Annotated in this window: 233 protein-coding genes, 18 tRNA genes, 6 rRNA genes, 6 pseudogenes, 1 CRISPR repeat array and 1 riboswitch (2 of these 265 running past the window's edge); of the genes and pseudogenes, 46 read left to right on the top strand and 217 right to left on the bottom strand. The window is 37.1% G+C overall.

What is annotated here, in order from left to right; genetic code table 11:
• Positions 1–941, bottom strand: the beginning of a protein-coding gene (locus FNL60_RS02860) for a DNA translocase FtsK (protein ID WP_002280353.1). Its footprint begins 1,423 nt before the window's first position; the window shows 941 of its 2,364 coding nt (coding positions 1–941); the start codon lies at positions 939–941; its stop codon lies beyond the left edge, outside the window.
• A 96-nt stretch (positions 942–1,037) separates the two neighbouring features.
• Here FNL60_RS02860 and FNL60_RS02855 point away from each other — a divergent pair, with 96 nt between their 5' ends.
• On the top strand, positions 1,038–1,814 hold the full coding sequence (locus FNL60_RS02855) for a peptidylprolyl isomerase (RefSeq protein WP_002266607.1): 777 nt from the start codon (positions 1,038–1,040) through the stop codon (positions 1,812–1,814).
• Between the two features lie 59 nt (positions 1,815–1,873).
• Here the strand turns inward: FNL60_RS02855 and FNL60_RS02850 are convergent, their stop codons facing one another.
• The 7 genes from FNL60_RS02850 to metG form a co-directional block, all read right to left on the bottom strand.
• Positions 1,874–2,566: a 5'-methylthioadenosine/adenosylhomocysteine nucleosidase gene (locus FNL60_RS02850; RefSeq protein WP_002265260.1), complete on the bottom strand. Its 693-nt coding sequence runs from the start codon at positions 2,564–2,566 to the stop codon at positions 1,874–1,876.
• 10 nt (positions 2,567–2,576) lie between these two features.
• Positions 2,577–2,900 carry a cell wall synthase accessory phosphoprotein MacP gene (gene macP / locus FNL60_RS02845; protein WP_002268408.1) on the bottom strand — a complete coding sequence of 108 codons (324 nt, stop codon included), beginning with the start codon at positions 2,898–2,900 and terminating at the stop codon, positions 2,577–2,579.
• A gap of 11 nt (positions 2,901–2,911) precedes the next feature.
• Positions 2,912–3,463 carry an NUDIX hydrolase gene (locus tag FNL60_RS02840; RefSeq protein ID WP_002263613.1) on the bottom strand — a complete coding sequence of 184 codons (552 nt, stop codon included), beginning with the start codon at positions 3,461–3,463 and terminating at the stop codon, positions 2,912–2,914.
• Positions 3,464–3,472: 9 nt separating this feature from the next.
• Positions 3,473–4,852: a bifunctional UDP-N-acetylglucosamine diphosphorylase/glucosamine-1-phosphate N-acetyltransferase GlmU gene (gene glmU, locus FNL60_RS02835; RefSeq protein ID WP_002280354.1), complete on the bottom strand. Its 1,380-nt coding sequence runs from the start codon at positions 4,850–4,852 to the stop codon at positions 3,473–3,475.
• A 37-nt stretch (positions 4,853–4,889) separates the two neighbouring features.
• Complete coding sequence (locus FNL60_RS02830) at positions 4,890–5,363, bottom strand: ASCH domain-containing protein (RefSeq protein WP_002263615.1); 474 nt, start codon at positions 5,361–5,363, stop codon at positions 4,890–4,892.
• Positions 5,364–5,576: 213 nt separating this feature from the next.
• A complete protein-coding gene (locus tag FNL60_RS02825; protein ID WP_002266605.1) occupies positions 5,577–5,783 on the bottom strand; it encodes a hypothetical protein in 207 nt (68 codons plus the stop codon).
• 343 nt (positions 5,784–6,126) lie between these two features.
• Entirely contained in the window at positions 6,127–8,136 is a 2,010-nt protein-coding gene (gene metG, locus FNL60_RS02820; protein ID WP_002280355.1) for a methionine--tRNA ligase, read from the bottom strand.
• Between the two features lie 283 nt (positions 8,137–8,419).
• Here metG and FNL60_RS10405 point away from each other — a divergent pair.
• Positions 8,420–8,607, top strand: a pseudogene (locus tag FNL60_RS10405) (transposase); the annotation flags it as partial.
• A 100-nt stretch (positions 8,608–8,707) separates the two neighbouring features.
• On the opposite strand, the gene FNL60_RS02810 reads toward FNL60_RS10405, so the two are convergent.
• The 4 genes and pseudogenes from FNL60_RS02810 to FNL60_RS02795 all read right to left on the bottom strand — a co-directional run bounded on the left by FNL60_RS02810 (position 8,708) and on the right by FNL60_RS02795 (position 11,242).
• Entirely contained in the window at positions 8,708–8,908 is a 201-nt protein-coding gene (locus FNL60_RS02810) for a CsbD family protein (protein ID WP_002262704.1), read from the bottom strand.
• Positions 8,909–8,980: 72 nt separating this feature from the next.
• Positions 8,981–9,612, bottom strand: a pseudogene (locus FNL60_RS02805) (DUF421 domain-containing protein).
• Entirely contained in the window at positions 9,609–10,064 is a 456-nt protein-coding gene (locus FNL60_RS02800; protein WP_002264010.1) for a DUF3290 family protein, read from the bottom strand. The pseudogene FNL60_RS02805 and the gene FNL60_RS02800 overlap by 4 nt, the downstream one beginning before the upstream one ends.
• A gap of 374 nt (positions 10,065–10,438) precedes the next feature.
• Positions 10,439–11,242, bottom strand: a complete 804-nt coding sequence (locus FNL60_RS02795) for a hypothetical protein (RefSeq protein WP_002262700.1) — start codon at positions 11,240–11,242, stop codon at positions 10,439–10,441.
• A 141-nt stretch (positions 11,243–11,383) separates the two neighbouring features.
• Between FNL60_RS02795 and tehB the strand changes: the two genes are divergently transcribed.
• Positions 11,384–12,259: an SAM-dependent methyltransferase TehB gene (tehB, locus tag FNL60_RS02790; protein WP_002280195.1), complete on the top strand. Its 876-nt coding sequence runs from the start codon at positions 11,384–11,386 to the stop codon at positions 12,257–12,259.
• A gap of 125 nt (positions 12,260–12,384) precedes the next feature.
• On the opposite strand, the gene FNL60_RS02785 is transcribed toward tehB, so the two are convergent.
• From FNL60_RS02785 to FNL60_RS02775, 3 genes are all read right to left on the bottom strand, one after another.
• Positions 12,385–13,023, bottom strand: a complete 639-nt coding sequence (locus FNL60_RS02785) for an SdpI family protein (protein ID WP_002268996.1) — start codon at positions 13,021–13,023, stop codon at positions 12,385–12,387.
• Positions 13,013–13,291 (bottom strand): autorepressor SdpR family transcription factor, encoded by a 279-nt coding sequence (locus FNL60_RS02780; RefSeq protein ID WP_002262697.1) that lies wholly within the window; start codon positions 13,289–13,291, stop codon positions 13,013–13,015. The genes FNL60_RS02785 and FNL60_RS02780 overlap by 11 nt, the downstream gene beginning before the upstream one ends.
• A gap of 118 nt (positions 13,292–13,409) precedes the next feature.
• Positions 13,410–13,655, bottom strand: a complete 246-nt coding sequence (locus FNL60_RS02775; protein ID WP_002268997.1) for a hypothetical protein — start codon at positions 13,653–13,655, stop codon at positions 13,410–13,412.
• A gap of 223 nt (positions 13,656–13,878) precedes the next feature.
• On the opposite strand from FNL60_RS02775, the gene FNL60_RS02770 reads away from it, so the two are divergent.
• Positions 13,879–14,706: an exodeoxyribonuclease III gene (locus FNL60_RS02770; protein WP_002266825.1), complete on the top strand. Its 828-nt coding sequence runs from the start codon at positions 13,879–13,881 to the stop codon at positions 14,704–14,706.
• A gap of 64 nt (positions 14,707–14,770) precedes the next feature.
• Here FNL60_RS02770 and nth read toward each other — a convergent pair whose 3' ends face one another.
• The 27 genes from nth to FNL60_RS02635 all read right to left on the bottom strand — a co-directional run bounded on the left by nth (position 14,771) and on the right by FNL60_RS02635 (position 37,717).
• Positions 14,771–15,394: an endonuclease III gene (nth, locus tag FNL60_RS02765; RefSeq protein WP_002264017.1), complete on the bottom strand. Its 624-nt coding sequence runs from the start codon at positions 15,392–15,394 to the stop codon at positions 14,771–14,773.
• 64 nt (positions 15,395–15,458) lie between these two features.
• Positions 15,459–15,812 carry an arsenate reductase family protein gene (locus FNL60_RS02760; protein WP_002272344.1) on the bottom strand — a complete coding sequence of 118 codons (354 nt, stop codon included), beginning with the start codon at positions 15,810–15,812 and terminating at the stop codon, positions 15,459–15,461.
• Between the two features lie 36 nt (positions 15,813–15,848).
• Positions 15,849–16,343 (bottom strand): methylated-DNA--[protein]-cysteine S-methyltransferase, encoded by a 495-nt coding sequence (locus tag FNL60_RS02755; protein ID WP_002262692.1) that lies wholly within the window; start codon positions 16,341–16,343, stop codon positions 15,849–15,851.
• 88 nt (positions 16,344–16,431) lie between these two features.
• Positions 16,432–17,613 (bottom strand): 3-phosphoglycerate dehydrogenase family protein, encoded by a 1,182-nt coding sequence (locus FNL60_RS02750; protein ID WP_002280196.1) that lies wholly within the window; start codon positions 17,611–17,613, stop codon positions 16,432–16,434.
• Between the two features lie 85 nt (positions 17,614–17,698).
• Positions 17,699–18,253: a GNAT family N-acetyltransferase gene (locus FNL60_RS02745; RefSeq protein WP_002280197.1), complete on the bottom strand. Its 555-nt coding sequence runs from the start codon at positions 18,251–18,253 to the stop codon at positions 17,699–17,701.
• 150 nt (positions 18,254–18,403) lie between these two features.
• Positions 18,404–18,544, bottom strand: coding sequence for a RidA family protein (locus FNL60_RS02740; RefSeq protein WP_002270504.1), 141 nt, complete (start codon positions 18,542–18,544; stop codon positions 18,404–18,406).
• 117 nt (positions 18,545–18,661) lie between these two features.
• Positions 18,662–19,753 (bottom strand): 3-phosphoserine/phosphohydroxythreonine transaminase, encoded by a 1,092-nt coding sequence (gene serC / locus FNL60_RS02735; RefSeq protein WP_002280198.1) that lies wholly within the window; start codon positions 19,751–19,753, stop codon positions 18,662–18,664.
• 219 nt (positions 19,754–19,972) lie between these two features.
• Positions 19,973–20,314, bottom strand: coding sequence for a P-II family nitrogen regulator (locus FNL60_RS02730; protein ID WP_002264023.1), 342 nt, complete (start codon positions 20,312–20,314; stop codon positions 19,973–19,975).
• 15 nt (positions 20,315–20,329) lie between these two features.
• Positions 20,330–21,565, bottom strand: a complete 1,236-nt coding sequence (locus FNL60_RS02725) for an ammonium transporter (RefSeq protein ID WP_002280199.1) — start codon at positions 21,563–21,565, stop codon at positions 20,330–20,332.
• Positions 21,566–21,869: 304 nt separating this feature from the next.
• Complete coding sequence (gene rsmI / locus FNL60_RS02720; RefSeq protein WP_002264025.1) at positions 21,870–22,736, bottom strand: 16S rRNA (cytidine(1402)-2'-O)-methyltransferase; 867 nt, start codon at positions 22,734–22,736, stop codon at positions 21,870–21,872.
• A gap of 5 nt (positions 22,737–22,741) precedes the next feature.
• Positions 22,742–23,074, bottom strand: a complete 333-nt coding sequence (gene yabA / locus FNL60_RS02715) for a DNA replication initiation control protein YabA (protein WP_002271433.1) — start codon at positions 23,072–23,074, stop codon at positions 22,742–22,744.
• Positions 23,067–23,873, bottom strand: coding sequence for a regulatory iron-sulfur-containing complex subunit RicT (ricT, locus tag FNL60_RS02710; RefSeq protein WP_002274530.1), 807 nt, complete (start codon positions 23,871–23,873; stop codon positions 23,067–23,069). Before ricT ends, yabA begins: the two co-directional genes overlap by 8 nt.
• The gene (locus FNL60_RS02705; RefSeq protein WP_002280200.1) at positions 23,870–24,745 is read right to left on the bottom strand and encodes a DNA polymerase III subunit delta'; all 876 of its coding nucleotides are present in this window, start codon (positions 24,743–24,745) and stop codon (positions 23,870–23,872) included. Before FNL60_RS02705 ends, ricT begins: the two co-directional genes overlap by 4 nt.
• A gap of 12 nt (positions 24,746–24,757) precedes the next feature.
• On the bottom strand, positions 24,758–25,396 hold the full coding sequence (gene tmk, locus FNL60_RS02700; RefSeq protein WP_002264028.1) for a dTMP kinase: 639 nt from the start codon (positions 25,394–25,396) through the stop codon (positions 24,758–24,760).
• A 75-nt stretch (positions 25,397–25,471) separates the two neighbouring features.
• Complete coding sequence (locus tag FNL60_RS02695) at positions 25,472–26,131, bottom strand: CBS domain-containing protein (RefSeq protein WP_002264029.1); 660 nt, start codon at positions 26,129–26,131, stop codon at positions 25,472–25,474.
• Positions 26,132–26,246: 115 nt separating this feature from the next.
• The gene (locus FNL60_RS02690; protein WP_002262679.1) at positions 26,247–26,957 is read right to left on the bottom strand and encodes an ABC transporter ATP-binding protein; all 711 of its coding nucleotides are present in this window, start codon (positions 26,955–26,957) and stop codon (positions 26,247–26,249) included.
• The gene (locus FNL60_RS02685; RefSeq protein WP_002262678.1) at positions 26,957–27,721 is read right to left on the bottom strand and encodes an ABC transporter ATP-binding protein; all 765 of its coding nucleotides are present in this window, start codon (positions 27,719–27,721) and stop codon (positions 26,957–26,959) included. Before FNL60_RS02685 ends, FNL60_RS02690 begins: the two co-directional genes overlap by 1 nt.
• A complete protein-coding gene (locus FNL60_RS02680; protein WP_002262677.1) occupies positions 27,721–28,677 on the bottom strand; it encodes a branched-chain amino acid ABC transporter permease in 957 nt (318 codons plus the stop codon). Before FNL60_RS02680 ends, FNL60_RS02685 begins: the two co-directional genes overlap by 1 nt.
• Before the next feature lie 3 nt (positions 28,678–28,680).
• Entirely contained in the window at positions 28,681–29,550 is an 870-nt protein-coding gene (locus FNL60_RS02675; protein ID WP_002262676.1) for a branched-chain amino acid ABC transporter permease, read from the bottom strand.
• Positions 29,551–29,633: 83 nt separating this feature from the next.
• Positions 29,634–30,806, bottom strand: a complete 1,173-nt coding sequence (locus tag FNL60_RS02670; protein WP_002280201.1) for an ABC transporter substrate-binding protein — start codon at positions 30,804–30,806, stop codon at positions 29,634–29,636.
• A gap of 102 nt (positions 30,807–30,908) precedes the next feature.
• Positions 30,909–31,157 carry a YlbG family protein gene (locus tag FNL60_RS02665; protein ID WP_002262674.1) on the bottom strand — a complete coding sequence of 83 codons (249 nt, stop codon included), beginning with the start codon at positions 31,155–31,157 and terminating at the stop codon, positions 30,909–30,911.
• Positions 31,158–31,163: 6 nt separating this feature from the next.
• Positions 31,164–31,604 carry a YlbF/YmcA family competence regulator gene (locus FNL60_RS02660; RefSeq protein WP_002275751.1) on the bottom strand — a complete coding sequence of 147 codons (441 nt, stop codon included), beginning with the start codon at positions 31,602–31,604 and terminating at the stop codon, positions 31,164–31,166.
• Positions 31,605–31,718: 114 nt separating this feature from the next.
• Positions 31,719–32,333, bottom strand: a complete 615-nt coding sequence (gene clpP, locus FNL60_RS02655; RefSeq protein ID WP_255262943.1) for an ATP-dependent Clp protease proteolytic subunit ClpP — start codon at positions 32,331–32,333, stop codon at positions 31,719–31,721.
• Positions 32,334–32,641: 308 nt separating this feature from the next.
• The gene (gene upp, locus FNL60_RS02650) at positions 32,642–33,271 is read right to left on the bottom strand and encodes a uracil phosphoribosyltransferase (RefSeq protein ID WP_002262598.1); all 630 of its coding nucleotides are present in this window, start codon (positions 33,269–33,271) and stop codon (positions 32,642–32,644) included.
• Positions 33,272–33,583: 312 nt separating this feature from the next.
• Entirely contained in the window at positions 33,584–34,747 is a 1,164-nt protein-coding gene (locus FNL60_RS02645) for a MalY/PatB family protein (RefSeq protein WP_002280182.1), read from the bottom strand.
• A 14-nt stretch (positions 34,748–34,761) separates the two neighbouring features.
• A complete protein-coding gene (locus FNL60_RS02640) occupies positions 34,762–35,856 on the bottom strand; it encodes a cystathionine gamma-synthase (RefSeq protein ID WP_002268067.1) in 1,095 nt (364 codons plus the stop codon).
• Positions 35,857–36,082: 226 nt separating this feature from the next.
• Complete coding sequence (locus tag FNL60_RS02635) at positions 36,083–37,717, bottom strand: putative polysaccharide biosynthesis protein (protein WP_002280181.1); 1,635 nt, start codon at positions 37,715–37,717, stop codon at positions 36,083–36,085.
• An 88-nt stretch (positions 37,718–37,805) separates the two neighbouring features.
• Here FNL60_RS02635 and FNL60_RS02630 point away from each other — a divergent pair, with 88 nt between their 5' ends.
• Positions 37,806–39,257: a UDP-N-acetylmuramoyl-L-alanyl-D-glutamate--L-lysine ligase gene (locus FNL60_RS02630; protein WP_002280180.1), complete on the top strand. Its 1,452-nt coding sequence runs from the start codon at positions 37,806–37,808 to the stop codon at positions 39,255–39,257.
• A gap of 233 nt (positions 39,258–39,490) precedes the next feature.
• The gene (locus FNL60_RS02625; RefSeq protein WP_002280179.1) at positions 39,491–40,510 is read left to right on the top strand and encodes an acyl-CoA thioester hydrolase/BAAT C-terminal domain-containing protein; all 1,020 of its coding nucleotides are present in this window, start codon (positions 39,491–39,493) and stop codon (positions 40,508–40,510) included.
• 177 nt (positions 40,511–40,687) lie between these two features.
• Here FNL60_RS02625 and FNL60_RS02620 read toward each other — a convergent pair whose 3' ends face one another.
• The 15 genes from FNL60_RS02620 to FNL60_RS02550 all read right to left on the bottom strand — a co-directional run bounded on the left by FNL60_RS02620 (position 40,688) and on the right by FNL60_RS02550 (position 54,222).
• Positions 40,688–41,197 carry a YbhB/YbcL family Raf kinase inhibitor-like protein gene (locus FNL60_RS02620; RefSeq protein ID WP_002270163.1) on the bottom strand — a complete coding sequence of 170 codons (510 nt, stop codon included), beginning with the start codon at positions 41,195–41,197 and terminating at the stop codon, positions 40,688–40,690.
• A gap of 25 nt (positions 41,198–41,222) precedes the next feature.
• On the bottom strand, positions 41,223–41,840 hold the full coding sequence (locus FNL60_RS02615; RefSeq protein ID WP_002280178.1) for an SAP domain-containing protein: 618 nt from the start codon (positions 41,838–41,840) through the stop codon (positions 41,223–41,225).
• A 3-nt stretch (positions 41,841–41,843) separates the two neighbouring features.
• Entirely contained in the window at positions 41,844–42,218 is a 375-nt protein-coding gene (locus FNL60_RS02610; protein ID WP_002272356.1) for a VOC family protein, read from the bottom strand.
• 60 nt (positions 42,219–42,278) lie between these two features.
• Complete coding sequence (locus FNL60_RS02605) at positions 42,279–42,854, bottom strand: type 1 glutamine amidotransferase family protein (RefSeq protein ID WP_002280177.1); 576 nt, start codon at positions 42,852–42,854, stop codon at positions 42,279–42,281.
• 63 nt (positions 42,855–42,917) lie between these two features.
• Complete coding sequence (locus FNL60_RS02600) at positions 42,918–43,841, bottom strand: helix-turn-helix transcriptional regulator (protein WP_002280176.1); 924 nt, start codon at positions 43,839–43,841, stop codon at positions 42,918–42,920.
• Between the two features lie 57 nt (positions 43,842–43,898).
• Positions 43,899–44,549: a DUF1803 domain-containing protein gene (locus FNL60_RS02595; RefSeq protein WP_002280175.1), complete on the bottom strand. Its 651-nt coding sequence runs from the start codon at positions 44,547–44,549 to the stop codon at positions 43,899–43,901.
• A 206-nt stretch (positions 44,550–44,755) separates the two neighbouring features.
• The gene (locus FNL60_RS02590; protein WP_002262586.1) at positions 44,756–45,688 is read right to left on the bottom strand and encodes a manganese-dependent inorganic pyrophosphatase; all 933 of its coding nucleotides are present in this window, start codon (positions 45,686–45,688) and stop codon (positions 44,756–44,758) included.
• A gap of 61 nt (positions 45,689–45,749) precedes the next feature.
• On the bottom strand, positions 45,750–47,015 hold the full coding sequence (gene dltD, locus FNL60_RS02585) for a D-alanyl-lipoteichoic acid biosynthesis protein DltD (RefSeq protein ID WP_002280174.1): 1,266 nt from the start codon (positions 47,013–47,015) through the stop codon (positions 45,750–45,752).
• Positions 47,008–47,247, bottom strand: coding sequence for a D-alanine--poly(phosphoribitol) ligase subunit DltC (dltC, locus tag FNL60_RS02580; protein ID WP_002262584.1), 240 nt, complete (start codon positions 47,245–47,247; stop codon positions 47,008–47,010). Before dltC ends, dltD begins: the two co-directional genes overlap by 8 nt.
• 14 nt (positions 47,248–47,261) lie before the next feature.
• Complete coding sequence (gene dltB, locus FNL60_RS02575) at positions 47,262–48,524, bottom strand: D-alanyl-lipoteichoic acid biosynthesis protein DltB (protein ID WP_002266844.1); 1,263 nt, start codon at positions 48,522–48,524, stop codon at positions 47,262–47,264.
• Positions 48,521–50,071, bottom strand: coding sequence for a D-alanine--poly(phosphoribitol) ligase subunit DltA (gene dltA / locus FNL60_RS02570; RefSeq protein ID WP_002262582.1), 1,551 nt, complete (start codon positions 50,069–50,071; stop codon positions 48,521–48,523). Before dltA ends, dltB begins: the two co-directional genes overlap by 4 nt.
• 9 nt (positions 50,072–50,080) lie before the next feature.
• On the bottom strand, positions 50,081–50,212 hold the full coding sequence (locus FNL60_RS02565) for a teichoic acid D-Ala incorporation-associated protein DltX (RefSeq protein ID WP_002262581.1): 132 nt from the start codon (positions 50,210–50,212) through the stop codon (positions 50,081–50,083).
• Positions 50,213–50,888: 676 nt separating this feature from the next.
• Entirely contained in the window at positions 50,889–51,680 is a 792-nt protein-coding gene (gene pflA / locus FNL60_RS02560) for a pyruvate formate-lyase-activating protein (RefSeq protein ID WP_002262580.1), read from the bottom strand.
• 74 nt (positions 51,681–51,754) lie between these two features.
• Positions 51,755–53,092 (bottom strand): hemolysin family protein, encoded by a 1,338-nt coding sequence (locus FNL60_RS02555; protein WP_002262579.1) that lies wholly within the window; start codon positions 53,090–53,092, stop codon positions 51,755–51,757.
• 35 nt (positions 53,093–53,127) lie between these two features.
• Entirely contained in the window at positions 53,128–54,222 is a 1,095-nt protein-coding gene (locus FNL60_RS02550; RefSeq protein ID WP_002262578.1) for an AI-2E family transporter, read from the bottom strand.
• A gap of 76 nt (positions 54,223–54,298) precedes the next feature.
• Between FNL60_RS02550 and FNL60_RS02545 the strand changes: the two genes are divergently transcribed.
• On the top strand, positions 54,299–55,081 hold the full coding sequence (locus FNL60_RS02545; RefSeq protein WP_002265948.1) for an ABC transporter ATP-binding protein: 783 nt from the start codon (positions 54,299–54,301) through the stop codon (positions 55,079–55,081).
• Between the two features lie 133 nt (positions 55,082–55,214).
• On the opposite strand, the gene mnmM is transcribed toward FNL60_RS02545, so the two are convergent.
• The 6 genes from mnmM to FNL60_RS02515 all read right to left on the bottom strand — a co-directional run bounded on the left by mnmM (position 55,215) and on the right by FNL60_RS02515 (position 59,280).
• Positions 55,215–55,760 carry a tRNA 5-(aminomethyl)-2-thiouridylate-methyltransferase MnmM gene (gene mnmM / locus FNL60_RS02540; RefSeq protein WP_002262576.1) on the bottom strand — a complete coding sequence of 182 codons (546 nt, stop codon included), beginning with the start codon at positions 55,758–55,760 and terminating at the stop codon, positions 55,215–55,217.
• On the bottom strand, positions 55,757–56,689 hold the full coding sequence (mnmL, locus tag FNL60_RS02535; RefSeq protein WP_002262575.1) for a tRNA modification radical SAM protein MnmL/YtqA: 933 nt from the start codon (positions 56,687–56,689) through the stop codon (positions 55,757–55,759). The genes mnmM and mnmL overlap by 4 nt, the downstream gene beginning before the upstream one ends.
• Positions 56,690–56,793: 104 nt before the next feature.
• Positions 56,794–57,489, bottom strand: coding sequence for an antiholin-like protein (gene cidB / locus FNL60_RS02530; protein WP_002262574.1), 696 nt, complete (start codon positions 57,487–57,489; stop codon positions 56,794–56,796).
• Positions 57,486–57,848 carry a holin-like protein CidA gene (gene cidA / locus FNL60_RS02525; RefSeq protein ID WP_002262573.1) on the bottom strand — a complete coding sequence of 121 codons (363 nt, stop codon included), beginning with the start codon at positions 57,846–57,848 and terminating at the stop codon, positions 57,486–57,488. The genes cidB and cidA overlap by 4 nt, the downstream gene beginning before the upstream one ends.
• A 165-nt stretch (positions 57,849–58,013) precedes the next feature.
• Complete coding sequence (locus FNL60_RS02520; protein ID WP_002269659.1) at positions 58,014–58,664, bottom strand: phosphatase PAP2 family protein; 651 nt, start codon at positions 58,662–58,664, stop codon at positions 58,014–58,016.
• Positions 58,654–59,280: an ECF transporter S component gene (locus FNL60_RS02515; protein ID WP_011074652.1), complete on the bottom strand. Its 627-nt coding sequence runs from the start codon at positions 59,278–59,280 to the stop codon at positions 58,654–58,656. The genes FNL60_RS02520 and FNL60_RS02515 overlap by 11 nt, the downstream gene beginning before the upstream one ends.
• A 115-nt stretch (positions 59,281–59,395) precedes the next feature.
• Positions 59,396–59,609: riboswitch (FMN riboswitch) on the bottom strand.
• 129 nt (positions 59,610–59,738) lie between these two features.
• Between FNL60_RS02515 and FNL60_RS02510 the strand changes: the two genes are divergently transcribed.
• From FNL60_RS02510 to FNL60_RS02500, 3 genes are read left to right on the top strand one after another with little or no spacing between them, the layout of a single operon-like run.
• Positions 59,739–60,065, top strand: a complete 327-nt coding sequence (locus FNL60_RS02510; protein WP_002262570.1) for a PadR family transcriptional regulator — start codon at positions 59,739–59,741, stop codon at positions 60,063–60,065.
• A complete protein-coding gene (locus FNL60_RS02505; RefSeq protein WP_002264051.1) occupies positions 60,052–60,648 on the top strand; it encodes a DUF1700 domain-containing protein in 597 nt (198 codons plus the stop codon). The genes FNL60_RS02510 and FNL60_RS02505 overlap by 14 nt, the downstream gene beginning before the upstream one ends.
• The gene (locus tag FNL60_RS02500) at positions 60,645–61,472 is read left to right on the top strand and encodes a DUF4097 family beta strand repeat-containing protein (RefSeq protein ID WP_002280173.1); all 828 of its coding nucleotides are present in this window, start codon (positions 60,645–60,647) and stop codon (positions 61,470–61,472) included. The genes FNL60_RS02505 and FNL60_RS02500 overlap by 4 nt, the downstream gene beginning before the upstream one ends.
• Positions 61,473–61,650: 178 nt before the next feature.
• On the opposite strand, the gene FNL60_RS02495 is transcribed toward FNL60_RS02500, so the two are convergent.
• The gene (locus FNL60_RS02495; RefSeq protein WP_002280172.1) at positions 61,651–62,199 is read right to left on the bottom strand and encodes a tRNA (cytidine(34)-2'-O)-methyltransferase; all 549 of its coding nucleotides are present in this window, start codon (positions 62,197–62,199) and stop codon (positions 61,651–61,653) included.
• Positions 62,200–62,664: 465 nt separating this feature from the next.
• Here FNL60_RS02495 and trkA point away from each other — a divergent pair, with 465 nt between their 5' ends.
• Both trkA and FNL60_RS02485 read left to right on the top strand, forming a co-directional pair.
• Complete coding sequence (gene trkA / locus FNL60_RS02490) at positions 62,665–64,020, top strand: Trk system potassium transporter TrkA (protein ID WP_002280171.1); 1,356 nt, start codon at positions 62,665–62,667, stop codon at positions 64,018–64,020.
• A 6-nt stretch (positions 64,021–64,026) separates the two neighbouring features.
• Positions 64,027–65,466: a TrkH family potassium uptake protein gene (locus FNL60_RS02485; protein WP_002262565.1), complete on the top strand. Its 1,440-nt coding sequence runs from the start codon at positions 64,027–64,029 to the stop codon at positions 65,464–65,466.
• Positions 65,467–65,532: 66 nt separating this feature from the next.
• Here the strand turns inward: FNL60_RS02485 and yidD are convergent, their stop codons facing one another.
• The 14 genes from yidD to FNL60_RS02415 form a co-directional block, all read right to left on the bottom strand.
• Positions 65,533–65,787: a membrane protein insertion efficiency factor YidD gene (gene yidD / locus FNL60_RS02480; RefSeq protein WP_002262564.1), complete on the bottom strand. Its 255-nt coding sequence runs from the start codon at positions 65,785–65,787 to the stop codon at positions 65,533–65,535.
• A complete protein-coding gene (locus tag FNL60_RS02475) occupies positions 65,787–66,509 on the bottom strand; it encodes a pseudouridine synthase (protein WP_002265736.1) in 723 nt (240 codons plus the stop codon). Before FNL60_RS02475 ends, yidD begins: the two co-directional genes overlap by 1 nt.
• On the bottom strand, positions 66,499–67,095 hold the full coding sequence (gene scpB, locus FNL60_RS02470; RefSeq protein WP_002280170.1) for an SMC-Scp complex subunit ScpB: 597 nt from the start codon (positions 67,093–67,095) through the stop codon (positions 66,499–66,501). The genes FNL60_RS02475 and scpB overlap by 11 nt, the downstream gene beginning before the upstream one ends.
• Positions 67,092–67,799, bottom strand: a complete 708-nt coding sequence (locus tag FNL60_RS02465; protein ID WP_002268522.1) for a segregation/condensation protein A — start codon at positions 67,797–67,799, stop codon at positions 67,092–67,094. Before FNL60_RS02465 ends, scpB begins: the two co-directional genes overlap by 4 nt.
• Entirely contained in the window at positions 67,799–68,536 is a 738-nt protein-coding gene (gene xerD / locus FNL60_RS02460; protein WP_002264055.1) for a site-specific tyrosine recombinase XerD, read from the bottom strand. The genes FNL60_RS02465 and xerD overlap by 1 nt, the downstream gene beginning before the upstream one ends.
• On the bottom strand, positions 68,533–68,994 hold the full coding sequence (gene cbpB / locus FNL60_RS02455; protein ID WP_002262559.1) for a cyclic-di-AMP-binding protein CbpB: 462 nt from the start codon (positions 68,992–68,994) through the stop codon (positions 68,533–68,535). The genes xerD and cbpB overlap by 4 nt, the downstream gene beginning before the upstream one ends.
• Positions 68,991–69,509 (bottom strand): metallophosphoesterase, encoded by a 519-nt coding sequence (locus FNL60_RS02450; RefSeq protein ID WP_002262558.1) that lies wholly within the window; start codon positions 69,507–69,509, stop codon positions 68,991–68,993. Before FNL60_RS02450 ends, cbpB begins: the two co-directional genes overlap by 4 nt.
• A complete protein-coding gene (locus FNL60_RS02445; RefSeq protein WP_002264057.1) occupies positions 69,491–70,468 on the bottom strand; it encodes a nucleoside-triphosphate diphosphatase in 978 nt (325 codons plus the stop codon). Before FNL60_RS02445 ends, FNL60_RS02450 begins: the two co-directional genes overlap by 19 nt.
• A complete protein-coding gene (racE, locus tag FNL60_RS02440; RefSeq protein ID WP_002264058.1) occupies positions 70,465–71,259 on the bottom strand; it encodes a glutamate racemase in 795 nt (264 codons plus the stop codon). The genes FNL60_RS02445 and racE overlap by 4 nt, the downstream gene beginning before the upstream one ends.
• A gap of 52 nt (positions 71,260–71,311) precedes the next feature.
• A complete protein-coding gene (locus FNL60_RS02435; RefSeq protein ID WP_002262555.1) occupies positions 71,312–71,560 on the bottom strand; it encodes a YneF family protein in 249 nt (82 codons plus the stop codon).
• A gap of 371 nt (positions 71,561–71,931) precedes the next feature.
• A complete protein-coding gene (locus tag FNL60_RS02430; protein WP_002264059.1) occupies positions 71,932–73,182 on the bottom strand; it encodes a diaminopimelate decarboxylase family protein in 1,251 nt (416 codons plus the stop codon).
• 188 nt (positions 73,183–73,370) lie between these two features.
• Positions 73,371–74,060, bottom strand: coding sequence for a Bax inhibitor-1/YccA family protein (locus FNL60_RS02425; RefSeq protein WP_002262553.1), 690 nt, complete (start codon positions 74,058–74,060; stop codon positions 73,371–73,373).
• Positions 74,061–74,079: 19 nt separating this feature from the next.
• Positions 74,080–74,583: an HD domain-containing protein gene (locus FNL60_RS02420; RefSeq protein WP_002262552.1), complete on the bottom strand. Its 504-nt coding sequence runs from the start codon at positions 74,581–74,583 to the stop codon at positions 74,080–74,082.
• Positions 74,584–74,617: 34 nt separating this feature from the next.
• The gene (locus tag FNL60_RS02415) at positions 74,618–75,358 is read right to left on the bottom strand and encodes a TrmH family RNA methyltransferase (RefSeq protein ID WP_002272556.1); all 741 of its coding nucleotides are present in this window, start codon (positions 75,356–75,358) and stop codon (positions 74,618–74,620) included.
• A 32-nt stretch (positions 75,359–75,390) separates the two neighbouring features.
• On the opposite strand from FNL60_RS02415, the gene FNL60_RS02410 reads away from it, so the two are divergent.
• Both FNL60_RS02410 and yidC2 read left to right on the top strand, forming a co-directional pair.
• A complete protein-coding gene (locus FNL60_RS02410) occupies positions 75,391–75,669 on the top strand; it encodes an acylphosphatase (RefSeq protein ID WP_002262550.1) in 279 nt (92 codons plus the stop codon).
• 91 nt (positions 75,670–75,760) lie between these two features.
• Positions 75,761–76,693, top strand: a complete 933-nt coding sequence (gene yidC2 / locus FNL60_RS02405; RefSeq protein ID WP_002280169.1) for a membrane protein insertase YidC2 — start codon at positions 75,761–75,763, stop codon at positions 76,691–76,693.
• Positions 76,694–77,106: 413 nt separating this feature from the next.
• Here the strand turns inward: yidC2 and greA are convergent, their stop codons facing one another.
• From greA to FNL60_RS02305, 20 genes are all read right to left on the bottom strand, one after another.
• Complete coding sequence (gene greA, locus FNL60_RS02400; protein WP_002262548.1) at positions 77,107–77,589, bottom strand: transcription elongation factor GreA; 483 nt, start codon at positions 77,587–77,589, stop codon at positions 77,107–77,109.
• A 135-nt stretch (positions 77,590–77,724) separates the two neighbouring features.
• The gene (mltG, locus tag FNL60_RS02395; protein ID WP_002280168.1) at positions 77,725–79,647 is read right to left on the bottom strand and encodes an endolytic transglycosylase MltG; all 1,923 of its coding nucleotides are present in this window, start codon (positions 79,645–79,647) and stop codon (positions 77,725–77,727) included.
• Between the two features lie 95 nt (positions 79,648–79,742).
• On the bottom strand, positions 79,743–80,234 hold the full coding sequence (locus FNL60_RS02390) for a GNAT family N-acetyltransferase (RefSeq protein WP_002272998.1): 492 nt from the start codon (positions 80,232–80,234) through the stop codon (positions 79,743–79,745).
• A gap of 52 nt (positions 80,235–80,286) precedes the next feature.
• Positions 80,287–81,618: a UDP-N-acetylmuramate--L-alanine ligase gene (gene murC / locus FNL60_RS02385; RefSeq protein ID WP_002262545.1), complete on the bottom strand. Its 1,332-nt coding sequence runs from the start codon at positions 81,616–81,618 to the stop codon at positions 80,287–80,289.
• Between the two features lie 16 nt (positions 81,619–81,634).
• Positions 81,635–82,225, bottom strand: a complete 591-nt coding sequence (locus FNL60_RS02380; RefSeq protein ID WP_002274235.1) for a hypothetical protein — start codon at positions 82,223–82,225, stop codon at positions 81,635–81,637.
• 61 nt (positions 82,226–82,286) lie between these two features.
• The gene (locus FNL60_RS02375) at positions 82,287–85,379 is read right to left on the bottom strand and encodes a DEAD/DEAH box helicase (RefSeq protein WP_002273599.1); all 3,093 of its coding nucleotides are present in this window, start codon (positions 85,377–85,379) and stop codon (positions 82,287–82,289) included.
• 115 nt (positions 85,380–85,494) lie between these two features.
• Positions 85,495–86,265 (bottom strand): acetyl-CoA carboxylase carboxyl transferase subunit alpha, encoded by a 771-nt coding sequence (locus FNL60_RS02370; RefSeq protein WP_002262542.1) that lies wholly within the window; start codon positions 86,263–86,265, stop codon positions 85,495–85,497.
• A complete protein-coding gene (gene accD, locus FNL60_RS02365; RefSeq protein WP_002262541.1) occupies positions 86,262–87,128 on the bottom strand; it encodes an acetyl-CoA carboxylase, carboxyltransferase subunit beta in 867 nt (288 codons plus the stop codon). Before accD ends, FNL60_RS02370 begins: the two co-directional genes overlap by 4 nt.
• Before the next feature lie 8 nt (positions 87,129–87,136).
• Positions 87,137–88,507 carry an acetyl-CoA carboxylase biotin carboxylase subunit gene (gene accC, locus FNL60_RS02360; protein ID WP_002271042.1) on the bottom strand — a complete coding sequence of 457 codons (1,371 nt, stop codon included), beginning with the start codon at positions 88,505–88,507 and terminating at the stop codon, positions 87,137–87,139.
• Between the two features lie 167 nt (positions 88,508–88,674).
• Positions 88,675–89,097, bottom strand: a complete 423-nt coding sequence (fabZ, locus tag FNL60_RS02355) for a 3-hydroxyacyl-ACP dehydratase FabZ (RefSeq protein ID WP_002262539.1) — start codon at positions 89,095–89,097, stop codon at positions 88,675–88,677.
• Entirely contained in the window at positions 89,094–89,582 is a 489-nt protein-coding gene (gene accB / locus FNL60_RS02350) for an acetyl-CoA carboxylase biotin carboxyl carrier protein (protein WP_002262538.1), read from the bottom strand. The genes fabZ and accB overlap by 4 nt, the downstream gene beginning before the upstream one ends.
• A gap of 2 nt (positions 89,583–89,584) precedes the next feature.
• On the bottom strand, positions 89,585–90,817 hold the full coding sequence (gene fabF / locus FNL60_RS02345; protein ID WP_002262537.1) for a beta-ketoacyl-ACP synthase II: 1,233 nt from the start codon (positions 90,815–90,817) through the stop codon (positions 89,585–89,587).
• Between the two features lie 48 nt (positions 90,818–90,865).
• Positions 90,866–91,600, bottom strand: a complete 735-nt coding sequence (gene fabG / locus FNL60_RS02340; protein ID WP_002280167.1) for a 3-oxoacyl-[acyl-carrier-protein] reductase — start codon at positions 91,598–91,600, stop codon at positions 90,866–90,868.
• A gap of 14 nt (positions 91,601–91,614) precedes the next feature.
• Positions 91,615–92,535, bottom strand: a complete 921-nt coding sequence (gene fabD, locus FNL60_RS02335; RefSeq protein WP_002280166.1) for an ACP S-malonyltransferase — start codon at positions 92,533–92,535, stop codon at positions 91,615–91,617.
• 2 nt (positions 92,536–92,537) lie between these two features.
• Positions 92,538–93,503 carry an enoyl-[acyl-carrier-protein] reductase FabK gene (gene fabK / locus FNL60_RS02330; RefSeq protein ID WP_002262534.1) on the bottom strand — a complete coding sequence of 322 codons (966 nt, stop codon included), beginning with the start codon at positions 93,501–93,503 and terminating at the stop codon, positions 92,538–92,540.
• A gap of 102 nt (positions 93,504–93,605) precedes the next feature.
• Positions 93,606–93,830, bottom strand: coding sequence for an acyl carrier protein (locus FNL60_RS02325; RefSeq protein ID WP_002262533.1), 225 nt, complete (start codon positions 93,828–93,830; stop codon positions 93,606–93,608).
• Between the two features lie 59 nt (positions 93,831–93,889).
• A complete protein-coding gene (locus FNL60_RS02320) occupies positions 93,890–94,867 on the bottom strand; it encodes a beta-ketoacyl-ACP synthase III (protein ID WP_002266866.1) in 978 nt (325 codons plus the stop codon).
• A complete protein-coding gene (gene fabT, locus FNL60_RS02315) occupies positions 94,867–95,301 on the bottom strand; it encodes a fatty acid biosynthesis transcriptional regulator FabT (protein ID WP_002262531.1) in 435 nt (144 codons plus the stop codon). Before fabT ends, FNL60_RS02320 begins: the two co-directional genes overlap by 1 nt.
• 329 nt (positions 95,302–95,630) lie before the next feature.
• Positions 95,631–96,422 carry an enoyl-CoA hydratase gene (locus tag FNL60_RS02310; protein ID WP_002262530.1) on the bottom strand — a complete coding sequence of 264 codons (792 nt, stop codon included), beginning with the start codon at positions 96,420–96,422 and terminating at the stop codon, positions 95,631–95,633.
• A gap of 161 nt (positions 96,423–96,583) precedes the next feature.
• Positions 96,584–97,228 carry an HAD family hydrolase gene (locus FNL60_RS02305; RefSeq protein WP_002262529.1) on the bottom strand — a complete coding sequence of 215 codons (645 nt, stop codon included), beginning with the start codon at positions 97,226–97,228 and terminating at the stop codon, positions 96,584–96,586.
• A 98-nt stretch (positions 97,229–97,326) separates the two neighbouring features.
• Between FNL60_RS02305 and FNL60_RS02300 the strand changes: the two genes are divergently transcribed.
• The gene (locus FNL60_RS02300; RefSeq protein ID WP_002280165.1) at positions 97,327–98,685 is read left to right on the top strand and encodes an aspartate kinase; all 1,359 of its coding nucleotides are present in this window, start codon (positions 97,327–97,329) and stop codon (positions 98,683–98,685) included.
• Between the two features lie 383 nt (positions 98,686–99,068).
• On the opposite strand, the gene FNL60_RS02295 is transcribed toward FNL60_RS02300, so the two are convergent.
• The 29 genes and pseudogenes from FNL60_RS02295 to FNL60_RS02135 form a co-directional block, all read right to left on the bottom strand.
• Positions 99,069–99,142: transfer RNA gene (locus FNL60_RS02295), tRNA-Pro, on the bottom strand.
• Between the two features lie 52 nt (positions 99,143–99,194).
• Positions 99,195–99,268, bottom strand: a tRNA-Arg gene (locus FNL60_RS02290).
• Positions 99,269–99,281: 13 nt separating this feature from the next.
• A tRNA-Leu gene (locus FNL60_RS02285) sits at positions 99,282–99,367 on the bottom strand.
• 7 nt (positions 99,368–99,374) lie between these two features.
• Positions 99,375–99,446: transfer RNA gene (locus tag FNL60_RS02280), tRNA-Gly, on the bottom strand.
• Positions 99,447–99,448: 2 nt separating this feature from the next.
• Positions 99,449–99,521 (bottom strand) — tRNA-Thr (locus FNL60_RS02275).
• 14 nt (positions 99,522–99,535) lie between these two features.
• A tRNA-Leu gene (locus FNL60_RS02270) sits at positions 99,536–99,617 on the bottom strand.
• Between the two features lie 9 nt (positions 99,618–99,626).
• A tRNA-Lys gene (locus FNL60_RS02265) sits at positions 99,627–99,699 on the bottom strand.
• A 27-nt stretch (positions 99,700–99,726) separates the two neighbouring features.
• Positions 99,727–99,799 (bottom strand) — tRNA-Asp (locus tag FNL60_RS02260).
• 29 nt (positions 99,800–99,828) lie between these two features.
• Positions 99,829–99,901: transfer RNA gene (locus tag FNL60_RS02255), tRNA-Val, on the bottom strand.
• A 4-nt stretch (positions 99,902–99,905) separates the two neighbouring features.
• Positions 99,906–100,021, bottom strand: a 5S ribosomal RNA gene (gene rrf / locus FNL60_RS02250).
• Positions 100,022–100,203: 182 nt separating this feature from the next.
• Positions 100,204–103,104, bottom strand: a 23S ribosomal RNA gene (locus FNL60_RS02245).
• Positions 103,105–103,360: 256 nt separating this feature from the next.
• A tRNA-Ala gene (locus tag FNL60_RS02240) sits at positions 103,361–103,433 on the bottom strand.
• A gap of 60 nt (positions 103,434–103,493) precedes the next feature.
• Positions 103,494–105,050: ribosomal RNA gene (locus FNL60_RS02235) — 16S ribosomal RNA — on the bottom strand.
• Together the 16S, 23S and 5S rRNA genes with 10 tRNA genes alongside form the textbook arrangement of a ribosomal RNA operon.
• A 536-nt stretch (positions 105,051–105,586) precedes the next feature.
• Positions 105,587–106,393 (bottom strand): annotated as a pseudogene (locus FNL60_RS10350) (Fic family protein).
• A 148-nt stretch (positions 106,394–106,541) separates the two neighbouring features.
• A CRISPR array of direct repeats spans positions 106,542–106,968; the repeat unit is 32 nt; unit sequence ATTTCAATCCACGCACCCGTGAAGGGTGCGAC.
• Between the two features lie 147 nt (positions 106,969–107,115).
• Positions 107,116–107,409: a CRISPR-associated endonuclease Cas2 gene (gene cas2, locus FNL60_RS02215; RefSeq protein ID WP_002263664.1), complete on the bottom strand. Its 294-nt coding sequence runs from the start codon at positions 107,407–107,409 to the stop codon at positions 107,116–107,118.
• Positions 107,410–107,419: 10 nt separating this feature from the next.
• Positions 107,420–108,443 (bottom strand): annotated as a pseudogene (gene cas1c, locus FNL60_RS02210) (type I-C CRISPR-associated endonuclease Cas1c).
• Positions 108,440–109,111 carry a CRISPR-associated protein Cas4 gene (gene cas4, locus FNL60_RS02205; protein WP_002263665.1) on the bottom strand — a complete coding sequence of 224 codons (672 nt, stop codon included), beginning with the start codon at positions 109,109–109,111 and terminating at the stop codon, positions 108,440–108,442. Before cas4 ends, cas1c begins: the two are co-directional and overlap by 4 nt.
• Before the next feature lies 1 nt (position 109,112).
• Positions 109,113–109,988, bottom strand: coding sequence for a type I-C CRISPR-associated protein Cas7/Csd2 (gene cas7c, locus FNL60_RS02200; protein ID WP_002268386.1), 876 nt, complete (start codon positions 109,986–109,988; stop codon positions 109,113–109,115).
• A 3-nt stretch (positions 109,989–109,991) separates the two neighbouring features.
• Complete coding sequence (gene cas8c, locus FNL60_RS02195; protein ID WP_002268387.1) at positions 109,992–111,923, bottom strand: type I-C CRISPR-associated protein Cas8c/Csd1; 1,932 nt, start codon at positions 111,921–111,923, stop codon at positions 109,992–109,994.
• Entirely contained in the window at positions 111,923–112,666 is a 744-nt protein-coding gene (cas5c, locus tag FNL60_RS02190; protein ID WP_002263667.1) for a type I-C CRISPR-associated protein Cas5c, read from the bottom strand. The genes cas8c and cas5c overlap by 1 nt, the downstream gene beginning before the upstream one ends.
• Before the next feature lie 100 nt (positions 112,667–112,766).
• The gene (locus FNL60_RS02185; RefSeq protein WP_002280402.1) at positions 112,767–115,175 is read right to left on the bottom strand and encodes a CRISPR-associated helicase/endonuclease Cas3; all 2,409 of its coding nucleotides are present in this window, start codon (positions 115,173–115,175) and stop codon (positions 112,767–112,769) included.
• Positions 115,176–115,419: 244 nt separating this feature from the next.
• Positions 115,420–116,394 (bottom strand): helix-turn-helix transcriptional regulator, encoded by a 975-nt coding sequence (locus FNL60_RS02180; RefSeq protein WP_002263669.1) that lies wholly within the window; start codon positions 116,392–116,394, stop codon positions 115,420–115,422.
• Between the two features lie 283 nt (positions 116,395–116,677).
• Positions 116,678–116,923: a PIN domain-containing protein gene (locus FNL60_RS10345; protein WP_002263670.1), complete on the bottom strand. Its 246-nt coding sequence runs from the start codon at positions 116,921–116,923 to the stop codon at positions 116,678–116,680.
• 138 nt (positions 116,924–117,061) lie between these two features.
• Positions 117,062–117,367 carry an AbrB/MazE/SpoVT family DNA-binding domain-containing protein gene (locus tag FNL60_RS02165; RefSeq protein WP_002263672.1) on the bottom strand — a complete coding sequence of 102 codons (306 nt, stop codon included), beginning with the start codon at positions 117,365–117,367 and terminating at the stop codon, positions 117,062–117,064.
• A 571-nt stretch (positions 117,368–117,938) separates the two neighbouring features.
• Entirely contained in the window at positions 117,939–120,590 is a 2,652-nt protein-coding gene (locus FNL60_RS02160; protein ID WP_002280401.1) for a valine--tRNA ligase, read from the bottom strand.
• Between the two features lie 11 nt (positions 120,591–120,601).
• A complete protein-coding gene (locus FNL60_RS02155; protein WP_002263674.1) occupies positions 120,602–120,910 on the bottom strand; it encodes a nucleotidyltransferase in 309 nt (102 codons plus the stop codon).
• Positions 120,882–121,292, bottom strand: coding sequence for a hypothetical protein (locus tag FNL60_RS02150; RefSeq protein WP_002280400.1), 411 nt, complete (start codon positions 121,290–121,292; stop codon positions 120,882–120,884). The genes FNL60_RS02155 and FNL60_RS02150 overlap by 29 nt, the downstream gene beginning before the upstream one ends.
• Positions 121,285–122,220, bottom strand: a complete 936-nt coding sequence (locus tag FNL60_RS02145) for an SMEK domain-containing protein (RefSeq protein WP_011074663.1) — start codon at positions 122,218–122,220, stop codon at positions 121,285–121,287. Before FNL60_RS02145 ends, FNL60_RS02150 begins: the two co-directional genes overlap by 8 nt.
• A 289-nt stretch (positions 122,221–122,509) precedes the next feature.
• Entirely contained in the window at positions 122,510–122,764 is a 255-nt protein-coding gene (locus FNL60_RS02135) for a DUF1912 family protein (RefSeq protein ID WP_002263678.1), read from the bottom strand.
• Positions 122,765–122,918: 154 nt separating this feature from the next.
• Between FNL60_RS02135 and FNL60_RS02130 the strand changes: the two genes are divergently transcribed.
• Positions 122,919–122,989: transfer RNA gene (locus FNL60_RS02130), tRNA-Thr, on the top strand.
• Between the two features lie 270 nt (positions 122,990–123,259).
• On the opposite strand, the gene FNL60_RS02125 is transcribed toward FNL60_RS02130, so the two are convergent.
• The 4 genes from FNL60_RS02125 to rlmD all read right to left on the bottom strand — a co-directional run bounded on the left by FNL60_RS02125 (position 123,260) and on the right by rlmD (position 126,020).
• A complete protein-coding gene (locus tag FNL60_RS02125) occupies positions 123,260–123,439 on the bottom strand; it encodes a hypothetical protein (RefSeq protein ID WP_002263679.1) in 180 nt (59 codons plus the stop codon).
• Positions 123,440–123,669: 230 nt separating this feature from the next.
• Positions 123,670–123,915, bottom strand: coding sequence for a type II toxin-antitoxin system RelB/DinJ family antitoxin (locus FNL60_RS02115; RefSeq protein WP_002263680.1), 246 nt, complete (start codon positions 123,913–123,915; stop codon positions 123,670–123,672).
• Positions 123,916–124,167: 252 nt separating this feature from the next.
• Positions 124,168–124,629, bottom strand: coding sequence for a class Ib ribonucleoside-diphosphate reductase assembly flavoprotein NrdI (gene nrdI / locus FNL60_RS02110; protein ID WP_002264375.1), 462 nt, complete (start codon positions 124,627–124,629; stop codon positions 124,168–124,170).
• Positions 124,626–126,020, bottom strand: coding sequence for a 23S rRNA (uracil(1939)-C(5))-methyltransferase RlmD (gene rlmD, locus FNL60_RS02105; protein WP_002312063.1), 1,395 nt, complete (start codon positions 126,018–126,020; stop codon positions 124,626–124,628). Before rlmD ends, nrdI begins: the two co-directional genes overlap by 4 nt.
• A 35-nt stretch (positions 126,021–126,055) precedes the next feature.
• Here rlmD and recX point away from each other — a divergent pair, with 35 nt between their 5' ends.
• The 3 genes from recX to FNL60_RS02090 all read left to right on the top strand — a co-directional run bounded on the left by recX (position 126,056) and on the right by FNL60_RS02090 (position 127,831).
• Positions 126,056–126,832 (top strand): recombination regulator RecX, encoded by a 777-nt coding sequence (gene recX, locus FNL60_RS02100; protein ID WP_002271360.1) that lies wholly within the window; start codon positions 126,056–126,058, stop codon positions 126,830–126,832.
• Positions 126,833–126,917: 85 nt separating this feature from the next.
• Entirely contained in the window at positions 126,918–127,451 is a 534-nt protein-coding gene (gene ntdP / locus FNL60_RS02095; protein WP_002263684.1) for a nucleoside tri-diphosphate phosphatase, read from the top strand.
• A gap of 59 nt (positions 127,452–127,510) precedes the next feature.
• Positions 127,511–127,831, top strand: a complete 321-nt coding sequence (locus tag FNL60_RS02090) for a DUF960 domain-containing protein (RefSeq protein ID WP_002263685.1) — start codon at positions 127,511–127,513, stop codon at positions 127,829–127,831.
• A gap of 238 nt (positions 127,832–128,069) precedes the next feature.
• Here the strand turns inward: FNL60_RS02090 and FNL60_RS10340 are convergent.
• The 29 genes from FNL60_RS10340 to FNL60_RS01950 all read right to left on the bottom strand — a co-directional run bounded on the left by FNL60_RS10340 (position 128,070) and on the right by FNL60_RS01950 (position 148,809).
• Positions 128,070–128,134, bottom strand: a tRNA-Gly gene (locus FNL60_RS10340).
• Between the two features lie 6 nt (positions 128,135–128,140).
• Positions 128,141–128,213: transfer RNA gene (locus FNL60_RS02085), tRNA-Thr, on the bottom strand.
• Positions 128,214–128,227: 14 nt separating this feature from the next.
• A tRNA-Leu gene (locus FNL60_RS02080) sits at positions 128,228–128,309 on the bottom strand.
• A gap of 9 nt (positions 128,310–128,318) precedes the next feature.
• Positions 128,319–128,391: transfer RNA gene (locus tag FNL60_RS02075), tRNA-Lys, on the bottom strand.
• 27 nt (positions 128,392–128,418) lie between these two features.
• A tRNA-Asp gene (locus FNL60_RS02070) sits at positions 128,419–128,491 on the bottom strand.
• Between the two features lie 29 nt (positions 128,492–128,520).
• A tRNA-Val gene (locus tag FNL60_RS02065) sits at positions 128,521–128,593 on the bottom strand.
• 4 nt (positions 128,594–128,597) lie between these two features.
• Positions 128,598–128,713: ribosomal RNA gene (gene rrf, locus FNL60_RS02060) — 5S ribosomal RNA — on the bottom strand.
• 182 nt (positions 128,714–128,895) lie between these two features.
• Positions 128,896–131,796: ribosomal RNA gene (locus tag FNL60_RS02055) — 23S ribosomal RNA — on the bottom strand.
• Positions 131,797–132,052: 256 nt separating this feature from the next.
• Positions 132,053–132,125, bottom strand: a tRNA-Ala gene (locus FNL60_RS02050).
• A gap of 60 nt (positions 132,126–132,185) precedes the next feature.
• Positions 132,186–133,742, bottom strand: a 16S ribosomal RNA gene (locus FNL60_RS02045).
• Positions 133,743–134,079: 337 nt separating this feature from the next.
• Positions 134,080–135,930 carry a proline--tRNA ligase gene (locus tag FNL60_RS02040; RefSeq protein ID WP_002273415.1) on the bottom strand — a complete coding sequence of 617 codons (1,851 nt, stop codon included), beginning with the start codon at positions 135,928–135,930 and terminating at the stop codon, positions 134,080–134,082.
• Between the two features lie 26 nt (positions 135,931–135,956).
• Positions 135,957–137,216, bottom strand: coding sequence for a M50 family metallopeptidase (locus tag FNL60_RS02035; RefSeq protein WP_002279919.1), 1,260 nt, complete (start codon positions 137,214–137,216; stop codon positions 135,957–135,959).
• A 15-nt stretch (positions 137,217–137,231) separates the two neighbouring features.
• Positions 137,232–138,026, bottom strand: coding sequence for a phosphatidate cytidylyltransferase (locus FNL60_RS02030; RefSeq protein WP_002263519.1), 795 nt, complete (start codon positions 138,024–138,026; stop codon positions 137,232–137,234).
• Between the two features lie 14 nt (positions 138,027–138,040).
• The gene (locus FNL60_RS02025) at positions 138,041–138,790 is read right to left on the bottom strand and encodes an isoprenyl transferase (RefSeq protein WP_002263518.1); all 750 of its coding nucleotides are present in this window, start codon (positions 138,788–138,790) and stop codon (positions 138,041–138,043) included.
• Positions 138,791–138,901: 111 nt separating this feature from the next.
• Positions 138,902–139,285, bottom strand: a complete 384-nt coding sequence (yajC, locus tag FNL60_RS02020) for a preprotein translocase subunit YajC (protein WP_002263806.1) — start codon at positions 139,283–139,285, stop codon at positions 138,902–138,904.
• A gap of 174 nt (positions 139,286–139,459) precedes the next feature.
• Complete coding sequence (locus FNL60_RS02015) at positions 139,460–139,807, bottom strand: thioredoxin domain-containing protein (RefSeq protein WP_002263516.1); 348 nt, start codon at positions 139,805–139,807, stop codon at positions 139,460–139,462.
• A 192-nt stretch (positions 139,808–139,999) separates the two neighbouring features.
• Positions 140,000–140,716, bottom strand: coding sequence for a YebC/PmpR family DNA-binding transcriptional regulator (locus tag FNL60_RS02010; protein ID WP_002263515.1), 717 nt, complete (start codon positions 140,714–140,716; stop codon positions 140,000–140,002).
• A 146-nt stretch (positions 140,717–140,862) separates the two neighbouring features.
• Positions 140,863–141,579, bottom strand: coding sequence for a MerR family transcriptional regulator (locus FNL60_RS02005; RefSeq protein ID WP_002267147.1), 717 nt, complete (start codon positions 141,577–141,579; stop codon positions 140,863–140,865).
• 103 nt (positions 141,580–141,682) lie between these two features.
• Complete coding sequence (locus tag FNL60_RS02000; protein ID WP_002279918.1) at positions 141,683–142,783, bottom strand: nucleotidyltransferase; 1,101 nt, start codon at positions 142,781–142,783, stop codon at positions 141,683–141,685.
• Between the two features lie 147 nt (positions 142,784–142,930).
• Positions 142,931–143,125: a hypothetical protein gene (locus FNL60_RS10640; protein WP_372551211.1), complete on the bottom strand. Its 195-nt coding sequence runs from the start codon at positions 143,123–143,125 to the stop codon at positions 142,931–142,933.
• Positions 143,126–143,176: 51 nt separating this feature from the next.
• Positions 143,177–143,407: a hypothetical protein gene (locus FNL60_RS01990; protein ID WP_002279917.1), complete on the bottom strand. Its 231-nt coding sequence runs from the start codon at positions 143,405–143,407 to the stop codon at positions 143,177–143,179.
• Positions 143,408–143,467: 60 nt separating this feature from the next.
• Positions 143,468–144,211, bottom strand: coding sequence for a class I SAM-dependent DNA methyltransferase (locus tag FNL60_RS01985; RefSeq protein WP_002263510.1), 744 nt, complete (start codon positions 144,209–144,211; stop codon positions 143,468–143,470).
• Positions 144,212–144,484: 273 nt separating this feature from the next.
• Positions 144,485–144,838 (bottom strand): ribosome silencing factor, encoded by a 354-nt coding sequence (rsfS, locus tag FNL60_RS01980; RefSeq protein WP_002268669.1) that lies wholly within the window; start codon positions 144,836–144,838, stop codon positions 144,485–144,487.
• The gene (gene yqeK, locus FNL60_RS01975) at positions 144,839–145,432 is read right to left on the bottom strand and encodes a bis(5'-nucleosyl)-tetraphosphatase (symmetrical) YqeK (protein WP_002276520.1); all 594 of its coding nucleotides are present in this window, start codon (positions 145,430–145,432) and stop codon (positions 144,839–144,841) included.
• Positions 145,429–146,061 carry a nicotinate-nucleotide adenylyltransferase gene (locus FNL60_RS01970; protein ID WP_002263507.1) on the bottom strand — a complete coding sequence of 211 codons (633 nt, stop codon included), beginning with the start codon at positions 146,059–146,061 and terminating at the stop codon, positions 145,429–145,431. Before FNL60_RS01970 ends, yqeK begins: the two co-directional genes overlap by 4 nt.
• A gap of 26 nt (positions 146,062–146,087) precedes the next feature.
• Entirely contained in the window at positions 146,088–146,396 is a 309-nt protein-coding gene (gene yhbY, locus FNL60_RS01965; protein WP_002263506.1) for a ribosome assembly RNA-binding protein YhbY, read from the bottom strand.
• 56 nt (positions 146,397–146,452) lie between these two features.
• Positions 146,453–147,559 (bottom strand): ribosome biogenesis GTPase YqeH, encoded by a 1,107-nt coding sequence (gene yqeH, locus FNL60_RS01960; protein WP_002279916.1) that lies wholly within the window; start codon positions 147,557–147,559, stop codon positions 146,453–146,455.
• Positions 147,560–148,087 carry a YqeG family HAD IIIA-type phosphatase gene (locus tag FNL60_RS01955; protein ID WP_002263504.1) on the bottom strand — a complete coding sequence of 176 codons (528 nt, stop codon included), beginning with the start codon at positions 148,085–148,087 and terminating at the stop codon, positions 147,560–147,562.
• Between the two features lie 104 nt (positions 148,088–148,191).
• Positions 148,192–148,809 (bottom strand): DUF4230 domain-containing protein, encoded by a 618-nt coding sequence (locus tag FNL60_RS01950; RefSeq protein ID WP_002263503.1) that lies wholly within the window; start codon positions 148,807–148,809, stop codon positions 148,192–148,194.
• Between the two features lie 354 nt (positions 148,810–149,163).
• Between FNL60_RS01950 and FNL60_RS01940 the strand changes: the two genes are divergently transcribed.
• Positions 149,164–149,814 carry a TetR/AcrR family transcriptional regulator gene (locus FNL60_RS01940; RefSeq protein ID WP_002267153.1) on the top strand — a complete coding sequence of 217 codons (651 nt, stop codon included), beginning with the start codon at positions 149,164–149,166 and terminating at the stop codon, positions 149,812–149,814.
• Positions 149,792–150,902 (top strand): annotated as a pseudogene (locus tag FNL60_RS01935) (nucleotide disphospho-sugar-binding domain-containing protein). Before FNL60_RS01940 ends, FNL60_RS01935 begins: the two are co-directional and overlap by 23 nt.
• 35 nt (positions 150,903–150,937) lie before the next feature.
• Here FNL60_RS01935 and FNL60_RS01930 read toward each other — a convergent pair.
• The 8 genes from FNL60_RS01930 to FNL60_RS01895 all read right to left on the bottom strand — a co-directional run bounded on the left by FNL60_RS01930 (position 150,938) and on the right by FNL60_RS01895 (position 159,926).
• The gene (locus FNL60_RS01930) at positions 150,938–151,846 is read right to left on the bottom strand and encodes a DMT family transporter (RefSeq protein ID WP_002267155.1); all 909 of its coding nucleotides are present in this window, start codon (positions 151,844–151,846) and stop codon (positions 150,938–150,940) included.
• A gap of 81 nt (positions 151,847–151,927) precedes the next feature.
• Entirely contained in the window at positions 151,928–153,361 is a 1,434-nt protein-coding gene (gatB, locus tag FNL60_RS01925) for an Asp-tRNA(Asn)/Glu-tRNA(Gln) amidotransferase subunit GatB (RefSeq protein ID WP_002267156.1), read from the bottom strand.
• Positions 153,361–154,827 carry an Asp-tRNA(Asn)/Glu-tRNA(Gln) amidotransferase subunit GatA gene (gatA, locus tag FNL60_RS01920; protein ID WP_002263829.1) on the bottom strand — a complete coding sequence of 489 codons (1,467 nt, stop codon included), beginning with the start codon at positions 154,825–154,827 and terminating at the stop codon, positions 153,361–153,363. Before gatA ends, gatB begins: the two co-directional genes overlap by 1 nt.
• Positions 154,827–155,129 carry an Asp-tRNA(Asn)/Glu-tRNA(Gln) amidotransferase subunit GatC gene (gene gatC / locus FNL60_RS01915; protein WP_002263475.1) on the bottom strand — a complete coding sequence of 101 codons (303 nt, stop codon included), beginning with the start codon at positions 155,127–155,129 and terminating at the stop codon, positions 154,827–154,829. Before gatC ends, gatA begins: the two co-directional genes overlap by 1 nt.
• A 126-nt stretch (positions 155,130–155,255) precedes the next feature.
• Positions 155,256–157,007 carry an aspartate--tRNA ligase gene (gene aspS, locus FNL60_RS01910; protein ID WP_002263474.1) on the bottom strand — a complete coding sequence of 584 codons (1,752 nt, stop codon included), beginning with the start codon at positions 157,005–157,007 and terminating at the stop codon, positions 155,256–155,258.
• A gap of 257 nt (positions 157,008–157,264) precedes the next feature.
• Entirely contained in the window at positions 157,265–157,816 is a 552-nt protein-coding gene (locus FNL60_RS01905; protein ID WP_002263473.1) for a cysteine hydrolase family protein, read from the bottom strand.
• 1 nt (position 157,817) lies between these two features.
• Entirely contained in the window at positions 157,818–158,603 is a 786-nt protein-coding gene (gene codY / locus FNL60_RS01900; RefSeq protein ID WP_002263472.1) for a GTP-sensing pleiotropic transcriptional regulator CodY, read from the bottom strand.
• Between the two features lie 108 nt (positions 158,604–158,711).
• On the bottom strand, positions 158,712–159,926 hold the full coding sequence (locus FNL60_RS01895; RefSeq protein ID WP_002263471.1) for a pyridoxal phosphate-dependent aminotransferase: 1,215 nt from the start codon (positions 159,924–159,926) through the stop codon (positions 158,712–158,714).
• Between the two features lie 176 nt (positions 159,927–160,102).
• Here FNL60_RS01895 and FNL60_RS01890 point away from each other — a divergent pair, with 176 nt between their 5' ends.
• Positions 160,103–160,639: a biotin transporter BioY gene (locus FNL60_RS01890; protein WP_002279914.1), complete on the top strand. Its 537-nt coding sequence runs from the start codon at positions 160,103–160,105 to the stop codon at positions 160,637–160,639.
• 97 nt (positions 160,640–160,736) lie between these two features.
• Positions 160,737–161,186 (top strand): universal stress protein, encoded by a 450-nt coding sequence (locus FNL60_RS01885; RefSeq protein ID WP_002263469.1) that lies wholly within the window; start codon positions 160,737–160,739, stop codon positions 161,184–161,186.
• 277 nt (positions 161,187–161,463) lie between these two features.
• Here the strand turns inward: FNL60_RS01885 and FNL60_RS01880 are convergent, their stop codons facing one another.
• Positions 161,464–162,849, bottom strand: a complete 1,386-nt coding sequence (locus tag FNL60_RS01880; RefSeq protein ID WP_002268948.1) for a Cof-type HAD-IIB family hydrolase — start codon at positions 162,847–162,849, stop codon at positions 161,464–161,466.
• A 72-nt stretch (positions 162,850–162,921) separates the two neighbouring features.
• Between FNL60_RS01880 and FNL60_RS01875 the strand changes: the two genes are divergently transcribed.
• Together FNL60_RS01875 and FNL60_RS01870 are read left to right on the top strand one after the other, a co-directional pair.
• Positions 162,922–163,881 carry an asparaginase gene (locus FNL60_RS01875; protein WP_002264939.1) on the top strand — a complete coding sequence of 320 codons (960 nt, stop codon included), beginning with the start codon at positions 162,922–162,924 and terminating at the stop codon, positions 163,879–163,881.
• Between the two features lie 26 nt (positions 163,882–163,907).
• On the top strand, positions 163,908–164,072 hold the full coding sequence (locus FNL60_RS01870; RefSeq protein WP_002263466.1) for a hypothetical protein: 165 nt from the start codon (positions 163,908–163,910) through the stop codon (positions 164,070–164,072).
• A gap of 142 nt (positions 164,073–164,214) precedes the next feature.
• On the opposite strand, the gene recG is transcribed toward FNL60_RS01870, so the two are convergent.
• The 9 genes from recG to FNL60_RS01825 all read right to left on the bottom strand — a co-directional run bounded on the left by recG (position 164,215) and on the right by FNL60_RS01825 (position 177,121).
• The gene (gene recG, locus FNL60_RS01865; RefSeq protein ID WP_002279913.1) at positions 164,215–166,230 is read right to left on the bottom strand and encodes an ATP-dependent DNA helicase RecG; all 2,016 of its coding nucleotides are present in this window, start codon (positions 166,228–166,230) and stop codon (positions 164,215–164,217) included.
• A gap of 172 nt (positions 166,231–166,402) precedes the next feature.
• On the bottom strand, positions 166,403–167,518 hold the full coding sequence (gene alr / locus FNL60_RS01860; protein WP_002279912.1) for an alanine racemase: 1,116 nt from the start codon (positions 167,516–167,518) through the stop codon (positions 166,403–166,405).
• Positions 167,515–167,874: a holo-ACP synthase gene (acpS, locus tag FNL60_RS01855; RefSeq protein ID WP_002263463.1), complete on the bottom strand. Its 360-nt coding sequence runs from the start codon at positions 167,872–167,874 to the stop codon at positions 167,515–167,517. Before acpS ends, alr begins: the two co-directional genes overlap by 4 nt.
• A 269-nt stretch (positions 167,875–168,143) precedes the next feature.
• On the bottom strand, positions 168,144–169,178 hold the full coding sequence (locus FNL60_RS01850) for a 3-deoxy-7-phosphoheptulonate synthase (protein ID WP_002311767.1): 1,035 nt from the start codon (positions 169,176–169,178) through the stop codon (positions 168,144–168,146).
• A 1-nt stretch (position 169,179) separates the two neighbouring features.
• On the bottom strand, positions 169,180–170,211 hold the full coding sequence (locus FNL60_RS01845) for a 3-deoxy-7-phosphoheptulonate synthase (RefSeq protein WP_002312074.1): 1,032 nt from the start codon (positions 170,209–170,211) through the stop codon (positions 169,180–169,182).
• 19 nt (positions 170,212–170,230) lie between these two features.
• On the bottom strand, positions 170,231–172,750 hold the full coding sequence (secA, locus tag FNL60_RS01840; protein WP_002265003.1) for a preprotein translocase subunit SecA: 2,520 nt from the start codon (positions 172,748–172,750) through the stop codon (positions 170,231–170,233).
• Between the two features lie 176 nt (positions 172,751–172,926).
• Positions 172,927–173,877 carry a mannose-6-phosphate isomerase, class I gene (manA, locus tag FNL60_RS01835; protein ID WP_002280421.1) on the bottom strand — a complete coding sequence of 317 codons (951 nt, stop codon included), beginning with the start codon at positions 173,875–173,877 and terminating at the stop codon, positions 172,927–172,929.
• 168 nt (positions 173,878–174,045) lie between these two features.
• Complete coding sequence (gene scrK / locus FNL60_RS01830) at positions 174,046–174,927, bottom strand: fructokinase ScrK (RefSeq protein WP_002280420.1); 882 nt, start codon at positions 174,925–174,927, stop codon at positions 174,046–174,048.
• 199 nt (positions 174,928–175,126) lie between these two features.
• On the bottom strand, positions 175,127–177,121 hold the full coding sequence (locus FNL60_RS01825) for a sucrose-specific PTS transporter subunit IIBC (RefSeq protein WP_002280419.1): 1,995 nt from the start codon (positions 177,119–177,121) through the stop codon (positions 175,127–175,129).
• 195 nt (positions 177,122–177,316) lie between these two features.
• On the opposite strand from FNL60_RS01825, the gene FNL60_RS01820 reads away from it, so the two are divergent.
• Both FNL60_RS01820 and FNL60_RS01815 read left to right on the top strand, forming a co-directional pair.
• Positions 177,317–178,756, top strand: a complete 1,440-nt coding sequence (locus FNL60_RS01820) for a sucrose-6-phosphate hydrolase (RefSeq protein ID WP_002274039.1) — start codon at positions 177,317–177,319, stop codon at positions 178,754–178,756.
• A 2-nt stretch (positions 178,757–178,758) separates the two neighbouring features.
• On the top strand, positions 178,759–179,721 hold the full coding sequence (locus FNL60_RS01815; protein WP_002280418.1) for a LacI family DNA-binding transcriptional regulator: 963 nt from the start codon (positions 178,759–178,761) through the stop codon (positions 179,719–179,721).
• 193 nt (positions 179,722–179,914) lie between these two features.
• Here the strand turns inward: FNL60_RS01815 and nusB are convergent, their stop codons facing one another.
• From nusB to efp, 3 genes are read right to left on the bottom strand one after another with little or no spacing between them, the layout of a single operon-like run.
• Positions 179,915–180,343 (bottom strand): transcription antitermination factor NusB, encoded by a 429-nt coding sequence (gene nusB, locus FNL60_RS01810; RefSeq protein WP_002262660.1) that lies wholly within the window; start codon positions 180,341–180,343, stop codon positions 179,915–179,917.
• Positions 180,336–180,725 (bottom strand): Asp23/Gls24 family envelope stress response protein, encoded by a 390-nt coding sequence (locus FNL60_RS01805; protein ID WP_002262661.1) that lies wholly within the window; start codon positions 180,723–180,725, stop codon positions 180,336–180,338. Before FNL60_RS01805 ends, nusB begins: the two co-directional genes overlap by 8 nt.
• 42 nt (positions 180,726–180,767) lie before the next feature.
• Positions 180,768–181,328: an elongation factor P gene (efp, locus tag FNL60_RS01800; RefSeq protein ID WP_002262662.1), complete on the bottom strand. Its 561-nt coding sequence runs from the start codon at positions 181,326–181,328 to the stop codon at positions 180,768–180,770.
• A gap of 139 nt (positions 181,329–181,467) precedes the next feature.
• Here efp and FNL60_RS01795 point away from each other — a divergent pair, with 139 nt between their 5' ends.
• Positions 181,468–182,172 (top strand): ion transporter, encoded by a 705-nt coding sequence (locus tag FNL60_RS01795; RefSeq protein WP_002264996.1) that lies wholly within the window; start codon positions 181,468–181,470, stop codon positions 182,170–182,172.
• 47 nt (positions 182,173–182,219) lie between these two features.
• Here FNL60_RS01795 and FNL60_RS01790 read toward each other — a convergent pair whose 3' ends face one another.
• From FNL60_RS01790 to uvrA, 3 genes are all read right to left on the bottom strand, one after another.
• Positions 182,220–182,672 (bottom strand): deoxycytidylate deaminase, encoded by a 453-nt coding sequence (locus tag FNL60_RS01790; RefSeq protein WP_002262664.1) that lies wholly within the window; start codon positions 182,670–182,672, stop codon positions 182,220–182,222.
• A gap of 161 nt (positions 182,673–182,833) precedes the next feature.
• Positions 182,834–183,898 (bottom strand): M24 family metallopeptidase, encoded by a 1,065-nt coding sequence (locus FNL60_RS01785; RefSeq protein ID WP_002269076.1) that lies wholly within the window; start codon positions 183,896–183,898, stop codon positions 182,834–182,836.
• On the bottom strand, positions 183,888–186,719 hold the full coding sequence (gene uvrA / locus FNL60_RS01780) for an excinuclease ABC subunit UvrA (protein WP_002280417.1): 2,832 nt from the start codon (positions 186,717–186,719) through the stop codon (positions 183,888–183,890). The genes FNL60_RS01785 and uvrA overlap by 11 nt, the downstream gene beginning before the upstream one ends.
• A gap of 49 nt (positions 186,720–186,768) precedes the next feature.
• Here uvrA and FNL60_RS01775 point away from each other — a divergent pair, with 49 nt between their 5' ends.
• From FNL60_RS01775 to hdrM, 5 genes are all read left to right on the top strand, one after another.
• The gene (locus tag FNL60_RS01775; RefSeq protein ID WP_018110215.1) at positions 186,769–186,990 is read left to right on the top strand and encodes a hypothetical protein; all 222 of its coding nucleotides are present in this window, start codon (positions 186,769–186,771) and stop codon (positions 186,988–186,990) included.
• Positions 186,991–187,389: 399 nt separating this feature from the next.
• A complete protein-coding gene (locus FNL60_RS01770) occupies positions 187,390–188,334 on the top strand; it encodes a magnesium transporter CorA family protein (RefSeq protein WP_002262667.1) in 945 nt (314 codons plus the stop codon).
• Positions 188,335–188,615: 281 nt separating this feature from the next.
• Positions 188,616–189,278 carry a DUF1129 domain-containing protein gene (locus FNL60_RS01765; RefSeq protein WP_002265267.1) on the top strand — a complete coding sequence of 221 codons (663 nt, stop codon included), beginning with the start codon at positions 188,616–188,618 and terminating at the stop codon, positions 189,276–189,278.
• Positions 189,279–189,416: 138 nt separating this feature from the next.
• Positions 189,417–189,773 (top strand): LytTR family transcriptional regulator HdrR, encoded by a 357-nt coding sequence (gene hdrR, locus FNL60_RS01760; protein ID WP_002280415.1) that lies wholly within the window; start codon positions 189,417–189,419, stop codon positions 189,771–189,773.
• Positions 189,770–190,456, top strand: a complete 687-nt coding sequence (gene hdrM, locus FNL60_RS01755; protein ID WP_002268420.1) for a hdrR negative regulator HdrM — start codon at positions 189,770–189,772, stop codon at positions 190,454–190,456. Before hdrR ends, hdrM begins: the two co-directional genes overlap by 4 nt.
• Before the next feature lie 7 nt (positions 190,457–190,463).
• Here hdrM and FNL60_RS01750 read toward each other — a convergent pair whose 3' ends face one another.
• The 5 genes from FNL60_RS01750 to FNL60_RS01730 all read right to left on the bottom strand — a co-directional run bounded on the left by FNL60_RS01750 (position 190,464) and on the right by FNL60_RS01730 (position 192,974).
• Positions 190,464–191,183, bottom strand: a complete 720-nt coding sequence (locus FNL60_RS01750) for a TraX family protein (protein ID WP_002280414.1) — start codon at positions 191,181–191,183, stop codon at positions 190,464–190,466.
• 318 nt (positions 191,184–191,501) lie between these two features.
• Positions 191,502–191,741 carry a 30S ribosomal protein S18 gene (gene rpsR, locus FNL60_RS01745; RefSeq protein ID WP_000068664.1) on the bottom strand — a complete coding sequence of 80 codons (240 nt, stop codon included), beginning with the start codon at positions 191,739–191,741 and terminating at the stop codon, positions 191,502–191,504.
• Positions 191,742–191,770: 29 nt separating this feature from the next.
• On the bottom strand, positions 191,771–192,265 hold the full coding sequence (locus FNL60_RS01740) for a single-stranded DNA-binding protein (RefSeq protein WP_002261867.1): 495 nt from the start codon (positions 192,263–192,265) through the stop codon (positions 191,771–191,773).
• Positions 192,266–192,282: 17 nt separating this feature from the next.
• Complete coding sequence (gene rpsF / locus FNL60_RS01735; RefSeq protein WP_002261866.1) at positions 192,283–192,573, bottom strand: 30S ribosomal protein S6; 291 nt, start codon at positions 192,571–192,573, stop codon at positions 192,283–192,285.
• 155 nt (positions 192,574–192,728) lie between these two features.
• Positions 192,729–192,974, bottom strand: a complete 246-nt coding sequence (locus tag FNL60_RS01730; RefSeq protein ID WP_002263367.1) for a hypothetical protein — start codon at positions 192,972–192,974, stop codon at positions 192,729–192,731.
• 304 nt (positions 192,975–193,278) lie between these two features.
• On the opposite strand from FNL60_RS01730, the gene FNL60_RS01725 reads away from it, so the two are divergent.
• Together FNL60_RS01725 and mutY are read left to right on the top strand one after the other, a co-directional pair.
• A complete protein-coding gene (locus tag FNL60_RS01725; protein ID WP_002280327.1) occupies positions 193,279–193,482 on the top strand; it encodes a hypothetical protein in 204 nt (67 codons plus the stop codon).
• 1,036 nt (positions 193,483–194,518) lie between these two features.
• Positions 194,519–195,664, top strand: a complete 1,146-nt coding sequence (mutY, locus tag FNL60_RS01720) for an A/G-specific adenine glycosylase (RefSeq protein WP_002267522.1) — start codon at positions 194,519–194,521, stop codon at positions 195,662–195,664.
• Positions 195,665–195,855: 191 nt separating this feature from the next.
• On the opposite strand, the gene FNL60_RS01715 is transcribed toward mutY, so the two are convergent.
• From FNL60_RS01715 to FNL60_RS01695, 5 genes are all read right to left on the bottom strand, one after another.
• Complete coding sequence (locus FNL60_RS01715) at positions 195,856–196,905, bottom strand: zinc-dependent alcohol dehydrogenase family protein (protein WP_002280328.1); 1,050 nt, start codon at positions 196,903–196,905, stop codon at positions 195,856–195,858.
• Between the two features lie 97 nt (positions 196,906–197,002).
• On the bottom strand, positions 197,003–197,317 hold the full coding sequence (trxA, locus tag FNL60_RS01710) for a thioredoxin (protein WP_002263363.1): 315 nt from the start codon (positions 197,315–197,317) through the stop codon (positions 197,003–197,005).
• Positions 197,318–197,391: 74 nt separating this feature from the next.
• Positions 197,392–199,722: an endonuclease MutS2 gene (locus tag FNL60_RS01705; protein WP_002280329.1), complete on the bottom strand. Its 2,331-nt coding sequence runs from the start codon at positions 199,720–199,722 to the stop codon at positions 197,392–197,394.
• A 67-nt stretch (positions 199,723–199,789) separates the two neighbouring features.
• Positions 199,790–200,335, bottom strand: a complete 546-nt coding sequence (locus FNL60_RS01700; protein WP_002263361.1) for a CvpA family protein — start codon at positions 200,333–200,335, stop codon at positions 199,790–199,792.
• Positions 200,332–200,637 (bottom strand): hypothetical protein, encoded by a 306-nt coding sequence (locus FNL60_RS01695; RefSeq protein ID WP_002280330.1) that lies wholly within the window; start codon positions 200,635–200,637, stop codon positions 200,332–200,334. Before FNL60_RS01695 ends, FNL60_RS01700 begins: the two co-directional genes overlap by 4 nt.
• A 195-nt stretch (positions 200,638–200,832) precedes the next feature.
• Between FNL60_RS01695 and rnhC the strand changes: the two genes are divergently transcribed.
• The 8 genes from rnhC (at position 200,833) to FNL60_RS01655 (ending at position 209,737) form a co-directional block, all read left to right on the top strand.
• Entirely contained in the window at positions 200,833–201,744 is a 912-nt protein-coding gene (gene rnhC, locus FNL60_RS01690) for a ribonuclease HIII (RefSeq protein ID WP_002280331.1), read from the top strand.
• Positions 201,745–201,763: 19 nt separating this feature from the next.
• Entirely contained in the window at positions 201,764–202,351 is a 588-nt protein-coding gene (gene lepB, locus FNL60_RS01685) for a signal peptidase I (protein ID WP_002263358.1), read from the top strand.
• An 85-nt stretch (positions 202,352–202,436) separates the two neighbouring features.
• Positions 202,437–204,800: an SF1B family DNA helicase RecD2 gene (recD2, locus tag FNL60_RS01680; RefSeq protein ID WP_002280332.1), complete on the top strand. Its 2,364-nt coding sequence runs from the start codon at positions 202,437–202,439 to the stop codon at positions 204,798–204,800.
• Positions 204,801–204,898: 98 nt separating this feature from the next.
• The gene (locus tag FNL60_RS01675; protein WP_002263356.1) at positions 204,899–205,369 is read left to right on the top strand and encodes a hypothetical protein; all 471 of its coding nucleotides are present in this window, start codon (positions 204,899–204,901) and stop codon (positions 205,367–205,369) included.
• Positions 205,370–206,243: 874 nt separating this feature from the next.
• The gene (locus FNL60_RS01670) at positions 206,244–207,236 is read left to right on the top strand and encodes a PTS sugar transporter subunit IIB (protein ID WP_002265466.1); all 993 of its coding nucleotides are present in this window, start codon (positions 206,244–206,246) and stop codon (positions 207,234–207,236) included.
• Between the two features lie 34 nt (positions 207,237–207,270).
• Positions 207,271–208,089: a PTS mannose/fructose/sorbose transporter subunit IIC gene (locus FNL60_RS01665; RefSeq protein ID WP_002263354.1), complete on the top strand. Its 819-nt coding sequence runs from the start codon at positions 207,271–207,273 to the stop codon at positions 208,087–208,089.
• A gap of 14 nt (positions 208,090–208,103) precedes the next feature.
• Positions 208,104–209,030: a PTS system mannose/fructose/sorbose family transporter subunit IID gene (locus tag FNL60_RS01660; RefSeq protein ID WP_002265465.1), complete on the top strand. Its 927-nt coding sequence runs from the start codon at positions 208,104–208,106 to the stop codon at positions 209,028–209,030.
• A gap of 338 nt (positions 209,031–209,368) precedes the next feature.
• A complete protein-coding gene (locus FNL60_RS01655; RefSeq protein ID WP_002263350.1) occupies positions 209,369–209,737 on the top strand; it encodes a DUF956 family protein in 369 nt (122 codons plus the stop codon).
• A 237-nt stretch (positions 209,738–209,974) separates the two neighbouring features.
• Here the strand turns inward: FNL60_RS01655 and FNL60_RS01650 are convergent, their stop codons facing one another.
• Complete coding sequence (locus FNL60_RS01650; protein WP_002269481.1) at positions 209,975–211,048, bottom strand: acyltransferase; 1,074 nt, start codon at positions 211,046–211,048, stop codon at positions 209,975–209,977.
• Positions 211,049–211,572: 524 nt separating this feature from the next.
• Between FNL60_RS01650 and serS the strand changes: the two genes are divergently transcribed.
• Positions 211,573–212,847 carry a serine--tRNA ligase gene (serS, locus tag FNL60_RS01640; RefSeq protein WP_002280333.1) on the top strand — a complete coding sequence of 425 codons (1,275 nt, stop codon included), beginning with the start codon at positions 211,573–211,575 and terminating at the stop codon, positions 212,845–212,847.
• Between the two features lie 565 nt (positions 212,848–213,412).
• Here the strand turns inward: serS and FNL60_RS01635 are convergent.
• The 8 genes from FNL60_RS01635 to FNL60_RS01595 all read right to left on the bottom strand — a co-directional run bounded on the left by FNL60_RS01635 (position 213,413) and on the right by FNL60_RS01595 (position 218,506).
• Positions 213,413–213,682 carry a hypothetical protein gene (locus tag FNL60_RS01635; RefSeq protein ID WP_002279083.1) on the bottom strand — a complete coding sequence of 90 codons (270 nt, stop codon included), beginning with the start codon at positions 213,680–213,682 and terminating at the stop codon, positions 213,413–213,415.
• A 32-nt stretch (positions 213,683–213,714) separates the two neighbouring features.
• Entirely contained in the window at positions 213,715–213,990 is a 276-nt protein-coding gene (locus FNL60_RS01630; RefSeq protein WP_002280334.1) for a Blp family class II bacteriocin, read from the bottom strand.
• A gap of 530 nt (positions 213,991–214,520) precedes the next feature.
• Complete coding sequence (locus tag FNL60_RS01625; RefSeq protein WP_002280335.1) at positions 214,521–214,880, bottom strand: hypothetical protein; 360 nt, start codon at positions 214,878–214,880, stop codon at positions 214,521–214,523.
• 43 nt (positions 214,881–214,923) lie between these two features.
• Positions 214,924–215,103 carry a hypothetical protein gene (locus tag FNL60_RS01620; protein WP_002280336.1) on the bottom strand — a complete coding sequence of 60 codons (180 nt, stop codon included), beginning with the start codon at positions 215,101–215,103 and terminating at the stop codon, positions 214,924–214,926.
• A 798-nt stretch (positions 215,104–215,901) separates the two neighbouring features.
• A complete protein-coding gene (locus FNL60_RS01615) occupies positions 215,902–216,930 on the bottom strand; it encodes a thioredoxin domain-containing protein (RefSeq protein WP_002280337.1) in 1,029 nt (342 codons plus the stop codon).
• A gap of 484 nt (positions 216,931–217,414) precedes the next feature.
• Positions 217,415–217,603 carry a Blp family class II bacteriocin gene (locus tag FNL60_RS01610; protein ID WP_002280338.1) on the bottom strand — a complete coding sequence of 63 codons (189 nt, stop codon included), beginning with the start codon at positions 217,601–217,603 and terminating at the stop codon, positions 217,415–217,417.
• Positions 217,604–217,766: 163 nt separating this feature from the next.
• Entirely contained in the window at positions 217,767–217,958 is a 192-nt protein-coding gene (locus tag FNL60_RS01605) for a Blp family class II bacteriocin (protein WP_002312088.1), read from the bottom strand.
• A 383-nt stretch (positions 217,959–218,341) separates the two neighbouring features.
• Entirely contained in the window at positions 218,342–218,506 is a 165-nt protein-coding gene (locus FNL60_RS01595; protein ID WP_002265308.1) for a hypothetical protein, read from the bottom strand.
• A gap of 439 nt (positions 218,507–218,945) precedes the next feature.
• Between FNL60_RS01595 and FNL60_RS10455 the strand changes: the two are divergent.
• Positions 218,946–219,158, top strand: a pseudogene (locus FNL60_RS10455) (IS3 family transposase); the annotation flags it as partial.
• A 122-nt stretch (positions 219,159–219,280) separates the two neighbouring features.
• Here FNL60_RS10455 and FNL60_RS01580 read toward each other — a convergent pair.
• From FNL60_RS01580 to FNL60_RS01570, 3 genes are all read right to left on the bottom strand, one after another.
• Positions 219,281–219,685, bottom strand: a complete 405-nt coding sequence (locus FNL60_RS01580) for a hypothetical protein (RefSeq protein ID WP_002280427.1) — start codon at positions 219,683–219,685, stop codon at positions 219,281–219,283.
• 85 nt (positions 219,686–219,770) lie between these two features.
• The gene (locus tag FNL60_RS01575; RefSeq protein WP_025985888.1) at positions 219,771–219,989 is read right to left on the bottom strand and encodes a Blp family class II bacteriocin; all 219 of its coding nucleotides are present in this window, start codon (positions 219,987–219,989) and stop codon (positions 219,771–219,773) included.
• A gap of 30 nt (positions 219,990–220,019) precedes the next feature.
• Positions 220,020–220,241 carry a Blp family class II bacteriocin gene (locus FNL60_RS01570; protein WP_002312090.1) on the bottom strand — a complete coding sequence of 74 codons (222 nt, stop codon included), beginning with the start codon at positions 220,239–220,241 and terminating at the stop codon, positions 220,020–220,022.
• Positions 220,242–220,507: 266 nt separating this feature from the next.
• On the opposite strand from FNL60_RS01570, the gene FNL60_RS01565 reads away from it, so the two are divergent.
• Entirely contained in the window at positions 220,508–220,654 is a 147-nt protein-coding gene (locus FNL60_RS01565) for a ComC/BlpC family leader-containing pheromone/bacteriocin (protein WP_002280232.1), read from the top strand.
• 136 nt (positions 220,655–220,790) lie between these two features.
• Here the strand turns inward: FNL60_RS01565 and FNL60_RS01560 are convergent, their stop codons facing one another.
• The 11 genes from FNL60_RS01560 to FNL60_RS01510 all read right to left on the bottom strand — a co-directional run.
• Positions 220,791–222,116 (bottom strand): sensor histidine kinase, encoded by a 1,326-nt coding sequence (locus tag FNL60_RS01560; protein WP_002280233.1) that lies wholly within the window; start codon positions 222,114–222,116, stop codon positions 220,791–220,793.
• Positions 222,113–222,865, bottom strand: coding sequence for a response regulator transcription factor (locus FNL60_RS01555; RefSeq protein ID WP_002280234.1), 753 nt, complete (start codon positions 222,863–222,865; stop codon positions 222,113–222,115). Before FNL60_RS01555 ends, FNL60_RS01560 begins: the two co-directional genes overlap by 4 nt.
• A gap of 480 nt (positions 222,866–223,345) precedes the next feature.
• Complete coding sequence (locus FNL60_RS01550) at positions 223,346–223,984, bottom strand: VTT domain-containing protein (protein WP_002265117.1); 639 nt, start codon at positions 223,982–223,984, stop codon at positions 223,346–223,348.
• Positions 223,985–224,030: 46 nt separating this feature from the next.
• The gene (locus FNL60_RS01545; RefSeq protein ID WP_002265453.1) at positions 224,031–224,657 is read right to left on the bottom strand and encodes a hypothetical protein; all 627 of its coding nucleotides are present in this window, start codon (positions 224,655–224,657) and stop codon (positions 224,031–224,033) included.
• Positions 224,658–224,731: 74 nt separating this feature from the next.
• Positions 224,732–226,042: a ribosome biogenesis GTPase Der gene (gene der, locus FNL60_RS01540; protein WP_002265452.1), complete on the bottom strand. Its 1,311-nt coding sequence runs from the start codon at positions 226,040–226,042 to the stop codon at positions 224,732–224,734.
• A gap of 12 nt (positions 226,043–226,054) precedes the next feature.
• The gene (dnaI, locus tag FNL60_RS01535) at positions 226,055–226,954 is read right to left on the bottom strand and encodes a primosomal protein DnaI (RefSeq protein WP_002280235.1); all 900 of its coding nucleotides are present in this window, start codon (positions 226,952–226,954) and stop codon (positions 226,055–226,057) included.
• Complete coding sequence (locus tag FNL60_RS01530) at positions 226,955–228,124, bottom strand: DnaD domain protein (protein ID WP_002280236.1); 1,170 nt, start codon at positions 228,122–228,124, stop codon at positions 226,955–226,957. It abuts the gene before it with no gap.
• On the bottom strand, positions 228,111–228,602 hold the full coding sequence (nrdR, locus tag FNL60_RS01525) for a transcriptional regulator NrdR (RefSeq protein WP_002262120.1): 492 nt from the start codon (positions 228,600–228,602) through the stop codon (positions 228,111–228,113). The genes FNL60_RS01530 and nrdR overlap by 14 nt, the downstream gene beginning before the upstream one ends.
• A 369-nt stretch (positions 228,603–228,971) precedes the next feature.
• Positions 228,972–229,664: a response regulator GcrR gene (gene gcrR / locus FNL60_RS01520; RefSeq protein ID WP_002262121.1), complete on the bottom strand. Its 693-nt coding sequence runs from the start codon at positions 229,662–229,664 to the stop codon at positions 228,972–228,974.
• Positions 229,665–230,020: 356 nt separating this feature from the next.
• The gene (locus FNL60_RS01515; protein ID WP_002280237.1) at positions 230,021–230,557 is read right to left on the bottom strand and encodes a DUF177 domain-containing protein; all 537 of its coding nucleotides are present in this window, start codon (positions 230,555–230,557) and stop codon (positions 230,021–230,023) included.
• Positions 230,550–230,686, bottom strand: partial view of a TetR/AcrR family transcriptional regulator gene (locus FNL60_RS01510; RefSeq protein ID WP_002274867.1) — the final stretch only. The gene runs 439 nt beyond the window's last position; the window shows 137 of its 576 coding nt (coding positions 440–576); its start codon lies beyond the right edge, outside the window; it ends in the stop codon at positions 230,550–230,552. The genes FNL60_RS01515 and FNL60_RS01510 overlap by 8 nt, the downstream gene beginning before the upstream one ends.

Genomic DNA, 230,686 nt, shown 5'->3' with positions numbered 1-230,686 from the left:
AGAGTTGTCTTAGGTGTAAAATCAACCTCTAAGGATTCATCTGACATATCCTCTTCTTTTGGTAACTGACTGGTTTGTTCAGCAGCTGGAACTTCTGCTTCTAATGCTTCTCCCTCAGGATCCGGCTGATAACCAATAATTTCTGGTTCTTTATGGACTTGTCCATCAAAATCATCTAAATCAATGGTCTGTGCCTGATCTAAAACCTCGCCTGTTTCTAAATCAATAGCTGCATTGAGCCCATGATCAAACATTGCTGACTCCTGTGCTTCTTGGACAGCCTGCTGTGCCAAAAGGCGCGCCTCTTCTTTTTGCGCAAAGCGTTTTTCACGATTTTCCTGCCGTTTAACCTGCCATTTAGCGTAACTGTCCTTGAAGAAATTCATGACATCATAAACATCCCAAGGACTCATTAGAAAAAGGCCTAAAAGAAGGAAAAGTCCACCGATTAAAAAAGAACCAATATTTGAAAAAAGAAAGGCAACCGGCATATAGAGGAGGGCTCCTAAAAAACCACCGCCAGCAAAATTAGCAACACGAAATTTACTGAGATCACTAAAAACAATCACCAAAGTGCCTTTGATGACACTTTGATCTTTCATCGTTGCTAAGGAGAAAAGATAGGCTTGCCATTCTAAAAGCATCCCAAGCATAGTGATGACAAAACCACCAACCAAGCCATCATGTTTTTTCAACCATTTGGTAGCAAAAAGATAAATCAGAGCAGCAAAAATGAAAGGGTAAGCCAGACTTCCCACCATCAAGCGAATGATATTATAAACAGTGACGCCTACTCGTCCTAGTTTAAAAATTGCAAAAAAGAGGACAAAAGCCATAAACAAAGCAAATACCATGCGCTTTATGGCTCTTTGTTTCTCTAATTCCGCCTTTGTTGGACGGCGTGTTTTCCGTCCTTTTCTTTTATTCTTTGTTTTAGCCATGTTATCATTATACCATTTTTATATTATTTGAGAAAAGCAGATACTATCATCATTTTATGATAAAATAAATTTATCTTTTATAACCAAGGAGTAATTATGAAAAGAATTTTAAGTTTGGTTTTAGTATCTTTTGTCTTGCTGGTAGGCTGTGAAAATATAGATCGTGCTATTAAAGGAGATAAATATGTTAATCATCATATTGCTAAACAAAAAGCCAAAAATAAGTTAAAACAGTTAAACAAGGCAGACTTTCCTCAATTATCTAAGAAAGTTGCTAAAAATGAAGCTGAGGTTACTATTGCTACTTCAAAAGGAGATATCACTGTTAAACTTTTCCCTAAATATGCACCTTTAGCAGTTGAAAATTTCTTAACCCATGCTAAGAATGGCTACTATAATAATTTGACTTTCCATCGTATTATCTCAGATTTTGTGATTCAAGGCGGCGATCCTAAAGGTGATGGCAGTGGTGGTGAATCCATTTGGAAGGGCAAAGACAGGTCTAAAGATTCTGGTAAGGGATTTGCCAATGAAACGTCAAAATACCTTTATCATCTCAGAGGCGCCTTATCTATGGCTAATGCTGGCCCCAATACTAATGCCAGTCAATTTTTCATTGTTCAAAACAAAGATAATCAATCCAAGCAATTAACAACCACGCGCTATCCGCAAAAAATCATTAATGGCTATAAAGATGGCGGAACACCAAAACTTGATGGCAATTACACAGTCTTTGGACAAGTGATAAAAGGCATGAAAATTGTTGATAAAATTGCCGCTATTAAAACAAATCAAAGTGGTAAACCACAAGAAAAAGTTACCATAAAAGCTATTAAAATTATCAAAGATTATAAGTTTGATAAGAAAAAATAAAATTAAAAAACGAAGTTGATTGTGATGTCAATTTCGTTTTTTTATAAAGTTTGTTGTCATTAGTCTAAGATTTCCAAAAATTTTAAGAGGACTTGAGCCGATTGTTTTCCAGCCTTAACAACAAATTCTTCAAAAGTAATATTGGCATCATGAGCTGCTGTATCACTGATTGATCGAATAACGACAAAAGGGCGTTTGGCTGCATAAGCTGCTTGAGCAATCGCTGCGCCTTCCATCTCAACTGCCTGCACTTCTGGAAAATGTTCCTTAACAAAAATCGTTTTTTCCTTACCAGCCATAAAGGAATCACTGGTTGTAATGAGACCGATTTTACTATGAATATGGTGCTTAGCCAACACCTCTTCAAAAGCGCTCACAAAGGTTTGATCTGATTTAAAGAAAAGAGGCTGCCCTGACATACGTCCAAATTCATAACCAAAGGCAGTTAAATCTACATCATGATAAGCGAGTCTATCTGCCACTACAACATCACCAATAGCCAAATCTGGCGCTAAAGCTCCTGCTGAACCTGTATTAATCAAAGCATCAACTTTAAAATGATCTACTAAAACAGCCACACTCATAGCAGACATGACTTTGCCAACACCGCTTTGCACCAGAACGACCTGATGTTTACCTAGTTTACCGCTGTAGTAAGGTCGTTCTAAACAGATTTCTTCTCTTTTATGATTTAATTCCGCTAAGAGGAGTTTCAATTCTTCCTCCATAGCTGCAATAATTCCAATTTTCATTTTTCTTCCTTTATAGTTTAAAGATTGCATAAGCTAAAAAGGCTAAAAGAAGAACGACTCCTATTAAAATCCAATTTAATTTAGACTGAAATTTACCACGTTTCGCATTTTCAATGCGGCGACTTTTGATAATAGGTTCTTCATCATAGTCTTCATAATCATAATCGTCATAGTTTTCATTCAAATCACGCGTTTTATCATAACTTGATTGAGGTATCTGATTATCTGTTGAAATGACAATGGTCTCTTCTGAGTCAAAATGACCCTTATCATAGGACTTATCGCCACGATTGGCTCGAGCAATCATTTCATCTGTTAACAGGGGCTTTCCCATAACATTTCTCCTTATTTATCCTTAAAATGCAGAGCAAAGTATTGAAGAGCAATTAACGTTTTTGCATCTTCAATATCTCCTGATCTGACCAATTCCATACATTCATCATAAGTTAATTCAAAAAGTTCAATGACCTCGTCATCATCTTGTGGACGAGGATTGTCAACCTTTTCTAAATTAGTAGCCAAATAAAGCTTAATTTTTTCATTACAAAAACCAATGGCTGTATAAAATTCGTAAATCAATTTGAGGTCGCCTGTATAAGCAGTTTCTTCTTCTAATTCACGCAGAGCTGCTTCTTTTTCTGTTCCATTCTCACCAATTTCCAATTTGCCTGCTGGAATTTCATAAGATATTTTTTCTATTGCTTTGCGATATTGCTTGACGATTACCAATTTATTCTCAGGTGTCACAGCCAATACTGCCACAGCTCCACGATGAAAAATCAATTCACGTTTGGCAGTCCCCAACTGATTGGGTAACTGAACATTATCAACAGCAACCTTAAAAATCTGTCCATTAAAAATCGGTTGGCGCTTAATGGTCTTTTCTTCAAAATCCATAACAGCCTCCTATTTATTATTGGGATGATGCGGTTTTTTCTTGGCATAGCCTTCTTTATTGACTTGACGGCCGCGACCGATAGCAATACTATCAACTGGGACATCTTTATGAATCGTTGAACCTGCTGCTGTCAAAGCATTATCACCAATAGTTAAAGGAGCAATGATGGTAGAATTGCTGCCAACAAAAACATGGTTGCCTATAATTGTCTTATATTTATTTTGTCCATCATAATTGACTGTAATGGTACCAGCACCAAAATTAACATCATGACCAACCTCAGCATTGCCAATATAGGTCAGATGCCCTGCTTTGGTCTCTTTACCAAGTGTCGAAGCCTTAACTTCCACAAAATTCCCCACATGGACCGCTTCTTCTAAGACTGAATTTGGTCGTAAGTGTGCATAAGGCCCAACTGTAACATTTTTTTCAATCCGAGAAGCTTCAATCATTGAATGGGTAATTACAGTATTTTCACCAATAACTGAATCAACAATATAGGTACCATTAGTCAAAACAGCTCCTGTTTCAATTTTGGTCTGACCTTTAAGAGTCACATTAGCCTCAATAACTACATCTGGCGCAATGATAACATCACTGTCAATATAGGTACTAGCTGGGTTTGTCAAAGTCACACCGTTGACCGTATGCGCATGATTAATGCGACGACGCATAACTTTTTCTGCTTTTGCTAAAGCAACACGATCATTAACTCCCAGACTCTCGTCAAAATCAGCTAGTTTATAAGCACCAACCTTCTCATCTGCCTCTTTAAAAATACTGATAACATCTGTCAAATAATATTCACCCTGAGCATTATTGGTATTGATTTCTTTTAAGGCTTCAAAAAGGCGCTTATTGTCGAAAACATACGTTCCCGTGTTAATTTCTTTGACTTGTTGTTCATAATCAGAAGCATCCTTTTGTTCAACAATCTTGATTACTTCGGCATTTTGATTGCGAATAATACGACCATAACCGAAAGGATCATCTGCTTCAGCAGTTAAGATTGTCGCTACATTTTTATGGCTTTTATGATAATGCAGCAAGTTTTTCAGGCTTTCTCCTCTAATCAAAGGCGTGTCACCAGCAATGACAAGCGTTTGTCCTTCAAGCTCAGCCAAAGATGACTCAGCCATCATAACGGCATGCCCCGTTCCCAATTGCTCCGATTGGAGGACAAATTCTGATTGGTCTTCTAGAACCTTTTGAACAAGTTCTGCTTTATGACCGACAACGGTCACTGTTTTTGCTGGATTCATGGTATCAACAGCACGTTTAACATGTTCCAACATAGTAAGTCCTGCCACTTGGTGCAAAACTTTTGGTAAATCCGATTTCATTCGAGTACCCTTACCAGCAGCAAGGATAATAGCATAGTTAGTCATAAAAATTCCTTCATAAAAATAATGGACAACAAAATGTTCAATCCATTATAGCATTTTTCGATTTATTTGTTAAATGAGGATAGACACAGCGAAACTCTTCAAGCACAATCAGACTATCTTCTTTGAATGTTAAAGCAGCATCTTTAAACCATTGGGTAAAAATTTTTCGATGACTATCCTGCCACCAAGTCAAGGAGCGATCGCCCTCTCCTTCCTTAAAAGCATGTTCATCAGAAACTTCTTTGAAAGGTACAACAGAAACCTTGATAATTTGAATAATACAAATCGCTTGATTTTGACTATCTAGAATCACATCATAACTGTCTTTTTGCGGAAGCGGCTCATTGTCAACTTTATACAGATCATAAGCAGAGGCAGTCGCTGTCTTAACTCCTTTTAGGACTAATTGTGCCAGTTGATCAGGTTCTGCTCCAAATTGCCAGGCATCGATACTATCACCAATGTTTGGGTTGACTCGTTTGTATTGATTCCATAGTTCTTGTGGGGTCATTTTTATCTCCTATCATCAATTTTCTGTCTGACTTCTTGTTACTATCCGCTTGACAGACTGTATCTTCTGGTTTATTTTTTGACCTCTTCGTTTCTGCTTCCTCGGGAAACATTTTTGAACCATACGATATAATAACTAATTATTCAGGGTAAGGCAAACAGATAACAGTAGACTGTAGAGATTCTTTAACCACGCAAACATGAAAATGACTGTTCAAAGACTTCTTCGTAAACTATCACTCCTGTAAAGATTAGAAGCAACCAACTGCCATTCATAAAGAGAAGCGCCGTTGTGGCCGAACGACAGACCAGCCAAAATTTCTTTCATCAAAACAAAGGTAACACCATAGCCTAAACCCACAATTAAAAACAACAAATTGGTCAGCAGGTTAGTCATCACTAAATGATTCAAAGCATCCATAAGGCAAGGCTCTGTAACAATTTATGATGATAAAAATGAATCAAAATAGGGATAAGAACATCAATTTCAAAAAACAAGATGAGGAGCCATAAGGCAAAAGTATCCCCAAGCTTTCCTTTTCTTTAAAATTGATTTCTCTAATTTCACAGATGATTTTCTGCGCTTCCTTTTTTCCCGCTTGTTATCCTAATCATAACTTCGAAGCAAGACCTATTTCTACCACTTGGAAGATTTGAAACCTTAGGCTCAAAAAAAGATTTTTGAAACCTTTTTATTTTTAATATCTATTAAACTTCCGAATAATAGCATCTGCTATTATTACAAAAACAAGAGAGACACCACATTACCCAATCCGACTACCATTCGGTACTGAAGAATCTACTGTCAATACGGTAAGTTTCCCATCAGCATGTTCAGCTGAAAGAATCATACCTTGACTGACCAAGCCCATCATCTTACGTGGTTTAAGGTTGGCAACAATTTGGAGTTTTTTACCAACCAAGTCTAGCTCATTTGGATAATATTTGGCGATGCCAGACAGAATTTGGCGATCTTCGCCATCCCCTGCGTCCAAGCGGAACTTAAGAAGCTTGTCAGAACCCTTCACTTTAGACACTTCCTTGACCTCAGCCACACGGATTTCCAACTTGTCAAAATCGTCAAATTTAATAGCCTTCTTCTCGTTTTTGAGCTCAACTGTTGTTGGGTTCCATTCTTTTTCTTCCTCTTGGGCAATCGCAGAGTTGTCACCCATTTGTTCTTTGATGTAAGCAATTTCTTCATCCATATCAAGACGCGGGAAGATTGGCGTGCCTTTGGCAATCACTTTGATACCTGTCGGAAGTCCTGCAAGTTCAAGGCCTTCTAAATCAAATTGACCGGCCAAACCAAGCTGTTCCATGATGGCATTTGATGTGGTCATCATAAATGGCTGAATGAGGTGAGCTACCACGCGCAGGCTGGCTGCCAAATGTGCCATAACCGCTGCTAAATCATCACGTTTAGCTTTATCCTTAGCCAATACCCAAGGAGTAGTTTCGTCAATGTACTTGTTGGTACGCGAAATGATGTTCCAAACCGTTTCAAGGGCGCGTGGATAATCCACAGCATTCATTTGTTTATGGTATTGTGCCAAATTATCAGCAACTACTGCTGCCAAATCAGCATCGAAGTCCGTCACATTTTCCACATAAGCAGGAATCTCACCACCAAAATACTTGTTAATCATGGCAACGGTACGGTTGAGGAGATTACCAAGGTCATTGGCAAGTTCATAGTTGATACGACCAACATAATCTTCTGGCGTAAAAGTGCCATCAGAACCGACTGGAAGACTACGCATGAGATAATAGCGAAGCGGATCAAGTCCGTAGCGTTCAACCAACATTTCTGGGTAAACGACATTTCCTTTAGACTTGGACATCTTACCATCTTTCATGACAAACCAACCATGAGCAATCAGACGTTCTGGCATCTTTAAATCAAGCATCATGAGCAGGATTGGCCAATAAATAGAGTGGAAGCGCAGAATGTCTTTGCCAACCATGTGGAAGACTGTACCATTCCAGAATTTATCAAAGTTGGCATGGGCATCTTGACCGTAACCAAGAGCTGTTGCATAGTTGAGAAGGGCATCAATCCATACGTAAACCACGTGCTTAGGATTTGAAGGTACTTTAACGCCCCAAGTAAATGAGGTACGCGAAACTGCTAAATCTTCTAAACCGGGCTCAATAAAGTTCTTGATGATTTCATTCATACGACCATCTGGCTGGATAAAATCAGGATGAGCATGGAAAAAATCTACTAGACGATCAGCATAGTTACTGAGACGGAGGAAATAGGATTCTTCTGAAACCCATTCCACTTCGTGACCTGATGGTGCAATCCCACCGATAACTTTACCGTCTTCATCACGGAAGATTTCCTCTAATTGGCTTTCAGTGAAAAATTCCTCGTCAGAAACAGAATACCAACCTGAGTATTCACCCAAGTAAATATCTCCCTGCGCTAGCAATTTTTCAAAAACATCAGCCACAACTTTTTCATGGTAATCATCTGTCGTGCGGATAAACTTATCATAAGAGATGTCAAGGAGCTTCCACAATTCCTTAACACCAACCGCCATACCGTCCACATACGCCTGCGGTGTGATACCAGCTTCTTCAGACTTTTGCTGAATCTTTTGACCGTGCTCATCAAGTCCAGTCAAATAAAAAACGTCATGATTCATCATACGCTTATAGCGAGCCAAGACATCACAAGCAATGGTTGTATAGGCAGAGCCAATATGGAGTTTCCCAGATGGGTAATAAATCGGTGTCGTAATGTAAAATGGTTGTTTTTCAGTCATACTAATTACCAAAAACGTGGAAAAAGCGGGCAGAATGAAGAAATCCTAAAGAGTTTTTCCCCTAGACAAGCTGCTTTAAGCTTTATTTTATTGAAGTTTCAATAAACGATAAGTTACCTGAAACTCCTTGCTTTTCCGTTCGGTTTTAATTCCTTTCTCCTTTGAGGCAAATGAGACCTCTAAATTGATAACACTTTATTATAGCATATTTCACAAGCTTTGAAAAAGAACGTATCATTTCTCACGACAAACGCATGATGAAAAAATAGTCTCCAGAACCCTTCTGAAATACAAATCTTATATCACCAATGCCCTTATTCCAATGCCAACTTAGAGGAAATCAATAAGCTCATCAAGGATATCAAACGTTAAGTTTTCGACTTTCGTAATTTCAAGGGCTTCAAAACGAAAATTCTCATTGTTTTGAACATCACAAAAGAGAGAACCAATCTGATTCTCTCTCATGCTTAGTTAGCAGTCATCCACTACAGTTAATATTGAGCACCAAAGACAGAAGTTCTAACTAATTCTACTACTAATTAGATAGGATTTCTGCTCTTTTATATTTAGATTATTCTTTGTTAGAAAAGGTACTTTTAATACCTTCAGCAGCACCTTCTACACCGTCCTTGATATCTTTGATGCTGTCTTTTGCTTTAGCAACTGTTTTTTCAATAGCACCTTCAGTCTCGACCTTTTTATCTGAAGTGAGCTTACCAGCACCTTGTTTAATAGCACCTTTAGCTTGATTTAACTTTTCTTCCAGACCCATAATAAAACCTCCTTGTCTGTTGCTTTTAGTATACCATTTTTATTTATTATGTCAAGTAATGTGACCCTTAATTTAATAGGTTACAATGCTCAAATTCCCATTTTCATATTCTGCAATGAAAATCTCCGAAACATTGTTATAGCCGTCTTTAGCTAATCTTTCCACTAACCACTCTTCTGTTTTGTCAATGGATTCTAAAACTTCCAGTTGTATCACTCCATCGGTAATGACCGGATATTTTGGATTTTCTTCACCAGCCTGCACGACAATGAGTTTACCATTTTGTTCCAAAATAGCTCGTTTAACTTGTTTGATTTGATAAATTCCTTGTCCACGAAGTTTGAGTGCTACATCTGAGGCGGCTAACCCTGCAGAACGACAGGCTTCCACATCCAATTGACCACGTTTAATTAAAACAATCGGTTTCCCATCAATCACACGTTTGACAAAGTGATTATTCGTTTTCAACCATTTTAAACTCAAAACCAAGATCGTCCAAATCAATAAAATCACACAATATTGAAGAATGGTAATAGCTGAATTATAAATCACTCCACCAATAATCCCACCGAGAACATAGTTTTGAATCTGGTCGGTTGCTGAATTTGGCGCCAGATTACCTTTTCCTGTCACATTAATGACAAAAACGAGTGAAATAAACCAAGTACTAGTTTAATAAGGATTTCCAGATAATTCAACATCATTTTTCAGCCTCCACCAATTCGATATCTGTCGTCTTATGCAATTCGATTTTTTCAAGCAAATATTTGTCAGGATTACTGCCACTCATAGCTCGGTAAAAATTCTTCCCGACCTTTACGATCGTCCCGTCCGTTGCTGCCGAAGTATTAACATAGACCTCTGATTTGTCAACTCCCAGATCTTTCGAAATCACTTCGATAAAATGAAGAGAAGTTTGAAATTGATTGTTGGAAGCTTGATTGGTTTGAAAGGTACTAATGCCTATTAAAATTACCGCAAACAACGACAGTATAGAGATAATTACCAATTCACGGAATTTTGTATCCCGTTTGTTACGATAAGCTTTAAAGGCAAAAAAGCCTGTTACGAGAAGCAGTAAAGCTGAAATCGTTACAGTTATCCAGTTTTGTTGATTAATTCGACTTAAAACATAATTATATGAATAAAATGTCATCCTATTTCCTCTATCTATTATAGAAAAATTGCAATATCTCTCAAGTTTCCTTTGTCCATTATGCCAGCTGCCATCAAGAAGGCATGTGCTCTGATCTAAATTTTGTTCAATTCCGTCCTTTTCTGGTAAAGGATTACCTATCTTTAAAATCTAACTAATCTTTGTGACCACAACCATTGATTCTATAATTCTCTAAATTATTCATTTATTGTAAATACGGTAGAATAAACTGGTTATAAAAAGACCAGGACATTTGTATAGGCCGCAAGAAGCTGGTTATCCAACTTTTTGAACTGTTTGACCATTGATCCCTAGTCTTTCTTTATCAATTAAAGTTTAAAACGGCAATATCATTAAAAATTGTTTTTTGTTCTTTAGTAAGACATTGCATTTAATTTATCTAACCGTGCACGTTCAGCTTTTTCTGCTTTACGATAATTGTGATATAACTTCGTCACTGCTTTTCCTGTTCGTTTAATATAAACATCTTGTTCTATTAATCTACCTTTTTTATTGTAAGTTTTAACGATTAGTTGCTTCCCCTTTCTTTGATAAGTTACTTTTCCTTTTTTAATTTCTTTATAGGTCTTTTTATAATTATCTTGCAGCTCTTTCAAATCTTGGTCAGAGGTGTACTGTGTTTTGAAAAAGTTATTGATGTATTTCCTGATGTCTTTCATATATTCAGCTTGTGTAATACTCAGATCAAATTTTCTTTGCCAAATATTTGTCTTATACATTGATCGGATATGGCTATAACTGCTAGTTGAAGTAAAGTCTTCAGAATTTTTGGCAACATAGTAACTATAAGTTTTTACCGAATTCTTTTTAATATCTAAGAATGTCTCATCTTCAAAATTATTTTGCTTATTTTCTCTAGTTGCACTAACCCAACGATGTTTCTTAGAACTATAATAGTAAGAGTACGTATTTTCCCAAACACCATCTGCATTCCCAGAAACATAGTAGTAAACAGTGCCTCCGCCTGCAATCAACAATAAAGCAGCAAGAATACTTATTACACTAATGATAACAATGGTAGAGGTCTTCATTTTTCTCTTTGCTGCCGGAACTGTTTGGCTGAATTCTCCTCTTTGAAAAGCTGCCTGAAGCTCTTCTTGACTTGGTTCACGACCATTTACAGAACGAAATTGATTTAACCACTCGTTTTGATTCATGTTAATCTCCTCAATACTTTTTATTACATAATCTATTCTACCATAATTTAAGGCGTTTTTGACTTTAATTTAAAAACGTTAGACTAGGCATACTTCAAAAACTTGTGCTATAATAAAATTCAAATGAAAAACAGAATAACTATGATGCCTAACAGAAATACAAATATGCTGCTGGCTTATAAACGTCTTCCTAATTGGACTGCCAATAGCATCCCAGAAACACTTTTAAACCCGCACAACACTAAAGTCGGAACTTGGGAACAGTTAACTGTCCTTTCTGGAAAGCTTGATGTTTATTTTTTTGATAAAGATGATCATGTTTTAGAAAAGCTGACTTTTGATAAGGATTCCCAAATGCCTTTTATTCAACCTCAAGTTTGCTATAAAATTGAACCTGCTTCTAATGATTTGGAATGTCACCTTACCCTTTACTGTCAAAAGGGAGATTATTTTAACAAAAAATATGGGATGACCAAGACACATTCAGAAGTCCTTTTCTCGGCACCTTATTTAAAAGAAAACAGTAAAATACTAGACCTTGGATCCGGTCAAGGACGTAATTCCCTCTATTTGACCATGTTAGGACATGATGTCACTTCTGTTGATACCAATGAACAAAGTCTTATTCATCTGAAAAATATAGCCAATGAAGAAAATCTACCAAGCAAGATTAACTGGTATGATATCAATACAGCAAATTTGCAAGAGACCTATGATTTTATTCTATCAACAGTGGTTTTTATGTTCTTAAATAGACCAGTTGTACCAGATATTATCAAAGATATGCAAAAACATACTGCTATTGGCGGCTATAATCTTATCGTTTGCGCTATGGATACCAAATCCTATCCTTGTCCCATTCCTTTTACCTTTAAGAAGGGGGAACTTAAAGATTATTATAAAGAATGGTATCTGATTAAATATAATGAAGATTTGGGGCAGCTTCATAAAACCGATGCCAATGGCAATCGCCTGCAAATGCAATTTGCTACCTTGTTGGCCAAAAAGGTGAAATAACAAAAAAAGCTAGAACAAAAGTGAACTGCTCTTTCCCAAATGGATAAAAAAAGTATGTTCAAAATGTTCTGCTTTTTTATTGTGCAGTGATTTCAGTTTAACACAGCGGTTGTAAAATCAATTTCCTATACTTTTTTCTTCTGATTTAGAATAAATGAATAAAGAATGGGCAGTACAATCATAACTGCCAAAACTATGACAAACACCTGCAAAACGACGATTTGAACAAAAGCATTGATGAAAATAAGGACACCCCCGCTAACCCAAAGTTTACCAGCCAATCGATGAGTTTTGTTCCAATTTTCATCATTATCCAAAGTCCATGGCAGACGAATGCCTATGGTGTAATTACGACGGGTTTTTGGCATATAATTACCAATAGTAATCAACAGGATTCCTATAAGAAGATTAGCTATCAGAACATGATTACTCAAATAGCCAAAAGCCTGTCCATAAATCGAAATCATCACAAAACAAGATACCAAAGGAATAATCCAATAAATCAGACGATGCATTTTAGAGCTAACATTATTGGCTTTTGGATCCTTGCTGGTCATAAAGAGACAAAACCAATGAAGCAACAAGAGAAAAAACGGAAGTCCAAAAACAACAAACAAACGACTACTAAAGCCATTAGCTTGACCTGATAGATCAAAATGCGTCGCTATCGTTTTTGGCAGCTGTGACCAAAAGAAACAACCTAACAAGACAGGCAGCAGAATAATCAAACTTGTCAACACTAATAATTTTTTATCAATCTTCATCATGCGTATTTCCTTTCAAATCAGCCAACCAGACCATCATATCCTCCAAAACCGAGGTATTGAGTTCATAGTAAATAAAATTCTTCTCTCGTGTTTCTCGTACCAAATCTGCTTTTTTCAAGACACTAAGATGGTGCGAAATAGTAGCTCCCGCTAGTTCAAAATGACTAGAAATTTCACCAGCTGATAATTGCCCCAACTTTAGTAAATCTAGAATATCGCGTCGAATTGGATTTGACAAAGCCTTAAACGTTTCAGCAAATCCCATGATGACTCCTTCAGTATTTAGAATTATTTCTAAATAGATTATAACACTTTTGCTATAAATTGCAACAATTATTTAGACTTTTTTCTAAATAGTTCCCAAAAAAGAAAAACTAATGCTCTCACTCACCTTCTGCCAGAAAGTAAAATATTATCAAGACAATAAGGATAATAAGCACAGATAGTGTCACAAGCAGACTTATCCAAAAACCAAGCGTATTCCTTGGATTTAAACTAATTCCCACACCAATTTTTTTAGGTACCCACAAAGGTTCATCTGCCGACTGCTTGCCCCAAAGACGAAGAATTCTGATGAGGTACCAAATAAAGAAAACTAATAAAATGATATGCAATAGAAGTCTCACCATTTTTCTCTCCTTTTGTTAGTATTATACATCTTGACTGTCTTTTTACAAACCCCAAACTCGCTTGTTCAGCCATTTTTTGATAAAATAAAAGAATGATAAATAAAAGGCAAGACTAGAAAGGAAGAAAGCCCGTCCTACAGTCTGAGTATTTAGATAGAGCAGTTGGTGTGCAGGCACATAACCTTATGCTGATCACTTACTGGATGGACTTAATATCTTAATAATGAAACTTATCTCATGGAACATTGATTCCCTCAACGCTGCCCTGACCAGCGATTCTGCGCGTGCTTTACTTTCACGTGCTGTTCTGGATACACTTATGGAACAAGATGCCGATATCTTGGCTATTCAGGAGACAAAGCTATCTGCCAAAGGTCCCACGAAAAAACATTTGCGTATTCTCAAGGATTATTTCCCCGACTATGATGTTGTTTGGCGTTCTTCAGTGGAACCTGCGCGTAAAGGTTACGCTGGAACCATGTTTCTCTACAAATCAAACTTGCAACCTACTATCACCTATCCAGAAATCGGCGCTCCTGCAACCATGGATGACGAAGGGCGTATCATTACCTTAGAATTTGATGATTTCTTTGTTACTCAGGTTTATACACCAAATGCTGGTGATGGCCTTAAACGCCTTGATGATCGTCAAATTTGGGATGAAAAGTATGCCATTTATCTAGCTCAATTAGATAAGCAAAAACCTGTTCTGGCAACAGGCGACTATAATGTTGCCCACAAGGAAATTGACCTCGCTCATCCTTCTTCCAATCGCCGTTCACCAGGCTTTACAGATGAAGAACGGGCTGGCTTTACTCATTTATTGGAACAAGGCTTTACTGACACTTTCCGCTATATTCATGGGGATGTGCCTAATGTTTACAGCTGGTGGGCTCAGCGCAGCAAGACCAGCAAGATTAACAATTCAGGCTGGAGAATTGACTACTGGCTAATCAGCAATCGATTAAGCGATAAAATTCTTAAATCTGAAATGATTGATTCAGGAACTCGTCAAGACCATACCCCTATTCTGCTGAAAATTGATTTATAAACAAAAGTCCTCTGCAAGTGAAAATTAACTCACTGCAGAGGTTATTTTTATTGGTACCGAATGCTCAATCGAATTCATACAATTGCGGATACTTTTGACATTCAGGATTTTTTGGATGGCAAACTTCCCGCCCAAAATAAATGAGTGCTTGGTGGGCTGGCAGCCATTCTTCTGGCGGGAGTACTTCTGTCACACGCTTTTCCACTTCTAAAGGAGTTGCTGTTTGTTTCACAATATTGTGATGCTTACAAATACGGCTGACATGGGTGTCTACCGCAAAGGCAGGAAGACCAAAGCCGACACTCATGACAACATTAGCTGTCTTGCGACCGACACCAGACAAGCTTTCTAGTTCTTTTCTCGTTTGAGGTACTTGACCATTATAATGCTCGACTAACTGTTGCGAACATTCTTTTAAGAATTTCGCCTTATTCCGATAGAGTCCAATCTGAGAAATATAAGATTCAAGATCTTTCAAGTCAGCCTTAGCTAGATCTTTTGGTCTCGGATAAGCTGCAAATAAGGCAGGAGTCACTTTATTAACTGCTGCATCTGTTGTCTGAGCTGATAAAATAACAGCAATTAACAACTCAAAATGATTTTTAAAATTTAAGCTAGGAACAGCATCTGGATAAAGCGCAATAATTTCTTCTAATACTTTACGAGCACGTTTTTTTGATAAAACCATAATTGTCAAATTCTCCTTGAGCTCATTATAGCATGAAAAAGAAAGGAAAGAAAAAATCTCGACTTTAAAAGTCAAGATCTTTGTAGGCTGTTCGATAGCCTATTTGTACTATTTTACCCTCTTTTACTAAAAGCGGGCGTTTGATGAGCATACCATCGCTAGCTAATAAATTCGCTGCTTCATCAAGACTTAGTTGATGAAGTTTATCTTTTAATCCCAGAGCACGATAAGATTGTCCTGATGTGTTGAAAAATTTCTTAAGTTCTAGACCGCTGTTCTCTAGCCAATTCCTTATTAGACTAGCTGCAGGTGGATTCTTTTTGATATCAATTGCGTCATAATCCCAAGCCAAATCGTCTAATTCTGCTTTGGCACGGCGACAGGTACTGCATTTAGGATATTCGTAAAATGTCAGCATATGTTCTCCTTTCAAATTTATCTTAGCAAAGATAAATTACTTGTCAACTTTAAAGCCTTCATGCTCTAATAACCACATCTTTTTATCAATACCAGCAGCATAGCCTGTCATTTGACCGGCAGCACCAAGAACACGGTGACAAGGGATAATGATACTTAACGGATTGCGACTAACTGATCCACCAATTGCTCGGGCGGATGGGCAGTTTATTTTTTGAGCAATATCTCCATAAGCTCTAGTCTGTCCCCAAGGAATTTCAGACAAGGCCTGCCAGACGCGCTTTTGAAAAGCAGTCCCCCGTGGATTCAAAGGAAACTTTACCATATTAGGGTTTTCCCCAGCAAAATAAGTATCTAGCCACTGTTTGGCTTGATCTAAGATAGTATTTGCTTGCTCTATGACTGTTTCTCCCTCCAATCCTTGTTCAAAGTATTTTTGATTAAGGAACCAAACGCCAATTAGACCCTGATTATTTGCAACAAGAGATAAATCTCCCAAAGGAGAATGATAAATCTGCTTGTAAAGGACCATCATTTTCCCTCCTTTTCAGCCATAAAAAGGGCAAAAACAGTCAATGGTTAAAACTGCTCACCACCCTAATCCTAGTATATATATCATCTTATTTTTTGCCCCTGATTAAGCGTACACGAACAATATTGTCACTCGCTTCAAAATTAGCAACTAGGTCATCAATTTTTGCCTTATCTGTTTCATCAAGATCCAAAATGGTATAGGCATAATCTCCTTTTGAACGGTTCAAGATATTGGCGATATTGATATCTAAATTAGAAACTGCAGTTGACAAACGAGCTACAATATTAGGAACATTTTTATTAATTAAGGTAATTCGATAAGGTCCGGTTAAAGTTTGGTGCATATTTGGAAAATTGACAGAGTTAGTAATTTCTCCTGTCTCTATAAACCGACGAATCGTCTTACCAGCCATAATAGCACAGTTGAGTTCAGCTTCTTCAGTTGACCCTCCCACGTGTGGAAAGACAGTAATCCCCTTCTTATTTAATAATTCTTCAGTACCAAAGTCTGTGATATAGCGTTTAACAGTGCCTGTTTCAAGCGCTTCAAACAGCGCTTCATTGTCAACCAATTCACCACGGGCAAAATTGATAATAGTTGTCCCTTTATTCATAAGAGCAAAACTATCAGCATTAAAGGTATTTTTAGTTTCATCATTTAAAGGAACATGGATGGTAATATAATCACTATTCTCAAAAATATCTTTTAAATCATTGACACGCTTAACATGACTGGAGATATTCCAAGCAGTTTCAATGGAAACATAAGGATCATAACCAAGAACATTCATTCCTAAACGGCGGGCATCATTAGCAATACGAGCACCAATCGCACCTAGACCAATAATTCCTAAGGTTTTTCCAGCGATTTCACTGCCTGCAAATTGTTTTTTCCCAGCTTCAACTTGTTTAGGAACATCATCACCAGTTAAAGTATTAACCCAGCCATTCGCTGAAATATAATCACGCGCTGAAAAGAGAAGAGAAGCAATTACTGCTTCTTTGACAGCATTGGCATTAGCACCAGGAGTGTTGAAAACAACAATACCTGCTTCTGTCGCTTCAGTAATTGGAATATTATTTGTTCCAGCACCTGCGCGTGCAATGGCTTTCAGATTTTTAGGAAAATCAGCCCCATGTAAATTCTGACTGCGAATAATATAAGCATCTGGATTTTCTGCTAAATCTCCATCTACTTGAAACTTATTGCCAAGTTCTTTTAAACCGACTTGGTTAATATTATTAAAGGTTTTAACACTATAGACCATTTTTCATTCACCAATAGAACCTGATTAGCTCAGGTCTCTCTTTCTACCCTATTTAAGTGCTCTACTAGCAGCTGACAATTGAAATTTAAAAGCCATGATAATCTGCTTCATCAATTTCTTGATAGAGAGCATTCTCATTATTCTGTTTGATTTTTTGATAAGCTAAACGCTCACCATCAATTGGTACTTTACCGCAATAGACAAAGCCTAATTTTTCAACGATATGCCGCATAGCTTTGTTCTTTTTATGCGTATCAATACGGAAATCTGAACCAGCCTGACCTTCAATCAGACCCTGCAAGAAAGTCTGAGCAATCCCTTGACCCGCAAAATCTCGCAAGACAGCTAGACGATGGATGGTGACATAACGATAGTTGTTGTGCTGCCATTTGCCATCATAAATTTTGTCATAAGCCTCATCTTTGCCATCAATGACTGCAGCATAAGCCACAATTTGTCCACCAACAACCGCCACATAAGCCTGCCCCTGCAAAATGTCATCAAAGACATCGTCTTCGTTGGGGTAACCATTTTCACCCTGCCACTGACTAGATCCTGATTCTGCTAAAAATTGCTTGGCAGAACTGAGGACTGCCATTACGACATCGACTTCATTGGGGAAAGCTTGTCTAATTTCCATTCTTATCTGTTACTCCTATTTTTCTAGTTTAGCAAAAACTTCAATTTCGACTAGTAAGTCCTTGTCAATCAACGAAGGCACCTCTACCATAGTAGCCACAGATTTTACCTCTTTGAAAAATTCACCATACGCACGTCCGACTTCTTCCCATCATGAAATATCAGTGACAAACAGACGTGTCCGATAGAGATTTTCAAAAGGAAGTTCCTCTTTAGTAAACAAATCCATAATAGACTGCAAAACGAAACGCGTTTGTTCATAGGCATGCCAACAGCACAAGGTTTTCATCATTAATAGCTATTGTTCCGGTGACCTCAATCGAATCACCAATAATGACAAGACGAGAATAACCAACGGTGTCCTCCTAAAGGGATTGACCAGCAATATTCCTACGGAAGTTCTACGATATTATTTGTTTTCTGCTTCAAATTTCTTCATGAAGTCAATCAAATCTAAAACACCTTGACGTGGAAAGGCATTGTAAAGACTGGCACGCATACCGCCAACACTTCGGTGACCTTTGATATTCTTGAAACCAAGCGCATCAGCTTCCTTGACAAATTTAGCATCCAAATCCTTAGATGGTGTCACAAATGGGATATTGGCTACTGAGCGATCTTTAGGACTCTTGACAGGACTAGTATAAAAATCTGACTGTTCAATGAAATCATAAAGAAGGCCTGATTTTTCACGATTGATTTTTTCCATTTCATCAACGCCACCAAGTTCTTTAAGCCATTCGAAGACAAGTTTAGCAATATAAATACCGTAAGTTGGTGGTGTATTATAAAGCGAACCAGCTTCAGCTTGAATACGATAATCTAACATACTAGAAAGAACGGGCTCGTCATTGAGTAGATCTTCACGAACAATAACAATCGTAACCCCAGCAGGTCCAATATTCTTTTGTGCTCCTGCATAAATCAAGCCAAAGTCAGCGACATTATAACGAACTGCTAAAATATTGGAAGACATATCAGCTACAATTGGCACACCATGCGTTTCAGGAAGATCATAGATAGAAGTTCCTTCAATGGTATTATTAGTCGTAATATGCACATAAGCAGCATCTTTATCAATCTTCGCAGAATCAATTTCTGGGATATGATCATAAGTTGTCTCTTCTGATGAAGCCAGAAGGATTGGTTCAAAAGGAATCGTTTTGGACAATTTTACAGCTTCTGCATATGCTTTTTTCCCCCAGGATCCTGCAACCACATAATAAGCTTTACGTCCCTGTGCAAGATTAAGTGGTAACATAGAAAATTGTGTCGAAGCTCCGCCTTGCAAGAACATGACCTTGTAATTATCAGGAATAGCCATCAAGTCACGAAGTAATTTTTCGGCATCTTTAATGATGTCATCAAAATCTTTGGAACGATGGGATAATTCCATAACACTCATGCCAGAATGATTGTAATCTAGAAATTCAGTCTGAGCTTTTTCAAGAACTGGTTTTGGCAAGACTGCAGGACCTGCAGAAAAATTATAAATTGTCATCTGATACCTCCTTAAAGTAAGTAAATTATATCACAAATTTTCAGAATTTTGTAAACTAATTTCATTTAAAGACAAATTTTTAAAATTCATACCTCAAAAATTTGTTTTTCAAAAAAAGCACATCCTAAAAACGAAAAGCTTAACTTATCTTTAGGACGTACTTATCAAAAAGCTTAAATCTTTCTTTGAGCAGCAATATTAATAGCAAAGACAGGCAACTTAAATGGCATCACCATCACGTTCTCCTGTACGAATTCTAACAATTTCATCAACTGGACTGACAAATATCTTACCATCACCAACTTCTCCTGTCTTTACTGCTTGGCTGATGGTCGTAATCATTTCTTCGACTGCTGCATCATGAGCAACAATTTCAACTTTCACTTTGGCTAAGAGCGTTGGAGTGATCTTTTGACCACGGACATATTCTGTATAACCTCGTTGATTCCCAAATCCTAGAACTTGGCTAATAGTCATTCCTTTGGTAAAACCTGACTGAACCAAGGCTGCTTTTAAATCTTCTAATTTATCAGAGCGAATAATAGCTTCTATTTTTTTCATGATACTTCCTTTCTCCTAAGAATCAAGTCCCATAAAGGTTGGATACGCAGTTTCTCCATGCTCTTTGTCGTCAAGTCCAGTAGCTTCTTCTCTATCACTGACACGAATTGGCATGAAAAGGGAAATAACTTTTATAATTAAAAAACTAATCAGAGCTGACCAAATAATCGTAAAAAGAATAGCTGCCAGAATAACTAAAAATAATCTTGCATTACCATAAATAAGACCAATATTGGATTTATCTAAAGCCAGATGAGGTGTTGTAAAAAGTCCTGTTACAATCCCTCCGAAAATACCACCTATACCATGACAGCCAAAAGCATCCAAGGCATCATCATAACCAAATTTACTTTTCAACACAGCGATAGCAAAATAACATAGAGGACTAACCATGAGTCCTATCAACAAAGAGCTCCATAAGGGTACAAAGCCTGCACCTGATGTAATGGCAACTAAGCCTGCGACTAAACCAGTTGAACCGCCTACTAAGGAAGGTTTACCATTTAAATATTTTTCAAGTAGCAGCCATGAGAACATAGCAGCGGCAGCTGAAATATGAGTTGTCAACAAAGCATGAACAGCCAAACCATTAGCAGCTAAAGCGGAACCTGCATTAAACCCAAACCAACCAAACCAGAGTAGACCTGCTCCCAAAAGAACAAAGGGAATATTATGTGGACGATAATCCAGACGGTCATAATCGCGACGTTTACCGACTACCAAGGCTAATACCAGCCCCGAAACGCCTGATGTAATGTGGACAACATCACCACCGGCAAAATCAAGCGTCCCCCATTTCGCTAATAGACCATCATCCCAAACCATGTGTGCAAAAGGATAATAGACTAAAAGTAACCAAAAGATAATAAAAATAACTAAAGGAGTGAAACGCATCCTTCCTGCAACAGCACCTGTCAAAATAGCTACTGTAATGATAGAAAACATCATTTGAAAACCAGAAAATAAGGTATCTGGTATTGTTAACCCTCTACTACTTGCTCCTTCCTTCACACCATTCAAAAAGACATGTGAAAAATCACCAAATACTTTTCCAACACCACTAAAAGATAAGGAATAACCTACAACTACCCACAAAAGCGAGGCCAAAGCAAGTGGCACAACTGCCATCATCATTGTATTGATGACATTCTTGCGGCGTCCCAAGCCTCCATAGAAAAAGGCTAAACCCGGTGTCATTAAAAAAACAAGCGCAGAACAAATGATAATAAATGCTATAGATCCTGAATCCATATCTATCAGCACCTCCCTTTATGTTATATAATATAACATATTTTCAGGAAAATAAAAGATTTTTTGGCGAAATTTTCTAAAAATTCAGAGAATATAACATCTTATATTATTTGAAAATATTATAGTACTAGGGCTCTAAAGCTTATTTCAACTATTTCCAGTGACCATTTATCTTTTTCGTTATATATTATGTTTTTTAACATTTCTATCTAATCATGACTCTTATCAATCGATAGTTTATGAATTACGAAGATCATAGAGCGAGACGAACTAATACTCAAAGAAAAAAGACAGTCGAAACTGTCTACTGTAATTCATGATAGAGTTGATATAGTTCTTGACGATTGAAATCATTCTCTTTAGCTACTTTTTTGATAGCTTGATTAGGTTTCATACCTTCTTTAACTAAAGCTTCAACCAAATGTTTCAGTTCAACTTCACTTACCTGCTGCTCTTTTTCTTGATGATCATAGCCAGATACCAGTAAGAGGCATTCTCCCTTAAGAGGATTTTCTGCAATATAAGTTAAGATTTCTGAAATATTTCCTCTTTGATATTCCTCATAAAGTTTGGTCAATTCTCTGGTCAATACTATCTGTCTATCACCATAGACAGCCAGCATATTTTCTAAAGTTTCCTGAACCCGATAAGGCGATTCATAAAAAATTTGAGTTTCTGGGTAATACTTTTTTTCCTCAAAAAAAGACTTTTGTTGACCAGATTTGCGTGGTAAAAAACCATAAAAAATATGAGGTTGAGGAGCCAAACCGCTAGCAATAAGAGCAGTAATGCCAGCCGAAGCTCCCGGAAGTGCTATAACTGCTATATCTTCTTGAATAGCTGCTCGCACCAAATCATATCCAGGGTCAGAAATACTTGGCAAACCCGCATCAGATACTTGAGCTAAAGAGTTTCCAGATTTCAAGAGCTTCAGAAGATCAGGAATTTTTTCAAAAGCATTATGCTCATGAAAACTAAGCTGACGTGTTGAAATATCAAAGTGTTTCAGCAAGAGTCCTGTGTTGCGGGTATCTTCTGCCGCAATATAATCAACCTTTTTTAAAATAGCAATACTTCTAAAAGTCATATCTTGAAGATTACCAATAGGAGTTGGCACGAGATAAAGCTTCCCATAAGCTGTTTGTTCTTTAAAACTTTTTTGTACTTGCATAAGACCTACTCTCGATACAACAATTCCATACAGAAAGCACAATCCTCATTATTTTCTCGTCTTTGCCCATAAAAGAAAGTGCAAATATGGAAACCATCTTCATAAATGTTTTCAAGGTTTTCTTTTCTAGAACTAATTGCCTTACTGCTAGGATCACTTTCTTCCATCTGGCTAAAATGGCTAAGACGGTCTCTTAGCTTATCATTTTCCAAACGTAAAGACGCATTTTGCTCTACTAAATCCTGCACTTGTTTCTTTAAGGCTTCCGCTTCAGCCAACGTTTCCATCAAATTTTGTGAAAAATCATCAAAAACATCAAATAAGTCTTTTTTATCCATTGATCTTGACCTCCTCTAATGCATAGGTCAAAAGACCAGGAGTTTCTTCAAAACGAACCTTAACAGTTTCAGAAATAACATCAATACCAGCAATAATACCTTGGCCATTTTGAGTATTGACCTTAGTACCTAAATCAGGAAATTTTTCTTTGGATTCACGATAAAAATCATCTTCAAAACTTAAACAGCACATAAGACGGCCACAGACTCCTGTTGTTTTCCCAGAATTCAGAGATAAGTTTTGATTCTTTGCCATTTTGATAGAAACCGGCGGAAACTCGCCAAGAAAGCTTGAGCAACAAAGAGCACGGCCGCACGGACCCAGACCGCCATAAATTTTACTTTCTTCACGACTATTGATTTGGTGTAATTCAATCCTTGCTTTAAAAAAATTGGCCAAATCTTTTAAGAGCTGACGAAAATCAACACGATGCTCTGCAACAAAGGTAATCAAGACTTGCCGACGTTCCAAAGGAAAAACAATATCAATCAATTTCATTTCTAATTGATTTTTTTGGATAAGTGCATTAACTTTAGCAAAACTTTCTTCTGCTAAAATTAAATTGTTCTGATAAGTCTCAATATCTGCTTGCTCTGCCTTTCTCAAAACTTTATCTATTTGCTCTATGTCTGGAAGCTTGTCGGCTGACATAGCAAAATTTTCCTGAACAACTTGTGCTAAACGGCTTCCCTTACGATTCTGAACGACAAGGAAATCATCCTTTTGATAGGTCCGATCAGGCAGTACATAACTAATGCTATCCGTTTCTTCGTATTTGATACCAATTACTTCTATCATGTTATCACCATATATTCCAGTGCATTTTGAAAACTTACATTACTAAACCACATTTTTTTGGCTTGATAAATAGCTTCTAAGTAACTTAAAGTTTCCCTTTTATCATAATTTTTTGATAAAAAGAAAGTTAACAATTGAAAGACCCATTCCTGTTCGGATTTTTCGCTAGCTAGCTGAGCCAACCGTGACACTTCTAAATAAGCAAGATTTTTACTGTCAAATAAGATAGCGGTAAAACGTTCACAGGCTTTTAACAAGTCCAGCAATTTATTATTTTGTGCAAATTCTTTTGCTTGTGTCGGATCTTTAGATAGATCCGCTAGTATTTCTGCTTGGCTTTTGAGTAGTCCTTCCTGTTCTAACTGTTGGATTAAATAAGCCCTATTCTTAGGAAAATAGAAAATTTGAGTTCGACTTTTAATCGTAGGCAATATCCTACTTTCATCTTGAGTTAATAAAATCATATAAGTATCACTTTGTGGCTCTTCAATAAACTTTAGCAAGCTATTAGCGGCATTAGTATGCATTTTATCAGCATCACGAATAATAAAAACCTGTGACTGTCCTTCAAATCCTGAACTGGAAAATTCACGCAGCAAATCACGGATCGTTGCTGTTTTAATCATTTGCCCTTCAGGTTCAATGACTTTAACATCCGAAAAATCTTTTTCAGCAATTAACCGGCAGGAACGGCACTGCCCACAAGGAAGAGCATCAATAGGACTGTCACAAAAACGGCTCTGAGCCAACAAAACAGCCATTTCAAAACTAGCAAAATCCCCCGAAAACAAATAAGCATGGCTCAGCTTGCCAGATTGTAAAATTCGCTGAAATTCTTGAAAAATTTTAGGCTGTAGTTTTTCTAATTCCATATTAATTATTTCTTACTTTTCTAAACATCTTTGTTTGATTATAAATAAGGCATCAGTAATAACTTCTTCCAAAGGACGAGCCGCATCAATGGTAACAATCCGATCAGGATTTTCCTGAGCCAATTTCAAATAACCTGAACGTACACGGCAATGCATATCTAATTGTTCTAAATCAAGTCGATTGACTTCACGCTCTTTATTCTTCTCGATTCGAGTAAGACCAATCTGTGAATCAACGTCAAAATAAAGTGTTAGATCTGGTTGCAAACCATCTGTTGCAAAGTTATTCAGCCACGTAACTGCATCAGCATCAAGTCCTCTGCCATAGCCTTGATAAGCAACAGAACTGTCAATAAAACGATCCACAAGAACAAGATTGCCTTTTTTCAACTCAGGTAAAATCCTCTCAACCAAATGCTGACGACGAGCCGCAATATAAAGAAGTAATTCTGTCTTATCGTCCATATTAGTATGATTAACATCAAGAATAAGATCCCGAATACTTTCTGCAATAGCAACACCACCGGGTTCGCGTGTTGTGATAACCTCTTTTGCAACAAGTTTTTTTAATTGAGGTAAAATAGCCTCTAAAACTGTCGTCTTTCCGGCTCCATCTGGTCCTTCAAATGAAATAAAAATTCCCTTTGTCATTAGATTTCCTTTTATTATGATTATTCTATTTTACCAAAAATATGAAAAAAAGGCACTGCCAAATGGCAGAACCAATTAAAAATCAGTCTTTCTTTCAGTCTGTTCAATAGACTCAATTGTAAAGCCTTGATTAAGCAGTTTTTGTTTTAGAGATTCACTGGTAAATCTACCATCAATCTGAATCTCAATGATAACCTTATCTTCCCGACGTCCAGCAACAACAATCCGCTTAATATTGAGCTTTTCATCAGAAATATCTTTTACAATCTGTTCTAAAATACCAACTTTATCGTCAGCTAAAAGTCTTATCCGGATCCCCTCTTTACCATAACCAGAAACTTCCAAAAAGGCACGAAAAACATCTTTATCAGTGATGATACCTGACATCTGATTGCCATCAACAACAGGCAAGACACCAATTTTATGCTTCATCATAATATAAATCGCATCTTCTAAACGAGCATCTTTTGAAACCGTAATAACATCTTTAATCATAACATCGCGGGCTTTGGTCTTATTTAAAAGATAGTTCATTTCATAAATAGAAAGACTTGTTGCTTTAGATGGATTAGCATCAGCGATAGTTCCCTCAGTCAGCAAACCAACTAAAACATCATTTTCAATAACCGGAAGACGGCGCAAATTTTTCTCACGCATGATATCTGTCGCCTTGGCTACAGTTGTATCTGGAGAAATATAAACAACTCTCCTTGTCATAAAATCCTTTACTGGCATAATAAAACCTCACTCTTTTTCTTTCATTATAGCATATTCAAGTCATTAACACTTTAATTGATAAAAAAGTAGCAAAAAACGAATGTGCCAATTCTTATTCTGCCACTCTTTCTTTTTATCCACCTAAATAAGCTTTTTGAACTTCATCAGAAGCCAATAATTCTTTGCCTGTACCTGAAAGAACAATCTTTCCAGTTTCCAAAACATAGCCACGATCTGCAATTGACAGGGCCTTCTTAGCATTTTGCTCAATCAAAAGCACTGTTGTCCCCTGCTTTTGAATATCTTGAATGATGTCAAAAATTTCTTGTATAAAAATTGGTGCCAATCCCATAGATGGCTCATCAAGCAAAAGCAGCTTAGGCTGACTCATGAGAGCACGCCCCATGGCAAGCATTTGCTGCTCACCGCCAGAAAGGGTTGCTGCATCTTGATTTTTACGCTCTTCCAAGCGCGGGAAACGTTCAAACACTCTTTTTAAGCGTGCTAGATTTTCCTCACGATTATTGCTCAAAAAAGCTCCCATTTCTAAGTTTTCTAAAACTGTTAAACCAGGAAAAACATGTCGCCCTTCTGGAACCTGAGACAGACCAGAAGCTACAATTTTTCGAGTTGCAGCTTTTTGAATATCATTTCCTAAAAAATTAATTTCCCCTGAACTTGGACGCACCAAACCCGAAATAGTTCGTAAAATAGAGGTCTTGCCAGCACCATTGGCACCAATAAGAGAAACGACTTCCCCTTCATTGACGTCAAAAGACACATCTTTGACTGCTTGAATAACACCATAATGAACAGATAAATTCTCAACTTTTAACATCGCCATCAGGCTTCACCTCCTAGATAAGCTTCAATTACGCGTTTGTTGTGCTTAATTTCTTCTGGTGTTCCCTGAGCAATGAGACGTCCGTATTCCAAAACATAAATACGTTCAGTAACATCCATAACCAGACTCATGTCGTGTTCAATTAACATAATAGTAATACTAAACTCTTCTTTGATTTGACGAATTAATTCAGTTAATTCAGCCGTTTCTTGAGGGTTCATCCCCGCAGCTGGTTCATCTAAAAAGAGGATTTTGGGCTTAGTAGCCAGTGCACGCACAATTTCCAAGCGCCGCTGCTGTCCATAAGGAAGATTTTTCGCTAAAGTATCAGCCTTGTCATCTAAGTTGAAAATTTTTAGAAGTTCAATGGCTTTTTCCTGTAAGTCCGTTTCATTTGAATAAAAACTTGGTAAGCGCAGAAAACTCGAAAAGAGATGAGGATTGCGCGTATTTTCCATACCGACTAAAACATTTTCGATAACGGTCATATTCTTAAAGAGGCGAATATTTTGGAAAGTACGAGATAGTCCTAAAGAAGCAATCTTATAAGGTGTCTTCCCATTTAAAAGAGTACCGTCAAGTTCCACACTTCCTTCACTTGGTTCATAGACACCAGTCAATAAATTAAAAAGTGTAGTCTTACCTGCCCCATTAGGACCAATCAGACCGACCAATTCTCCCTCATTAAGCTCCAGAGTAACATCCCCAACAGCTGTCAGACCACCGAAATTTTTTGTTAAATTTTTTACATCAAGAAGTGCCATTATTTGTCGCCCTCCTTAGCTTTTTTAGCGAAAAGTCTTGAAAAACTGAATTCCCATGTTCCTAAAAGACCGCCTGGTCTAAAGACCATAACCAAAATTAAAGCTAACGAATAGATAATCATACGAATATCTGATACATTTTGCAAGAACATATTGAGGATACCCAAAACAACAGCAGCCACAATAGTTCCTGTTACTGAGCCAAGTCCACCAAGAACAGCCACGATAAGAAAATCAATTGATTTCATAATGGTAAAATCTTTAGGAGCGACTGTACCAATATAACCGACATAAAGGGAACCTGCAATGCTGGAAATTACTGCAGCAATCATAAAAGTAAGTACCTTAATTTTTGTCGTATTCACCCCCATAGCTTCTGCTGCAATTTCATCTTCACGAACTGCAAGTACTTCTCTTCCCATAGGACTCCTCAGATAATTTAACACAAAAATGGTAATCAAAACAACGAAAACAAAGACGACTGGCCAAGTGGTGTATTTGAGAATTCCCATAATTCCCCTAGAACCATTAGTCAAATCACCACCATTTTCAATCAGTTTACGGATAATTTCAGCTACACCAAGAGTTGCAATAGCTAAGTAATCACCCTTCAAACGAAGTGTTGGAATCCCAACAACCAAGGCAACCGTTGCAGTCACTATCATACCGACAATAATGGATAAATAGAAACCTGCATAAGTAGGATTTTGAGTTGTTAAAATAGCAGTTGCATAAGCACCAATGGCCATAAAACCAGCTTGTCCAAGAGAGAGCTGTCCAGAAAAGCCAAGAACTAAGTTGGTTCCGAGTGCCATGATAATACTAATCCCAATTCCCATGAGAATTTGAGTATAGTAAATATCTATGATACCAGCACTAATAAGTCCAAAAAGAAGAAAAAAGATGATAAGGACTAGGGCAAGCCAAGTTATATTTGCTTTTAAATTTTTTTTCATTGCTTACACCTTCTCTTTCACATTTTTTCCTAAAATACCAGCTGGTCTTACTAAAAGGATAATGATAAGCACTGCATAGACAACTGCATCCTTGTAACTTGCAAGACCGATAGAAACAGAAAACGTCTCTAAAAGACCAATCATAAAGCCTCCGACAGCTGCACCTGGGATAATACCAATACCGCCTAAAACAGCGGCGACAAAGGCTTTAATACCGGGAACCATTCCCATCAGTGGATCAACAGAATTATAATAAAGTCCAATCAAGACACCACCAGCACCAGCAAGTGCAGAACCTAAAGCAAAGGTAAAACTGATAGTACTATTAACATTGATTCCCATTAACTGCGCAGCATCACTGTCAACTGAAACGGCACGCATGGCTTTACCCATTTTAGTTTTTTGGACAATAAACTGCAAAGCCAACATCAAGAAGATAGAGACTCCTAAAATGATGAGTTGTACATTGGTTACACTAACAGGACCTAAATTATATTTCACTGTAGCAAGGGTTTGGGGAAAAGCATGTTTATTGGCACCAACTAAACGAACCATACTGTATTCGAGAAAAAAAGAAACACCAATGGCAGTAATCAAAGCAGCAATACGTGTCGAATTCCGCAAAGGACGATAAGCCAGAAATTCAATCACAACCCCTAAGATAGCTGTTAAAACCATCGTCAGCACAAGAGCCACAAAGAAATTCATATGATATTTTGTAATAAGAAAATAACCAATAAAGGCTCCCATCATATAAATATCTCCATGGGCAAAGTTAATTAACTTAATAATTCCATAAACCATGGTATAACCAAGGGCTAACAGCGCATAGACACTCCCTAGGATAAGACCATTAATAAGTTGTTGGAGCATATTATTCTACCAAACTTTCTATAAATAAATAATATCTGGGGATACGTTCCCCAGATGTTCATTGTTTCAGACCTATTCTGTCTTTATTTTGCTTCAACAGCAGTAGCTGTGTCTTCTTTACCATCTTTAAGACCAACCATAACAGCAGATTTAACAGGGTTATGTTTCTTATCAATTGTCATTTTACCTGTCACACCTTTAAAGTTTTTCAATTTAGCTAGGTTTGTTGCAATATTCTTAGATGTTTTGGCATCTTTTGCAGCATCAGCAATCATATAAACGGAATCATAAGCAAGAGCGGCAAACATATTTGGCTCTTCACCATACTTAGCCTTATAATCTTTCAGGAATTTTTCAGCCTTATTTGTTAAAGCAACTTTTGTTGAGTAACCAGATACATAATGAACATTATTGGTATTGGCTGCACCAGCACCTTCAACATATTTTTCATCATTAAAACCATCAGGTCCTAAGATAGGCTGGGTAAGCCCCAGATCACGTGCTTGCTTTGTAATCAAACCAGTTTCAGTATAATAACCTGGTATCACAATGGCATCAAAGTCTTTATTTTTAAACTTGGTCAGAGCTGCTTGGAAATCTTGGTCTTTAGCTTGAAAGGTATCTTCAACAGTAATCTTCCCTTTATATGCTTTTTTGAATGCATCAGCAATACCTTGGGCATAATCACTTGACTTATCATAGTAAAGCGCTACTTTTTTAGCTTTCAAATTATCTGTTGCATATTTGGCAATGATCTTTCCTTGGAAGCTATCTTGAAAAGTTGTACGGAAGATGTAATCTTGAACTTTGCCTTTTGAATAGGTCAAATTATCTTGTGTTCCAGAAGGCGTTACGAGTGGTACTGCAGCATCGTTGGCATTGGGAGCAGCAGCCGCTGTAGCACCAGATGTTGCTGGTCCCAAGATAGCATTTACTTTACTTTGGGTAGCAAGATTAGTTGAGATTGTTGATGCTTCACCGTTATCAGATTTATTATCTTTTGAGATAACTTTAATCTTTTTGCCATCAATACCGCCTGCCTTATTAATCTCTTCAACAGCAAGGTTAGCACCGTTTTTTTCAGCTTGTCCATAAGCGGCTACATCTCCTGATAATTCAAGATTGTAACCAATTTTTACAGTATCTCCAATTTTATTACCAGCTGCATCTGATGAACCACCAGATGCTGAGCTGCAAGCTGCAAGAACAGCTGCACTGACAAAAGAAAGAGCTGCTAGAGCTATTTTTTTCTTCATATGTTTTCTCCTTAAATTTATCTTAAATATTAGTCATCAATAAGAATACTGAATTATCTGAATATTGTCAAGCATATTTCCTCATTTTTTATAGGTGCCCTCTTAGCGCATTAAACTGCCTACAAAATTTTGATCAATCGTATCAATATAGGATGGAAGAACCTTTTTGACAAATTTAAGAGCACCAATCTCTTCAATGATTTTATCAGTTTCGTCTTGAGCAATATAGAGTACTGAATAACGCATTCGCCGAGAATGGTAAACGACGTTGCCATACTTATTAAGCTTTCTGGCATCACGATTATAATAAAGATAAACAATAAGACCTAGTCTTTTTTTCTTTTCAAACATTTTCTCTTATCTTTCCTTAATATTATTGCCATATCCTTTTTTGTGAGGTGGTTTATGCGGTGCCAGCGGTAAACCCGTATCTACAAAAACATCAGATGAAACAGATTCTGCTATTTTTTGAGCAATCTTAGCTAGAACTTCCTGTAAATCCACTTCGGCTCTGCGAAGTGCAATAACTTTTTCGTTCAAATCAAGCTGACGTTTTTTTTCAAACATCTTTCGCCTCAATTGCTTTACTTCCGGACGGTATTTAATAAAAGTTTTTTGATCATTGTAATCTTCATTATAATGTTGAAAATTACTAATTTCTTTTTGCAAATTTTTATCAGCTAAAAATGCTTTTTGAGCTGCCTTGTATGTCCTGACCACCTCCAAATTTAAAAAAGCAGCCACAAGATCATCAAGAGTATCTTCAATTGCAAATAATTGACTGTTAATTTTTAACATATTTCTATTATAACAAAAAAATGATTTTCCGCTTTGTTTATTACCTCTTTTCAGAAAATCATAGTTTTTCTACTCAACTCAAAAAGCTAAGTCATTATAACTCAGCTTTTCTACTTATTTTAATTCATTATTTTCCATGATTTCATCGATGAAGCCATACTTTAATGTTTCCTTAGCATCCATCCAATAATCACGTTCAGCATCCTTATGAATTTGTTTTACTGTTTTTCCAGAATTATCCGATAGAATCTTTTCTAATTTTTTGCGTGTTTTAAGCAATTGTTCGGCAGCAATAGCCATATCAGACTGCTGTGTGCCACCGCCTGTACCGCCCATTGGCTGATGGATAAGATATTCTGCATTTGGTAACATAAAACGTTTTCCTTTGGCACCGCTAGAAGCGATGATTGTTCCCATGGAAGCAGCAATACCCATAACAATCGTTTGAACATCAGACTTAATAAAGTTCATCGTATCAACAATAGCAAGACCAGCTGAAACAGAACCACCCGGTGAGTTAATATAAAGATAAATGTCTTTGGTATTATCTTGTGCATCAAGAAACAGTAACTGAGCAATAATGGAATTTGCCATATTGTCTTCAACAGGACCAGTTAACATAATAATACGATCTTTTAATAGACGTGAATAAATATCATAAGAGCGTTCACCACGGCTCGTTTGTTCAATAACTACAGGAATCATACTGTATTTCTCCTTTAATTCAATCTTGGAGTTATTATATCCTATTGGTCAAAAAAGGTCAAATATTTACATTGATTTTTGACAACTTTTTTAAAGTGAGGATCTATCAAGTAACTCTTAACCCCTGAGCTGTTCTTGTGACAATTCCCTTTTAAAATCCTTAAAAGCAAAATTTATCAGACTTAACCTCGTTATCCCATTTTAAGCTCGGGAAATAACAGTCCACTGGACTTAGCCTCGCTATCTCATTTCAGGCTCGGGAAATAACAGTCCACTGGACTTAGCCTCGCTATCTCATTTTCAGGCTCGGGAAATAACAGTCCACTGGACTGTTATTTTGTGCCAAACAAGCGATCGCCTGCATCCCCAAGACCTGGAACAATATAGCCCTTTTCATTTAGTTTTTCATCAAGAGCCGCTGTATAAATATCAATATCGGGATGTGCTTCCTGTAATTTCTTAAGGCCTTCAGGAGCCGAAACAAGACAAACAAATTTGATATTGGCTGCTCCTCTTTTTTTAAGAGAATCAATAGCCAAGACAGCCGAACCTCCAGTTGCTAACATGGGATCAACCACAAAAATCTGACGTTGGTCAATATCTTCAGGTAATTTAACCAGATATTCTACCGGCTCCAATGTTTCTTCATCACGATACATACCAATATGACCAACTTTAGCTGCTGGTACCAAACTCAAGAGTCCGTCAACCATACCAATACCAGCACGCAAAATTGGAACAATGGCCAATTTCTTTCCTGTCAACTGTTTTTGTACAGTCTTAGTAATCGGCGTTTCAATCTCAACCTCTTCTAGCGGCAATTCACGGGAGACTTCATACCCCATAAGCATAGCAATTTCATTGACTAATTCACGAAAATGCTTTGTTGAAGTATCTTTACGACGTAAAATAGAGAGTTTGTGCTGAATGAGCGGATGCGAAATGATTTGAAATTTCCCCATAATGTATCCTTTTTCTATTTTGTATTTTCTGTGACCATTATAGCATAAAAAAGCCGATAAATTCCAATCAAATCTTAAATTTGAGAGGAAGCCATTACCTAATTTGTTCCTCTTTTTAAGAAGTAACAGATAGCACATTAGATATAAAACCTCAACAAGGCAAGAACTATAGCTACCATAATGTACAAATAAGCAGAGATAGCAAAAAATCAAGTCATCAAAAAGATATTTTTGATAAAAGTAACTGTATATAAAAACATTCCAAAAATCGGACAGGATTTGCCAATTTCAAGAATGTTTTAAAAATATTTTTTATTTTCCAAAGACACTGATAATGCGACTTAGTGCTTCTTGAACTGTATTTTTAGGTGTCGCAACATTAAGACGAGCAAAGTACTTGCCTTCCTTACCGAAGTGTGCGCCATCATTGAGGACAACTTTTGCTTCATTTTGCAGTTTTTCACTCAGTTGAGACTGAGCAATAGCATAAGCAGAAAAATCCAGCCAAACCAAATAAGTACCTTCAGGTTCCATCACTTTGATTTTCGTTTTTGTTTCTAATTCCTTTATGACCAGTTTAATATTTCCCTCAATAACTGTTTTGAGCTCTTCCAACCAAGGTTTTCCATATTGGAAGGCCGCTTGAGTTGCTATCATCCCAACGGTTGGCACTTCATGCTGATTGTTAGCCAACTGCCTATATTGAAATTTTCGACGCAAACTCTCATTTTGAATAATAGCAAAGCTGCTTTTAGTTCCTGCAATATTAAATGTTTTAGTTGCTGAACTTAGAATAATCGTAAAATCCTTGTATGAAGCATCTAAAGTGTTGAGGGAATGATGTGTATTTCCAAAAAGAGCCAAATCCTGATGAATTTCATCAGAAACTAAAATCACACCATGCTTCTTGCAAAGCTCAGCTATTTTGATCAAATCATCATTATCCCAAACACGCCCACCAGGATTATGAGGACTGCAAAGAAGATAAATTTTGACATTATTGTCAATAATATCTTTCTCCAGCTGTTCAAAATCAATCTCGAAACGTCCATTAATAATTTGAAGAGAATTTTCTACCAACCGACGGTCATTTAGTCTGATTGTACGTGCGAAAGGATAATAGACGGGTGAGTTAATTAAAACAGCATCTCCTTTTTCACTAAAAGCCTGCAGAGCTATTGAAATGGCTGGAACAACGCCATCAATGAAAAGAATATCTTCTTTTACAACAGCATAGTCATGCTCCTTTTTTTCCCAATCAATAACCGCTTGATAGAGGTCATCGTTAAAATAGTTATAACCAAAAATATGTTCTCGTCCATAATTAATAATAGCTTCTTTAATTTCTGGTACAGGCAAAAAGTCCATATCAGCCACCCACATCTGGAGAAGTTCTGGATTATTTTCAGAAGTTTTCCACTTATAGGTAAATTGGTTAAGACGGTCAGGTCTTGTTGTAAAATCATATCGTCCCATCTCTTTTATCTCCTTTAAGCTTCTAAAGCAACTTTTAAATCATCAATCAAGTCTTCCGCATCTTCAATTCCAATGGACAGACGCAGTAAGTCATCTGTCAAACCATAGGAATGACGCACTTCCTCCGGTATATCCAAGTGTGTCTGTGTCGCTGGATAAGTAATTAAACTTTCAACGCCACCTAAACTTTCTGCAAAGGTGAACAGCTGTAAATGATTGAGAATTTGCGGAATTTTTTTTTCATCCACAACTTTAAAAGAAATCATTCCGCCTTTTCCTGTATAAAGTACCTCTTTAACAGCAGGTGATTTTTCTAAATAAGCAACAACTGTCTTAGCATTTTGTGTTGCTTTTTCCATACGCAATTTAAGTGTTTTCAGACCGCGCATCAGCAAATAAGCATCTAAGGGCGAGAGTGTTGGACCTGTTGTATTTTGGTCATAAAAAAGCTTATCGTAAATTTCTTGATCGCTGGTCATTAAAACACCGGCAAGAACATCATTATGACCTGATAGATACTTGGTTGCTGAATGCAAAACCACATCAGCACCTAAAACGAGCGGATTTTGATAAATAGGGCTGTAAAAAGTGTTATCAACAATGACCTTGGCACCATGCTTATGAGCTGCTTGAGCAACTTTACTAATGTCAAATTCAATCATGAGCGGATTGGTTGGCGTTTCGATAAAAACATAATCGGTCTCATCTGAAATGGCAGCAATCATATCAGTTTCTGTATTGGTGTAAACAAAAGAAAATCTTCCTGCTTTTTCCTGTTCGTTAAACCAACGAAAAGAACCACCATATAAATCACGCGCCGCAACTACCTTACTCCCAATAGGAAAGCCAGTAAAAAGCAAAACAAGCGCCGCCATACCCGACGATGTTACTAAAGCGTATTTAGCCTTTTCAATTTTAGCCAGCGTTTCTTCAAGAACAGTGCGGGTAGGATTTTTTGTCCGTGTGTAATCAAAACCTGTTGATTGACCAAATTGAGGATGCTGATAAGTTGTTGACAAATGAATAGGAGCCGTCAGAGCTCCTGTTGTCTTGTCCGTATTAATTCCTGCATGTGCCAGAATAGTATCTAATTTATAGTCTTCAGTCATCGTTTTTACCTTTCGAATCTAATGCAATTATTTTACCACGTATTCCCAAAAATGACGGACTTTTACCCTATTCTATTTCTTGATAGTTAGCTATAAAAAGAAACTATAAGCAAACTTACCATCTTAGTTTTTTTATTACCATGCTAGAAGCTCTACGGCACTACTAATATAGTTAGTGATTTGCGAGGATCCAAAAATCCCAATGAAAAACCATTGGGACAGCTCATTAATTCATATGCAGCTTCCGACGAAGGCTGACCGCCTTAGTACCCAACATTTTATCAAGAAGATGAGTAGCTAAAGCCAAGATACCATAAACAACTATACCAATAAAACCAATCACTGTAATGTAAATAAGACTAGCGATTCGACTATTATCTGATAGAATTAGCCCCAGCAGCCAAGTTGCCAAAACGACAACAATAGTCATGATTGCTGTCAAAATCAACACTAAAAGGCTTGTTCTTCTAATGGCAGTGCGATTAAAGCCTGTAATTTTTTGTATTTGAAGGTACATCAGAATAATTGGAATGAATAGGGCAAACGTTGTTGCTAATATTGGACCATAGGCCTGCAAGAAATAAATGAGAGGAACTTGTAAAACAAATTTAGCAATAACACCATAAATAAAGTAACGAATAGCCTTACGATTTTCAAATAAAGCCTGCAGCATCGGAGCTAAAACCGTATAGATAGCTAAAATAATTGTCTGCAGTAAAGAAACGATGAACAGCCCCAACGCTTGTCCCTGAGGCAGACCGTAAAAAATAGTATAGAGCGGCTTAGCTAAAATAACAGCTCCTATAATGGCAGGAATGATAAAAATCATCAGCATTTGTAAATTATTAACAACTAAGCGTGCCGCAGCTTTTTTATCTTTTTTGACAAAATTCTCTGTTAACAAGGGAATACCGACACCTGCAATCGCTGTCGCAACAGCAATCAAAATCATCGTAACCTTGCCTGGATTTGTCGAAAAATAGGCAAACATAACTTTTAATTCTCTATCACTATAATGTGTGAAAAGAGCCATACTATTGCCAAAAGTGAATTGATCAATCAGTTTAAAAACCTGAATAGCCGAACCTGTAACGATAAAAGGAATAGCCTCCTTAACTGTTTCAATAAGGAGATCCTTAGTATCAATATCAACCTTTTCAGACTTTTTGCCAAATAAGGCATCTAATAAATCGTTTTCCCATAGGAAATAAATAAGAACGGCAATCCCTGCAAACATTCCGACAAAGGCAGCAAAAGTAGACTGTGTTACTGCGTCAACATAGTCTCCTGAGCTCATCTTCATGATAAAGAAAGCTGTTAAAAGCATCCAAATAACCCGAACAACTTGTTCAGCTATTTGACTTATGGCATAAGGTTTGAGATTATTAAACCCTTGAAAAAAGCCTCTTAAAACGCTCATGGACGGAAAAACAAGAACTGCCAAAGTTAAACTTCTAAGAACAGGTACTAAGTCTTGACCGCCACGGCTCATACTGGCAAAAACAGGTGATCCTATATACATAATAACAGCAAAGATGGCACCTAAACCAAGCATAAAATGCAAAATCTTCCGCACAAGATAGGTACTTTTTTTAGGGTCTCCCAGTGTGTTATACTTTGAAACCTGTTTAGCAACAGCAACAGGAATACCGACAGTTGAAATCAGTAAAAAAAGGGCATAGATTTCATAACCCATTCCAAAAAGAGCATTAGCTTCTGCTGCATATTTTCCCATCCATGCATACCAAGGAATAATATAAACAGCTCCGAGGAGACGGCTAATGAAATTACCAGCAGTCAGCCAGGCAGTTCCTCGAACCATTTGCTCTTGCTGTGTCATCTTTGTTTCTTTATCAGACATTTAAATTCTTTCTAGCATTTTGATAAATTTATTATAAACTTTTGATTGATACTTGTAAAACACTAACTTTAAGTCTAAAATAAAAGGTATGATTACAATTGAAACAGTATTAACGATTCTTAAAAATAATGCTAATTTTCGCGAAATAATTGATGGTGAGCATTATCAATACAAATACTCAAATCCAGAAGTGGCTTTTCATCACATTTCTTATGATAGTCGTGACATTAAAGCCTCAACCCTCTTTTTTGTTAAGGGAGCAACTTTCAAAAAAGAATTTCTAGAAAAAGCTATCGAAAGCGGATTAACCTTTTATGTAGCAGAAAAAGATTATCAAGTGGGTATTCCGCTTATTCTTGTTAATAATATCAAAAATGCCATGTGTCTGATTGCTAAGGAATTTTATGACAACCCTCAAGATAAGTTGAAAACTTTGGCTTTTACAGGAACTAAAGGCAAAACAACAGCTGCTTATTTTGCTTATCATATCTTAAAGCAAGGCTACCGTCCGGCCATGATTTCTACCATGAACACAACCCTAGATGGAAAAACTTTCTTCAAATCAAAACTAACAACCCCCGAGAGCTTAGATCTTTTTAAAATGATGGCACAGGCAGTTGCTAATGGCATGACTCATCTCATTATGGAAGTCTCAAGTCAAGCTTACCTAGTTGGCCGTGTTTACGGACTGACTTTTGATGTTGGTGTTTTTCTCAATATTAGTCCTGATCATATTGGACCGATTGAACATCCTACTTTTGAAGATTATTTTTACCATAAGCGTCTTTTACTGAAACATAGTCGTTATGTTATCGTCAATAGTCAGATGAATCATTTTGCACTCATCAAAGAACAGGTTGCCGACCAGCCACATGATTTCTATGGGAAATATTCTGACAATCAAATTATAAACAGCAAGGCTTTTTCATTTGATCTGACGGGCAAATTAGCAGGCCATTATGACATTCAGCTGACAGGCTCGTTCAATCAAGAAAATGCAGTTGCTGCTGCCTTGGCCTGCTTACAGCTAGGAGCTAGCCAGACTGATATTCAAAAAGGCATCGTTCAAACAACGGTGCCGGGGCGCATGGAAGTTCTCATTCAAAAGAATGGTGCTAAGGTCTTTATTGATTATGCTCACAACGGAGATAGTTTAGAAAAACTATTGTCAGTTGTTGAAGAACATCAAAAAGGAACTTTAATTCTTATTCTTGGCGCTCCTGGAAATAAAGGAGAAAGCCGCCGAGCTGATTTTGGTTATGTTATCAATGCTCATCCAGAGTTGCAAGTTATTTTAACTGCAGATGATCCTAACAATGAAGACCCACAGCTTATCTCTCAAGAGATTGCTCATCATATCAAACGTCCAGTAAACATTATTGTTGATCGTAAGCAAGCTATTCAAAAAGCTATGTCATTGACGCAGTCTGAAAACGATGCTGTCATTATAGCTGGTAAAGGAGCTGATGCTTTTCAAATTGTTAAGGGAAAGCGCACAGCATATGCTGGTGATATTGAAGTGGCTAGAAAATACCTTTAGCTAAAAATTAAAAAAGTGGATCAGACTATTTAAAGTTTTCGCTATATTGTTCGCCAACAGTCGTTAAGGTTAGGCATAGCATACTAATCCTTATTCGTTTACTTTTACACCAAGTTGGCTAATTTTTACTTTAAAATAAACTTGTTATAATTTTTATCGCTTTACTCATAACAAATGACTAATTAACATTTTACATTAAAAGCAGAAAACAATTTAGAAAGAAGGATACAAGCATGATCATAGCAGTCTGTTTAGGAATTCTTTTTGTTATCATTTTAGGGGTTCTTTTCATTTTTACCATGAGATCTTTTCACAATTTTAAGTACAGCTCACAAGGAATCCCTAACACTCCTGACTATTATGCCAATCCTAGTAAACTTTCTCTTTATAAAACTGATATTGCTGGTCTTACTATTGAACACGTAACAGGAGATTATCTCAATGGATTCAGGATAATTCCAGATAACATTAAGTATAAAGGTGTTATTGTAACTTTTGGGGGCTCCGATGGCACGCCTGCTTATGAACAAGCTATTCAATTAGCTCAAGAAGGTTATCAGGTTTTAGCCCTATTCTTCTTTGGTATGCCCAATCAACATCCAACACTTGCTGAAGTGCCAGTAGAATATTATCAAGAAATTGAAAGCTATATTTCACAACACTTTAGTCAACCTGATATGATTACTGTAATTGGAACATCTAAAGGTGCAGAATATGCCCTACTGCTTGCCAGTCTCTATGATTCTATTGATAATGTTGTTCTATATGCTCCTTCTAGCCACATTTATGCTGGCTTGGATTTTAGAAACTACTCCTCTTCTTGGTCACAAAATGGTAAAGCACTGCCTTACTTGGATGTCCGTTCAGAAAATTCTCTAAAACTCTTCTATAATTTTTTGATAAAAACACCTATTTCTTATTATCATACCTACAAACAGGCTTTAGATAAGGATAAAAACAGTGAAGACAAACGTATTAAAGTTGAAAAGACAAAAGCAAATATTCTCATTTTTGCCGGAGAAAATGACAGGATGTGGCCAAGTGCTGAATCTGCAAGACTGATCGAAAAGTATCAGCCAAATCATACGCAAGTGACTATCTACAAAGAAGCTGGCCATCTTTTTGCCGGAGACGGAATTGTTGACAGCCGCGGCATATACCTGTCGGTTGGTGGAAATAAAGCAGCTAATGAGACTGCTAAAAAGGACAGTGACCAAAGACTCAAAAAACAGTTAAGCATTTGGCATAGCTAATGTAATTTTCGCTTAATAAAAATTATTTAAACAATAACTGAATAATTCTATAAGTGTCAAGCAATGATATTTAACTTACTTAGAGAGTGAAACACAAATCATGATAGAAATTGATTTTGCAGTTCCAGTCTCATATCCTTATGAGGTTACTCTAAAAAGTTAAGTCTTAAAATCTTATCATACCATCATTGGTCTGGAATTTTGATTCCAGATCTTTTTATTGCCAAAAGAAGCCGTTAGTTGTCCCTTTTGCAGGACATGACCTTCCACTGCTTTTAAAAGTTTGCTTTTTCTTGTCCAGCGATTTAAATTCAAGGAACAATCCAGACTGTAAATGGTAAAGCGATACTTATGATTTTGACCTAGCGGTGGTTTTGGACCAGCATAACGATGCCAACCATAAGCTATTCCCTGTCTAGCTTCTTGAGGATCTGCTACTTCAAATCCGTAAGAAATATTAGCCTTGATATAACTAGAAGCAGGAAGATTCCAAATCAACCAATGCGTGAATTCCCTTTTGAGAGGATGTGTCAAATCTTCTAAAGTAATAGCAAGTGTTTTTGCATGAGGAGAAAGATTTTTGATAAAAAATTCAGGTGATCTGTCTTCTCCCTTGCCCGTATGTTCAAGTGGAAATTCACCGCCTTCAGGAATTGTTGGGCAAACAAAGTCTAATCTTTCTATCATGACAAACACCTCCTCTCTACTTTCTTTATTCATTATCTAACAAATTTGAATATTTATCCCATAATTGTGATGAGTAAACCTTGGCCTGATCAGATTTTTTGACAGCTTGCCAAAGAATGGAAGCGACTTTCATTTTATTTTTAATCCCTTTAGTCTTTTTATCTGCACAAAAATCCTTGTAAAATTGATTCCATTGGCAGGAACGATTATCATATCTTGCGTAATCAGATTTTCCAGCATAAACATCTAAAAGATCTTGGATAGTAAAGCTAAGATCATTTTCTGCCTTGACTTTCCTCCATGCTGTTGCCATATCTGCAGTAAATTTAAAGGGTTCAACTCCGGTTTGCCGGGCAAAATATTCCCTAAATTTTTGGTTAAAGGCAAAGCCGCATAGCAGCAAAGAACTGGATAAGCTGAGCTCTTGTGTCGCTTTTGGTTTAAAAGGCTTAGTCTTCCTTTCAACTGCTTTCATTGGTTCTCCTGCAAAATAAGCCTTTATCCTATCGTTTAATTCCTGCTTTGTTCCCCAATGTGCACAGTCCAGTTGCTGACAAATATGCAACAATTCTTTCTGATACCAATAATACTTGCAAAACTCTTCATAGGTTTTAATCTGGAAAAAATCAGGACGCTTAACCACAATCTACTCCTTTTTATGACAAACAGCTTCAATGTTATTGCCATCTGGGTCAATCAAGAAAGCCGCGTAATAATTGGGATGGTAATTTTCTCTGATGCCTGGAGCACCATTATCAAGAGCCCCTGCCTTCAAACCAGCCTGATAAAACTTTCTCACTTCTTCTCGTGTTTGGGCATTGAAAGCAAAATGCATTGGCGGGAACTTTTCTCCTGATCCAAGCCAAAAATCTCCTGCAGGATCTGCACTGCGGACTTCTGCAAAACTAGCAGCGAAAGAATTGTCAACCCTTAGTTCATAGCCTAAAGGTGCTAAGGTTGCCTGATAAAAGGCTTTGCTCTTTTCTAAATCTTGTACGGTAATGCCGAAATGATCAATCATAGTAATGCCTCCTCCCCTTTATTATACATTTTTTCAAAATAAGATGATATTAAAAGCTGTTTAATGATAAAAGCCCACTTTGTTAAAATGGTACCAATCCTCTATTTCTTGGGGATTTTTAACATGTAGTAAAAAGAAAATTTCTCTAGCAAATTCTAAGGCTGCTGTCCCATTTGCTGTCACAATACCACCATCACTGACTGCCTGTTCTTCTACATAAAAGTCTTCTCCACGATAATGAGGAGCCTGCTTTTTCATAAATTCAAGGCTATTGCCAGTGTGCTTGACATGATCTAAATAAGCATTTTCAGCTAAAAAACTGGTTGCAGCACAAATGGCAGCAATCGGTATTTGCTGGCGAGCAGCATAGTCTACTACAGGCAGAATGTCAGTATTTTCCCCTGCCAGCCAACTATCTCCGCCAGAAATAATCAGCAGTTTAAATTCCTTAGGGTAATCCGTCATATCATAGTCAGGCATCACGCGAAATCCGCCCATGGATGTTTTAGGCTGTTTATCTAAACTAATGGTTTTAACTTGAAAGGGACTGTCCTGTCTATTTAATTCCGAGCAGACATGAGATGGCTCCCAGTCTGCATAACCATCAAATACATAAACAAGAACGTCATTTTTCATTATCCTACCTACTTTCTCTTTTATCGCCTATTAGTATAACCTAAAAAAGATGACAACTTTATGTCACCTTTTATAGAATGATTTAATTTTGTCCAACTTTTTCTCAACTAGCTGCTGCAATTCAATTGGTGCAAGAACACTGACCTTTGTTAGTAATTGAAAAACCAAATCACAAGCCATAGCTAAATTTGACGTATAAAAAGTAACCATGCCTTCTTTTTCAGAAGCAGCTAGTATAGAAGCATCCATCACTTTGGTTATAGCAAAGGCATCCTCAGGATGATAAGTCAAAACAACCTTGTCATAACCTTCAACAGGTTCCAAAGAAAAATCAGAATAAGCTGTGCTTTTTAATGTTAAAGCTGGATAAGGACGTCCGGTGAATTTTTCTTCTAATAAGGTTAAAGATGCCATACACCGCAGTTTAAAAAGACGAAAAGCCTGTCGTTTATGACAAAAGGCATGCAGATACCAGGCTGAATCTTTAAAAACTAATTGATAGGGCTCAATTTTGCGCTTCCTTCTGCCAGAACTTGAAATATAATCCAATAAAACACAAATTCTTTCTTCAATAGTCTTTTGCAGTATTTCAATTTTCTTTTGAATAAGGCTGTCAGCATACCAAGAAGAAAAATTAATATCATAATCTGCTAAAGGATTACTCTTTTCCTCAGGCAGAAGTTTCGCTATCAAGGCAATCAATTCTGGCTGCTGCTTAATGCTTTGTAAGCCCTTTAAAGCAGAGTAAAGATTTTTAGTATCTGCTTTTGATAGGATGCGTTTGTCTATCTGATAGTTTTTCATCAGCGAAAGTCCACCGTCGCGACCAGCATAGGAAACAATGGGAATTCCTGCTTGATTAAGGCTTTCTAAATCTCGATAAATAGTCCGTTTGGACACCTCAAATTTTTCTGCTAGTTCTTTAGCTGTTATCCTATTTCTATCTGAAAGTAGGGATAAAATAGCCAGTAATCTTTCTAATTTCATTTTCCCCTATCACTTCCCTGTTGCTTTTAAGAATAATAAGAATGATTAAAAACAAATTTATGATGCGAAAATCAATTTTTCCTTATCAAAAGTCATTTTCAAACAATAACTCTGTTTATCTACTTGCTCCAAATAACCTAAGAGCACTAAGGCTTGGACAAAAATATCAGGACGTTTCTGCTTGACCACATCCTTACCCCAAAATTTCAAAAGAAAGGTAGTCATGTATTTGAGAGCATAATTCGGATTGACATCACCCAATAAATGATACAAGGGTTTTTGTTTTCTTGATAGAAGAAAATTTTCATTAAGTTTAAAAAAGTAGTTAGATAAGGTTAAGGCATCTCTGCTAATATCCGTCTTTTCAATGATAAGAGCTGTATTTGTCTGGTTAGACAAATAGGTCTCAAAAGTTAAGGCTAACAGATCTTGATAAATAGATGACTGGTCATCTACAAAAATCTGACTATCCAGTGTCAAACCATCAAGGTTCTCTAACAGCTCAAAAGCATTGTAATAATGTTTATTTTCACGTAAAACATAACCCGCTTGCACATAGTCCTCAATAGATCGTTCTAGATGCTCAGTATCAGCAAAATTCCTCTTAATCTGCCGCAAAGTGACATCATCATGTATTTGCAAATAGTTGATAAGTTTTATGAAAAATGGCTGACGCGTTAATTTATCGCCATTATAAATTTTAATCATGAAAATATTATAGCAAAAATTCGGTCTTCTAGACTAATTTTCCATAAAAGTATGGCCAATTAAGATACGAAAACAACAGATAGTATCTTCAATTTTTTTATAAAAAATGAGGATTAGAACAATAGTTGCATTGATTCATCTATAATGTACTCCAAAAAAGTTTACAAAGAAAAAAGACAGCTCTCACCGTCTTTCATTTAAATTTTTTACCCATTAAAACTTTCCGTTAATTGAGGTACAACTTGTTTCTTACGTGATACAGCACCTGCTAAGAAGGCATGGTTATTTTTAAGTGTGAAATTAAAAGCTGCTTCTACTTTATCAGTATTGTTGCCCAATGCTAAGATTTCCGAATTTGAATTTAAAATATCAGTAATCATCAAGACAAAATCAGAGTATCCATTAGCTGCTTGTGATGCTTTAATGGCTTCTTCAATTTCATTTTGACGTTCCAAAACTTCATTGATATCAACCGTATTGACTTGAGCTACACGTACTTGACTACCATTGAGTTCAAATGTTTTAGCATCAATATCAACAAGTTGCGCAGCCGTTTTACTTGCTAAATTGGTACCAGCCTTAAGCATAGCCAAACCATATTCCTGCAAGTCAACACCTGCAATTTTGGCTAAATCTTCTGCAACAGCTGGATCAGAGGCATGAGTCGTTGGTGATTTCAAAAGAAGTGTATCTGAAATCAAACCTGACAGCATCACTCCTGCAATTTCCTTAGGAATAGCAACACCATTTTCCTTGTAAAGCCGATAAACGATTGATGAAGCAGATCCAACTGGTTCTAAACGCATATAAAGAGGATTTGCTGTTTCAAAATTAGCGACACGATGATGATCTACAACTTCAACGACTTCAACTTCGCGGATATCTGCGATAGATTGCTGAAATTCATTATGGTCTGTTAAGATGACTTGTTTGGCACCTTCTGCTTGAGCTGACTTAACAACAGGCGGTGCTTGAATACCAAAATAATCAAGTACAAAAGCTGTCTCCTCATTTGGATTTCCTAAAGCTACTGCTTGAGCATCTACGCCGAGTTGACGTTTTAAATATGCATAAGCCATTGATGAACCGATTGCATCTGAATCGGGATTTTGATGACCAAAAACTAAAATTTTAGACATAACAATTACCTCTTTTCTTCCTCTCATTTTACCAAATTTGATTTCATTAGGCAAAAAGGTCTCACTTAAACTGAAAAGGATTACCAGTATAAGTGGCCCACTTTTTACTTAAAAAGTGATTATTAATCTTATAAGCTGGTTGGAGCTGTTTCTTGGATAAGAAGGGATTGACCTCTTTATCAAAAGCCAGCCAACCATTCCAACCAAGATGAATGGTATCCTGCATGAAATAAGGCTGATCACCATTTTTTGATAAATCAGCAATGTTATCAAAACCTTGGCTCTGTAACTGATATTTTATTTTTTCAACCGTCTTTTGATACATATCTTGGCTTAGACCTGTATATTCAACCCATTTGGCATTAACCGGCGGAATAACAAATATGACTTTGGTCTTTGACTTTGCTAATTGAGTTAACGCCAGCTGTAAATCATTGTATTCTGGAGACTGTAAATAAGACAGTTGCTTTTGGAAGCCTTTGAGTCTTTTCAATTGTCCTTTAATACGTTTATTATAAAAATGATCATTAATTTCAAATTGATTTGTTTTTGTTAACCTTTGACCATCTTTGCTAGCAATTTGACTTAAGGTTCCATAAGAAAAGTGCTTGGGCAATTTTTTGACATGCGGCAATACACGACGTTCATAATTATCACTAAAGGTCAGACTTCCAAATAAAGCGTCTTCTTTTTTCAAGAAACTCTTAATAAGGCGCAGGCTTGCCCTATCAAAGCTATTTAAGGTTTTACCAGCCGCAATTTTTTTTATCATACCTTGCAAATTCGAACTCGGTTTAATGTCTAATAAACGTTTAGCTGCATAACGATCCGCTGTACTTCCTGTTTGATTTAAGAGAAAATCAGCTAATTGTTCAGAACTAAAATACTGCTGAAAAGCGATAGGACTTGTCCCCTTTGGAACGAACCACTGAGGAGAAATAACATAGACAGCCTTTTTATTTTTAATCTGATTACCAATTTGCTGCATGCCAAAATAATGTGACAAAGAGGTTGACCCTTTTTGTCCCAGTAAATAGGGACGATAAGAACGATTATAACGCTCTGCTAGAACAGATGGATGCATATTATCAATACGTTGCCACTCACTAGAACCAAAAAAGGGGACAAAGAGGTGCCTTTTGTCTGACAATGCACGCATTTTTTTATTGGTACTTTTAAAACTACTAGGTGATAAAGCTACAGCATCGTTTTTTTCTTCATTATAATTATGACTTAAATGTTTAGCTGGATAGAACATAATTAAAGAAAAAACCAAAACTAGGGCACAGAAAACTGGCCCCAAAATCAACCATAACCGTTTAAGCATTTCGTAACTCCGTTATACCCTCAATAATTTTATTGGCTGTATTCCAATCATCACGACCAAATTCAGAAACAGGAACAGTGATATCAAAATGATTTTCCAATTCAACAATTAATTCAACAGTTCCCATGCTATCTAAAACACCTGCATCGAATAGATCTTCATCCATCATATCTGATACATCTTCCATAAAAAGCTCATCAATAATTTTTAAAACCTCTGATTTTATATCCATTGTAAATACTCCTTTTATTTCTTTGATAATTGATCTGCAAACCACAAGTCATTTAAGAATCCTGAGAAAATCAGAAATGATAACATGACAACATTAAAGGTAATGACAATACCTAACGCTCTTGTCCAGCCATTTTCTGGCAAAGGTGATAAATTCTTTGCTTTTCTCTCTTTGTTCAGTCTTTTCTTTTTACGAAGCCAAGCGTCGTTGAGTACTAAACCGACACCGTGAAATAGACCATAGGTAATATAGTACCAAGTTACGCCATGCCAAAATCCCATAATCAGCATATTCACAATATAAGCAACACTTGATGTAACATTGCGATTTTTGAAGACCTTATTTTTGACTAAAACTTTGACAAGACGCATAAAAACAAAGTCTCTAAACCAAAAAGACAAACTCATATGCCAGCGATTCCAAAATTCCTTCAAATCTTGTGATTTAAACGGTTGGTTAAAATTAGTTGGACTCTTGATTCCCATAAAGTTAGAGATAGCTATGGCAAACATTGAATAACCAGCAAAGTCAAAAAATAAGTCTAGTCCATAAATATACATGACTCCTAAAGTCGGCCAATTGAACCAACCACCTTTTTGCAGGGCCATTTCTTTCAACCCCGGTAAAATCATTGTTCCCAATATTTGCGCTAAAACAAACTTATAGAAAAAACCAAGCATGATATAGTGAACAGATTGTTCCAACATATCTAGCAATTCATCTTTATCAGGAATCTTCTCATAATCATCATTAAATCTTCTGAAACGATCAATGGGCCCACTTGAAAAAGTAGGCATAAACAGCATAAAACGGATAAATTCCCAAAATGTAAATGACGTGAGAACACCGTCTCGCATTTCCATAATCATACCTACTGAACGAAAGGTAAGATAGGATATACCCAAAAAACCAAATAAAGATTGTTGATTTGTCCAAATCGCAGGAGTAATCTTTACCAAAGATAAAGGTAAGATAGACATGAAGACATGAAGATAAAAAATCCACTTATTATCCCGTGATTTTCTATAAAATTTATAACTATAGACACAGAAAATTTGCCAAATGATATAGAAAAACAAGGCAAAGATTTGATGCGACTTTTCACCTGTCAACATTAAAACAATAAAAATCAGACTAACAAAAGCCTCATAAAGAGGAAAGCGTTTCTTAAAAAAGAGGCCTATAAAAATTGGTAAGACAGCCAAAATAATATAGAAAAAATATTGAGGATTTCCATAAGCTTCTAAGTGAGGAAGATTCTTGAAAAAATCAATCATTTTTTGTTTACCTCACTCATCAAACCTTTAATATCAATTTTACCATTAGGTGTTAAAGGTAAATCTTTACGGTACAAAAACTTAGAAGGCATCATGTAATCCATCATAACATCTTGCAAATCAGCCTTAATAGCCTTGGTAATGTCAAGTGCTCTCTCAAATTGCTCTTCTACACCATCTTTTAAGACAACATAAGCTAAAAGATTTTGCACCTTATGGTCTTTATTATAACGGGGAACAGCTACAGCAGATGCGATATATTGCGATTTGTTAAGATTTTGAGAGACTTCTTCCAACTCAATACGATAGCCATTGAATTTAATCTGAAAATCCATACGACCGCCATAGAGCAAGAGACCTTCATCTGTCATACTTCCCAAATCACCAGTATGATAAGCTGGCAAACCTTCAAATTCAAAGAAAGCTGCTGCTGTTCGTTCAGGATTATTGAGATACCCCTTAGAGACTGCCGGACCGGAAACAATAATCTCTCCTTGCTGACCATTTGCCAGTTTATGACCTGACTCATCAATAATAAAGGTTGGCGAATCTGGTTTTGTATAGCCAATTGGCAGACGCTTGCATGTTTCAAGCATTTTATCAGTGACAGCCAAAGCTGATAAAGCAACAGTTGCTTCTGTTGGCCCATAAGCGTTGACAATTCTTGCTTGCGGAAAACGCTGACGCAATTTTTTAGCCGTCTTAACCGTCAACTCTTCTCCGTCAAAATAGAAATGAGTTAAATGAGGCAATTGCTGTGCATTAAAGTCATCTGACAGCATAGCCATATCAACAAAGGAAGGTGTTGATGTCCACACACCAATGGGTAATTGGTTAATAGTTGTAAATAATTGTTTGAAATCTGCGGTTATTTCTTTAGGAAGAGCAAAAAGGGTCCCACCTAAAGCCAATGTTGGCGCCCAATACATCACTGACAAATCAAAAGAGTAAGGCGGTTGTGCCAGCATTTGCGGCCTATGAGGTGTTGCAAAAGCTTCTGCATTAATCATCCAATTAGTAAAACTAAGCAGATTGTCATGTGAAATCTGTACTCCTTTAGGTTTACCAGTTGTCCCTGAAGTAAAGATGATATAGTAGGTATCATCCCCCTTAACCGCATGATTGATTTGATAAGATAGCTTTTGTTTAAAAATTTCTTCTAATTGACTATACTGAATTACTGGGACTTGAAGATTGTCAATTGGGAAATCATCAACAGCAATAACTAAACTTGGCTCTGCTACCTCTAAAATAGCCTCAATACGTTCTAAGGCTGAATGATGATCAATAGGAATATAGGCATGCCCTGATTTTGTCAGAGCAACAAAACTAGCCAGCATGGCATATTCCTGTCCTCCAAAGACAACTACTGGTGATTTTGCTGTTAAATCTAACTGATCAAGATGAGCTGCAAGCGAATCAGAATCAGCTTTTAATTCTCCATAGGTATGGATTTCTCCTAAAATATTATAAACCGGAAATTCTGCCTGTTCTTGAGCAAAATTTTCAATTGTTGCAATCATATCTTTTATTTTTTTATTAGCCATTGTTACTTCCTAAAATTCGTTGTAGATAAATTCTCCCTGACCTTGACCAAGGTAACTAAAGAAATAGAGCAAAATCAAAAATATAACGGAATAAAATAAAGTTTGTAATAAAAATTTATAGATTGTTCTTCGTTTTTTCATCTTAATTTATCAAACAGCCTCCTCATTCAGATTGCCATACTTTATTTAAATATACCTTAAAATAATTCAATAACAAAGTCCATTATATCAAAAATATGCTATAAAGATAGGAAATTTATTGTTTTTTTGACAAAAAATTGTTAAATAGCAGTTCGCTCTGCTCTAATAATTATCTCTCAATACACTGTCTATTCTTTTATTTTTTCTAATCACAATTTAAAAAGAAAAAGCTTGAAATAGCTCTTTCTAAAAGCAACTTTCAAGCTTTTTCTTAGATTTGTTTAGAAGCCTATTGCATCTATTGATTGACTTTTTTTGCCAGTTAGCTTTAGAGGATCAGCACGCGAGCAACCGACTCCGTCATTTTATTGCTAAAATCGAAACTTGTAATCTCTAATTTGCCAGTATTGTTACCAAAGGTATTGATACTGTGACACAGCAGCAACTGGTCAGTATTCCCATCGCTTTTATTTTGTAGACGGATAGGTCTACTAAGATGACAACGTCACCTAAATGAGCTTAGCGCTCTTCCTACTTAAAAAAAGCCATAAAAAGATTAATTTGTTTCCAAACAAGACTATTATTTAATTGGATAAGCTGACTGACTTATTAACTTCACCAAACTTGAAAAAGTAGCATAACAAAATAAACTTTCACTTTCTTTTATCCTTTTCTTTTAATGATTAATCCTCTTTTTATATTCTTCATATGTTTCCGTATGCATTAACTTTTTAGCATTGCGCACACGATCTGGTGTTGGCGGTTTAACACCTTCCAAAGGATAAGGAATCCCTAATTCACGCCATTTGAATTCACCCATTGTATGATAAGGAAGAATTTCAAACCGTTGAACATTCTTCAATGTTTTGACATACTCACCCAACTTTATTAAATCTTCATCCCGATCAGTCAGACCAGGGACTAAGACATGGCGAATCCAAACAGGTTTTCCAATATCAGATAAATAACGCGCACAAGCTAAAATAGTTTTATTGCTATGACCAGTGACAATTTTATGTTGGTCAGGATTAATCTCTTTAATATCTAACAATACTAAATCAGTGACAGCCATTAACTTTTCATATTTTTCAAGATATTTTGGTGTGTTTCTAAAAGTCAGAGCACAGGTATCCAAGGTCGTATGAATTCCCTTTTCTTTTGCTAAAGAAAAGAGGGCAATTAAAAAATCCATCTGGAGCGTTGCTTCACCACCAGAAACAGTAATACCTCCTGTATCTCCCCAAAAATCTTTAAAACGTAAAGCTTCTTTAAAGACATCTCCTGCAGTCCTTTCTGTTGCTCTATCATTCTTCATTGCCCAAGTATCAGGATTGTGGCAATATTGACAACGCATTTGGCACCCTTGCATAAAAACAACAAAGCGTATACCAGGTCCGTCTACAGACCCAAAAGATTCTGTAGAATTAACAAGTCCTGTTACTTTTTCGTAGTCAACTTTTTCTATCATGATTTTTCTTTCCTGTAAACGTTTTTCTGATTACTATTATAACACTTTAAAAGTAAAAAAGACTAACATTATGTTTAGTCTTTTTCATCTTCCTTTTCTTCAACCTCTGAAACGAGAATCTTCAGTTTGGTAACCCGACCATCCTTAACTTTATCATTAATCAGTTCAAGGTGTTTGCCATTACTCTCTACTTCAAAGTGTTCTTTTTCTTCTTGACTTGGAATTGTTCCGACACCAGTCAGATAAAAACCAGCAATCGTATCAACATTATCACTTTCAAGGTCAGTTTCAAAGTACTCATTAAAATCATTAAGTGTCATTGTTCCCAAAACAATATAGGTATTATCTGCAATTTCACGAACAGAAATGGCTGTTTTGTCTGTCTCATCATCAATTTCACCAACAATTTCTTCTAATAAGTCTTCTAAGGTGACAAGACCTGCCACACCGCCATACTCATCAAGTAGGATAGCCATCTGATTTTGGGTATTTTTTAAAGCGGTCAAAAGGTCATTTACAACAATAGTTTCTGGTACAAAAAGCGGCTCTTGCAAAATACGGCGAAGATTGATGTGATCAAAACCTTCCTTGAAACCAGCATTCAATAAATTTTTAGTATGAATGATTCCAATAATCTTATCTTTATCATCATCGTAAACAGGAATCCGCGAAAATCTTTCATTGAGAATGGTTTGGATAATATCACTAGAATCATCATTAATATCCACCATAAAAGCATCTGTACGAGGAACCATCACTTCACGTGCCATCAATTCATCTAGTGAAAAGACACCTTGCAGCATTTCAATTTCATCAGCATCTAGAGTCTCTTCACTGTTTGTCAACATGTATTCAATTTCATCACGGGTCATTTTCTCATCGGCATCATCAAAGGTCATAGGAGTGAGGCGACTTAATAGATTTGTTGAGACCGAAAGCAGCCAAACAAAAGGGCTAACCACTTTGCCAAGAAAAATAATAACAGGTGCTGACAGCACAGCTAAATTTTCCTTGAGATTCATAGCAATACGTTTAGGATACAATTCACCCAAAACAATAGAAATATAGGTCAAAAAAGCTAAAGAAATAAGACTTCCTGCCGTTCTGGCAGTAGCTGAATTGCCAAACCAAACAGCAATTTCACGCCCTAAAGAATCTGCCAAACTCGCTCCGGATAAAAGGGTAATAAGAGTAATACCAACCTGAATGGTTGATAGAAAATTATTAGGATTTTCCAAAACTTTTAGCAGACGGATATACTTTTTTTCGCCCTCTTCAGCCTTTTGTTCAACGCGTGCACGATTAAGAGATACAAGAGCCATTTCAGTAGCTGAGAAAAAAGCATTGCAAAGCGTTAAAATCAGTAATAATAAAAATTGTAAGATCAAGGACTGGCTACCGGGGTCTTCCATTAGTTATCTCTCCTAAAATTAATATAGTTAGTCTATTATAACACAATTTTATTTTTCTTGTGGTAATCATAAACACCTACAAGGAATTTTACAATTTCTTTAATGATAGCATAAGCTGGTACAGCAACTAACATACCAACCAAACCAGCAATATTGCCACCTAACACCAAGAGAACCATTATCGTTAAAGGATGAATTTTCATGGTACTTCCTACAACACGTGGGTAGACAATATTCCCATCAATTTGCTGCAAGGTCATAATATAAATAATAGCAATAATCATCTTCTTAGGATCGCTGACCACATAAGCTAAAACAACTGGTGTCAAACCTAAGTAAGGGCCAACATAAGGAATAACATTAGTAATCCCAGCAACTAAAGCAAATAAGAAAGCATACTGGACGCCCATAATCTGATAACCAATTAAAGCAAAAACAAATATGAAGGCAGCATCAATAGCTACACCACTAATATAACGAGAAATGGTTTTGTTCATTTGATTCAGTAATTGACTGATATTATGCCTATCATTTTTCAATATAGTACGATCTAACATGGGCATTAAACCATCTTTGTCCTTGAGGAGATAAAAAAGAATAACGGGTGTAAGAACCAGAATCATCACCGTATTTGTAATCATATAAACAATACTTGAGACACTAACTGTCACGCTATCCAAAACATTTGTCAAAATATCAACATAAGATAAATTGAACTGTTTTAAAAGAACAGGGATATCAATATTTTTAAAGGCAGGATTGCTTTTCCATTCATTGAATAAATCCTGCAAACCCACATAAATATTTTGGCTGGCTGAAATAAGATCTGTTAGCTGATTAATCAAATTGGGAATCAGACTGGTAATAGAAAAAACCAGCAAGGAAAGCAATACAGCAAAAATAAGAGTGATCCCCCAAATACGTTTAATTTTAAAACGGTTTTCTAAAAAAGTGACAATAGGATTAGTAATATAATAAAGAAAACCTCCCAATAAAAAAGGAAGAAAAAACGTTTTAGCAACACTGAAAAAAGGATTAAAGATACTTCCCATTTGCCGCCAGATAAAGAGAATCAAAGTGACCAGTAAAATTTCTACTGTCCAGAAAAACAATTTACTACTCTTAAACATAATCCCTCCTTTTGCGCTTATTTTAACATATTTTTATGTTATAATAAATAACAAGTAAGCAACAAAGAGGTAAAAAATGGCACTCATTTCCATGAAAAATGTGACCTTAAAAAAACAGGGCAAAATCTTGCTCAACAATCTTAATTGGAAAGTCAAAAAGGGAGAAAATTGGGTTATTCTAGGTCTTAACGGTTCTGGAAAAACCACTCTTTTAAAACTTATTATGGCGGAGTATTGGTCAACACAAGGACAGGTTGAAGTTCTCAATACTAGGTTTGGTCAGGGTGATATTCCCAATATGCGGACTAAAATCGGTGTCGTGGGCTCTTTTATTGCTGAGCGACTCCCTGCAAATATGTTGGCTGAAAAGATCGTGCTAACTGGTAAATACAAATCAAGCATTCTCTACAAGGAATACGACGAAACAGAACTTAATGAAGCACGCCAAATGCTTACTGTCATCGGCGGAAAACACTTGCTTGGTCGCATCTATAGCAGCCTCTCACAAGGTGAAAAACAACTCCTCCTTATTGCGCGCAGCCTTATGGAAGATCCTGAAATCATTATTTTGGATGAAGCAACCAGCGGACTGGATCTTTTTGCCCGTGAAAAATTGCTAACACAAGTTGAAAAGATTACTGAGTTACCACATGCTCCAACTATCCTTTATGTTACCCACCATGCTGAAGAAATCACTGATAAAATGAGTCATATCCTCCTCCTTCGTAGAGGTAAAATAGTGGCTCAAGGTCCTAAAAAAGATATTATTACACCTCAAGTCCTTGAAAATTTTTATGAAAGTCCCGTCAATATCATTTCCATTGATGACAAACGTTTCTTTATCAAACCGCAAGTATGAACAAAAAAGAGTCTGGGCAAAATTTCAATTTCTAATCCAAAATAAGAATATTGTGATATCTAAAAAAGCTTAAAACTAAGTTGTCAGAAACGTTAATTTTAAGCTTTTTTATATCGCTTTTTAATGAAAATTTTTATAATTTCTCTATCATCACCAAAAAGGGTGGGGTATTTATTTGATTTAAGGGTTGATAAAGCATGACTGTAAAATGCTGTTGATCTAGCTCTTTAACAAAGTTCAGAACCGCATCTTTTTCCTTATCGCCACCCTCATGACCATAATATACCATAATTGCCAAACGACCGCCAATTTCTAATCTCTCTAAAATCTTTTTAATAGCTGTCAGGGTTGTAGCAGGCTGAGTAATGACTGACTTGTCTGCCGAAGGCAGATAACCTAAATTAAAAATAGCTGCACGGATAGGTTCAGTCACATATTTATTAATAGTTTGATGTCCATCTAAAATGAGTTGGACATTTTTAATATTTAATTGTTCCAGTTTTTCTCTCGTCTTGATTAAGGCCTGTTCCTGTACATCAAAAGCGTAGACTTTCTTAGCAAGATGGGACAAAAAAACGGTATCATTTCCGTTGCCCATAGTCGCATCAATGGCTATACTGTTTTTATCCAAAACTTGGGACAAAAAATCATGAGAGAGTTCAATGGGACGTTTGATCATATATTCACCTCCAGCTTACAGCCTTGATAAGCATTACGCCTTTCCATTTCCCTATCAATGCTATTTAAAACTTCCCACTTGTTAAGGCTCCACATCGGTCCAATCAACATATCACGCGGTGCATCACCTGTCAGACGATGAATGACAATGTTTTTAGGAATAATTTCTAATTGGTCACAGATAATGTTGACATATTCTTCCATACTCAGCAGATGTAAGCGTCCCTCATGATAATCACGTTGCATACGCGTATTGGTCATGAGATGTAGAAGATGGAGTTTAATGCCATCAATGTCATTATCTGTCACACAACGGCGAACATTTTCCAGCATCATCTCATGGCTTTCACCTGGTAAACCATTGATGAGATGGGAAACAATTTCAACTTTTGGCGCCAAATCTCTTACGCGTTTAACAGTTTCTACATAAAGTTGATAAGAATGAGCACGATTAATTAACTTGGACGTTTTTTCATAGGTTGTCTGTAAGCCTAACTCCAAGGTCACATGCAAACGTTGGGATAGCTCCGCTAGGTAAAGGATAGTCACATCAGGCAAACAGTCCGGTCTTGTTCCAATATTGATACCAATAACACCAGGTTCATTGATAGCCTGCTCATAGCGCTCCCGAATGACCTCAACCTTGTCATGGGTATTGGTAAAATTTTGAAAATAAACGAGGTACTTCTTGACATCCGGCCATTTGCGATGCATGAAATCAACTTCCTTGTAAAATTGGTCCCGAATAGGAGCTTCTGGTGCCACAATAGCATCACCAGAACCTGAAACCGTACAAAAAGTACAGCCACCATGAGCCACAGTTCCATCACGGTTTGGGCAGTCAAAGCCAGCATCAATGGGAACCTTAAAAGTCTTTTCGCCAAAAATACGACGGTAATAGTCATTTAATGTATTATAACGTTTATTCATAAGAGTTATTTTAACATAAATCTCTCTAAAAAAGATGAGACAAAAGTGTTCCCAACCTTTTTATTGTATAGTGATTCCAGTTTAACACACTGGTTGATTAAAAGTCATTTTAAAATAATGGCTGCCACAATGGGCGATACAAAGACATACATCAAACCCGTAATGCCAATAGCTAGACCAGCCATAGCTCCCGATATTCTACCGTATTTAAGAGCCGTTCCAGTACCAACAGCATGTCCAGTTCCACCAAGAGCCAAACCAATGGCCACAGGATCTTCGATTTTCAATAATTTTAAAAGAGTTGGCCCCAAAACACTAGTTAAAATACCAGTTGCTACAACAACAACCAGTGTTACGGTCGTAATTCCCTGCATCTTATCAACAATTCCGACTGCCATTGCGGTTGTAACAGATTTAGGAAATAAGGAAATGGCTAAAAAGAAATCCATGCCAAAAACTTTTGCCACAAAGGCAGTAAAACTCGTATTGACAACTGCTGCTAAAAAGCTACCCAAAATAATACTTCTGGCATGATGCCTCATTAAATGGAAAGTCTGATACAAAGGAATTCCCAAAGCAACTGTCGAAGGTACAATAAGGGTATTTAAATACGCTCCTCCCTTATAATAGTCTTGATAAGAAATATGCGTTACTTTTAAAAAAATAATAACAATAATCGTCGCTAGTAAAAGTGGGGTTGTTAGTGGATGTGGAAAACGCCTAAAAATCAAAATACCTATCAAATAGGCAAATATAGACAGCCAAAGACCAAAAAGAGGATTTGAAAAAATAAAATTCATTCTGGAAAGTCTCCTTCATAATGTCTCTTGATAAATTGGACAACTAAAGCAATCACTGCAATATTGAGAATAACAGCAAATAATAAAATCAGACAAATTGGTAGCAGATAAGGGGCAATCACATTAAACTTATCCATAATCCCCACTGCTGCTGGCAAAAACAGAATAGTCATATTAGCTAGTAAAAATTGACCAACCGCATTGATATGACGCAAACGGATCCAATTAAACTGCAAAGCTAAAAAGAGACAAAAAAGTCCAATAATGCTTCCTGGAACAGGTAAATGTAAACTATTGGAAGCAAATTCGCCCACTAAAGAAAAGAGGAGAATAATCATCAACTGCACATAATATTTCAAAAAAACACATCCTTTTCATCTTTTAGTTTACTACTTTTCAGAAAGTTTTCAATACCTTTTCTTTTTTAAAACAAAAATGGAAATCATATAGATTTCCAAATTAGATGCCAAATAGATTAACAGCAAAATTTACCATTCAAATTATTGAATTGGTATGACTCCTTCTTACTTCTGCTTGCCTGAAAAGCGCCATTTAAAACGCCACTCATCATAATAAGGATAAATCATTTGACTTAAACCTAAGGCCAACAGCCAGCCTCCTAAAACATCCGTTGGATGGTGGACACCGATATAAATTCTAGAAATGCCTACCAAAATAGCTATTACAATAAGAAGTATTTGTAAGAGCAGTTTTAAAACGCTGCTTTTCATACGTTGCTGAATAATCACAACTATGGCTGCCGCTATCAGTAAGGTTGAAGCGGCATGCCAGCTAGGAAAAGAAGGGCCCGTTGTCTGAATCAGCCACTTAATCTTAGGACGTGGTCTTTGATACAGGTACTTTAAAGCTGTTGACAGCAAACCTATAGTTGCGAAATTCGCCAAAATAAATCCAGCTTCAGCTTTCCAATTTTTGATATAAAATAGAAAAGATAAAAAAATACAAAAGATGAATAAAAATAATTCATTTCCAAAATTAGTAATAGTAGTAAAAAAACAAGTTTCTACTGAAGGAAAATCCCCTCGCATAGCGCTCTGAATATTGGTATCAATACCAGTCAAATTATCAGGGTAAAATTTGACCAAGTATCCTAGAAACATTAAAAGTAAAAAAGCAAAGGAAGCTCTTAAAAGATAAGTTTGTTTAATTTTCATTACTTATATAATTCTTTAAAATAGGTTGAGTGGCTGCATAAACCACAGCAAAACTAACCGCAAAGATCACCCCTTCAAGTAAGTTAAAAGGGATGACCATGCTCATTAAATACTTCCCAACACCGATGAATTTTGAAATATCAAAATTAGCAAACTTAGCATAAAGGGGAATGGCATAAACATAGTTGAGAAAGACCATGGTCACTGTCATTGCTAATGTCCCAACAATACTAGCCAAGACATATTTCACCTTACTATCTCTAACTTTCCAAATAAGCGCAAAAGAAAGAATAAAAATTCCAAAAGCCACCATGTTCATTGGCAAACCAACCATACTACCAGGTCCACCATTATCCAGCAAAAGTTTAAGTAGACTTCTCAAAAAAAGGATGACATAGGCACTTTTTAAATCAAGTAGGATTAAACCCAATAAAATAGGAAGAATACTAAAGTCAAGTTTCAAAAAATCCACGCCTGGAATAATTGGAAAGTTAGGGATCATAAGCACAAAAGAGAGCGCTGATAGAATTGCAATGATAGTCATTGTCTGTGTTTTTTTCATAAAAAAATTCCTCCAATTTTTACAAATCGAAAGAAGGCCCAAAGAGTGTAACATATAATCTTTGGTTTGCTTTTAGTGGTACTAAGTAGAAAACTGTAGACAGCAAACACTGAAGTACTAACGAAATCATAAAAGATAAACCAAATGATTAGATGACAATACAAAAACTCTCAGTCTTCTCCCATCCAGACTTTACTGTCGGTTGTGGAATTTCACCACATCAGCTTGCGCTCGCGGACTTCAAAAGGAATCTTTTCTCTGACGCATCATTAGCTCATCTTGATATAGTCTAATATCATCTTCGACTTACTATCTAATCTCGTTGAAAAATCATCGCCTTTGTCACCGCCGGTCGGGAATCTCACCCTGCCCTGAAGACACTTATAGCATATCAAAAAATAAAGTTAATAACAAGTTTTCTTACCTAAAAAGTTTCATTTATATCACTTGACAAAATTTGCATATAAGTATATATTTTATATATAAAATATTTATATATAGGAGGTAACTGAATGTATTATCCTGTTTCAGCCCTGCTAATAGAATACTTAATTTTGGCTATCGTCAGTAAACATGACTCCTACGGTTACGATATCAGTCAAACTATTAAACTAATTGCCAGTATCAAAGAATCCACCTTATATCCTATCTTAAAAAAACTTGAAAAAGCAGGATATTTAAGTACTTACACTCAAGAACATCAAGGTCGACGACGAAAGTATTATCATTTAACCGATTCGGGAGAAAAACATCTCGTTTATCTGACTAAGGAATGGTCAGTTTATAAAATGACCATTGATGGCATTGTAGAAGGGAGAATTCGCCATGACAAGAACTGAATACCTCAATCAGTTAAAACATTATTTAAAGAGATTACCACATACTGATTATGAAGAAGCAATGGATTACTTTAAGGAATATTTTGAGGAAGCTGGTCCAGAAAATGAGGCTCAGGTTATCCAAGATTTGGGTAATCCTAAGGAAGCGGCTTATGAAATTTTAAGTCAGCTGTTAGACAAAAAAGTTGAAGAAGAATGTGGACCTTCAACTAAATCTAAACACATTGTTTGGATAACAATTTTAGCCATTCTAGCCGCACCAATAGCGTTGCCTTTGACTATTGCTGCCTTGGCACTTGCCTTAGCTATTATTATTTTAGCTTTATCCAGTATTGTTGTTACAGTTAGTATTGGGTTTAGCGCTTTTACTTCAGCTTTTGTGCTTATTTGGGAAGCCATTTTTAAACTTTCTGGTTCTTTTTCAACCTTTAGTCTTGGGTTGGGTGCTGGCCTGCTTTCACTTGGATTATCTTTAATCTTTTTCGTTTTTACTCTTTTATTAGCGCAATGGTTTAAATTTGCTTTTATTAAATGGAGTCAATGGATTGTTAAACAAGGCTATAAAAGGGGGTACAGAGTATGAGAAAATCACTGAAAATGACTATAGGTATCGGACTAATCTTAAGTTGCTTTGGTCTTATTCTTGTTGGTATTGGACTATCATCAGGTGGAATTGATAAATTGCAAGTTAAAGACGATCAAGCACTCAAGAAAGAAGTCCAATTTGACAATATTCAATCGCTTGATTTGGATTTATCCGTAAGAAATATCAAAATTGAATCTTCTCAGGATCAACACTTTAAACTGACTTACTACAAAAAGTTAGATGAAGAAATTTCTCACAAAGTACAGCATCAAAATCTAAACCTAAAGCAAAAAGAAAAATTTAGAATTCACTTTTTTGTACTAAGTGACTTTTTCAATTGGTTCCATCAAGATGATACCAATAATGTCACTCTAGCTATTCCTAAGAATGTTCAGCTAAAAGATGTTTCTATAAAAAATAATGTTGGTGATATTACAATCAAAAATCAACAAGCCAGCAAAATTACTGTTCAGCAGAACACGGGAAATCTAAACATCTATAATAGCCAAATTGCTAAAGGAAAAGTTTCTTCAGATGTTGGCAACATCGCTATTCAAAATAGTTCCTTATCAGATATAGATGTTGTTGACCATACAGGCGACATTTCTGCTAAAAACCTTACTGTTTTAAATCTGGTTAGAATGACTAATAATACAGGTAACACTAATGTCTCACTTTCGCCTCAAAGTGCACAAGCAACTATTGTCTCCGCAAAAACCGATGTTGGCCATACGGATATTAGTCATCAACTACTCCAAGGTTATTCTGGCAAAAATCGTTTAGCTGTCAAAGGAGACACAGGAAATATCCAAATTAAGTAAAAAATTGATATAGAGAGTTATACACTGTTCTCTAATTTAGAAATAAACGCACATTTGGTATATAAAAAACGTTTGAGACACTATTCAAAAAGAGTGTCTCAAACGTTTTTTCTGATAGTCAGCTTTTGAACACCATAAACGATGTTGTCTTTTTTGTAATACTTTTAACGCATATCCATTACTTTAATTTATCCACAGCATAAGTATGACTAAGTTCTAATCCTATAAAATCTTGTTGACGTAAAGCTTCATAAACAATCATACAAACCGTATTTGACAAGTTTAGACTTCTAACATGCTGATCATTCATGGGAATGCGTAAAGCTTTTTCAGAATGCTGGCGCATAAATTCTTCTGGGAGTCCTTTATCTTCACGTCCAAACAGAAAATAATGATGCTCACTGTCACCATAATTTTCATCAGAATACGTTTTATCTGCAAATTTAGTAATTAGATGCAGTTTACCTGAACAAATATTCATGAAATCATTAAGACTGTCATAAAAATACACATCTAATTTATCCCAATAATCAAGACCCGCCCGCTTCATCTTTTTATCATCAATGGGAAATCCCATTGGACGAATGATATGAAGAGAGGTGTTAGTAGCCGCACAGGTACGAGCAATGTTTCCTGTATTTGCAGGAATTTGTGGTTGAAATAAAACCACATGATTTCTACCCAAAGTTAACTGTTTATTTTCTCTTTCGAGTTGTTCAATATTCATTTTAATCCCTAGTTTTTTACTTTACAAAAAAAGAACCACGGAACCCGGAGTCCAGCTCAGCAGGTAACGTGGTGTGCGGTGCTTTCATTATCTTAAATCATAACAGGTTTGATTTAAAACAATGATTAGCTTATTACTTAGTATATCACTTTTGTAAAAGTTGTCAAGATAATGTAAGCAATATTTTAAGGATTTTTTCAGAAAAAAAGTTTTCGAGCTTAACCGTATTCTAAAACCCAAAGAAATATAAAGTAGCTGTTATGATTCTTTGAAATCATATACTTTACCCCCACATTTCAGCTTTTTAAAGCTTCTTCTTATGGAAAAGGTAAATGAAGTGGTTTAAAACTGATACCAAAACAGCAAAAAACAACACTAACTACTAAAATAAATAATTTTCATTAAAAACTAATGCAATTTCCCTTAAAAAGAGGTATGATAGTTATTATAATTCGGAGGTAAATCATGAAAATTATTGTCGTTGGTGGCGGCAAGGTCGGTAAGGCTCTCTGTCGCTCACTGGTGGAAGAAGAACATGATGTTATTTTGATTGAAGAAAATGAATCCGTCCTCAATCATGTCACCAAACGTCTTGATATCATGGGAATAGTCGGTAATGGTGCTAACTTTAGAATTTTAGAACAGGCTGATGTGCAACATTGTGATATTTTTATTGCTATTACTGATAAAGATGAAGTGAATATGGTAGCTGCTGTTCTAGCTAAAAGAATGGGGGCTAAAGAAACCATTGTCCGTGTTCGTAATCCTGAATATTCCAACACCTACTTTAAAGACAAGAACTTTCTTGGTTTTTCTTTAGTAGTTAATCCTGAACTTTTGACAGCACGTTATATCGCCAATATAGTTGATTTCCCTAATGCACGATCAGTTGAACATTTTGTCAATGGTCGTGTCATGTTAATGGAATTTAAAATTGTTGACGGTAACAATCTCTGTCAAATGTCCTTGAATCAATTCCGTAAAAGATTCAATAATATTGTCATCTGCGCTATTGAGCGTGGAAATGAGCTCATTATTCCTGATGGTGATGCTGTCATTCAGTCAGGGGATAAAATTTTCGTAACAGGCAAGCGTATGGAAATGATTCATTTCCATAATTTTGTTAAAAATAAAGTTATCAAACATCTAATGATTATTGGTGCAGGAAGAATTTCCTACTATTTGCTTAATATTCTCAAGACTACCAAACGTCATCTTCAAGTCAAAGTCATTGAACTTAATCCTAAAAAGGCTGAACTATTTAGTCAAGAATTCCCCCATATCCATGTCGTTCAAGGAGATGGAACTGCTAAAGATATCCTCTTAGAAGAGAGTGCTGCAAACTACGATGCTATTGCGACCTTAACTGGTGTTGATGAAGAAAATATTATTGCTTCCATGTTTTTAGAAACATTAGGCGTGCAAAAAAACATTACTAAAGTCAATCGTACTAGTATTTTAGAAATTATTAACCCTGAACAGTTTTCAAGCATTATCACTCCTAAGAGCATTGCGGTTGATTCCATGATGCATTTTATTCGCGGTCGTGTTAATGCTCAAGATTCTAATCTAGATGCTATGCACCATGTAGCAAATGGTCGTATTGAAACTTTGCAATTTGAAATTCGCCAAACCAACAAAATGGCTGGTAAAACATTGTCTGAACTTCATTTTAAGACCAATGTTTTAATTGCAGCCATCATTCGCAATGGTAAAACAATTTTCCCTACTGGTGATGATATTCTTGAAGTAGGTGACAAGATTGTTGTCATTACACTTCTTACAAACATCACTCATATTTATGATTTATTAAAGAGGTAAGCTATTATGAATAAAAGTATGGTACGCTTTCTCTTATCAAAATTATTGTTAATTGAAGCTGCACTTCTTCTTGTCCCCTTGATTGTTGCTTTCATTTATCAAGAAAGTTTTACAATCATCTTTAGCATTTTGGCCACTATGGCTATTTTAATCTTGCTTGGCAGTATTGGCATCATATTTAAACCTAAAAATTATCACATCTATACCAAAGAAGGCTTACTTATTGTAGCTCTTTGCTGGGTACTTTGGTCCTTTTTTGGAGCTCTTCCTTTTATCTTTACTGGTCAAATACCTAATATTATTGATGCTTTTTTTGAAGTTAGTTCAGGCTTCACAACAACGGGTGCCACTATTTTACCAGATGTTTCTGTTTTATCACATTCACTGCTTTTTTGGCGGAGTTTTACCCACTTAATCGGTGGGATGGGAGTACTTGTTTTTGCTCTTGCCATTATGGAAAACAGTAAAAACAGCCACTTAGAAGTTATGCGCGCAGAAGTACCTGGTCCTGTTTTTGGTAAAGTGGTCTCAAAGCTCAAAAACACTGCTCAGATCCTCTATATTATTTACCTCATTATGTTTGCTGTTTTCGCTATTATACTGTGGGGTGTTGGTATGCCTCTATATGATAGCCTCGTAACAGCAATGGGTACAGCTGGTACTGGTGGATTTACAGTTTTTAATGATGGGATTGCTCATTATCACAGTTCGCTCATTACAAATCTGGTTTCCATCGGAATGTTGCTCTTTGGAGTTAATTTTAATCTCTACTATCTTCTCTTGATTCGTAAATTTAAAACTTTCTTTGGTGATGAAGAACTGCGTACTTATATTGGTATTGCTCTGCTAGCAACCCTATTAATTTGGTTAAACGTCGGTGGACAGTTTGCAACAGCAAAAGAGGGCTTGGAAATTTCTTTCTTTCAAGTCTCCACTACCATGACTACAACTGGTTTTGGTATTACTAATCTCACAACTTGGCCGCTCTTTTCTCAGTTTATCTTGCTTCTACTGATGTTTCTTGGTGGTTCTGCTGGATCAACAGCAGGTGGATTCAAGGTTATGCGGGTATTGATTTTATCAAAAATCGCTAAAAATCAAGTTCTTTCCAGTCTCTATCCTAACCGTGTGATATCACTGCATATCAATCAGCAATCACTGGATAAAAGAACACAACACAGTGTGTTGAAATATTTAGCTATCTATCTTCTGATTTTTATTAGTCTGGTTTTGATTTTAACACTTGATAATAACAACCTTATGATTGTAACCAGCGCTGCTGCCAGTGCTTTTAACAATATTGGACCTATACTTGGTACTGATAAAACCTTTGCTATCTTTAGCCCATTTTCAAAATTAGTTCTATCATTTGCTATGATTGCGGGACGTTTAGAAATTTACCCCATGTTGTTGCTATTTATTCCAAAAACTTGGTCTAAAACTTAAGTCCTTTTTATCAATTAACATAAAAAAAGCCTCCAAAGTTATTAAGAAATTAACTTTTGGAGGCTTTTATGATTTAGACGGCTTTTCTTTTTTATTTCTTCGCAAGGTAAAATGATTTGGTACAGGATCTTCACCTCCCTCAACAAAAGGATGACAGCGTAAAATACGGGCAATCCCCATTAAAAAACCTTTTAAACCATGTTTTTCAATTGCCTCTATCATATAGGCTGAACAAGTTGGCCGATAACGACAGGAAGCTGGAAAGATGGGAGAAATAAATTTTTGATAAAATTTAATCGGAGCAATCAATACTTTTTTCATTAGTTTTCATTAACAGCAGCATTGTAAAGCTGGCTGATTTCTTTTTTATTAAGGCGCCTAGCCTCTCCCGAATTAAGACCCGATAAATCAAGTGTTCCAAAACGAGTACGCGATAATTTATCAACCATTAAACCAACTGCTTCAAACATCTTTTTAACTTGATGGTTGCGTCCTTCGTGAATAGTCAGTTCCACAACAGATCTATTTTTTTCTCTATCCGTCTTGACAATACGATAGCGGGCAGGTTGTGTTTTTTTGCCATCAATAACGATTCCTTTTGTCAAAGGGCGCAGATTATCCTTACTGGCAAGTCCTTTAACACGCGCCACGTAGACCTTATCAATTTCATGCCGTGGATGAAGCATCTTATCTGTAAAATCACCATCATTGGTTAAAATAAGAAGCCCAGACGTATCCCAATCTAAACGACCAACAGGATAGATACGCTCCTTAACCTCAGGTAATAAATCAACAACCGTTTGACGACCCTTATCATCTCTAACACTAGAAATCACTCCGCGTGGTTTATTGAGAAGATAGTAAACTTTTTCTTCATTATAGATAGGTTGTCCCTCAACTTCGACACGATCGCCTGATTTAACAGTAGTAGCCAATTCAGTCACCATTTGACCATTAAGAGTGACCAGCCCCTGCTTGATGAGTTCTTCTGCTTTTCGACGACTGGCTACTCCTGCGTGTGCAATGTATTTATTAATTCTCATTTTCTTCCTTTACATTTTCACTTATTTGTTCTTCGTTTTCCTTATTATCAAAAAGTGTAAACTCTTCATCTTTTAATTCAATACTGGAAGCATCTGGCAATTCTTCTAAACTATTGATTCCCATATAATCCAGAAAATAATCTGAAGTAACATAGAGATTAGGACGTCCAAGCACCTCTTTTTTTCCAGCCTCTTGAATCAAATCAAAAGCTTGCAGTTTTGAAATAGCACTGCTAGAATTCACCCCACGAATATTATCAACTTCAATTCTTGTAATGGGTTGTTTATAAGCTATGATAGAGAGAACTTCCAAACTGGCTCTTGATAAGCTCTGATTAATCGGCGTTTTAGAATACTGCCGTAAAAGATCCGCATAATCTTTTTTAGTGACTAATTTATAAGTTTTGGAAGACTCCAATAAAGATAAGGCAGAATTATCATCCCCTTCATATTTCTGAGCCATCTTTTCCAATTGCTGAAGCAATGCTGTTACAGGTATATCTAATAAAGTTGCCAACTGGCGCAGACTTAACCCATCTTCACCAGCTACAAATAGCAAGGCTTCTATCTTTGATAGCGGTGTCATGCACTCCCCTTCCTTAAAATGATGTCATCAAAATTGTGTTCCTGTTTAACATAAACACGATGAACTTTAATTAACTCTAGAACTGCTAAAAAGATAGTAATTATCTCATTAAGCGAACCGGCCCTTTTAAAAAACCAAGACAAATTGGTTTCTTTTTGACGAATTACCTGTTCTTCAACTACAGTCATCATATCTTCAATTCGGTAGTCATCACTTTTAATTGTTGTATGACTGTTTTTGATTTCTTCCTGTTTTTCAGCCATTACCTTTGAAAAAGCCAAAAAGACATCAAGGACAGTTTTATCCTGTTTAAGTGTTATATCGTCATAAATGAGTTCTAATTTGGGTTTTGAAAAACGCTGTGCTCTTTCATTATGTTTAAGGGCCAGTTCCTCTCCTAAAAGTTTGTAAGTTCGATATTCCTCAATTTGATGCAAGAGTTGCAGTTCTGGATCTTCTTCTGCTTCAACAGTTTCAACAACTTTAGGAAGCAATTTACGGCTTTTAATCAGCATTAACTGACTGGCCATAACCATGTATTCTCCAGCAACTTCAAGCTTCATGGCTTGCAGCGTTGCAATATAGGCTAGATATTGCTCAATAATATCTACAATCGGAACGTCATAAATATCTACTTCGTACTTAGAGACCAAATGCAAAAGTAAATCTAACGGTCCCTCAAAATCTTTTAATTTAATATCCATTAGTTTTTAAAATATTTTTCCAATGTTACTGGGCTTTTAAGACCAAGCTTTCTGGTTAAATCCAAAATAGCAGTCCCTTTATTTTTTTCTTTTATAATATATTGTTCACGTAATTTTTGAGCTGTCATTTGGGACAAATCAACAGAAGCCAAATAATAATTCAGTTTTTGAAAAAGCCATTGACGTGAGTAGGCTTCACCTTTATTATCAAATAAATAAACAGCCTTGTGCTCTCCCTCAAGATAAGGTAGTAACAGTTGGGGAATTTCTAAAACTCTCATAACTTTTTCATTGACTACTGTTAAGACTTGGAATTCTAATGCAATATTTTCCCATTTTAATTGAATAATCTCACTTGGTGATAAGCCTAATTCTACAATTAAAAGAGCAATCAACTGCCCCTTAGAATCCTCTGTTTCCCGGTAGAGAACGGATAAATCCACTTCCTGATAAGCGGGCGTCAAAAGCGGCAGTTTTTCTTTATTTTTAATTTTATAAAAACGATCCAATACTTCATTTTCATAAAGAAAAAACAGAAATTGATTGACTGCCGAAATCTTACGTTTTTTAGCAGAAACCTTTAAGTCAGCCAAAGATTGCTCATACAATTTAAGCTTATTGGGAGTCACTTCCTCTCCAATAATTTCGGCAAATTGTTGCAGATCATAAAGATAAGATTTTTGCGAATTCAATGTTAAGGATTTACTAGCAAGAAATTTAGAAATAAAAGTTATCATTTTTTAGTCAATGTATAGTCATTTGTAAATTCATGAAGCAAGTTATTTAAGGCTTTTAAAATTGTTTTTCGTGTAATAATACCTAAAAAAGTACCATCTGCTTCAACAACAGGAAGAAAATTAGCATCAACTAATTTATGCATGACTTCTGTTAGATCGGCATTAGGACTCACAGTAGCATAACTACCGTTAGTCATATAAGAAATGTCTAGGGCTGCTAACTTTTCATTATCTACCCCCTCTTCTTTTTGATATTTAACAATATCAGACATACTAATAGTGCCTACATATTTTTTATCCTTAGTCAGAACAGGGACACGTGAAAAACCATTATTAGCTAACAGCAGCATAACATGATCAGTCTTATGAGTATCAATAAAAATAGCTAATTCCTCAGCCGGAGTGAGGGCATCTTTCAAAAGTGGTTTTAGAAAATCTTTAAATTCTTGTGCAATCATCTTTTTATTTCCTGTGAAAGTGCTGTATAGAGCTTGTGGTCTCGCGTCAAATAGTCAACAAAAATAGTATCAGCATTGACACGTACTTTAGCATAAAGACATTCATTAATCTCACCACGCGGCTGGGAAATGCTTCCTGGATTGATAAAAACTGTTTTCCCATTCTTCCAAACAGCTGGTCTATGAAGATGTCCATAAGTACAGATATCAGCATCTTCCTCTTGAGCCCACAAATCCAGACGTTCAAAGCCAAAATTAATATTAAATAGGTGACCATGTGTCTGTGCTACTAGCAATTCAGGAAAATTTGTTACCAAACAATCGGGATAATCGCCAAAGTCGCAATTCCCACAAACAACATGAATCCCTTCCCAAATAGGATCATTAACAGATAACTCTGAATCTCCATTATGAAAAATAGCATCCACTTTACCTAAGTAACGATTTTTTATCTCCTGAACAATTTGTTGATCACCATGAGAATCACTCATGATAATTAATGTGCGTTCTGCCATGCTGGAAATACCTCCATAAGCTTCTTAACAGCTTGTCCTCTGTGAGAAATAATATTTTTTTCGTGATTTGAAAGTTCTGCTGCGGTCTTCCCTGTTTCTCCCACTAAAAACAAAGGATCATAGCCAAAACCATTATTCCCTTTAGGAGCAAAATCAATGTATCCAGACCAATCTGCTTCAACCACAAGGCTTTCCTTATCTGGAGCAGCTACAACCAAAGTTGTATGAAACTGAGCGGAACGATCCTTGATATCAAAAACCATAGCGAGTTCATGTAGTAATTTAGCATTATTACTTTGATCTGTTGCATCAGGTCCCGAAAAACGAGCTGACCAGATTCCCGGTAAACCACCTAAAACATCTACCTTCAACCCTGAATCATCTGCCAAAACCATCTGCCCTGTCAAATGAGAAATGGTCTCTGCTTTCAAACGAGCGTTTTCTTCAAAGGTTAGACCGGTTTCTTCTACCTCGGGCAAATCAGGATATTGATTAAGATTTTCAACTTTTATTCCTAATTGAGCGAACATTTGACTGAATTCCTTGGTTTTACCTTCGTTGCGTGTGGCAATTAAAATAGTATCTCCTAATTCAGAAACCTTTTTTTTCTTTTCAAAAAAATCGGTTATAGTTATGCCTTTTTTTGGCAAACAAACTAAAAGCAACTGTTGTCCCTGTGTCACTAAAATAGCTCCTTTATGACTGCTGACTTTAAAATTATCTTGTTGCTCTTCATTAAGCATTTTTAAGATAAAACGTACAAGAGCTATGCTGGAGTTGATTTTAATAACTGTCAGTATAAACGAATTGCCTTCATCAAGTAAACCTCTAAGACTTTGTTCAATAGAACTGTAAGTTTCTTCTGCCTCTTCCTCATAGTAAGTTGAGGAGCCTACTTTAGACCATTGGCTAATGAACCAGTTATGATCATCTTTATATTCATAAATTTTTTCTTTCATAATGTTACATGCTCCACTTCAATAGCTAAAGGTAACCAGTCGCTAGCTATTTCTTTAAAACTGGCCACACTAGCTGTTGTATAGAAACGATGATGCAGCACTTTTGAAGTTCTGCTGCGATTAAGATCAAAGTAATTCAGGAGAACAGAAATATCACGTACACATTCTGCACCACTATCAATTAACTCAACATCTGGTCCCATTACATTTTGAATAATGGGCCGTAAAAGTGGATAATGGGTACAGCCTAAAACAAGAGTATCAATTTTCCCCACCAGAGGAGATAGACTTTCATAAACAATCTTTTTCGCTACACTTGAGTTCATTTTATTTGATTCAACAATAGGAACAAATTTGGGGCAAGCTAGGCTTCTTACTTTCATTTGTGGTGAGAGGTCTAGTATTTTTTGCTCATAAATATTAGATTTGATGGTCATCGGTGTCCCAATAATGCCAATTTGACCAGAAATAGTTGATTTAATAGCAGCGCTAGAACCTGGTAAAATAACACCTAAAACAGGAATATCAAGTTTTTCTTTGACTTCTTCCCAAACAACAGCCGTTGCTGTATTACAAGCAAAAACAATCATTTTGACCTTTTTAGTAAGGAGAAAGTTGACCAATTCCCAAGTATATGTCTTTATCTGTTTAGCTGGACGCGGTCCATAAGGTGCACGCGCTGAATCCCCAATATAGATAACCTCTTCATGTGGAAGCTGACGCATTAATTCACGTACGACCGTTAAACCGCCCACTCCGGAGTCTAAAAAGCCAATAGGTCTATTATCCATGCTTATCTTCTTTCTAAAATAAGACTAGGAAAACCCAGTCTCATCTAAAAGATTATTTCTTCTTTTTAGCCTTTGCTTTAGCTGCTTTTTGTTGTTTATTCATCTGACGAACAACTTGTTGCACTTTAGCTTCACTTGGTTTTTGACCCATCTGACTCATCATATTACGAATAACATCTTCGTTAAGTGGTGGGTTTTCTTCTAAATATTTTTCCATCTGCTTACGAGCAATAAAAGTGCCTCCCACAAGTCCTGCAAGTAAGGCAATAATAACTAATAGAATCCAAAGAAAAGTATTCATTTTTATTCTCCTAAATTTTTTACATCAATATTATATCAGATTTGAAACCCTTTCACAAATAAAATAGCATAAAAAGAGCCTTAGGCAGAAAAGCCACTAAACAAGATTCTCATTATAGACAAAACCTAGCAGTTGATATCGAAACCCATTTTTAAAATCAAAACAATAAAAATAGCTTCCTTGCTTTTTCTGCCCTTTTAAGCTTTATAGCTATTTACAAATTAGCCAAAGCATTATCGTTTTTATTTATAATTTTGAAAATGAAAAAATCAGTTGATTGGGTAAGTATCGATTGATAGCTGACAGCTTTTCATATTCCTAATCAATTGTTGAAGACTGTTAAGAAAAACCATTTCCTTTTTCACTCTCTTTTATCTATCAAAATTAAAGCCATAAAGTGTTGCAAAATAATCTTCTGGAGTTTCTGCTCGACGAATCATTTGAGCTTGACCGTCTTCTCGGAGTAAAATTTCCGCAGAGCGTAAACGACCATTGTAATTGTAACCCATTGAAAAGCCATGAGCACCTGTATCATGAATAACAAGTGTATCACCCACACGCGCTTCTGGCAATTCACGCCGTTTGGCAAACTTATCATTATTCTCACACAAACTGCCTACAATATCAACAACTTGAACAGTTCCCTGTGGGTTGCTGATATTGGTAATGTGATGATAAGCATCATACATGGCAGGACGCAAAAGATTAACAGCACTGGCATCAACACCAACATAATGACGATAAGTATCTTTTAAATGAAGCACTTTAGTAATCAGATGCCCATGTGAAGCCAACATATAGCGTCCAAGTTCTGTATAAATTTTGATCTGACTGAGCCCATTAGGAACTAAAATATCATCAAATTTTTGATGAACACCCTCTCCAATAACAGCAATATCATTTTGTTCATCAGCTGCCGAGTAATCAATACCAATACCGCCTGACAAATTGATAAAATCAAGGCTGATACCCAATTCATTTTTTATTTCAACAGCTAATTCAAATAGTTGAGCTGCTAAAGTTGGATAATAATCATTAGTAACAGTATTAGATGCCAAAAAAGCATGTAGGCCAAAAGATTTAACACCTTTGTCTTTCAAATCTTGATAGCCTTGGAAAAGTTGTTCCTTAGTCATTCCAAATTTAGACTCTTCAGGATGATCCATAATATCTGTCCCAAGCGAAAACACACCGCCGGGGTTAAAACGCAGAGAAACCGTTTCAGGAAGTCCTGCTGCTTCTTCTAAGAAAGCAATATGTTCATAGGCATCCAAATTAATCGTTGCATTGATACTGCGCGCAAAAACAAACTCTGAAGCTTGAGTATCATTTGATGTAAAACTAATAGCAGAGCGATCGAAACCAAGTTTATCAGCCATCTTCAACTCAACATCAGTCGCACAATCTACCCCACAGCCTTCTTCTTGCAATATCTTTAAAATAGTTGGATTAGGTGTTGCTTTAACCGCAAAAAATTCCTTGAAACCGGAATTCCAAGCAAAGGCTTTATTGACAGCACGAGCTGTTTCTCGTATGCCTTTTTCATCATAAAGGTGAAAAGGAGTTGGAAACTGTGCTGTGATCTTATCTAGCTGTTCTTTTGATACAAATGGTGTTTTCATAGGATCTCCAAAATTATATTATTGATTTATTATACCATAAAAAAGAGTGAAACCATCACTCTAGAAAATCCCTACATTAAAAGGATAGTATTCATTGTCTTTTATAACTAACCGATACAAAAAATAGGAAGCACTCAGCAAGCCATTATTAATATTAGGCTCTGAGTTCTTCCTATACTCCTATATTTTTAATCATTTCTTCCAAAGATACGAAGTAAACTAAGAAACAGATTGATAAAGTCTAAGTAAAGATTGAGAGCCATTGATACTGCCCAACCATCACTGACATTTCCACTATTATAGTCATATACACGCTTAATCAATTGATTATCATAAGCAATCAATCCAGAAAAAATCAAGACTGAAATAATACTAATGACATAGCTCATTGTTCCGCTGCCGATAAACATATTAATAAGGCTGGCAATAATGATACCAATTAAAGCAGCAAGCAAAGCTTTACCCATTCCAGATAAATCTTTTTTAATGGTCACTCCAATAAGTGCCATAACAAAGAAAACAGCTGCTGATGAAACAAAAGCTTGTAAAACCGTTGTTTGGGTATAAAGAGCAATAATAAAGCTCAAAGTAAAGCCATTTAAAGCTGAATAAACCAAAAACAATGGTAAAGCTGTAGGACTATTCTTACGTGCTGCGTTGCTTGCTATTAAAACAAGCGCCAGTTCTGCGAAGATAGCAACATAGTAAACCCAAGGCGCATTAACCATAATAGCTATCATGTTATTGCGAAAAACATAGAGCATAAGATAAGAAACGACTGCTGATAGCCCAATTCCCATGCCAACTAAACCATAAATCTTAGCAAAAAAACTGCTAAGCCTGCTATCACTTTGTGTGTAAATTGTGTTATTATTCATTTTATTCTCCTAAATTTTTCTAATGATTGTGACTGCCTAAAAACTTACGACGAAAGATACGGCGTTTTTGCCATTTCATTCTTAAAGGGGTTATCGCCTCTTTTACAGCCCAATATTTATCAACCATAGTTACGATATAACCCTCTTTGTAACGCGGTGGAGCTATGGTTGCTCCCCACATGTGTTTTAAAATGATGTCTTCTTCTTTTTGATTAAGCTTGGTTACCTTACGAGCATTTTTTACAGCAATTCTTGGATGAACCCAGGCATGACCTTTATTGAATTTAGTATCTCGCCAATCATAATAAAATAGGTCATGTAACAAACCGCCACGAGCCGTACTCTTAGCATCCCAACCAAATTTTTTAGCAATCCTATAACTAGTATAGCTTACATTAATGGAATGTTCTGAGCGCGTAGAATGGTGATGCTGTATAATACCTTCCAATTTTTGAAACCGCGGATGGTCAATTAAAGGTCCTACAAGACTCATGAATTCTTCATCTTGTTCATACTTCTTCATGGTTATCACCTCGCCATTATTATATCATATCAACTTAAATTAAGCTAAAAATAAATATAGCTGCAGCAGCTGCTACATTTAAGCTTTCTGCTCTTCCAGGCATAGTGATATGGGTCAAAACATCTGCTTGTTCAGCCATTTCTGAAGTAATGCCTTGCCCTTCATTTCCCATAATAAGCGCAAAATTTTCAACCTTTTTTAAAGACTTATAGTCACAGGAATGATCAGATAGTGTGGTCGCAATGGTAGTAACATCTGCATTTTTTAAATCATTCACTAAAGATAAAAGATTGACTCTATAAATAGGAAGATGAAAATGGCTACCCTGCATTGAACGAAGAGTCTTGGAATTATAAATATCTGCTGTCTTTTCTGACACAAAAACAGCATCAAAAGCTGCTGCATCTGCTGTCCGAATGATTGTTCCTACATTTCCTGGATCTTGAACGTCTTCCAAAAGCAGATATTTTCCAAAGAACTGCTGAGGAATTACTTGCTTAGGAAAAGCTATTTCAGCAACAATACCTTGAGGAGTCTTTGAAGCAGATAAATCTTTTAAAATATCCTCTGATACTAGAACAACATTGGGAAACTCAGATACTCTAGAAGCATAACACTCTAGGACAAAAATATTAATAATATCAGCATTGTTGGCTTGTGCTTCTGCAAATAAATGCCAGCCCTCAATCAAATAGGAATATTGACGGTATTTTTTTTGTAATAATTTTTTAGTTTTTTTAATCAAGGAATTGGCTTTTGAGGTTATAATAGTCATAAAGATATTATAACAAAAAAGGAGAAAGAATTATGAAAAAAGTCAGATTACTAGTCTCTGGTCGTGTTCAAGGTGTCGGTTTTCGCTATTCTACCTATAATCTCGCTTTAGAAATAGGGGATATTTATGGACGTGTTTGGAACAATGATGATGGAACAGTAGAAATTCTAGCTCAGTCAGATAATGCTGAAAAACTAGCTAAGTTTATTCAAGAAATTCGCAAAGGTCCATCTCCTTTTTCTAAAGTCACTTATGTTGACGTCAATATAGCAAATTTTTCTGATTACCATGATTTCAGAATGGCCAATTAATTTATCTCAAAATCATTCTCAAGAACTATTGAGTATTTTACTAAAAAACAGTAAAATAGATAGGTATTATTAAAATCAAAGGAAGATTATCGTGAAAAAAATTTACAAGCGTCTTTTATTTTCGGGCTTAGCTCTGTCTATGCTTTTTTTCCTATCTGGTTGCGTGCAGATGAAAAATGGAAAACCAACTGGTGAAGGTTGGGTTTACAAATTTTTTGCTGCCCCAATGGGAAGTGTTATCCAATATTTAGCTAATAATCTTGGTCTGGGATTTGGCTTTGCTATTATCATTGTCACAGTTATTGTCCGTCTTCTCATCTTGCCATTAGGTCTTAGTCAAGTACGAAAGATGACTTACCAATCTGAGAAAATGGCTTATCTAAAACCAGTCTTTGATCCTATTCAAGAACGCATGAAGAATGCCAAAACTCAGGAAGAAAAAATGGCTGCTCAAACAGAATTAATGCAGGCGCAGCGTCATTACGGTATGAGCATGTTTGGTGGTTTAGGATGTCTACCGCTGCTGATCCAGATGCCTTTCTTCTCTGCACTTTATATTTCTACCCGTTACACCAAGGGAATCGCCAGTGCTAGTTTCTTAGGTATTAAACTTGGCAGTCCAAATATGATCATCACTGTTATTATTGGAATTCTTTATCTTGTTCAGTCTTGGGTTTCAACGCTAAGTGTTCCAGAAGCACAAAGACAGCAAACAAGAAATATGATGTTTATGATGCCAATTATGATGGTTATGATTTCCATAGGTGCTCCTGCTGGAGGTGCTCTTTACTGGCTAGTCAGTGGTATTTTTGGTCTCATCCAACAATTGATCACAAACCATATCATTAAACCAAAATTGCGGAAGCAAATTGATGAAGAATTTAAGAAAAACCCTCCAAAACCTTTCAAATCAAATACTCGTAAAGATATCACTCCACAAGCCAATAATGATAAAAAGCTTACAACCTCTAAAAAGCAAAAGTCCAACCGCAATGCAGGTAAACAGCGTCACCATAAGCAATAAGCCAATTTTATACTCATAGACTGAGCAAGATAGCAAAGTCAATGGTTGCTAATCGTCTCATTGACTAACGGAAGCTGTTATCAACGGATCCACCTAATCTTTTATAGCTTGTTCTCACAGTATTATCAACTGCTCGAATGGCACTCACAACATCTTAAAAAGACCCACTAACACTATTTTCTACGTCTACGCTAAGTCTTCCATAACGCTTGGTTAAAAAGATTATACGAGTTCTTCAACAAAACGTATTGATTGTTGAAAAGCATCAAAAAACCTATTCCTAGTCATTTAATTCTAGGAATAGGTTTTTTAGAATAGAGAGAAACTAGATGAAGTCAGAAATACTCTTCCCTTTCCTATCTCTCTTTAATAATCAAAATGTTAGAAACTATGGTTCTAATAAGTTCTTCTTATTATTTTGTCTTTTTCACTTTAACAATTTCGACTTGATAACTTCCCGCTGGTGATTCAATCATTACTTTATCACCTGTTTTCTTACCGATAAGTGCTTGCGCAATTGGACTCTCATTAGAAATTTTTCCAGCAAAAACATCAGCTCCGGCGGCACCAACAATAGAATAAGTATCTTCATCGTTTGTTCCTACTTCACGAACAATAACTGTTTTACCAATAGCGACCTCATTTTTAGCAACAGCATCACTGTCGACAATTTCAGCATAACGAATTTTAGTTTCAATACTTGAAATTTGTCCTTCAACAAAAGCTTGTTCATCTTTTGCCGCTTCATATTCACTATTTTCTGATAAATCACCATAAGAACGTGCTATTTTAATACGTTCAATCACTTCTGGACGACGAACTAATTTTAACTCTTCAAGTTCTTGTTCTAATTGTTCTTTTTCTGCAAGAGTCATTGGATAAGTTTTTTCTGACATAATTTTTTCTCTTTTCTAAGTTATTTAGACATGAAGAGGCTGGGACAAAGTCCCAGCTTCTTTAGTTACAAGTAAGCTTTACAAGGTGTAATTCTATGATTACACTGACAATTATTATATGCTTGTCTCATTCACTTACGAATCACTGCTTGATGCTACCTTTTTGTTAACATACTTCTCAACATTGGCAGAGTGTTCCTCATAAGTTTTAGCATAATGAACTTCACCTGTTGTAACATCGGCTACAAAATAAAGATCATCTGTTGACTCTGGTTCTACTGCTGCTTTGATGGCTGACAAACTAGGATTATCTACTGCCCCAGGCATAAGTCCTTTATTGGTATAAACATTGTAAGGAGAATCAATTTTAGTATTAATAGTTGCATCTTCTTTTAAACTGGTTTTCTCACCAAGTTTTCCCATAGCATAAAGGATAGCAATATTAGACTGCAATGGCATATCCTGATTTATACGATTGTAGAAAATACCAGCAATTTTCTTTCGATCATCATCTGTTGCACCTTCTTTTTCGACAAGAGAAGCAAGCGTTAAGATGTCATTAACTGTCTTTCCTTGAGATTCAATCGTATCATAATAACTTTGCATATTAGTATCCATAGCAGCTAACATATTATCAATTAAATCCTCAATACTGGTCTTTTTCCCATAACTGTATGTGGCTGGGAAAAGATAACCTTCAAGCTGATAAGTCACCTTAGAAGCATCAGGTAAACTTCCCAAAAGTCTTGGGTACTTCTTGACCATTTTCTCAATAAATGCTTTATCCTTAACCGTTTTTAAAAATTCTTTAGCTGTAAAAGGGGTTTTATCCGTCTTTTTTTTGGTATTAGCATTGCTAGTGATAGCTTTGGAAATTTGCTTAATGGTATAGCCTTCTGGAATGACCACCTTTCCTAAAACTGGAGCTTGAGGCGTTGTCGTACCTCCATTTTTCAAAGTTTTAGCAATATCATCTAAAGACATGCTTTTTTGTAAATTATAGTAGCCACTTTGTAAATTACTGTAATTACGGAATTTGGTGTAAAAATTAAAAACAGTGGCATTCTTGATTACACCAGCTTTTTCAAGTATTTTACCAATCATTCGATTACCAGAACCACTAGGAATCTCTACTTGAATATACTTAGTTGAATGAGCATCCAATGGCTTTATAGCACTCGAAACATAATAATAACCAAAAAGTCCTGTTCCTAACAATAAAATTAAAATAAAAGTTATCAAGACAGTTGAAATCTTTTTAGCGAGTCTATTTGTTTTTTTATAATGCTGCTGTCTTTTTTGGTTCAAATTAGCTGTCACATCCTTTTCCTTGGAACTAGCTTTTGTCTGAGATTTTGTTTTATCATATTTTGAAGATAGCTTTTTCTCTTGTTTTAAGAGTTCTTCAGTTTCTTTGACACTATGTTTCATTTCCGATTCTGAGTTGGTCTTTTCAGCCAAACTGGATAAAGGCAATTCTTTTGTTTCTTCATCATTATTATTTGTCAATTTTTCAGTCAAATCAGGTAATTGCCAATTTTCTGCCTCACCATCATCAACCCAATTGTTCGTTTTTTTTACTTTAACTTCCAAAACATCAGAAACTTTGTTTTCTGATGTTTTTTTATTAGGAAGTGTCAAACTTTCCTTAGATTGAAAAGTTTCAGTTTCTTGAGTAGCAGAACCAGTCTTTAAGGAAGAAGATTGTTTCCCTGTAATTTGTTGGGAATTTTCCTTCTCATTAATTTGATCAGAATGATTCAGTTGCCCAGGCGCAAAAATTTCATCTAAATTAGCCAGAACATTATCAACATCTTTATCTGTAATATTTCCTTCAGGAATCGGCATAACAGTTCGTGTTTCTTCTTTATCCTGTTTTTGCACTGCTGAATCAGAATACTTTTGGTGATCCTTAGCAACATTTCCCTTCTTCACTTGACTAATATCACGATTTTTACGTGATTGCTTAGCCTTTCTCATGTCTGCTAAAATTTTTTCTTTAAAACTTTTCGTCTGTTGAGCTTCTTTCTTTTCTCTATCATTAAAGATATCAGTCAAAGCCGGCCTCCTAATGTTTATCAAAAGTTATTATAACCTAAAAACGCTTTAAAGGCAATTTTATCAATTTTACATTACAGCCGTGTAACATACAACTAAATCTTAGGATTTTCCCAAATCATATTATACCAAACGGTTCCTCCATGAGTTGATTCTGACAATCCTTCATTACTAAAGCCATTCATCTCATAGTAAGAAATCAAATAATCATGACAGGTTAAATGAATTCCCAGCCGGTTTTGAGCCACAGTTAAATCTTTAAGAGCAGCTAGTAAAGTTGTACCAACGCCTTGTTTTTGAAATGCTTTATCAACCGAAAGACTTGTAACAGCAATATAACCCGACTTTTCTTGATTGGGTTTAACCTTATGGAATAAATCATCAGTCAAGTAACGACTGTTGATAACAGGCCCTTCAACATAGCCAGCTATCTGATCATCTTGCTCAGCAACCAAAAAAGTATCTGCTATGACTTCAATACGCTCCTTTAAAGCTTGAGATGTTGCTGCTTCTTCAGCTGAAAAATTATCATTTTCGATTCGGATGATATCTTCTAAATCTTCCATTGTCACTTGTCGAATAAGCATCTTTTTCTCCTCCTTTAGAAAAAAAGTCTTTACTAAAAAGTAAAGAGATCTTTTATCGTGTATTCTTAGTTAAATTGGATAATAATTCTTCAAATGAACGTTCATAAAGTTGAATATCACCAGCCCCCATAAAGACATAGACAGCATTATGATGATCTAAAAGAGGAGAGACATTGTCAACAGTGATAACTTTAGCAGGTTTAACAATTTTATCTGCTAAGTCTTCTACTTTCACATCTCCATGATCAACTTCACGTGCAGAGCCGTAAATTTGTGCTAAATAAACACTATCGGCTTCATTTAAAGCTTGTGCAAATTCATCCAAAAGGGCAATTGTCCTAGTAAAAGTATGCGGTTGAAAAATGGCGACAATTTCTTTAGAGGGATATTTCTGACGAGCAGCATCAAGTGTTGCAATGATTTCCGTTGGATGATGAGCAAAGTCGTCAATGATGGTAACATCATTAATTAATTTTTCAGAAAAGCGTCGCTTAACACCTGAAAAAGTTTTTAAATGCTGACGAACCAAATCCATCTCAACACCAGCAATATACAAATTAGCAATAACAGCCGTCGCATTTAAAACATTGTGACGACCAAAGGCTGGTACATGAAAGCTTCCTAGTTCATTTTGTCCATGCCTTACTTTGAAATCAGAACCATTCGTTGAGCGCATGATATCATAAGCAACAAAATCATCATTATCTTTGAAACCATAATAATAAATTGGAGCTGAAGACGTCAGTTTGCGTAAATAAGGATCTTCACCGTAAACAAAAAGACCTTTTTTGACTTGTTTCGCATAATCATTAAAAGCAGCAAAAACATCATCAACACCAGTGAAATAATCAGGATGATCAAAATCAATATTAGTAATGATAGAGTATTCGGGATGATAGGGCATAAAATGCCGCTCATACTCATCTGATTCAAAAACAAAATATTGACTATTAGCTAAACCACGTCCCGTACCATCACCGATAAGATAACTGGTATCCGTGATATTTTTCAAGACATGAGCTAAAAGTCCAGTTGTGGAGGTCTTACCATGGGCTCCGGCAACGCCAAGACTGGTAAATTGATTCATAAATTCACCTAAAAATTCATGGTAACGTTTAAAATGGTAACCATTTTCGAGAGCATAGGCTACTTCAATATTATTATCTTTTCTAAAAGCATTTCCAGCAATAATTTCCATATCATTAGTGATATTGGACTCCGCAAAAGGTAGAATGGGAATTCCTGCTTTTTCCAATCCGTGTTGGGTAAAATAATACTTATCCACATCACTTCCTTGTACCTTATACCCCATTTGATGAAGCAGCAGCGCCAAGGCACTCATTCCTGAGCCTTTGATTCCAATAAAGTGAATGGTTTTAGACATGTTTTTCTCTTCTCCTCTAGTTAACATCTTCAAAGCGTTCCAAATTTAGTTCTTGGGCCACATGACGCTCTTGATATTCTTGCTTTTCTTTTTGATTATAAATTTGACTCGTTTTCAAGAAATCATAGTTATTTTTTTTGTTCTCTTTTCTAGAAGGATTTTTTGGCTCTGAATAATTTTTGGGAAGCTCAGCCAAGATATAAGTATCTTGATGGAGATGATCGGAAAAACGTCCCAACTCATTCTTAGGAGCCTTAATTGCTTTTTCAGATTTTTTGGTACTTGTTCTAGAAACCGATTTAGGGTAATCATTTGCAATTAAAGATTGTCTTTTCTTTTTTAGATCCCATCTGGCTTCTTCACGCGCTAATTCGGCATAAGTTTTTCCTGCCTTTTGTGTCACAAGGCGGTCTGAAGCTACTTTCTGAGGATTAGGATTATCAGGTATAAACTGATAATCTTGAGTTACGTCGTTGTAAACCTTATCTTCATAAGGCCCGTGGATATTTGTAATCAAGTCTTCGTTTTCATATAAACGCATTGTTTTAGGAACTGCAACCACAACGTCATTATCATCGACTAAAGGAAACTTTCTTTCACGACTCATTAACTCACATCCTTTCTGAAACATTCCTATTATAAACTAAAAATAACTTTTTTAAAAGGTATCATGAAGAAATTCCTAAAATTTCTTTTATTTCTTCAATACTCATACTGGCACGACTCTCATTTCCATCTAACACAGTTGTTACTAAATTCTTCTTGCTTTCTTGAAGTTCTAAAATTTTCTCTTCTATTGTTCCTCGAGTAATCATACGGTAAACCTCAACATTCTCTTTTTGACCAATACGATGAGCGCGGCTAATAGCCTGCATCTCAATGGCTGGATTCCACCATAGATCAATCAAAACGACCGTATCTGCTCCTGTTAGGTTAAGACCGACACCGCCAGCTTTCAAGGAAATTAAAAAAGTGTCCTTACTGCCATTATTAAAAGCATGCGTCATTTCTTGACGCTCATTAGCAGGAGTTGAACCCGTCATCTTATAACTCGTTAAACCCAAGGCCTCTATTTCTTTTTCTGCTAGATCAAGCATATCACGAAACTGAGAGAAGATAAGCGCTCGATGCCCATTTTCTTTAATCTGTAGTAGAAGCTCACGTAAACTAGCCAATTTCCCACTGTCATCATCATAATTCATAAAAAGTTTTGGCGTATCGCAAATTTGACGTAGACGTGTGATACCTGAAAGAATTTCAATTTTTTGCCGATTAATTTCAGAATCAGAAGAATGACGAATGCCGTCTTGCATCTGACGCAATTGTGCCAAGTAAATCGCCTTTTGACTATCTAACAATTCATTATGATAATTAATTTCAATCAAATCTGGCAATTCGGGCAGGACATCCTCTTTGCGGCGGCGCATGATAAAAGGACTGATATAGCGAGCCACACTTTGTGGTTCCATTTTAAGAAATTCTTTTTTAGTGGGTAAAAGTCCAGGCAAGACAATTTGAAAAATGGACCAAATTTCCAAAAGTTTATTTTCAATAGGTGTACCTGATAAGGCAAAACAATTTTTGACATCAAAAGCACGCAAACTTTGCGCTATTTTAGTCTGAGTATTTTTCATAACTTGAGCTTCATCTAAGATTAAATAGTCAAAGTTCAGTTGATTATAGAGATTAAAATCTTGCCTGAATGATGCATAACTAGTAATTGTAATTTGATGATTTTCTGCAATAATCTCATCTCTTACCGCCTTTAAACCGTATGAGACGGCAACATCTAACTGAGGGGTGAACTTTTGACATTCATCTTGCCAATTATAAATCAAACTCGAAGGTGATAAAATCAAGACTTTAGAATCTTTATCTAAGCGGCTTGTTAAAAAAGAAAGGGTCTGCAAAGTTTTCCCCAAACCCATATCATCAGCCAAAATACCACCAAAACCGTACTTATCAAGCATAGACATCCATTTAATACCTCTGACCTGATAATCACGTAAACTGGCATTAACTTCAAATTCTGGTAAAGAAAAATCTTCTGGATGCCGTAAATCTTTGACTAATTGACTGAAGTCCTCTGAAAAGTGAACGTTATCCATATTCTGAAGGGTTTCAGAGACTTGATAAGCTGCGAATTTATTAATCTGCAAATGTCCATTATGAGGTTTTTGTGCACGCAGATTTTGCAGCGCTTGACTAACCTTTTGGGTTTCTTCATCAAAGATAATTAATTTCCCTGATTGACTAACAAAATAGGAATGATTTTCAAAAAGTGCTGTTAAGGCATTATCAATATCATTTTCAAAAATTGTTGAAAAATCAAAAGAAATATCCAACAATCCCTGTTCGGTCTTAATATCAATTTGAGGTTTTTCAAGATAACGTAACGCTTCAATAGAAGGTGAAAGCAATACCTTACCAAACCGTTCAAAATGACTTAAGGTCTCTGTAAAAAAGTTATAAAGCTCTTCATCTAATAAAGGGGGATGATAAGACCTAAAACCTTGTGAAAAGCCATACTGTTTCAAAAGATTAGCAATCTTCTTTTCTTTTTTAAAATTGCTAGCAAAAGGAAGAGCCTCTTTTCCCTTGACATTGGACACTTTTATCTGTCCATAATCAAAAGTCAATTCCAACAGAATTTCGCGATTAGCTAATAGACTAAACGTAAATACTACATCAAAATCACGAATATCAAAACTTGCTGGTGCTTCAACTTCACCAAGAGTCTTAAAGTCTAAAAGGCTTGCTGCTAATTTAGCCTGATCTTCAAAATCAAAATAAATATGTTTTGCCAAGTCTTTTTCTAAAGGCAGACTTCTAATTGCAGTTACCAATTTTCTTTGCTTATTGTTCAGATGATAAAAGGTATTATGATAGAGTAAATAGTGATTATCAAAGAAAAAAGTTGCTGTTTTTTCTTTGATAATCAACTCAATTGATTGACGATGAACAACTATCTTAAAATGATAAAATTGATTGGAACTATCCAACTCTGCAAAATTAATAGTATGATAATCCTGATGCTCTCCTTCAAAAGAGAAATCATAGAGTTGGTTTAAAAGTGTCACTCCTTCTTCAAAAAAACCGCTTGTAAAAGTTAGATTACGGGAATGATTAGGCATAATAAAATCTGTGTCTACTTGATTTGAATCTGGCAGAATGCGCCATAAAAACTCAATTAACTCCTGACTGGCAGTATCAAATTGCAGCAGGGAAAGCGGTTCATAGTAATTTTTTCCTATCTGATAATAAGATTCCTTCTTCACCAATAATAAAAAAGCTTTTATATCACGAATAACATAAGAACGTTCATCGGGTAAACGATTGATTTTCAAAGTCCACCAAAAATCAGAAGAAAAAGGACTTTGACTGCCTTGAGCAGATAAACGATATTTAACATCATCATCTTCATTCATGTTTAAACCATCAAGGAAGAGGCTGCCAAAGGAAGTTTTCTCTTTTCTTTCTTCAAGTTTTTGTTCATCAGCTAGCAAATTATCAGCCAAATTTTTACCTTTGGGGTGATTTTTCAAATAATGTTCAACTGCAGCTAAATGAGAACAATAACCTCTTTTTTGAAACATGCTACAAGGACAAGAAACTAAATCATCTTCAAGAGAAAATTGGATCTTATAATCAGCAACCTGCACTAATAGTGAGTTATCTTTTTCTTCTAGAATAGAGACCAAATCTTTTTCATAAAAGTGGATGCCCTCATTGCGGACACGCCCAGGAATCAATTTACTCATCTTTTTTCCACCTTTATTTTTATCTCTTAATTATAACATATCTAAAAAGACTTTTCTTGGGTGAAAAAACCTTTTAAAAAAATAGAAAAATCCCACCTAAAGATGAGATTAATTTTTAATACTTTCTAAAACGTTGGTAACGTTTTTCAAGTAAATCGTTCAAAGGATATTGATCCAAATTCTTTAATTCTTCAATTAAATTGGTCTTGAGCATTTGAATAATTTCACTTGAAAAATAGCCATGTTCAGGAATTACCTTGTCAACAACCTCCATTTTGAGCAATTCACCAGCTGTAATTTTCATTAGTTCAGCGGCTTCAATTGAGCGGCTGCCGTCCTTCCAGAGAATAGAAGCAAAACCTTCTGGACTAAGTACTGCATACATCGTATGCTCAAGCATCCAAACCTTATCAGCAACCGCTAAAGCTAGTGCTCCACCTGAGCCTCCTTCACCAATGATAATAGCAATAATCGGAACTTTAAGATCACTCATTTCTAGCAAATTTCTGGCAATCGCTTCTCCTTGACCGCGCTCTTCAGCTCCAATACCCGGATAAGCCCCTGCTGTGTTGATAAAAGTGACAACCGGTCTTTTAAATTTTTCCGCTTGTTTCATCAGTCGCAAAGCTTTCCGATAACCCTCTGGATTGGGTTGGCCGAAATTACGATTAAGATTATCCTGTAAATTCTTTCCTTTTTGAACGCCAATGACGGTTACTGCTTGACCATCCAAAAGGCCAATACCTCCAACAATAGCGCCATCATCTGCAAAATGACGATCTCCATGTAGTTCCATAAAATCATCAAAAATTTGCTCTGCATAATCCAAAGTTGTCAAACGCGATTGACTACGAGCTTCCTTGAGTATTCTTGATACATCACTCATTTGCTACCTCCATGAAATGCGAGCAGCTTAGCAATTGTTTTCTTTAATTCTGTTCTTTTAACAATGGCATCAACAAAACCATGTTCCAAAAGAAATTCTGCCTTTTGAAATCCTTCGGGCAAGGTTTCACGAACAGTTGTCTCAATGACACGGCGTCCAGCGAAGCCAATTAAGGTCTGAGGTTCTGCTAAAATAATATCGCCCTCCATAGCAAAACTCGCTGTGACACCACCCGTTGTAGGGTCGGTCAATACGGTGAGATAAAAAAGTCCAGCATTAGAATGTCGCTTTACAGCAGCAGAAATTTTAGCCATCTGCATCAAGCTCATGATACCTTCTTGCATACGAGCTCCTCCTGAAGCCGTGAAAATGACAACAGGTAATCGTTCTTCTCTGGCATACTCAAAAAGGCGCGTAATTTTTTCACCAACAACAGTCCCCATTGAAGCCATGATAAAATTGGAATCCATAATAGCCAGCGCTGCTTTTTGTCCTGTAAACTCAGCAGTTCCTGTTACAACAGCTTCATCAAGTCCTGTTTTAGCTTGAGTTGCTGCTAACTTTTCCTGATAAGCAGGAAAATTAAGCGGATCCTTGCTTTTAATGCCTGTAAACATTTCTTGAAAAGAGTCTCCATCAACTGTAATAGCTAATCGTTCTTTAGCTGAAATACGAAAATTATAAAAACATTTAGGGCAAATTTTTTCTAGACCCAAATCTTTTTGATAGATCATGTGTTTACAAGCAGGACATTTAGCAAATAATTCATCCGGAACTTCAGGAGTCTCCCGCTCCTTTGTCTTTTTCATCGAGCGTTGAGGATTTATGCGAATATACTTGTTTTTTCTTTCAAATAAAGCCATATCAACACCTATTCTTTATCATTAGCATAAGCGGGTAAAAAAGTTTCCATCAAAAAAGAAGTATCATAATCACCAGCAATAACATTTGGATTAGAAATTAAGTCCAGTTGAAACTCTGCATTCGTAACCACACCAGTTACTTCAAATTCATACAGAGCACGCTGCATTTTCATTAAAGCATCAAAGCGGTTTTCTCCATGAACGATGATTTTGGCAATCATACTGTCATAATAAGGCGGAATAGTATAGTTATTGTACATAGCACTATCAACACGTAAACCAACGCCACCACTTGGTAAAAAGAGATCTTCAACTTTACCTGGGCTAGGTGCGAAATTAAATTTAGGATTTTCTGCATTAATCCGACATTCAATAGCATGCCCTGAAATAACAATATCTTTTTGTTGATAAGTCAATTCTTGACCAGCAGCAATTTTAATCTGTTCTTTAACGATATCAATACCAGTCACAAATTCTGTTACAGGATGTTCGACCTGAACACGTGTGTTCATTTCCATAAAATAGAATTGCCCTGAAGCCTCATCCAAGAGAAATTCAATTGTTCCGGCATTTTCATAAGCAACCGCTTTAGCGGCACGAACTGCTGCATCACCCATTTTACCACGAAGTGTTTTCCCAATAGCTATAGAAGGGCTTTCTTCTAAGACCTTTTGATTATTACGTTGCAATGAACAATCACGTTCACCAAGATGAATAATATTGCCAAAAGAATCCCCCAGTATTTGAACTTCTATATGGCGAGCGGGATAAATGACTTTTTCCAGATACATAGCGCCATTGCCAAAAGCTGATAGAGCCTCTTGAGAGGCTGACTCAAAAGCTGCTGTTAGATCTTCCTTTTTATCAACCTTACGGATGCCCTTACCACCACCACCAGCAGAAGCTTTCAGCATAACAGGATAGCCAATATCTTGGGCAATTTCTAATGCTTCTTGGGCAGTAAAAACTTCCCCATCTGACCCTGGAATAACAGGAACCTTGGCTTTAAGCATTTCAGAACGTGCATTAATTTTATCACCCATTTTGTCCATAACAGATGCAGATGGACCAATAAACTTAATACGCATCTCTTCACACATAGTTGCAAATTTAGAATTTTCACTTAAAAAACCAAAACCTGGATGAATAGCTTCAGCCCCAGTTACAATAGCTGCTGATAAAATAGCATTCATATTAAGGTAAGAATCCGTTGATTTAGCCGGTCCAACACATACAGCCTCATCTGCTAAGAGGGTGTGAAGCGATTCTTTATCTGCTTCTGAATAAACTGCAACAGTCACAATTCCTAATTCTCTGGCTGCTCGAATGATACGCACAGCGATTTCACCACGATTGGCAATCAAAATTTTCTTAAACATAAAATAAGATACCAAAGGCTAAAAAAACAAAACGGAAATAGAAAATCTGCAGAAATCTCTCTAATGATACAAGCAAATTATTCTTTTCACAATGTCTTTAGCCCGGATTCAATTCCTTTCCGTGTATTTGTGGGAACAAACTCTTAAAAACTAGCAGTTATAGAATTTCAATTTCCAATGGCAAAAGTTAAGGTACCACTTGCAGCCAATTTCCCATCTACTTCTGCCTTAGCTTCAACTACTGCAATTGTTCCACGACGCTTAACAAACTTAGCCGTCATAATAAGTTGATCTCCAGGAACAACTTGTTTTTTAAATTTCACCTTATCCATACCTGCATAAAAGACAAGTTTCCCTGTATTCTCTTTTTTTGATAATTCCAGAACACCTGCTGTTTGTGCCAATGCTTCCATAATCAGAACACCCGGCATAACAGGATATTGGGGAAAATGACCATTGAAAAAGGGTTCATTAATGGTTACATTCTTAATGGCAACAATTTCATCATCACTAACTTCAAGAACACGATCAACCAATAACATTGGATAACGATGAGGAAGAGCTTCACGAATTTTGCTAATGTCAATCATTTGATACGTACCAATCCCTTTCCAAATTCAACGACTTCCTCATTAGCCACTAAGATCTCAGTGACAACGCCATCTTTTGGTGCTGGAACTTCATTCATAACCTTCATAGCTTCAATGATAAGTAAAGTCTGTCCTTTTTTAACACTGTCGCCAACTGAAATAAAAGCTGGCTTATCAGGAGCTGAGGCTAAATAAGCTACACCAACAAGCGGACTTTCAACAATTTCCCCTTCAGCTGTTTCAGCTACTGGAGCTGCCGCTGTGCTTTCTTCATTTTTAGAGATAGCTGGTACCGCTTCAGCGTCTACCGATGCAACAGTCGAAACTGAATTAGCAGCAGGAACGGGGACTGTTTGGACTGAACTGATAGAGCCCTGCCTATTTTTTGAAAAAGACAATTCATCTGTCCCATTCTTATAAGAAAATTCTCTCAGACTTGACGTATCAAATTGTGCCATCAAATCTTTAATTTCTGAAATATTCAAAATTAATCCTCCCAACGCTTAAAGGCAAGAACGGCATTGTGTCCGCCAAATCCAAAGGTATTTGAGATAGCATATTTGATATCTGCTTCTTGACCTTGACCATAAACAACATTCGCTTCAATATCTTCTGAAAGTTCCTTAGTGCCAGCTGTCATAGGTACAAAATGATTGCGAATTGCTTCAATAGTGGCAATAGCCTCAACACCGCCAGCAGCACCAAGAAGATGGCCTGTGAATGATTTTGTAGAAGAGACAGGTACATCTTTACCTAAAACAGCAACGATTGCCTTGCTTTCTCCTTTTTCATTGGCCTGTGTTGATGTACCATGAGCATTAACATAATTGACTTCCTCTGGTGAGATACCTGCTTCATTAATTGCTAATTTAATAGCCTTAGCAGCACCCGAACCATCAGGAGTCGGTGTTGTCATATGGTAGGCATCACAGTTACTTCCATAACCAACAACCTCTGCCAAAATCCTAGCCCCACGTTTTTGAGCATGTTCAAGACTTTCCAGAATAAGAACGGCAGCACCTTCACCCATGACAAAACCATTGCGATCTTTATCAAATGGAATAGCTGAACGCGCTGGATCTTCTGTTGTAGAAAGAGCAGTCAAAGCGTTGAAACCACCAATACCAATCTTAGTAATGGATGCTTCTGAACCACCTGCAAGAATCACATCATGAAAACCGTATTTAATTTCACGGAAAGCTTCACCAATAGCATCATTAGCTGAAGCACAAGCTGTAGTAATGGATTTGCAGACTCCTTGTGCGCCAATCTTGAGGGCAATATTTCCAGCTCCCATGTTAGACAGAGCTTTAGGGATAAACATTGGTTTAATGCGTTTCATGCCACGCTCATGCATACGAATGATTTGATCTTCTAATTCTTGTAAACCACCAATACCTGAGGATACAATAACACCAACACGATCACGAATTTCTTGTGCCATGTCAAGTGCAGCATTTTCAATAGCTTCCATGGCTGCATAAATGGCATAAAGAGAGTAAGTATCCATACGATTTTTATCTTTTTTAACAAAGTATTTATCAAATGGAAAATCTTGAATTTCGCCTGCATTGAAAACAGGAATTTCTGAAGCATCAAACTTAGTAATTGGTTTAATACCGATTTTACCATCATGAAGACTATTCCAAAAATCTTCTGGTGTATGTCCGATTGGCGATGTTACGCCGTAACCTGTCACTACAACTCTTTTTAATGTCATACCTTTTCTCCTTTTATTGGGGGAATATATTCTAAATTTAAAAATGCATCATTGCATGGTCATGCCGCCATCAATAGCAATAACTTGACCTGTCAGATAATCTTGTTGAGCTAAAAATATAGCAACTTCAGCAACATTTTCAGTCTTTCCAAATGTTTTCATTGGAATTTGATTTAACATAGCGTCTTTCATCTTATCTGGAATACGTTCAGTCATCTCAGATTCAATAAAACCTGGTGCAATAGCGTTAACACGTACATTTCTAGCCGCGACTTCACGAGCAACTGCCTTGGTAAAGCCAATCAAACCAGCTTTAGAAGCTGCGTAATTAGCCTGACCAACGTTTCCAGCAAGTCCAACAACACTAGACATATTAATGATAGCACCTTGGCGAGCTTTGGTCATTGGTTTCAAAACAGCTTTAGTCATGTTAAAGCTACCTGTCAAATTGATCTTAAGAACCCTTTCAAAGTCCTCTTCTGTCATCTTCAACATCAGCTTATCATTGGTAATTCCAGCATTATTAACCAAGATATCAACGCTTCCCAATGCTTCAGTAGCTTCATCAACCATACGTTTAGCATCTTCAAAATGAGAGACATCACCTGAAATTGTCGCTACTTTGACACCATAATCTTTAAATTCAACTACTAGGTCCTGAGAAATTTCTGAGCGACCATTTAATACAATATTAGCTCCCGCCTGAGCAAATTTATGAGCAATAGCTAGACCGATACCACGAGTTGAACCTGTGATAAAAACATTTTTATTTTTGATTTCCATCTAAAACACCTCTTCTAGTTATCTAAGAAAGCCTGCAAACTAGCTAAGTCTTCAACAGCTGAGATCTTTGCAGATTTATCAATCTTTTTCACAAAACCACTCAAGACCTTACCAGGTCCAATTTCAACATAGTTATTCACACCAAATTTTTGCATTACAGCAATAGATTCATAGAAACGAACAGGTTCCTTAACTTGACGAGCAAGCAAAGATTTAATCTCATGTTCCTCCATAATTTCAGCCTCAGTGTTTCCCACTAGTGGAAGCGTGAAATCTGAAAACTTAATATTTTCCAAAGCTTGAGCCAATTTTTGACTAGCAGATTTCAAAAGAGCCGTATGAAAGGGACCAGAAACTTTAAGAGAAATCAAACGTTTACTACCAGCTTCCTTTAAAAGTTCCACAGCATAATCAACAGCTGCCACTTCACCACCAATAACAATTTGTGTAGGAGTATTATAATTAGCTGGACTAACAATGCCTTTAGAGCTGGCTTTCTGGCAAATCTCTTCAACGAGCCTAGGGTCAGTATTCATAACAGCAACCATTTTCCCCACTCCAGCGGGTGCTGCTGTTTCCATAAATTCACCACGTTTGGCAACCAAGGCTAAGGCATCTTCAAATGAAATGGCACCGGCTGCAACAAGAGAAGAGTATTCTCCTAGTGACAGTCCAGCAACAATGTCTGGTTGATAACCTTTTTCTTTCAAAAGACGATAAATAGCTACTGAGGTTGTTAAAATCGCTGGCTGTGCATAACGTGTTTGATTTAGCTTTTCTTCATCATTATCAATCAAAGCACGAACATCATATCCCAAAATTGAATGAGCGGTTTTAAAAGTCTCTTTGACAACTGGGTAAATTTCATACAAATCACTTGCCATACCAAGTTTTTGAGTTCCTTGGCCAGCAAATAAAAATGCTGTTTTTGTCATTATTATTTCTCCACGTCTGCCCAGCGTGCTGCTTCAGCCTTAATGACTTTTGCTGCACCATAATATAAATCTTTCAAAATTTCTTCACAAGTTTCTTCTTTAGTAACAAATCCTGCAATTTGACCTGCCATAACAGAACCATTATCAACATCGCCATCAACAACAGCATTGCGAAGAGCTCCAGCACCAAGAACTTCAATATCTTCTTGACTCTTTTCACCACGCAAGAATTCTTTTTCTGCAGTTGCATAGGCAGAAGATAATTTATTTTTGATTGCACGTACAGGATGACCAACAATAGACGCGGAAATAACAGTATCAATATCTTTGGCTTTTAAAATTTTCTTTTTAAAATTCGCATGGGCATTCGATTCTTTGGCAACTGCAAAACGTGTTCCTACCTGAATGGCTTCAGCACCAAGCATAAATACTGCCGCTGCACCACGACCATCGGCTACACCACCAGCTCCGATAACAGGAATGTTGACGGCATCTACAACTTGACGCACTAAAGTCATTGTTGTTAATTTACCAATATGTCCACCTGCTTCCATTCCTTCAGCAATAACGGCATCAGCACCTAATTTTTCCATACGTCTAGCAAGAGCAACACTAGGAACAACAGGAATGACAGTAATACCTGCTTCATGGAAACGTTCTATATATTTACCTGGGTTACCTGCACCAGTTGTGACAACTTTGACACCTTCTTCAATAACCAAGTCAACAATATCATCAGCAAAAGGAGATAAAAGCATAATATTGACTCCAAATGGTTTATTTGTCACAGCTTTGATCTTGTCAATATTCGCCTTAACAACTTCTTTGGGCGCATTTCCACCACCGATAATTCCTAAACCGCCAGCTTTTGATACAGCTCCCGCTAAATCACCATCAGCTACCCAAGCCATTCCTCCTTGAAAAATAGGATATTCAATATCTAATAATTCTGTAATACGCGTTTTCATTTTAAATTAAACTCTCTAAGTTTTTCAATCAATAATTTGACAGTCAAACTATTATAATAAAGAAGAAAGAATATTCTTACAAGAATACTCTCAAAATACTACTTATTTTGTTTTTTCTTCAACAAAAGCAACTAAATCACCAACTGTGTTAAGTCCATCTTCAGATTCGATTTGAATGTCAAACTCATCTTCAATTTCGGAAATAACTTGAAAGACATCAAGGGAATCTGCATCAAGTTCATCAAAAGTTGTTTCTAATTTAACTTCATCTGTATCTTTGCCGAGTTCCTCAACAATAATTTCTTGTACTTTTTCAAATACTGCCATTTTCTTTCTCCTTTATAAGAAATAATTTTTTATATACTGTGCCAAGCACAATTGTATAACTAAATTTTAACAATTAAACTGCCCCATGTCAAACCCCCACCGAACCCGCTCAGGAGAACAGTGTGTGAACCATTTAGCTCTATAGTTCCATTTTCGACACATTCGGCTAATAAAATAGGAATACTTGCTGCACTGGTATTACCATACTTCATCATATTAGCAGGAAATTTTTCTCTATCAGCGCCAATTTTTTTAGCCATTTTATCCAAAATACGAATATTAGCCTGATGTAATAAGAAATAATCAATCGCTTCTACAGGCATATCTGACTTCCTAATGAGCGTCGAAATACTTTTTGACACATCACGAATAGCAAAGTCAAATATAGCTCGACCATCCATTTTTAGAAAACAGTTATCTTTTTTATCAACCTGTGAAAAGGGTGACGAAACAGCGTGTTCACCTGATGTCAAACTTTCACCACGACTGCCATCTGAATGAATAGATTCAAATAAAAAATGTTCAGAAGAATCTGCTTCTAAAAGAACACCGCCAGCTCCATCTCCAAAAAGAACAGCTGTTGTTCGATCCGACCAATCGATGATTTTAGATAGAACTTCTGCACCGATAACTAAACCTTTCTGGTACTGACCGGATTTAATCATTTTTTCCGCAGCTGAAAGTGCAAAAATAAATCCACTGCAGGCGGCAGTTAAATCGAAAGCAAAAGCATTCACTGCACCAATTTTCGCTTGGACACAAGCAGCTGTTGATGGCATCATTGCATCCGGAGTAATTGTAGCAACAATAATAAAATCAATCTCTTTCGCCTTTAATGAGGCTTTTTTTAAAAGTTCTTTAGCTACCTGACTGGCTAAGTCACTGGTATCTTCGGATTGACTAATACGGCGCTCTCTTATTCCCGTACGACTTGTAATCCATTCATCACTGGTATCCATTATTTTAGATAAATCATCATTGGTGACAACCTGTGATGGTACATAATATGCTGCTTGACTAATCTTTGCAAAAGTCATTAAACTAACCCCTCAAGAAATTGATGAAGGTTTCTTAGCCCCTTCTCCAAAGCACCAAGCTCCGTCGCATCCATTGCTTCTGTGATTCGATTAACCACATTTTTATGAAACCTATTATGTAAACGATAAAGCAGTCTTCCTTTTTGTGTCAGGGTTAAATAAACAACGCGCCTATCAAGTTGTGAACGCGTCCGTTCAATATAACCTTTTTTTTCAAGCTTATTTAAGCTGGTCGTAACCGTTCCCAAAGTTACTAATAACTCATGAGCAATATCACTCGGTGTCACATTGGCATTTTTTCCAATAATATCTACCGTATGCATCTCTTTTAAAGACACATCGTTAAATTGACTTGTTTTCAAGCTCATCTCTTCGATAATCATAATTTTATTGAAAATATCAACTAAATAGGTATTAATTTGTTTATAATCCAATATGTCACCTCCCACACATAAATAAACTTTGACTATCAAAGTTTATCAAAAGATGACCCAAATTGCAAGTTTATTTAAAATTAAATTATAAAAACAGAAGAGTGAGACAAATTTCTATGATTACTATGCAATCACCCACAAAATAGTGTAAATTTATAAGATTACGTATAAAAATTAAGAAATTGTCATTTCATTGCGACTTCAATTAGGTATAAGTTTGATCCTAAAAAAACCAAGATGTGAAAATTTAATCAACCACTGCACAATAAAAAGGCGGAACATTTTTGTCCCAGCCTATACTTACACTTTTAACAGAGCAATCAAGAATATTACTTTCCTGTAAATTTAGGACGGCGTTTCTCTGTATAAGCACGCACTCCCTCTTTAAAATCATTTGTAAATGCTAATGACTTTTGCAATTCTAATTCTAGATCCTCATATTCCTGCCAACCTGCAAATGAACTTTGCCAAACCATTTCTTTAATGGCTTTATAAGAATTAACTGAGCCACGTTTCAAACGTGTAATGACACGATCTGTTATTTTTTCTAGTTTCTCTGGCTCACAGACTTTGTAAACAATACCGTATTCCAAAGCTTTCTCTGCATTTAAAGCTTCACCGGTCATGGCAAGTTGTGTTGCACGAGTAATACCAATGGCTCTCGTTAATAAGAAAAGTCCTCCGGCATCAGGGGCCAAACCGACATTCACAAAGGCTTGAATAAAGCGTGTTTTGTCACTGGCAATACAAAAGTCTGCAGCTACCGCTATATTAGCTGCAGCACCTGCAACTGCACCATCTGTACTCATGACAACCGGCTTAGGTAAACGTTTTAAAGCAAAAGAAATTTTATTGACAAGTTCTGCAATGCGAACAAGAGATTGTACATCATCTGCATCAACAGCTCTTTGCATCTCAACCAGATCGCCACCAACTGAAAAGACTTTCCCATTGGCATTAATCAGTAAAATTTGTACTGTGTCATCCTTTTTAGCAATATCAATGGCCTTCAAAATTTCCTCACAAATAGGGATATTAAATCCATTAGAAACCTCCGGACGATTCAGCGTTAAAGTCGCTACACCATTATCCACATTGTACAGAATTTCCTTAAAATCCATCTTCTTATTTCTCCATCTCTAATTCAAAATGATTAAATATTAAGATAATCAAATTGTCTGCTTACTTGACAAAAATAGTTTGAAAATCAAAGTTCCTAACTTCTACATTTTATCATAAAAATAAGGAGTTCTCAAAAATAAAAATAGTTTTTTTACGCTTTTTATTTTAAAAGAAAATCAACCACTTCTGTCAAATTAGAAAACAAGCGACTAGCAGCTCTTTGATTAAGTCCAAATGTTCTGTCTTTGATAGCCCAAACTTCTATGCCAGCAGATACTCCAGCAGCAATCCCTTTCTCACTATCTTCAATAATCAGTAATTCTGATTTAGGAAAACCCAACTGATAGGCAGCTTCATTATAAATCGCAGGATGGGGCTTGCTCTCAGGAAATTCTTCTCCCGATAAAACAAGGTCAAAATAATCATAAATCCCTGTCTTATTGAGCGCCAGTAAGATATCTGATTTAGTTGAACTAGATGCTAAAGCTATTTTAAATTGATGCTGCTTGAGTTTTTCTAAAATGACTTTAACATCGGGAAAAATCAAATTTTGGTAAGGCAGAGGATGTTTATTTTTATAACTAGTATAATCCTTTTGTAACTGTTCAACATCCCAGTTAGCATAATCATCTTCCAATATCTTTTGCCAAACCTGCTTCATATTCCCCCCAATAAAGAATGCTGGTGGTATATGTTTGATGGAAATTCCTTTATCATTTAAAAAAATTTCTCGCCTTCGATAATAAAAACCTTCTGTATCAAAAAGAACACCATCCATATCAAAAATGACTGCTTTAGTTGCCATCACTACCTCTTTCTTTTCTTTATTTTACCATAAAAAATACTGACAAATTTTCTGAATTTTGCTATAATTTATGTAACTTTATTGATTTTGGAGAAAATATGAAAGTCGTAAAATTTGGTGGTAGTTCATTGGCCTCTGCAACACAATTAGAAAAAGTTCTGAATATCATAAAATCAGACGAAGAGCGACGCTTTGTTGTTGTTTCTGCTCCGGGTAAGCGTGACGCCCAAGATACAAAAGTTACAGATGCTCTCATTAGATACTATAGATCTTATACTTCAGATAAAGACGTTACTGCTGACCAATCTTGGATTATCAACCGCTACCGTGCTATTATTGATGAACTTGGCCTTGGTCAAAATATCTTAGAAAAAATTACTAAAGCTATTGTTGATCTTGCAAATTTGCCTATTGAAGATAATGATTTCCTATATGATACTTTCCTAGCCGCAGGTGAGGACAATAATGCCAAATTAATTGCCGAATACTTCAGGAAAAATGGGCTCTCTGCTCGTTATATTCACCCTAAAAAAGCAGGTATCATTGTTACAAGTGAACCCGGTAATGCTCGGATTATTCCATCCAGTTATGATAAATTAGAAGAATTGCGAGATAGTGACGAAGTTTTAGTTATTCCTGGTTTTTTTGGTGTCACAATTGATAACCAAATCTGTACTTTTTCGCGCGGTGGTTCTGATATTACTGGTTCAATTGTCGCAGCGGGTGTTAAAGCTGACCTTTATGAAAACTTTACCGATGTAGATGGTATCTTTGCAGCTCACCCAGGGGTTGTGCATAAGCCACATTCTATTTCAGAACTAACCTATCGTGAAATGCGTGAATTGGCTTACGCAGGCTTTTCAGTACTCCACGACGAAGCCTTAATCCCTGCCTATCGCGGAAAAATTCCCCTTGTTATTAAAAATACAAATAATCCCGAACATTCAGGCACAAAAATTGTTCTTGCGCATACTGGTGCCACTATACCAGTTGTTGGTATTGCCGGAGATGATGATTTTGTCAGTATTAATCTTTCCAAATATCTGATGAATAGAGAAATCGGTTTTGGTCGCAAAGTTCTTCAAGTTTTAGAAGAATTGAACATTCGTTGGGAACATATTCCGACCGGTATTGATGATATGTCAATTATTTTAAGAGGCCGTGAATTGACCCCTATAAAAGAGCAAGAAATCATCTCACAATTAACTCGTAAATTAGAAGTTGACGAAGTTGAAATTGAACGCAATCTTTCTATTATCATGATTGTCGGAGAAAATATGAAAAATCACATTGGGGTGACTGCCAAAGCTGCTGAAGCATTTTCCAAAAAGCATATTAACTTGGAAATGATTTCCCAAGGTTCCAGTGAAGTATCCGTTATGTTTGTTATCAAAACTGAACAAGAAAAACAAGCAGTTAGAGCCTTATACCAAACATTTTTTATGAAAGATGAGTAAATAGTTATTTTAATAGGCCAATATTTTTAACTCTATAATTCTTTTAGTAAGTAAATTGCTATAGAATTTCGGAGTTTTTTTATGCCGTAATAAATTGCACTTTCCCATGTTCATTCATAATCTAACCTAAATAAACTAACTTCTAAAGTTACAGAGCATTTTATACGAAACTTCAATTTTTATACAATTCATATAATGTTAAATATTTTTAGTCAACGATTCTTCCTAATATTAACATCATATTTGAATAATTAATTAGGCCTTATCATTTTGAATACCAAAAAAAGAAGATTAAGCAATCCTCTCTAAATGTCAGTATAAGTCAACCCACTATGTTGACAATAAGTCTATATCTCTTCACTACAATTAATAAAGGACTATAATCGGGAAGACAGGATTCGAACCTGCGACCCCTTGGTCCCAAACCAAGTACTCTACCAAGCTGAGCTACTTCCCGTAAAACCTCTCCTCATCATTAAAGTGTGCTAGTCCTTTACTAACCCCACTCATGCACCCTGCAGGATTCGAACCTGCAACCGCCTGATTCGTAGTCAGGTACTCTATCCAGTTGAGCCAAGGGTGCTCCTTCTTATTTATGCCGAGGACCGGAATCGAACCGGTACGAAGGTTCCCCTTCGCAGGATTTTAAGTCCTGTGCGTCTGCCAGTTCCGCCACCCCGGCCTCCTAAAGCGAACGACGGGATTCGAACCCGCGACCCCCACCTTGGCAAGGTGATGTTCTACCACTGAACTACGTTCGCAATGCCGGCTACATGACTTGAACACGCGACCCTCTGATTACAAATCAGATGCTCTACCAACTGAGCTAAGCCGGCCTATCTCCTCTATATGCGGGTGAAGGGACTTGAACCCCCACGCCCTTAAGCGCCAGATCCTAAATCTGGTGCGTCTGCCAATTCCGCCACACCCGCATCTCTTGATGACCCGTACTGGGCTCGAACCAGTGACCCTTTGATTAAAAGTCAAATGCTCTACCAACTGAGCTAACGAGTCGATGATCCCTCTCTTTTCAGAAAAAGACGGTCCCGACGGGAATCGAACCCGCGATCTTCGCCGTGACAGGGCGACGTGATAACCGCTACACCACGGGACCTCTAACTAATCACTTTAGTTACTTAGTTATGGGAGTTAACGGGCTCGAACCGCTGACCCTCTGCTTGTAAGGCAGATGCTCTCCCAACTGAGCTAAACTCCCTCTTGCTAAGCGATGACCCTATCTCACAGGGGGCAACCCCCAACTACTTCAGGCGTGCTAGGGCTTAACTGCTGTGTTCGGCATGGGTACAGGTGTCTCCCCTAGGCTATCATCACTTAACAAGCGTGATCGCTCACTCACGATTGAATAGCTAGCCACTGAAACCGACGCTGCGCCTGCTTTCTTTAAAAAATGGTACTCGGGCTAAATCCTTGGAAAAAAGAGAAATGGTCTGGTGTCCATCAAACACTGCACCCATTTCCTATTTTTCAGGCGGATTTTACGCCCTTAGTCACTTATTTTTGGATAAGTCCTCGAGCGATTAGTATTGGTCCGCTTCACGTCTCACAACGCTTCCACTCCCAACCTATCTACCTGTTCTTCTCTCAGGGCTCTTACTAACTGAACGTTATGGGAAATCTCATCTTGAGGGGGGCTTCACACTTAGATGCTTTCAGCGTTTATCCCCTCCCTACTTAGCTACCCAGCGATGCTCTTGGCAGAACAACTGGTACACCAGCGGTAAGTCCACTCTGGTCCTCTCGTACTAGGAGCAGATCCTCTCAAATTTCCTTCGCCCGCGACGGATAGGGACCGAACTGTCTCACGACGTTCTGAACCCAGCTCGCGTGCCGCTTTAATGGGCGAACAGCCCAACCCTTGGGACCGACTACAGCCCCAGGATGCGACGAGCCGACATCGAGGTGCCAAACCTCCCCGTCGATGTGAACTCTTGGGGGAGATAAGCCTGTTATCCCCAGGGTAGCTTTTATCCGTTGAGCGATGGCCCTTCCATACGGTACCACCGGATCACTAAGCCCGACTTTCGTCCCTGCTCGACTTGTCTGTCTCGCAGTCAAGCTCCCTTATACCTTTACACTCTGCGACTGATTTCCAACCAGTCTGAGGGAACCTTTGGGCGCCTCCGTTACACTTTAGGAGGCGACCGCCCCAGTCAAACTGCCCGTCAGACACTGTCTCCGTAGATGATCAACCTACCGGGTTAGAGTAGCCATCACACAAGGGTAGTATCCCAACATCGCCTCCAAGTAAACTAGCGTTCACTCTTCCTTGGCTCCTACCTATCCTGTACATGTGTAACAGATACGCAATATCAAACTGCAGTAAAGCTCCATGGGGTCTTTCCGTCCTGTCGCGGGTAACCTGCATCTTCACAGGTACTAAAATTTCACCGAGTCTCTCGTTGAGACAGTGCCCAAATCATTACGCCTTTCGTGCGGGTCGGAACTTACCCGACAAGGAATTTCGCTACCTTAGGACCGTTATAGTTACGGCCGCCGTTTACTGGGGCTTCAATTCACACCTTCGACAAACGTCTAAGCGCTCCTCTTAACCTTCCAGCACCGGGCAGGCGTCACCCCCTATACTTCATCTTGCGATTTCGCAGAGAGCTGTGTTTTTGATAAACAGTTGCTTGGGCCTTTTCACTGCGGCTGACTTATCGCCAGCGCCCCTTCTCCCGAAGTTACGGGGCCATTTTGCCGAGTTCCTTAACGAGAGTTCGCTCGCTCACCTGAGGCTACTCGCCTCGACTACCTGTGTCGGTTTGCGGTACGGGTAGAGTATTCATTAACGCTAGAAGCTTTTCTTGGCAGAGTGACATCACTAGCTTCGCTACTAAACTTCGCTCCCCGTCACAGCTTGGTGGCGCAGAACTAAGCATTTGACTCAGTCCTCACCTCACTGCTTGGACGTGCTCTTCCAATCGCACGCTCTAGTTAGCCTGCTGCGTCCCTCCTTCACTCAATACTCTAGTACAGGAATATCAACCTGTTGCCCATCGGATACACCTATCGGTCTCTCCTTAGGTCCCGACTAACCCAGGGCGGACGAGCCTTCCCCTGGAATCCTTAGTCTTACGGTGGACAGGATTCTCACCTGTCTTACGCTACTCATACCGGCATTCTCACTTCTATGCACTCCAGCGCTCCTTGCGGTACACCTTCTGCGCACATAGAACGCTCTCCTACCATCCCCTAAGGGATCCACAGCTTCGGTAAATTGTTTCAGCCCCGGTACATTTTCGGCGCAGGGTCACTCGACTAGTGAGCTATTACGCACTCTTTGAATGAATAGCTGCTTCTAAGCTAACATCCTAGTTGTCTGTGCAACCCCACATCCTTTTCCACTTAACAATTATTTGGGGACCTTAGCTGGTGGTCTGGGCTGTTTCCCTTTCGACTACGGATCTTAGCACTCGCAGTCTGACTGCCGGTCTTAACTCGTTGGCATTCGGAGTTTATCTGAGATTGGTAATCCGGGATGGACCCCTCAATCAAACAGTGCTCTACCTCCAAGAGTCTCGCGACCGACGCTAGCCCTAAAGCTATTTCGGAGAGAACCAGCTATCTCCAAGTTCGTTTGGAATTTCTCCGCTACCCACAAGTCATCCAAACACTTTTCAACGTGTCCTGGTTCGGTCCTCCAGTGCGTTTTACCGCACCTTCAACCTGCTCATGGGTAGGTCACTTGGTTTCGGGTCTACATCTACGTACTTAACCGCCCTTTTCAGACTCGGTTTCCCTACGGCTCCGTCTCTTCAACTTAACCTCGCACGTAAACGTAACTCGCCGGTTCATTCTACAAAAGGCACGCTCTCACCCATTAACGGGCTCGAACTTCTTGTAAGCACACGGTTTCAGGTTCTCTTTCACTCCCCTTCCGGGGTGCTTTTCACCTTTCCCTCACGGTACTGGTTCACTATCGGTCACTAGGGAGTATTTAGGGTTGGGAGATGGGCCTCCCAGATTCCGACGGGATTCCTCGTGTCCCGCCGTACTCAGGATCCTGCTTGGCATCAAGTGAATTTCAAATACGAGGCTCTTACTCTCTCTGGCGACTCTTCCCAGAGTCTTCTTCTATTCCCTTGGCTGCTTTATCGCAGTCCTACAACCCCAGAGTGTAAACACTCTGGTTTGCCCTCCTGCCTCTTCGCTCGCCGCTACTGAGGCAATCGCTCTTGCTTTCTCTTCCTGCAGCTACTGAGATGTTTCAGTTCACTGCGTCTTCCTTCTCATAACCTTAACAGTTATGGATAACAGGCATTACCTGTTGGGTTCCCCCATTCGGATATCTCTGGATCAAGGCTTACTTACAGCTCCCCAAAGCATGTCGTCGTTCGTCACGTCCTTCATCGGCTCCTAGTGCCTAGGCATCCACCGTGCGCCCTTATTAACTTAACCTTATTTCTCGTTTCTCTGGCTTTTCAGCGTCTCGGTTTCTTTTTTGTTTCCCTATAGCTGCGCTATAGGGCTTTTACTAGCTATTCAATTGTCAATGAACCATCTCTAGGATACTTAACATATCCTAAGTGGATTTTATAGACTTCCTTGTCTTAAACAAGATATGAAGTTGAACTCCAGACTGACTTCTTAGAAAAATAGATAATCTTCTACAGAAGTATTCGCAAGCGAACCGTCTGTTAGTATCCTGTTTTAATGGAGCCTAGCGGGATCGAACCGCTGACCTCCTGCGTGCAAAGCAGGCGCTCTCCCAGCTGAGCTAAGGCCCCACTTACCCTCTCAAAACTAAACAAGAAGTTCCCCCTAATGTGCTTTGCGTTTTTCCTTAGAAAGGAGGTGATCCAGCCGCACCTTCCGATACGGCTACCTTGTTACGACTTCACCCCAATCATCCATCCCACCTTAGGCGGCTGGCCCCTAAAAGGTTACCTCACCGACTTCGGGTGTTACAAACTCTCGTGGTGTGACGGGCGGTGTGTACAAGGCCCGGGAACGTATTCACCGCGGCGTGCTGATCCGCGATTACTAGCGATTCCGACTTCATGGAGGCGAGTTGCAGCCTCCAATCCGAACTGAGATCGGCTTTCAGAGATTAGCTTGCCGTCACCGGCTCGCAACTCGTTGTACCGACCATTGTAGCACGTGTGTAGCCCAGGTCATAAGGGGCATGATGATTTGACGTCATCCCCACCTTCCTCCGGTTTATTACCGGCAGTCTCGCTAGAGTGCCCAACTTAATGATGGCAACTAACAATAAGGGTTGCGCTCGTTGCGGGACTTAACCCAACATCTCACGACACGAGCTGACGACAACCATGCACCACCTGTCTCCGATGTACCGAAGTAACTTCCTATCTCTAAGAATAGCATCGGGATGTCAAGACCTGGTAAGGTTCTTCGCGTTGCTTCGAATTAAACCACATGCTCCACCGCTTGTGCGGGCCCCCGTCAATTCCTTTGAGTTTCAACCTTGCGGTCGTACTCCCCAGGCGGAGTGCTTATTGCGTTAGCTCCGGCACTAAGCCCCGGAAAGGGCCTAACACCTAGCACTCATCGTTTACGGCGTGGACTACCAGGGTATCTAATCCTGTTCGCTACCCACGCTTTCGAGCCTCAGCGTCAGTGACAGACCAGAGAGCCGCTTTCGCCACTGGTGTTCCTCCATATATCTACGCATTTCACCGCTACACATGGAATTCCACTCTCCCCTTCTGCACTCAAGTCAGACAGTTTCCAGAGCACACTATGGTTGAGCCATAGCCTTTTACTCCAGACTTTCCTGACCGCCTGCGCTCCCTTTACGCCCAATAAATCCGGACAACGCTCGGGACCTACGTATTACCGCGGCTGCTGGCACGTAGTTAGCCGTCCCTTTCTGGTAAGCTACCGTCACTGTGTGAACTTTCCACTCTCACACACGTTCTTGACTTACAACAGAGCTTTACGATCCGAAAACCTTCTTCACTCACGCGGCGTTGCTCGGTCAGACTTTCGTCCATTGCCGAAGATTCCCTACTGCTGCCTCCCGTAGGAGTCTGGGCCGTGTCTCAGTCCCAGTGTGGCCGATCACCCTCTCAGGTCGGCTATGTATCGTCGCCTTGGTAAGCTCTTACCTTACCAACTAGCTAATACAACGCAGGTCCATCTACTAGTGATGCGCTTGCATCTTTCAATCAATTATCATGCAATAATTAATATTATGCGGTATTAGCTATCGTTTCCAATAGTTATCCCCCGCTAATAGGCAGGTTACCTACGCGTTACTCACCCGTTCGCGACTCAAGAAAACACGGTGTGCAAGCACAGTGTGTTCCCTTGCGTCCCACTTGCATGTATTAGGCACGCCGCCAGCGTTCGTCCTGAGCCAGGATCAAACTCTCATTTAATCGTTTGAGTTCTTTCTCATTACTGTCCACTGACAGATTTATGTTTCGTTCTTTGACAGGTCACATTTCTTTATGTCACCCTGCACTTTGGTTGGTTCGTCTTCTTGTTCAGTTTTCAAAGGGCTCTGCCTCTTTCTGAGACAACTTCTTTATTCTACCAGCTCTTCCCCCCCTTTGTCAATAGCTTTTCTCGCTTTTTTTCTGTTTTATTTTGGGGTGGAGAAAATAAATCCTAATATTAATGCCAGACAAAGATTGCTGAGCTATCCTTACATAAAACCCAAGGACGGACTGAGATTAATACAATTATGAAATCAGACAAATTCCTCATCATCGGCCTTGGTAATAATGCGATAGAAGCCCATACGAAAGTGAACATATATTAAGATAGGTCAACCTACTACAGTTGACAAGATTCCCTAAAAAATCGCCACAAAGGTGATGGTTTCTCGTAATAACATCTTGACGGTCAGTAACTACGTCATCTCAGTTACCTCAAACTTAGGGTACGTCAGAAACCTTCCTGTCCTCAGATGTTAATTGACTTTACTATTTTTATCCAAGCCTAAGTTTCGGTCTATTTCCTCGCTAGACAGGACATTCTCTCCACTAAGCAGGAGATTTTCAAAAAATACAGTCAAAAACTCGAGACGTTTTTGCAAAATTTTGGCATTATCCAAAACTAAGGCATCTCGGAAAAATTCAGCATGCTTTTGAAAGGGCGTATTATCAACTTTAAAATCAAATTCGCGTAAATACTTGATTAGAAAAACTGTCGTCGTTCTAGTATTCCCCTTTCAGAAAAGATGAATCTGCCAAATGTCTAAAATAAAGGGTTGAATGTGCTCAACCATGGCTTCTTTTGAAAGCCCAAAGTATTGGAAAAACTTTCTTCTGTTGAAAATCATAATCAAATGTTGTTTGAATTATCTAAAAATCAGCATAGACAACACTTTCACCATTCAGTACGTCTTCTTTTTTAGAAATATTTGTTTGACGAAACTAACCAATGAGAATGGAACAACCAAAAATATTCTGAAACAGTTCACACCAAATTGTCAGCAAGATAGCTGGACTAAAGCTAAACCCGATGCTATGCAATACGCAAGGAAACCAAATCAGCCTCAGCCGTGCTGTCATCCGTTGATTTGTGATAATCAATGATTCCCTCATAGACCTATTCATAAGAATAATCTCCATGCGCCTGCTTCTCAGCCAATTCTTCCATATAAGCTGATGGCGTTAAGCCATCCACCTGCTGAAAGACCAAAACTTGTCTGCCAAAGTTCAAGGTTGGTCTGATAAGGTAAATTGGGATTATCAATGTTGTATGTTGCTTTCATGGACGAACTCTTTCCTTTGTTAAAATCAGTGCCAGACATTTTTATAAAAAATTCTCCACCTTTATTATCTTTTATTATACTAAAAAACAAACCCAACCTTTAAAGGGTGCGACAAAAACCAGAAGTGTTTATTTCAGGATTTTTTGAAATTTCAATCCACGCACCCGTGAAGGGTGCGACCTTTCTACCTCTCCTTCATATTCCAGCCATCTTATTTCAATCCACGCACCCGTGAAGGGTGCGACTCAATGATTACTGCTTGGTAATTCTTTTTCAGTATTTCAATCCACGCACCCGTGAAGGGTGCGACTTGTTGTTGGGTTAGTTATGCTCTTTTCGAGCTCTATTTCAATCCACGCACCCGTGAAGGGTGCGACTTAGTGTTTATTACTGCAGTCAGTCGCACTGTAATTTCAATCCACGCACCCGTGAAGGGTGCGACTGATAAATCTTCTGATTGGATAGACATTTCAAATTATTTCAATCCACGCACCCGTGAAGGGTGCGACTGGGACAGGTCGAGATAATCAACTAACAAATGCAATTTCAATCCACGCACCCGTGAAGGGTGCGACGGCGCGTAGTTGCACCGTTTGTGACTAAAATCGAGAATTTATTAAACCAATTGGCTCAATAAAAACTGAATTTTTATCACTATAGTTCTGGTTTTGTGCGCGAATGTCTCTGGTTTTGATGTGCAACCCAGATTCGCACACAAATTTTTATAAAAGCAGTATCCCCACATCGGGGTCATAACTGTCATCTCGGCCCATCGTTTCTACCCGATTTTGCCAATTTTTGCCAAGTAAATAAAATCGGATGCTGTCTGATTCTTGGTCAATGATTGTTGAGAGTTCATTTTTAATCTCTACAAATTCGGCTGGTGTCACTGAACACTCAAAAACCGAATGTTGCACACGCTGACCATAATCAACACAGAGTTTTGCGACATGTCGTAGTCGTTTCCTTCCTGCTACAGTCTCCGTATTGACATCATAAGTCACTAAAACCATCATAAATTTGCTCCTAGATTAAGAATGGTGGATAAGATTCTAATTCTCCACGAATAGCTTTAGATAGTAGCTGAGCTTGTACATAAGGTAACAACATTAACTTGACTTTTTCCTTGGTGAAAGGGTGTTCAACCTCCGTATGCTTGCGCTTTTGCCACGCTTCAATAAAAATAGCACGTCCTTTTTCAGTCAAAATAACACTGCCATTTTCCTTAATGTCAAAGTGCTTTTTGCTTAATTGTCCTTTATTTATCAACGAAAAAACAAATCTATCAACAATATAAGAACGAAATTCTTCCACTAAATCCAAAGCTAAGCTGGCACGACCAGGTCTATCTGTATGGTAAAATCCGACATAACTGTCTAATCCAACCGCCTCTAAGGCAGACTGACACTCATAAGTCAACATACTGTAACCAAAGGATAAAAGTGCATTAACACAATCTTGCGGCGGCCGTCGTGTCCGTCCCTTAAATTGAAATGTCTGCTTATCTGTCAAGACTAAATCATTAAAAGCACGGAAATAGTGGTTAGCAGCTTGACCTTCAATACCAAGTAAAGTATCCTTATCTCTTGCAGTAGCCACCATTTCCAGAGCAAAAGTCAACTCAGTATTGACTTCCTCAAAAAGTTGTTGATTTATTTTGGCTCGATGGTCACGCCGAAACCGTAATAGATACTTTCTGGCATTTGAAATCTTTGCCAGAATAAACCGTTTGGCATACGCCAGAGAAAGGTCATTATCAGCTAGCCTATACTGCTGACGTCGTAAAAGGATTGCCATTTGCCGGCCCAACGAAACGGCCACAAAATCGTCCCTGAGGCGTATGAAAGGAAAGGTTAATTTGATTTTTGGCACAAAGTTCAATCAAAGATGGTGAGGCACCTAGGTATGAAAAACAAACGATGCCATAAATGATCCGATAGGGGAAACGATGAACAACAGCTCCCTCTTGCTTGATAACAATATTATCTCGCTCACGCGTTAAATAAAAATTATCTTGTGTGAGATATAACGTATTTAACAATTTTTTCATAAACTCTCCTCACTCATCACATGCCGCTTGATGTAATTAGCTACATTGCGAGATTTCTTACTTAGACGCGGTTTACAAATATCTACTAAAGAGCATAACGGACAATTTTTAAAATATTCAGCCTTGTCTATGATTTTATTATCATAATAATAATGCATTTGTCCGGCTAAATCAAAAACTTCTTGACGCAATGCCTCCGTAATTTCAATGACCTTTTTTTGATTCACGCTATGGTAATAAAGACAGCCAGTCTCAATAGGACACCCAAACGTTTCCTCAAGACAAATGGTCTGTGCTACCAGCTGAACAATATCGCGAGTATCTCTTTTGGGTTTTCCCCGCTTATACTCAACAATACGGGGCAGCCACTTTCCTCTTTTGCCTTTCAAAGTAACACCATTTTTATCTTTATGAAATTCCACAACATCGAGAATTCCATAAAGACCAAGTGTTTTTGAGGAAACATGCATGGCCCGCGAAGTGATAATATCCTTTCGCTTTTCCCTAATATAAGGATTATCCGCCTTTTGGTGCAAAATCTGGCCATGAGCTGTAGCTTCATTTTCAGCCCATTGCTGCTCGATGTGAATTAGCCCCCACTGTCTTTTACAAAATTGAAAATGCTGGATACCTGATAACATCAAATAATCATCTTCTGCATAAGCCATATTACAGCCCTTCTATAATTTCAACCTGTAAACCTTTTGCTTCATATTCTGCCAGTTCTTCTTGATTAAGATGGATAGCATAGTCTTCGTAGCTGTCTTTATCCTGCTTCTCCTTATCAAATTCTAATAAATCAAAGACACGCGCACTAGAAACATTGCCTAGCTTGTTGGAGTGAGTAAACCAGAAGACCTCACGAACACGCATTGACCCTTCCGGACGGGCAGAAGAGGCATCATTTTCAAAGAGACTGACTAGCACTTCTTTGATAATTTCTGCATCAGCATCAGAAAATCCTGTTTTTTCAGCAAAATTTGGATTAATCGAACCTTTGATGACATAAACACCGTAATCCACAAAATGTTTTGTTCCCATAGTACTAGATTCTAACTCAGTTTTACTATTCAATTCACTATTTGTACTTTTGGTAATTTGCATACTTTGAGTTACAACCTTTTCTAAGCTTTTCGCCCAAGAAATAGATACAGGACCCCGAACATTAGCAGCAGAATAACCGTCAAAAGCAAACACCTGACCAAAGCTACGAACATCTAACCACTCTGCATTTATTTGTTTTACAAAATTCTCAACTGACTTTTTCTTCTTACTCCCCTCTTTAACAGTATCAAAGAACTCTTTATTCTCTAAACGTTGTTTCAAGGAATAAATACAATCATCGACCCGATCCCTAGCTTGTACAAAAATAGGCTGTCCCATATCCTGCATTCGATTTCTGATTTTACGCTTAATGGAAACGTCACTCATCAAGCCATAGTCCTTAGCGTCTGTTCTGGGCATATTGCCTGATAAGGGGTCTCCGTTTGCATTCGCTTCTCTCACTTCAACTGTTACCATAAAATCAATTTTTTGTTCCAACATATCTTATTCCTCGTTTTCTTTAGCTTGTTTAGTATAATAAAATTGTTTTTCAGCATAGTAGCCAAAAATGAATTTATAATCTAATGATTGTGTAAAATTTTTATGAGCATACATCGGTGTCATTAATTGAATAATTTCTTTTCTTTCTTTCTCCAATTTATGCCAAATACCAGGCTTATTCAACTTCAAAACTTCCTCATAAGGCTTAATTTTATTTTCTAAATGAGTCATCATCTTGGCTGGTTGACCTGTATAAGCATTCCAATAACGTTCAGCATTTGTGACGCGTTCTTGGCTACTGCCATCTAGAGCATAGCGCTGCGCCTCGAACAGCTCATAAATTGCAAGTAAGCGTCCAAATAGATAAGAACGATCTGTTTCTTGATGATCTAACATTGGTGTGAACTCCCTTCCATATTGTTTTTGTAAAACCGCTAAACTAACTTGTTGTACTTGATACCAGTGCTTAGAATACTTTTGTCTTTGTCTAATGTTATCTTCTAATTTTTTAACAATTGTATTTGGTAGTGGCTTCCCATCAATCAAAGCTGTTACCAATTGCTGATATTGGTCACTTCGGAAACTATCATTATCCAATTCCAAATACCGTTCTCTGTCAACACCGTAAGCAGCGTTAATGATTTCATTGAAGGTAGGTGTTTTCTTCAATTCATAGTTTCCTGCTTTCGTTTTTGCTTCCCAAGAGTAGTTCTCCTGCCATGATTCCAGATTTTTTAGCAGCTGAGAAACTTGGAGCTGGCGAAAATACTTTAAAGCAATACGACCTTTATTTTCATTCAGGATAGCAATATTATAAGTAGCATTATTGCTGAATAATTTCTGACCTCTAACAAAAGATGAACCAATTTTTTTATTCTCTTCATTCGGTTTAATAAAAACTTGTTTTTCTTCTTCATCATCTTCAAATAAATCATCAAACTCTGGTTTGACAATATCTAACTGACTATCATTTGACAAATCATCACTAAACCAATTGATCAAATATTGAGAGGTACCTAACCAAGTATGACTATTATTGTTCTCCAACAGATACTTAATCATCAAATGTATTTTTTCTGAGGTTTCATAGCCAATTTTAATTATGTCTGATGAAGCATTTTCATTTGGAAATCTATCACCAAGGTATGCTATTTTATTATTTTGGGAAATCAGTTTTCCATTTGAAAATACACCTTTCGGTTTACGATGATTTTTAATAATCCTGTCTTCTTTTCCGCTAATATTACATATTCCAATGCCAATTTCAGTTGAATTATTATTAATATAGTTAATAAAATCATGATGCATTTCATTAAAATTTGAAACTGAAACGTCTCTCAAACCATCAAACTCTAAAATTTTAAATGATAATTTAATATCTTTTAAAGCTATTTTTTGTTTTTTTTCTCCAAAAATAAGTGAACCTTCTTGAATTTTTCCGTTATTATCAACAAACTCTTCTTGTATTTGGCAATCTGAACCAAATGCACTATTTAAAACTAATTCAACTGATTCTGGATTCTCAACAAATTTTTTAATTATTTTTAAAAAATTTTCTACTTTATTATTTTCAGTTTGGATAATCCAGTTATCTAAATTTTGTAGATACCTTTGATGCTTCTCTTTTCTTAATTCCGAATACATGACATAGTACCAACTATCTACGATTGGATGTGGTGCTATCTTAGTGCTCGTTCTATTACTAGATTCATAGGTTACAGGAAAAATCACATTTTCACCTATTTCAAACTTTCTTGCCTTATAAAAAGCACCTTCATTATCTAATAATATTTCGATATAGATATCATTATTTTTTATTACCTTATTATCATGGTAAATCGGTAGCAAAACAGGATTGTCCCCCGTTTGTTGATCAACCAGGCCAATTTCTTCTGCTTTTTCATAGGCTTTTAAGAGAGAAGTAAATAAATCCATTAGCCTTCCCCTTTCTCCATAGCTTCATATTCTTCATATTCATCATCAACATATTCATCATCAACTGATTTAAGCTGACCAAGTGACTTGAATGCATAACTGGACAAAGTATTTACGATTTCACACTCAGATTGGGGTTTAAATTTAATCGCCCCATTCTCCATCACTGTTTTGGTGAAATAAGATTTCAATGGCGTATCCTTACTTGTTGGATAGGCGAAAGAATGAAACATGATACCTAAATCAATAGTGACGCCGTTGTAATAAGAAGGGATGGTTTCATACTCTTCCTGACTGATTTCATCAACCAAGCCAAAGCACTCTCTCGTACCAAGAAAAATATCCCGCCGGCCACCTTTTCGAATAGAACGTTCCATAATAGCTTCATGTTTCTTAGGTAGTCTATCCTGTATCAAGTCTTCACGATTTTCATTCCAAATGAAGTGGAATTTAACTAGATACTCCACATCACTCAAATATGAAACATAGCTCAAGTCTGCACTGTAGTCATGTAACAAAGCACGAACGCCATGCAGCTCTGTCTGGATTTGATTGACGACCTTAACTTCAGTAATAACATTTGTAAATGTCGGCTTATGATAAATCCCATCTATGATTCCCTGCAAAGCTTGCCGCGTAGGAACAGAATACGAACTTCTTTCGCTCCCCCCTTTGGTTGCAGGATTTGTAAAGAGTGCCCTGTCTCCTCGTATCCTAGCATAGAAATTTCTTGATCTATACAAATTCAAAACCTCCTTTATTGAAATTTTTAGTGTTTATTCATGTTGATTACTGGTCAACGAAGTCCTCTACTAACTTTCGTTAGCCTGTTTTCATTTAAGTTTACATTAGGAAACTTGCCGATTCTAAAGTAATACCTTTTTTATCATCATAATAACTATCTGACAATATCTGAATTTGACCATTAAGATAGGGTTTTGTGGCTTCAAGTATTTGATTGTGTTCACGAACATTTACCGTATAAGACTGCAATTCTTTTAAAAGAGCTTTAATTGCTCGATAGTCTTCTTCAGATGGATAATCAGACTTACACAATTCTTCTAAAATTAATAATTTTTCAGCAGCATCTCTATATGGAACTAATATACCAATGGTTTCATTGTTAATTAGATTCATTTTTAAACCAGCAGTCTTAAAGGCTTGCTTTAATTTTCCTTTAAATCCTACTTTTTTCTGATAGAAATTAACACTTAAATAATCATAAACTGACTCACCATCATGTTCCAAGGGATAATCCATTGAACCTTGGTTATTAGCATAATAATACTCAAAGAAATCACGATTTAAAAGTGAAGTGTCTATGGGCGATGAAATCTTATGTAGAATATATTCTGTCGCATCTTTCTTAGCTTTTATTTCTTTGAGTGGTGAGATATTTTCTTCTTCACTTGTCAGATTAATTAAGGTAACTTGTCCCTTATCCCGTTTTCCTTCACGATTACAACGTCCGCTAGCTTGTACAATCGAATCAATTCCTGCATACGAGCGAATGACGTGATTAAAATCGACATCAACACCCGCTTCAATTAGCTGTGTACTGATACAAATAAGTGGTAGACCATCTTCCAAACCTTGTTTAATTTCCGAAATAATATCCAATCTATGCTGCGCACACATATTAGTTGAAAGCTGATAGATTGGCCTATCTGTCAACTTCTCAAGTAAGGAATAAAATCTATCAACTGTCTTTTTGGTATTGAAAATAACAAGGATTGATTCATCATTCTCCAAAACAAAATCTACCAAATCTGAAAGTTTCGAGTTTTGATTAGTTTCATCAAATTTTCTAAGCTCAGTTCTTGAAAAGACTTCTTTTTCATCATGAGTTAACTCGACCATATCAGTAGCTTCACCATATTTCCCACCATAAGAAAGTTTATGTTTAATAGCAGTAGAGTCATAAGCAGGCTGTGTAGCCGTACATAAGATAATAGTCGTGTTCATAACTTTATTTAAGAAATTCATGGTTAAATTAAATAAAGCTGTCACCTCAATAGGCAATGATTGCACTTCATCTAAAATCAAAACACTATTCGCTAAACTAGAAAAACGACGAATATTTGCTGATTTAGTTTTAAATAAAGTTTGAAAAAATTGAACCATTGATGTCAAAACGACTGGACTATCCCAACTTTCTATCAAGTACTCTGGTAATAAGCTCTCTTTTTCGTCTCCCTTATCTTCGTTCTCTTGTTTGTTCTGTACAACATTTGAATGGTGCTCTAGTACTCCATCTTCTCCAATAACTTTTTTAATAGCTGCCGCATTTTGCTCCAAAACAGATAAAAAAGGCGTAATATAGAAAAATCTTGATCTATCTTGGTCAACTAATTGATGAAAAGCATACCTCATACTAAGATTCGTCTTCCCAGCACCAGTGGGTAAGTCTAATCGATAGATACCCGTTGAATCACTTTCTCCCCTACTTTTTACTCGTTCAGCAATTTGTGAGCGAATTTCATTAAGCCTTGTGGTTGGACTCCCAAACTCACCGTACTTCTTCTCAATAGCTTCCAGATAAGACCTATTTAGTCTTATTTTTTCTTCCTGTTTTAAAGGATTTATAAGCAGACCATAAGCATTAATTGTATCTAGAATGTCAGCATTCTTTAATAATGATAGATATAGCCGTACAAAACATGATTGATAATAGACTTCCTCACTACTATCCTGACAATCTAATTTTGATAGAGCTTGTTGGTAATTTTCAAAGGATTTATCAATTAACATTCCTAAATCCTGATAGCCATAATGCTCCAATTTTGTTTCTAAAAAGTTGGCAAAATTCGTCACATCACTATCGAAATGATAATCTGACTTCGGTCTAGCAATACGATTTCTTAGCTTGTTATAAGCATGTTGCTCCGATTCAAGGTCAACAATATCGAACATCCCATGATGAGCAGCAATAACATAAGCAACAATTTCGTTGAATTGTAAACGTGTTGCTTTGTCAACACCCTTTGCGGATAGACGTATTTTGATTTTCTCATATAAATATTTAGCACCAGCATAGGCATGATCTACATGCATCGTGGGATTCTTGGTTAATTTGTTCTGGAATTTCTCATCTGCCTTCCCCAAATCATGAAACATGCCCAGCAAAAATAATAAATCCCCTTGCCCTATAAATTCAGCATCTTCCCTTGCCTTGTTGGCTACGTTAAAGGAATGATCTTCCAATGATTGCTCTTCTCCAGTATTATTTTTATGCGCCAGTTTCATTTTCATTTACCTCGCTAGTCATTGTAAATTTTTAATATACCAATAAACGATTGTCAAAATTACTGATGTACACCTTATTCTTTTGACACTTAAAGCATATCAAAAAGCTTGATCAAACAAAACATGTTTTTTGTCGCTTTTATTTTGATTACGTGATTTATGCACTTATTTTCATAAAAAAATAGATAAAAGTACATAAAATATGTGCTTTTATCTAAATTTCAAAAGATAATCTTCGTTATAATCATAGTTATTTTTTGATACTTTTTATATTCAGAAAGACAAAGTCCCCATCAAAACGTTGAATATATTTCTGAAAACCAAGTAAACTCAAGGTTTCAATCTCATAGATTATTCCTTCTTCCAATTCATTAATCATTTTAAGTTTTGGAATATCCGCCTCTAATACATCTCTGAATTGCCCTGTATACCTGAACTGAATCCGCACCCATTTTTGATCAGAAAGCATTGAAAAAGTTTGATAGCGGACTTGTTCATCTGTAATAAGTCGTTCTTGTTCTTCTTCAGTTAGTGCAAAAGCTGAATTGCTAATAGATTTATGAATGGTTTTAAACCTGTCAACTCGAAAATATCTTAGTTCTTGAAGTTCGTACCGACTCTGAAAACAGTTGTCTAATTTGTAAGAAATGCAGTAAAAATAATGATTATCAAAAATGACTGAAATCGGCAAGACAATATATTCCTCAACTTTGCTAGATGGCTTTGTATAACTGAAAGCAAGCGGGCGCTGATCAACAATAGCATCGAAAATAGCAGAAATAGTTGGTAAAATAGACTTATTAGATTTTTGATAAAACTTTAACTCCTGATAACTATTAAGCTCAAACTGTGTTAATTTTTTGATTCTTGTGCGCTCCTTATCATCGACCGCACGTTCAACAAAAATATTAATTATTTCAGCAACTTCCTCTTTTCGCAATGCTCTGCTCTCCAATAAAATCTTGGACAGAATAACTGCTTGATTATACTTCAAATTCCCATATCCCTGCTCATAGCTAGCAAAATAGCAGGCATGTTTTCGTGAAAATTTAATTTGCATATTAGGACGCAGCTCTTTTAAATTGGTTTTAAGTTCACTAACATCCTCTTTCATCGTCCTATCGCTAATATTGAACTTCGCTATATATTCCTCTTTATTAATCTGATTTCCTTTTTCCAATTCTGACATAAAATAGAGCAACCGTTTTGTCTTTGACTCCGCCATATTACTTAACCTCGCTGTTCTCTTTTAGTTATATGATATTACAAATTGACCCAATTCGCAAAATGGTGAATTTTACAATATGGCACAATATTCTGTTAAAATCGTAAGAATCTCAATTTTTGTCAATTACATTTAGTATTTATCAACTGCTTAATATCAAAAAACAAGCCCAACCATGCGGTTAGACTTGTTGAGAAGATTTACTTTCAATATTTCTCTTAAAATTACCAATATCTGAACACTTAGTGACATGGAAATCTACTCACATTTAATATAGCAGCAATTACCTTTTCAAGCGCTCCAAAAATTCCTCGGGTAAATAAATTATAAGTTCGCTATCTTGAAAATCCGTGACATTTCTTGTCACTACAATATTAATGTCGTTAGACAAGGCAACAGCAGCTACTACCGCACCTTCAAAATCAGGCATTTTCATACTCAAGGCTTGTAAACAGTTTTCTTTAGTCACATCTAAAACTTGAAAAATTTTGACTAATTTTTCGAGTTCCAGCCGAGCAATTTTTCCCATACTTTTTCCATGATATAATAAAGATCCGTTAGCATATTTGCAGAAATATAGGCTGTATGGGCACCATAGACTGATTTAAGGACAATTTCTTTTGAGACACTATGGCGATCAAGAAAAAAATCTAAAAAAATATTAACATCAAGTAAGACTTTCATATTTCTTTAGCCTTTCCTCTTTACGTTCACTACGGTAATCTTTGACATCGACAGTTTCACTATCTGATAAAATCCCTGAGAGAGACTCAATAAGAGACAACTGGTCATTTTGACTGACAAGAGGCTCAATAACTAGTTGTTTATGTCCACCTAAATCAACAGCCTTAATCGTAAACTCCTGATCTGGTTCAAATTTCAAGGACTTCAAAAGCTTCTGTGGAATCCGAAAAGCGTTGCTGTTTCCCCATTTCTTCAACTGAATTCTATCTTGCTCTAGCAACACAGCCATGCACACCCTTTACACTTATTATAATTATGTATATACATAAAGTGTCAACGATATGTTGTTCTTCATTTACTGCCATTACAAAAACGAACATGACCAGACTTTCTGTCCTGTATGGTCAAATTTAAATCATCTGACAGACGAACTGAGGTTGGTACAATCATGGAATCACTACTTTTAGTATTTCTATTATATAGTTGTATTTACTATATTTTGGATTGGAATGAACAACGAGATGGATAAATTATTTAATTTATGATTCGTACAAGGTGTTAAAAATATTAAAAAACTAGAAAGCAATTACTGATATATTTCCCTTATAGTTCTAGTGAATTTTTTGTTTTTTCACTGTCCACTATATGGGAGTATATCAGATCGTACTTCTTTATTTTATCTACTTTTTCAATGCATTAATGATGCTTTTGGTCAGTTTTTTCCCTATCCCTTGATTCTTAGGATGTGTTCTAAGATATGCATGTACAGCTCTTCCAGTATCAGAGCGCGTATAGCCATTAGTATTAACAATTTTTTTATTTAAAATTTTCTTTAACAGTCCTATTTTTATCCTTTACTCCTATTTAATTAGTTTCTCCATCTCTTTAATCCGTTCCACTGTGGCGTCGTATTTGGTTTGGTAGTCGATTTGTTTGTCGCGTTCTTTTTGGACGATTTCAGGTTTGGCATTTTGGACAAAGCGGTCGTTGCTGAGTTTTTTAGCAACTATGTCTAGTTCTTTTTGCCATTTGGCCAGTTCTTTGTTGAGGCGGGCTAGTTCTTCCTCAACGTTGAGCAAGTCTGCCAGCGGCAGGAAGATTTCTGCACCTGTGATAACTGCTGACATGGCTAGTTCTGGGGTGGCAATGGCAGAGCTGATTTCAAGTGTTTCTGGGTTTGTGAAGCGTTTGATGTAGTTGACATTGGCCTTGAAAAAGTCTTCCAAGTTGCTATCGCTTGTTTTGACAAGAATGGTGATAGGTTTGCTTGGAGCTACGTTGACTTCTGCACGCGCATTACGTACAGCTCGAATCAGGTCTTTGAGACTTTCCACGCCAGAATGCGCCGTTTGATTTTCAAAAGCAGGATTAACAGTTGGATAAGCTGCTGTCACGATAGAACCATCTGCGTATTGACCGAAGATTTCTTCTGTTACAAATGGCATGATAGGATGGAGAAGACGCAGGATTTTGTCCAAGGTGTAAAGGAGGACCGAACGCGTAATAACTTTTTCAGCCTCATCTTCGCTGTAAAGGACTTCTTTGGTCAACTCCACATACCAGTCGGCAAATTCATCCCAGATGAAATTGTAAAGGATGTGACCAGCCACACCAAATTCGAACTTATCGAAGTTTTCAGTAACTTTGGCAATGGTTTCATTGAGATTATGAAGAATCCAGCGGTCCGTCACATTACCAGCTTTGCCATTGGTTACTAAAACAACATTTTTGCTAGCTTGATCAAGGCTAAGGCCTTCATTATTCATGAGGATATAGCGGGAAATGTTCCAAATCTTGTTAATGAAATTCCAAGCAGCGTCCATTTTTTCGTAAGAGAAACGCACATCTTGACCCGGTGCAGATCCATTTGACAGGAACCAACGCAAAGCATCAGCACCGTATTTGTCAACAACATCCATAGGGTCAATGCCGTTACCGAGAGATTTAGACATCTTGCGCCCTTGCTCATCACGAATAAGCCCGTGGATTAGGACGTTTTTGAATGGCTGGCGACCAGTGAATTCCAAAGATTGGAAAATCATACGGGAAACCCAGAAGAAGATGATGTCATAGCCTGTGACAAGGGTCGAGGTTGGGAAATAACGTTTGAAATCTTCTGAGTCCGTGTCAGGCCAGCCCATAGTTGAGAATGGCCAAAGAGCAGAGCTGAACCAAGTGTCAAGCACATCTTCATCTTGCTTCCAGCCATCACCCTCTGGAGCCTCTTCACCGACATACATGTCACCATCCGCATTGTACCAAGCAGGGATTTGGTGACCCCACCAGAGCTGACGGGAAATCACCCAGTCATGCACATTTTCCATCCATTGCAGGAAGGTATCATTGAAACGCGGTGGGTAAAAGTCCACTTTGTCATCAGTGTCTTGATTGGCAATGGCATTCTTAGCCAGTTGGTCCATCTTAACGAACCACTGGGTAGACAGACGTGGCTCAATTGGTACACCTGTCCGTTCTGAGTGACCAACCGAGTGGGTCATCTTTTCGATTTCCACAAGAGCGCCGATTTCTTCCAGTTTCTTAACAGTTGCCTTGCGGGCTTCAAAGCGATCCATGCCAGCAAATTCGCCAGCCAGTTCGTTCATGGTTCCGTCATCGTTCATGACATTGACTTGTGGCAGATTGTGACGCTGACCAACGAGGAAGTCGTTAGGATCATGGGCAGGTGTGATTTTAACCACACCTGTTCCAAACTCAGGGTCAGCATGTTCATCTGCTACGATTGGAATCAGCTTGTTAACAATTGGCAAGATAACATTTTGTCCAATCAGATCTTTGTAACGATCATCATTTGGATTGACAGCGACAGCCGTATCCCCAAACATGGTCTCTGGACGCGTGGTCGCAACTTCCAAAGCGCGCGAGCCATCTTCCAACATATAATTCATATGGTAGAAGGCACCTTCCACATCCTTATGAATGACTTCGATGTCGGACAAAGCTGTGCGTGCCTTAGGGTCCCAGTTGATGATAAATTCGCCGCGATAAATCCAGCCTTTTTTATAGAGTTCTACGAAAACCTTGCGGACCGCTTTAGACAATCCTTCATCAAGGGTGAAACGTTCCCGCGAATAATCAACAGAAATTCCCATCTTGCCCCATTGCTCCTTGATGGTTGCCGCATACTCATCCTTCCATTCCCAGACCTTATCCAGAAATTTCTCACGACCAAGATCATAACGGGAAATGCCATCTTCAGCCAAGCGAGCTTCTACCTTGGCCTGTGTGGCAATACCAGCGTGATCCATCCCCGGCAGCCAGAGCGTGTCAAAACCCTGCATACGCTTTTGACGGATAATAATATCCGGCAAAGTCGTGTCCCAAGCGTGACCAAGGTGCAATTTCCCCGTCACATTTGGTGGTGGAATCACGATTGAATAAGGCTTAGCCTTTTGATCTCCAGAAGGCTTGAAAACATCGGCATCAAGCCATTTTTGGTAACGACCAGCCTCAACCTCGGCTGGATTGTATTTAGGTGAAAGTTGTGTTGACATATATGTTCTCCTTAATATACTTTTATATAATTGACTTGCTCTAGAAATTTCTTTTCTTTCTCTTCATTTTCTGATAAAACTGTGATGTCAATATCAATCTGATACTGTTTAAATAAATAACTTTTAATTATTTTCTTTAGAGTTAGTATTTCATTCTGTTTATTTTTTTCACTATTTTTATATATTAACAATAAATCAATATCGTTAAACTCTTCTTTTTCTAACGAAGAACCAAATTGATAAAGTTCAAATCGAATCGTTTCATCTAGTAATTTTTTAAATTCTATGTTACTAATCAAATTTATAATCGCGTTCCCCATACAATCTTTTACCATCTTCTTCATCAATTCCCATATAATATTGAGATGGATCTGAGTAATTTAATGCACCCATGAATTCTTGAATTTTGAATAAACCAAAATGTTTTTGTAGTGCATATTCTTTAGCTTCATACGTATAGCTATTCCACATACTAATGGTGATTAAAGCATCAAAACCTTCATTTATCTTTTCAACAACATCATTAACAGATACAGTGTACTTATTAGTTAACCATACTAAATATGTCTTACCACCACTAAGAAATAACTTATAAATAAAATCTTCTGGTCTTTCATATCTAACAATCTTACCATGTCTCTCTAATATCTGTTCAAAATAAACTACTGACTCTGGTCTCGGTTCATCGCTAAAATTAACCATTTAAATTAACTCCTTGATTTTTAATAATTGATTCTAACATTTTTGGAAAGTCTTCTGGAAATGATTCATATACATTTGAATCTAGTCTTTGTTTGTCATTACATTCAAATGATTCAACATTTGATTTAAATTTGTTAAATAGCAATTTTTCTTTTCTACTAAAAAATGATTGATGTTTACTATACAAATTTAATATATCTTTGTTATTCTCAATAATTTTTTGTTTTTGCTTATTCCAAATTTTATAGGAAGACTTACTCATTGGACTAGTTGAAGCTACTTTAGAATGTGGACCATACTTAAAAAAGATTTCACTATTCTCATCCAAAATTTCAAGAATGCTTTCTGAAATTTCTCTTTTTGATAAGATATTCTCGCCACTTTTCTCATTACTTAGATAATTTTGAATAATATCAAGAACTTTACGCTGAGAATTTGGGGTTAAATCCTGAAACTTTTTTATTAAATCTTCTGTTAAAAAAATATTCTTCTTGGGATTAAAATTCAATTGTGAAGTATTATTATATTTACCATTTTTAATCTTGCTATTCTGTTTTCCAATAAAAACAAAGTAAAGTACGTATTCCTTATAATCTTCTTTAGTTAATTCATCTTTAGAAATAGTACCATGCACTTTTTGATTCTCACAAGTACATGAAATTTGAACAACAATTTTATTTTTATCATCAATTAAATCAATTGCTTCAAAATTGGACTGTTCAATATTTAAATTTTCTAACTTCCAAGAAAATAAAGCATTTAAAATTTCTTTATAAAAAGATTCTGCTAACACCGCATTATCCAGTAAATTAAGCTTTGCTCTTTTTTCAATAATTTCGTTTAAGTCTCTTAATGTACGAATAAATTGATTAATATTATCACTTGTTTCAAACAATACTTTCCTCCCATTCCTTCTCCAACAGTCCATAAACCAAGTCCGTACAGTGATTGCCTTGCAACCTTTTTCCCAGTAAACTGGTATGTGCTCTTTCCTACCAAAAACCGTCCCTGCCAATTGACAGGGACGAATGTCATTCTATGATCTCCGCGGTACCACCCAGTTTCGGGCTAGACCCGCAACTCATTTTATTTCAAAAAATCACATCAGCAACCAGTTTCGACATTTGTGCGGATTTCCCAGTAACGCCGCTTCCTATAACAAATGGAATTCAAAACACCTCTGAATGACCTTATTTTATCAGATTAACCTTTAGAAATCAATAATTTCTCTCACCAAAAAGACCGTCTGGTATATCGTGAAATCCTTTGCCAGCCTTATAATTTTCAAATTTTCCTTGGATAAATTTATAGGCATCCAGTTTGCTTTCATAACGAATATAGGCATCTGCTGCACGCTCATCTTTATCTTCTTCAATGATTTTACGACTAGCATTCATGGCCATTTCGTTAATGGTCACTTGTGAATTGACCCAAGCTTCAAATTCTCGTAAAAATTCCTGTTCGTATGACATCATATCTTCCTTGTAAAAAATTCTGTAACTGTTATTATACCATTTTAAGAGAAAAAGAGATAGCCATTTCGTTTTCTAATTTAAATTAATGAACAAATGATATTAAGTTTCCCTCCTTGCATTCTTCATTATTTTATAGTATGATAGATGAGTCGCCGCTATAGTTAAATGGTATAATAGAGCAATGGTAATGCTCCGTTCCGAGTTCGATTCTCGGTGGTGGCATGAAACTTGACCGACCTAATTCCTATTAGGTCGGCTTTTTTAGAGCCTTTTTAACAATGGCACCCCAATTTTAACCCCAATTTAAATCTTATCTTCATAACTTAGTTTCATAATAAAAACACCCCAATCATTAGATTTTTGTCTAACTTATGAGGTGCAGTTCATTCACACTAGTCGTTTTCTTTTTCTTATTAAGAGAATACTGATTTTTATGCTCTATCGTCCACATTAATGTATCATTTAATATTTCTATAACCCCTCGCTTAGAAATTATCCAATTACTTTCTTAAGCTTATAAAACTCATAATATGTTCCATCCATATTAGAAACAGAAGTTTTATGTTCAGTATTGCTGCCAGACAAACAAGCCACCAATATCATTGCCATCCAAAAACCGTTAACAAAGTCAAAACCTTTTTCATTCTTCCTATCCTTTCCTACGATCCACATAAAATTTCACAAATCTTATCTTATCCCTTTGAGTAAGTTTTCCAATAACTCGAAAATGACTAAAAGTAGACGGACTAAATCGTAAAATATTGATAGTATCAACCCAAGACGGTTTTTTTAATCCTGCCTCAGAACAATCCATAATTCTAAAATATTTCTGCCTAATATTTACTGATTTTAAAGAATATTGACTCGTTATACTTAAAGCTAGCACTATCTCACTATCAAATCTAATCTGAATTATCTAAATCAATTGTTTTCACTGTTTCAGCATTTTCCATAATCAAATCAGTTAAACGCTTATTAAGCAAATCATCTGCAGAAGAATCTTTAATCTCAAAAGGAATACTTCTTGTTTTTACACTTTGTGTCAAAAAAAGCTTAACAGCTGTTGACATATCAAGACCCAATTCCTTATAAAGCTCTGTTGCTTTTTCCTTTAATTCGTCATCAACACGAATAGCTATAGTTGACATATTAATACCTCACCTTTTTCTTTATAGTTCTATTGTATAACAATAACTATACAATATCAAACAACTTATAGGTTTATTTTTAATAACCAACATAACTTAAATGTTTTAAAATCAAGAAAATAATTCTAATCAAAATTTCACAATGTCCGGTGGGCGGTAACAATAACGATAATTGAAAAAGGATCTGAAAATTTATCTCAGTTCCTTTTTTCTATTGTTGCTTGTTGATTTACTTGTTCTTAAATAAAAATATTAGTTAACTGCGTATAAGGCTAAAATCTTATCACCAACACGTTCAACATCATCGGCCAGACCGCGCAATTCAAAATTATCAAGAACAGGAAAACCGAATTGTTCAGCATACTGCTTAGCCGTCAGACAATATTGATTGTTAAAATTTTTATTGCCTGAACCAACAATGCCATAGCAATAACGATAATTATCTGCAAAAGCTATGAACTCTCGTAAAGGGGTTGTCAAAATTTCAATATCCCCACTGTCAAGACCATTTCCACCTTCAAGATAGGTTGGTAAGAAAGCAACAAAATAATCAGATAGGGCAAAATAATCTGCCTGATCTTTAACTAAATCTTTGACATTGACAGAATGAATTGTTAAGTCCGTTTTTGACTGTAGATAGTTTGTCAAGCGAGCTACAAAACTTTTGGTATTGCCGCTTAAACTAATATAAATTAAAGTGATTGTTTTTGTCATTTTACTTCCTTACTTTTTTTAGAACAACTATTTTGTTTTCGTTTTACTAATTTAACAACAGCCTCAGTTCTTGCTGTATGAGGGAACATATCGACCGATTGGATATAATTGACTTCATAGACTTTAACCAATTGAACCAAATCTCTGGCAAGAGTTGAAACATTACAAGAGACATAAACCATTTTTTCTGGCTGATAGGTTAGCAGAGTTTTTAAAAGTTTCTCATCAAGTCCTGTTCTAGGTGGATCAACAATAAGCGCCGATGCTTGATAGCCGTCTTTGTACCATTTTGGAATAACATTTTCGGCTTTCCCCATTTCATAATAGGTGTTTGTGTATCCCATACGCTCAGCATTTCTTTTAGCATCTGTAATAGCTTCAGGAATAATATCCATCCCTCTAACTGATTTTACTTTATTAGCAAAAGCAAGACCAATACTACCGACACCACAGTAAGCATCAATTAAATGATCTTCTGCAGTCACATCAAGAGCTTGAAGTGCTTGATGATAAAGAACTTGCGTCTGCTGAGGATTAAGTTGATAAAAGGCTCTGGGAGATAAAGAAAAGGAATAATCTAAAACTTCCTCTGATATGCTATCAATACCCCAGAGAATTTCTGTTTTCTGACCATAAATAGCACTGGATTTGCTGGAATTAAAATTAACGGCAACCGTCTTAATTTCTGGAAAATATCCTGTCAAATCACGAATAATTCCGACGAGATTAACTTCCTTACTGGTTACAAAAATCAACTGAACTTGATTGGTGGCTTGTGACTTTCTGACCATGATAGTTCTGACACCAGCAAAATGACGCCGTTCGTCATAAACAGGGATATTGTAGTCGTCCAAAAGCTGACAGACTCGATTGACGATTTTTTGGGTCAGCTCATCTTGTATCAAACAATCTTTAATATCTACCAAATGATGACTTTGCTCTTTGAAAAGTCCCGCTCTAACAGAACCGCCAAATTTTCTCGTCTGAAATTGTAACTTGGCGCGATAATGCTGAGGGTGTTCCATTCCAATTGTCGCTCGAATGTCATAGGTCTCATAACCTTGCGGCTTAAATTTTTTCAAAGCTTGCTTTAGCAAATCTTTTTTGAAATCCAATTGTTTATCATAACGTAAATGCATGATTTGACAGCCGCCACATTCCTCATAAATAGGACAAGCAGGCCGCACCCGAAATTTAGATTTTTTATTGATGGTCAATAGTCTGGCTTGCACGAAATTGTGTTTAACACTGGTTATTTGACAAAAAATCTCTTCACCTTTCAGAGCACCGGGAACAAAAACTAAGGTTCTCTTATAAAAGCCAATTCCTTCACCGTTAATTCCCATTCTCTTGATTTTCAAGGGAATCTTTTGTTTTACTCGTAAATTCATACTACTATTCTATCATTTTCTGCTATAATAAAGGCATGAAAATTACTAAAATTGAAAAGAAAAAAAGACTTTATCTGATTGAAATTGATGAAGCTGAACATTTCTATATCACTGAAGATACCATTGTCCATTTTATGCTCAGCAAGAATAAGGAAATTCTTCCTGAGCAACTAGAAGAAATCAAGACCTTTGCCCAATTTTCTTATGGTAAAAACCTTGCTCTGTATTATCTTTCTTTTAAACAGCGCACGGAAAAAGAAGTCAAAGATTATCTGATAAGACATGATATTAACACTACTGTTATTCCTCAGATTCTCACCCAATTAAAAGAGGAAAAGTGGCTTGATGACAGTAAATATATCGACAATATATTGCAGCAAAATCTTCATTCTGGTGATAAAGGCGCCTTTATCCTTAAACAGAAATTACTTCAAAAAGGAATCGAATCTCAATTAATTGAAGACATGTTAAAAGATTTTGATTTCAGCAGTATTTGCATTAAAACGGCCCAAAAACTCCTTAAAAAATATCAAAGTAAGCTCCCAAAAAGAGCTCTCAAGGATAAACTCAAGCAAGCCTTAACGACCAAAGGATTTTCCTATCAAGAAGCCCAAATAGCTCTTGAAGATTTAGATATTGAAAACAATTCTGAAAATGAAGAAGAACTTATTTATAAAGAACTAGATAAACAATATCGGAAATATAGTAAAAAATATGAAAATTATGAACTCAGACAACGCCTGACACAAAGCTTAGCCAGAAAAGGCTTTGCCTTTGATGCTATTAAAAATGCCTTACGGGAGTATTTGTAACCTTTCTGACAGAAAAAAATGCTTTTTTCTTGAAATTATGTTAAACTGTAAAAGACAAGCTTAATTGTAGAAAGTTGGTAAGGCAATGAAATTACCTAAGGAAGGCGACTTTATTACAATTCAAAGTTATAAGCATGATGGTAGTTTGCACCGAACTTGGCGCGACACTATGGTACTAAAAACAACAGAAAATGCCGTTATTGGTGTTAATGATCATACGCTAGTCACTGAAAGTGATGGGAGACGATGGGTAACCCGCGAACCAGCTATTGTTTACTTTCATAAAAAATTCTGGTTTAATATCATCGCAATGATTCGAGATAATGGCGTTTCTTACTATTGCAACTTAGCTAGTCCTTATATAATGGATCAAGAAGCATTAAAGTATATCGATTATGATTTAGATGTTAAGGTTTTTGCAGATGGTGAAAAAAAACTTCTAGATGTTGATGAATATGAGTTACATAAACAAAAAATGGGATATTCTTCTGATATTGACTACATTTTGAAAGAAAACGTCAAAATTTTAGTAGACTGGATTAATAATGGTAAAGGACCCTTTTCACAATCCTATATCAATATTTGGTACAAACGTTATCTTGAACTTAAGAATCGTTAAAGTTGTCAAAAAGCACTTCAGTGGTGCTTTCTTTTTTATAGAAAGGAGTCTCTTATATCATGGCCTTTACAAATACAAAGGGACGGTATGCAAGTTTTGGTGTGGTAACAAGTTTACCTCCCGAATTGATTGATGTTTTTTGGGAAATTCTTGATAATAACTTAAAAGACGTTTTCACACTTGACACTCTTTTAACCTTTCAATTAGTGAATAATCAAGGGCAACTGAGTTTTAAGTACTACGATAAATACAGTAAAACCGTTATTGTATCTGACTATGCAACCAAATTTGACCCTTTCTATCCAGAAATCGTTCAAATTATTGATAATAATGGCAGAGAAACTATTATTCTCCCTTATGAATTGGACATAGATTTGTAACTTTTCAAATAATGGTAATTTAAAAGCAATTCACTTGTAAGCACTTCTAAAATTGGATACAAAAGTCCAACTTAGGAGTGTTTTTAGTTATATTAGCTACTAAAAATTTGAACATCACAAAAGAGAGAACCAATCTGATTCTCTCGCACGCTTTATCAATCACTTATTACAGTTGACAAGGAGCCATAAAAGAGAAGGTCAAGGGTAGCCTTCTCTCTGGATATGTTATAAGTCAACCTACGTATAGGATTCGAACCCGCGACCCCCACCTTGGCAAGGTGATGTTCTACCACTGAACTACGTTCGCAATGCCGGCTACATGACTTGAACACGCGACCCTCTGATTACAAATCAGATGCTCTACCAACTGAGCTAAGCCGGCCTATCTCCTCTATATGCGGGTGAAGGGACTTGAACCCCCACGCCCTTAAGCGCCAGATCCTAAATCTGGTGCGTCTGCCAATTCCGCCACACCCGCATCTCTTGATGACCCGTACTGGGCTCGAACCAGTGACCCTTTGATTAAAAGTCAAATGCTCTACCAACTGAGCTAACGAGTCGATGATCCCTCTCTTTTCAGAAAAAGACGGTCCCGACGGGAATCGAACCCGCGATCTTCGCCGTGACAGGGCGACGTGATAACCGCTACACCACGGGACCTCTAACTAATCACTTTAGTTACTTAGTTATGGGAGTTAACGGGCTCGAACCGCTGACCCTCTGCTTGTAAGGCAGATGCTCTCCCAACTGAGCTAAACTCCCTCTTGCTAAGCGATGACCCTATCTCACAGGGGGCAACCCCCAACTACTTCAGGCGTGCTAGGGCTTAACTGCTGTGTTCGGCATGGGTACAGGTGTCTCCCCTAGGCTATCATCACTTAACAAGCGTGATCGCTCACTCACGATTGAATAGCTAGCCACTGAAACCGACGCTGCGCCTGCTTTCTTTAAAAAATGGTACTCGGGCTAAATCCTTGGAAAAAAGAGAAATGGTCTGGTGTCCATCAAACACTGCACCCATTTCCTATTTTTCAGGCGGATTTTACGCCCTTAGTCACTTATTTTTGGATAAGTCCTCGAGCGATTAGTATTGGTCCGCTTCACGTCTCACAACGCTTCCACTCCCAACCTATCTACCTGTTCTTCTCTCAGGGCTCTTACTAACTGAACGTTATGGGAAATCTCATCTTGAGGGGGGCTTCACACTTAGATGCTTTCAGCGTTTATCCCCTCCCTACTTAGCTACCCAGCGATGCTCTTGGCAGAACAACTGGTACACCAGCGGTAAGTCCACTCTGGTCCTCTCGTACTAGGAGCAGATCCTCTCAAATTTCCTTCGCCCGCGACGGATAGGGACCGAACTGTCTCACGACGTTCTGAACCCAGCTCGCGTGCCGCTTTAATGGGCGAACAGCCCAACCCTTGGGACCGACTACAGCCCCAGGATGCGACGAGCCGACATCGAGGTGCCAAACCTCCCCGTCGATGTGAACTCTTGGGGGAGATAAGCCTGTTATCCCCAGGGTAGCTTTTATCCGTTGAGCGATGGCCCTTCCATACGGTACCACCGGATCACTAAGCCCGACTTTCGTCCCTGCTCGACTTGTCTGTCTCGCAGTCAAGCTCCCTTATACCTTTACACTCTGCGACTGATTTCCAACCAGTCTGAGGGAACCTTTGGGCGCCTCCGTTACACTTTAGGAGGCGACCGCCCCAGTCAAACTGCCCGTCAGACACTGTCTCCGTAGATGATCAACCTACCGGGTTAGAGTAGCCATCACACAAGGGTAGTATCCCAACATCGCCTCCAAGTAAACTAGCGTTCACTCTTCCTTGGCTCCTACCTATCCTGTACATGTGTAACAGATACGCAATATCAAACTGCAGTAAAGCTCCATGGGGTCTTTCCGTCCTGTCGCGGGTAACCTGCATCTTCACAGGTACTAAAATTTCACCGAGTCTCTCGTTGAGACAGTGCCCAAATCATTACGCCTTTCGTGCGGGTCGGAACTTACCCGACAAGGAATTTCGCTACCTTAGGACCGTTATAGTTACGGCCGCCGTTTACTGGGGCTTCAATTCACACCTTCGACAAACGTCTAAGCGCTCCTCTTAACCTTCCAGCACCGGGCAGGCGTCACCCCCTATACTTCATCTTGCGATTTCGCAGAGAGCTGTGTTTTTGATAAACAGTTGCTTGGGCCTTTTCACTGCGGCTGACTTATCGCCAGCGCCCCTTCTCCCGAAGTTACGGGGCCATTTTGCCGAGTTCCTTAACGAGAGTTCGCTCGCTCACCTGAGGCTACTCGCCTCGACTACCTGTGTCGGTTTGCGGTACGGGTAGAGTATTCATTAACGCTAGAAGCTTTTCTTGGCAGAGTGACATCACTAGCTTCGCTACTAAACTTCGCTCCCCGTCACAGCTTGGTGGCGCAGAACTAAGCATTTGACTCAGTCCTCACCTCACTGCTTGGACGTGCTCTTCCAATCGCACGCTCTAGTTAGCCTGCTGCGTCCCTCCTTCACTCAATACTCTAGTACAGGAATATCAACCTGTTGCCCATCGGATACACCTATCGGTCTCTCCTTAGGTCCCGACTAACCCAGGGCGGACGAGCCTTCCCCTGGAATCCTTAGTCTTACGGTGGACAGGATTCTCACCTGTCTTACGCTACTCATACCGGCATTCTCACTTCTATGCACTCCAGCGCTCCTTGCGGTACACCTTCTGCGCACATAGAACGCTCTCCTACCATCCCCTAAGGGATCCACAGCTTCGGTAAATTGTTTCAGCCCCGGTACATTTTCGGCGCAGGGTCACTCGACTAGTGAGCTATTACGCACTCTTTGAATGAATAGCTGCTTCTAAGCTAACATCCTAGTTGTCTGTGCAACCCCACATCCTTTTCCACTTAACAATTATTTGGGGACCTTAGCTGGTGGTCTGGGCTGTTTCCCTTTCGACTACGGATCTTAGCACTCGCAGTCTGACTGCCGGTCTTAACTCGTTGGCATTCGGAGTTTATCTGAGATTGGTAATCCGGGATGGACCCCTCAATCAAACAGTGCTCTACCTCCAAGAGTCTCGCGACCGACGCTAGCCCTAAAGCTATTTCGGAGAGAACCAGCTATCTCCAAGTTCGTTTGGAATTTCTCCGCTACCCACAAGTCATCCAAACACTTTTCAACGTGTCCTGGTTCGGTCCTCCAGTGCGTTTTACCGCACCTTCAACCTGCTCATGGGTAGGTCACTTGGTTTCGGGTCTACATCTACGTACTTAACCGCCCTTTTCAGACTCGGTTTCCCTACGGCTCCGTCTCTTCAACTTAACCTCGCACGTAAACGTAACTCGCCGGTTCATTCTACAAAAGGCACGCTCTCACCCATTAACGGGCTCGAACTTCTTGTAAGCACACGGTTTCAGGTTCTCTTTCACTCCCCTTCCGGGGTGCTTTTCACCTTTCCCTCACGGTACTGGTTCACTATCGGTCACTAGGGAGTATTTAGGGTTGGGAGATGGGCCTCCCAGATTCCGACGGGATTCCTCGTGTCCCGCCGTACTCAGGATCCTGCTTGGCATCAAGTGAATTTCAAATACGAGGCTCTTACTCTCTCTGGCGACTCTTCCCAGAGTCTTCTTCTATTCCCTTGGCTGCTTTATCGCAGTCCTACAACCCCAGAGTGTAAACACTCTGGTTTGCCCTCCTGCCTCTTCGCTCGCCGCTACTGAGGCAATCGCTCTTGCTTTCTCTTCCTGCAGCTACTGAGATGTTTCAGTTCACTGCGTCTTCCTTCTCATAACCTTAACAGTTATGGATAACAGGCATTACCTGTTGGGTTCCCCCATTCGGATATCTCTGGATCAAGGCTTACTTACAGCTCCCCAAAGCATGTCGTCGTTCGTCACGTCCTTCATCGGCTCCTAGTGCCTAGGCATCCACCGTGCGCCCTTATTAACTTAACCTTATTTCTCGTTTCTCTGGCTTTTCAGCGTCTCGGTTTCTTTTTTGTTTCCCTATAGCTGCGCTATAGGGCTTTTACTAGCTATTCAATTGTCAATGAACCATCTCTAGGATACTTAACATATCCTAAGTGGATTTTATAGACTTCCTTGTCTTAAACAAGATATGAAGTTGAACTCCAGACTGACTTCTTAGAAAAATAGATAATCTTCTACAGAAGTATTCGCAAGCGAACCGTCTGTTAGTATCCTGTTTTAATGGAGCCTAGCGGGATCGAACCGCTGACCTCCTGCGTGCAAAGCAGGCGCTCTCCCAGCTGAGCTAAGGCCCCACTTACCCTCTCAAAACTAAACAAGAAGTTCCCCCTAATGTGCTTTGCGTTTTTCCTTAGAAAGGAGGTGATCCAGCCGCACCTTCCGATACGGCTACCTTGTTACGACTTCACCCCAATCATCCATCCCACCTTAGGCGGCTGGCCCCTAAAAGGTTACCTCACCGACTTCGGGTGTTACAAACTCTCGTGGTGTGACGGGCGGTGTGTACAAGGCCCGGGAACGTATTCACCGCGGCGTGCTGATCCGCGATTACTAGCGATTCCGACTTCATGGAGGCGAGTTGCAGCCTCCAATCCGAACTGAGATCGGCTTTCAGAGATTAGCTTGCCGTCACCGGCTCGCAACTCGTTGTACCGACCATTGTAGCACGTGTGTAGCCCAGGTCATAAGGGGCATGATGATTTGACGTCATCCCCACCTTCCTCCGGTTTATTACCGGCAGTCTCGCTAGAGTGCCCAACTTAATGATGGCAACTAACAATAAGGGTTGCGCTCGTTGCGGGACTTAACCCAACATCTCACGACACGAGCTGACGACAACCATGCACCACCTGTCTCCGATGTACCGAAGTAACTTCCTATCTCTAAGAATAGCATCGGGATGTCAAGACCTGGTAAGGTTCTTCGCGTTGCTTCGAATTAAACCACATGCTCCACCGCTTGTGCGGGCCCCCGTCAATTCCTTTGAGTTTCAACCTTGCGGTCGTACTCCCCAGGCGGAGTGCTTATTGCGTTAGCTCCGGCACTAAGCCCCGGAAAGGGCCTAACACCTAGCACTCATCGTTTACGGCGTGGACTACCAGGGTATCTAATCCTGTTCGCTACCCACGCTTTCGAGCCTCAGCGTCAGTGACAGACCAGAGAGCCGCTTTCGCCACTGGTGTTCCTCCATATATCTACGCATTTCACCGCTACACATGGAATTCCACTCTCCCCTTCTGCACTCAAGTCAGACAGTTTCCAGAGCACACTATGGTTGAGCCATAGCCTTTTACTCCAGACTTTCCTGACCGCCTGCGCTCCCTTTACGCCCAATAAATCCGGACAACGCTCGGGACCTACGTATTACCGCGGCTGCTGGCACGTAGTTAGCCGTCCCTTTCTGGTAAGCTACCGTCACTGTGTGAACTTTCCACTCTCACACACGTTCTTGACTTACAACAGAGCTTTACGATCCGAAAACCTTCTTCACTCACGCGGCGTTGCTCGGTCAGACTTTCGTCCATTGCCGAAGATTCCCTACTGCTGCCTCCCGTAGGAGTCTGGGCCGTGTCTCAGTCCCAGTGTGGCCGATCACCCTCTCAGGTCGGCTATGTATCGTCGCCTTGGTAAGCTCTTACCTTACCAACTAGCTAATACAACGCAGGTCCATCTACTAGTGATGCGCTTGCATCTTTCAATCAATTATCATGCAATAATTAATATTATGCGGTATTAGCTATCGTTTCCAATAGTTATCCCCCGCTAATAGGCAGGTTACCTACGCGTTACTCACCCGTTCGCGACTCAAGAAAACACGGTGTGCAAGCACAGTGTGTTCCCTTGCGTCCCACTTGCATGTATTAGGCACGCCGCCAGCGTTCGTCCTGAGCCAGGATCAAACTCTCATTTAATCGTTTGAGTTCTTTCTCATTACTGTCCACTGACAGATTTATGTTTCGTTCTTTGACAGGTCACATTTCTTTATGTCACCCTGCACTTTGGTTGGTTCGTCTTCTTGTTCAGTTTTCAAAGGGCTTAGTGCTACTTTAAACAGCAACTTTCATAGTATATCAAAGTATTTATAATTTTGTCAAGACTTTTTCAAAAGAATTTCAAAAAGTTTTGACAAATACACTATTGATTATTAAAAATCAACTGCTGAATCGCTCATTCTCTTTCTGAACCTGATTTTATAATATCTTAAATATCAAAAGGCTGGGCACAAGTAGCTCAGCCTTCAAAAAAATTCTAGTCTATCAAAATAGATAAAGTTTCTAATAGGTTCTCTGCATTGACTTCAATTGTATCTCCAGTCGATTTTATTTTAACTTCTACAATACCATCTGAAGCTTTTTTACCAACTGTTACACGAATCGGCAGCCCAATAAGGTCACTATCAGAAAATTTCGAACCAATACGCTCATTCCGATTATCTGTTAAAACAGAATAGTGAGCATCTACCAAACTTTCTTCTACTTTTGCTGTCAATTGTTGGGAGACTTCATCCTTTACATTAACCGTAATGAGATGGACATCAAATGGCGCCAACGTTTTAGGAAAATTAACTCCCCAAGAAAATCGGTAAGCTCCTTTAGGTGTCTTATTAACAAAGATACGTGCATTTTGTTCAATGACTGCTGATAGAATTCTACTAACACCGATGCCATAACTTCCCATAATAATAGGGATTGAACGTCCATTTTCATCAAGAATGTTAGCTCCCATACTTTCTGAATAACGTGTTCCCAATTTAAAAATGTGACCAATTTCAATACCACGCGCAAATTTAAGAACACCTTTACCATCTGGAGATGCCTCTCCTTCACAGACTTCACGAATATCAACATAAGCAGCTTCAAAGTCACGTTCCGGATTGACACCTGTCAAATGATAGCCATCTTCATTAGCACCAACAACGGCATTCCCAATATTTTTCACCTTACGATCTGCCACAATTTTGACATTTTCTGGTAGATTAACTGGACCTAGAGAACCAAAGGAAGCACTAAAAATTTCTCTTGCTTCTTTTTCATTAGCTGGTTCCAAGAAGTCAGCACCCAGATAGTTTTTTAGTTTAACTTCATTAACCTGATCATTTCCTACAAGTAAAGCAACAACTGGTTCATCATCTGCAATAAATAATAAGGTTTTTATGGTTTGTGTTGGATCTATTTCTAAAAAGGCAGCAACTTCATCAATCGTTTTACAATTTGGTGTTTCAATACGCTGTATATCTTCATGAGAAACAACCTTATTGTTAGGCTTATATTCGCTCGTCGCCATTTCCAGATTAGCCGCATAATCAGACTCACTTGAATAAGCGATAGTATCCTCTCCTGATATTAACCAAGAGGAGAGTTCTTGTTTAATCTCTTTCAAAACATCAGCTGGAATCTCTTCAATAGAGCCAATAGCTTTATCAAGAACCAGCCAATGCTCCAAATCTGTACGATCTGGCGTTACTGCCATAAATTCCTGACTATCTTTACCACCCATAGCACCGCCATCACCAATAATCGCTTTAAAATCTAAACCAACTCTAGTAAAAATGGCTTCATAAGCCTTACGATAATCTTCATAAGTAGCATCTAAACTGTCATAATCAGCATGAAAACTATAGCCATCTTTCATAATAAATTCACGAGTACGAAGCAAGCCATTGCGAGGGCGTTTTTCGTCACGATATTTTGCTTGAATTTGATAAAGATTCAAGGGAAGCTGCTTGTAAGATTTCACTGCATCACGGATGAGATTTGTAAAAGTTTCTTCATGAGTCGGCCCTAAAATAAAATCTGATTGATCGCGATTTTTTAACTTATAAAGATCTTCCCCATAAGTTCCATATCGGCCGGATTCACGCCATAAGTCAGCTGTTAAAAGGGCAGGTGCCAGCATTTCAACAGCACCAATTTTATCAAATTCTTCACGCATGATTTCTTTAATTTTTTCAATAACGCGATGAGCTAAAGGTAAATAAGAGTAAATCCCTGCCGATACTTGGCGGACATAACCAGCACGCACCATAAGGGCATGACTGATGACTTGTGCATCACTTGGCATTTCGCGCAAGGTTGGGATTAACATATTACTTTGTTTCATTAAAAATTATACTCCGTCTCATTAATTTAGAAAAATGCTCGCATGATATCATTCCAAGTTACTGCAATCATAAGCGCAACCATAATAAGAACACCAGCGAGGGTAATATAGGTTTCTGTCTCTTGTTTGAGCGGTTTTTTTCGAATAACTTCTATAAAATTGATTAAAATTTTACCACCATCAAGAGCAGGAATAGGCAACAAATTAAAAATACCCAGATTAATAGAAAGCATAGCCATTAATTCAAGGACTCTTGCAAAACCTTCTCTAGCAGCTGTATTACTCAGTTGATAAATCGCAACAGGACCACCTAATTTATTGAGACTTGGCTGTAGGATTAGCCCTTTAAGACCATTCAAGATAACAAAAGCGCCGTCCCAAGACATCTTAAAGGCACCAACAATTTTATCCCCAAATCCTGTTTTCATACTTGGCATGACACCAATAACGTAATTCCCATTAACTTTTTTAGGGATGACTTTTAAAGTTTTTACGCTTCCTTGAGTCTTAGCCTTAACTGGAATAGCTTCTTTCTTTTTCAAATTACTAGTTGACTTAGCAACCGCATTAGTGAGATCATTCCAATTATGAACTTTGTTTTTCCCAATTTGTAAAATTTGATCATTATTCTTAAGTCCGAGCTTAGCTACAGCACTGTTAGGAGTCACACGCACATGATTGCTTGAAGAATCCTGAACACCGCCTTGCACAAAAATCAAGAGGGCAAAAACAAAAATACCTAAAATAAAGTTATTCATGGGACCTGCAAAATTAGTGATTAAACGTCCCCAAATACTAGCCTTTTGATATTGCACATCTAGCGGTGCAATGCGAATTTCTGTTCCATCCTCTTCAACAATTGTTGCATCATGATCCACTGGATAAGTCTTAGTTTCTTCAAGAACGCGTCCTGTAATCTCTAATTTGTCTTCTAAATCATAAGCTGTCACATTTATAGGCAAGGCCGTCTTGTCCACTTGCCTGTCAGAAAGGTCAATACGAGTGACCACACCTGCTTTATTAAGCGTCAAAGCGGCAGGTATCCCTGTTTTAATTTCGCTAGTATCTTCTCCCCAGCCAGCCATACGGACATAGCCACCTAAAGGCAAAATTCGAATGGTATAAGCTGTACCGTCTTTTCCTTGATGTGCAAAAACTTTCGGCCCCATACCAATGGCAAATTCCCGAACCAAAATTCCTGATTTTCTAGCAAAATAGAAATGACCAAATTCATGGACAAGAACTATAATTCCAAAGATAATAATAAAAGCTATTAGTCCTGACATTCTTTCCTCCTCCTTTTAGAACAAACCAAAGAAGTGCATGATTGGAAAAACAAAAATCATACTGTCAAAACGGTCTAAAATACCTCCGTGCCCCGGTATGAGTTTGCCAGAATCCTTAACACCAAAATGTCGTTTAATTGAACTTTCAACTAGATCACCAAATTGGGCAAAGATACTAAAGAGAGCAACCAAAATAAGCATGACTAAGAAGTGATGCGGTGCGTAAACATTCTTATCAAACAACATAAAGATAAAAGCAATGACAACTGCCGACAAAATTCCTCCTAAGCTGCCTTCAATAGTCTTGTTAGGAGAAACTGCCGGCATCAATTTACGTTGACCAAACTGCCGACCAATCATATAAGCTCCAATATCAGTCGCCCAAACGATAAAAAGGGCTAGAAAAACTTTATCAAGTCCAGAAATGCGAGCATTAACGAGATTTTGAAAACCAATCCCAACATAAAGACTGGAAGCAATAGGAAAAGCAGCATCTTCGAAAGAATAGCGATTAGTATTTAAGACCGTTCCTGCTAAAATCAAAAAGATAACGAGACCAAAAGCACTAAAGCTGCCATCAATCGGTAAAAAAGTCAGGTAGTTCTCTAAAGGAATAGTCAGCACAAAAGCCGCAAGCATAGCTAAAATACCTTCAAATGAAAAAATTTCTAACGCCTTCATTTTCAACAGTTCAGATACGCCAATCATGGCTAGAACACCAACAAAAAGCTGAAAAAAGAGACCTCCCAAAAATAGGAAAGGGAGAAAAATAGCCAGAGCCACTCCCCCAAAAAGAACACGTTTCTGCATGATAAATCCTCTTTCTAAACACCACCAAAGCGACGATGGCGATGGTTAAATTCTTCAATAGCTAAATACAAAGCTTTTTTATCAAAATCTGGCCAAAGTGTATCTGTAAAATAAAGCTCACTATAAGCAGCCTGCCACGGTAAAAAGTTACTAAGACGCAGCTCACCACTCGTTCTAATAATCAAATCGGGATCACGGTAAAGGTAAGGAAGATTGCTTGTCATCAAGTAATCAGCAATGAGCCCTTCTGTAATATCACCAGGGTTAAACCGAGCATCTAAAACATCTTGAGCAATCAACTTTACAGCATCAACAATTTCAGCACGACCGCCATAATTCAAAGCAAAATTTAAAATAAGTCCAGAATTATGTTTAGTCAGTTCTCTAGCGCGTTCCAGAGCATCTAAAGTTGCTGCCGGCAGTTCTTCCTTATCGCCAATCACTAAAATACGAACATTATTTTTATGCAGCTTAGGAACATACTTATCAAAGAACTCTACAGGTAAATTCATGATAAATTTAACCTCTTCTTGAGGACGAGCCCAATTTTCCGTTGAAAAAGCATAAACTGTTAAAATTTTGACTCCAAGTTCCGATGCCGCTATCGTCACATCTTGAAGGGCATCCATACCAGCCTTATGTCCAAATACCCTTGGTTTCATTCGTTTCTTAGCCCAGCGTCCATTGCCATCCATAATGATACCGATATGAGCTGGGATTTTAGATAATTTTATATCTTGTTTTTTTCGTCTTAATGTAAACATTATTTTTTCCTTAAAAAATACTATCAGATCTATTTTACCATAATTTAAGATTTATGAACGAATTTTATTCCAGTTGAAAAAAGCCCCAATCACAACGATTGAGGTTTATAATTATTCTTCAATGGCAGATTCAGTACTTGCTGTTTCCTTAGAATCTGAACCTTTTTCTTCTATTTTTGAAGTTTCAATAATTTCAGTTGCTTCTTCCGGCGTTTGATCAGTTTCTACAGTCTGACTTTCTTTTGTTACAACGCGCTTAATTGCCGTTAGTTCAAAAGGCAAGAAGACACCGTCAACGTCAAGAACAATCTTTTTATTATCATTGTCCACTTCATCAACAACAGCGTACATACCGCCAATGGTGACAACTTCATCTCCTTTAGCAATAGCATTTAATTGATTTTGCCGCTCTTGAGCTTGTTTCTTTTGGGAACGCTGCATCAAAAAAATGGCTCCAATCAAAACAACAAACATGATAATTGTAGTATAAGACATAGTATATTCTCCTCATCTCTTTAATAATAAAGCCATCACATACTATAACAAAATTAGATGCTAAGAGCAAGTGCAAAATCAGTTTCTGCCCAAAACGAAGCCTTATAAAAATTCAAAAATTTAAAAGGACGATAACATTAAGAGACCAAAATAGCCAAACAGTCTAAAGCCTACCTATTGAGCGATAAAATCAGCAATAGCCTCTTGTGAAAGCGATGAATCACAAACAACTTTGACTTGTCCTGCTTGAGCAACTAAAAGCCCCGGTACTGTCTGAACATGATATTTCTCACGGAAAGCTTGAACAGCTGTTAAATCATCTTGATTTTCACTATTTAAAAAAGCGACTGTCTGACCCGTATCTGCAGCAACCTGACTCAACTTAGGAGCAAAACGCTGACAGTAAGGACAAGTTGAACGTCCAATGAAAAGAATAAACTTTTCTCCACTATCAATTTTTTCCTGTGCTTCTTGTGCTGTTAGAGCGTTAAAATGTTTAATCGCTTCTGTAAAATGTGACATGAATTTTCCTCACTTCTTTTTTAATAGTCTTATCATAGCTTTTTTTGTTTAAATTTTCAATTAGCCTGTCTGTAAATTTTCAGACCACTGACAGCATTTCTTCTACACTTTATACGACTAAATGACCTATGTTCCAGCTTTAATTTGAAGGTAAGAAAAAAACCTCACAAAATTTGCAAGGTTTCTTTTTGCTTATAAGCCATCAACATTGTGATAAACTTTTTGCACATCGTCATCGTCTTCAAGAGCATCAATAAGTTTTTCAAAGGTTTCCAAATCTTCCCCTTCAAGTGTCACTTCAGACTGAGGAATCATTTCAAGTTCGGTCACTTGAAATTCTGCAACACCGCCTGCACGAAGCGCTTCAATACCTCTGTGAAGGTCTGTTGGAGCAGTATAAACTGTTACAGAACCGTCTTCCGCTTCAACATCTTCAACATCAATATCAGCCTCAAGCAATTGTTCAAAGATACTGTCCGCATCGTCACCAGCAAAGACAATAACACCTTTTTTATCAAACATATAAGAAACAGATCCAGCTGCTCCCATATTCCCGCCATTCTTACCAAAAGCAGTCCGAAGATTGGCTGCTGTACGGTTAACATTTGAAGTCAAGGTATCCACAATAATCATAGAACCGTTTGGTCCAAAGCCTTCATAACGACCTTCCACGAAAGTTTCATCCGTATTTCCTTTAGCCTTATCAATAGCCTTATCAATAACATGTTTTGGAACCTGTGCTTGTTTAGCACGTTCCAAAACAAATTTCAAAGCTGAATTTGATTCTGGATCTGGCTCCCCTTGCTTGGCAGCCACATAGATTTCGACACCAAACTTAGCATAAACTTTAGAGTTTGCACCGTCTTTAGCAGTTTTTTTAGCGACAATATTAGCCCATTTACGTCCCATGGGAGTTCTCCTCTTATAATTAGTTTTTTTAGTTTCTTGAACATAGCAGAGCTAAATTCATAATCTCTAATATTATAGCACTTTGACAGAAGTGTGTAAAATAGAAGAAAGGCAAATGATTTATTTAAATAAGTCCTCAACATCTTTTAACGACAGTAAGCTGTGATAGCTTGTGCTACAAAGGCTGCCGTTCCCTGACCGCCTGCAGTATCAATCGTTTGACTAAAACGATTGTCCGCAGTATACATTTTGCCCAATCTAGCCAATATATCCTTATTACAAGCATAAAAATTCTGACTAATATAGTTTCTCAAGCTCTCTACCTGCTGCTGTACTTCAGCATGGTCAGCCGGTAATTGTTTTAACCGACCAAAAGCAGACATAATAGCAGACATTTCTGAGCTGATGTGAGCAAAATCTTTATCTGACATTTTTGCTGCAAATTTCTGATAAGCCGCAGTTTTTCCCCATCTTTGCTTAGCTTCTTCCTGTAAAGCTTTCAGCTCCGTTTTGTCATAAGCATCAAATTTCATATAACTATCTCCTTTTTCTTGCAGGGATTTAGCATGCTTGATGACTTTCTCCAGGTGTGCTTTCTTCATTTCTAAAAGCTTTATTTGTTCCTGTAAAGCAAAATCCCTGTCATAAGCTGTATTCCCTACAATCTCTTTGATTGTTTTGAGAGGAAATTCCAGTTCACGAAAAAGCAAAATTTCCTGCAAGCGCTCAAAGGCTTTATCATCATAATAGCGATAGCCATTATTGGCAATAAAACTAGGTGTCAGCAAATTGATTTCATCATAATAATGAAGTGTGCGCACACTAACACCTGACAGCCTGCTCATTTCTTTTACTGTTTTCATGATTGAATCTCCTCTCATAATGTTAGTATAGCCTATAACGCTGCGTGAGAGTCAAGGGGAATATTATTTTTTAAGATAATTTTTCTGTATTTCCCGTCTTACACTAGACTGCGTTATCTATTCTAATTGGCACGCGTCCCCATGTTTGTTCGGCTATTTTTTGATTTCCGAGCTGGTAGACTTGGTCGGCTTGTTGGGTGAGGGGGTCCCACGGTTGAGACCCGATTCGGGAGATGATTCGGGTCTTGTTTTTAATATGAGATAGGTGCGTACGACCAGCGGCTGTGAAACCAAGGATGTGAACGTCCTGCGGTAGGCTAGTTTCACGCGCACCGATTAAGATATAGATTAAGATGCGGCGCACGCGCGCTTTGGTGTAGCGTTTGGTAGCGACAGTTTCTACTAATTGATCAAAGCTTGTGACTTGTCGGATAGCTTTTTTGATGCGGATAGCCAATTCTTCATTGACTTGGAAAAGCTGGGTTAAATCGGGTTGTGTCAACACTTGATACTGAAGTAGAGTAAAATAGTCTTCCCAAGTCACTTGCGGACTCGTTTGAAAAAGGTTTGCATTGGGCATGCTTTTAGCCACAAAGGCTGGATCCTGCCGGTGATGTCGTAAACTGGTCGCGGAAGCGTAAGCCACAGTTTTTTCTGTAGAATGATAATCTGCACCTCGCCGTTGGATGGGCCGTAATCGTATATTTCTTCCTGCGCAAGCCTTGGCGTAGGCCAAAGCAAGAATATGATTTGGAGTGTCTCCTGTGAACTGAACCCCTGCAAATTTTTCCCACATGAGCTGCGTTTTTTGGGGATAGCTGAGCTTCTCAGGCAGCGTCGTGAGGAATTCACTCATCTGCTCTGCCATTTTCCCATAAATAGTAGACAAACCATTATAGTCCAGAGCAGTTTCTGTGCCGAAAGCAAGGGTATCAATGCCGAGTTTGGCTAAAATATCCACTGCTCCGCTGGCAAAATAATCGGCCGACTGAACAGCAACCAAAAAGGGAAGTTCAACCACAAGGTCAGCGCCATTTTCCAGCGCCATTTGCGCTCGTGTCCACTTATCAATGATGGCAGGCTCGCCGCGCTGGACGAAATTACCGGACATAGCAACAATCTTCAGCCCCTGCGCCTGCTCCAGTAGGTACTTATGCCCATTGTGGAAAGGATTAAATTCTGCGATAATGCCTGTTGTGGTCATGAGATTTCCTCCATTTTATCCTGAAAACCAGTTATCTAAAAGTCAATAAAAAGATAAGTCTATCAGCAATACAAGCGCAGATAGAAAGATGAGACATGTTATTCCAGACTAGATAGGCTGTCTGTTTCGTAGAAAGCATTAAATTTATCAATAAATAGGTGGTGTTTGTTGGACATAACAGCCAAAATCAACAAGAAGAGCGGGCTTTGGCTTAAGCACCCAGATGAGCTTATATAGTAGCGATAAGGGGATATTGTTGACTTGACCAGACAAGGCCAGCACAGCTAAAAATGTGGGCTCCACAATGGCTGTATAAATCATGAAAATTGCTGTTGCATAGATGCCCTTTCGGCTTTTTGGGCTATTTTGACTGTTTGTTTAATTCTTCTACTGTCAACAGACGTTTGATTCCTCAAGCAAGGCAGCAATAAGCACCATATAAATCCAAACCCATGCTATATTGGGGAGTTGACCAAGGGTTTGTGCTATATTCGATATGCCATTACCTAATATGACCGATGAAACAAAACCTAGCAAGACTGTCCCAAAAAGAACTATGCCACCAAAAAGATAGACTTTTTTAGTGAACAAACCTGCTGCCTGCATGGTGTTCAGCAAAATCATGCCAACAGGGGCTATCCCTGCTAATTCCAGCCCTAACACAAATAATAAATAATTTATAGGTTATTTCTCTCTTTTTTCTGCTACAAAAAACCAACGTTTACTATCTTCTTTAGGAATGTCATCTGTAAAATCTGCGTAAACCTTGACAGTTTTGAAACCTACCTGTTCCAGCAAAATATCATAGGTCAACAGGTCATAGGTGCGCTCTTCGTGAACCTCATCATAGCGGGTAAAACGACCATCATTATCTTGAATGAAGAAGGTTAATTCATGGACAACAGAATGTGGTGCCTCATCTCTATAAGTATCCCAAACCATGGCAAAGTTTTCCGTATTTTCATGGTAAGCGTAACCCGGAAAAATCTCATCGGTCTGATAGGTCGAATGCACATCAAAGATAAAAGTCCCTCCGCTATTTAGATGAGCATAGACCTGCTCAAAAACATCACCTACAGCCACTTCATCTTCCATATAACAAAGGGAATCCGAATAGCAAGTCACCAAATCAAACTTGCCAACGGAGGATAAATCCAACATATTGCCCTGAATAAATGGAATATCTAGATGAGCAGATTGGGCACGCTTCTTAGCTAAGTCCAACATGTCTGCACTTAGATCCAGACCCGTCACATCGAATCCAGCCTGCTTGAAGCGGATAGACTGAATACCTGTCCCACAAGCTAACTCTAAAAGTTTTTTCTTATTCTTGGGAAAATGGCGGAGTGAAAAATCAGTCCATTTGTCATAAAGTGAATCATCCATGATACTGTCATAGACAGCAGCGAATTTTTGATAATTTTTCATCTTTTGTTTTTTGATAGTGGCTTTAAGCGGTGAAGTTGGAAGCGACCTACTACATGGTTTCATTCCTAAACCGAAAGACTTAAACTTTCGGTTTCCTTTGATAGCAACAGATAATTATTACTATCTTTTCACCACAACAGCAACTATCGTTAAGGCTCGCTTTGCTCGCCTTCTATCCTTTCTTACAATTTTTCTTGCAACAAAACATGTTGTTAGAAACTTGCTAAATTTTCTCTTATTTTCAAAAACCTTGCCATCTGGCAAGGTTGTCTTTTATGCTAAGTATCCCGACATGTCCACTATTGGTGCTTCATGCCAAAGCTTTTCGAGATTGTAATGGTAGCGTTCATCCTCTGAGAAGATATGGACAACAACATCATTGAGGTCAAGCAGCACCCAGCCACCTTTGGAATCACCTTCAATATGGCTAGCATTGCCTCCAGCTTTAAGCACCTTCTCACGAATATTTTCAGCAATAGCTTCCAGTTGACGACTATTAGTCGCATGCATAATAACAAAGTAATCTGTCAAGGTTGTCAGCCCCTGCAAATCCATCACAACAATATCTTCAGCCCGCTTTTCATCAGCGGCCTTAACGATTAATTCCAGTAATTTTTTTTCCTTCATTTAATCCTCTCTTAAATAGTCCACATAAGCATTATAAGTTTCTAGAGTTTGTGGATAAATTTTCAAACCTTTACTAGCCAAAAATGCAACTGTCCTAGCTGTCTCATAAGCAACAGCCTTATTCAACGACGTTTCTGCAATGGCACGCGCCTTGTCCACCCCCGAAAAATCACGGTTGCATTCGACATAATCAGCGACATATACAATCTTATCCAAAGTTGACATGTGACTAGAACCTACAGTATGAATTTCAATGGCACGCAGAATTTCTTGATCTTGCAAGCCCAAATCTTCTTGAATTTTATAAATGCCAACCATTCCATGCCAGACATTATTGCCCCAATTTTTTAATTGCGAATCAAGATGATACTTATCAATGAGTTGTAAAAATTCCTGATCAGATAATTTCTTGGCATAATCATGCAAAAGCCCTGCTAAACCAGCTTTCTCAGTGTCATAACCATTGATTTCAGCTAAATAAATACTAGCTTTTTCGACACCTATCATGTGTCTTAAACGCTTTTTAGGAACTACCGATTTAAGTTTTTTCAGTAAATCGTCTCGATTCATGGCAATATAAGCTTCATAGGTCATTGATAAAGTCCTTCTTTCTCAATATAGTCAAGAACTAGTTTTGGTAAAAGAAAATTCGGTTTTCTATTCTTACGGATGAAATCTCGAATCATACTAGAGGAAATATCCATAAGCGGTACATCTACCCAAATGACAGGATAAGAAGTTCCAGCCTTATATTTAGGACGCTGTACGCCAACAAATTGTACCATCTGAATCAGCTCGTCAATCTTGTGCCACTTAGGCAAATAGTCTACCATATCGGCACCAATAATAAAATAATAATCAACATCAGGATTTTGTTCAATCAAATCTTTCATGGTGTCGTAGGTATAAGAGACTCCTTTACGTTTGAGCTCAATGGTTTCAATAGCCAAGCCTTCAATACCTTTAATAGCTAACTCCAGCATCTTGAGCCGATGTTTTTCATCAATAGTTGCCTTCTTATCAACGTGTGGTGGTTTGTATTCTGGCATCAGCAAGACCTCATCCAAGCCCAATTGCTGACGTACTTGATCCGCTACTAACAGATGAGCATTGTGAACCGGATTAAAATTGCCGCCTAAGATACCAATTTGTTTTCGATTTTTATCTTTTCTTTCTTCTTCCAACTCCACCTTAGTAAAAGGTGTTAACAGTTCTAAAGCCATCTTGCCTCCATTATCACAATCATTTTTTAGATCGCTTTAACCTTGACCGAAAGTTTCCGATTGTCCTTACGACTGGACTCCTTATAAAGAATCAAAATGCGTCCAATTTTAAGGACGGTCTCCAAACCAATCTCATCTTCCAAAATTTCAGCCACTTCGTGAATATCCTCATCAGTGTTCTGCAAAAGAGTTACTTTAATCAATTCACGTGCATCAAGAGCGTTTCTAACGCTGGTTTTGATTTGGTCGTTGAGACCATTTTTCCCAATCTGCACAATGGGTTTCAGAGAATGTGCCTCCGATTTTAAAAAGGCACGCTGTTTACTTGTAAGCATATTCTTTATTCCTTTTTGTTAAAATGGCAGGGTTATAAGCCTAACATCTAGATAAGTCAAATCAAGGCCTTTCTCGTCACAACAGCAACTCCTTCAGGTGCCCAAGCAGCAATTTTGGCTCTGACATTGATGCGAATCCAACCCAAACCTGAAAAAACAAGATCTGTCTTTTCTTTTATCGTAAATTCATGCCTTACCAATTTGGGAAAGGCTGCCATTTCCTTCTTATCTGGCGGCGTCAAAAGGCTGCCGATATGTTTGTCATAAAAAGCATCCGCTCCAGCCAACTTAGTTCTGTGTAATTTGAGATTATTATCAAAATAAGCTGTAAAGCCTTGCTTATCGCCCGTTACATAATCAAAACGAGCCAAACCGCCTAAAAAGAGCGTCTGTTCAGGATTGAGCTGGTAAGTTTTAGGCTTGATTTCTTTTTTAGGACTGATATACTTGAGAGCCTTGTCTGATAAGTAATGAGCCATCTGATGACGGTGTATAATCCCCGGCGTATCAAAAATATAGGAACCATCATTCAGAGGAATTTCAATCTTATCTAGGGTCGTTCCCGGAAAACGCGATGTTGTGATAATATTTTTATCACCAGTGATTTCCTGAATAATGGCATTGATAAGAGTTGATTTCCCAACATTAGTAACACCAACAACATAGACATCCCGTCCCTGACGAAGTTCTTCAATCTTAGCAATTAATTCTTTTATCGCCCATTTATTCTGGGCACTGGTTAAGATAAGATCAAACGGCCGCAACCCTTCTTCATGAGCACGTTCCATCAGCCACTGTGTTATTTTCCCAGATTTGACTGATTTGGGGAGAATGTCCGCTTTATTTCCCACTAAAAGCAAATCATTGCTAGAGATAAAACGCTGCAATCCCGGTATGACGGAGCCATTAAAATCAAAAATATCAATCACATTAACAACAAGAGCCCTGCTGTCCCCCACTTCATGGAGAAGCTTTAAAAAATCATCATCTGAAATATGCACATCTGTGATTTCGTTATAATGACGCAGTCTAAAACAGCGTTGGCAATATATTTTCCCGCTTTCAAGTCCTTTTTCCAAGGCTGACTTTGGTGTATAGCCAGCTTGCTCTTTGGCTGTCGTTTGAATTTGCGCTCCACAGCCGATACAAAATAATTCTTCCACTTAAATTTCCTTTTTATAGACAAAAGCACCATATTTGTCTTCTATTTTTTTCCAAACACGACGCTCACGCGCACGGTTAAACTTAGTATTCCAAGCATCTGACTTAACCAAAGGTTTAACCAAAATACTTTTAACACCAGCACGGTGAGCCGCACGAATATCCGTCATTAGCTGATCGCCCACCATAACAACTTCATCTTTAGAAAAGCCATAGCGATTCACTGCCATATTAATACCGCGAGAAAAAGGTTTCAGAGCCCGACTGACAAAATCTACATGAAAACCTTTGACAGCCCGTTTGACACGTGTATAACTATTGTTAGATACCACGACTACCGGCATATCTGCTTCAGTCATACTGTCCAGCCAATCCCGCAACTGGGGTGTACCATCAGGATGATCCCAAGCAATTAAGGTATTGTCCAAATCGACAAGAACGGCTTTAATACCGTGCTTTCGCAGGCTATCAGGGGTTAAATCATAAACGGCTTCTACCACGAAATCGGGTCGATAATTTTCGATACTCACTTACTTCTCCAAATAAAATATTACCTTTTATTTTAACATAAAATAAAGAATAAGGCGAGGAAGAAAAAGCCCTGTTATCTGCTTGATAGCAAGGGCTTAAATCGTTAATTTTCGTAAACAAAGGTCAACTTAACATCAGGATAAATAGATTTAAATAAAACTTTATAATGATCTTCAGCAGACTTTTTAATCATATCAGAATACTGTTTCAAATATTTTTTCTGTTCTTTATTAGTTAGCAACGATGTGGCAGCTTTACCCGTATCTACTTCTTCTGTAGAGCCGCTTAATAATTCGCCACTTCTATTGTACAGTTTATATGGATGCTTATCATCCAATTTTACACCAATAACTTCAAATTTAGGAATTTTAATTTCAAAATTATTCTCTCTCGTTTTATTTATTGAAACAGCCCTTTTAATCCCTAGTTTTGCTTCATAATTCAAAATGATAATTGCTTTCTTTTGCGAGTAAGGAATCGTTATCCCAAGTACTTTAGTCGCATTAGAAAGTGCATCTACTTTTTCAATCCCTACATTCAAGAAAACCGTTTCATTTGTCGCTTCAATATATTTCACTATTGAATAAGATTGAGAACTATCAGCAGATTTATTATTGTTTTGATTCATACCATACCAATAAAAAAACAATCCCACCAAAGCTATCAGTGCAGCAAACCAAATATAGATTTTACAACCCAAAATTTTCTTTAACATCTTCATTCTACTTCTATTCTCCTAATCCTTTAAAAACCAAACACCAGCAATACCAATAATTCCAGCTAAATAAGGATTTAAAAAAGCTAAAAGAATCACTACTACTGCCAATATAAGTCCTAAAGACAACTTTTTCATACTTATTCTCCAAATCTTTTTTATTTCTATTTCACTCGTCTATTATATAATGTTTTTAGAATTTTTACAATATATCTAAATTGTTTCATATGTATTTCGTCCCAAGGATTATAGAAAAGTTTATTCCTTAGATTATTAAGTTTGACATTTCCAATCTAAAGCGTTACTATAATCTAAAAAACAGACTGTTGGTCTGTTTTATGAAAAAGAAGGGACTACACGTTGAAACAAGAAGCAAAAACGCAATTATCTAAAAAGAGAATTGCCCAAACAGCGATGACATTATTCTTGCAAAAGGGTTATGAAGAGACAACAATGCGGGAAATTGTCCACAAGAGCGGACGTTCAAAAGGCGCTATCTATCATCATTTTTCCAGTAAGCAAGAGATTCTAAATTTTCAAATCAGTCTGGAAATGGACAATCTAAGGCAATGTCTAGATGCTCTCATCAGCAATAATCAGTTAAATGCCCAACAAAAATTTAAGGGTATCCTAACTTATTTTTTTGAAAATCCTTCATTAACAGAATTAACCAGACTTCATTGGGCTGAGAAACTCCCTTTTGCCCTTTTAGAAACGTTAAAAAATTCTCTAACGGTGGTTGCCCAATACATTGAAGCTATCATCCAGCAGGAAATAAAAGAAAAAAAGCTTAACTGTCAGTACTCTAAAGAACTTTCAGAAATCTTTGTTTTACTGTTTGATATTTGGCTGGATCCTTCTATTGTTGACTTTGATTATCAGACAGCTTGTCAAAGGATTGATTTTATCGCACTTTTACTGGAAAAATTCGGCCTTCCTCTTTTAGATGAAAACGATAAAAACAAACTTAAAAATGGATTAAAACACTATGATGAAAAAAACACACTATAACATTTTAATGGTTAATCTTCCTTTTTCCGGCCATACCAATCCGACTTTATTGGCAAAGTAAGATTGAAAGAACAGGTGCACATTTTGTTCCTTATGTCCATTATCCAGATTCGTTATCAGAAAGGCAAAAGAACGTTAAAAGCTGGTCAGCTGCCTATCAGACTGTCTTACGTATGGGTAAAGATTACGATTGTTTGCTTTATGAAATGCTATTCTTTCCAGGAAAAGCTCTGGCGGACAGACTGAATATTCCAGCTTATCGGCTATTCTCAACTTTTTCCTTAAATGAAAAAATTCTGTCAGAATTTGGGAAAACAGGTGGCTTTTATCTGACCAGTATTTTTCGCTTCACTTTTCTGCGCCATCTTTTATCAAGAAAATTGCAAAGAACCTTTCAGCTGGCTTATGATGATCTTGCTAAGGAAATCAGTCTTAATACTCCCGAACTCAATTTCACGTATACAGTACGGGAATTTCAAATTGATGCTGATACGTTTGATGAAAATCACTATCAATACGTTGGGCCTTCCATCAATCGTCCTGTCGAGCCGCCTTTTGATTTCACACCTTTTAAAAATCCGATTGTTTATATTTCATTAGGTACTCTCCTCAATCGCTCTGTCTCCTTTTTTAAAAAATGTATCAAGGCTTTTGAAAATGAGCCCTACTCTATCATTATTTCACTTGGAAATAGGATTAAAAAAGAACAACTAGGAACAATGCCAGCCAATGTTCATCTTTATTCTTTCGTTCCTCAACTCCAAATCTTGGAAAGAGCTTCACTTTTTCTTACTCATGGTGGCATGAACAGTGTTAATGAAGCTATCTATTATGGCTGCCCTATGCTAGTGATTCCTGTTGGCAATGATCAGCCTCGAGTCGCCCAGCAAGTTTCTGATTTACATTTAGGAAAATACCTTAAACGTCACAACTTAAATCCTCAAGAAATCAAACAAGCAGCCCATACAATTCTTAAAGATTCTTCTTACAAAAATACTATCTTGCATTTTCAAAAGATTGCTCAAACTGCTGGCGGAAATACCCTAATAGCTCAAACTATTATCAAAGATTTACAAACCAAACCTTAATCAAATAGGTTCATGCAAAAAATCTGAGATGGAACTCATATTTTTTCTTTATTGGTTGCTAATAAGTCTCTGATAGAAATGATAAGAACGGCTAGTATAATCAACAGCATGCCTAGGAAATCGATGGGATAAAAAATTTCTTTCATAAGAGTAACTGAGAAAAAGACTGCTGCCACTGGTTCAATAGAAGCCAGAAGACTGCCTTTTACAGCACCAATCAGACTGACTCCCTTCAAAAAAGAAGTGTAAGCAAAAACACTGCCAACAATGATTAAACCAACATAAGCCAACAGGTTATTTGCCTGAAATTGAGGATTGTATTGCCAAGACTGAGAGACAAGACTAAATACCAGACCTCCCAGCAGCATACCCAATCCAATAACTAAGAGACTGCCCCATTCTTGAATGAGTTTAATGGGAAGAAACATATACAGAGTATAAGTCACAGCAGAAAAGAGTCCCCAAAAGAGACCAGCTGGGGTTAGAGCCAAATTGCCTAACTGTCCGTGTGTAGCTATGATAAATGTTCCCAAAATAGCTAAAAGAATGGCAGCAAGTTCACCTATAGTTGGCAAACTGCGATTCTTAAAACAAATAATTGTCAAAACTAAAACAGGTGCCATATATTGTAGGACAGTTGCCGTTCCAGCATTAGTATAATGAATAGCCTGCAAATAACTAAATTGATTCAGAAGCAGTCCACAAATGCTAAAACCAAAAATCCCTACTAACATCTTTTTATCCTCTAGAATAGCTTTGATCTGCTGAGGCTGTTGCCAAATGACAACTCCAATTAAAAGTAGCCCTGATATCAATAAACGCAAAGAAGTCAATAAATAGACAGAAATGCCCTGCTTCATTAAAAATTGGCCCGACACTCCTGATATGCCCCAAGCAATGGCTGCTAGAACAACAAGAACCGTTCCCTTAAACGATTTCTTCATACTTACTCCCAAAATACATTTTTCTTTATTTTAGCATAATTTTGCAGCAAAAAAATCGGTTGCTACCGATTTTTTAGTTTATTATAATTTTGCCAATTCTTCATTAAGCAATTTTTGCGCGACTTGTGGGTTGGCTTGTCCTCTTGTGGCTTTCATAATTTGACCAACTAGAGATTTGGCTGCATTTTTGTTGCCGCCTTTGTAGTCATTCAAAGCTTTTTCGTTATTGGCAAAGACTTCTTGGATGATTGGCAGAAGCTGTGCTGGATCAGAGATTTGAATAAGACCTGCTGATTTGACATATTCTTTGGCAGAACCGCCATTTTTAGCTAAATGAACGAAGACCTTCTTCGCAATTTTAGAAGAAATGGTTCCATCTGCTACTAACTGAAGCATTTCAGTCAAATTTTCAGGTGTCAAACCGATTTGATCAATGGTTTGGTTTTCAGCATTGAGATATTGAGCGATGTCTCCTTGCAACCAATTAGAAGCTGTTTTCGCATCTGCACCTTGAGCAAGAGCTGCTTCAAAGAAATCTGAAATCGCTTTTGAGTTGGTCAGTTGGGCAGCATCATAAGCTGATAGACCTAAATTATTGACATACTTAGCACGGCGTTCTTTTGGAAAGGCTGGTAATTCTGCTCGAACTTTTTCAATCCACTCATCTTCAATTTCAAAAATTGGTAGATCTGGTTCTGGGAAGTAGCGATAATCTGCTGAACCTTCTTTGACACGCATTAACAAGGTTTCCCCTGTTGCTTCATCATAACGGCGTGTTTCTTGCTGAATTTGACCTCCAGAACGAAGGACTTCTGCCTGACGTTTTTCTTCATAGGCCAAACCGCGACGAACAAAATTGAAAGAGTTCAAGTTTTTCAACTCAGTCTTGACACCAAATGATTCCTGTCCATAAGGACGGATAGAAATGTTGGCATCCACCCGCATGGATCCTTCTTCCATTTTGACATCTGAAATTCCTGTGTATTGGATAATTTCTTTAAGGGCTGTTAAATAAGCATAAGCTTCCTCAGGTGAACGCATATCAGCTTCTGATACGATTTCAATCAAAGGGACCCCTTGACGGTTGAGGTCAACATAAGAATAACCATCAACACCGTGCGTATTTTTCCCAGCATCTTCTTCCAAGTGAGCGCGTTCAATGCGAATTTTCTTGGTGCTGCCATCTTCTAATTCAATTTCAATCCAACCGTTGTAGCCGATAGGTTCATCAAATTGTGAAATTTGGTAGGCTTTGGGATTGTCAGGATAAAAATAATTCTTGCGGTCAAAGTGCATGCGTTGGTGAATGTCCATATTGAGAGCAAGTGCAGCCTTGATGCCATAATCAATAACACCCTTATTCATAACAGGCAAGACACCTGGAAATGACCAGTCAACGATATTCGTATTAGCATTTGGATCCTCTCCAAAATGTGCTGGTGCAGGTGAAAAAATTTTAGAATTTGTTTTTAATTCAACATGGACTTCTAATCCAATGATAGTTTCAAAATTCATTAGTTGCCACCTCCAAAAATAACTGGTTGTTGTTTATGATAATCCGTACTTGCTTCAAAAGCTGCCGCTGCTTGATAGATGGTTTGCTCAGCAAATGGTTTTCCAATTAGTTGCATACCAACAGGCAATCCTTCCACAAAACCAGCAGGTATAGAGATGCCTGGCAGACCAGCTAAGTTTACTGGAATAGTTAACAAGTCAGCTAAATACATAGCAACAGGATCTTGGTGTTGAGAGTCCAAGTCATAAGCCACAGTTGGTGCTGTTGGACCTAAAATTAAATCGTAGTTGGCAAAAACCTTCTTGAAATCTTCCATGATAAGTGTTCGTACTTGACCAGCTTTCTTGAAATAGGCATCATAATAACCTGAAGAAAGACTGAAAGTTCCCAGCATAATACGACGCTTCACTTCTTCACCAAAGCCTTCGCTGCGGGTGTTGACATAGACATCATCCAGATTTTCGTAATCGTCGGTGCGATAGCCATAGCGAATGCCATCGAAACGTTGCAAGTTTGAAGAGGCTTCCGATGAAGCAATAATATAGTAAACGGCAACACCGTATTTACTGTGTGGCAGACTGACTTCCTCAACGATAGCACCTAAGCTTTCTAGATGCTTAGCAGCTTTCAGAATCGTTTCCTTAACCTTTTCATCAATTCCTTGACCAATATATTCTTTAGGAAGGGCAATTTTCATTCCCTTGATGTCCTTACCAATGAACTGCGTAAAATCAGGTACTTTTACTTGTGAAGAGGTTGAATCTTTCTTATCATTTCCTGAAATAACATTAAGCAATTGGGCATTTTCTTTAACCGTTTGTGAGAATGGCCCAATTTGATCCAATGAAGAACCAAAAGCAATCAAACCAAAACGTGATACACGACCGTAAGTTGGCTTGATTCCAACGACACCATTAAAAGCAGCAGGTTGACGAATAGAACCACCTGTATCAGAACCAAGTGACAAACGTACCTGACCAGAAGCGACTGCTGTTGCAGAACCGCCTGAAGAACCACCAGCTACTTTCTCTTGATTCCAAGCATTTTTAGTCAACTTGAAATAGGAGTTTTCAGTAGAACCACCCATGGCAAATTCATCCATATTGGTTTTACCGACAATAATCATATCCCTGCCATAAAGCTTTTCAACAGAAGTGGCATCAAAGATAGGTTTATAGTTATAAAGCATTTTTGAGGCAGCAGTTGTTAAGATATTTTTGGTCGAAATATTGTCCTTGACTGCCAAAGGAATCCCCGACATAACATTATCTGCATCAATTCCCTTTTCATCAATAGCAGCAGCCTGTGCTAATGCTTCTTCTTGTGTTACAGTGATAAAAGAACCTACTGTTTCTTCACGTTCCTTGATATCTTCTAAAGTAGCCTTGGTTAATTCTAGCGCTGAAACTTCCTTATTAACAAGAAGGTCATGCAATTCATCAATGGATTTATGATTAAAAGTCATTAGGCATCTCCTCCTTCATCAATGATAGCTGGCACTTTAATCAGACCATCTTCGTGTTCAGGAACATTTTTAAAGAGTTGTTCACGATCCCAACCTGCTACAGAAACATCTTCTCGCATATAATTAATATTATCTGCGACATTTGATGTAAAAGGAACACCTTGCGTATCAACTTCATTTAGTAATTCCACCATATCAACAATCTTAGTCAAAGTTGTTGCAAATTCTGTTGTTTCATCATCTGAGAATTTTAACTTAGAAAGGTTAGCCACATGGCGAACTTCTTCTTCGGAAATTTTCATTCTTTTCTCCTTATTTTTCTAGTCTAATCATTTTGTTTATGCTTAACAAAGCTAATCACCTATGTTAATTAAAACAAAACTCTATATATTTCACTAACTGTCTTATTTTACCACAAATTCAGCTACTTAGTCACGCAAAGCTAGGCGCAATTCTGCCAGCTGCTGGTCTGCAACCAAACTTGGACTCTCAAGCATGGCATCAGCACCTTGACCATTTTTAGGAAAGGCAATCACTTCGCGGATATTTTCTTCTTCTGCTAGAATCATTACTAAACGATCAAGTCCCAAAGCTAGACCTCCATGGGGTGGGAAACCATATTCCAAAGCCTCTAGGAAAAAACCAAAGTCTCGCTCATAATCTTCTTTCTTCATGCCAAGCAATTCAAACATCGCTTCTTGAGCACTACGTTTATGAATACGCAGACTGCCGCCGCCGATTTCATAACCATTTAAAACAATATCGTAGGCACGACTCATCATTTTCTCTGGATTTTCTTTCCAATCACTACCATCTTCAAAGGCTCCTTGAGTGAAAGGATGGTGCATGGCTTGATAACGATTCAAATCCTCATTCCATTCCAAAAGTGGCCAATCAACAACCCAAAGGAAATTCAGTTTATCGTTATCAATCAACTCTAAATCCTTAGCCAATCTGACACGAAGACCACCCAAGGCTTCTTGAACACGTTTGAGAGAACCCGTTACAAAGAAAATCATATCGCCATCTTCAGCTTCAAAAAGTTCCAACAATTCTGTATTATGATCTTTAAAAGTAGACTTCAAAGATCCTGTCACCTGACCCTTTTCTATTGTTGCAGTTGCAAAACCAGCAACTCCAAAATCCATGACCAATTGCTTCAGCGTAGCCATTTGACGATTTGTGAAGGCCTTAGCAGCATTCTTAGCACAGATTCCCATAACCACGCCATTTTCTTTTTTAAGACCTTTTTGTAGGAAGAGAGAAGTATTTCCTCTGGAAAGTTCTGTTAAATCCTTAAGTTCCATAGCAAAACGGGTATCTGGCTTATCAGAACCAAAACGACGCATGGCTTGTGCATAAGAAATTATCGGAAAGGCTTCCGTCAATTCAATACCTTTGCTCGCCTTAACAACAGCCTTAAGCATGCCTTCAACAAGATTGCGAACATCTTCCTCACTAACAAAGCTCATTTCCAAATCGACCTGAGTAAATTCAGGCTGGCGATCACCACGTAAGTCTTCATCACGGAAACAACGTACAATTTGATAATAACGCTCAAGACCAGCTCCCATCAAAAGTTGCTTCAACATCTGTGGACTCTGTGGCAAAGCATAGAATTGATTTTTAAAGACGCGTGATGGTACCAAGAAGTCACGCGCTCCTTCTGGTGTTGACTTGGTTAAATAAGGTGTCTCGACATCAATGAAGTCAGCCTGATTGAGATAATCACGAATGGCTTTGGTAACTTGATGACGCAGCTTCAAATTAGCTGTCATCTTCTCACGGCGCAAATCTAAATAACGGTATTTCTGGCGAATATCTTCACCAGCATGAGCGTGATTGTCCAATTCAAAAGGCAAGAGTTTACTGCTGGCAATGATTTCGATTGTTTCCGCTCGTAATTCAACCTGTCCGGATTTAATATGAGGATTCACAAAACGCTCATCACGTGCCACAATCTCACCTGTTACGGCTAAAATACTTTCCTTATGCAGATCATGAAGCTTATCAAAGTCAGCAACAGCGCTGTCTACAAACACTTGCAGCAGACCTTCACGATCTCGAAGTTCAATGAAAGCCAGTTTCCCATGATTTCTGATATTGGCAACCCAGCCCTTAGCTGTTACTTTTTGCCCAACTTGTTCCAATCCATAATTTCCAATAAATAATTCTTTCATGATGTCCTCTTCTTCGTAAAATAAAAAGCACCACCTTCATCTAAACAGACGAAGACCGTGGTGCCACTGTTATTTGTCATCAATAAATTGATAACCTCTTGATTCGTAACGTGAATAAAACGCCTATATTTAAGATAGGAGATTAAAGCATGTTCTTCAGGCTCTTTTGACTAGACATCACTCTCAGCAGCGGATGCTCTCTGGACAAGTCGCAAGGCTTACTCTACTTCTCTTCATATTTAATTTTTGATTGTTAACTATTCTATTATAGTTGCACCAAGCACATTTTGCAAGTGGTTTAGCGCAAATTGATGATTTTCTTGACTTAGGGAAGCAACCGCTGACTGAACCACCTCAATTTGATAACCAAGATTATACGCATCAATAGCTGTATGCAAAACACAAATATCTGTCAAAACACCCGTCAGAACCACAGTATCAACACGACGCTCTCGCAGGCGAATATCCAAATCCGTTCCCGAAAAGGCAGAATAATGGCGCTTGTCCATCCAAAAGACACGTTTATCGTTTTCATGCTTTTGATAGAAATCAGCTAGCGCCCCATACAAATCACGTCCGCTTGTACCCTTAATATTATGTGGTGGAAACAGCTTCGTTTCAGGATGAAAATCATCACCTTCATCATGACCATCAATGGTGAAAAAGATATAATCACCATTATCATAAGCTTTTTGAGTGACTTGAGCAATAGCTTTAGAGATAGCTTGAGCTGGCTTTCCCGCTGTTAATTTCCCATCATCGGCAACAAAATCATAGGTATAATCAATTGAAATCAGTGCTTTACTCATTTTAACTATAGTCCTTTAATTTATCAAAAATACCTTCATTAATAACTTTGAGATAAGTACCTTTCATACCTAAGGAACGACTTTCAATAATACCGGCACTTTCTAACTTTCTAAGAGCATTAACAATCACGCTACGTGTAATACCGATACGATCAGCAATAACCGATGCGGTCAAGCGACCTTCATTGCCATCTAATTCATTGAGAATAGCTGCGACAGCTTTCATTTCTGAATAAGACAAGGTATTAATCGCCATATTAATAGCAGTCTGCTTACGAATTGTTTCTTCAAGATTTTCTGTCTGCAAGTTCAATAATTGAATTCCAACAACAGTAGAAGAAATCTCAATTAGAATCAAATCGTCATCATTGAATTCTTTATCATTACGCCAGATAATAAGAGAACCAAGACGCATACCGCCGCCATAGATGGGAGCAATAGTCGTCAAGCCATCAGGATAGATATCTTTTGATTCAATTGGAAAAATGGTCAAATCATTTTCAACCGACAGATTGGCTTCTGTATCATAAATACGGCTGGCCGATTTTACATAATCATCAGGTAATTTTTTAGCTTGGAAAAATTCTTCAACACGATCTGTATTGGTTTTATACTTCATAGCATAGCCGAGAATAATACCACTACCATCAATAATACAAGCATTACAATCAATAATTTCAGCCAATTGATCTGCAATCGTATTATAAGGCAAATCACTTTGAAGGCTCTCAACCGAGCGTTGTAAAATGGATGTAATACGTCGCGTTTTCGATAATAAATTAGCCATAATTCACTCTTTCTTTGATAGTCGAAACTATTATATCAAAGCTTTTTTTAGAATGCAAATAATTGTCAGAAAATTCCTTACTATTCGACAATTTTCATGAAAGCCCTTTTATTTCCGATATTGCCCTAGGAAGCGTGTCATCTTTTCTTGAATCTTAGAGAGCTCTTCAACACGCGGTAAATAAACAATACGGAAATGATCTGGTTCCATCCAGTTAAAGCCGCGTCCATGAACAAGAAGGATTTTTTCCTGTTTGAGAAAATTCAGAACAAATTGCTCATCATCATCAATCCGATACATATTACGGTCAATTTTGGGGAAAATATAAAGTCCCGCCTGAGGTTTTACCGCTGTGATTCCAGGGATTTCATTCATAGCTTTATAAATAAAATTACGCTGTTCATAAATACGGCCACCCGGCAAAAGAAGTTCATCAATAGACTGAACACCGCCCAAAGATGTTTGAATAACTTGTTGAGCCAGAACATTAGAACAAAGGCGCATATTTGAAAGCATGTTAAGGCCTTCAATATAATCTTTGACATGTTTTTTAGGCCCAGATAAAACCATCCAACCTACACGGAAACCTGCAATACGATGGGATTTTGACAAACCATTCATAGAAACACAAAAAAGATCCGGTGCAAGACTGGCAATAGCCACATGTTCCCCACCATCCATGACCAGACGATCATAAATCTCATCAGCAAAAATAATTAAATCATTCTGACGAGCAACTTCAACGATATCTTCTAATACATCTTTGGGATAAAGAGCCCCTGTAGGGTTATTAGGATTGATAACCACAAGAGCTTTCGTATTTGAAGTGATTTTAGACTTAATATTATCAATATCTGGATACCAATTGGAACTTTCATCACAGACATAATGAACAGCCTGACCTCCTGCCAGGCTAACAGCAGCCGTCCACAGTGGATAATCAGGCATGGGGACTAAAACTTCGTCACCGTCATCTAAAAGTCCTTGCATAGACATAGTAATCATTTCCGATACACCATTGCCAATATAGATGTCATCAACATCAACATCAGGAATATTTTTAAGCTGACAATATTGCATAATAGCTTTACGAGCTGAAAAGATTCCCTTCGAATCTGAATAACCTTCGCTCTCACGCGCATTCATAATTAAATCCCGAATAACCTCATCAGGTGCTGTTAATCCAAAAGCGGCAGGATTTCCTGTATTAAGACGCAAGATTTTCTCCCCATTAGCAATCATACGATCGGCTTCTTCTAATACTGGACCGCGAATATCATAGGCCACATGTTCAAGTTTAGCAGACTTATTAAATTCTTTCATCATTTTACCTCGCTGATTGCTTTGTTACATTAGTGTCATTATTGTAGCGCATTTTACTTAAAATCGCAATTTTGGAATGGATATATCGTTGTACAATTCTTGCTTTTAAAGAAAAAATATGCCATAATATAGTTAACCAATATATTTATTTTAGTTAACTAAAAGGAGTTATCACTATGAAAACAAAGTCCACTGTTCTAATAGCCATGATGATTGCTATTATTATTGCACTTGGATTTATTCCCGGTATCCCTTTAGGGTTTATTCCAGTCCCCATTATCTTGCAGAATATGGGTATCATGCTAGCTGGAGCATTGCTAGGCCCTAAACGTGGATTTTTAACTGTCCTCATTTTCCTTCTCTTAGTTGCTTTAGGACTTCCTATTCTTTCTGGAGGACATGGTAATATGGCTGTCTTTATAGGACCTTCAGCAGGCTATTTATTAGCTTATCCTTTTGCTGCCTTCTTCATTGGTCTGATCACTGAAAAATTAGACAATCCTTCCTTCTTAGTAGAATTTATTTGCATCTGGTTGATTGGTTTCTTATTTATTGATGCTATGGGAGCAATTGGTTTAACAATCCAATCACACCTTCCTATTGACAAGTCTTTACTAAGCAATCTTGTCTTTATCCCTGGTGATACCATAAAAGTATTAATCGTTACTTTTATTCATCGCAGGTTTAAAAACAATCCTTTACTCCAAGTGTAAATAAACTAAGTAAAGCTGAACTAAAGTCTCGAAAACATTTTACTTTTTTTCAGAAAAGGGTTACAATATAATAAAAGAGGAGATGGAGGTTCAACTTATGTCCAGCTATAAAAATATCCTAGTTGCCATTGATGGCTCCTACGAATCAGAGCTTGCCTTTGAAAAGGGTGTCAGTGTCGCACTTAGAAATGATGCTAATTTGCTTTTAACACATGTCGTTGATACACGAGCTCTTCAAAGTGTTGCAACGTTTGATGCTTATATTTATGAAAAGTTGGAACAAGAAGCTCACAGTGTTCTGGATGATTATGAAAACCAAGCCCGTGAAAGAGGCCTAGAAAAGGTTAGGCAGATTATCGAATTTGGAAACCCAAAACCTCTGTTAGCTACTGAAATTCCTGAACGAGAACATGTTGACCTCATTATGTTGGGAGCAACAGGTCTCAACGCTTTTGAACGACTTTTAATCGGTTCTTCATCCGAATATATCCTTCGCCACGCCAAGGTTGATTTATTGGTCGTTCGTGATCCCGAAAAAACATTATAATGATTAAAACAAGAGGCTGGGCAAAAACTCAGTTTTTAATCAATTAAGTAACTGGCAACAACGTAAAAAAGCTTAAAACCAATGTTTTTGATAACTTGGTTTTAAGCTTTTTTACTATTGGGAATTTTTTCTTCAGACTCAACAAATCAAGAGCAGTGAGGATTGAACAAAATAAAAGCCAGTATAGCTGGTAATATGGCCTATAACCCTTGACCAAACCACCGTTAGATAGGTGTTCATGATTTTTGAGATCTTTAGTAATCCCTTTTACTTATGTTCATTTACGATGCTGTAAGGATTTCTGGATTTGACGATCCAATTCTCTTTTGATGGCTGGTTCAGGTGCAAAGCGCTCTTCCCAGTCATCAGGCTTTAAAATTTTATGTGTTTCTGGATCAAAATGAGCCTTACCATCTGGAAAGATCTTTCCAATATTAGCTTCATGTACTGTATCAAAAAATGGTTTAGGGTCTACTCCCATTAATACAAAGGAACCATAAGTGAGATACAATAAATCAATCAAAGCATCTACTTGTCCAACTAAAGGCGTTTCTGGATGCGGCTTTGACAAAACTTTCTCTGCAGCCTTATCAACCGCTTTATGAAGTCTAGCAAGTGCTTGAGCAAATTCTTCCTTATCACCGTTACTTGTAGCATATAAGAATTCAACAATTTCTTCAGCTTTAAAAGCTGAACGGTGCCCACCTTCAACAATGTCGTAAATTCTAGGTATTTCACAGGTTTCGCCATCCATTAGTTGATGAAAATCTTTGACTTTATTAAAATTGTCATCACTACTTGAAAAGACTCTATCTGTTTTTTGATGGATAACACCAAAATGTGCTAGAGCCTGAGAAATACCATCATTATTATTGCTAGCAGTTGTATAGTCCGCAATCGTTTTGACTTGTTCAGTAGCATTGCCCATAGCAACACTTATCCCAACTCCTGATAACATTTCAAGATCGTTATCAGAATCACCAAAAGCCATGACTTCTTCTATTTCAATATCAAATTCTCTGGCAACACATAAAACACCCTTTATTTTGGACATGCCTTTAGAAATTAAATCAGCAGAGTACGGGCTACTGCGAGTAATGGTCAAATGGGGGAATTTTTTAGCAATAATGTCACTTTGTTCCTTAGTTGCCACCAAAACAATTTGAAAGATAGGCTGGCGCATAATGGTCATCAAACTATTTAAGCTCTGTGGTTTAACACGACGAACTACATGTTTAAAACTACGAGTAATCGTTTTAGTCCACCTTTTGGGAACCATACGACTGATCCATTGACCAAAACGACTGGTTCCCATGTTAATGATATTAGAACCAACAAGACCAGAACTCGTTCCCAGAGAAATTTCTCGCCTTTGTTCACTGGCGTATTTAATAAGACGATAAACTGTTGATTTGGGTAACTGATTTTGGTATAAAATACGATCGCGCGTGAAAATATATTGACCATTATAAGTGATAGCAAAATCAAGCCCTAAATTTTCCATAAAAGGCGCTACAAAAGCCGGACCCCGACCAGTTGCTACACCAACGAAGATGCCTTGTTTTTTCATATTTGCAATTGCATCTTGTGTCGATTTCTGAACCTGTTTTCGATCATTTAAAAGCGTCCCATCAATATCAAAAAAGACAGCCTTAATTGCCACAATATTACCTTTCATATTCTTTAATTTATGTTAAAATATAGTATAACACAATTTGAAAGAATTTTAAAAATCATGAAAAGAATCCTTGTTTTACATACTGGAGGAACCATTTCCATGCATGCTGATAAGGCTGGTAGGGTTGTTCCAGACAGTGATAACCCTATGAACCATGCCAGTGTCAAACTTGATGATATTCAGATTAATGCTATTGATTTTTTTAACATTCCCAGTCCGCAAATAACAGTGGAGCATATGCTTTTATTGACTCAAAAAATCAGAGAAACAGCTGGCTTATACGATGGCGTGGTTATTACACATGGAACAGACACTTTAGAAGAGACTGCTTACTTCCTAGACACTATGATTTTGCCACAAATTCCCATTGTTTTGACTGGAGCTATGCGTTCTTCCAATGAGTTAGGGAGTGATGGTGTTTACAATTACTTATCTGCCCTTCGTGTTGCCAGCCATGACAATGCTGCTGACAAGGGAGTTCTTGTCGTCATGAATGATGAAATTCATGCTGCCAAATACGTTACCAAAACACATACTACTAATGTTTCTACTTTTCAAACACCTACACATGGACCGCTTGGTATCATTATGAAACATGATATTCTCTTTTTCAAAACAGCTGAACCGCGGGTTCGTTTTCGCCTAGAATCTTTAACAGGAACTGTTCCCATTATCAAGGCATACGCTGGTATGGGTGATTGGCTTTTAAATATTTTAGATAAAAGCAGTATTGATGGTTTGGTTGTTGAAGCTCTAGGTGCTGGTAACCTTCCACCCGAGGCTGCTCAAAGCATTACCAAGCTCATTCAAGAAGGAATTCCTGTCGCTCTCGTCTCTCGATGTTTTAACGGGATTGCAGAGCCTGTCTACGCTTACCAAGGTGGCGGTGTCAAACTGCAAGAAGCAGGTGTCATGTTTGTTAGGGAACTCAATGCCCCTAAGGCCAGACTCAAACTTCTCATTGCTCTCAACGCTGGCCTCAAGGGGCAAGAATTAAAAGAATACATAGAAGGTTAAACAGAAAAAAAGTTTGGAGAATAATTATGAAGCTTAATATTACTGCTACAGACAAGTCTAAAAATCAGCACTTTAACTATTCTCTAGAATTATCCAGCAAGCAAGTTCAAAATACGACCTTAATTATTTGCGGCACAGTTTTGTTAGGTATTCTTTTCAAATCCTATTTAAAGAGCCAAAAATCAGTCTAATCTTACTATCTTTATATCCTCAAATATAAAAGAGAGTCCTCTTTCTAATTAATGAATAAGAAGGGCTCTTTTTTAATATGAAATCTGCAATAATAGATTCGAGACATTTCTAATTCATTCATATTTTAAATACCATAAAACCTTAATCCAAAATTTCTTTTTGCTTAAGATTTTGCACAAGAATTGCCCATCGTTTATCTTGACACCAATCTTTAACGGCCACAATTTGACTAGCCACTTTTCTAGCCTCTTCTAAAATAGGGTAATCTTCCACAATATCAGCCACCTGAAATTCAGGAATGCCAGATTGACGAACACCAAAAATTTCTCCTGAACCACGCATTTTTAAATCTTCTTCAGCCAAAACAAAGCCATCTGTTGTTTTTGTCATAATGCGCATGCGATTTTTCCCAGTATCCGTTTTAGGATTAGCAACTAAAATGGCATAGGATTGCTTTTCTCCACGTCCTACACGTCCTCGTAATTGATGCAATTGACTAAGACCAAAACGATCGGCATCCATAATAATCATAATCGTAGCATTAGGTACATTGACCCCAACTTCAATGACAGTTGTTGAAACCAGAATATCAATACTGCCCTTTTTGAAAGCCTGCATAATGGCTTCTTTTTCATCATTTTTCATACGACCATGCATAAGAGCAATATTAGCAGACGACGCAAAATAAGCTTTTAAGTCTTCTTCTAAAGCGACAGCATTTTTCAAATCCAAGGTTTCAGACTCCTCAATCAAAGGTGAAATGACATAGACTTGTGCCTTTTTCTTGAGCTGTTCTTTAACCCAAGGCAGAACTTTATCTAACTGTTCATGCTTAACCCAACGTGTAACAATCGGTTTGCGACCTGCTGGCAATTCATCAATAAGAGAAACATCCATTTCGCCAAAGGCAGTAATAGCCAAGGTTCTAGGAATAGGTGTGGCTGTCATCATGAGAACATCAGGATTCTCTCCCTTTTCCCTAAACAGTCGCCTTTGCTTAACACCAAATCGATGTTGTTCATCCGTAATAACTAAGCCTAATTTATGGTAATCAACACCTTCTTGAATGAGAGCGTGGGTACCAACAATCATATCTACTGAGCCATCAGCGATAGCTGCTAAGGCTGAACGTCTTACAGCAGCCTTCATTCCAGACGTCAAAAGTGCAATTGAAAGTTCAGGAAATAAAGTCCTTAAACTTTCATAATGTTGTTCCGCTAAAATTTCCGTAGGAACCATCAAAGCAGACTGCAGACCTGCACTATAGGCTGCATACATAGCAAGACTGGCAATGACTGTCTTACCAGAACCGACATCTCCCTGTAAAAGCCGATTCATATGAGCGCCAGACTCCATATCTGCCAGAATTTCGTCTAAGCTCCTTTTTTGGGCATTCGTCAAGGCAAAAGGCAAATCAGCTATTTTAGCAGCCACTTGATCGTGATCATAAGTAATAAGCAGACCATTTGATTCTGATTTATTATTTGCTTTAAGAACCTGCAAATTGAGTTGAAAATAAAAGAGTTCCTCAAATTTGATGCGGCGCAAGGCTTGTTTATATTCTTCCAAATCTTTCGGAAAATGCATAGCCCGCGTAGCTGTTTGTCTGTCTAACAAACGATATTTATCAAGCAGAATCTGCGGTAAATTTTCAGATAAAAAGCGTAAATAGCCAGCATCAAAAACAGATTGAATAGCCTTAATCAGAGCTGACTGTGATATTCCTTGTGCCACATGATAAACAGGCTGCATATCATCTGTCACTTGAGCCAAAATCTTCATGCCCGTAAGAGCTGACTTCTTTTGATCCCATTTTCCAAAAATAGCAATATCCTGATCAAGCTCCACCTTATCTTGTAAATAAGGCTGATTAAAAAAAGAAACAGCAATAACAGCTTCATCTTGTTTTATTTTAAAAGATAGACGATTGCGTTTAAACCCATAATATTGTACATTAGCTGGGGTCACTACTTTTCCAGTAACAACAGCTTTTTCACCATCTAACAAATCTAAAACAGATTTTGCCTTAAAGTCCTCATAACGAAAAGGATAGTAAAGCAACAAATCCTCAATGGTATAAATGCCTAATCTATGAAATTTTTCTGCAGACTTAGGACCTAATCCCTTTAAAACCGCAAGTGATGACTGTAAGTCCATAAGTACCTCTCCAATGATTTTTATTATATTATAACAAAAAATAGCTCTATGATTCTGTAATGGGTAATATCCGTTTTGGATACATAGGGAATATAACTTATATTCAAAGAGTATGACAGTAGCTCATTATCAGCTATAGTGAGTTGTTAATAAGCCAAAAAAGTTCAGCCACTTAACTGAACTTTTTATCATATTTGCGAGGAACTCGGTCACTGATCAAACAGAGCACTTCATAATTAATCGTCTCTCGTTTTTCAGCGACATCTGTTGCTGAAATCGTTTCATGACCATCCTGTCCAATTAAGGTGACTTTGGTTCCTAAAGGATAAGTTTTAGGTAAACGAATAGTGATTTGATCCATGGACACGCGCCCCACAATCTCACAATAGTGACCATCTACCAAAACATGAAAACCTTGCAAATCTCTTGTCCAACCATCAGCGTAACCAACAGGGACGGTTCCAATAATTTCAGCCTGACTGGCAGTATAAGTCGCACCATAGCCAACTGTATCACCAGCTTGCACTTCTTTGACCTGAACAAGAGCGGATGTCAACTCTAATGCTGGCTTTACTTCATAAGGTAATTCAAGTGCATTGCCACTAGGATTGAGTCCATACATCACTATTCCCAGGCGAACAGCATTCATTACTGTATCACTATGCCAAATACTTGTAGCAGAGTTAGAAGCATGTACTGTTTGAGGTTTGTAATCCAATTGACTGATAAGGGTGGTAAACATTTCTAACTGTTGACTGAATTTAACAGTAGAAGCTTCATCTGCTGTTGCAAAATGGGTAAAGATACCATTAACAGTCGCTCCCGCCTTCTGCAAACCTGCAATAAGCTGATTCGCTTCTGCAGTACTGCGAACTCCAATTCTTCCCATACCAGAATCGACTTTTACATGTACTGAAAGACCAGCTAAATCAATGTTTTCTGTCTGTACTTTATCAAACCAATCTAAGTCAGCAACTGTAATAGTAATATTTTCTTTTTTAGCCAGAGCAACTTCCTCAGGAAGAAGGACACCCAAAATTAAAATAAAATCATTCAGACCAGCCTGACGCAATTCCAAGGCCTCATCTAAATTAGAAACACAAAAACCGTCAACTTGCTTTTGAATGGCTTGAGCCACCTGAACAGCACCATGTCCATAAGCATTGGCTTTAACCACAGCAAAAGTTTTGGCTGCTTTTGGAATATGGTGTTGAACTTGTTCAATATTAAATTTGATACGATCTAAATGAACTAAAGCTGTTGTCGGACGATGGTAACTAGCAATCATAAGTTATTCTCCTCCAAAATAACACTGGCCTCAACATAATTTTTAGAATGAGAAATACTGATAAAAATATTTCCCGAAAAGGGAGACTTTGTAAAAATCGGTGCTCCTTTATTATTAGCCAAAATTTCTAAATCTTGAAAGCGCAAAGAACCAATGCCACTGCCATAAGCCTTTGAAAAGGCTTCTTTAGCAGCCCAACGTCCTGCTAAATACTCTACTTGACGCCTACCTTTGAGACTAGTGAAAATTTCTAATTCTTTAAATGTTAAAACTTTGCTGGCAAAGCGTGAACTTCTCTCATGAGCTCTCTGAACAGCAGCAATATCTTGTAAATCAATTCCGTGTCCTATTATCATAGTATCTTTCTAAAAGAGGCTGGAATATCCTTCCCCAACCTCTTTGCTGTATTTTTAATTGAAATGAGAGTGGAATAAAAAGCGCTAAATCGCAATTTCATTACGATTTATCGTCCTGCTTTCCGAAAAGTTGATTAAGTATTGACATAAACTGATGTTCATGGGATTAAATAAAAACCAATCAGCCACTGCGTTAAACTGAAATGACGATACAGTAAAAAAGTCAGAACACTTTTGTCTTAATTTCTTCAATTTTTTGATATTAACAATTATTTTGCTTTGAGAGTATGGTAAATCTCATAAATCAACTGTTGAGTATTTTCCCAACCCAAACAAGGATCCGTAATAGACTTGCCAAAAACTTCTGGCTTATCCTGACGACCATCTTCTAGATAAGATTCAATCATAAAGCCGCGAACATACTTATTGATTTTATCATTCCAGTCACGGTTAATAAGGGTTTGCCGAACAATTCTTACTTGTTCCAAATAATTTTTGCCAGAGTTATCATGATTGGTATCAACAACAATAAAGGGATTGATTAAATTCATATTTTCATACTGTTGGATCAGTTTTAAGAGAACGTCATAATAGTAATTAGGTTCATAGTCACCATGCTCATTGCTGCCTCCGCGCAGAATAACATGAGCCAAGGAATTGCCGTCTGTTTCTACTTCTGCTCCATTATAGATAAAATTTTGTGAATTTTGTGCTGCATGTAAAGCATTAAGCATAACCTTGAGATTACCAGACGTTGGATTTTTCATACCAGTAGGCACATCAATGCCTGAAGCCACAAAGCGATGTTCCTGATCTTCAACCGAACGAGCACCAACAGCATGATAAGAAACCAAATCATCTACTAAGACAAGATTAGAAGGGTAAAGCATTTCATCTGCTGTTGTCAATCCTGTCTCAGTAATCACACGATAATGCAAATTACGAACAGCATGAATGCCATTAATCAAATCTGGCAATTTAGAAGTATTTGGTTGATGAATGAGGCCTTTATAACCATCACCATTAGTACGTGGCTTTGCCGTATAAACACGCATCACCATAAAGATGCGATCTTTAACTTCTTCCTGCAATTTAGCAAGACGTTTAGCATACTCAAGAACAGCTTCTTCATTATCTGATGAACAAGGACCAATAATCAAGAGTAAACGGTTGTCCTCTCCCTTGATAATGGAAACCAATTCACGATCACGTGCTTCTTTCTTAGCCAAATCCTGACCTTTTAATTGCGTGCCTTGTTTAACCGTGAAAAGATCTATGGTTTTGCTTTTTTGATGAATACCCATTTTAATTTCCTAAAGTATCATAAATTTCATGAACCAATTGTTGAGTATTTTCCCAACCCAAACAAGGATCCGTAATAGACTTGCCAAAAACTTCTGGCTTATCCTGACGACCATCTTCTAGATAAGATTCAATCATAAAGCCGCGAACATACTTATTGATTTTGTCATTCCAGTCACGGTTAATAAGGGTTTGCCGAACAATTCTTACTTGTTCCAAATAGTTTTTGCCAGAGTTATCATGATTGGTATCAACAACAATAAAAGGATTTTGCAGCCCCATCTTTTCATACTGTTCAATCGTATCTAAAACATTGTCATAATAATAATTTGGAATATTTTTTCCATATTCATTAACGCCGCCACGTAAGATAACGTGAGCTGTAGGATTGCCGCTGGTTTCAACTTCTTCGCCATTGAAAAGGAACGATTGTTTATTTTGCGCAGCATAAATACCATTAAACATGATATTAAGATTTCCTGATGTTGGATTTTTCATGCCAGTAGGCACATCAATGCCTGAAGCTACAAAACGGTGTTGTTGATCCTCAACTGAACGGGCACCAACTGCAATATAGGATACTAAATCATCAATCAAAGGAAGGTTTTCAGGATAGAGCATTTCATCTGCTGTTGTAATACCCGTTTCAGTAATCACACGATAATGCAGATGGCGTACAGCTGTAATACCGTTAATCAGACTGGGAGCCGCGCCTGTATTAGGTTGATGGACCATTCCTTTGTAGCCATCACCATTAGTGCGTGGCTTTGCCGTATAAACACGCATCACCATAAATATGCGATCTTTAACTTCTTCCTGCAATTTAGCAAGACGTTTAGCATACTCAAGAACAGCTTCTTCATTATCTGATGAACAAGGACCAATAATCAAGAGTAAACGGTTGTCCTCTCCCTTGATAATGGAAACCAATTCACGATCACGTACTTCCTTTTGGGCTAAAGCTTCACCTGTTAATTTTGACAAGCTCTGCATTTCTTCTATATTAATTTTATCACTAGTTGCTTTAAAAGACATTTTTTATCCTTCTAATTCATTAAAATCGCTTGCGTCCATGGCAGTTTTTAAACTTCTTACCTGAACCACATGGACATTTATCATTACGGCCCACATTCTTAAAGATTGGATCCTGAGGAGAAATAGTAGACTGTGCTGAGATATTTTGCTCAGCTGTCGTCCTACTTTCAGTTTCTTTCTCACGTTCTTGTTCATGAATCTGCGCCTTCATCATGGTACGTGTCACATCAAATTCAATAGCACCAATCATATCTTGGAACATCCTGAAACCTTCTGATTGATATTCAACAATAGGATTATTCTGCGCGTAACCACGTAAACCAACTGAACTGCGCAGTTGATCCAGAGCATCAATATGATCTGTCCATTTATTATCAACAACCATCAAGATCAACACTTTCTGGAACTCTCGAACAGCCTCTTCATCACGAAGTTTAGCAATTTGACGGTCATAATTTTTAAGAGCTGCATCATAGAGCAGATCCTTAATATCTTCATAGTTTAAATCTTCTATATCATGTAAACTGATAGTATCTTCTGGTAAAAGATTTGTTTTAGCAAAGTTAAGGATAGCATCTAGGCTTTCCTTACGATCCAATTGACTATGAGAGTCCACTGTGCGTTCAATTGTTCGCTTAATCATAGCCTTAATCTCTGGGGCAAGGTCACGTTCTGCTGTGATAACATCGTAACGCTCAGCATAGATAATCTCACGCTGTTCACGCATAACATCATCATATTGAAGAACTTGCTTACGAGTATCATAGTTGTTTCCTTCAACACGTCTTTGAGCTGATTCAACTTGATTGGTTAGCATGCGTGATTTAATCACCACATCATTATCTTCCTCAATAAACCGATCAAGAAAAGCTTTGATACGCTCGGAACCAAAACGACGCATTAATTCATCTTCTAAAGAGAGATAGAATTGTGACTCACCAGGATCACCCTGACGGCCAGAACGTCCACGTAATTGATTGTCAATCCGACGGCTTTCATGACGTTCCGTCCCAATAACACAAAGACCGCCGAGCTCACGTACACCCTCGCCCAACTTAATATCAGTACCGCGTCCTGCCATGTTGGTGGCAATGGTAACAGCACCACGTTGACCCGCATTCATAATAATCTGAGCTTCTTTAAAGTGATTTTTAGCATTAAGAACTTCGTGAGGAACACCTGCTTGAACTAGCATTTTCGAAATCAAATCTGATGTTTCGACAGCAACAGTACCAACCAAAACAGGCTGTCCCTTTTCATGGCGTTCCTTAACATCAGCAACAACAGCTCTAAATTTTGCTTCAAGTGTTGGGTAGAGCAAGTCCTGATGATCAATACGGGCTACCGGACGATTGGTTGGAATGGGAATAATGCGCATATTATAAATTTCACGAAATTCCTCTTCTTCTGTCTTCGCAGTCCCCGTCATTCCCGCTAACTTTTTATACATGCGAAACATATTTTGATAGGTAATGGAAGCACTGGTTTTAGACTCATCCTGAATTGGTACCCCCTCTTTTGCTTCAATAGCTTGGTGGAGACCATCCGAAAAACGACGCCCCTCCATTGTACGACCAGTAAATTGGTCAACAATTAAAATTTCCTGTTCTTCACTAACCACATAATCAATATCAAGTAACATAATGTAGTTAGCGCGCAAAGCATTGTCAATATAGTGGGTCAAAGCCACATTATCAATGTCGTAAAGATTTTCTAGATGGAAATACTCTTCTGCTTTATCAATTCCTGAATCTTTTAAGCCAATCGTTTTAGTAGGCGTATCAATAGCATAATCATCTTCTGATAGGGTTTTTACAAAACTATCTGCACGATGATACAGCTGATTGGTTTCTGTGCTAACAGGTCCTGAAACAATTAATGGCGTTCTAGCCTCATCAATTAGAACAGAATCCACCTCATCAACTAAAGCAAAATTAAGTGGCCGCTGTACCATATTTTCTTTGCGAACAACCATATTGTCACGAAGATAGTCAAAACCAATCTCAGCATTAGTTGAATAAGTAATATCACAGTTATAAGCTTCACGTTTTTCACTAGAAGACTTGGCCGCTAAATTAATTCCAACAGACAGTCCCAACCATGAATATAATTCTCCCATTTCAGTTGCATCACGTGTTGCTAGATATTCATTAACAGTAACAACATGAACGCCCTCGCCAGCCAAGGCATTAAGGTAAACAGGCATGGTAGCCGTTAAGGTCTTCCCCTCACCAGTGCGCATTTCTGGAACGTCGCCATGATGAAGGACAACACCGCCCATGATTTGGACACGATAAGGATAGAGACCTAAAACGCGTTTTGAGGCTTCACGAACAACAGCAAAAGCCTCAGGAAGTAAATCATCCAAGGTCTCACCATTTTGATAGCGTTCTTTAAATTCGTCAGTCTTTGCCTGAAGTTCTTCGTCTGAAAGTGCCTCCATTTCATTAGCATAACCTTCAACTTTTTTTGCTATTTTTGTTAACTTTCTTACTTCGCCTTTATCATTTTCAATGATAGTGCGTAGAATATTTGCCATTCGTTATCCTTTCGATAGTATTATCATTTTATTTTATCACAAATAGCAGGCACATTCAAGAATTTATCAGCCGTTTCAAAAGCTAATAAAGAGGCAGAAACTTTTCTGCCCCATAGCTTTATCTTATCTTTACAACTTAGTTAATTCAACTGGAATCTTATTATCAAACAGACTCTTTAACATTCATTGGAATGGCTGGCAATTATTTCTAAATCACCATCAAATTGCCAAGATTTAATAGTATTAGGAAGAATAAGATGATCTCCCTTTCTTAAGGCATATTGTTCTAAACCAACCGTAATACGACCTTGTCCAGCAAGGACACTCACCAAAAGGTAAGGAACTGTCTGCTGCATTTTGACAGAACCACTAATCTGCCATTTATAGACAGTAAAGAAAGGGCTGGAAACCAAGACCGTTGTTTCAAGGTCTTGTAGAGATAACCAAGCTGGCGTCGCATTTGCCGGCTTACCAATTGTCAAAACATCAATTGACTGTTCAATGTGAAGAGCTCGTTTTCGTCCTTGATCATCTTTACGATCAAAATCATAAACGCGGTAGGTCGTATCACTTGACTGCTGTGTCTCCAAAATCATAATTCCCTTACCAATGGCATGCATAGTACCACTAGGAACATAGAAGAAATCTCCAGCTTTAACAGGAATCTTTGTCAAAAGGTGATCCCAATCGCCCGCGGCAATCATTTGACGCAATTCTTCTTTAGATTTAGCTTCGTGTCCATAGATAATTTCAGCACCTTCATCAGCTGAAATGACATACCAACATTCTGTCTTTCCTAACTCACCTTCATGTTCCAAAGCATAAGCATTATCAGGATGAACTTGAACACTAAGCCAATCGTTGGCATCTAAGATTTTAGTTAAAAGCGGAAAAACAAAACTCTTGCTATTGCCGAACAGTTCTTTATGCTCTGCATATAATTCATCTAAGGGGACACCTTTATAAACACCATTTTTAACAATAGACACTCCATTAGGATGCGCAGAAATCGCCCAATATTCTCCCGTCGTTTCACTAGGAATGTCATAACCAAATTCTTTTCTGAGCCGATTGCCGCCCCAGATTTTTTCATGCATTTGTGATTGTAAAAACAAAGGTTCTGCCATAGTGTTCTCCTTTCTGTTTTTCAATATACCACTATCTAGTTTCAGAGGAAATCAAGAGTAATTATATTCACTTCATTATCCTCATAAAATGAAAATTTCGTTCACGTAAATTCTAACAGTTTAATATTGAATATTAGAAGGTGCTTTAATCTTCCAATTCATTTTTAATTAACGCGCTGCTATCTTTTTAGCTAAAGCGAGATTTCCCAATGTTGCTGAACCATTTTCTGCAATAGCTGGTGTCACAATATAATCCTTAACATTTGGAACTGGAAGATAGTCATTCAAAAGTGAAGTAAATTTTTCACGAACCCGATTGAGCATATGTTCTTGTGCCATAACGCCTCCGCCAAATACAATAACTTGCGGACGATAAAGAACAGTCGCCTGAATAGCCGCCTGAGCAATGTAGTATGCCTGAATATCCCAAACTTCTGAGTTTTGCTCAATTAACTCACCACGAATACCAGTACGAGCCTCTAAGCTAGGACCCGCTGCAAGTCCTTCTAAACAACCTTTATGGAAAGGACAGGTGCCTACAAAACCATGATGAACATCATTGGGATGCGGAGCCATGTAAACGTGTCCAGCTTCCGTATGTCCCATACCGCCAATGAATTCGCCATTTTGAATAGCCCCTGCTCCAATGCCTGTTCCAATAGTATAATAAACCAGACTTTTAACATTTGAACGAGCAATTGTTTCCCCATAAGCAGAAGAATTAACATCTGTCGTAAAGTAAAATGGAATTTTAAAATCTTTAGAAATTAAGCCGACAAAATCAACGTTAGCCCAGTTTGGCTTTGGTGTTGAAGTAATGTAACCATAAGTGTCTGAATTTTGATCAATATCAATAGGGCCAAAAGAACCAATGGCAACACTGGCTAAATCAGCTTCAAATTTTTTAAAGAAAGCAACTGTTTTTTCTATTGTTTCATAAGGTGTTGTTGTTGGGAACTGAACTTTTTCTAAAATTTGAAAATTTTCATCACCTACAGCACAGACAAATTTTGTTCCGCCAGCTTCAATGCTGCCATATAATTTAGACATAATAAACCTCTTATATTTTACTTAACTTACCAAATCAATTTTTGGATTTGAATACCCTTAATCTGCCCTTAAGGACTACTTAACATTATATCATAATTTGCTAAGTTTCAAGTATTAGTTAGCCAAAAGGCTTTAATACTATTGTTACTGAATCTTTTAAGCAGTCAAAAAGACCTTACGGTCTTTCTGATAATATTTCTTATTTTTTAACTTCAAGTAAGCTATCACCTACGGCAACAGTTCCTGAGGAAGCGAGGGTTTCAACTGACACATAATCAGCTGTATTAGTAACAATGAACATTGTTGTATTATCAAGACCAGCTTCTGCAATCTTGTCGCTATCAAATGTTCCGAGAACATCACCTTTTTTAACTTTTTGATCTGCTTGAACTTTTTGTTCAAATCCTTTACCTTCCATTGATACAGTATCAATACCAATATGAATAAGAATCTCCGCACCATTGTCTGATTTAATGCCATAAGCATGGCCAGTATCAAAAGCAATTTGAACAGTCCCATCAACCGGTGCATAAACTGTATTACCACTAGGTTTGATAGCAATCCCCTTACCCATTGCTTCACTAGAAAAAACAGGGTCATTAACAGAGGTTAATTCAACAGCTTCACCAGCAAGAGGAGCCGCAAGAACTTCATCAGTAACTTGTGCCTTATTTGCTGCAGAAGCAGCTTCTTCTGGAATTTCCTGCGCTTCTTCAATAGCTTCTTCGACAGCAGCTTCAGCAGCAAAGACATCAACAGCCTTCGTCTTACCATAGCCATAAGTTACTGCAAAAGCTATAGCAAAACTGATTAATTCACAGACTACATAAAATGGAATAGAACTTGCCTTAATAGAAAGGAAACCAAGAAAACCTGCCGAACCAAGAGAAACCGCTACAACTTGAAGTAAGCCCGCAATTGCTGCAGCACTAGCTGAGCCAATCAGAGCACAAAAGAATGGAAAACGATATTTCAAATTCACCCCAAAAAGAGCAGGTTCTGTAATACCAAGAAGCGCTGACACACCTGAAGAAGATGAGAGACCTTTCATCTTCTTATCTTTTGTTAAGAAGTAAATTGCAAAGGTTGCTGCACCTTGTGCGACATTGGCCATTGAAGCTGTAACAAAGATAAAGTCACCATGACCAGTACCATTTTGGAAAGCTGAAATGAGTTGGGTTTCAATAGCTGGGAAACTTTGATGGAGACCAGTCATAACTACAGGTGAATATAGAGCACCAAAGACACCCATACCTAGGAATCCCGTTGCATCATACAGCCATACGATTCCATTTGTAAGCCAGTCAGAAACTTCTTTCATAACAGGACCAATAACGATAAATGTCAAAAATCCAGTAATAATAACTGACAATAAAGGTGTAAAGGTAAAGTCAACTGCTGAGGGCAATCTCTTATGGAAAAATTTTTCTAAGATAGATAAAAGCCATACAGCCACAAGTACTGGAATCACTTGATAAGTATAACTTGCCTGAGTAACATGCAACCCAAAAATATTCCAAAATCCTGTATAAGCACCAATAGTAGCAGCCTTTGAAATTGGAGCATTAGCTGCTAAACCAATGATATTTGCTGCCCCCGGTGCGACCATAATCATGCCGATTGAAGCTCCTAAGAATTGGTTAGCACCAAAACGTTTAGCGGCTGAAATCCCAACCAAAATGGGCAAGAACCAGAAAGGCGCTGCTGACATTAATTGAATCATGTCAGACGAACCCTTAATAATCGGGAATTGTTGAACCAGTGACTTAGTACCAAATAAACCTTCTGAAGTTAAAAAGTTATTTAAAGCCATTAAGAGACCGCCTGCTACCAAGGCAGGGATAATTGGTACAAAGATATCAGACAACAGTTTGATCAAAGCCATAATAGGATTGAACTTTTTACCACTAGCAGCAATCTTTTTCAAATCATCTGTTGAGACTTCTGTTAAACCTGTTTGTTTAATAATTTCATCATAAACAAAGTTAACATCACCAGGGCCAATAATAACTTGATATTGACCATCCGTTTTAAAAGTTCCCTTGACATCAGCATTTTTATCCAACGCTTTTTGATCTACTTTACTGTCATTTTTTAAAACAAGACGAAGACGTGTCGCACAGTGAGCGGCAGCTACAAGATTATCTTTACCAACAGCTGTGATGACTTCACTAGCTACTTTGCCATAATCCATTTGCAAAAAACTCCTTAATAATTATTTTGTTTTGAAAGCGTTTTTTTACTTTCCACGTTATTCATTTTATCATTTTTTTCCAATATGTCAATCGTTTTACATAAAATTCTTTTTTGCAACAAAAGATTGATTTTTAGAAAGAAAACGTTTACTATATTAGTATGTAGATAAACTATTATTAGGAGTAGATAAACGATGAATTTGCCTCAAAATATCAGATATCGCCGCTATCAAGATTGGACTGAAGAAGAAATAAAAAGTATTAAAACCAATGTAGCTTTGTCTCCTTGGCATACAACGTATCATATAGAACCTAAAACAGGACTCCTTAATGATCCAAACGGTTTTTCCTATTTTAATGGAAAATTTAACCTTTTTTATCAAAATTGGCCATTTGGAGCAGCTCACGGCTTAAAATCTTGGATCCATACTGAAAGTGAAGACTTAGTCCATTTCAAAGAAACAGGTACAGTCCTTTATCCCGATACTCCCCATGACAGCCATGGTGCATACTCGGGCAGTGCCTATGAAATCGGTGATCAGCTTTTTCTCTTTTATACAGGAAATGTCCGAGATGAAAATTGGGTTCGTCACCCACTTCAAATCGGAGCTTTTATGGATAAAAAGGGCAATATCCAAAAATTTACTGATGTCCTTATTAAACAGCCAAATGATGTTACTGAACACTTTCGCGATCCCCAAATTTTTAATTATAAAGGACAATTTTATGCTATTGTTGGAGCACAAAGTCTAGATAAAAAAGGATTTATCAAACTCTATAAAGCTGTTGATAATGATATTAAGAATTGGCAAGAAGTTGGTAATCTAGACTTTGGCGGAAGTAAATCTGAGTATATGATTGAGTGCCCAAATCTTGTTTTTATAAACGAACAGCCTGTCCTGATTTATAGTCCTCAGGGACTCAGTAAATCTGAATTAGATTATCATAATATTTATCCTAATACTTACAAAGTATGTCAATCGTTTGACACAGAAAAGCCTGCCCTAGTTGATGCATCGGAAATTCAAAATCTTGACTTCGGATTTGAATGTTATGCTACCCAAGCTTTCAATGCTCCCGATGGCCGTGTTTATGCTGTCTCATGGATTGGGTTGCCAGATATTGATTATCCAAGTGATTCATACGACTATCAAGGAGCTTTGAGCCTCGTCAAAGAGCTAAGCCTTAAACACGGTAAACTCTATCAATATCCCGTTGAAGCTGTTCGTTCATTACGTTCTGAAAAAGAAGCAGTCACTTACAAGCCAGAAACCAATAATACTTATGAATTAGAGTTAACTTTTGACTCTTCATCAGTTAATGAATTGCTCCTTTTTGCTGATAATAAAGGCAATGGTTTAGCTATTACAGTTGATACTAAGATGGGAACCATTCTGATCGATCGCTCTAAAGCAGGGGAGCAATATGCCTTAGAATTTGGAAGCCAACGTTCTTGCTCTATCCAAGCAAAAGAGACTGTTGTCAATATTTTTGTTGACAAATCTATTTTTGAAATTTTTATTAATAAGGGAGAAAAAGTTTTTACTGGACGTGTTTTTCCAAATGACAAACAAACTGGTATTGTGATTAAATCTGGAAAGCCAAGCGGTAATTACTACGAATTGAAATATTAACTATGGTTGCAAAATTAACAGATGTCGCAAAACTCGCTGGCGTAAGTCCAACAACCGTTTCACGCGTGATTAATCGAAAAGGCTATCTCTCTGAAAAAACAATTACTAAAGTACAGGCTGCCATGAAGACTCTAGGATACAAGCCTAATAATCTCGCTCGCAGCCTTCAGGGGAAATCTGCCAAGCTAATCGGACTTATCTTCCCTAATATCAGTCACATCTTCTATTCTGAACTTATTGAATATTTAGAAATAGAGTTGTTTAAACATGGCTACAAAGCCATTATTTGTAACAGTCAAAATAATCCCGATAAAGAACGAGATTATCTCGAAATGTTAGAAGCCAATCAGGTTGATGGCATTATTTCCAGTAGTCACAACCTCGGCATTGATGATTATGAGAAAGTTTCTGCTCCTATTATTGCCTTTGATCGTAACTTAGCACCCAATATTCCCATCGTCTCTTCTGATAATTTTGAAGGCGGACGAATGGCCGCAAAACTTTTAAAAAAACACGGCTGCCAACATCCCATTATGATCGCTGGAAAAGATAATTCTAATTCTCCGACAGGACTGCGACAATTAGGCTTTAAGTCCGTCTTTGCTCAAGCACCTATTTTTCATCTATCTGGAGAGCTGTCCATCATTCGTAAAGAAATGGAAATAAAAGTAATTCTCCAAAATGAAAAACCTGATGGTATCTTTTTGTCCGATGATATGACAGCTATTTTAACAATGAAAATTGCTAACCAGTTAAACATTACCATTCCCCATGAACTTAAAATTATTGGGTACGATGGAACACACTTTGTTGAGAACTACTATCCTTATCTAACAACTATTAGGCAACCTATTAAAGATATCGCACATCTTTTGGTAGACGTATTGCTAAAGAAAATTGAACACCAAGATACTCCTAAAGATTATATTCTCCCCGTTGGTCTTTTATCAGGAGAAAGTGTTTAGAATCAAAAGGTTTATTTAGGTTTGTCTTTTGTGGGTTGATTAAAAGTCCTTACCTAATTAATGAGCATCAGTTCAATGTCAATATTTAATCAACTTTGCGCAAAAGAATAGACATACAATTCTTAGTTTTAAATTCAAAAAGAAGAGGTAAGATTTAAGCCTAAAATCTTACCTCTTCTTTTATCAGCCCTTATTATTTTCTTTCAAGCACAAACTGACTTAAAACGCCATTAATAAACTTACTGGATTTCTCATCTGAATACTTTTTTGCAATTTCAATAATTTCATTAAGAGCAACACGTTCTGGTGTTTCCTTATGATATTTAATTTCGTATAAACCTAAACGCAACAGGCTCTTATCAATCAAAGTCAATCGAGAAAGCGTCCAGCCAGATTTTAGATGAATAGAAATATTCTTATCTATTTCCCTTCTACAATCAGATACACCTTGTATTAAAGTCAGTAAGAAGAGAGGAAGTTCAGCCTCTTCCTCTTCATTTTTATCATAAGTATAAGCAAATCTTGCTGCTGTTAAATTATCGCCACCAAATTCCAAAGAAAAAAGTGCTTGAAAAGCACGTTCACGAAGATCGCGCCTAGAGTCCACAAATACATTAGTCATCAAGAAAATCCTCATCAAATAGGTTTTTCATATCAGGTTTGGGTGTTTTTTCCGGCACAATGCCAACCACATGAATATTAACTTCAGAAAGATTCACTTCAGCCATATCATAAACGGCTGTTTTGACTGCCCGTTGAATTTCCATGGAAACAGCAGGTACATTGATCCCATATTGTAGGTAGACATAGATATCTGCACTAACTGTTCCGTCTTCTTCTGTTTTGAGATAAACACCTCGACCGTGAGCAACTTTACTAAGACTATCCGTCACTGTTTTATTGTGAAGCGAATGAACACCTTCAACTTTCGTTGTCGCAACACCTGTAATCACTTCAAGTACACGTGGGGAAATAACAATTTCGCCAATCATTTCATTTTCCATCAAACTTGTCCTTTCTAATAAATTCATCCAAAACTGTTTTCCTTAGGCACGGGAAACGTAGGTTCCCTCAGCGGTATTAATAACTAATTTCTGACCAACTTCAATAAAGTCAGGTACATTGACAACAAGACCTGTTTCAAGTGTCGCTGGTTTACCTGAACCTGTTACAGTAGCCCCTTTGATAGATGGCTGCGTATCAGTAACAACCAATTCAACAGTTGTTGGTATGGTAACGCCGATAACCTCTGAACCATAGAATTGAATTTTAACTTCTGAATTCTCAAGGATAAATTTTAATTCATTTTCAATGTTAACGATTGGAATTTCATACTGCTCATAGTTTTCGGTGTCCATAAAATAAGCAGTGTCATCCATTTGATAAAGGTATTGAGCAGGACGTGTTTCGATAATAGCTTGTTCAAATTTTTCTTCCGGACGATAAGTTGTATCAAAGGTTGAACCTGTGCGAACATCACGCAATTTCATACGCATAACTGTATTGCCTTTACCTGGTTTATGGTGGCTGGCTTCAAGAACTCTGATTAATTTTCCGTCTGTTGTTTCAAAAGTCATACCAGCCTTAAGCTTACTTGCTTCAATCATTTTTTACTATACCTCTTTATAAAATATTATCATCTCATTTTATCATAATGTCCTCGTATTCTCAAATTTTTCTTAGATTAAAAAAACGGTGAAAAGCTAAATATGATATAATGGAGTGAAAAGGAAAGTTCGATATATTATGAGACAAACGATCTATGAGATAATTGATTCAAAAGACAACGATAGTACTGTTGGAAAGTGTTACAACGCTTTTATGATTTTGACAATCAGCTTTAGTTTACTGCCACTTACTGTTAAAACTGACAGCGAATGGAAATACAATATTGATAACATTACATCCTTGCTTTTTCTTATTGATTATCTTTTAAGATTTTGTACTGCAGATTTTCATCTAAACAAGGGAAAACTGTCATTTTTGTATTATCCTTTTACGCCACTTGCTATTATTGATTTACTCTGCTTATCTCCTTCAGTTTTACTATGGAACAACAGTCTCAAATTATTAAAGATTATACGTTTTACACGGATGCTGCGACTTTTTAAAATCATTCGCCATTCCAAAAATATTACTATTATTCTTAATGTTTTAAAAAAACAAAAAGATTCTCTAGTTATTGTTGGTATTTTTTCTTTAGGATATATTTTTCTATCGGCTTTAATCATTTTTAATGTAGAACCCAATACATTTCCCAGTTTTTTTGACGCCATTTACTGGGCAACTATATCTTTAACCACGGTGGGATATGGAGATATCTTTGCTGTCTCAACTATCGGTAAAATCATTACTATGTTTTCATCTCTCATTGGTGTTGCTATTGTAGCTCTTCCTGCTGGCATCATTACAGCAGGGTATATGGAAGAAATCCAAAACCATAAAAAATAGGAAAAGCTCTTAGAGTGTCGTTTATATAACTCTAAGAGCCTTTTTAATTACTTTTCACCTAATTTCACTCTCGGTACATCATGTTGTACGTATTCCACTTCTTTTTGCGTCATGAGTTCAATAGCAAAGGGATGAATACGATAAGCTGTATTATAGGTAATTTTTTTGACGCCTGCCTGTAAGAGAGCCTTAGTGCAATTAATGCAAGGAAAATGCGTGACATAGATTTCCGTATTATTGGCAGAAATCCCTTCCTTAGCACATTGAATCAAGGCATTCATTTCGGCGTGAACTGTACGGATACAGTGCCCATCTTCCATTTCATGTCCAACATCATCACAATTGTCTGTATCAGCCACACCACCATTGTAACCCGTTGCAATAATTCGATTATTTTTAACCAATACAGCACCGACATAGGCACGATTGCAGGTGGAACGTTTAGAAATCAACTCTGCATTTGCCATAAAATAATCTTGCCAAGAAAGTCTATTCGTCATATTTATTCCTTTCTCATTATCATTTTTTGATCCATTGTTTCAAATATTTAAAGATTTTCACCAATTTACGACTTATTAAATAGAAAAAAATTAGTTAAGACACTGCAATCACGACTTTACTGACCATGGTAAAGCAAGGTTTTATTACAATATTTTTCTATCTACTTTAAAATAATTAACTCTTTAGGAGCTAGGGTCAACACTTCACAACCATCCTTAGTTACAAGGAGATCATCTTCAATGCGAACGCCATACTTGCCATCTAGATAAATACCAGGCTCATCTGTGATAACCATACCAGATTCAATTCTGCCTTCAACGTTACCAAAATAAGGTATTTCGTGAATATCCAGACCAATACCATGACCGATGCCATGCGTAAAAGCCTGTCCATAACCTGCTGCTGCAATCACATCACGCGCAGCCTTATCATAATCACGACGTGTCATTTTGGGCCTAAGTATATCAATTAAAGCACGATTAGAATTCAGGACAATATCATAAATAGTGCGTTCCTCATCAGTCGGAACACCAATATGGATAGTACGTGTCATATCACTGACATAGTGGTTATAATAACAGCCAAAGTCCATGGTCAACATTTCGCCCAACTGAATCACTTTATCACCGGCCACTCCATGAGGAATAGCAGAACGGTAACCTGATGCAACAATAGTTTCAAAGGATAGGCCGCTTGCACCATATTTTCGCATACGAAAATCTAAAAAATTAGCCACATCCAACTCAGACGTTTGCCCCGGTTTGATAAAATCTAAGACATCTGCAAAAGCACGATCAGAAATTTGACAGGCACGACGAATAGCTTCAATTTCATCAGTATCCTTAATCATGCGTAACTCTTCTACAAAATTCGTCAGAGCAAGTAAACGATAATCCGCAAAAGTCGCTGCCAATTCTTGATAATAAGAATAAGTAATAGCACTCTCAAAGCCAATTACTGAAAGCTTATCGGCTTTGATTATTTTAACGATTTCTGCAAGTGCTGAACGTGTTTCGATAATATCAAAGTCTGTGATGGTTTGCCGAGCAAGCAAACTATAGCGAGCATCGGTTAGGAAAAGACGGCGATTTTTACTGATAAAAACTGTTCCTGCTGTTCCCCAAAAGCCTGTTAGATAATAAACATTTTTTTGGCCAGTTACCAATATAGCTTCAGCTGGCGATTGAGATAACTTTTCCTCAAATGTTATCAATCTATCTTTCATTTAGTCTTCCCTTCAAATACTGTCCTGTATAGCTTTCCGTCATCTCAGCTACTTGTTCTGGTGTTCCAGTTGCTATGACTTGACCACCACCAACACCGCCTTCCGGTCCCAAGTCAATAATATGGTCAGCTGTTTTAATGACGTCCAAATTATGCTCAATGACAAGCACAGTATTGCCATCATCAACAAAGCGCTCTAAGACTTTAAGAAGTCTAGCAATATCATCTGTATGGAGACCAGTTGTAGGCTCATCAAGAATATAAAAACTCTTACCCGTTGAGCGTTTATGCAGTTCAGAAGCCAACTTCATGCGCTGCGCTTCCCCACCTGATAAAGTGGTCGCTGGCTGTCCAAGAGTTACATAGCCAAGACCAACATCCTTAATGGTTCGAATCTTGCGAGCAATTTTAGGAATCGGTGCAAAAAATTCTGCTGCATCATTGACTGTCATATTAAGAATTTCTGCAATATTTTTGTCCTTGTAATGAACTTCCAAAGTCTCACTATTATAACGCGTTCCATGACAGACTTCACAAGGCACATAAACATCTGGCAAAAAGTGCATTTCAATTTTGATAATGCCATCACCTGAGCAGGCTTCGCAGCGTCCGCCTTTAACATTGAAAGAAAAACGTCCCTTCTTATAACCGCGAATTTTAGCTTCATTGGTTTGAGCAAAAAGGTCACGAATATCATCAAAGACACCTGTATAGGTGGCAGGATTGGATCTTGGTGTACGGCCAATTGGGCTTTGATCAATGTCAATTAAACGATCAATATGTTCAATTCCTGAAATAGACTTGTATTTGCCTGGCTTTTCAGAATTACGATTGAGTTTTTGAACAATGACTTTTTTTAAAATACTATTAACCAGTGTTGATTTACCAGAACCCGAAACACCTGTAACGGCAATAAATTTTCCAAGAGGAAATTTGACATTAATGTTTTGCAGATTGTTTTCTGCTGCTCCTTTGATTTCAATGAAACGGCCACTCCCTTTACGACGATCCAAAGGTACAGGAATTTTTTTCTTACCAGATAAATACTGTCCAGTAATAGACTTTTTATTTTTAGCAACTTGCTTTGGGGTGCCTGAGGCAACAATTTCACCACCTAAAGCACCTGCTCCCGGTCCAACATCAACCAGCCAATCAGCTGCCATCATGGTATCTTCATCATGTTCGACAACAATCAAAGTATTCCCCAAATCTCGCATTTTCTTAAGACTGGAAATAAGGCGGTCGTTATCTCTTTGATGTAAACCAATGGAAGGTTCATCCAAAATATAAAGTACACCGCTTAAATTAGAACCAATCTGAGTTGCTAGACGAATGCGTTGGCTTTCGCCTCCTGATAGCGTTCCTGCTGAGCGTGATAAAGTCAAATAATTAAGACCCACATTATTAAGGAAAGTCAGACGATCCTTAATTTCCTTGACAATGGGTGTTGCAATGGTTTTTTCATTTTCCGACAGTTCCAAATGAGTCAGCAAACTCAAGTGATCCGCAATGGATAGCTCAGATACCTGACCAATATTTAGGCCTTCTTCGCCGCCAACCCGTACACTAAGAGCTTGATCATTGAGTCGATAACCATGACAGGTTGCACAAGGCAGCTCATTCATATAGCTGCGCATGACATTACGTGTGAAATCACTATTAGTTTCATGATAACGGCGGCTAATATTGCTAATAATGCCTTCAAAAGGAATATCAATATCCCTGACACCGCCAAAATCATTTTGATAATGAAAATGAAATGCTTTGTCACCTGAACCATGTAAGACGAACTTTTTATCCCCATCTGATAAATCTTTCCAAGGTTTATCCATATCTACACCAAAAGCATTCATGGCTTGCTCTAGCATCTGCGGATAATAGTTTGAAGAAATAGGATTCCAAGGAGCCAGCGCTCCCTCTCTCAAAGTCTTATTCTCATCTGGAATAACCAAGTCCAAATCGACTTCTAATTTAATCCCTAAACCATCACAGGTAGGACAAGAACCAAAGGGTGCATTAAAAGAAAAGAGACGCGGTTCCAATTCTGGAACAGTAAAACCACAAACAGGACAAGAATAGTGTTCTGAGAAAATCAATTCATGATCATCCATAGTATCAATGATGACATAACCATCTCCCAAATGCAAAGCTGCTTCAATGGAATCAAACAAACGTCCTCTAATACCATCCTTTTGCACGAGACGATCAACAACCACTTCAATGTTGTGCATTTTATTTTTTGAAAGTTCAGGAACTTCTGCTACATCCATAATGTCGCCATCTATACGCACACGAACATAGCCATCTTTTTGAATGCGATCAAATACTGCCTTATGTTGACCTTTTTTCCGCCGAACAACAGGTGCTAAAATCTGCATTCGTGTCCGCTCAGGCAAGATCAAAACTTGATCAACAATTTGCTCTACTGAAGAAGCCGTGATAGCACCATGACCATTTTTACAATAAGGAATACCAACGCGTGCATATAATAATCGGAGATAATCATTAATCTCTGTAACTGTACCAACAGTAGAACGTGGATTTTTACTGGTTGTCTTTTGGTCAATGGAAATAGCAGGGCTAAGACCATCAATCGAATCAACATCAGGCTTATCCATATTTCCTAAAAACTGTCTAGCATAAGCCGATAAACTCTCAACATAACGGCGTTGCCCTTCGGCGTAAATGGTATCAAAAGCCAGACTGGACTTTCCTGAACCCGATAAGCCCGTCATGACAATCAACTTATCACGCGGAATTTCCACATCTATATTTTTTAAGTTATGAGCACGCGCTCCACGAATAATTAATTTATCTTGCATAATTAAGATACCAAACCGTTAAACACTCCAAAGGAAAATAGGAAAATTGGTGACGAAACAATACGTTTCTAAGAAACTTTATCTTTTTCCACAAGAGTATAGGCAGGTTCAATTCCTTTCTAATGATATAAAGGGACGATTCGGCTTGCCGAAAATTTTCGTCGAAAATAAGAAACTGATGCCGTATGATTGCACACTAAAGTTTATCTTTTTTCATAGAAAATTAGTCCCGTATTCCAATCCTTTCTATAATACAAAGGGCATAAAATAAAGTACAAAGGGAAAAAAGATTAATGATGAGTTGATAAAACTCAAGGAAACCTACCTTTTTTCACATAGTGTTAAACTCGTGTTCTATCCTCTCAAAAGAATACAAAGTTTCTAAAAAGCGACTGAATTTTAGAAAAGCAATGCAATGCTGTATGCTTTGCATACCAGACATTTACTCCTTAAGGCAATCCTCTTTGTAAATCAATGTAAGTCGAAAAAAATATGTCTCTAAATTTCGAGCATTTAGAACATCATCTAAACTTTTCTCGCACTTATTAAGTCCATAAAATCAATTTACATTCTATTATAACAAATTTTTCTACTATTACCTGTCCCAAAAAACTGAGAATTGTAGTATAATAGAACGGTATGTATCAATTAATGAAAAGGAGGGCTTGTCATGAAGCAAATGTTTCTTTCAACAGCAACCGAATTTAAAGAAATCGAAACATTCGAGCCAGGTGCTTGGATTAATTTGGTCAATCCCTCCCAGGAAGAGTCTTTACAGATTGCTGAAAGGTTCAATATTGATATCACAGACTTAAGAGCACCGCTTGATGTTGAAGAAACCTCACGTGTTTCTGTTGAGGATGATTATACTCTCATTATTGTTGACGTTCCCACACCAGAAGAACGCAACAGCAGAAGTTACTTTATTACAATTCCTCTTGGTATTATTGTCACAGAAACAGCTGTTATTACGACTTGTTTAGAATCTTTGACTCTCTTTGACAATTTCTGGAGCCATCGTATTCGTAATTTTTATACTTTCATGAAGACACGTTTCGTTTTCCAGCTCCTCTATCGCAATGCCGGACTTTACCTAACTGCCCTGCGTTCTATTGATCGTCAAAGCGATAAAATTGAAGCTCAGCTGGAAAAAGCAACACGCAATGAACAGCTAATTGACATGATGGAATTAGAAAAATCAATTGTCTACCTCAGAGCCTCTCTAAAACTTAATGAACGAATCGTTAAAAAGCTCTCCAGCAATACATCCAGTCTCAAAAAATATGTGGAAGATGAAGATTTGCTGGAAGATACTTTAATTGAGACACAACAGGCCATTGAGATGGCAGGTATCTATGAAAATGTCCTTAATGTTATGACTGAAACTTCTGCTTCAATTATTTCTAACAACCAAAATACTATAATGAAAACTTTAGCTCTGATGACAATGGCTTTAGATATACCAACTGTCATTTTCTCTGCTTATGGTATGAATTTTCAAAATAACTGGTTACCACTAAATGGATTGAATCATGCTTTCTGGTATATCGTCTTAATTGCAGCAGCAATGAGTGCTATTGTCGTTATTTATTTCATTCGCAAAAAATGGTTTTAACTGGGTTAGAATGTCGGATACTTAAGCATCTCGCCATTCTACGGCATCCGCTATTAGGCGGTATGCCTAACCCACTTACTTGCGCAAGGAAGAGAATAGTATCGATTCTCTCCCTTGTGCTTCGTAACTTCCTTTATATTGTCGGATGCTTAAGTATCCGACATTCTACAGCATCCGCTATTAGGTGGTAAGTCTCATCCGCTTACTCAAAATACCCAAGTATAAAGTATATTCATTAAATTATTTTTATCACACTATTTCACAAACAGGAGAAAACACTCATGGATGTACAAAATCTTACTAAAAAAAATCAAGAATTCATCAATATTGTAACACATCAATTACTCCAATCAGGTAAATCCGATGAAGATATTCAAACTATTCTCGCCAAGACTTTACCTGAAATTATCGAAAAACAAAAGCAAGGAATCCCCGCACGTTCTTTTTTGGGTGCACCAACTGCTTGGGCAGCTCAATTTATTGAAACAGAACAAAACAAGTCAACAGCTTCTGCTCCTAAAAATACAAATCCCTGGCTTATGTGGCTAGATACTTCCCTCTTCTTCCTTGCTGTTGTGACCTTAATAACAGGATTTTTAAATTTTTTTAGCAAACAAGCACCTACCTACGGGATTGTGACACTTACCTTTCTTGGCTTTGGTGGCGGTGCTATCATGTTTTTAACTTATCACTTTTTCTATCGCTACTCAGGAATGCCTAAAAGTGAACGTCCTAGTTTTATCAAATCATTTGGGATCTTAGCATTCTTCATGATTTTTTGGATGTTTCTTTATGCAGCAACAGGCTTCTTACCAGCTTTTCTCAATCCCAAAGTTCCAGGCTTCGTCTTGCTTGTTATTTGTGCCCTCGCTTTTGGTATTCGTTATCTGCTTAAGAAAAAATATAATATTGAAAATGCTTTGGCTCCTCAACAAAGAAAATAAACATTTATTACTAATGGTTACCTCTTAGACATTAAAAATGACCACTTAATAGAAAAGTGGTCATTTTTAACCTTTTTATGCTATAGTTAATACATGGAGACAAGATACATTTTTGATGACAAAGTGGCGCCCGGTGTTATGGAGATTCACTTAAATCCTAAACATCAGTCAGTAGAGGTCTTTTTAGAAAAGGAAATTTTCTTTTTAAATATTAGAGATATTCTCTTTATTGAAATCAACAATCGGAAAACTTATGTTCATACTAATGATAAAATTTACAAAAGCCATTTGCTTCTGCGCGATTTCAAAGAAATTTTACCTGATTATTTTCAGCAAATTGGCAAGAGTCAGATTGCCAATAGCCTTGAAATTTCTGCCATCAATAAGTCTTTCTCCTCTACCCCCAAAATTAGTTTTAGACATTCATCCAAAACAACTTGGGTATCTCGTAAATACTACAAAGAATTACTTATGAAAAAAAGGAGTTTACTATGAAAAAAAATTATTTTTGGTACGGTCTGCTTGGGCTTCTCGCACTTTACCTTATTACTATTGCTTTTATCCCGGGATTTCATATTTTCTTTAGCAACATGTTGATGTTGGCCCTGTTCTTTATGTTAATAGCTTTGAGTAACAGGAGTATCTTCTTTTTCTTTCTAGCCTTAGGTTTTCTTAGTATCTACTTGAAAGATATCTTTCATTTTGACTATTCTACCGGACCGCTTTTTACGGGTATAATCATTATCGGCGTTATCTTAAATAGTTTCCTCAAACCACACTATTCTTATTCTTATAAAGGAAATCATTATTTTAATATGAAACAAAATGCTAACTACATTGATAACGAAACAGATGTCTTTTTAAAAACACTTTTTTCTGAAAATACCAGTTATGTGACTTCTCAAGAATTAAATAAAATTATTATTGATACTAAGTTTGGAGAACAATCTGTTGATCTCTCTCAAGCTCAATTTATGACAGATTCTCCCGAAATTCATATAGATATTAGCTTTGGTGAAACCAATCTGCGTATTCCAAACAACTGGAAAATCATCAATAAAACTCACTCCCCCTTTGCTTCCATTTCATTTTCAGGTTTTCCTAGCACAAATGGTGATTTTATTAACGTTACATTGACTGGAACAGTGGCTATGGGATCTCTAAACATTCAATATTAATGATATCTTACACCTTTATTAGTAAATAATGCATGATAGCTAAAATCCAAAGGTGAGCGGGATAAAAAACATAGAAGAAATATTGGCTGAATTTGTTTTTAAGGCCCTGCTGACCATTATAAAGGAACAATAAAGGAATAATCGTAACGAAACAAAAGTCAGGATTCAAAAGTATTAAATTTGTCAAACTCTCTTGAGAGGAAGAAGGCATTGGAATACCTACAATTGTAAAGAATAGTAGTACCGATAAAGCTAAATACCATAAATTGCGACGCAATGAATTGGAAAAGTTCAAGTAAGTAATCAGCATAAACGGTAAAACAACATCTCCTCCTTCAGTAAAGATCAATCCTAGCAACAGAACCGAAACCGTCACAATAATCTTTGTCACCTTGTGTTCTATTTTTTGATAAAGCCAAAGCATGGTAACTCCCAAGGCTAAGGTCAAGAAGATATTATGATAAGCAGCTACTTGAGGTTTATGCAGCATAAAATTGATAAGATTATTTCCCAAAAACATCAATCCTGCCGCTATATACAAGCGCATGAGATACTTTGTGATATCCTTCGTATAAAAGAATCCTTCAACAGCTAAATAAGCGAAACCAACTGCCACAAAACGTGTCAAGATATGGAGCCAAATCCCCATCTCTTCTGAAACCAAAAAATCAATATGGTCTAGCATCATAAAAGTAGCTAGAAATAATTTGAATTGGAACCTGTTCATTAGTCTGCCCTCCTTTTCACTATTAGTATAGTTGAAAAATGACAGCCCTAATCTTACAGTCTTTGTACTATAACTTACAATTTTGTAAATAAACCACTGCGTCAAACATTTGATGTTGCACAGATTGAAGGAGTTTGAGACTTTTGTCCCAAACTCTTTGACATTTTGAATCAGACTGAAGACAGTCTTGTTACCCTTGTCCTTTTCAAGTTTTTAGAAGACAAACTAAAAGGACTCAGCCCTGTGCAATACAGGACTAAATCCTTTCAATAATTTCTTGTCCAACTTTTTGGGGTCAGTACAATTAGGGTCTTTTTATTAATCTTCATTTACAAAAGGCATAAGTGCCATTACGCGAGCACGTTTGATAGCTGTTGTTACCTTACGTTGATTCTTAGCCGAAGTCCCTGTCACACGGCGTGGAAGAATCTTTCCACGTTCTGAAACAAAACGACTAAGCAATTCAGTATCTTTGTAATCAACATATTCAATTTTATTTGCTGCGATATAATCAACTTTTTTACGGCGTTTGAATCCGCCACGACGTTGTTGAGCCATGTTGTTTTTTCTCCTTCTTTATATTTTTCTTAAAACGGAAGATCATCGTCTGAAATATCCATAGGATTTGAATCACCAAATGGACTTTCATCTCTAGCAAAGTTTGGCGTTTGAGATTGTGAAGAACCTTGGGAAGAAAAATTATTTCCGCCAAAGTTATTGTTACCACCAGCATTATAACTGTTTGATTGACCTTCACGTGTAGCACGACTTTCCAAAATTTGGAAATTATCCGCAACAACTTCTGTGACGTAAACACGCTGACCTTGTTGGTTTTCATAATTGCGGGTCTGGATTCGACCAGTAATGCCTAAAAGAGTCCCTTTTTTAGCCCAGTTAGCTAAATTTTCAGCTTGCTGACGCCAAATCACGATATTAATGAAATCAGCTTCACGTTCACCATTTTGATTTTTAAAATTACGGTTAACCGCAAGGGTAAAAGTTGCCACAGCTTGATTACTTGGGGTGTAACGGAGCTCAGCATCACGAGTCATGCGACCAACTAGTACTACATTATTAATCATAAACTACCACAACCTTCTTAAGCGTCAAGTTTAACGATCATATGACGAAGAATGTCATTATTGATTTTTGATAGACGGTCAAACTCGTTAAGAGCATGGGCATCTTCAGTTTCAACATTAATGACATGGTAAAGTCCTTCACGGAAATCTTGGATTTCATATGCTAGACGACGTTTTTCCCAATCTTTTGATTCAACAATAGTTGCACCATTGTCAGTCAAAACAGCATCAAAACGTGCTACCAAAGCGTTTTTCGCTTCTTCTTCAATGTTTGGACGAATGATATAAAGAATTTCGTATTTAGCCATTGAATTTTCCTCCTTTTGGTCTAATGACCCCAAGTCCTAGCAAGGGGTAAGTGAGGGACACTCACAAAATATTATTATACAGGATTATAGGCCATAATGCAAGAAAAAATGGCTATCTACAAATTAATGTTCAGAATTTAGAATTCTTTTATTTATCACATTCCATTGTTGAAACCTTGAATAAACCCAATAATCATATTAATAGCTGCGATGATAATACCAAGACTGTTCAAAATAATTTCAATCCTATAATTAAATTCCTCTTCTTTATTTTTGTTGATAGCAAGTATAAGTCCAGCGATACCGAGAATTAAACCAACAATCGCTGGAAAAATAGCAAAAGGAAGAGAAAAAATACCAAGTACAAGTGGAGTCAACGATTTTTTAGATTTCTGATTCATTTTTATTAGTCCTTTCTAAAATTTGTCCTATTTTATCACTACTATATAAACCTGTCAATGACCTTTTATTTTAATAACAGCTAAAACCATCCTCAAATCTTGAGAAATTCTTAGAATAAAAAAGCTAAAAGAAAAGCATTGTATGCATATATTGACTTTCAATCAGTAAGGTTTTTAACTATTAAGTTAATAAAAATGATCAGAAATTTATGTTCTTCCTATCAATTAAATTACTTTTTTGTTTGAAGTTGATTAGGAAAAGTTTAAGTGCTAAAATGTTATTTTTTAATATAAAGAAAGTTTTATGGATTCACTAGTATTTGAAGAATTTGAAACATTGGGAGCAGATTATCTTACACAAGTAAATGGTTCTGGACTAGGTTTAAGTTTATTGTACAGAGCCGCATATACGACTAGTGAAGCTTTCTCTTACAGATGTGCTGGTGCAGATATTGGATCTTTAGGTTTAGGCTGGCGAGGTCACGACGCTTGGCGGAGCCATGACTGACGCTGTAATAGGCGGATTTGAAAGGGTTTTAGAGGCTGGGCACAAGAGTATGCTATGTAATGAAAAAACTTTATCTTTCAATAATAGTGATGCTTATCGCATCAGCTAGCTTTTCAACTTTAGCAAGAATCAGTACAACAACTCCTAGCAAAGCTGTTCGCTGTATTTGTTTCGGACCTTAGTCTCTTAGAATATCGCGTAATAGCGATTTATGCCATTTTTTACTTTAAAATCAAATAGTTGGTTTACATCACTATTAGTTATAAGTTTATAACGGTCAACAAACTTATTTGCTTTTCTAAATTTGTATACCTTCAATATAATTAAGACCCCCAACAATCTACACGCTCATCGCTGGGGGTCTCTTATTATTTTGTTTTACAATTAAAGTGTCATTGGACTTCTCCTTTGCACTTTTTGATTTTATAAGGAGTTATTCACTATTTTTATAGCTTTTTCGAATTATTTTTAAAATTGGTAGACCTCCTTTAATATTCTTCTTATTCTTAAGAATCATCAGGTCTTTGAGCTCTCTGACCTAAATATATCTACCTAGACCTTGACTATAACTCTATCTTAATATCGTTGAAGCATTTCCTTACTCGCGAGTTTTCTTGAGAGAGTTGAACAAGACCATCCAATACTTTCTATAAATAAAATACATTTGTCTCTGGTTTCTTGTTCTCCACATTCCTCATTTAGCTTATATTAATTGAATGCTTCTCCATTTTATTCTCAATTGTTATAAAGTTACTGCCTGCTGTCTATTCTTTGTCACCATTTTTATAGCGACCTACATCAATCATTAACATAAGCGCCACCTCCTTGTAATCAACAAAACTGACATTACTATAGACCTTTAGTCTCCGTTTTTATACCGCGCAATATTTAATCTTACCATAGAATTCCTCCTTTAGTAGATTTCTTATCTTTTTTCTAAATCTATTTTATCGTAACCGCTTACATTTGTCAAGAATAAAACTTTAAAAAATACAACTTTTTTGGAAAATAAAAGGGCATTTGATACAATAGATTTATGTTAAATCTAAGTGACTACGGCATTGAAATGTGGAATCAGGATAAAATTATTTCCTTTAGAAAGACTTTATTAACTTGGTATAATCAAGAAAAACGTGACTTACCTTGGCGCCGCACTAAAAACCCCTACTGCATATGGGTATCTGAAATTATGCTTCAACAAACACAAGTACAAACTGTCATCCCCTACTATGAGCGATTTTTAGACTGCTTTCCTACCATTGAAAAATTAGCTGACGCTCCTGAAGAGAAGTTACTGAAGGCTTGGGAAGGTTTGGGCTATTATTCTCGTGTTCGTCATATGCAAAAGGCTGCCCAGCAAGTTATGACTGATTTTGATGGCAAATTTCCTTCTACCTACGAAACAATCGCTCAATTAAAGGGCATTGGTCCCTACACAGCGGGAGCTATTGCTAGCATAGCCTTCGATTTGCCCCAACCGGCCGTTGATGGCAATGTTATGCGCGTTATAGCACGCCTATTTGAAGTGAATTATGATATTGGAGAGGCTAAAAATCGTAAAATTTTTCAAGCCATCATGAAAATTTTGATTGATCCTGAACATCCCGGAGACTTCAATCAGGCTCTAATGGATTTGGGAACAGACATCGAATCGGCGAAAAATCCTAGACCTGCAGAAAGTCCTATTCGTTCCTTCAATGCAGCCTATTTACATGGAACCTATGACAAATATCCAATCAAGAAGCCTAAGAAAAAACCTAAACCCATACAAATTCAAGCCTTTGTCGTACGAAATGCCAAGGATGAATTTTTACTGGAAAAAAATACGCAGGGACGACTGTTAGGTGGCTTCTGGTCCTTTCCCATTATGGAAACAGACTTTATTGGACAGCAACTGGACTTATTTGACAATCATGATGTTGTTCTAGAAACCTTGTCACAAAAGGCTACATTTGAGCAAGATTATAAACTCAAGCCCACTTGGTCTGACCTAGCTTTCACACCAGTTAAACATACATTCAGTCATCAAAAATGGACTATTCAACTTAAGGAAGGTTTTGTGGAAATGGCTGAGCTGCCAAGTAATAAAGAAGTTCGCTGGGTTGCTATGGAAGATTTTGCCAATTATCCTTTTGCCACACCTCAGAAAAAAATGTTAGCTGAATATCTCAAAAATAAATAATAGTTGACCTACTTGAAAAACCATAATACTCAGAATTTGTCCATTTATAACCTCACAAACGGATAAACTGAAATCAATCAATTATTATAAGCACAAAGGCCACTGATTTTGTTTTTCAGTGGCTTTTTAAGAGACTTATAAAAAATATTTAACACCAAACAAGTTATAACGATAATGTTATTGAGACAAAATCATTTGCTAACGACAACCATAGACTTAATGGTCTTGCGCTCCTGCATATCCTTATAGGCTTGATCAATATCATCTAAGCTGTAAGATTGAGTGAAGACCTTTCCTGGATTAATCTCACCATCAAGAACAGCCTTGAGAAGAACCGATTTGTCATAAGTCGTTACTGATGCTGGTCCACCTGCAATAATAGCGTTTTGGAAGAAGTAATCGGAAAGATTAATATCTTTGGTATGTGGAACACCCACGCGACCGATAGCTGCACCTGGACGGGCAATAGCTAACGCTGTTTCAGTAGACAGCTGAGTTCCGACACATTCAAGAGCGGCATCAACACCATCGCCATTTGTCAGTTCAAGAACTTTAGCTACACCTTCTTCGCCGCGCTCTTCTACAATATCAGTAGCGCCAAATTCCAACGCCAATTCCTGACGATCCTTGTGGCGACTCATGATAATGATACGTTTAGCTCCACGCATTTTAGCTGCGATAACAGCACAGAGTCCAACCGCTCCATCGCCAACAACTGCAACCGTATCCCCCTTTTGAACATTGGCCACGCGCGCTGCATGATAGCCTGTTGGCATAACATCCGCCAAAGCTAAAAGCGAAGCAATCATGCCTTCTGAATAATCGCTAGGTTGACCCGGAATTTTTACTAAAGACCAATCAGCATGAGCATAACGAACATATTCGGCTTGATAACCACTTGAAAAGTTTGTTGACCGATCGTGTCCTTGACAACCTCCTTCAAAACCAGCACGACAAGCTGCACAATGACCGCAACCATGCGTGAATGGTGCAATAACAAAGTCTCCTTTTTTCACTGTATTAATAGCAGAGCCAACTTCTTCAACGATTCCGATAATTTCGTGACCTGAGTTGGCTGAATGCGTAGCTTTGTCATCATCTCCACGATAAGACCACAGATCAGAACCACAGACACAAGCACGGACGACACGGATGATCGCATCATCAACTTCAATAACACTTGGCTTCTCAATAGTTTCAATGGCCATTTGACCAGCTTTTACAAACACTGCTGTTTTCATTTATTTTCTCCTTTTTGAAATTTGCTTCATTATAACATTTGGAGTGGACTCTAAGTCAAGTTTTTATCAAAAAAACAGGCATTGAAGCCTGCTTATACTATGCAAGTTCGGCTACAATAGCCTTAATTTGATCTTTCGTATGAACACCTGCAACTTGTTTGACAACTTCGCCATCCTTTTTAAAAAGCAAAGTTGGAATCGACATGATGCCAAAATTTTGTGCTGTATTAGGATTTTCATCCACATCAAGCTTAACAATTTTGAGTTCATCTTCATCCAATTCTTCTGAAAGCTGTTCCAAAATTGGCGCCTGCATAAGACATGGACCACACCATGTTGCCCAAAAATCAACAAGTACAAGTCCCTTAGCCGTTTCAGCTTCAAAAGTTGCATCTGTAACTACTTTTGTCATATATTATTTCTCCTTCATCATTTTGATAAGCCTATTCTACACTAAAAGATTATATTTGCCTAATATTTGCTACGCTATTTGAAAGTCACGATTGTAGCGCCCGAACCACCTGCATTTTGAGGAGCATAGCCAAACTCCTTAACTTGCTTATTACGGCGAAGATATTTAGTTACGCCATCACGGATAACACCAGTTCCGATACCATGGATGATGTCAACCTGAGCCATATTGTTCAAGAGTGCCTGATCAATGAATTCATCTAATTCTTGCATCGCTTCTTCATAACGCTTGCCACGTAAATCAAGTCTAGCACTAGGAGCCTTTTGAGAAGTCCTTTTGACAAGGTGAGCTTGTTTTTTCTGCGATGCTTGGGCTTTGTCTGATTTCACTAAATCAAACTCTGACTCTTGTAAAGTCATTTTGATCAGCCCTACTTGTGCTTCCCAACGACTATCTTTGAAGCGCTTAGTAAGCGTTCCTCTTTGCCCATAACTGCTGACAATAATATCATCTCCAACTTTCGCAGCACGTTTCTTCTTAGCTTTTTTAAGAACCTTATTTTTCGAAAGCTCTATCTCGGGAGCCAACTTCTTGAGCTTGCCTTTAGCTTCAATAATTTCATGGGGCTTAAGTTGTGCTTTGTCTTGAAGATTTTTGAGAATAAAATCACTCTCTGCAAGAGCCTTGTCAACAATCTCTTGAGCCTTTAGTTTGGCCTTACGCAACTCTTTGTCTTGTGCATGTGAGAATTCATTATAAAGTTTTTTGACGGCTCGATTAAATTTGAGATTTTCCTGCTCCACTTCACGAATATTATCCAAACGTCTGCGACTTTCAATGGTTTGATTTTCCAAACGTTCAATAATTTTATTAACATCTGAATCCGTATTCGTCAAATTTTCCGCTTCTGCAACAATAATTTCAGACAAACCTAAACGACGTGCAATCTCAAAAGCATTGGATCGTCCCGGTACTCCTTGCATAAAATGATAGGTGGGGCTGAGCGTCACCATATCAAATTCCATACTCGCATTTTCAATAAATTCTGTTTCGATACCATAGGCCTTAAGCTCTGGATAATGGGTGGTAATCATTGTTTTAATATCTGATAAGCGTAAATGTTCCAGAATACTCATGGCCAAGGCTGCCCCTTCTTGTGGATCTGTACCAGCACCAAGTTCATCAAAAAGGACTAAGCTGTCTTTATTGGCCTTTTGCAGAATTTCGACAATATGTGTCATATGACTTGAAAAAGTGGATAAACTTTGCTCAATGGACTGTTCGTCACCAATGTCTGCAAAGATGTCTTTAAAAACAGCAACCTTACTTCCCTCATCAGCCAAAATAGGAAGACCTGACTGAGCCATCAGTTGCGTTATTCCCAATGTTTTTAACATGATGGTTTTACCGCCCGTATTAGGACCTGTAATTAAAATGGCTGTTGTATCATGTTCAAAATGTAAATCATTGGCAATTGGATTGCTTAGCAGAGGATGACGTACACTCAAAAGACGGATAGTTTGATCCGTTGTTAAACTAGGAAGACTGGCTTGATTTTCTCTCATATAAAGGTATTTCCCACGAACAAAATCAATATGTCCAAGCAACCAAGCATTATTACCAATAATATCTGTTTGTGATCTTAGCCTATCGGATAAATCATGTAAAATGCGAGTCATTTCATGGCGTTCGTCTGCACGCGCCTGAGTCATCTCTTCATTTAAATTAACAACAGCTCGAGGTTCAATGTAAACCGTATTTCCTGAAGCTGAAATATCATGAACAACGCCTGCAATACGATGACGATAAGTATTTTTCACTGGAAGAACACTGCGACCACTGCGACTGGCAATAAGGTTTTCAGCCAATAAATCACCTCGTTTCTTCAACATTTCTTGAAGAATTTGACGAATTTGTTGTTCATTTTGGTGAATATGATGACGAATTTTAGTTAATTCAGGACTAGCAAAATCTTCAATAAAGCCACCATCATTGATGGCTTGTAAACTCCCTTGCAAATCAGGAAACGTTTCAATCTTTTCAAATAAGCAATCCAAAATTTGCAAATCAACATTTTCTAAATTATCATAAAAGTCCTTGAGCTCTGCTGACATCTGCAAAATACGTTTGACAGCCAAAAGCTCTTGAGTATTGAGATCCGCTCCTAATTCTAAACGACGTAAACTTTCTGAAATATCCTGACTGTGCCCAAAGCCAAAGGAAGCATATTCCTGAAAAATCTGTGCTACATCTGCAATTTCGGCAAAAGAACGTTCAATTTTTTCCTGATTGGTCATAGGTAATAAATCGTTTAATTCCATTTGCCCTTGCTCACTCTGCAAAAAATGAGCAAATTGCTTTTTAACCTTATCAAATTCTAAGGCTTTTAAAATCTTTGTATTCATGGAACTATTATAACATAATGGCAAAAAAGCTAAGCTTCTAAAAATGATAAAAAAGCGAGGACAAACCTCACTTCACTATTGTTGTTACCCAAAAATAATTAATAAACCAAGAAAACAGGGGGAAGTCAATCAGTAAACGAATCATTAAACTTTCAGATAAAATATTTTGAAGACTCGACATAGGAATGGCTGCCAAAACATTCAAAAAAAGACTAACAGTCAGCATAGTCACTAATACTGCCATTGCACCACTAAAATAATTGAGAGTTTCCTTATTAAAACGGTCTGTTTTCACAAGATGAACAAAAATCCCCAATAAGCGAAAAACAAAATAAACCAATACGTAAATAGTAAAAAAAGCCAGACCCGCATAGAATACCTGATCCAATTCAAATAAATTTACTGTTTTAAAAAAGGCAACAGAAGCATTCTCACTAGCATTGGAATATGGTATCCAAAGAGTTAATACATTTGCCAGCCTTTTATAGTAAACGATTGCGATTCCCAAGGAAATTAGACTTGCTATAACATAATAAGTCTGTAAAATAATACCCCGATGATAGCCAATGTAAAAATTCCAAGCTAAAAGCAGAAGAATTAGCAGCGAAATCATTTTTTAGCTCCGCTTCGTTGAGCACGATCTTTAAGAATAGATAATTCTTTTGTCCTGAATTTTTCTAATTCTTCCTCCTTTTTATCAAAGTCAATTTCTCGGCTCAACTGAGTTGATAAAGCATTAATGGCCATCAAGATAGCTATTGTTTCATTGTCTGCCTGAGGCAATTTCTCTTTGATAGCATCATATTTTTCTTTAGCAACACGTTCAATTTCTTCCATAAATAGATTATCTTTATCTGTTGTTAAAGTGAGTGCTTTTTCACCAAATATGAATTTGTAACGATTTTTGCTTGTCATAATTCCACCTCAAATTTATTATAGCGTAAAATGAGTTTTTCGTAAATTAGAGATTTTGAGATTAATGGTTAAAAGCCTATAAAATAAGGAATTATCTTTTAAAAATTTTATAAAAAACTTTTAAAAGATAATTTAATCATAAATATAACATCAGATTTCTCCAAAGATGACCTATTTTATGCTAAAATGTATCTTATGAATACTTTTGTTTTGCAACTTGATGAAGGAACCATTCAACATTTGATTCAAATATTGAAAGAATATCAAGTTCAAAATGCCAATCCTTATATTCGCTTTGCAGCTAAGTTTAAACAAGCAACGATTTTAATTTATGCTTCTAGAAAGGTCGTTTTCCAAGGTAAAAATGCCTCAGCAGTCGCTCAAGAACTTGGTTACAAGCCAGTTGTTCATAAGTCCAATCAAGACAATATAAAAAACAAGCAAGATTGTTCTTTGATTGGTTCTGATGAAGTTGGTAATGGTTCTTATTTTGGTGGTTTGGCTGTTGTTGCCAGTTTTGTGAAGCAAGCTGACCATGCCTTTTTAAAAGAATTAGGTGTTGATGACTCCAAAAACTTAACAGATGTTAAAATTAAACAGATCGCTCCTTTATTAGAAGCCAAGCTGCCACATAAAGCACTTTTATTGTCCCCTCAAAAATATAATGAGGTTGTTGGTGATAATAAATTACACAATGCTGTTTCTGTTAAAGTCGCTTTGCATAATCAAGCTATTTTCCTTTTGCTCCAAGAAGGATGGCAACCTGATAAAATCGTTATTGATGCCTTCACCAGTCCCAAAAATTACCAAAAATATCTTAAGAACGAAAATAATCGTTTCTCCAACCCACTGACCCTTGAAGAAAGGGCAGAAGGAAAGTATTTAGCAGTAGCTGTTAGCTCTATTATTGCTCGTAAACTTTTCTTAGATAACCTAGATGAGTTGAGCCAAAAAGTTGGATTCAACTTACCTAGTGGGGCTGGGCAGCAATCTGATAAAATTGCCAGCCAAATTTTAAAAACTTATGGTGAATTAGGTCTAGAGACAACTGCCAAACTACACTTTAAAAACACAAAAAAAGCTTATCAATTATTAAAAAAAGAATAGGAAGAAGATATAAGATATTATGAAAAGATTTTTAAAAGAATGGGGCCTTTTCTTGGTCATCATTTTTGCATTGCTACTCCCGCGTCTCTTTATCTGGTTTCCTGTCCAAGTAGATGGACATTCAATGGATCCTACCTTAGCCAATGGGGAGCATCTCATTGTCGTCAGGACAACTTCTATCAAACATTTTGACATTGTTGTTGCTGCTGAAGGCAATAAAAATATTGTCAAGCGTGTGATTGGCATGCCCGGTGATACCATTACCTATGAAAATGATATGCTTTCTATTAATGGGAAAAAAGTCAATGAAACTTACCTCAAGCAATACAAGGATAAATTTGCCAAGGACAAACTCCAAAAGACTTATGCCTACAATCAGTATTTCCAAGAATTAGCTTCACAATCAACAGCTTTCACAACAGACGAACAAGGAAACGCCAGCTTTACGATTAAAGTACCAAAAGGACGTTACCTGCTTTTAGGTGATGATCGCATTGTCTCTAAAGACAGCCGCCATGTTGGAACTTTTGCTAAGAATAAAATTGTTGGTGAAGTTAAATTCCGCTTTTGGCCTTTAAACGCTATTCGTTTCATTTCAAATAAATAAAAAGTTTTTATCTCTAACGGAAGCAGAGTACAGTTCAGAAATCTTTTGAACTTATTCCGCTTCCGATTTTTAATAAGGAAATATTATGACCTATTACTTTTCAGGCACCATTGACCGTGTTATTTTTGAAAATACCAGCAATTTTTTTAAAATTATTCTTCTGGAAATTGACGATACTGACAGCGATTTTGATGATTTTGAAATTATTGTGACAGGTACTATTGCTGATATTATTGAAGGAGAAAACTATACTTTTTGGGGTGAATTGACCCAGCATCCTAAATATGGACAGCAGTTAAAAGTGGAAAGATACCAGCGTGCTAAACCCTCTTCTGCTGGTCTGATTAAGTATTTTTCCAGTCAGCATTTCAAGGGAATCGGGAAAAAAACAGCCGAAAAAATTATTCACTTATATGGTGATGACCCTATTGATAATATTCTGGAAGATCCTGATAAGTTAGAAAGCATTAGTGGACTTTCTAAGGCTAATAGAGAAAATTTAGTTAGTAAACTTCGTCTTAACTACGGTGCTGAACAGATTCTGGCAAAATTAGCAGAATATGGATTAAATAACAAAACAGCTGTTCAAATTTTTGAACGCTATAAAGAAGAAAGTTTGACTATTATTACTGAAAATCCTTATCAACTGGTTGAGGACATTCAAGGCATTGGATTCAAAATGGCTGACAAATTAGCAGAACAAGTAGGTATTAACAGCGATGCTCCTCAGCGTTTTCGTGCTGCTCTTGTTCATACTCTTTTAGAAACCTCTATTGACAAAGGTGACACCTATATTGAAGCCAAAGAATTACTCGAAAAATCTCTTTTTATTCTTGAAGAGGTGAGACAAATCGAACTGGATCCCAGTCAAATTGCTCAGGAACTGACACAATTAATCTCCGAAGATAAGGTACAAAATATTGGTACTAAAATCTTTGATAATACGCTTTTTTATGCCGAATCAGGCATTCATAAGCATCTTACCCGCATTCTGGATAGACCACTTGAAAAAGAGATCAGCAGCCAGGACATTCAAACTGAAATTAAACATATTCAAGCAGAATTTAATATTAACTATGACAAAGCACAAAAAAACGCTATCCAAAAAGCCATCCAAAGCAAGGTTTTCCTTTTAACAGGCGGTCCAGGAACCGGAAAAACGACTGTCATCAATGGAATTATTAAGGCTTATGCTAATTTGCATCAAATTGACCTGCAAAAAAGTGACCTACCTATTATTCTGGCTGCCCCGACTGGTCGTGCTGCTAGACGGATGAATGAGCTAACAGGTTTACCTAGTGCCACCATTCACCGGCATTTAGGACTTAATGGTGATAGTGAATATCAGGCACTTGATGTTTTTCTGGATTGTGATCTCATTATTATTGACGAGTTTTCTATGGTTGATACTTGGCTAGCCAATCAATTGTTTAGTGCTATTGCTTCAAATACACAAATTGTTATTGTTGGTGATAGCGATCAGCTCCCATCCGTCGGTCCAGGTCAAGTTTTGGCTGATTTACTGAAAATAAATAGATTACCGCAAGTTTCCTTAACTAAAATATTCAGGCAATCTGAGGACTCAACCATTGTCACACTTGCCAACCAGATTCGCCAAGGTCGTCTACCAACTGATTTCACAGCTAAAAAGGCCGACCGTTCTTATTTTGAAGCGCAGAGCACTCACATTCCGCAAATGATTCAAAAGATTGTCAGTTCTGCCCTTAAAAGTGGTATAGATGCTCAGGAAATACAGATTTTAGCACCGATGTATCGTGGGCAAGCAGGTATTACGCATCTTAATAAACTGATGCAAGATTTGCTCAATCCTTTAAATAACCAGTTAGAATTTCAATTTAATGACCTTCATTTTCGTAAGGGCGATAAAGTACTTCATCTTATCAACGATGCGCAAATTAACGTGTTTAATGGTGACATTGGGTACATTACTGATCTTATTCCTGCAAAATATACAGAGTCCAAACAAGATGAAATGATTCTGGATTTTGATGGAACTGAGATTAACTATCCTCGCAATGAATGGTTGAAAATAACACTCGCTTACGCTATGAGTATCCACAAATCTCAAGGCAGTGAATTTAAAGTAGTTATTCTTCCTGTCACACGCCAAAGCGGCAGACTTTTGCAACGCAATCTCATTTATACAGCTATCACACGCTCAAAAAGCAAACTTGTTATGTTGGGAGAAATTGCAGCCTTTGACAACGCCATCAAAAATGAAGGAACTAAAAGAAAAACTTATCTTATTGAACGCTTTAAGAAGGATGAATGCAGTGGCCACCATAACACCGAGAAAAATAAACAAGGAGTAAAAGAAAGTGCAGCTATATTAAAAGAAGATTTTATTTTGACAGAAAGAAATATCTTAACGATTGACCCTATGATTGGCTTATCTCAAGCTGACATTGACTTATTTTTTAAGAAATAATAGCAAAGATAAATTCTTCCTTGCCTATTTCCATCTACTTTAGTTTATGTTAAAATAAGCTTGTATCTATTAACATAAGCTTATTTTTGGAGGTTTACATGATATCATACGAAAAAACAGCCCGAGCTTTTAAAAGCAGCACTATTGCTATCGCTGTTCTTAATATTTTGACCTTTGTCTTGGGGCTTTGGGGATTACTTGGCATTGTTTCCATACAACAAGCAATGAAAAATGGAACCATTGATAAATTTAACCTAACAGCAAAACAACTAGCTGCAGTTAAACAAAGTATTACACCATTATCTATCTCGATTACTATCTTGGCAATTATTATTGCTGCTACAATTGCTGTCTTTTGTTTTCTTAATCTTTCAAAATTAAAAAAGCAACAAACTATCAGCTTTATTCCTTACTATTTGGGTATTGGTATTAAAACGTTTGACATTATCTATAGCCTTATCTTTGGAACATTTGCCGTTTTTTCATTAATTATTCAAATTGCTTTTATTGTTCTTTATTTCTATACTATCCAAAAAGCAAGGATACTAGCAGAAAAAGAAGAAGCTTAAAGTTGACGTAAAACGCTCATTTTCTTACTTAGAGCTGGCAGTTTCATACATTTTAATGCTAAAAAAGAGTGTGATAAGAAGTAAAAATCTTAGATTTTCTGACTTCTATATTACGCTCTTTTTTGCCTATCTCAAGCAAGAACACTTCAAAAATTCTATTAGTTTCTTTCAATTTCCATAAGAAATCGAATATAGTAAATTTAGTACTTATTTTTTTAAACCTATATTCCAGAAACTATTTTGTCGATGAGAAATACTCTATCTTAGTAAAAGAGAATGGAATAGGCTTTTATGATTGCTGTGCAATCACCCACAAAATAGTATAAATCTATAAGATTACGTATAAAAAATCGGTAAGCCGTCATGAAATGGCAATACCAATTTTGTTATTTCGCTTTCGCAAAATTGATTAGGTAATCTCCAATCATCCACTGCATTAAACGGAAAAACACAACACAATAAAAAAGTCGGAATACTTTGTCCCAATCTCAATAAAAGAACAGTTTTCGCCGTGATAAAAAGAATATTAACCCTCAGAGGCAATATGGGACGATTTTTGAGGTCTTTAGTTTGATGTTTAGTATAAAACTAAACTAGTGCAAAATGCAACAGTCATAGTATTGACATTCGTTTTACCATTCCTACCACTTAAGGAAACAGTTAAAAAGATTGTTAATACAAGTTCTTATATTTTAAATAGACAAAATGATTACTTTTGCTGTTTTTTGCTGTCTTTTGAAAATTTCTTTCAAATGCTATTGCTTTTTTTATGTAAACGTTTTACAATAATAATGTTCTTAAATTTCTTTAATTAAAGAGAATAACATTATTCTTTTTATCTGAGAAAAAATATTTAAAAGGAGGAAGAACAAGAATGGCTATCGGAATCGTTATCGCCAGTCATGGCGAATTTGCCGCCGGCATTCATCAATCTGGTTCTATGATCTTTGGTGATCAAGAAAAAGTTCAGGTTGTCACTTTTATGCCAAGTGAAGGACCTGATGATCTTTATGCCAAGTTTAACGATGCAATTGCTGCATTCGATGCTGATGATGAGATTTTAGTACTAGCTGATCTATGGAGTGGTTCTCCATTTAATCAGGCCAGTCGTGTCATGGAAGAAAATTCTGACCGTAAATTTGCTATCATTACTGGGCTTAATTTGCCAATGCTTATTCAAGCCTATACAGAACGCATGATGGATGCTGCTGCAGGCGTTGAACAGGTTGCTGCAAATATCATCAAAGAAGCCAAAGACGGAGTTAAAATCCTTCCTGAAAAATTGCAGCCTCAGGAAGAAGCTCCTACAACATCTGCTAAAAAGGCAGCTCCTCAGGGTGCTATCCCCGAAGGCACTGTCATTGGTGATGGCAAACTTAAAATTAACCTTGCACGTGTTGATACACGACTTTTGCACGGACAAGTTGCGACTAACTGGACGCCGGCTTCTAAAGCTGACCGTATCATTGTTGCATCTGACACAGTTGCTAAGGATGAATTACGTAAGGGATTAATTAAGCAAGCTGCACCTGGCGGTGTCAAAGCCAATGTTGTACCAATTAAAAAATTAATTGAAGCAGCAAAAGATCCGCGTTTTGGAAATACACATGCACTGATCTTATTTGAAACACCGCAAGAAGCTCTTGAAGCAATTGAAGGCGGTGTTCCAATCACAGAATTAAACATTGGCTCAATGGCTCACTCAACTGGTAAAACCATGGTTAACAATGTAATATCTATGGATAAAGATGATGTTGCAACTTTTGAAAAGCTACGTGATCTCGGAGTTAAATTCGATGTCCGTAAAGTGCCAAACGATTCTCAAAAAGACTTGTTTGAACTCATTGAGAAAGCACATGTCCAATAACTTTATTTATTAAACAACGAAAGGAACTAGAATAATGTCAGTTATTTCTATTATTTTGGTCCTCATCATCGCCTTCCTTGCAGGTCTTGATGGTATCTTGGACCAATTTCAATTCCACCAACCACTTGTATCTTGTACCTTGATTGGTTTAGCATCTGGTCACACAGTTGCAGGTATTATGCTTGGGGGAACCTTGCAATTTCTTGCTCTTGGTTGGGCAAATATCGGTGCTGCTGTTGCTCCTGATGTCGCACTCGCTTCAACTGCAGCGGCAGTCATTATGATTAAAGGAGGAGATTTTTCACAAAAAGGTATTACCATTGCCTATGGTGTTGCAGTCCCTCTTGCTATTGCCGGTCTTGCACTAACAATGGTGGTACGCGCTATTTCAATTGGTATCGTCCATGGAGCCGATGCTGCCGCAAAGAATGGTAATATTCGTGCTGTTGAACGCTCACATTATTTTGCTCTTCTTCTTCAAGGTCTTCGTATCGTTTTCCCTGTTGCCCTGCTTCTTGCACTCCCCGCTAATCATGTTAAATCAATACTGGAAGCTATCCCTAGTTGGCTATCTGATGGTATGACTATTGGCGGTGGTATGGTAGTCGCCGTAGGTTATGCAATGATCCTTAACATGATGGCTACAAGAGAAGTCTGGCCATTCTTTATTATCGGTTTTGTTCTCGCCGCTATCCCAGATACACAAATTACTTTGTTTGGACTTGGTATGATAGGTGTAGCACTTGCCATGATTTATATCGCCCTTACTAATCAAACTGGTAGAAACAGTAGTAGTGGACAAGCGTCTTCCAGTTCAAACGATCCAATTGGCGATATCTTAGAGGATTACTAGAAGGGAGCATTATAATGTCAGAAAGAATTCAACTATCAAAATCTGATCGTCATAAAGTATGGTGGCGTTCAACCTTCCTGCAAGGTTCTTGGAACTATGAACGGATGCAAAATTTAGGTTGGGCATATGCTTTGATTCCAGCTATCAAAAAACTTTATAAAAACAAAGAAGATCGTGCTGCCGCCCTTGAGCGTCATTTGGAATTTTTCAATACTCATCCATATATTGCTGCTCCTATCTTAGGAGTAACACTTGCTTTGGAAGAAGAGAAATCAAACGGTACCAAAGTGGATGATGCTGCTATTCAGGGAATTAAAATCGGTATGATGGGACCATTAGCCGGTATCGGAGATCCCGTTTTCTGGTTTGTTCTTCGCCCAACACTGGGTGCCCTTGGGGCTTCTCTTGCAATATCAGGAAACATCCTAGGACCAATCATCTTCTTCTTTGCTTGGAACATTATCCGTATGGCTTTCTTATGGTATACACAAGAGTTTGGCTATAAAGCAGGGACAGAAATTACTAAAGATCTCTCAGGAGGGATTCTCAAAAATATTACTAAGGGGGCTTCAATCCTCGGTATGTTTGTTATTGGGGCACTTGTTCAGCGTTGGGTAACGATTAATTTCGCGCTGAAACTCCCATCAACTAAATTAACGAATGATAATGGAGCCACTTATATACAATTCCCTAAAGACAGCGAAGTTATTCATAGTGGTCAGCTTCAAAAGATACTTCAAGGTGTTAAAGATAATTTAAGCTTAACAAATGTAAAAGTGGAAACTTTACAAGATCAATTGGATAAATTACTTCCAGGTTTGATGGCTCTTCTACTTACACTTCTTTGTATGTGGTTGCTTAAGAAAAAAGTTTCTCCAATTGTAATGATTCTTGGACTGTTCGTTGTAGGTATTGTTGCACACGTCATTGGATTGATGTAAGCATCACATTCCTAACTAGATAAAACCCTCTAAAGTTAATAAGCTTTAGAGGATTTTTCTTAGACTATTTAATTATTCTTTAAACTAAAAAAATTGTCAACTGTAAAAACAAGGCACTGCTAGATAAGTTCAATAAAATAGTAATATGCTTTGAAAAACTCATGATAGGGCGCTGTGTTGATGAGGCTAGTTTCGCTGCTTCCATCTCCCACCTCAAAAGCTTCTCCTTGGACTAGCCGTAATTTAGCGATACAAGCTAGTTAGGAAACGCCAAATAACAAATAGCGCAGTCCTCCGTTTTTTGATATAATAAAATATATTTATTCAGGAGTAAATTTATGGCACAGTCAATTAATACAAAAGTTGAATACACAGGCAAAGGTGTATCATATTTAGGCGTAGGTGGCAAAGTGGGAAAATTTCTTCTTGGCGATCGTAGCTTTGAATTCTATAATGATGCTAATGTGGAACATTTTATCCAAATTCCTTGGTCTAGTATTATTGAAATAGGAGCCAATGTCAATCGGAAAAAGGTCAGCAGACACTTTGAAATTATTACGGACAAAGGAAAATTCCTCTTTGCCTCATCTGATTCTGGTAAAATTCTAAAAATTGCAAGACAGCATGTTGGTAATGATAAAGTGGTTCGCTACCCTAGTTTACTTCAAAAGATTGCTAGCTTCTTTAAACGAAAAAAGAAGGGTTAGAGTAAGAAAATGTAGAATGTTAAGTTAGACCAATCATCTAACAGCACATCCTGTTTCAATATTCTAACTTTTTTTTCTTCAGCTTTTTTTGTTATTTTAATTGCAAATCGAAAAGATCTAGTCAATTTTCTCTATAAATTCTCATAGGATATGCTGGAAAGAAATCATATTCAGCAGTTTCTAGACAACTTCATCAAAATCAAACTGTTATCAAGATAAAAAAGGTCATTAGGCCTTTTAATTGTCAAACGGCAGATAAGTATCCAATTTAAGAATAAGGTGTCTGACCTTAAGATAAGCAAAAAGTTTTATCCGTAAAAGCTCAACTAGAGTCGAAACGAGGTAAATAAGGAGCGCCATCCCTAAAATCAAAAAAGGAAAAAGCCATATAGGAGCAGTCACAAATGACTCAAAACCATCTTTTAAAAGAAATTTAACCAAAAGGGGATTTAGATGAAAAAGATAAACTCCTAATGTTGCCGGCGCCATTCGTTTAATGATTCTAAACAATCTACTAGTCTTTTTAATATCTAAAGTGACAAAAAAGATAAAAATAGTCACTGCCTCACAAAGAAGAGTGGGAGAGGTATACCAGTACCAGATATCTCCAATAAATACTTTGGTTATAAAAGTCACTGCCATTGCCATTAAACACAGAAAAAGTAAAAATTTACGACTGAATAAACGCTTTAAGTCAAGCCGCTTCAAATAAGCTCCAATAATGTACAGTACACTCAACCAGTTCATACTAAAACCCTTAGCAAATGAAAATTCATCTACTTTGGTATTCAATAATGCAGGAAGAACAGAAAAGAAGATGATCGCTAAAAGGACAATATGTTTCAAATCTTTGGTATTCAACTTTCTTAAAGCTAGATTCAAAATAGGCATAAAAATCAAGAGTCCAAAATAAGCTGTTACATACCAATATTGACCTGTGATAATAGGGAAGAAAGCCTGTATCCAATCATGGTATGTTATAGGCTTTTGCAAAAAAGTAAAAAATAAGATAAATAATAAAGTATAGAAGAAGACCTGTAACCACAATGAGAGACATTTTGAATAACGATAAGGTGAATCAACACCAACGTAACCACTAATCAAAGCATAGCAATTAACCGCACTATAGGCAGATACTTGAATTCCCCATGTCACAAAATAATAAAGGTCAAAATTCTCTTTTACAGTTGAGCGAATGCCGCCTATCCCCAAAACATGCGTCACCACAATCATAAACATGGCAAAAATACGTAAGAAATCTATTCCAGCATTATATGGTAAACTTTTTATTTTTTCATTCTTCTTATTCATAATGCTTTATTTTAACATAGGAAAAAAGTGAGTGGGAAAATGTTTTCATTTTGAGAAACTTTGTTAATTGTCTTTCATAAACTGAAATTTTCCAACATCATTTTTTAAACAATCTTTATTTACATTCTTTTTTAAATCCTGTATAATAAGAACAACGGATAAGTAGGTCCTTTTCTTTTGCAGAAAGTCTGCGGCAGCTGCGAGCAGATAGAGTGATTGACCGAAATTCTACCGTTATAGATGATTCCATCCAGTTTCCAAGACTGGAATGAGACAATCTTTATTAAATGATTATCGTAATTAAGAGCACAGTCATTGTGAAGCTGGATGGAACCGCGCCCAAGCGCTCCAGCAAGAACATGTCTGTGTTTTTTATAAAATATAGAAAGGAAGGTTTGGTTAGGTAAAAAAGTTAACTGAACCTGCCCTATAAGCTGTGCAAAAAATAGTTTTTCCTAGAAAACAAACGTTCATTGTCAAAATTCCTATTTTTGCTTTGCTTTTTTGGGCTTGGTATCTTATTTATGTTAGACATTAAACGCATTCGTAATGATTTTGATCAAATTGCTGAAAAATTGGCAAGACGTGGGGTTGATGAAAAGACACTACACGATTTGAAAGAACTGGATCTTAAACGTCGCCAACTGCTTATCAAATCAGAAGAAGCTAAAGCTGAACGCAATACTGCTTCTGCAGCTATCGCTCAAGCTAAGCGTAATCAAGAAGATGCATCAGAACAGATTGCTGCTATGCAAAAATTATCTGCTGAAATCAAAGCACTTGACGCCCAATTGGCCGAAATAGATGAGCAATTGAAAACATTTACAACAACTCTCCCAAATATTCCAGCAGATGATGTCCCTCTTGGTGCTGACGAAGATGAAAATGTTGAAATGCGCCGCTGGGGAAAACCACGTCAATTTGATTTTGACATCAAAGCGCACTGGGATCTTGGCGAAGATCTTGATATTCTTGATTGGGAACGTGGTTCTAAAGTAACAGGTTCGCGTTTCCTCTTTTACAAAGGTTTGGGAGCCCGCCTAGAACGTGCTATCTATAATTTCATGCTAGATGAACACGCTAAAGAAGGCTATACAGAAGTTATTCCGCCTTATATGGTCAATCATGATTCTATGTTTGGCACAGGACAGTATCCAAAATTTAAAGAAGATACCTTTGAATTAGCTGACAATGATTATGTCTTGATTCCAACTGCTGAAGTGCCTTTAACCAACTACTACCGCGGTGAAATCATCGATGGTAAAGAGCTTCCTATTTACTTTACAGCCATGAGCCCTTCTTTTCGTTCGGAGGCTGGTTCTGCTGGTCGTGATACGCGTGGACTTATCCGCCTCCATCAATTTCATAAAGTAGAAATGGTCAAATTTGCCAAACCAGAAGATTCTTATAATGAATTGGAAAAAATGACAGCCAATGCTGAAAATATCCTGCAAAAATTAGAATTGCCATATCGGGTTATTACCTTGTGTACTGGCGACATGGGCTTTTCGGCTGCCAAGACCTATGACTTAGAAGTCTGGATTCCCGCACAAAATACTTATCGTGAAATTTCATCTTGTTCCAATACAGAAGATTTCCAAGCACGTCGTGCGCAAATTCGTTACCGTGATGAAGTCGATGGCAAGGTGAAACTTCTTCACACCCTAAACGGTTCAGGACTGGCAGTTGGACGTACCGTTGCTGCCATTCTTGAAAATTACCAAAATGCAGATGGTTCCGTGACGATTCCTGAAGTCCTTCGTCCTTATATGGGTGGCACTGAGATGATTGTTTCTTAACTGATTGCAACAATCTTATTAAGTTAATCCTTAATACTATATATAAAATATCATCTGAATGAACACCAGCAACATTAGTTCATTCAGATGATTTATTTTTTAGCGTGCTAAACAATAATCAAATTATAGGATTGCTATCTACTTATTATGAGGATTTTGTGGTATACATACATCACTCCCATTTGTGGCTACTTATAGGTAAGTAGAAATTAAATATAAGAGATGAACTCTTTACAAGGGGCATAAAAGGCCTCAGTTTTTATCTGATAATGCCTTTTAACAAAAGCAACATTAGAAATAGAAAGATTGGCGCCCAATAATTCTTTGAATAAGGAAATCTCTTCTATGAGTAATAATAACCTGAATGCTATGTGAGAGACGTTAGGTTATTAGATGTAATATACGGTCATCTCCTTAAAGATAATTTAACACACAAAAAAGGACATCTACCATTTAGTGTAAATAGTAGATGTCCTTACCTTAATTGTACAAGCAACTTCTTCTTGTATTCAAAAATAAAGGTTTAACGAGTACTGCAGTTGAGAATCAACCAAATCTGCCAGTTTTATTCACAAGCAGTTGCACCTTGAAGGATACCACCAATTGCACCATAGGTTCCACCAAGTAAAGCCCCTGCTGCAGGACCGACTCCGCCACCTTCTGCAGCAGGAGCAGAAACAGCAGCACCTATAGCTGCTCCTGCTCCTGCCCCTGTAAGAGCGCCATACACCATACCACCCAAAACTCCTGACGTACATTGCCAATCGCCACCTTGTACCTTAGCAAGCAAATCTGCATTTAATACATCAAAGTGTTCTAATGTTTGAGTTGTCATAAGATACCTCCTCTTTTTTTGTAGTGAATAAATTAATTACAATATTGTGACGCACCATATAATCCATTGCTAATACCACCTAAAACAGCACCAATACCCGCACCTGCTGCAGGACCGATTCCACCACCTTCTGCAACAGGTGCAGAGACAGCAGCAGCTATAGTTGCACCTGCTGCGCCACCTGCGAGGGCTCCTTCTATAACCTTACCAGTTGTTCCTGCAACGCATTGATTAACACCACCACCTTCAACAGCAGCGAGTGCTTGAGCGTTCATGTTTTCAAAATTTTCCAATGCTTGAGTTGTCATAAGATAAACCCCTTTTCTTTTTATTTGTCAGCTTTCTCATCTGACAAGCACATTATAGAAACTTTTTAATAGCTTGTAAACCCCAATAGTCTAAAGAAAGTTAGAATTAATGTTTATGTTAAAGAGAAGAAAAATTATAGATTGTTTATTAAACTTTCAAATAAATTAGTTAAAAATAAATAGACTCTATTAGTTTACTCAGAAAGAAACAATACTTGTTCATCGAAGTTATTATTTCCTTTATGAAGATTTTCAGAAATAATTGACAGTTTCAATAAAGTTATTTTAACTTCAAACTTAGAATAACTAAATATTTATAAGACACCAAGCGTGACTTTTTGAGCTTTAGAAAAACAGATACTTCGAAACCAAAAGACTCCTCGCTTTGAACATACAAATAGAGAGAACCAACTTGATCCTCTCTAGATGTTAGATTAGCCACCTACTACAATTGAAAATGTGTCAAATGTTTTCTGTAGACTTTATCTTCAGTTTGAAACTTATTTGGAACAGTATTAACTGTCATTAAATCAATCCTTCTTCTTTTTGGCTATCCATCTAATAATTCCAGCAACTAACAATACTGTTATTAAACCCAAAGCGACAATAATTACCGTAGAGTTCACCATAGTGGGTAAGGTGTCAATTCTATTGATTAAACGCATGGCAGAAAGGACAGCGAGAAGAAGTAGCGCAGAAGATTCAATGCGGATAAGTGAAATCATCTCATTATCAATTGCCCACAAAAAGCCTGGAAAGCAAACTAATGCAATCGCTATTACAAATAGATTTGATAATTTCTCCTCACCATTGTTAATAACTGTCATCATAAGAATGTTTGATATGATGATAATTGCTATACAAATGATAAAAGAACTTTTTCTTCTCACGATAACTACCTCAAAACGTAGACTAATTTAACCAATGCCTAAGTTAGGATGCCAGACCATAACCAATGTATGCACCTGATGCTGCACTAAGACCCCAGTAAGCTACTGCTCCCCAACCAATTGGACCGGTAGCCATACAAACAGCCATAGTTGCAGCACCATAAACCGTAGCGCCAGCAAAAACACGATCCCAATTGACTCCGCCTTCTATACCGGCAAGCATATCATCTAAATTTTTATTTATAGTTACTATATTAAGTAATTTTAAGAAAAAATCAAGAAAATTTAAGATTCAGCATAAATGTTTAATATATTTGAAACATCTAGAGCATTTTTCTTTAAATTAAAGTAAAATAGAAGTCTAATAAGTTTACAATTAAAATTTAAGACAGATCAACTTCCTTTTCTTTCTTACGACTCTAAAACTAACAGAGAAAGAACATTCTCTTGTTTCCTACAGATTTAACGAGACTTCATGATTAATCACAAAGAATCAAAATAGAGCTTACTATGAAAAATAAGGTGCAGATGAATGCAGCCTTTTTATAAATTAAATAAAGTAAAGTAATGATATCAGTAAACGACGACTACAGGATTAAAGTATTTTAATACTTGACAAATAGCATATGTCAAATCAATAAAAAGATAGAGTAAATTAGACATATTAATCACTACCATAAAATGATATTGTATGCACCTAATCTGAGAGTTTCAGGAACAGTTATTACCGCCAGTTCCAGAAATATCACTCAATTTACCGCTAAAGTCAGATTCGTATGCACATTGCCAGACACAGCTTCCACCTTCAATACTAAAAAATAGTTCCCTATTCATAAAACCCTTTTTCATTTTTTAGTTTCTTGCCTAATTGCACAATCGATATCTTTAATAACAATATAACAATTTATTTTTGAAGTGGAGTAAAATATCCTATGTTTTAGGCATAGGCAGTATAAACAGTCCTAGCTGCAGATACCAACATGACAAGTACCGTGCAATGAGTCACGTCATATCTAACCTTTTAAATGTTTAACTTTAATAAGGCATCGCGAATAAGTGATAATATTTGTGTGATAATTTTATTGAGTGTGAGTGACTTTTTACTTGTTTTATCAGCTATCGTTTGAGAAAAATCTGATTTTTTCGCTATTGGATCAGGTGTTTCCCCTCTTTTTTGGTTAGGTGCAGGTTCACCGCTTCCTGGAACAGCTGTAACCTTCTCGTCAGTAACTTTGGTATTCTCTTTATCTGTATTTGGTGCTTCTGCAGGAGCGATCCCATTATTTTCAGATTCATATTCTTTTTTCTGGATTGTATGACTATATAACTTGTTATACAGGTTTTGTGCTGTAATACCGCTACCTACCCAACCAGATATTAACTGACCTTTATCAATATATAAAGTAGTTGGAGTAGCAAACATACCTACTTTTTTAGTGAGAAATTCCTTGGCTGCAACCGTAAAATCGTCCCTATCTGTATTATAATAATAAAGTTGAGAACCTGTTAAACCATTAAATTCTTTTAAAACCGGAGAAAAATCCCGACAGTAATGACAGGTGGGACGACCGATATACAAAATGTAGTCGTTCTCTGAATCATCAAACATGTGATAAACATCTGCCATACTGACAGCTTTGAAATTAGCAACATTTGCTTCGTATTCTTCAACGGAAACTCCTTCTGATACTGTATTCTTGCTATCTGATGTTTTTTCAGTTGATGAGCTGGTATCCACCTCTTGTTGAGGCGGCTGAGAATTTTCTATAACTTGGTCAGATATCTCCAAAGAAGTTTCGCGAACACTATTTTCATCACTGCGTTCGCTCTTATTCTCAGAAGAAATAACTGTCGAAGCAGTCGTTGCTGCTGGTGCTACTGTTTCCTGAACAACAGTAGCACCAGCACTTTGAGTTTCTGTTGTGACTGCAGGTGCAGACACTTCCGTTTTTTCTATTCCCTGAGGAGTTTCCTCCTCTGCATAAGCAACACCAGCTGCTAGTAATAATAGCGAGGCCGAACATAATAATAGTGTTTTATAATATTTCATTGTTTACCATTCTCCTTTTATAATAGAATTTAGCCTTACTCTTTAAATATTAGAAACTAGCTCAATCTGTTATTTCCTAGAATCAAAAAAGTTCAATTAATTATCATATTCCCAAACAATAGAATAATACTATTCCAAAGAATTATTTTATAGGCCTTTTATTTTTCGTTTCTGTCTTAATATTTCTAAAACAATTACTACTAATCATATGTAATTTTTCCTAATGATAGCTGCTGAATTAATGATGTATCAATATAAAAAATAAAATGTCGCAAAGGTAATAAGAAATCAAGTATATTTTTTTAATTTTAAAATAGATATTATCGCTATTTGGAAGAATCCCGAAAAAATAAATACAGAAGATAGAACTCTACGCAAATCAAGGTTAAACTTACAAAAATATCAGTACTGCGAAAAATTCCAACTATCCCTAATATCATAAAAATAGCTAAACCTACTTTAGTTCTCATTACTTTAACTTTTATCAACAAAAACTTCCCACTGCAATTGTACCGGCTGTCATTGCAACTCCAACAGGACCTCCAACTACTGCTAAGCCATCATAAATACTTGCTCCCACAAGGGCAGCACACCTAGGATCTCGACCACCACCTTGAATATTTTCCAATGCATCAGTATTTAATATTTTAAAATTATTATATTGTTTTTCCATAGTAAGCGCCCCTTAATTATTTACATAAAGCATAAGCTCTATAATATCGAAAGTGGGTTGACCTACTATAGATATTATAGAGCCGTTTTTTCATTTTTTCTTCCAAAGACTATAAGCTAAACCAATAGCTAGGCCAATTAAAAGGCATAATACATTAGACATATTAATTACCTCCAACAAGTTCACCGTATGCATCTAAGCCACCAACGGGGTTACCACCTGCACCAATGAGACCACCAACGCCACCTGAAAAACCAGCTTTATCGGCTCCTTTCCAACTACATCCCCCACCTTCAATAGCTGAAGGTACTTGACTATCCATGACGTCAAATTGTTCCAATACGTGTGTATCCATATGATAAACACCCCTTTTTCATTTTAAATATTGTCTAGTTGTGCAACCAACATCTTTAGTATAACAATTTATTTTCAAAATGGAGCAAAATATCCTAAACGGTAAAAATGCCAAATTTCTATTAGAAATTGACAAATTGACCCTTCCTGACAAATTAGCAACTTTGCCTGTACCGCATCAAGTTAGATAACTATGAAAAACGAAAGCTTTTTAGTTCTCATCTACTTTAATTAGCTTCTTTCAAAATTAAAATAATAAACATGAAAAGAAAGACTAAAATGAATCTTAGACAAAAAATAGTTTTAGAAGATAGCAAAGCTTTTATCCCAAATAAAAGTAAGATTAGCAGAATCTTTAGTATTATCAACAAAATGTACTTATCCTTATTTTGTTTTTATCTTACTGTATTCTCTAAAAACGCCAAATAAAAACAATAGCATACCGATAGATGCAAACATCATCTGCCAAATGTTATTTGAAGTCAAAAGAACCTTAACTCCTAAAAATATGATTATCAAGGCAAAAGGTACTACTAAATACTTTTTCATGGCTTACCTCCAAACATATTTTCTATAATTTTTCAATTAAATTTACTAAAAGCAGAAAGCTGCTGCTCCGATCATCGCCTCATTAATTATTCTTCATGGACCACCTACAAGAGGTATATTCTAATGCTATAGCGGTAACAACGACCGCAGGAGAACTACTCTATTAGTAATAATATCAAATTTAAAAATAATAATATTGACTTAAAAATTTCATTGTTCTCCTTTTATTATAGAGCGTAGATTTACTTTTTAATAAGTAATTCTGTTACTTAAACTTTAGAAGTTAGATTAATCAGTTATTTCTAAAATCGAGAATAAAATCAATCAATCATCATATTCCAAACAATAGAATAATGCTATTCCAAAGAATTATCTTACAGATCTTCTGACCTGCACCCAAAAAGTTGGACAGAAAATCTAACGATTGGGGTGTTTTTTGATGAAATTAACGTACGAAAATAAACTCAAAATATATGAGCTGAGGAAGAATGGGATGTCGTGGTCCCAACTTAATCAAAAGTGTGGTGTGAGTCTGTCTAATCTCAAATATATGGTAAAACTTATGGATCCATATGATCTTGAAAGAGTTAGAAAAGGAAATAACACTTACTTATCCCCAGAATTAAAGCAGGAAATGATTGATACACTCCTGAAAGTCCAATTAATTAAAGTAAACTCTAATCAGTGGATACTTCAAGAAGATTACTTTACATTAATAATAATTTTTAACAATTGTTCCTATTCAGCATTATATTGCCTGAAAGTAAAAACTGTTTAGCGTCTCTTATGCAGTTTAATGAGTTCAATTAGATTCCAGATGATAACAATAACTAAGAGTATATTTACAATAATTAAAGCAGTGCGCTGAGTCGTATCATTAGTTGTAATTGCTCGGTAAGAGCACACTAATAGAACTAAAAACGAAAAGATAGTCACGGCGGTTTGAGTTTGATACTGAGTAAATTGCTGTTCTGCTATAGGGCGTTGGTTTAGTTCTTTATAGGCAAGATAAGCTACTAGGAAAACCAATAAAGACAGTATTCCAAGCGGAAGCCAGAGCCAAATAGAACTTTTACTATCTATCATATGGAAACAAAGATCAAGAGCCAAAAAACCACTTAGAACAGCACCTAACCTAAGAAAACGTAATACTCTAGAACTGCATTTTGATAATTTCATTAACTTACCTTTCTATGATAGTTTATGCTAAACTAGTTCCCATATAAGGATAAATATGCGACATATAATTATTCTGAATTTTTTATTAGTGCGGAAAAGCGATATTTAAACCTGCACCGACTACTCCACAAGCTACAAGAGCAGCTGGAACAACGTAGACCCCCGTACTTGCGCACGCAGTTACACCCTTTGCTGCACCATAAGCACCTGAAAGGAATGTATCAGCAGCTTGACGGCTTCCACCAATTGTTTGAGATAATTCATCTCTTGTTAAATCATTATAACTATTCACATCAAAACTCATAATATTTTCCTCCACATTCATTTTGCTTTATCACCTTAAAACTCCCCAACCAGCAGTGCAATACTGAGCCCCTAAGATAGCTCCCCCAACTGTTCCAACAACTGGAAAAGCTGAACCAATCATTGCTCCCGATCCTGTACAAATAGCCAGAGCTGAAGCAAATTCACCAAAACCTGGTTTACTTCCACCTTCAATAGCTGAAAGTGCTTCATTATCCATTACGTTAAATTGTTCAAATGCTTGTGTATTCATATGATAAATCCCCCTTTTCCATTTTTAGTTTTTTGTCTGGCTGCGCAACCGACATCTTTAGTATAACAATTTATTTTCAAAATGGAGCAAAATATCCTAAATGGTAGCTATTTTGTCCTAAACGGTCATTTTTGATATTCTGAAACTACCATTACCAGCTAATTTTACATTATGTGTCCTAAGGAAAATATTACTTTTTCAAGAAAATCCATGATTTTTTCATAAAAAATAGTATACTAATTATAATCAAAAAAAGGAGATATAAAATGAAAAAAACACCATCATTAAAAAATGACTTTAAAGAAATTAAAACTGATGAATTAGAGATTATCATTGGCGGAAGCGGAAGCCTATCAACATTTTTCCGGCTGTTTAACAGAAGTTTTACACAAGCTTTGGGGAAAATAAGATAGGCTAACATTAGAATAAAACAAGGCTGGATTTGTTATTCCAACCTTTTTAAATGTAAAATAAGAATACAGGGTTAAATAATCAAGTGTGCTGTCGTGGATGAGAAGATAAAACTATCTCTTAGAGAATAGGCCTCCTCTATTTCATTATTAGGAGTTGCTTGAATAAATGATGATGACTGCTTGTTTGTAAACTGGTTTTGGGATAATGTTCAAGAATATGATTCACCTTTGCTAAACCAATACCGCGATTGGAGCCTTTAGTGGAATAGTTTTCTTTAAAAATTTTACTCACATCTATTTGTTTTTCTTTGGAGGAATTCTGGATGATAAAGACTATGCTGCCATTTTTCTTAAAAAAGGCTAACTGAATTTCAGGTTTTAGTGATTCGAGAGCGGCCTCAATAGCATTATCGCACAAGATAGAAAGTATAGTAATGAAATCAAGCAACTCCATATCAGGCAGCTGTATTTTACCTGAGACCTCTACATTGACAGCAATTTTTTTATTTTGAGCTTCTAAGATTTTTGCTGATAAGATACCCTTGACAGCATCGTTTTGAATATTAGCTAGATGGCCGATATTATAACGGGTATCCTGCAATTGATGTCCTGTTTTTTCTAAGATTTGATGGTAAATCTTTTCAATACTAGCTAAATCTTTATTTTCAATGCCTAATCTGAGGCTAGTTAAAATATTCAGATAATCATGGCGGAAACTTCGAATATCCTTGTAAAGAGATTCTATTTGCTGACTATACTGGGTGATATTTCGAATCTGAGCTTCCTTTTGTGCCATTATCTCATTTTGAACCTTTTGTTTGGTATATTGGCTTAAAAATGAGATCAGAATCAAAAATAAAATAAGATAGACAATAACGACAAATTTACGAAATTTTAAAGTCGGTATCACATTATAACTCTCTATAATATACAATGCCTGTATTAAAAGGTAGTATAGAAGCATAGTAATATTCATTGGGATCAAGCGTTTTTTGACCTTCATCTTGGTCAAACTATCTTTAAGTCGACCAATATCAACATTGAACACACTTAGAAAGAGGTAACTTAGCGCTATTCCTGCAAACTCGATCATATAGGTGGTTATAATGCTACTGTCCATTACAATTCCTTGAGTTCCATCCAAGATAAAGAATATGATTGCCCGCCTAAACAAGTCAGAACTGGCAACAGGCAGCAGACCATAAAATATATTTAGAGAAAGACTATTCTGTCTATTAAGATAAATTGATAAAACTATAAAATAAAGAGGCTCTGCAGGATAAAACAGGTTTACATTTACCATCGTAACAGCAATCATTATCAGAAAATTGCTTATCGAAAAAAGAGTTAATTCCTTTTTCGATAAAGTGACATTACTTACCTTAGAAAATAGAAACAAGAGAAATAGAACGGTTAGATAAGTTAATAAACCATTTGAAAGTATCATTAAGGCTTCATTCATTTTGCTCTCCTTTGATCAGCAATCACAGCTCTCAGTTTTGTTAACTTAGTTCGTGAAATAAGACAAGACTTATTATTTCGAAAATAGGCCAAGCGTTTTTTCCGATCAATACGGGTAATATTGGCAGGATTGACAATAAAAGAGCGATGGCACTGAAAAAGTCTCTTATCCATTTTAACAATGTCAGTCATACTGCCGTAGAATTCAATCCGTTCATCATAAGTATAAAGGCAGAGCTTATGGGCTGTTGAAGATGTTTCAAAATACAGAATCTCAGCAAAAGGGACCTGAAACTGAGTTTCAGATGAATGGAAAATAAAAAGTTCCTCTGATTGACCATTCTTCTGGCTGTTTTCCATAGCATAATACAGCGCTGATTCAATGCGGTGGGAGAACTCCTCAGGATTCAAAGATTTATCAATAAAATCCAAAGCAGATACCTGATACTGAAAAGTGAGGGGCATAAACTCAGAATGTGTCGTGACAAAGACAATAACCGCACTAGGATTATGCTGTCTAATCTGATTGGCTACTTCCAGTCCTTTCTTTTCCTCTTTTTTGATTTCAATATCCAAAAAGAAAATCTGGTGACTGCCCTTTTCAGGGATAGTATCAATAAGTTGTTGTGGTTTTCCAAAAATAGTCAATTCTTTATAAGACCAATTTTTTTCTTTCATGATAGCTGCAATGGTGGTTTCAAGACGTCCTTGCTGTAAAAAATCATCTTCCAATACAAAAATAGAAATCATTATTTCTCCTTTAATCTTCTGTTTAGGTTAGCTGATTAACACTATACACAGAAAAGGTATAAAACGATATCACTCAATAAAATCTACTAACTCTACTAACTTAATAACCCTACTTATCTATTCGCAATATAATCAGATGATTAAGCATTTTTCACTCATTCTAGTGATGATAAACATTTTGCTAACCGCAAAAAAAGAAAAGTTTCTTCTATAAGTATGAACCGCTGTAAATTATGTTCGATTATATCACAGTTCTCTAAAACCGTTAACCACTTTGACTCACTTATGCTATTTTCAAAAAAGTGATAAGCAATAGATATAGCCTTAATCCCTTGAAGATAACAAATCAATCTTAAAGAAGATTTCTTTGATCATGTTCAACTCTTCTACATATTCTATACGGCAAAAAACGACTGATTAACAGCATTAGCATTACTGCTTTTTTTTCTGTTAATCAGCCGTTGTCAATTGATTATATAATTATTTTTTCTTTTTGCTGGTTTTGACGACAGTAATAGCACTTGGTAGTAAAGTCACAAAAACAATGGCCAAGATAATAGCAGAAAAATGTGTTTTAACAAAAGGAATATTACCAAAAAGATAGCCAGCTCCTGTAGCAATCACTGTCCAAGACAAAGCAGCTATAAAACTGCGTTTAATAAAAGAAGGCACAGGGAATTGACTAAGACCAGCTACAAAAGGAACAAAAGTTCTGATAATCGGGATATAACGTCCTAAAATGATAGAAGTTGAACCGTATTTTTCAAAATAAAGCTCAGCATCTTTGATATTATCTTCTTTAATAAATTGGCTGAAAAATTTGTGATGCACCAAACGATAACCAGCCGTACGACCGATAAAGAAATTACAGGTATCTCCAACAAAAGCAGCTATGAAAAATAAAATACCAAAAACTAAAACACTAAAGTGCATCTTAGGATTGGCTGCTAAGGCACCTGCTGCAAATAAGAGGCTGTCTCCCGGCAGAAAAGGAAGAATGACTACACCTGTTTCCACAAAGATTACTAAAAATAGAATTAGGTAAGTCCACAAGCCAACGGTATTGGCAATACTATAAATATAGTTATCAATATGTAAAATAAAATCAATAAAAAACATAATTTTTTCTAATAATCCGAAATCCCTTTAGACTGCTGTTTAATACCTATGATTTAGTTGCTTGATAATATGGCATCAATTTATCAAAGCCTTGAGCCAATTGATCAGTTAGTATAACTAGATCTGATCCCTCTGATATAGGTATGTCATACTTGACCAAAACTTTTCGAACTTGACCGTCAGCAACTTTTTGCCGTAACATCTGACGATAAGCTTCTGTTCCTGAAACCCGATGACTTTCACTTTTCTCTTGAGCAAAATAATAAAGCGGTTCAGCAATCGGTATGTCTAAAACTTTATGCTGTTTAGCTAGAGTCGCCTTTGATTTTTTGCGTTCAATAAAACTGACCTCTACTGAAATACCAAAATTAGCTGAATTCCCATAAAGCCTGATGGCAAGTCCAACATCGTCCTGATTATCTTCAGGTTGTTTATAATAGCACCAAAAATGCGGTCTGGCAACTTGTGCCTGATTAGCCCAATTACTGACACGCATCATCTCAAAAGGAGAAACTTTAAGAGCAAGCACCTTAGCTATCTCTGTAAATTCAGCACGCGCAGATTGTCCTAAGGTTTTCAAAGCTATCATTTCTTCAGCCAAGGAACCAGCCTTTTCTGGTTTAATATACTTAAAACCTTGCTGTGTCAAATAAGCTTTTAGATTTTCAAACATTTTTTCCTTTCCATACAACCTATCTATGCTTGCTTTATTGTTAAAAGCCTAAAAGTAAGAAAGCAAAGATTACCTTATTTCCGTTTCCTTGCAATCAAGCGGATAGGGGTTCCCTCAAAAACAAAAGCTTGGCGAATTTGATTTTCCAAAAAACGCAAATAAGAAAAATGCATCAGCTCTTCTTCATTAACAAAAATAACAAAGGTTGGCGGTTTGACCGAAACTTGTGTCGCATAAAAAATTTTGAGGCGCTTTCCTTTATCTGTTGGTGTGGGATTGATTGCCACAGCATCCATGACAACATCATTTAAAACAGCTGATGGAATACGGGTATTTTGACTTTGGCTTACTTGTTTAATCACGTCTGGCAGTTTATGCAGTCGTTGTTTGGTAACTGCTGATACAAAAACAATGGGAGCATAAGGGATATATTGAAAATTGTCACGAATATCTGCTTCCCATTGTGCAACAGTACGATTATCTTTCTTAATCGCATCCCACTTATTCACAACGACAACAATCCCTTTACCAGCCTCATGAGCAAAACCAGCAATGCGCTTGTCGTATTCACGAATACCTTCCTCAGCATTCAACACCATCAAAACAATATCTGAGCGATCAATCGCACGCATAGCACGCATAACAGAATATTTCTCTGTATTTTCATAAACTTTACCTGACTTACGCATCCCAGCTGTGTCAATCATGGTAAATTCTTGGCCTTCTTCATCCGTGAAGGTTGTATCAATCGCATCACGGGTCGTACCAGCTACTGGTGATGCTATAACACGATCTTCTCCTAAGATAGCATTGATTAAACTGGATTTACCAACATTGGGACGTCCGATCAAACTAAACTTAATAATGTCTGAACTCTCTTCTTGCGCCTCTGCTGGTAAATTATCAACGATAGCATCAAGAACATCTCCTGTACCAATACCATGAGCAGAAGAAACAGGATAAGGGTCCCCCAGTCCCAAGGCATAGAAATCATAAATAGCACTGCGCATCTCAGGATTATCAACTTTATTAACAGCTAAAATAACCGGCTTGTGTGTCCGATAAAGAATCTTTGCTACATATTCATCGGCATCTGTGATACCTTCCTTAGCAGATACCACAAAAACAATCACATCAGCCTCTGTCATAGCAATATCAGCTTGATGCTTAATTTGTTCCATAAAGGGAGCATCAACATCGTCAATACCGCCCGTATCAATGATTGAAAATTGGCGATTAAGCCATTCCGCCTTTGTATAAATGCGGTCTCTTGTTACTCCTTCAACATCCTCAACGATGGAAATACGCTCACCAGCTATACGATTAAAAAGCGCTGATTTGCCGACATTTGGGCGTCCGACAATAGCAACTGTTGGTAAAGCCATTATTTCTCCTTCTTATCTTCTATTTTCACCTTCAAGGTGAATTTCTTTTGCTAAATAACGAATACGCTCCATCACACGCTTAGCCTGCCAAGTTTCATCGCTCCCTTTTATATTCGCTAATTTCGCCTCTAAATCCTTAAAACTATAATTAGAGGTAAAAAAGGTTGGCAATTCTTCTAACATCCGATATTGTAAAATAACCTGCAGAACTTCATCACGAATCCAAGAAGTGCTTTGTTCAGCACCAATATCGTCAAGAATCAGAATATCAGCCATCTTGACAGCATCAATTTCTTCCTTAACCGTTCCTGTGTTGATGGCATTCTTGACATCAATCGTAAAACTCGGAAAATGCAGCAGTGTCGTTGCAGCTCCTCTTTGTTCTGACAATTCATGAGCCATGGCTGCCATGAGGTAAGACTTACCAATTCCCATATCACCATAAAGATAAAGTCCTTTTTGCTCAGGATTCGGATACTGCTCCACAAAATCAGCTACCCTTTTAAAAACATCTAGTCGCTTGACATCATCAAGATTAATATCATCAAAGGAGATGTTCTTATAAGATCTTGGTAAACTAACCACATTAATTCGGTCAGAAATCGCTTGAGCCTTCTTTGCAGCAATCAGTTCTTTTGTCTCTTTATAGGCGACATCTGCATAACCTTCATTCATCACAAGAAGCGGCTGATAGCCCTTGGCAATATAGGCCTGATCATGATTTTCAAAGCGAGTACGCTCTAAACGATATTGATTGAATTTAGGTAAACTAATTTTAATTTGTTCTTTCGACAGATGGTGAGCAGCAATGAAATTAGCAATTTCCTGATCTGATAAAATGGCTTGAGTCATTTTTTCTGTATCATACTTATGGTTATCTTTTTTAGCCAATGTCTGTCCAATTGTTTCCACTTACTCACCATCCCTTCTCAATCTTGCTAAAGTTTTGCGTTTAATCTCGTCTAAACGAGCCTGCTCATCTTCAGTTGTATTATTTTGATAGTCTTGATTGCTCCATTCAGGAACATTGTTTTTTGAGCTTTCTTTTATTTTTTTTTGATTTTGCTTTGTTTTACGTTCGGCAAAGCTACGTAGTTTAAGTACTGCCTTTTCTGCACTGTCTATCTTTTGAAAAGCAAAATCATTCGCAATTTTCATGATATAAGTCTTGTTAATATTAGCTGTATTTGTTTTATCAAGAGTATACAGCAGCATAATATTGATAACCTCATCCAAAAAGCCCATCTCTGCAAGCTCTACTAACAAGCTGCGTTCATCCTTTGTAATAGCAGCATGCCTTGTTTTTTTTATTTTAGCAAGGAAAACTTCTACTTTGTCAGCTTTAGCCTCTTCTATAATAATTTGTTCCTTTTTAGAAAAAGAGTTATCTGCATCAACATGATCCCTTTGTTCTTGTTTAGCTTGCATACGTTTCAGAGAAATTCTATAATTGCTAGCAGTCTCTTTAGCTAAAAGATAGGTCTCATACCAAGTAAGCTGATATTTCTCAGAAAGGATGTACAGCGCAATAACATCTGTTTGTTCATCAGTAAATTGCAAGTTATCTCGTATCATTAAATCCTTAAAATGATCTAAGTCAAAATCCGTCTTACTCTTGGGTGTTTTTAAATCGAGTTGACCTGCAGCAGTAAAAACTTCAGAAAATTGTTTAGAAAGGTCTTGGGCTTCTCGGGGAAGATGTAAATCCAAATGTTCAACTGCAACTTGTCCAATTTTTTGTTCTAAAAGATGGCGATAGACAGCATTTTTTAGAAAAGTTTCTGCATTTAAAGGAGCTTTTAGTTTAATATAATAAAGATTTTCTTGTCGATAAAAAACTAACAAATCCATAGCCGTCAGTACAGATAAGGCATTCTCAAAACAAGCCATTCCAAATTGAGTATGATTGAGAATCTCACTAAATTTGTGCTTCTTTTCACCGTTATCAAAAAAACTGACAAAATATTGATAAAGCCCAGCAGCATCACTGCCAATAATCGGAAAATAAAGGCGCATCAAACTATTTGTATCAGAAGTCAAATAATTTTGCTTGACATAGAGAAATTCATCAATTGGTTTCATCTGCTTTTCTCTTTTTCTTACTTCTTACACGATTTGTGATTTGCTGCAAAAGAGCTTCAATCTCATCAACATCTTTGAAACTACGGTAAACACTGGCAAAACGAACATAGGTAATTTCATCAAGTTCTGCCAACTCATCCATAACTAAATTCCCAATAACAACGCTAGATACTTCACTATCATAATCACTGCGAATTTTTTGTTCAATATCATTGACAACTTTTTCAATAGCACTGCTAGATACTGGACGTTTTTGAGCACTTCTAATAATACCATTGAAAATTTTGTCACGAGAAAATTGCTCTCTGGTACCATCTTTTTTAACAACTAAAAGCGGTAATTCCTCAATTCTTTCAAAAGTTGTAAAGCGTGTATGACAATTTTCACATTCCCGACGGCGTCTAATGGTGTTTCCTTCCTCAGCTTGACGGCTATCAACAACACTGGATTTTAGATAATTACATTTTGGACAACGCATGAAAACACCTCAGTTCTAAGACTCAATTAATACTTTATTTTACCATATTTTTCATCATAACAAAAGAAAATGGAATGAGCCTTTATATTTTGACCGAGGTGAGAAAACGTAGCTAATCGTGAATTCATATAGTCTTCTATGCCCTATTTGGAATTAAAAACTTAAGCAACGGTTAAAACCGTTGCTTAATCATTCATTTTAAATGATACCTATGAGGTCCAATTTCTAATCTTATCGCCTGTCATGGTTGTAACTGTTTTACTCAAGCCATTCAGAGCAAACTTAACTTGTTGAACTATTTTTAAGACTGAAACAAAAGTTAACCCCTATTTAAAATAGCAGTTGAACCACTTCAACAGACCTAGACATTTAATTATTTTCGCGAATGATATACCCCATGCCGCGGACAGTCTGAATATAGCTTTCTTTACCGGGAACATCAATCTTCCCACGAAGATAGCGAATATAAACATCGACAACATTAGTTTCAGCTTCTTGATCATACTTCCAAACACGGGCCAAAAGCTCTTCTCTAGTCATGACTTGATTGATATTTTCTACAAGAGCATTTAATAAATCAAATTCACGTTTAGTTAAAGGAATTGTCTCACCATTTCTAATGGCAGCTCGGTTATGAACATCTAATTTCAAATCACGATAGGTAGTGTCATTTTTAGAAGAATGCTTAGCTTTCTCAATATCTTGACGACGAAATATGGCACGAACACGAGCTAGTAATTCTTCAATAGCAAATGGTTTAACGATATAACCATCTGCTCCACGATCAAGACCAGTCACAATATCCATAATGGAGTCACGAGCAGTGATAATAATAACATAAGTTGTCTTTTCCAATTGTAAACGACGAATCACTTCATACCCGTCCATCTCTGGTAACATTAAATCAAGAAGGATGAGATCGAAATCTTTTTCAAGTGCTCTTTCCAGGCCAGAACGCCCATCATATGTCACTTCAACCTCATATCCTTCATGTTGTAATTCTAAAGAAACAAACTTTGCAAGTTTTTTTTCATCTTCAATAATTAAAATGTCCTTAGCCATATACTCCTCAACAAAACTCTAACAATTTCTATAATATTTCTTTAATTAAATAAAACTTTTATAATCAAACTATAAATTCTAAGCAACAAACTTATTACAGTTCTATAACATCATTGTTTTTTTATTATTATAAATAGGAAACTCCTTACGTTACTAAGGAAAAAACAAAATCTATTAAAATCTTTTAGGTATTTTATTTTTCAAAATAACCCATCAGTTTTTTCATTATACTATTTCTAGTTCCATTTTTCAATGGGTAGAGGACATCTTTCTATACTTTTTCTAAGAAAAAAATTTGATTTATCGAACAATTTGAAGCTTTGAAGCTATTTTCTAATATCATATAAAAAGAAGGTCTATTTCTCATCAAATAGACCTTCCAAAGCTGCAAAAGGGCTGCTCTTTTCTTTCTTTCCTTTTTGTAAATTTTGATATTGCTCTTCACTAAGAAGACTCCAATTTTGACCAGAAGGTAAACTTTGTTCCTGTTCCTCTTCTTTTGTCAAAACTCTTAGAGGAATGTTAAGTAAAATATTATCAATAACACTTTCTTTAAGATCAATCCCATCATCTTCTAAGATTAAAAAAAGATCCTCATCCATAAAATCTTTTTTGGCTTCTAGTTGACTGTTTTCGATAAAAACTTCATTAATGGAAAAAATTTTCTTTTGTTCAACAGGTTTCATAGAACGGCTAGAAGGTAACGTGATGATGTAGGTTAACTCGTAGTTTAACAAATAAAAGTCATCATCATAAGTCACTTTTCCTTTAGCAGAGACTTCTCTGAGGGCCAATACATCTGGATTTCGCTGTTGCACAGCCCTCTCAATGGCTAATTTTTCATTAAAGGAAATACCTTGTGCCTGCTTTTTTATATCAATAACATTAAACATTGACTTTTTCTCCTATTAATTCTACTGGTGATAAAAAACGCGTTTTAATTATTATATCAATAATCTCTTGACTCGTCCGTGGAGTTTCTTCATCAAACCAAGTATAGATAATAGAAACAACACTCATCG

Source organism: Streptococcus mutans, assembly GCF_006739205.1.
Taxonomy (GTDB): Bacteria; Bacillota; Bacilli; order Lactobacillales; family Streptococcaceae; genus Streptococcus; species Streptococcus mutans.
Note: the sequence above shows the minus strand (reverse complement) of the source record. Positions and strands in the feature narration are given on the sequence as shown.

Bases quoted from the DNA above. Each gene is read 5' to 3' on its own strand.
- FNL60_RS02855 (WP_002266607.1), top strand. From the start codon at position 1,038: ATGAAAAGAATTTTAAGTTTGGTTTTAGTATCTTTTGTCTTGCTGGTA.
- FNL60_RS02850 (WP_002265260.1), bottom strand. From the start codon at position 2,566: ATGAAAATTGGAATTATTGCAGCTATGGAGGAAGAATTGAAACTCCTC.
- macP (WP_002268408.1), bottom strand. From the start codon at position 2,900: ATGGGAAAGCCCCTGTTAACAGATGAAATGATTGCTCGAGCCAATCGT.
- FNL60_RS02840 (WP_002263613.1), bottom strand. From the start codon at position 3,463: ATGGATTTTGAAGAAAAGACCATTAAGCGCCAACCGATTTTTAATGGA.
- glmU (WP_002280354.1), bottom strand. From the start codon at position 4,852: ATGACTAACTATGCTATTATCCTTGCTGCTGGTAAGGGTACTCGAATG.
- FNL60_RS02830 (WP_002263615.1), bottom strand. From the start codon at position 5,363: ATGACCCCACAAGAACTATGGAATCAATACAAACGAGTCAACCCAAAC.
- FNL60_RS02825 (WP_002266605.1), bottom strand. From the start codon at position 5,783: ATGGATGCTTTGAATCATTTAGTGATGACTAACCTGCTGACCAATTTG.
- metG (WP_002280355.1), bottom strand. From the start codon at position 8,136: ATGACTGAAAAACAACCATTTTACATTACGACACCGATTTATTACCCA.
- FNL60_RS02810 (WP_002262704.1), bottom strand. From the start codon at position 8,908: ATGGGTCTGGAAGAAAAGTTAAATCAAGCTAAAGGTGCTATTAAACAA.
- FNL60_RS02800 (WP_002264010.1), bottom strand. From the start codon at position 10,064: ATGACATTTTATTCATATAATTATGTTTTAAGTCGAATTAATCAACAA.
- FNL60_RS02795 (WP_002262700.1), bottom strand. From the start codon at position 11,242: ATGAATCAAAACGAGTGGTTAAATCAATTTCGTTCTGTAAATGGTCGT.
- tehB (WP_002280195.1), top strand. From the start codon at position 11,384: ATGATGCCTAACAGAAATACAAATATGCTGCTGGCTTATAAACGTCTT.
- FNL60_RS02785 (WP_002268996.1), bottom strand. From the start codon at position 13,023: ATGAAGATTGATAAAAAATTATTAGTGTTGACAAGTTTGATTATTCTG.
- FNL60_RS02780 (WP_002262697.1), bottom strand. From the start codon at position 13,291: ATGGGATTTGCTGAAACGTTTAAGGCTTTGTCAAATCCAATTCGACGC.
- FNL60_RS02775 (WP_002268997.1), bottom strand. From the start codon at position 13,655: ATGGTGAGACTTCTATTGCATATCATTTTATTAGTTTTCTTTATTTGG.
- FNL60_RS02770 (WP_002266825.1), top strand. From the start codon at position 13,879: ATGAAACTTATCTCATGGAACATTGATTCCCTCAACGCTGCCCTGACC.
- nth (WP_002264017.1), bottom strand. From the start codon at position 15,394: ATGGTTTTATCAAAAAAACGTGCTCGTAAAGTATTAGAAGAAATTATT.
- FNL60_RS02760 (WP_002272344.1), bottom strand. From the start codon at position 15,812: ATGCTGACATTTTACGAATATCCTAAATGCAGTACCTGTCGCCGTGCC.
- FNL60_RS02755 (WP_002262692.1), bottom strand. From the start codon at position 16,343: ATGGTCCTTTACAAGCAGATTTATCATTCTCCTTTGGGAGATTTATCT.
- FNL60_RS02750 (WP_002280196.1), bottom strand. From the start codon at position 17,613: ATGGTCTATAGTGTTAAAACCTTTAATAATATTAACCAAGTCGGTTTA.
- FNL60_RS02745 (WP_002280197.1), bottom strand. From the start codon at position 18,253: ATGGAAATTAGACAAGCTTTCCCCAATGAAGTCGATGTCGTAATGGCA.
- FNL60_RS02740 (WP_002270504.1), bottom strand. From the start codon at position 18,544: ATGATGAAAACCTTGTGCTGTTGGCATGCCTATGAACAAACGCGTTTC.
- serC (WP_002280198.1), bottom strand. From the start codon at position 19,753: ATGACAATTTATAATTTTTCTGCAGGTCCTGCAGTCTTGCCAAAACCA.
- FNL60_RS02730 (WP_002264023.1), bottom strand. From the start codon at position 20,314: ATGAAAAAAATAGAAGCTATTATTCGCTCTGATAAATTAGAAGATTTA.
- FNL60_RS02725 (WP_002280199.1), bottom strand. From the start codon at position 21,565: ATGGATTCAGGATCTATAGCATTTATTATCATTTGTTCTGCGCTTGTT.
- rsmI (WP_002264025.1), bottom strand. From the start codon at position 22,736: ATGCAAGTACAAAAAAGTTTTAAAGAACAAACAGCTTATGGGAAGCTT.
- yabA (WP_002271433.1), bottom strand. From the start codon at position 23,074: ATGGATAAAAAAGACTTATTTGATGTTTTTGATGATTTTTCACAAAAT.
- ricT (WP_002274530.1), bottom strand. From the start codon at position 23,873: ATGATAGAAGTAATTGGTATCAAATACGAAGAAACGGATAGCATTAGT.
- FNL60_RS02705 (WP_002280200.1), bottom strand. From the start codon at position 24,745: ATGGAATTAGAAAAACTACAGCCTAAAATTTTTCAAGAATTTCAGCGA.
- tmk (WP_002264028.1), bottom strand. From the start codon at position 25,396: ATGACAAAGGGAATTTTTATTTCATTTGAAGGACCAGATGGAGCCGGA.
- FNL60_RS02695 (WP_002264029.1), bottom strand. From the start codon at position 26,131: ATGCCAGTAAAGGATTTTATGACAAGGAGAGTTGTTTATATTTCTCCA.
- FNL60_RS02690 (WP_002262679.1), bottom strand. From the start codon at position 26,957: ATGGCGATGTTAAAAGTTGAGAATTTATCTGTTCATTATGGTGTTATT.
- FNL60_RS02685 (WP_002262678.1), bottom strand. From the start codon at position 27,721: ATGGCACTTCTTGATGTAAAAAATTTAACAAAAAATTTCGGTGGTCTG.
- FNL60_RS02680 (WP_002262677.1), bottom strand. From the start codon at position 28,677: ATGAAAAAAAATTTAAAAGCAAATATAACTTGGCTTGCCCTAGTCCTT.
- FNL60_RS02675 (WP_002262676.1), bottom strand. From the start codon at position 29,550: ATGCTCCAACAACTTATTAATGGTCTTATCCTAGGGAGTGTCTATGCG.
- FNL60_RS02670 (WP_002280201.1), bottom strand. From the start codon at position 30,806: ATGAAGAAAAAAATAGCTCTAGCAGCTCTTTCTTTTGTCAGTGCAGCT.
- FNL60_RS02665 (WP_002262674.1), bottom strand. From the start codon at position 31,157: ATGTTTGAAAAGAAAAAAAGACTAGGTCTTATTGTTTATCTTTATTAT.
- FNL60_RS02660 (WP_002275751.1), bottom strand. From the start codon at position 31,604: ATGTTAAAAATTAACAGTCAATTATTTGCAATTGAAGATACTCTTGAT.
- upp (WP_002262598.1), bottom strand. From the start codon at position 33,271: ATGGGGAAATTTCAAATCATTTCGCATCCGCTCATTCAGCACAAACTC.
- FNL60_RS02645 (WP_002280182.1), bottom strand. From the start codon at position 34,747: ATGGGACGATATGATTTTACAACAAGACCTGACCGTCTTAACCAATTT.
- FNL60_RS02640 (WP_002268067.1), bottom strand. From the start codon at position 35,856: ATGACTGAAGACTATAAATTAGATACTATTCTGGCACATGCAGGAATT.
- FNL60_RS02635 (WP_002280181.1), bottom strand. From the start codon at position 37,717: ATGTCTGATAAAGAAACAAAGATGACACAGCAAGAGCAAATGGTTCGA.
- FNL60_RS02630 (WP_002280180.1), top strand. From the start codon at position 37,806: ATGATTACAATTGAAACAGTATTAACGATTCTTAAAAATAATGCTAAT.
- FNL60_RS02625 (WP_002280179.1), top strand. From the start codon at position 39,491: ATGATCATAGCAGTCTGTTTAGGAATTCTTTTTGTTATCATTTTAGGG.
- FNL60_RS02620 (WP_002270163.1), bottom strand. From the start codon at position 41,197: ATGATAGAAAGATTAGACTTTGTTTGCCCAACAATTCCTGAAGGCGGT.
- FNL60_RS02610 (WP_002272356.1), bottom strand. From the start codon at position 42,218: ATGATTGATCATTTCGGCATTACCGTACAAGATTTAGAAAAGAGCAAA.
- FNL60_RS02605 (WP_002280177.1), bottom strand. From the start codon at position 42,854: ATGAAAAATGACGTTCTTGTTTATGTATTTGATGGTTATGCAGACTGG.
- FNL60_RS02600 (WP_002280176.1), bottom strand. From the start codon at position 43,841: ATGAAATTAGAAAGATTACTGGCTATTTTATCCCTACTTTCAGATAGA.
- FNL60_RS02595 (WP_002280175.1), bottom strand. From the start codon at position 44,549: ATGATTAAAATTTATAATGGCGATAAATTAACGCGTCAGCCATTTTTC.
- FNL60_RS02590 (WP_002262586.1), bottom strand. From the start codon at position 45,688: ATGTCTAAAATTTTAGTTTTTGGTCATCAAAATCCCGATTCAGATGCA.
- dltD (WP_002280174.1), bottom strand. From the start codon at position 47,015: ATGCTTAAACGGTTATGGTTGATTTTGGGGCCAGTTTTCTGTGCCCTA.
- dltC (WP_002262584.1), bottom strand. From the start codon at position 47,247: ATGGATATAAAATCAGAGGTTTTAAAAATTATTGATGAGCTTTTTATG.
- dltB (WP_002266844.1), bottom strand. From the start codon at position 48,524: ATGATTGATTTTTTCAAGAATCTTCCTCACTTAGAAGCTTATGGAAAT.
- dltA (WP_002262582.1), bottom strand. From the start codon at position 50,071: ATGGCTAATAAAAAAATAAAAGATATGATTGCAACAATTGAAAATTTT.
- FNL60_RS02565 (WP_002262581.1), bottom strand. From the start codon at position 50,212: ATGAAAAAACGAAGAACAATCTATAAATTTTTATTACAAACTTTATTT.
- pflA (WP_002262580.1), bottom strand. From the start codon at position 51,680: ATGATAGAAAAAGTTGACTACGAAAAAGTAACAGGACTTGTTAATTCT.
- FNL60_RS02555 (WP_002262579.1), bottom strand. From the start codon at position 53,092: ATGGAAGACCCCGGTAGCCAGTCCTTGATCTTACAATTTTTATTATTA.
- FNL60_RS02550 (WP_002262578.1), bottom strand. From the start codon at position 54,222: ATGTTTAAGAGTAGTAAATTGTTTTTCTGGACAGTAGAAATTTTACTG.
- FNL60_RS02545 (WP_002265948.1), top strand. From the start codon at position 54,299: ATGGCACTCATTTCCATGAAAAATGTGACCTTAAAAAAACAGGGCAAA.
- mnmM (WP_002262576.1), bottom strand. From the start codon at position 55,760: ATGATCAAACGTCCCATTGAACTCTCTCATGATTTTTTGTCCCAAGTT.
- mnmL (WP_002262575.1), bottom strand. From the start codon at position 56,689: ATGAATAAACGTTATAATACATTAAATGACTATTACCGTCGTATTTTT.
- cidB (WP_002262574.1), bottom strand. From the start codon at position 57,489: ATGAATTTTATTTTTTCAAATCCTCTTTTTGGTCTTTGGCTGTCTATA.
- FNL60_RS02520 (WP_002269659.1), bottom strand. From the start codon at position 58,664: ATGAAAATTAAACAAACTTATCTTTTAAGAGCTTCCTTTGCTTTTTTA.
- FNL60_RS02515 (WP_011074652.1), bottom strand. From the start codon at position 59,280: ATGTTACACTCTTTGGGCCTTCTTTCGATTTGTAAAAATTGGAGGAAT.
- FNL60_RS02510 (WP_002262570.1), top strand. From the start codon at position 59,739: ATGTATTATCCTGTTTCAGCCCTGCTAATAGAATACTTAATTTTGGCT.
- FNL60_RS02505 (WP_002264051.1), top strand. From the start codon at position 60,052: ATGACAAGAACTGAATACCTCAATCAGTTAAAACATTATTTAAAGAGA.
- FNL60_RS02500 (WP_002280173.1), top strand. From the start codon at position 60,645: ATGAGAAAATCACTGAAAATGACTATAGGTATCGGACTAATCTTAAGT.
- FNL60_RS02495 (WP_002280172.1), bottom strand. From the start codon at position 62,199: ATGAATATTGAACAACTCGAAAGAGAAAATAAACAGTTAACTTTGGGT.
- trkA (WP_002280171.1), top strand. From the start codon at position 62,665: ATGAAAATTATTGTCGTTGGTGGCGGCAAGGTCGGTAAGGCTCTCTGT.
- FNL60_RS02485 (WP_002262565.1), top strand. From the start codon at position 64,027: ATGAATAAAAGTATGGTACGCTTTCTCTTATCAAAATTATTGTTAATT.
- yidD (WP_002262564.1), bottom strand. From the start codon at position 65,787: ATGAAAAAAGTATTGATTGCTCCGATTAAATTTTATCAAAAATTTATT.
- FNL60_RS02475 (WP_002265736.1), bottom strand. From the start codon at position 66,509: ATGAGAATTAATAAATACATTGCACACGCAGGAGTAGCCAGTCGTCGA.
- scpB (WP_002280170.1), bottom strand. From the start codon at position 67,095: ATGACACCGCTATCAAAGATAGAAGCCTTGCTATTTGTAGCTGGTGAA.
- FNL60_RS02465 (WP_002268522.1), bottom strand. From the start codon at position 67,799: ATGGATATTAAATTAAAAGATTTTGAGGGACCGTTAGATTTACTTTTG.
- xerD (WP_002264055.1), bottom strand. From the start codon at position 68,536: ATGATAACTTTTATTTCTAAATTTCTTGCTAGTAAATCCTTAACATTG.
- cbpB (WP_002262559.1), bottom strand. From the start codon at position 68,994: ATGATTGCACAAGAATTTAAAGATTTTCTAAAACCACTTTTGAAAGAT.
- FNL60_RS02450 (WP_002262558.1), bottom strand. From the start codon at position 69,509: ATGGCAGAACGCACATTAATTATCATGAGTGATTCTCATGGTGATCAA.
- FNL60_RS02445 (WP_002264057.1), bottom strand. From the start codon at position 70,468: ATGAAAGAAAAAATTTATGAATATAAAGATGATCATAACTGGTTCATT.
- racE (WP_002264058.1), bottom strand. From the start codon at position 71,259: ATGGATAATAGACCTATTGGCTTTTTAGACTCCGGAGTGGGCGGTTTA.
- FNL60_RS02435 (WP_002262555.1), bottom strand. From the start codon at position 71,560: ATGAATACTTTTCTTTGGATTCTATTAGTTATTATTGCCTTACTTGCA.
- FNL60_RS02430 (WP_002264059.1), bottom strand. From the start codon at position 73,182: ATGAAAACACCATTTGTATCAAAAGAACAGCTAGATAAGATCACAGCA.
- FNL60_RS02425 (WP_002262553.1), bottom strand. From the start codon at position 74,060: ATGAATAATAACACAATTTACACACAAAGTGATAGCAGGCTTAGCAGT.
- FNL60_RS02420 (WP_002262552.1), bottom strand. From the start codon at position 74,583: ATGAAGAAGTATGAACAAGATGAAGAATTCATGAGTCTTGTAGGACCT.
- FNL60_RS02415 (WP_002272556.1), bottom strand. From the start codon at position 75,358: ATGACTATTATAACCTCAAAAGCCAATTCCTTGATTAAAAAAACTAAA.
- FNL60_RS02410 (WP_002262550.1), top strand. From the start codon at position 75,391: ATGAAAAAAGTCAGATTACTAGTCTCTGGTCGTGTTCAAGGTGTCGGT.
- greA (WP_002262548.1), bottom strand. From the start codon at position 77,589: ATGTCAGAAAAAACTTATCCAATGACTCTTGCAGAAAAAGAACAATTA.
- FNL60_RS02390 (WP_002272998.1), bottom strand. From the start codon at position 80,234: ATGCTTATTCGACAAGTGACAATGGAAGATTTAGAAGATATCATCCGA.
- murC (WP_002262545.1), bottom strand. From the start codon at position 81,618: ATGTCTAAAACCATTCACTTTATTGGAATCAAAGGCTCAGGAATGAGT.
- FNL60_RS02380 (WP_002274235.1), bottom strand. From the start codon at position 82,225: ATGAGTCGTGAAAGAAAGTTTCCTTTAGTCGATGATAATGACGTTGTG.
- FNL60_RS02375 (WP_002273599.1), bottom strand. From the start codon at position 85,379: ATGAGTAAATTGATTCCTGGGCGTGTCCGCAATGAGGGCATCCACTTT.
- FNL60_RS02370 (WP_002262542.1), bottom strand. From the start codon at position 86,265: ATGAGTGATGTATCAAGAATACTCAAGGAAGCTCGTAGTCAATCGCGT.
- accD (WP_002262541.1), bottom strand. From the start codon at position 87,128: ATGGCTTTATTTGAAAGAAAAAACAAGTATATTCGCATAAATCCTCAA.
- accC (WP_002271042.1), bottom strand. From the start codon at position 88,507: ATGTTTAAGAAAATTTTGATTGCCAATCGTGGTGAAATCGCTGTGCGT.
- fabZ (WP_002262539.1), bottom strand. From the start codon at position 89,097: ATGATTGACATTAGCAAAATTCGTGAAGCTCTTCCTCATCGTTATCCA.
- fabF (WP_002262537.1), bottom strand. From the start codon at position 90,817: ATGACATTAAAAAGAGTTGTAGTGACAGGTTACGGCGTAACATCGCCA.
- fabG (WP_002280167.1), bottom strand. From the start codon at position 91,600: ATGGAAATCAAAAATAAAAATGTTTTTATCACAGGTTCAACTCGTGGT.
- fabD (WP_002280166.1), bottom strand. From the start codon at position 92,535: ATGACAAAAACAGCATTTTTATTTGCTGGCCAAGGAACTCAAAAACTT.
- fabK (WP_002262534.1), bottom strand. From the start codon at position 93,503: ATGAAAACGCGTATTACAGAATTATTAGATATTGAATATCCTATTTTT.
- FNL60_RS02325 (WP_002262533.1), bottom strand. From the start codon at position 93,830: ATGGCAGTATTTGAAAAAGTACAAGAAATTATTGTTGAGGAACTCGGC.
- FNL60_RS02320 (WP_002266866.1), bottom strand. From the start codon at position 94,867: ATGACTTTTGCAAAGATTAGTCAAGCAGCATATTATGTACCATCACAG.
- FNL60_RS02310 (WP_002262530.1), bottom strand. From the start codon at position 96,422: ATGGATTTTAAGGAAATTCTGTACAATGTGGATAATGGTGTAGCGACT.
- FNL60_RS02305 (WP_002262529.1), bottom strand. From the start codon at position 97,228: ATGGCAACTAAAGCAGTCATTTTTGATATGGATGGTGTTCTTTTTGAT.
- FNL60_RS02300 (WP_002280165.1), top strand. From the start codon at position 97,327: ATGAAAGTCGTAAAATTTGGTGGTAGTTCATTGGCCTCTGCAACACAA.
- cas2 (WP_002263664.1), bottom strand. From the start codon at position 107,409: ATGATGGTTTTAGTGACTTATGATGTCAATACGGAGACTGTAGCAGGA.
- cas4 (WP_002263665.1), bottom strand. From the start codon at position 109,111: ATGGCTTATGCAGAAGATGATTATTTGATGTTATCAGGTATCCAGCAT.
- cas7c (WP_002268386.1), bottom strand. From the start codon at position 109,988: ATGTTGGAACAAAAAATTGATTTTATGGTAACAGTTGAAGTGAGAGAA.
- cas8c (WP_002268387.1), bottom strand. From the start codon at position 111,923: ATGGATTTATTTACTTCTCTCTTAAAAGCCTATGAAAAAGCAGAAGAA.
- FNL60_RS02185 (WP_002280402.1), bottom strand. From the start codon at position 115,175: ATGAAAATGAAACTGGCGCATAAAAATAATACTGGAGAAGAGCAATCA.
- FNL60_RS02180 (WP_002263669.1), bottom strand. From the start codon at position 116,394: ATGGCGGAGTCAAAGACAAAACGGTTGCTCTATTTTATGTCAGAATTG.
- FNL60_RS10345 (WP_002263670.1), bottom strand. From the start codon at position 116,923: ATGGGAAAAATTGCTCGGCTGGAACTCGAAAAATTAGTCAAAATTTTT.
- FNL60_RS02165 (WP_002263672.1), bottom strand. From the start codon at position 117,367: ATGGCTGTGTTGCTAGAGCAAGATAGAATTCAGTTGAAGAAATGGGGA.
- FNL60_RS02160 (WP_002280401.1), bottom strand. From the start codon at position 120,590: ATGTCAACACAACTTTCACCTAAATACAATCCAGCCGAGGTTGAGGCT.
- FNL60_RS02155 (WP_002263674.1), bottom strand. From the start codon at position 120,910: ATGGGGAACGCGATTATAAATTTGATTAGTAACATAGAATTTAAAAAA.
- FNL60_RS02150 (WP_002280400.1), bottom strand. From the start codon at position 121,292: ATGGTTAATTTTAGCGATGAACCGAGACCAGAGTCAGTAGTTTATTTT.
- FNL60_RS02145 (WP_011074663.1), bottom strand. From the start codon at position 122,220: ATGGACTGTTGGAGAAGGAATGGGAGGAAAGTATTGTTTGAAACAAGT.
- FNL60_RS02135 (WP_002263678.1), bottom strand. From the start codon at position 122,764: ATGTCATACGAACAGGAATTTTTACGAGAATTTGAAGCTTGGGTCAAT.
- FNL60_RS02125 (WP_002263679.1), bottom strand. From the start codon at position 123,439: ATGTGGATCGTAGGAAAGGATAGGAAGAATGAAAAAGGTTTTGACTTT.
- FNL60_RS02115 (WP_002263680.1), bottom strand. From the start codon at position 123,915: ATGTCAACTATAGCTATTCGTGTTGATGACGAATTAAAGGAAAAAGCA.
- nrdI (WP_002264375.1), bottom strand. From the start codon at position 124,629: ATGACAAAAACAATCACTTTAATTTATATTAGTTTAAGCGGCAATACC.
- rlmD (WP_002312063.1), bottom strand. From the start codon at position 126,020: ATGAATTTACGAGTAAAACAAAAGATTCCCTTGAAAATCAAGAGAATG.
- recX (WP_002271360.1), top strand. From the start codon at position 126,056: ATGAAAATTACTAAAATTGAAAAGAAAAAAAGACTTTATCTGATTGAA.
- ntdP (WP_002263684.1), top strand. From the start codon at position 126,918: ATGAAATTACCTAAGGAAGGCGACTTTATTACAATTCAAAGTTATAAG.
- FNL60_RS02090 (WP_002263685.1), top strand. From the start codon at position 127,511: ATGGCCTTTACAAATACAAAGGGACGGTATGCAAGTTTTGGTGTGGTA.
- FNL60_RS02040 (WP_002273415.1), bottom strand. From the start codon at position 135,930: ATGAAACAAAGTAATATGTTAATCCCAACCTTGCGCGAAATGCCAAGT.
- FNL60_RS02035 (WP_002279919.1), bottom strand. From the start codon at position 137,216: ATGTCAGGACTAATAGCTTTTATTATTATCTTTGGAATTATAGTTCTT.
- FNL60_RS02030 (WP_002263519.1), bottom strand. From the start codon at position 138,026: ATGCAGAAACGTGTTCTTTTTGGGGGAGTGGCTCTGGCTATTTTTCTC.
- FNL60_RS02025 (WP_002263518.1), bottom strand. From the start codon at position 138,790: ATGTTTACATTAAGACGAAAAAAACAAGATATAAAATTATCTAAAATC.
- yajC (WP_002263806.1), bottom strand. From the start codon at position 139,285: ATGTCTTATACTACAATTATCATGTTTGTTGTTTTGATTGGAGCCATT.
- FNL60_RS02015 (WP_002263516.1), bottom strand. From the start codon at position 139,807: ATGTCACATTTTACAGAAGCGATTAAACATTTTAACGCTCTAACAGCA.
- FNL60_RS02010 (WP_002263515.1), bottom strand. From the start codon at position 140,716: ATGGGACGTAAATGGGCTAATATTGTCGCTAAAAAAACTGCTAAAGAC.
- FNL60_RS02005 (WP_002267147.1), bottom strand. From the start codon at position 141,579: ATGAAAACAGTAAAAGAAATGAGCAGGCTGTCAGGTGTTAGTGTGCGC.
- FNL60_RS02000 (WP_002279918.1), bottom strand. From the start codon at position 142,783: ATGACCACAACAGGCATTATCGCAGAATTTAATCCTTTCCACAATGGG.
- FNL60_RS01990 (WP_002279917.1), bottom strand. From the start codon at position 143,407: ATGATTTTGCTGAACACCATGCAGGCAGCAGGTTTGTTCACTAAAAAA.
- FNL60_RS01985 (WP_002263510.1), bottom strand. From the start codon at position 144,211: ATGAAAAATTATCAAAAATTCGCTGCTGTCTATGACAGTATCATGGAT.
- rsfS (WP_002268669.1), bottom strand. From the start codon at position 144,838: ATGAAGGAAAAAAAATTACTGGAATTAATCGTTAAGGCCGCTGATGAA.
- yqeK (WP_002276520.1), bottom strand. From the start codon at position 145,432: ATGACCTATGAAGCTTATATTGCCATGAATCGAGACGATTTACTGAAA.
- FNL60_RS01970 (WP_002263507.1), bottom strand. From the start codon at position 146,061: ATGGCTTTAGAACTGTTAACACCTTTTACTAAGGTGGAGTTGGAAGAA.
- yhbY (WP_002263506.1), bottom strand. From the start codon at position 146,396: ATGCTTACAAGTAAACAGCGTGCCTTTTTAAAATCGGAGGCACATTCT.
- FNL60_RS01950 (WP_002263503.1), bottom strand. From the start codon at position 148,809: ATGAAGATGTTAAAGAAAATTTTGGGTTGTAAAATCTATATTTGGTTT.
- FNL60_RS01930 (WP_002267155.1), bottom strand. From the start codon at position 151,846: ATGAAGAAATCGTTTAAGGGAACGGTTCTTGTTGTTCTAGCAGCCATT.
- gatB (WP_002267156.1), bottom strand. From the start codon at position 153,361: ATGAATTTTGAAACTATCATTGGATTAGAAGTCCATGTTGAATTAAAA.
- gatA (WP_002263829.1), bottom strand. From the start codon at position 154,827: ATGACTTTTAATCATAAATCCATTGATGAATTGCATGACCTTCTTGTT.
- gatC (WP_002263475.1), bottom strand. From the start codon at position 155,129: ATGAAAATTTCCGAAGAAGAAGTTCGCCATGTGGCTAACCTTTCTAAG.
- aspS (WP_002263474.1), bottom strand. From the start codon at position 157,007: ATGAAAGAATTATTTATTGGAAATTATGGATTGGAACAAGTTGGGCAA.
- FNL60_RS01905 (WP_002263473.1), bottom strand. From the start codon at position 157,816: ATGAGTAAAGCACTGATTTCAATTGATTATACCTATGATTTTGTTGCC.
- codY (WP_002263472.1), bottom strand. From the start codon at position 158,603: ATGGCTAATTTATTATCGAAAACGCGACGTATTACATCCATTTTACAA.
- FNL60_RS01895 (WP_002263471.1), bottom strand. From the start codon at position 159,926: ATGAAAGAATTTAATAAGTCTGCTAAACTTGAACATGTGGCCTATGAT.
- FNL60_RS01890 (WP_002279914.1), top strand. From the start codon at position 160,103: ATGAAAACAAAGTCCACTGTTCTAATAGCCATGATGATTGCTATTATT.
- FNL60_RS01885 (WP_002263469.1), top strand. From the start codon at position 160,737: ATGTCCAGCTATAAAAATATCCTAGTTGCCATTGATGGCTCCTACGAA.
- FNL60_RS01875 (WP_002264939.1), top strand. From the start codon at position 162,922: ATGAAAAGAATCCTTGTTTTACATACTGGAGGAACCATTTCCATGCAT.
- FNL60_RS01870 (WP_002263466.1), top strand. From the start codon at position 163,908: ATGAAGCTTAATATTACTGCTACAGACAAGTCTAAAAATCAGCACTTT.
- recG (WP_002279913.1), bottom strand. From the start codon at position 166,230: ATGGACTTACAGTCATCACTTGCGGTTTTAAAGGGATTAGGTCCTAAG.
- alr (WP_002279912.1), bottom strand. From the start codon at position 167,518: ATGATTGCTAGTTACCATCGTCCGACAACAGCTTTAGTTCATTTAGAT.
- acpS (WP_002263463.1), bottom strand. From the start codon at position 167,874: ATGATAATAGGACACGGAATTGATTTACAAGATATTGCTGCTGTTCAG.
- FNL60_RS01850 (WP_002311767.1), bottom strand. From the start codon at position 169,178: ATGGGTATTCATCAAAAAAGCAAAACCATAGATCTTTTCACGGTTAAA.
- FNL60_RS01845 (WP_002312074.1), bottom strand. From the start codon at position 170,211: ATGTCTTTTAAAGCAACTAGTGATAAAATTAATATAGAAGAAATGCAG.
- secA (WP_002265003.1), bottom strand. From the start codon at position 172,750: ATGGCAAATATTCTACGCACTATCATTGAAAATGATAAAGGCGAAGTA.
- manA (WP_002280421.1), bottom strand. From the start codon at position 173,877: ATGGCAGAACCTTTGTTTTTACAATCACAAATGCATGAAAAAATCTGG.
- scrK (WP_002280420.1), bottom strand. From the start codon at position 174,927: ATGTCTAAATTATATGGCAGCATTGAAGCTGGCGGAACAAAATTTGTC.
- FNL60_RS01825 (WP_002280419.1), bottom strand. From the start codon at position 177,121: ATGGATTATGGCAAAGTAGCTAGTGAAGTCATCACAGCTGTTGGTAAA.
- FNL60_RS01820 (WP_002274039.1), top strand. From the start codon at position 177,317: ATGAATTTGCCTCAAAATATCAGATATCGCCGCTATCAAGATTGGACT.
- FNL60_RS01815 (WP_002280418.1), top strand. From the start codon at position 178,759: ATGGTTGCAAAATTAACAGATGTCGCAAAACTCGCTGGCGTAAGTCCA.
- nusB (WP_002262660.1), bottom strand. From the start codon at position 180,343: ATGACTAATGTATTTGTGGACTCTAGGCGCGATCTTCGTGAACGTGCT.
- FNL60_RS01805 (WP_002262661.1), bottom strand. From the start codon at position 180,725: ATGGAAAATGAAATGATTGGCGAAATTGTTATTTCCCCACGTGTACTT.
- efp (WP_002262662.1), bottom strand. From the start codon at position 181,328: ATGATTGAAGCAAGTAAGCTTAAGGCTGGTATGACTTTTGAAACAACA.
- FNL60_RS01795 (WP_002264996.1), top strand. From the start codon at position 181,468: ATGAGACAAACGATCTATGAGATAATTGATTCAAAAGACAACGATAGT.
- FNL60_RS01790 (WP_002262664.1), bottom strand. From the start codon at position 182,672: ATGACGAATAGACTTTCTTGGCAAGATTATTTTATGGCAAATGCAGAG.
- FNL60_RS01785 (WP_002269076.1), bottom strand. From the start codon at position 183,898: ATGAAAGATAGATTGATAACATTTGAGGAAAAGTTATCTCAATCGCCA.
- uvrA (WP_002280417.1), bottom strand. From the start codon at position 186,719: ATGCAAGATAAATTAATTATTCGTGGAGCGCGTGCTCATAACTTAAAA.
- FNL60_RS01770 (WP_002262667.1), top strand. From the start codon at position 187,390: ATGAAGCAAATGTTTCTTTCAACAGCAACCGAATTTAAAGAAATCGAA.
- FNL60_RS01765 (WP_002265267.1), top strand. From the start codon at position 188,616: ATGGATGTACAAAATCTTACTAAAAAAAATCAAGAATTCATCAATATT.
- hdrR (WP_002280415.1), top strand. From the start codon at position 189,417: ATGGAGATTCACTTAAATCCTAAACATCAGTCAGTAGAGGTCTTTTTA.
- hdrM (WP_002268420.1), top strand. From the start codon at position 189,770: ATGAAAAAAAATTATTTTTGGTACGGTCTGCTTGGGCTTCTCGCACTT.
- FNL60_RS01750 (WP_002280414.1), bottom strand. From the start codon at position 191,183: ATGAACAGGTTCCAATTCAAATTATTTCTAGCTACTTTTATGATGCTA.
- rpsR (WP_000068664.1), bottom strand. From the start codon at position 191,741: ATGGCTCAACAACGTCGTGGCGGATTCAAACGCCGTAAAAAAGTTGAT.
- FNL60_RS01740 (WP_002261867.1), bottom strand. From the start codon at position 192,265: ATGATTAATAATGTAGTACTAGTTGGTCGCATGACTCGTGATGCTGAG.
- rpsF (WP_002261866.1), bottom strand. From the start codon at position 192,573: ATGGCTAAATACGAAATTCTTTATATCATTCGTCCAAACATTGAAGAA.
- FNL60_RS01730 (WP_002263367.1), bottom strand. From the start codon at position 192,974: ATGAATCAGAAATCTAAAAAATCGTTGACTCCACTTGTACTTGGTATT.
- FNL60_RS01725 (WP_002280327.1), top strand. From the start codon at position 193,279: ATGGATTCACTAGTATTTGAAGAATTTGAAACATTGGGAGCAGATTAT.
- mutY (WP_002267522.1), top strand. From the start codon at position 194,519: ATGTTAAATCTAAGTGACTACGGCATTGAAATGTGGAATCAGGATAAA.
- FNL60_RS01715 (WP_002280328.1), bottom strand. From the start codon at position 196,905: ATGAAAACAGCAGTGTTTGTAAAAGCTGGTCAAATGGCCATTGAAACT.
- trxA (WP_002263363.1), bottom strand. From the start codon at position 197,317: ATGACAAAAGTAGTTACAGATGCAACTTTTGAAGCTGAAACGGCTAAG.
- FNL60_RS01705 (WP_002280329.1), bottom strand. From the start codon at position 199,722: ATGAATACAAAGATTTTAAAAGCCTTAGAATTTGATAAGGTTAAAAAG.
- FNL60_RS01700 (WP_002263361.1), bottom strand. From the start codon at position 200,335: ATGATTTCGCTGCTAATTCTTCTGCTTTTAGCTTGGAATTTTTACATT.
- FNL60_RS01695 (WP_002280330.1), bottom strand. From the start codon at position 200,637: ATGACAAGCAAAAATCGTTACAAATTCATATTTGGTGAAAAAGCACTC.
- rnhC (WP_002280331.1), top strand. From the start codon at position 200,833: ATGAATACTTTTGTTTTGCAACTTGATGAAGGAACCATTCAACATTTG.
- lepB (WP_002263358.1), top strand. From the start codon at position 201,764: ATGAAAAGATTTTTAAAAGAATGGGGCCTTTTCTTGGTCATCATTTTT.
- recD2 (WP_002280332.1), top strand. From the start codon at position 202,437: ATGACCTATTACTTTTCAGGCACCATTGACCGTGTTATTTTTGAAAAT.
- FNL60_RS01675 (WP_002263356.1), top strand. From the start codon at position 204,899: ATGATATCATACGAAAAAACAGCCCGAGCTTTTAAAAGCAGCACTATT.
- FNL60_RS01670 (WP_002265466.1), top strand. From the start codon at position 206,244: ATGGCTATCGGAATCGTTATCGCCAGTCATGGCGAATTTGCCGCCGGC.
- FNL60_RS01665 (WP_002263354.1), top strand. From the start codon at position 207,271: ATGTCAGTTATTTCTATTATTTTGGTCCTCATCATCGCCTTCCTTGCA.
- FNL60_RS01660 (WP_002265465.1), top strand. From the start codon at position 208,104: ATGTCAGAAAGAATTCAACTATCAAAATCTGATCGTCATAAAGTATGG.
- FNL60_RS01655 (WP_002263350.1), top strand. From the start codon at position 209,369: ATGGCACAGTCAATTAATACAAAAGTTGAATACACAGGCAAAGGTGTA.
- FNL60_RS01650 (WP_002269481.1), bottom strand. From the start codon at position 211,048: ATGAATAAGAAGAATGAAAAAATAAAAAGTTTACCATATAATGCTGGA.
- serS (WP_002280333.1), top strand. From the start codon at position 211,573: ATGTTAGACATTAAACGCATTCGTAATGATTTTGATCAAATTGCTGAA.
- FNL60_RS01635 (WP_002279083.1), bottom strand. From the start codon at position 213,682: ATGACAACTCAAACATTAGAACACTTTGATGTATTAAATGCAGATTTG.
- FNL60_RS01630 (WP_002280334.1), bottom strand. From the start codon at position 213,990: ATGACAACTCAAGCATTGGAAAATTTTGAAAACATGAACGCTCAAGCA.
- FNL60_RS01620 (WP_002280336.1), bottom strand. From the start codon at position 215,103: ATGCTTGCCGGTATAGAAGGCGGAGTCAATTGGGATCGTGTTTTTGCT.
- FNL60_RS01615 (WP_002280337.1), bottom strand. From the start codon at position 216,930: ATGAAATATTATAAAACACTATTATTATGTTCGGCCTCGCTATTATTA.
- FNL60_RS01610 (WP_002280338.1), bottom strand. From the start codon at position 217,603: ATGGAAAAACAATATAATAATTTTAAAATATTAAATACTGATGCATTG.
- FNL60_RS01605 (WP_002312088.1), bottom strand. From the start codon at position 217,958: ATGGATACACACGTATTGGAACAATTTGACGTCATGGATAGTCAAGTA.
- FNL60_RS01595 (WP_002265308.1), bottom strand. From the start codon at position 218,506: ATGAAAAAGTATTTAGTAGTACCTTTTGCCTTGATAATCATATTTTTA.
- FNL60_RS01580 (WP_002280427.1), bottom strand. From the start codon at position 219,685: ATGAAATTATCAAAATGCAGTTCTAGAGTATTACGTTTTCTTAGGTTA.
- FNL60_RS01575 (WP_025985888.1), bottom strand. From the start codon at position 219,989: ATGAGTTTTGATGTGAATAGTTATAATGATTTAACAAGAGATGAATTA.
- FNL60_RS01570 (WP_002312090.1), bottom strand. From the start codon at position 220,241: ATGAATACACAAGCATTTGAACAATTTAACGTAATGGATAATGAAGCA.
- FNL60_RS01565 (WP_002280232.1), top strand. From the start codon at position 220,508: ATGAAAAAAACACCATCATTAAAAAATGACTTTAAAGAAATTAAAACT.
- FNL60_RS01560 (WP_002280233.1), bottom strand. From the start codon at position 222,116: ATGAATGAAGCCTTAATGATACTTTCAAATGGTTTATTAACTTATCTA.
- FNL60_RS01555 (WP_002280234.1), bottom strand. From the start codon at position 222,865: ATGATTTCTATTTTTGTATTGGAAGATGATTTTTTACAGCAAGGACGT.
- FNL60_RS01550 (WP_002265117.1), bottom strand. From the start codon at position 223,984: ATGTTTTTTATTGATTTTATTTTACATATTGATAACTATATTTATAGT.
- FNL60_RS01545 (WP_002265453.1), bottom strand. From the start codon at position 224,657: ATGTTTGAAAATCTAAAAGCTTATTTGACACAGCAAGGTTTTAAGTAT.
- der (WP_002265452.1), bottom strand. From the start codon at position 226,042: ATGGCTTTACCAACAGTTGCTATTGTCGGACGCCCAAATGTCGGCAAA.
- FNL60_RS01530 (WP_002280236.1), bottom strand. From the start codon at position 228,124: ATGAAACCAATTGATGAATTTCTCTATGTCAAGCAAAATTATTTGACT.
- nrdR (WP_002262120.1), bottom strand. From the start codon at position 228,602: ATGCGTTGTCCAAAATGTAATTATCTAAAATCCAGTGTTGTTGATAGC.
- gcrR (WP_002262121.1), bottom strand. From the start codon at position 229,664: ATGGCTAAGGACATTTTAATTATTGAAGATGAAAAAAAACTTGCAAAG.
- FNL60_RS01515 (WP_002280237.1), bottom strand. From the start codon at position 230,557: ATGTTTAATGTTATTGATATAAAAAAGCAGGCACAAGGTATTTCCTTT.